The sequence below is a fragment of the Streptomyces sp. NBC_00984 genome (assembly GCF_045162475.1).
Taxonomy (GTDB): Bacteria; Actinomycetota; Actinomycetes; order Streptomycetales; family Streptomycetaceae; genus Streptomyces.
On record NZ_CP108735.1, the window covers coordinates 560,863 to 786,296 of the forward strand.

At 69.0% G+C, this 225,434-nt stretch carries 209 protein-coding genes and 28 pseudogenes (2 of these 237 only partly in view); 128 read left to right on the plus strand and 109 right to left on the minus strand.

Translation table 11 applies throughout. From position 1 onward, the window contains the following. The 4 genes from OG520_RS42585 to OG520_RS42600 form a co-directional block, all read left to right on the plus strand. On the plus strand, positions 1-396 hold the 3' portion of the coding sequence (locus tag OG520_RS42585; RefSeq protein ID WP_331748858.1) for a carbohydrate ABC transporter permease. It extends 411 nt beyond the left edge of the window; the window shows 396 of its 807 coding nt (coding positions 412-807); its start codon lies beyond the left edge, outside the window; its stop codon occupies positions 394-396. Positions 397-410: 14 nt separating this feature from the next. Further along, entirely contained in the window at positions 411-1,670 is a 1,260-nt protein-coding gene (locus OG520_RS42590; protein WP_331748861.1) for a Gfo/Idh/MocA family oxidoreductase, read from the plus strand. Positions 1,671-2,039: 369 nt separating this feature from the next. Continuing rightward, the gene (locus OG520_RS42595; protein ID WP_331748864.1) at positions 2,040-2,564 is read left to right on the plus strand and encodes a GNAT family protein; all 525 of its coding nucleotides are present in this window, start codon (positions 2,040-2,042) and stop codon (positions 2,562-2,564) included. A gap of 448 nt (positions 2,565-3,012) precedes the next feature. Then, entirely contained in the window at positions 3,013-3,555 is a 543-nt protein-coding gene (locus tag OG520_RS42600) for a DUF4232 domain-containing protein (RefSeq protein WP_331748867.1), read from the plus strand. On the opposite strand, the gene OG520_RS42605 is transcribed toward OG520_RS42600, so the two are convergent. Both OG520_RS42605 and OG520_RS42610 read right to left on the minus strand, forming a co-directional pair. Continuing rightward, complete coding sequence (locus tag OG520_RS42605; protein WP_331749567.1) at positions 3,531-4,391, minus strand: winged helix DNA-binding domain-containing protein; 861 nt, start codon at positions 4,389-4,391, stop codon at positions 3,531-3,533. The genes OG520_RS42600 and OG520_RS42605 overlap by 25 nt on opposite strands. Then, positions 4,388-5,422 (minus strand): NADP-dependent oxidoreductase, encoded by a 1,035-nt coding sequence (locus OG520_RS42610; RefSeq protein ID WP_331748870.1) that lies wholly within the window; start codon positions 5,420-5,422, stop codon positions 4,388-4,390. The genes OG520_RS42605 and OG520_RS42610 overlap by 4 nt, the downstream gene beginning before the upstream one ends. 119 nt (positions 5,423-5,541) lie before the next feature. On the opposite strand from OG520_RS42610, the gene OG520_RS42615 reads away from it, so the two are divergent. Continuing rightward, the gene (locus OG520_RS42615; protein WP_331748874.1) at positions 5,542-6,498 is read left to right on the plus strand and encodes a YafY family protein; all 957 of its coding nucleotides are present in this window, start codon (positions 5,542-5,544) and stop codon (positions 6,496-6,498) included. Here OG520_RS42615 and OG520_RS42620 read toward each other — a convergent pair. Next, positions 6,476-7,103 (minus strand): annotated as a pseudogene (locus OG520_RS42620) (recombinase family protein). The gene OG520_RS42615 and the pseudogene OG520_RS42620 sit on opposite strands and share 23 nt — an antisense overlap. Before the next feature lie 74 nt (positions 7,104-7,177). Here OG520_RS42620 and OG520_RS42625 point away from each other — a divergent pair. After that, on the plus strand, positions 7,178-7,744 hold the full coding sequence (locus OG520_RS42625; RefSeq protein WP_331748877.1) for a helix-turn-helix domain-containing protein: 567 nt from the start codon (positions 7,178-7,180) through the stop codon (positions 7,742-7,744). A 654-nt stretch (positions 7,745-8,398) separates the two neighbouring features. Here OG520_RS42625 and OG520_RS42630 read toward each other — a convergent pair. Beyond that, the gene (locus tag OG520_RS42630; RefSeq protein WP_331748879.1) at positions 8,399-9,616 is read right to left on the minus strand and encodes a beta-ketoacyl-[acyl-carrier-protein] synthase family protein; all 1,218 of its coding nucleotides are present in this window, start codon (positions 9,614-9,616) and stop codon (positions 8,399-8,401) included. A gap of 153 nt (positions 9,617-9,769) precedes the next feature. Here OG520_RS42630 and OG520_RS42635 point away from each other — a divergent pair, with 153 nt between their 5' ends. After that, complete coding sequence (locus tag OG520_RS42635; protein WP_331748881.1) at positions 9,770-10,399, plus strand: TetR family transcriptional regulator; 630 nt, start codon at positions 9,770-9,772, stop codon at positions 10,397-10,399. Positions 10,400-10,547: 148 nt separating this feature from the next. Here OG520_RS42635 and OG520_RS42640 read toward each other — a convergent pair. From OG520_RS42640 to OG520_RS42650, 3 genes and pseudogenes are all read right to left on the minus strand, one after another. Then, a pseudogene (locus OG520_RS42640) lies at positions 10,548-10,727 on the minus strand (hypothetical protein); the annotation flags it as partial. Between the two features lie 469 nt (positions 10,728-11,196). Beyond that, positions 11,197-11,613, minus strand: coding sequence for a hypothetical protein (locus OG520_RS42645; RefSeq protein ID WP_331737104.1), 417 nt, complete (start codon positions 11,611-11,613; stop codon positions 11,197-11,199). Continuing rightward, on the minus strand, positions 11,610-12,458 hold the full coding sequence (locus OG520_RS42650) for an IS5 family transposase (protein WP_331748887.1): 849 nt from the start codon (positions 12,456-12,458) through the stop codon (positions 11,610-11,612). Before OG520_RS42650 ends, OG520_RS42645 begins: the two co-directional genes overlap by 4 nt. Positions 12,459-13,099: 641 nt before the next feature. Between OG520_RS42650 and OG520_RS42655 the strand changes: the two genes are divergently transcribed. Then, on the plus strand, positions 13,100-13,327 hold the full coding sequence (locus tag OG520_RS42655) for a hypothetical protein (protein WP_331748889.1): 228 nt from the start codon (positions 13,100-13,102) through the stop codon (positions 13,325-13,327). Between the two features lie 7 nt (positions 13,328-13,334). Beyond that, positions 13,335-14,435 carry a helix-turn-helix transcriptional regulator gene (locus OG520_RS42660; protein WP_331748892.1) on the plus strand — a complete coding sequence of 367 codons (1,101 nt, stop codon included), beginning with the start codon at positions 13,335-13,337 and terminating at the stop codon, positions 14,433-14,435. 37 nt (positions 14,436-14,472) lie between these two features. On the opposite strand, the gene OG520_RS42665 is transcribed toward OG520_RS42660, so the two are convergent. Then, on the minus strand, positions 14,473-14,997 hold the full coding sequence (locus OG520_RS42665; protein WP_331748895.1) for an AAA family ATPase: 525 nt from the start codon (positions 14,995-14,997) through the stop codon (positions 14,473-14,475). Positions 14,998-15,237: 240 nt separating this feature from the next. On the opposite strand from OG520_RS42665, the gene OG520_RS42670 reads away from it, so the two are divergent. After that, positions 15,238-15,462 carry a hypothetical protein gene (locus tag OG520_RS42670; protein ID WP_331748899.1) on the plus strand — a complete coding sequence of 75 codons (225 nt, stop codon included), beginning with the start codon at positions 15,238-15,240 and terminating at the stop codon, positions 15,460-15,462. Positions 15,463-15,477: 15 nt separating this feature from the next. Next, positions 15,478-15,636, plus strand: a complete 159-nt coding sequence (locus OG520_RS42675; RefSeq protein ID WP_331748902.1) for a transposase — start codon at positions 15,478-15,480, stop codon at positions 15,634-15,636. A 212-nt stretch (positions 15,637-15,848) separates the two neighbouring features. Here OG520_RS42675 and OG520_RS42680 read toward each other — a convergent pair whose 3' ends face one another. Beyond that, positions 15,849-16,250, minus strand: coding sequence for a PPOX class F420-dependent oxidoreductase (locus tag OG520_RS42680; protein WP_331748905.1), 402 nt, complete (start codon positions 16,248-16,250; stop codon positions 15,849-15,851). Positions 16,251-16,366: 116 nt separating this feature from the next. Here OG520_RS42680 and OG520_RS42685 point away from each other — a divergent pair. Then, positions 16,367-17,025 (plus strand): annotated as a pseudogene (locus tag OG520_RS42685) (site-specific integrase); the annotation flags it as partial. Between the two features lie 160 nt (positions 17,026-17,185). Here OG520_RS42685 and OG520_RS42690 read toward each other — a convergent pair. Further along, positions 17,186-17,962, minus strand: coding sequence for a MerR family transcriptional regulator (locus tag OG520_RS42690; RefSeq protein WP_331748907.1), 777 nt, complete (start codon positions 17,960-17,962; stop codon positions 17,186-17,188). Between the two features lie 293 nt (positions 17,963-18,255). Between OG520_RS42690 and OG520_RS42695 the strand changes: the two genes are divergently transcribed. Then, a complete protein-coding gene (locus tag OG520_RS42695; RefSeq protein ID WP_331748910.1) occupies positions 18,256-19,482 on the plus strand; it encodes a serine hydrolase domain-containing protein in 1,227 nt (408 codons plus the stop codon). 15 nt (positions 19,483-19,497) lie between these two features. Here the strand turns inward: OG520_RS42695 and OG520_RS42700 are convergent, their stop codons facing one another. Both OG520_RS42700 and OG520_RS42705 read right to left on the minus strand, forming a co-directional pair. Then, complete coding sequence (locus tag OG520_RS42700; RefSeq protein WP_331749642.1) at positions 19,498-19,839, minus strand: hypothetical protein; 342 nt, start codon at positions 19,837-19,839, stop codon at positions 19,498-19,500. Next, a pseudogene (locus OG520_RS42705) lies at positions 19,832-20,425 on the minus strand (MFS transporter); the annotation flags it as partial. The pseudogene OG520_RS42705 and the gene OG520_RS42700, both read right to left, overlap by 8 nt. Here OG520_RS42705 and OG520_RS42710 point away from each other — a divergent pair. The 5 genes and pseudogenes from OG520_RS42710 to OG520_RS42730 all read left to right on the plus strand — a co-directional run. Further along, a pseudogene (locus OG520_RS42710) lies at positions 20,422-20,759 on the plus strand (recombinase family protein); the annotation flags it as partial. The pseudogenes OG520_RS42705 and OG520_RS42710 overlap by 4 nt on opposite strands. Before the next feature lie 226 nt (positions 20,760-20,985). Beyond that, positions 20,986-21,564: a carboxymuconolactone decarboxylase family protein gene (locus tag OG520_RS42715; RefSeq protein ID WP_331748913.1), complete on the plus strand. Its 579-nt coding sequence runs from the start codon at positions 20,986-20,988 to the stop codon at positions 21,562-21,564. Then, positions 21,561-22,421: an RNA polymerase sigma-70 factor gene (locus OG520_RS42720; protein WP_331748916.1), complete on the plus strand. Its 861-nt coding sequence runs from the start codon at positions 21,561-21,563 to the stop codon at positions 22,419-22,421. Before OG520_RS42715 ends, OG520_RS42720 begins: the two co-directional genes overlap by 4 nt. 841 nt (positions 22,422-23,262) lie before the next feature. Continuing rightward, positions 23,263-23,667: pseudogene (locus OG520_RS42725) on the plus strand (hypothetical protein); the annotation flags it as partial. A 230-nt stretch (positions 23,668-23,897) separates the two neighbouring features. After that, positions 23,898-25,007, plus strand: coding sequence for a trypsin-like serine peptidase (locus OG520_RS42730; protein ID WP_406016758.1), 1,110 nt, complete (start codon positions 23,898-23,900; stop codon positions 25,005-25,007). Between the two features lie 295 nt (positions 25,008-25,302). Here the strand turns inward: OG520_RS42730 and OG520_RS42735 are convergent. The 3 genes and pseudogenes from OG520_RS42735 to OG520_RS42745 all read right to left on the minus strand — a co-directional run. Further along, a pseudogene (locus OG520_RS42735) lies at positions 25,303-25,557 on the minus strand (hypothetical protein); the annotation flags it as partial. An 81-nt stretch (positions 25,558-25,638) separates the two neighbouring features. Beyond that, positions 25,639-27,123 (minus strand): alpha/beta hydrolase, encoded by a 1,485-nt coding sequence (locus OG520_RS42740; protein ID WP_331748922.1) that lies wholly within the window; start codon positions 27,121-27,123, stop codon positions 25,639-25,641. A 421-nt stretch (positions 27,124-27,544) separates the two neighbouring features. After that, on the minus strand, positions 27,545-27,994 hold the full coding sequence (locus tag OG520_RS42745) for a hypothetical protein (RefSeq protein ID WP_331748925.1): 450 nt from the start codon (positions 27,992-27,994) through the stop codon (positions 27,545-27,547). Between the two features lie 125 nt (positions 27,995-28,119). Here OG520_RS42745 and OG520_RS42750 point away from each other — a divergent pair, with 125 nt between their 5' ends. From OG520_RS42750 to OG520_RS42785, 8 genes are all read left to right on the plus strand, one after another. Beyond that, on the plus strand, positions 28,120-28,602 hold the full coding sequence (locus tag OG520_RS42750) for a MarR family transcriptional regulator (protein WP_331748927.1): 483 nt from the start codon (positions 28,120-28,122) through the stop codon (positions 28,600-28,602). Between the two features lie 127 nt (positions 28,603-28,729). Next, positions 28,730-29,968 (plus strand): cytochrome P450, encoded by a 1,239-nt coding sequence (locus tag OG520_RS42755; RefSeq protein WP_331748930.1) that lies wholly within the window; start codon positions 28,730-28,732, stop codon positions 29,966-29,968. 35 nt (positions 29,969-30,003) lie between these two features. Continuing rightward, positions 30,004-30,213, plus strand: a complete 210-nt coding sequence (locus OG520_RS42760) for a ferredoxin (protein ID WP_331748933.1) — start codon at positions 30,004-30,006, stop codon at positions 30,211-30,213. Continuing rightward, positions 30,210-31,550 (plus strand): FAD-dependent oxidoreductase, encoded by a 1,341-nt coding sequence (locus tag OG520_RS42765; protein WP_331748936.1) that lies wholly within the window; start codon positions 30,210-30,212, stop codon positions 31,548-31,550. The genes OG520_RS42760 and OG520_RS42765 overlap by 4 nt, the downstream gene beginning before the upstream one ends. Then, positions 31,544-32,443 (plus strand): TIGR03619 family F420-dependent LLM class oxidoreductase, encoded by a 900-nt coding sequence (locus OG520_RS42770; protein WP_331748939.1) that lies wholly within the window; start codon positions 31,544-31,546, stop codon positions 32,441-32,443. Before OG520_RS42765 ends, OG520_RS42770 begins: the two co-directional genes overlap by 7 nt. Before the next feature lie 402 nt (positions 32,444-32,845). Then, positions 32,846-32,986 carry a hypothetical protein gene (locus tag OG520_RS42775; RefSeq protein WP_331748946.1) on the plus strand — a complete coding sequence of 47 codons (141 nt, stop codon included), beginning with the start codon at positions 32,846-32,848 and terminating at the stop codon, positions 32,984-32,986. Further along, positions 32,976-33,350, plus strand: a complete 375-nt coding sequence (locus tag OG520_RS42780; RefSeq protein ID WP_406016759.1) for a hypothetical protein — start codon at positions 32,976-32,978, stop codon at positions 33,348-33,350. Before OG520_RS42775 ends, OG520_RS42780 begins: the two co-directional genes overlap by 11 nt. Continuing rightward, positions 33,347-33,628, plus strand: coding sequence for a hypothetical protein (locus tag OG520_RS42785; RefSeq protein ID WP_331748951.1), 282 nt, complete (start codon positions 33,347-33,349; stop codon positions 33,626-33,628). Before OG520_RS42780 ends, OG520_RS42785 begins: the two co-directional genes overlap by 4 nt. On the opposite strand, the gene OG520_RS42790 is transcribed toward OG520_RS42785, so the two are convergent. Continuing rightward, positions 33,621-34,577 (minus strand): NAD(P)-dependent alcohol dehydrogenase, encoded by a 957-nt coding sequence (locus tag OG520_RS42790; RefSeq protein ID WP_331748954.1) that lies wholly within the window; start codon positions 34,575-34,577, stop codon positions 33,621-33,623. The two genes, OG520_RS42785 and OG520_RS42790, sit on opposite strands and share 8 nt — an antisense overlap. 115 nt (positions 34,578-34,692) lie before the next feature. Here OG520_RS42790 and OG520_RS42795 point away from each other — a divergent pair, with 115 nt between their 5' ends. Further along, positions 34,693-35,382 (plus strand): TetR/AcrR family transcriptional regulator, encoded by a 690-nt coding sequence (locus OG520_RS42795; RefSeq protein ID WP_406016760.1) that lies wholly within the window; start codon positions 34,693-34,695, stop codon positions 35,380-35,382. Positions 35,383-35,591: 209 nt separating this feature from the next. On the opposite strand, the gene OG520_RS42800 is transcribed toward OG520_RS42795, so the two are convergent. Further along, entirely contained in the window at positions 35,592-36,017 is a 426-nt protein-coding gene (locus tag OG520_RS42800; protein WP_331748960.1) for a DUF4267 domain-containing protein, read from the minus strand. A 325-nt stretch (positions 36,018-36,342) separates the two neighbouring features. Next, positions 36,343-36,789, minus strand: a complete 447-nt coding sequence (locus OG520_RS42805; RefSeq protein WP_331748963.1) for a DUF1772 domain-containing protein — start codon at positions 36,787-36,789, stop codon at positions 36,343-36,345. Between the two features lie 91 nt (positions 36,790-36,880). On the opposite strand from OG520_RS42805, the gene OG520_RS42810 reads away from it, so the two are divergent. Further along, on the plus strand, positions 36,881-37,459 hold the full coding sequence (locus OG520_RS42810) for a TetR/AcrR family transcriptional regulator (RefSeq protein ID WP_331748966.1): 579 nt from the start codon (positions 36,881-36,883) through the stop codon (positions 37,457-37,459). A gap of 190 nt (positions 37,460-37,649) precedes the next feature. Here the strand turns inward: OG520_RS42810 and OG520_RS42815 are convergent. Next, positions 37,650-38,042: pseudogene (locus tag OG520_RS42815) on the minus strand (Tn3 family transposase); the annotation flags it as partial. A 789-nt stretch (positions 38,043-38,831) separates the two neighbouring features. Here OG520_RS42815 and OG520_RS42820 point away from each other — a divergent pair. The 3 genes from OG520_RS42820 (at position 38,832) to OG520_RS42830 (ending at position 41,114) form a co-directional block, all read left to right on the plus strand. Next, a complete protein-coding gene (locus tag OG520_RS42820) occupies positions 38,832-40,067 on the plus strand; it encodes an MFS transporter (RefSeq protein ID WP_406016761.1) in 1,236 nt (411 codons plus the stop codon). Between the two features lie 186 nt (positions 40,068-40,253). Further along, positions 40,254-40,625, plus strand: a complete 372-nt coding sequence (locus OG520_RS42825) for an AIR synthase related protein (protein ID WP_331748972.1) — start codon at positions 40,254-40,256, stop codon at positions 40,623-40,625. 108 nt (positions 40,626-40,733) lie between these two features. Further along, positions 40,734-41,114, plus strand: a complete 381-nt coding sequence (locus OG520_RS42830) for an AIR synthase-related protein (RefSeq protein ID WP_331748975.1) — start codon at positions 40,734-40,736, stop codon at positions 41,112-41,114. Positions 41,115-41,809: 695 nt separating this feature from the next. Here OG520_RS42830 and OG520_RS42835 read toward each other — a convergent pair. The 7 genes from OG520_RS42835 to OG520_RS42865 all read right to left on the minus strand — a co-directional run bounded on the left by OG520_RS42835 (position 41,810) and on the right by OG520_RS42865 (position 49,129). Then, entirely contained in the window at positions 41,810-43,450 is a 1,641-nt protein-coding gene (locus tag OG520_RS42835; protein ID WP_331748978.1) for an APC family permease, read from the minus strand. Positions 43,451-43,644: 194 nt separating this feature from the next. Continuing rightward, positions 43,645-44,343: a hypothetical protein gene (locus OG520_RS42840; RefSeq protein WP_331748980.1), complete on the minus strand. Its 699-nt coding sequence runs from the start codon at positions 44,341-44,343 to the stop codon at positions 43,645-43,647. Between the two features lie 2 nt (positions 44,344-44,345). Next, positions 44,346-46,112, minus strand: a complete 1,767-nt coding sequence (locus tag OG520_RS42845) for a phosphatidylglycerol lysyltransferase domain-containing protein (protein ID WP_331748983.1) — start codon at positions 46,110-46,112, stop codon at positions 44,346-44,348. Positions 46,113-46,590: 478 nt separating this feature from the next. Continuing rightward, positions 46,591-47,208: a hypothetical protein gene (locus OG520_RS42850; protein ID WP_331748986.1), complete on the minus strand. Its 618-nt coding sequence runs from the start codon at positions 47,206-47,208 to the stop codon at positions 46,591-46,593. A gap of 34 nt (positions 47,209-47,242) precedes the next feature. After that, positions 47,243-47,821 carry an ATP-binding protein gene (locus OG520_RS42855; RefSeq protein ID WP_331748990.1) on the minus strand — a complete coding sequence of 193 codons (579 nt, stop codon included), beginning with the start codon at positions 47,819-47,821 and terminating at the stop codon, positions 47,243-47,245. A gap of 161 nt (positions 47,822-47,982) precedes the next feature. Next, complete coding sequence (locus OG520_RS42860; RefSeq protein ID WP_331748993.1) at positions 47,983-48,231, minus strand: hypothetical protein; 249 nt, start codon at positions 48,229-48,231, stop codon at positions 47,983-47,985. A gap of 772 nt (positions 48,232-49,003) precedes the next feature. After that, positions 49,004-49,129, minus strand: a complete 126-nt coding sequence (locus OG520_RS42865; RefSeq protein WP_399336379.1) for a hypothetical protein — start codon at positions 49,127-49,129, stop codon at positions 49,004-49,006. Positions 49,130-50,120: 991 nt separating this feature from the next. Between OG520_RS42865 and OG520_RS42870 the strand changes: the two genes are divergently transcribed. After that, on the plus strand, positions 50,121-50,390 hold the full coding sequence (locus tag OG520_RS42870; protein ID WP_331748996.1) for a hypothetical protein: 270 nt from the start codon (positions 50,121-50,123) through the stop codon (positions 50,388-50,390). Positions 50,391-50,445: 55 nt separating this feature from the next. On the opposite strand, the gene OG520_RS42875 is transcribed toward OG520_RS42870, so the two are convergent. The 9 genes and pseudogenes from OG520_RS42875 to OG520_RS42915 all read right to left on the minus strand — a co-directional run bounded on the left by OG520_RS42875 (position 50,446) and on the right by OG520_RS42915 (position 60,713). After that, complete coding sequence (locus OG520_RS42875; protein ID WP_406016762.1) at positions 50,446-50,877, minus strand: LysR substrate-binding domain-containing protein; 432 nt, start codon at positions 50,875-50,877, stop codon at positions 50,446-50,448. Then, positions 50,874-52,340 carry a M1 family metallopeptidase gene (locus OG520_RS42880; RefSeq protein ID WP_331748999.1) on the minus strand — a complete coding sequence of 489 codons (1,467 nt, stop codon included), beginning with the start codon at positions 52,338-52,340 and terminating at the stop codon, positions 50,874-50,876. The genes OG520_RS42875 and OG520_RS42880 overlap by 4 nt, the downstream gene beginning before the upstream one ends. Before the next feature lie 215 nt (positions 52,341-52,555). Further along, complete coding sequence (locus OG520_RS42885; protein WP_331749570.1) at positions 52,556-54,463, minus strand: SMI1/KNR4 family protein; 1,908 nt, start codon at positions 54,461-54,463, stop codon at positions 52,556-52,558. Positions 54,464-55,055: 592 nt separating this feature from the next. Next, complete coding sequence (locus OG520_RS42890) at positions 55,056-56,417, minus strand: erythromycin esterase family protein (protein WP_331749002.1); 1,362 nt, start codon at positions 56,415-56,417, stop codon at positions 55,056-55,058. A gap of 734 nt (positions 56,418-57,151) precedes the next feature. After that, the gene (locus tag OG520_RS42895; RefSeq protein ID WP_331749004.1) at positions 57,152-57,358 is read right to left on the minus strand and encodes a hypothetical protein; all 207 of its coding nucleotides are present in this window, start codon (positions 57,356-57,358) and stop codon (positions 57,152-57,154) included. A gap of 105 nt (positions 57,359-57,463) precedes the next feature. Beyond that, the gene (locus tag OG520_RS42900; protein WP_331749572.1) at positions 57,464-57,736 is read right to left on the minus strand and encodes a GrpB family protein; all 273 of its coding nucleotides are present in this window, start codon (positions 57,734-57,736) and stop codon (positions 57,464-57,466) included. Further along, positions 57,667-58,000, minus strand: a pseudogene (locus tag OG520_RS42905) (transposase); the annotation flags it as partial. The pseudogene OG520_RS42905 and the gene OG520_RS42900, both read right to left, overlap by 70 nt. A 303-nt stretch (positions 58,001-58,303) precedes the next feature. After that, positions 58,304-58,972 carry a DUF4232 domain-containing protein gene (locus OG520_RS42910; RefSeq protein ID WP_331749006.1) on the minus strand — a complete coding sequence of 223 codons (669 nt, stop codon included), beginning with the start codon at positions 58,970-58,972 and terminating at the stop codon, positions 58,304-58,306. Positions 58,973-59,672: 700 nt separating this feature from the next. Continuing rightward, positions 59,673-60,713 carry a hypothetical protein gene (locus tag OG520_RS42915; protein WP_331749009.1) on the minus strand — a complete coding sequence of 347 codons (1,041 nt, stop codon included), beginning with the start codon at positions 60,711-60,713 and terminating at the stop codon, positions 59,673-59,675. A 928-nt stretch (positions 60,714-61,641) separates the two neighbouring features. On the opposite strand from OG520_RS42915, the gene OG520_RS42920 reads away from it, so the two are divergent. Together OG520_RS42920 and OG520_RS42925 are read left to right on the plus strand one after the other, a co-directional pair. Beyond that, positions 61,642-61,794, plus strand: coding sequence for a hypothetical protein (locus tag OG520_RS42920; protein ID WP_331749012.1), 153 nt, complete (start codon positions 61,642-61,644; stop codon positions 61,792-61,794). Positions 61,795-61,917: 123 nt separating this feature from the next. Further along, positions 61,918-62,871: a DUF5996 family protein gene (locus OG520_RS42925; RefSeq protein WP_331749015.1), complete on the plus strand. Its 954-nt coding sequence runs from the start codon at positions 61,918-61,920 to the stop codon at positions 62,869-62,871. Between the two features lie 142 nt (positions 62,872-63,013). On the opposite strand, the gene OG520_RS42930 is transcribed toward OG520_RS42925, so the two are convergent. The 3 genes from OG520_RS42930 to OG520_RS42940 all read right to left on the minus strand — a co-directional run bounded on the left by OG520_RS42930 (position 63,014) and on the right by OG520_RS42940 (position 66,680). Further along, a complete protein-coding gene (locus tag OG520_RS42930; RefSeq protein ID WP_406016763.1) occupies positions 63,014-64,612 on the minus strand; it encodes an ISL3 family transposase in 1,599 nt (532 codons plus the stop codon). Positions 64,613-64,805: 193 nt separating this feature from the next. Next, a complete protein-coding gene (locus OG520_RS42935; protein WP_331749020.1) occupies positions 64,806-65,471 on the minus strand; it encodes a response regulator transcription factor in 666 nt (221 codons plus the stop codon). A gap of 36 nt (positions 65,472-65,507) precedes the next feature. Beyond that, positions 65,508-66,680: a sensor histidine kinase gene (locus OG520_RS42940; protein ID WP_331749024.1), complete on the minus strand. Its 1,173-nt coding sequence runs from the start codon at positions 66,678-66,680 to the stop codon at positions 65,508-65,510. Positions 66,681-66,842: 162 nt separating this feature from the next. On the opposite strand from OG520_RS42940, the gene OG520_RS42945 reads away from it, so the two are divergent. The 5 genes from OG520_RS42945 to OG520_RS42965 all read left to right on the plus strand — a co-directional run bounded on the left by OG520_RS42945 (position 66,843) and on the right by OG520_RS42965 (position 73,723). After that, a complete protein-coding gene (locus tag OG520_RS42945; RefSeq protein ID WP_331749026.1) occupies positions 66,843-67,568 on the plus strand; it encodes an ABC transporter ATP-binding protein in 726 nt (241 codons plus the stop codon). Next, positions 67,568-68,905, plus strand: a complete 1,338-nt coding sequence (locus tag OG520_RS42950; RefSeq protein WP_406016764.1) for an FtsX-like permease family protein — start codon at positions 67,568-67,570, stop codon at positions 68,903-68,905. Before OG520_RS42945 ends, OG520_RS42950 begins: the two co-directional genes overlap by 1 nt. A 175-nt stretch (positions 68,906-69,080) precedes the next feature. Further along, complete coding sequence (locus OG520_RS42955; protein WP_406016765.1) at positions 69,081-69,842, plus strand: DUF4097 family beta strand repeat-containing protein; 762 nt, start codon at positions 69,081-69,083, stop codon at positions 69,840-69,842. 588 nt (positions 69,843-70,430) lie between these two features. Continuing rightward, entirely contained in the window at positions 70,431-71,927 is a 1,497-nt protein-coding gene (gene dacB, locus OG520_RS42960; RefSeq protein WP_331749035.1) for a D-alanyl-D-alanine carboxypeptidase/D-alanyl-D-alanine-endopeptidase, read from the plus strand. 203 nt (positions 71,928-72,130) lie between these two features. Beyond that, positions 72,131-73,723, plus strand: coding sequence for an ISL3 family transposase (locus OG520_RS42965; protein WP_331749038.1), 1,593 nt, complete (start codon positions 72,131-72,133; stop codon positions 73,721-73,723). Positions 73,724-73,779: 56 nt separating this feature from the next. On the opposite strand, the gene OG520_RS42970 is transcribed toward OG520_RS42965, so the two are convergent. The 5 genes from OG520_RS42970 to OG520_RS42990 form a co-directional block, all read right to left on the minus strand. Then, on the minus strand, positions 73,780-74,304 hold the full coding sequence (locus tag OG520_RS42970; protein WP_331749041.1) for a hypothetical protein: 525 nt from the start codon (positions 74,302-74,304) through the stop codon (positions 73,780-73,782). 318 nt (positions 74,305-74,622) lie between these two features. Beyond that, the gene (locus OG520_RS42975; protein ID WP_331749044.1) at positions 74,623-75,285 is read right to left on the minus strand and encodes a response regulator transcription factor; all 663 of its coding nucleotides are present in this window, start codon (positions 75,283-75,285) and stop codon (positions 74,623-74,625) included. Continuing rightward, on the minus strand, positions 75,282-76,415 hold the full coding sequence (locus tag OG520_RS42980) for a sensor histidine kinase (RefSeq protein ID WP_406016766.1): 1,134 nt from the start codon (positions 76,413-76,415) through the stop codon (positions 75,282-75,284). Before OG520_RS42980 ends, OG520_RS42975 begins: the two co-directional genes overlap by 4 nt. Positions 76,416-76,662: 247 nt before the next feature. After that, positions 76,663-77,487, minus strand: a complete 825-nt coding sequence (locus tag OG520_RS42985; RefSeq protein ID WP_331749050.1) for an ABC transporter permease — start codon at positions 77,485-77,487, stop codon at positions 76,663-76,665. Continuing rightward, positions 77,484-78,428, minus strand: coding sequence for an ATP-binding cassette domain-containing protein (locus OG520_RS42990; protein ID WP_331749053.1), 945 nt, complete (start codon positions 78,426-78,428; stop codon positions 77,484-77,486). Before OG520_RS42990 ends, OG520_RS42985 begins: the two co-directional genes overlap by 4 nt. A gap of 358 nt (positions 78,429-78,786) precedes the next feature. Between OG520_RS42990 and OG520_RS42995 the strand changes: the two genes are divergently transcribed. After that, entirely contained in the window at positions 78,787-79,986 is a 1,200-nt protein-coding gene (locus OG520_RS42995; RefSeq protein WP_331749056.1) for an alpha/beta hydrolase, read from the plus strand. Here the strand turns inward: OG520_RS42995 and OG520_RS43000 are convergent. Then, positions 79,973-80,533 carry a hypothetical protein gene (locus OG520_RS43000; RefSeq protein WP_406016767.1) on the minus strand — a complete coding sequence of 187 codons (561 nt, stop codon included), beginning with the start codon at positions 80,531-80,533 and terminating at the stop codon, positions 79,973-79,975. The genes OG520_RS42995 and OG520_RS43000 overlap by 14 nt on opposite strands. After that, positions 80,530-82,938 (minus strand): hypothetical protein, encoded by a 2,409-nt coding sequence (locus OG520_RS43005; protein ID WP_331749058.1) that lies wholly within the window; start codon positions 82,936-82,938, stop codon positions 80,530-80,532. The genes OG520_RS43000 and OG520_RS43005 overlap by 4 nt, the downstream gene beginning before the upstream one ends. Positions 82,939-83,106: 168 nt before the next feature. On the opposite strand from OG520_RS43005, the gene OG520_RS43010 reads away from it, so the two are divergent. From OG520_RS43010 to OG520_RS43045, 8 genes are all read left to right on the plus strand, one after another. Next, positions 83,107-84,156, plus strand: coding sequence for a LacI family DNA-binding transcriptional regulator (locus OG520_RS43010; RefSeq protein WP_331749061.1), 1,050 nt, complete (start codon positions 83,107-83,109; stop codon positions 84,154-84,156). Between the two features lie 5 nt (positions 84,157-84,161). Further along, positions 84,162-85,748 (plus strand): FAD-dependent oxidoreductase, encoded by a 1,587-nt coding sequence (locus OG520_RS43015; RefSeq protein ID WP_331749574.1) that lies wholly within the window; start codon positions 84,162-84,164, stop codon positions 85,746-85,748. 86 nt (positions 85,749-85,834) lie between these two features. Next, positions 85,835-87,097, plus strand: coding sequence for a sugar ABC transporter substrate-binding protein (locus tag OG520_RS43020; protein WP_331749064.1), 1,263 nt, complete (start codon positions 85,835-85,837; stop codon positions 87,095-87,097). Beyond that, entirely contained in the window at positions 87,094-88,086 is a 993-nt protein-coding gene (locus tag OG520_RS43025) for a carbohydrate ABC transporter permease (RefSeq protein ID WP_406016768.1), read from the plus strand. Before OG520_RS43020 ends, OG520_RS43025 begins: the two co-directional genes overlap by 4 nt. Continuing rightward, positions 88,076-88,909 carry a carbohydrate ABC transporter permease gene (locus OG520_RS43030; RefSeq protein ID WP_331749067.1) on the plus strand — a complete coding sequence of 278 codons (834 nt, stop codon included), beginning with the start codon at positions 88,076-88,078 and terminating at the stop codon, positions 88,907-88,909. Before OG520_RS43025 ends, OG520_RS43030 begins: the two co-directional genes overlap by 11 nt. A 119-nt stretch (positions 88,910-89,028) precedes the next feature. Continuing rightward, positions 89,029-89,568 (plus strand): winged helix-turn-helix domain-containing protein, encoded by a 540-nt coding sequence (locus tag OG520_RS43035; protein ID WP_331749072.1) that lies wholly within the window; start codon positions 89,029-89,031, stop codon positions 89,566-89,568. After that, a complete protein-coding gene (locus tag OG520_RS43040; protein ID WP_331749075.1) occupies positions 89,565-90,113 on the plus strand; it encodes a transposase in 549 nt (182 codons plus the stop codon). The genes OG520_RS43035 and OG520_RS43040 overlap by 4 nt, the downstream gene beginning before the upstream one ends. 191 nt (positions 90,114-90,304) lie before the next feature. Continuing rightward, a protein-coding gene (locus tag OG520_RS43045) for an IS3 family transposase (RefSeq protein WP_331747682.1) occupies positions 90,305-91,557 on the plus strand; the annotation gives its coding sequence in 2 pieces (ribosomal slippage) (positions 90,305-90,587 and positions 90,587-91,557; 1,254 coding nt in all). Between the two features lie 5 nt (positions 91,558-91,562). Here OG520_RS43045 and OG520_RS43050 read toward each other — a convergent pair. Together OG520_RS43050 and OG520_RS43055 are read right to left on the minus strand one after the other, a co-directional pair. Then, on the minus strand, positions 91,563-92,369 hold the full coding sequence (locus OG520_RS43050; protein ID WP_331749078.1) for an IS5 family transposase: 807 nt from the start codon (positions 92,367-92,369) through the stop codon (positions 91,563-91,565). 255 nt (positions 92,370-92,624) lie between these two features. Continuing rightward, positions 92,625-92,923, minus strand: a pseudogene (locus tag OG520_RS43055) (gas vesicle protein). A gap of 672 nt (positions 92,924-93,595) precedes the next feature. Here OG520_RS43055 and OG520_RS43060 point away from each other — a divergent pair. From OG520_RS43060 to OG520_RS43110, 11 genes and pseudogenes are all read left to right on the plus strand, one after another. After that, positions 93,596-94,168: a winged helix-turn-helix domain-containing protein gene (locus OG520_RS43060; RefSeq protein WP_331749581.1), complete on the plus strand. Its 573-nt coding sequence runs from the start codon at positions 93,596-93,598 to the stop codon at positions 94,166-94,168. Then, positions 94,084-94,650 (plus strand): transposase, encoded by a 567-nt coding sequence (locus tag OG520_RS43065; protein WP_123469483.1) that lies wholly within the window; start codon positions 94,084-94,086, stop codon positions 94,648-94,650. Before OG520_RS43060 ends, OG520_RS43065 begins: the two co-directional genes overlap by 85 nt. 171 nt (positions 94,651-94,821) lie before the next feature. After that, positions 94,822-95,205, plus strand: coding sequence for a gas vesicle protein (locus tag OG520_RS43070; protein ID WP_331749081.1), 384 nt, complete (start codon positions 94,822-94,824; stop codon positions 95,203-95,205). A gap of 85 nt (positions 95,206-95,290) precedes the next feature. Continuing rightward, positions 95,291-95,755 carry a gas vesicle structural protein GvpA gene (locus OG520_RS43075; RefSeq protein WP_331749084.1) on the plus strand — a complete coding sequence of 155 codons (465 nt, stop codon included), beginning with the start codon at positions 95,291-95,293 and terminating at the stop codon, positions 95,753-95,755. Positions 95,756-95,758: 3 nt separating this feature from the next. Continuing rightward, the gene (locus OG520_RS43080; RefSeq protein WP_331749087.1) at positions 95,759-96,472 is read left to right on the plus strand and encodes a GvpL/GvpF family gas vesicle protein; all 714 of its coding nucleotides are present in this window, start codon (positions 95,759-95,761) and stop codon (positions 96,470-96,472) included. A 9-nt stretch (positions 96,473-96,481) separates the two neighbouring features. Next, positions 96,482-96,733: a gas vesicle protein GvpG gene (locus OG520_RS43085; protein ID WP_331749090.1), complete on the plus strand. Its 252-nt coding sequence runs from the start codon at positions 96,482-96,484 to the stop codon at positions 96,731-96,733. Between the two features lie 81 nt (positions 96,734-96,814). After that, complete coding sequence (locus OG520_RS43090; RefSeq protein ID WP_331749093.1) at positions 96,815-97,258, plus strand: gas vesicle protein; 444 nt, start codon at positions 96,815-96,817, stop codon at positions 97,256-97,258. Continuing rightward, positions 97,255-97,953 carry a GvpL/GvpF family gas vesicle protein gene (locus tag OG520_RS43095; RefSeq protein ID WP_331749096.1) on the plus strand — a complete coding sequence of 233 codons (699 nt, stop codon included), beginning with the start codon at positions 97,255-97,257 and terminating at the stop codon, positions 97,951-97,953. Before OG520_RS43090 ends, OG520_RS43095 begins: the two co-directional genes overlap by 4 nt. Positions 97,954-98,030: 77 nt before the next feature. Continuing rightward, complete coding sequence (locus OG520_RS43100; protein ID WP_331749099.1) at positions 98,031-98,255, plus strand: gas vesicle protein; 225 nt, start codon at positions 98,031-98,033, stop codon at positions 98,253-98,255. Further along, entirely contained in the window at positions 98,245-98,655 is a 411-nt protein-coding gene (locus tag OG520_RS43105) for a gas vesicle protein K (RefSeq protein ID WP_331749103.1), read from the plus strand. Before OG520_RS43100 ends, OG520_RS43105 begins: the two co-directional genes overlap by 11 nt. Positions 98,656-98,861: 206 nt before the next feature. Next, positions 98,862-99,187, plus strand: a pseudogene (locus OG520_RS43110) (plasmid stabilization protein). A 7-nt stretch (positions 99,188-99,194) separates the two neighbouring features. On the opposite strand, the gene OG520_RS43115 reads toward OG520_RS43110, so the two are convergent. Further along, a complete protein-coding gene (locus OG520_RS43115) occupies positions 99,195-100,145 on the minus strand; it encodes a Rieske 2Fe-2S domain-containing protein (RefSeq protein ID WP_331749106.1) in 951 nt (316 codons plus the stop codon). Positions 100,146-100,702: 557 nt separating this feature from the next. Between OG520_RS43115 and OG520_RS43120 the strand changes: the two genes are divergently transcribed. After that, the gene (locus OG520_RS43120) at positions 100,703-101,119 is read left to right on the plus strand and encodes a VOC family protein (RefSeq protein WP_331749109.1); all 417 of its coding nucleotides are present in this window, start codon (positions 100,703-100,705) and stop codon (positions 101,117-101,119) included. Continuing rightward, entirely contained in the window at positions 101,116-102,093 is a 978-nt protein-coding gene (locus OG520_RS43125) for an iron-containing redox enzyme family protein (RefSeq protein ID WP_331749112.1), read from the plus strand. The genes OG520_RS43120 and OG520_RS43125 overlap by 4 nt, the downstream gene beginning before the upstream one ends. On the opposite strand, the gene OG520_RS43130 is transcribed toward OG520_RS43125, so the two are convergent. Both OG520_RS43130 and OG520_RS43135 read right to left on the minus strand, forming a co-directional pair. Then, the gene (locus OG520_RS43130; protein ID WP_331749115.1) at positions 102,073-102,276 is read right to left on the minus strand and encodes a CDGSH iron-sulfur domain-containing protein; all 204 of its coding nucleotides are present in this window, start codon (positions 102,274-102,276) and stop codon (positions 102,073-102,075) included. The genes OG520_RS43125 and OG520_RS43130 overlap by 21 nt on opposite strands. Before the next feature lie 37 nt (positions 102,277-102,313). After that, positions 102,314-102,976 carry a HemK2/MTQ2 family protein methyltransferase gene (locus OG520_RS43135; RefSeq protein ID WP_331749118.1) on the minus strand — a complete coding sequence of 221 codons (663 nt, stop codon included), beginning with the start codon at positions 102,974-102,976 and terminating at the stop codon, positions 102,314-102,316. 120 nt (positions 102,977-103,096) lie between these two features. Between OG520_RS43135 and OG520_RS43140 the strand changes: the two genes are divergently transcribed. Continuing rightward, on the plus strand, positions 103,097-103,405 hold the full coding sequence (locus OG520_RS43140; protein ID WP_329196993.1) for a transposase: 309 nt from the start codon (positions 103,097-103,099) through the stop codon (positions 103,403-103,405). Continuing rightward, positions 103,402-104,322, plus strand: a complete 921-nt coding sequence (locus tag OG520_RS43145) for an IS3 family transposase (RefSeq protein ID WP_331747561.1) — start codon at positions 103,402-103,404, stop codon at positions 104,320-104,322. The genes OG520_RS43140 and OG520_RS43145 overlap by 4 nt, the downstream gene beginning before the upstream one ends. Before the next feature lie 28 nt (positions 104,323-104,350). On the opposite strand, the pseudogene OG520_RS43150 reads toward OG520_RS43145, so the two are convergent. From OG520_RS43150 to OG520_RS43165, 4 genes and pseudogenes are all read right to left on the minus strand, one after another. Then, positions 104,351-104,633, minus strand: a pseudogene (locus OG520_RS43150) (LLM class F420-dependent oxidoreductase); the annotation flags it as partial. Between the two features lie 404 nt (positions 104,634-105,037). Continuing rightward, positions 105,038-105,688 (minus strand): annotated as a pseudogene (locus OG520_RS43155) (FAD-binding oxidoreductase); the annotation flags it as partial. A gap of 94 nt (positions 105,689-105,782) precedes the next feature. Beyond that, positions 105,783-106,820 (minus strand): NAD-dependent epimerase/dehydratase family protein, encoded by a 1,038-nt coding sequence (locus tag OG520_RS43160; protein WP_331749120.1) that lies wholly within the window; start codon positions 106,818-106,820, stop codon positions 105,783-105,785. A 91-nt stretch (positions 106,821-106,911) separates the two neighbouring features. Further along, positions 106,912-108,096, minus strand: coding sequence for an alcohol dehydrogenase catalytic domain-containing protein (locus OG520_RS43165; protein WP_331749123.1), 1,185 nt, complete (start codon positions 108,094-108,096; stop codon positions 106,912-106,914). A gap of 434 nt (positions 108,097-108,530) precedes the next feature. Here OG520_RS43165 and OG520_RS43170 point away from each other — a divergent pair, with 434 nt between their 5' ends. The 5 genes and pseudogenes from OG520_RS43170 to OG520_RS43190 form a co-directional block, all read left to right on the plus strand. Further along, a complete protein-coding gene (locus OG520_RS43170) occupies positions 108,531-109,229 on the plus strand; it encodes a UdgX family uracil-DNA binding protein (RefSeq protein WP_331749126.1) in 699 nt (232 codons plus the stop codon). 385 nt (positions 109,230-109,614) lie between these two features. Beyond that, positions 109,615-109,973: pseudogene (locus tag OG520_RS43175) on the plus strand (hemerythrin domain-containing protein); the annotation flags it as partial. Positions 109,974-110,526: 553 nt separating this feature from the next. Next, a complete protein-coding gene (locus tag OG520_RS43180) occupies positions 110,527-111,492 on the plus strand; it encodes an LLM class F420-dependent oxidoreductase (protein ID WP_331749129.1) in 966 nt (321 codons plus the stop codon). A gap of 56 nt (positions 111,493-111,548) precedes the next feature. Beyond that, on the plus strand, positions 111,549-112,223 hold the full coding sequence (locus tag OG520_RS43185; protein ID WP_331749132.1) for an HAD family hydrolase: 675 nt from the start codon (positions 111,549-111,551) through the stop codon (positions 112,221-112,223). A 204-nt stretch (positions 112,224-112,427) separates the two neighbouring features. Continuing rightward, a pseudogene (locus OG520_RS43190) lies at positions 112,428-112,819 on the plus strand (ornithine decarboxylase); the annotation flags it as partial. A gap of 10 nt (positions 112,820-112,829) precedes the next feature. Here the strand turns inward: OG520_RS43190 and OG520_RS43195 are convergent. After that, complete coding sequence (locus OG520_RS43195) at positions 112,830-113,039, minus strand: hypothetical protein (protein ID WP_072488979.1); 210 nt, start codon at positions 113,037-113,039, stop codon at positions 112,830-112,832. A 703-nt stretch (positions 113,040-113,742) separates the two neighbouring features. Next, positions 113,743-114,114 (minus strand): hypothetical protein, encoded by a 372-nt coding sequence (locus tag OG520_RS43200; protein ID WP_331749137.1) that lies wholly within the window; start codon positions 114,112-114,114, stop codon positions 113,743-113,745. Positions 114,115-114,668: 554 nt separating this feature from the next. On the opposite strand from OG520_RS43200, the gene OG520_RS43205 reads away from it, so the two are divergent. After that, a complete protein-coding gene (locus tag OG520_RS43205; RefSeq protein WP_331749140.1) occupies positions 114,669-115,085 on the plus strand; it encodes a CBS domain-containing protein in 417 nt (138 codons plus the stop codon). 350 nt (positions 115,086-115,435) lie between these two features. Here OG520_RS43205 and OG520_RS43210 read toward each other — a convergent pair whose 3' ends face one another. From OG520_RS43210 to OG520_RS43220, 3 genes are all read right to left on the minus strand, one after another. Then, a complete protein-coding gene (locus OG520_RS43210) occupies positions 115,436-115,993 on the minus strand; it encodes a hemerythrin domain-containing protein (protein ID WP_331749143.1) in 558 nt (185 codons plus the stop codon). Between the two features lie 186 nt (positions 115,994-116,179). Continuing rightward, positions 116,180-116,506, minus strand: a complete 327-nt coding sequence (locus OG520_RS43215; RefSeq protein ID WP_329449489.1) for a plasmid stabilization protein — start codon at positions 116,504-116,506, stop codon at positions 116,180-116,182. 220 nt (positions 116,507-116,726) lie between these two features. Continuing rightward, positions 116,727-116,939: a hypothetical protein gene (locus tag OG520_RS43220; protein WP_331749648.1), complete on the minus strand. Its 213-nt coding sequence runs from the start codon at positions 116,937-116,939 to the stop codon at positions 116,727-116,729. A gap of 186 nt (positions 116,940-117,125) precedes the next feature. Between OG520_RS43220 and OG520_RS43225 the strand changes: the two genes are divergently transcribed. From OG520_RS43225 to OG520_RS43245, 5 genes are all read left to right on the plus strand, one after another. After that, the gene (locus tag OG520_RS43225) at positions 117,126-117,596 is read left to right on the plus strand and encodes a universal stress protein (RefSeq protein WP_331749146.1); all 471 of its coding nucleotides are present in this window, start codon (positions 117,126-117,128) and stop codon (positions 117,594-117,596) included. A gap of 501 nt (positions 117,597-118,097) precedes the next feature. Then, positions 118,098-118,625 (plus strand): DNA polymerase ligase N-terminal domain-containing protein, encoded by a 528-nt coding sequence (locus OG520_RS43230; RefSeq protein ID WP_331749149.1) that lies wholly within the window; start codon positions 118,098-118,100, stop codon positions 118,623-118,625. Positions 118,626-119,184: 559 nt separating this feature from the next. Continuing rightward, complete coding sequence (locus OG520_RS43235; protein ID WP_331749151.1) at positions 119,185-119,664, plus strand: SRPBCC family protein; 480 nt, start codon at positions 119,185-119,187, stop codon at positions 119,662-119,664. Between the two features lie 69 nt (positions 119,665-119,733). After that, a complete protein-coding gene (locus tag OG520_RS43240) occupies positions 119,734-121,350 on the plus strand; it encodes an NAD(P)/FAD-dependent oxidoreductase (RefSeq protein WP_331749155.1) in 1,617 nt (538 codons plus the stop codon). A gap of 191 nt (positions 121,351-121,541) precedes the next feature. Further along, a complete protein-coding gene (locus OG520_RS43245) occupies positions 121,542-121,730 on the plus strand; it encodes a hypothetical protein (protein ID WP_331749157.1) in 189 nt (62 codons plus the stop codon). A gap of 137 nt (positions 121,731-121,867) precedes the next feature. Here OG520_RS43245 and OG520_RS43250 read toward each other — a convergent pair whose 3' ends face one another. After that, entirely contained in the window at positions 121,868-122,086 is a 219-nt protein-coding gene (locus OG520_RS43250) for a hypothetical protein (protein ID WP_331749159.1), read from the minus strand. Positions 122,087-122,351: 265 nt separating this feature from the next. Between OG520_RS43250 and OG520_RS43255 the strand changes: the two genes are divergently transcribed. After that, the gene (locus tag OG520_RS43255) at positions 122,352-123,389 is read left to right on the plus strand and encodes a Ku protein (RefSeq protein ID WP_331749597.1); all 1,038 of its coding nucleotides are present in this window, start codon (positions 122,352-122,354) and stop codon (positions 123,387-123,389) included. Beyond that, the gene (locus tag OG520_RS43260) at positions 123,386-123,688 is read left to right on the plus strand and encodes a hypothetical protein (RefSeq protein ID WP_406016769.1); all 303 of its coding nucleotides are present in this window, start codon (positions 123,386-123,388) and stop codon (positions 123,686-123,688) included. The genes OG520_RS43255 and OG520_RS43260 overlap by 4 nt, the downstream gene beginning before the upstream one ends. Positions 123,689-123,696: 8 nt before the next feature. Here the strand turns inward: OG520_RS43260 and OG520_RS43265 are convergent, their stop codons facing one another. After that, positions 123,697-124,941 carry a PP2C family protein-serine/threonine phosphatase gene (locus OG520_RS43265; RefSeq protein ID WP_331749166.1) on the minus strand — a complete coding sequence of 415 codons (1,245 nt, stop codon included), beginning with the start codon at positions 124,939-124,941 and terminating at the stop codon, positions 123,697-123,699. A gap of 261 nt (positions 124,942-125,202) precedes the next feature. Between OG520_RS43265 and OG520_RS43270 the strand changes: the two genes are divergently transcribed. After that, a complete protein-coding gene (locus OG520_RS43270; protein ID WP_406016770.1) occupies positions 125,203-125,601 on the plus strand; it encodes a transposase in 399 nt (132 codons plus the stop codon). 603 nt (positions 125,602-126,204) lie between these two features. Here OG520_RS43270 and OG520_RS43275 read toward each other — a convergent pair. After that, positions 126,205-126,572: pseudogene (locus OG520_RS43275) on the minus strand (universal stress protein); the annotation flags it as partial. A 255-nt stretch (positions 126,573-126,827) separates the two neighbouring features. Between OG520_RS43275 and OG520_RS43280 the strand changes: the two are divergent. From OG520_RS43280 to OG520_RS43290, 3 genes are all read left to right on the plus strand, one after another. Next, entirely contained in the window at positions 126,828-127,376 is a 549-nt protein-coding gene (locus OG520_RS43280; protein WP_331749172.1) for a hypothetical protein, read from the plus strand. A gap of 332 nt (positions 127,377-127,708) precedes the next feature. Next, entirely contained in the window at positions 127,709-127,906 is a 198-nt protein-coding gene (locus OG520_RS43285) for a hypothetical protein (protein ID WP_362453520.1), read from the plus strand. 544 nt (positions 127,907-128,450) lie between these two features. After that, on the plus strand, positions 128,451-129,542 hold the full coding sequence (locus OG520_RS43290; protein ID WP_331749600.1) for a glutamate--cysteine ligase: 1,092 nt from the start codon (positions 128,451-128,453) through the stop codon (positions 129,540-129,542). A 159-nt stretch (positions 129,543-129,701) separates the two neighbouring features. On the opposite strand, the pseudogene OG520_RS43295 reads toward OG520_RS43290, so the two are convergent. Next, positions 129,702-130,114 (minus strand): annotated as a pseudogene (locus tag OG520_RS43295) (integrase core domain-containing protein); the annotation flags it as partial. A 70-nt stretch (positions 130,115-130,184) separates the two neighbouring features. Here OG520_RS43295 and OG520_RS43300 point away from each other — a divergent pair. Beyond that, positions 130,185-130,493 (plus strand): transposase, encoded by a 309-nt coding sequence (locus OG520_RS43300; protein WP_329196993.1) that lies wholly within the window; start codon positions 130,185-130,187, stop codon positions 130,491-130,493. Beyond that, on the plus strand, positions 130,490-131,410 hold the full coding sequence (locus OG520_RS43305; protein WP_331747561.1) for an IS3 family transposase: 921 nt from the start codon (positions 130,490-130,492) through the stop codon (positions 131,408-131,410). Before OG520_RS43300 ends, OG520_RS43305 begins: the two co-directional genes overlap by 4 nt. 30 nt (positions 131,411-131,440) lie before the next feature. On the opposite strand, the pseudogene OG520_RS43310 reads toward OG520_RS43305, so the two are convergent. The 4 genes and pseudogenes from OG520_RS43310 to OG520_RS43325 form a co-directional block, all read right to left on the minus strand. Then, positions 131,441-131,858, minus strand: a pseudogene (locus tag OG520_RS43310) (helix-turn-helix domain-containing protein); the annotation flags it as partial. Further along, positions 131,855-132,619 (minus strand): MFS transporter, encoded by a 765-nt coding sequence (locus OG520_RS43315; RefSeq protein ID WP_331749179.1) that lies wholly within the window; start codon positions 132,617-132,619, stop codon positions 131,855-131,857. The pseudogene OG520_RS43310 and the gene OG520_RS43315, both read right to left, overlap by 4 nt. A gap of 252 nt (positions 132,620-132,871) precedes the next feature. Beyond that, the gene (locus tag OG520_RS43320; RefSeq protein ID WP_148833239.1) at positions 132,872-133,027 is read right to left on the minus strand and encodes a DUF6131 family protein; all 156 of its coding nucleotides are present in this window, start codon (positions 133,025-133,027) and stop codon (positions 132,872-132,874) included. A gap of 125 nt (positions 133,028-133,152) precedes the next feature. Then, a complete protein-coding gene (locus OG520_RS43325; RefSeq protein ID WP_331749185.1) occupies positions 133,153-133,323 on the minus strand; it encodes a CDGSH iron-sulfur domain-containing protein in 171 nt (56 codons plus the stop codon). Between the two features lie 280 nt (positions 133,324-133,603). Between OG520_RS43325 and OG520_RS43330 the strand changes: the two are divergent. The 3 genes and pseudogenes from OG520_RS43330 to OG520_RS43340 all read left to right on the plus strand — a co-directional run. After that, positions 133,604-134,194, plus strand: a pseudogene (locus OG520_RS43330) (transposase); the annotation flags it as partial. Beyond that, complete coding sequence (locus OG520_RS43335; RefSeq protein WP_331749188.1) at positions 134,191-134,412, plus strand: hypothetical protein; 222 nt, start codon at positions 134,191-134,193, stop codon at positions 134,410-134,412. The pseudogene OG520_RS43330 and the gene OG520_RS43335, both read left to right, overlap by 4 nt. Continuing rightward, positions 134,409-134,654, plus strand: a complete 246-nt coding sequence (locus tag OG520_RS43340; protein ID WP_331749191.1) for a hypothetical protein — start codon at positions 134,409-134,411, stop codon at positions 134,652-134,654. The genes OG520_RS43335 and OG520_RS43340 overlap by 4 nt, the downstream gene beginning before the upstream one ends. A 236-nt stretch (positions 134,655-134,890) precedes the next feature. On the opposite strand, the pseudogene OG520_RS43345 reads toward OG520_RS43340, so the two are convergent. Both OG520_RS43345 and OG520_RS43350 read right to left on the minus strand, forming a co-directional pair. Continuing rightward, a pseudogene (locus OG520_RS43345) lies at positions 134,891-135,804 on the minus strand (ATP-dependent DNA ligase). A 22-nt stretch (positions 135,805-135,826) separates the two neighbouring features. Next, on the minus strand, positions 135,827-136,777 hold the full coding sequence (locus OG520_RS43350) for a Ku protein (RefSeq protein WP_331749193.1): 951 nt from the start codon (positions 136,775-136,777) through the stop codon (positions 135,827-135,829). A gap of 288 nt (positions 136,778-137,065) precedes the next feature. Between OG520_RS43350 and OG520_RS43355 the strand changes: the two genes are divergently transcribed. The 4 genes and pseudogenes from OG520_RS43355 to OG520_RS43370 all read left to right on the plus strand — a co-directional run bounded on the left by OG520_RS43355 (position 137,066) and on the right by OG520_RS43370 (position 141,470). Next, positions 137,066-137,623 carry a hemerythrin domain-containing protein gene (locus tag OG520_RS43355; RefSeq protein WP_331749195.1) on the plus strand — a complete coding sequence of 186 codons (558 nt, stop codon included), beginning with the start codon at positions 137,066-137,068 and terminating at the stop codon, positions 137,621-137,623. Between the two features lie 35 nt (positions 137,624-137,658). Continuing rightward, entirely contained in the window at positions 137,659-138,432 is a 774-nt protein-coding gene (locus OG520_RS43360) for a VOC family protein (RefSeq protein ID WP_331749197.1), read from the plus strand. A gap of 284 nt (positions 138,433-138,716) precedes the next feature. Next, positions 138,717-138,839 (plus strand): annotated as a pseudogene (locus OG520_RS43365) (IS5/IS1182 family transposase); the annotation flags it as partial. 570 nt (positions 138,840-139,409) lie between these two features. Then, complete coding sequence (locus OG520_RS43370) at positions 139,410-141,470, plus strand: SpoIIE family protein phosphatase (protein ID WP_406016786.1); 2,061 nt, start codon at positions 139,410-139,412, stop codon at positions 141,468-141,470. Between the two features lie 132 nt (positions 141,471-141,602). Here the strand turns inward: OG520_RS43370 and OG520_RS43375 are convergent. The 3 genes and pseudogenes from OG520_RS43375 to OG520_RS43385 form a co-directional block, all read right to left on the minus strand. Then, positions 141,603-141,865 (minus strand): annotated as a pseudogene (locus OG520_RS43375) (transposase); the annotation flags it as partial. Positions 141,866-141,938: 73 nt separating this feature from the next. Beyond that, complete coding sequence (locus OG520_RS43380) at positions 141,939-142,523, minus strand: hypothetical protein (RefSeq protein WP_331749199.1); 585 nt, start codon at positions 142,521-142,523, stop codon at positions 141,939-141,941. Continuing rightward, on the minus strand, positions 142,520-143,404 hold the full coding sequence (locus OG520_RS43385; protein ID WP_331749201.1) for a transposase domain-containing protein: 885 nt from the start codon (positions 143,402-143,404) through the stop codon (positions 142,520-142,522). The genes OG520_RS43380 and OG520_RS43385 overlap by 4 nt, the downstream gene beginning before the upstream one ends. A gap of 529 nt (positions 143,405-143,933) precedes the next feature. On the opposite strand from OG520_RS43385, the gene OG520_RS43390 reads away from it, so the two are divergent. Beyond that, a complete protein-coding gene (locus OG520_RS43390) occupies positions 143,934-144,494 on the plus strand; it encodes a hemerythrin domain-containing protein (protein ID WP_331749203.1) in 561 nt (186 codons plus the stop codon). 205 nt (positions 144,495-144,699) lie between these two features. Next, positions 144,700-145,206, plus strand: a complete 507-nt coding sequence (locus tag OG520_RS43395) for a hypothetical protein (protein WP_331749205.1) — start codon at positions 144,700-144,702, stop codon at positions 145,204-145,206. An 81-nt stretch (positions 145,207-145,287) separates the two neighbouring features. Here the strand turns inward: OG520_RS43395 and OG520_RS43400 are convergent, their stop codons facing one another. The 6 genes and pseudogenes from OG520_RS43400 to OG520_RS43425 form a co-directional block, all read right to left on the minus strand. Continuing rightward, entirely contained in the window at positions 145,288-145,473 is a 186-nt protein-coding gene (locus OG520_RS43400) for a hypothetical protein (protein ID WP_331749207.1), read from the minus strand. Between the two features lie 131 nt (positions 145,474-145,604). Continuing rightward, a pseudogene (locus OG520_RS43405) lies at positions 145,605-147,373 on the minus strand (glycoside hydrolase family 15 protein). 104 nt (positions 147,374-147,477) lie between these two features. After that, entirely contained in the window at positions 147,478-148,590 is a 1,113-nt protein-coding gene (locus tag OG520_RS43410; protein WP_331749209.1) for an enolase C-terminal domain-like protein, read from the minus strand. A 112-nt stretch (positions 148,591-148,702) separates the two neighbouring features. Next, positions 148,703-151,702 carry an FAD-linked oxidase C-terminal domain-containing protein gene (locus OG520_RS43415; protein ID WP_331749606.1) on the minus strand — a complete coding sequence of 1,000 codons (3,000 nt, stop codon included), beginning with the start codon at positions 151,700-151,702 and terminating at the stop codon, positions 148,703-148,705. A gap of 105 nt (positions 151,703-151,807) precedes the next feature. Next, a pseudogene (locus tag OG520_RS43420) lies at positions 151,808-153,508 on the minus strand (thiamine pyrophosphate-requiring protein); the annotation flags it as partial. A 669-nt stretch (positions 153,509-154,177) separates the two neighbouring features. Next, positions 154,178-155,388: pseudogene (locus tag OG520_RS43425) on the minus strand (IS4 family transposase). Between the two features lie 304 nt (positions 155,389-155,692). Between OG520_RS43425 and OG520_RS43430 the strand changes: the two are divergent. Beyond that, positions 155,693-156,019, plus strand: coding sequence for a nuclear transport factor 2 family protein (locus tag OG520_RS43430; protein WP_266424574.1), 327 nt, complete (start codon positions 155,693-155,695; stop codon positions 156,017-156,019). Between the two features lie 82 nt (positions 156,020-156,101). On the opposite strand, the gene OG520_RS43435 is transcribed toward OG520_RS43430, so the two are convergent. Beyond that, positions 156,102-157,508 carry an IS4 family transposase gene (locus tag OG520_RS43435; RefSeq protein ID WP_331749213.1) on the minus strand — a complete coding sequence of 469 codons (1,407 nt, stop codon included), beginning with the start codon at positions 157,506-157,508 and terminating at the stop codon, positions 156,102-156,104. Between the two features lie 180 nt (positions 157,509-157,688). On the opposite strand from OG520_RS43435, the gene OG520_RS43440 reads away from it, so the two are divergent. Then, positions 157,689-158,465: an IS630 family transposase gene (locus OG520_RS43440; protein WP_406016771.1), complete on the plus strand. Its 777-nt coding sequence runs from the start codon at positions 157,689-157,691 to the stop codon at positions 158,463-158,465. Positions 158,466-158,570: 105 nt separating this feature from the next. After that, positions 158,571-158,840, plus strand: coding sequence for a hypothetical protein (locus OG520_RS43445; protein WP_331749217.1), 270 nt, complete (start codon positions 158,571-158,573; stop codon positions 158,838-158,840). 63 nt (positions 158,841-158,903) lie between these two features. Here OG520_RS43445 and OG520_RS43450 read toward each other — a convergent pair whose 3' ends face one another. From OG520_RS43450 to OG520_RS43465, 4 genes are all read right to left on the minus strand, one after another. Beyond that, positions 158,904-160,325, minus strand: coding sequence for a transposase (locus OG520_RS43450; protein ID WP_331749219.1), 1,422 nt, complete (start codon positions 160,323-160,325; stop codon positions 158,904-158,906). 383 nt (positions 160,326-160,708) lie between these two features. Then, on the minus strand, positions 160,709-162,349 hold the full coding sequence (locus OG520_RS43455; protein WP_331749221.1) for an MFS transporter: 1,641 nt from the start codon (positions 162,347-162,349) through the stop codon (positions 160,709-160,711). Positions 162,350-162,852: 503 nt separating this feature from the next. Next, positions 162,853-163,197 (minus strand): glyoxalase/bleomycin resistance/extradiol dioxygenase family protein, encoded by a 345-nt coding sequence (locus OG520_RS43460; protein ID WP_266753155.1) that lies wholly within the window; start codon positions 163,195-163,197, stop codon positions 162,853-162,855. A gap of 1 nt (position 163,198) precedes the next feature. Next, the gene (locus tag OG520_RS43465; RefSeq protein WP_266753153.1) at positions 163,199-163,378 is read right to left on the minus strand and encodes a ribbon-helix-helix domain-containing protein; all 180 of its coding nucleotides are present in this window, start codon (positions 163,376-163,378) and stop codon (positions 163,199-163,201) included. A 53-nt stretch (positions 163,379-163,431) separates the two neighbouring features. Here OG520_RS43465 and OG520_RS43470 point away from each other — a divergent pair, with 53 nt between their 5' ends. Both OG520_RS43470 and OG520_RS43475 read left to right on the plus strand, forming a co-directional pair. After that, positions 163,432-163,905, plus strand: a complete 474-nt coding sequence (locus OG520_RS43470; protein ID WP_266753152.1) for a cupin domain-containing protein — start codon at positions 163,432-163,434, stop codon at positions 163,903-163,905. A 296-nt stretch (positions 163,906-164,201) separates the two neighbouring features. Beyond that, positions 164,202-164,825 carry a helix-turn-helix domain-containing protein gene (locus OG520_RS43475; protein ID WP_331749226.1) on the plus strand — a complete coding sequence of 208 codons (624 nt, stop codon included), beginning with the start codon at positions 164,202-164,204 and terminating at the stop codon, positions 164,823-164,825. Here OG520_RS43475 and OG520_RS43480 read toward each other — a convergent pair whose 3' ends face one another. The 4 genes from OG520_RS43480 to OG520_RS43495 form a co-directional block, all read right to left on the minus strand. Then, the gene (locus tag OG520_RS43480; RefSeq protein ID WP_331747561.1) at positions 164,826-165,746 is read right to left on the minus strand and encodes an IS3 family transposase; all 921 of its coding nucleotides are present in this window, start codon (positions 165,744-165,746) and stop codon (positions 164,826-164,828) included. It lies immediately after the preceding gene. Then, entirely contained in the window at positions 165,743-166,051 is a 309-nt protein-coding gene (locus tag OG520_RS43485; RefSeq protein WP_329196993.1) for a transposase, read from the minus strand. Before OG520_RS43485 ends, OG520_RS43480 begins: the two co-directional genes overlap by 4 nt. 93 nt (positions 166,052-166,144) lie before the next feature. Then, on the minus strand, positions 166,145-166,696 hold the full coding sequence (locus OG520_RS43490; RefSeq protein WP_331749228.1) for a hypothetical protein: 552 nt from the start codon (positions 166,694-166,696) through the stop codon (positions 166,145-166,147). Beyond that, a complete protein-coding gene (locus OG520_RS43495) occupies positions 166,654-167,724 on the minus strand; it encodes a transposase domain-containing protein (protein ID WP_331749230.1) in 1,071 nt (356 codons plus the stop codon). The genes OG520_RS43490 and OG520_RS43495 overlap by 43 nt, the downstream gene beginning before the upstream one ends. A gap of 701 nt (positions 167,725-168,425) precedes the next feature. On the opposite strand from OG520_RS43495, the gene ltrA reads away from it, so the two are divergent. After that, positions 168,426-169,688: a group II intron reverse transcriptase/maturase gene (gene ltrA, locus OG520_RS43500; RefSeq protein WP_331749232.1), complete on the plus strand. Its 1,263-nt coding sequence runs from the start codon at positions 168,426-168,428 to the stop codon at positions 169,686-169,688. Positions 169,689-169,765: 77 nt separating this feature from the next. On the opposite strand, the gene OG520_RS43505 is transcribed toward ltrA, so the two are convergent. After that, positions 169,766-169,975, minus strand: coding sequence for a hypothetical protein (locus OG520_RS43505; RefSeq protein ID WP_331749234.1), 210 nt, complete (start codon positions 169,973-169,975; stop codon positions 169,766-169,768). Between the two features lie 237 nt (positions 169,976-170,212). On the opposite strand from OG520_RS43505, the gene OG520_RS43510 reads away from it, so the two are divergent. After that, complete coding sequence (locus tag OG520_RS43510) at positions 170,213-170,641, plus strand: hypothetical protein (RefSeq protein WP_331749236.1); 429 nt, start codon at positions 170,213-170,215, stop codon at positions 170,639-170,641. 127 nt (positions 170,642-170,768) lie between these two features. Here the strand turns inward: OG520_RS43510 and OG520_RS43515 are convergent, their stop codons facing one another. Next, positions 170,769-170,945 carry a hypothetical protein gene (locus OG520_RS43515; RefSeq protein WP_331749238.1) on the minus strand — a complete coding sequence of 59 codons (177 nt, stop codon included), beginning with the start codon at positions 170,943-170,945 and terminating at the stop codon, positions 170,769-170,771. A 355-nt stretch (positions 170,946-171,300) separates the two neighbouring features. Continuing rightward, positions 171,301-171,924 (minus strand): helicase associated domain-containing protein, encoded by a 624-nt coding sequence (locus OG520_RS43520; protein ID WP_331749239.1) that lies wholly within the window; start codon positions 171,922-171,924, stop codon positions 171,301-171,303. Positions 171,925-172,616: 692 nt separating this feature from the next. Between OG520_RS43520 and OG520_RS43525 the strand changes: the two genes are divergently transcribed. The 9 genes from OG520_RS43525 (at position 172,617) to OG520_RS43565 (ending at position 190,328) form a co-directional block, all read left to right on the plus strand. Further along, entirely contained in the window at positions 172,617-172,976 is a 360-nt protein-coding gene (locus OG520_RS43525; RefSeq protein ID WP_331749243.1) for a hypothetical protein, read from the plus strand. Between the two features lie 227 nt (positions 172,977-173,203). Then, positions 173,204-173,692 (plus strand): hypothetical protein, encoded by a 489-nt coding sequence (locus OG520_RS43530; protein ID WP_406016772.1) that lies wholly within the window; start codon positions 173,204-173,206, stop codon positions 173,690-173,692. A gap of 247 nt (positions 173,693-173,939) precedes the next feature. Next, positions 173,940-174,746, plus strand: a complete 807-nt coding sequence (locus OG520_RS43535; protein ID WP_331749247.1) for a hypothetical protein — start codon at positions 173,940-173,942, stop codon at positions 174,744-174,746. Positions 174,747-175,356: 610 nt separating this feature from the next. Next, entirely contained in the window at positions 175,357-182,283 is a 6,927-nt protein-coding gene (locus tag OG520_RS43540; RefSeq protein ID WP_331749249.1) for an SDR family oxidoreductase, read from the plus strand. A gap of 80 nt (positions 182,284-182,363) precedes the next feature. Continuing rightward, complete coding sequence (locus OG520_RS43545; protein ID WP_406016787.1) at positions 182,364-186,818, plus strand: beta-ketoacyl synthase N-terminal-like domain-containing protein; 4,455 nt, start codon at positions 182,364-182,366, stop codon at positions 186,816-186,818. Continuing rightward, positions 186,815-187,141, plus strand: a complete 327-nt coding sequence (locus OG520_RS43550) for an acyl carrier protein (RefSeq protein WP_124723786.1) — start codon at positions 186,815-186,817, stop codon at positions 187,139-187,141. Before OG520_RS43545 ends, OG520_RS43550 begins: the two co-directional genes overlap by 4 nt. A gap of 3 nt (positions 187,142-187,144) precedes the next feature. After that, positions 187,145-187,972: an alpha/beta fold hydrolase gene (locus OG520_RS43555; RefSeq protein ID WP_124723785.1), complete on the plus strand. Its 828-nt coding sequence runs from the start codon at positions 187,145-187,147 to the stop codon at positions 187,970-187,972. Continuing rightward, positions 187,969-189,264: a glycosyltransferase gene (locus OG520_RS43560; protein ID WP_331749253.1), complete on the plus strand. Its 1,296-nt coding sequence runs from the start codon at positions 187,969-187,971 to the stop codon at positions 189,262-189,264. The genes OG520_RS43555 and OG520_RS43560 overlap by 4 nt, the downstream gene beginning before the upstream one ends. Further along, a complete protein-coding gene (locus tag OG520_RS43565) occupies positions 189,261-190,328 on the plus strand; it encodes a class I SAM-dependent methyltransferase (protein WP_331749254.1) in 1,068 nt (355 codons plus the stop codon). Before OG520_RS43560 ends, OG520_RS43565 begins: the two co-directional genes overlap by 4 nt. A gap of 92 nt (positions 190,329-190,420) precedes the next feature. On the opposite strand, the gene OG520_RS43570 is transcribed toward OG520_RS43565, so the two are convergent. Next, positions 190,421-190,852, minus strand: a complete 432-nt coding sequence (locus OG520_RS43570; RefSeq protein WP_331749256.1) for an SgcJ/EcaC family oxidoreductase — start codon at positions 190,850-190,852, stop codon at positions 190,421-190,423. 330 nt (positions 190,853-191,182) lie between these two features. Between OG520_RS43570 and OG520_RS43575 the strand changes: the two genes are divergently transcribed. Both OG520_RS43575 and OG520_RS43580 read left to right on the plus strand, forming a co-directional pair. Then, a complete protein-coding gene (locus OG520_RS43575; protein ID WP_331749258.1) occupies positions 191,183-191,512 on the plus strand; it encodes a transposase in 330 nt (109 codons plus the stop codon). Then, the gene (locus tag OG520_RS43580; RefSeq protein WP_266693271.1) at positions 191,509-192,420 is read left to right on the plus strand and encodes an IS3 family transposase; all 912 of its coding nucleotides are present in this window, start codon (positions 191,509-191,511) and stop codon (positions 192,418-192,420) included. The genes OG520_RS43575 and OG520_RS43580 overlap by 4 nt, the downstream gene beginning before the upstream one ends. 28 nt (positions 192,421-192,448) lie before the next feature. On the opposite strand, the pseudogene OG520_RS43585 reads toward OG520_RS43580, so the two are convergent. The 11 genes and pseudogenes from OG520_RS43585 to OG520_RS43635 all read right to left on the minus strand — a co-directional run. Next, positions 192,449-192,922: pseudogene (locus OG520_RS43585) on the minus strand (serine hydrolase); the annotation flags it as partial. Continuing rightward, complete coding sequence (locus OG520_RS43590; protein WP_331749269.1) at positions 192,919-194,310, minus strand: serine hydrolase; 1,392 nt, start codon at positions 194,308-194,310, stop codon at positions 192,919-192,921. The pseudogene OG520_RS43585 and the gene OG520_RS43590, both read right to left, overlap by 4 nt. A gap of 243 nt (positions 194,311-194,553) precedes the next feature. After that, a complete protein-coding gene (locus tag OG520_RS43595; RefSeq protein ID WP_331749271.1) occupies positions 194,554-196,212 on the minus strand; it encodes a helix-turn-helix domain-containing protein in 1,659 nt (552 codons plus the stop codon). A gap of 76 nt (positions 196,213-196,288) precedes the next feature. Next, on the minus strand, positions 196,289-197,395 hold the full coding sequence (menC, locus tag OG520_RS43600; RefSeq protein WP_331749274.1) for an o-succinylbenzoate synthase: 1,107 nt from the start codon (positions 197,393-197,395) through the stop codon (positions 196,289-196,291). Beyond that, positions 197,392-198,260: pseudogene (locus OG520_RS43605) on the minus strand (GNAT family N-acetyltransferase). The gene menC and the pseudogene OG520_RS43605 overlap by 4 nt, the downstream one beginning before the upstream one ends. 47 nt (positions 198,261-198,307) lie before the next feature. Continuing rightward, positions 198,308-199,465 carry a M20 family metallopeptidase gene (locus OG520_RS43610; protein WP_406016773.1) on the minus strand — a complete coding sequence of 386 codons (1,158 nt, stop codon included), beginning with the start codon at positions 199,463-199,465 and terminating at the stop codon, positions 198,308-198,310. After that, positions 199,462-200,937 carry an amidohydrolase family protein gene (locus tag OG520_RS43615; RefSeq protein ID WP_331749611.1) on the minus strand — a complete coding sequence of 492 codons (1,476 nt, stop codon included), beginning with the start codon at positions 200,935-200,937 and terminating at the stop codon, positions 199,462-199,464. The genes OG520_RS43610 and OG520_RS43615 overlap by 4 nt, the downstream gene beginning before the upstream one ends. 243 nt (positions 200,938-201,180) lie before the next feature. Next, positions 201,181-201,828, minus strand: a pseudogene (locus OG520_RS43620) (IS6 family transposase); the annotation flags it as partial. A 46-nt stretch (positions 201,829-201,874) separates the two neighbouring features. Then, complete coding sequence (locus OG520_RS43625; RefSeq protein WP_331749280.1) at positions 201,875-202,510, minus strand: DDE-type integrase/transposase/recombinase; 636 nt, start codon at positions 202,508-202,510, stop codon at positions 201,875-201,877. 17 nt (positions 202,511-202,527) lie between these two features. Further along, a complete protein-coding gene (locus OG520_RS43630; RefSeq protein WP_331737243.1) occupies positions 202,528-202,920 on the minus strand; it encodes a transposase in 393 nt (130 codons plus the stop codon). A gap of 84 nt (positions 202,921-203,004) precedes the next feature. Beyond that, entirely contained in the window at positions 203,005-203,640 is a 636-nt protein-coding gene (locus OG520_RS43635; protein ID WP_331749283.1) for a molybdopterin-dependent oxidoreductase, read from the minus strand. Positions 203,641-203,944: 304 nt separating this feature from the next. Between OG520_RS43635 and OG520_RS43640 the strand changes: the two genes are divergently transcribed. From OG520_RS43640 to OG520_RS43650, 3 genes are all read left to right on the plus strand, one after another. After that, complete coding sequence (locus OG520_RS43640; protein WP_331749286.1) at positions 203,945-204,256, plus strand: DUF202 domain-containing protein; 312 nt, start codon at positions 203,945-203,947, stop codon at positions 204,254-204,256. A 122-nt stretch (positions 204,257-204,378) separates the two neighbouring features. Then, complete coding sequence (locus tag OG520_RS43645) at positions 204,379-205,278, plus strand: NAD(P)-dependent oxidoreductase (protein ID WP_406016774.1); 900 nt, start codon at positions 204,379-204,381, stop codon at positions 205,276-205,278. Between the two features lie 91 nt (positions 205,279-205,369). Beyond that, positions 205,370-206,056 carry an SDR family oxidoreductase gene (locus OG520_RS43650; RefSeq protein ID WP_331749293.1) on the plus strand — a complete coding sequence of 229 codons (687 nt, stop codon included), beginning with the start codon at positions 205,370-205,372 and terminating at the stop codon, positions 206,054-206,056. 88 nt (positions 206,057-206,144) lie between these two features. Here OG520_RS43650 and OG520_RS43655 read toward each other — a convergent pair whose 3' ends face one another. The 4 genes from OG520_RS43655 to OG520_RS43670 all read right to left on the minus strand — a co-directional run bounded on the left by OG520_RS43655 (position 206,145) and on the right by OG520_RS43670 (position 209,899). After that, positions 206,145-207,626, minus strand: coding sequence for a multicopper oxidase family protein (locus OG520_RS43655; protein ID WP_331749296.1), 1,482 nt, complete (start codon positions 207,624-207,626; stop codon positions 206,145-206,147). A gap of 571 nt (positions 207,627-208,197) precedes the next feature. Further along, a complete protein-coding gene (locus tag OG520_RS43660) occupies positions 208,198-208,590 on the minus strand; it encodes a hypothetical protein (RefSeq protein WP_331749300.1) in 393 nt (130 codons plus the stop codon). 55 nt (positions 208,591-208,645) lie between these two features. Continuing rightward, positions 208,646-209,323, minus strand: coding sequence for a hypothetical protein (locus OG520_RS43665; protein ID WP_331749303.1), 678 nt, complete (start codon positions 209,321-209,323; stop codon positions 208,646-208,648). A gap of 303 nt (positions 209,324-209,626) precedes the next feature. Next, a complete protein-coding gene (locus OG520_RS43670; protein WP_331749306.1) occupies positions 209,627-209,899 on the minus strand; it encodes a DUF6207 family protein in 273 nt (90 codons plus the stop codon). Between the two features lie 990 nt (positions 209,900-210,889). Here OG520_RS43670 and OG520_RS43675 point away from each other — a divergent pair. The 4 genes from OG520_RS43675 to OG520_RS43690 all read left to right on the plus strand — a co-directional run bounded on the left by OG520_RS43675 (position 210,890) and on the right by OG520_RS43690 (position 212,534). Beyond that, a complete protein-coding gene (locus tag OG520_RS43675; RefSeq protein WP_145763116.1) occupies positions 210,890-211,045 on the plus strand; it encodes a DUF6131 family protein in 156 nt (51 codons plus the stop codon). Between the two features lie 111 nt (positions 211,046-211,156). Further along, on the plus strand, positions 211,157-211,708 hold the full coding sequence (locus OG520_RS43680; protein WP_331749317.1) for a hypothetical protein: 552 nt from the start codon (positions 211,157-211,159) through the stop codon (positions 211,706-211,708). A gap of 421 nt (positions 211,709-212,129) precedes the next feature. Next, a complete protein-coding gene (locus OG520_RS43685) occupies positions 212,130-212,273 on the plus strand; it encodes a hypothetical protein (protein WP_406016775.1) in 144 nt (47 codons plus the stop codon). 87 nt (positions 212,274-212,360) lie between these two features. After that, positions 212,361-212,534, plus strand: a complete 174-nt coding sequence (locus tag OG520_RS43690; protein ID WP_331749322.1) for a CsbD family protein — start codon at positions 212,361-212,363, stop codon at positions 212,532-212,534. 265 nt (positions 212,535-212,799) lie between these two features. Here OG520_RS43690 and OG520_RS43695 read toward each other — a convergent pair whose 3' ends face one another. Then, the gene (locus OG520_RS43695) at positions 212,800-212,997 is read right to left on the minus strand and encodes a hypothetical protein (protein WP_331749325.1); all 198 of its coding nucleotides are present in this window, start codon (positions 212,995-212,997) and stop codon (positions 212,800-212,802) included. Between the two features lie 159 nt (positions 212,998-213,156). On the opposite strand from OG520_RS43695, the gene mobF reads away from it, so the two are divergent. Together mobF and OG520_RS43705 are read left to right on the plus strand one after the other, a co-directional pair. Continuing rightward, positions 213,157-214,974: a MobF family relaxase gene (mobF, locus tag OG520_RS43700; protein ID WP_331749328.1), complete on the plus strand. Its 1,818-nt coding sequence runs from the start codon at positions 213,157-213,159 to the stop codon at positions 214,972-214,974. Further along, a complete protein-coding gene (locus OG520_RS43705; protein ID WP_331749332.1) occupies positions 214,971-215,318 on the plus strand; it encodes a hypothetical protein in 348 nt (115 codons plus the stop codon). Before mobF ends, OG520_RS43705 begins: the two co-directional genes overlap by 4 nt. Before the next feature lie 480 nt (positions 215,319-215,798). On the opposite strand, the gene OG520_RS43710 is transcribed toward OG520_RS43705, so the two are convergent. Beyond that, on the minus strand, positions 215,799-216,251 hold the full coding sequence (locus OG520_RS43710; protein WP_331749335.1) for a hypothetical protein: 453 nt from the start codon (positions 216,249-216,251) through the stop codon (positions 215,799-215,801). A gap of 501 nt (positions 216,252-216,752) precedes the next feature. Between OG520_RS43710 and OG520_RS43715 the strand changes: the two genes are divergently transcribed. Next, a complete protein-coding gene (locus tag OG520_RS43715) occupies positions 216,753-217,964 on the plus strand; it encodes a hypothetical protein (protein ID WP_331749337.1) in 1,212 nt (403 codons plus the stop codon). A 156-nt stretch (positions 217,965-218,120) separates the two neighbouring features. Next, the gene (locus tag OG520_RS43720) at positions 218,121-218,585 is read left to right on the plus strand and encodes a hypothetical protein (protein WP_331749340.1); all 465 of its coding nucleotides are present in this window, start codon (positions 218,121-218,123) and stop codon (positions 218,583-218,585) included. A 74-nt stretch (positions 218,586-218,659) separates the two neighbouring features. Here the strand turns inward: OG520_RS43720 and OG520_RS43725 are convergent, their stop codons facing one another. Then, complete coding sequence (locus OG520_RS43725; protein WP_331749343.1) at positions 218,660-219,364, minus strand: hypothetical protein; 705 nt, start codon at positions 219,362-219,364, stop codon at positions 218,660-218,662. A 243-nt stretch (positions 219,365-219,607) separates the two neighbouring features. On the opposite strand from OG520_RS43725, the gene OG520_RS43730 reads away from it, so the two are divergent. From OG520_RS43730 to OG520_RS43765, 8 genes are all read left to right on the plus strand, one after another. Beyond that, entirely contained in the window at positions 219,608-219,874 is a 267-nt protein-coding gene (locus OG520_RS43730; RefSeq protein ID WP_331749347.1) for a hypothetical protein, read from the plus strand. Further along, on the plus strand, positions 219,843-220,376 hold the full coding sequence (locus OG520_RS43735; RefSeq protein WP_331749350.1) for a DUF6879 family protein: 534 nt from the start codon (positions 219,843-219,845) through the stop codon (positions 220,374-220,376). Before OG520_RS43730 ends, OG520_RS43735 begins: the two co-directional genes overlap by 32 nt. A 16-nt stretch (positions 220,377-220,392) precedes the next feature. After that, positions 220,393-221,241 carry a helix-turn-helix transcriptional regulator gene (locus OG520_RS43740; RefSeq protein WP_266862525.1) on the plus strand — a complete coding sequence of 283 codons (849 nt, stop codon included), beginning with the start codon at positions 220,393-220,395 and terminating at the stop codon, positions 221,239-221,241. A 96-nt stretch (positions 221,242-221,337) separates the two neighbouring features. After that, a complete protein-coding gene (locus OG520_RS43745) occupies positions 221,338-221,520 on the plus strand; it encodes a hypothetical protein (protein WP_331749356.1) in 183 nt (60 codons plus the stop codon). A gap of 44 nt (positions 221,521-221,564) precedes the next feature. Continuing rightward, complete coding sequence (locus tag OG520_RS43750; protein WP_331749359.1) at positions 221,565-221,975, plus strand: DUF6415 family natural product biosynthesis protein; 411 nt, start codon at positions 221,565-221,567, stop codon at positions 221,973-221,975. A 46-nt stretch (positions 221,976-222,021) separates the two neighbouring features. Continuing rightward, complete coding sequence (locus OG520_RS43755) at positions 222,022-222,555, plus strand: hypothetical protein (RefSeq protein ID WP_331749362.1); 534 nt, start codon at positions 222,022-222,024, stop codon at positions 222,553-222,555. 206 nt (positions 222,556-222,761) lie between these two features. Further along, positions 222,762-223,820, plus strand: coding sequence for a tyrosine-type recombinase/integrase (locus OG520_RS43760; protein WP_331749364.1), 1,059 nt, complete (start codon positions 222,762-222,764; stop codon positions 223,818-223,820). Continuing rightward, positions 223,817-225,434: the 5' portion of a site-specific integrase gene (locus tag OG520_RS43765; protein WP_331749367.1), read on the plus strand. 827 nt of this gene lie beyond the right edge of the window; 1,618 of the gene's 2,445 nt are visible here — the first part of the coding sequence; its start codon is at positions 223,817-223,819; its stop codon lies off the right edge, out of view. The genes OG520_RS43760 and OG520_RS43765 overlap by 4 nt, the downstream gene beginning before the upstream one ends.

The following is a 225,434-nucleotide window of genomic DNA, read 5'->3' on the forward strand; positions in this document are numbered from 1 at the left end:
CTCATCGGTCTGTTCATGCCCTTCGGCGTGTACTGGATGCGTACGCACTTCGAGTCCCTGCCCCACGAGATCACCGAAGCCGCGGCGGTCGACGGCGCAGGCAGCTGGCGCACCCTGACCAAGGTGCTGCTGCCCACGGCCGGACCTGCGCTCACCACACTCGGCCTGCTGTACTTCATGTGGGCCTGGAACCAGTTCCTGCTCGCGCTGGTCCTGATCCAGGATCCGGCGATGCGCACCGCGCCGTCGGGACTCGGCAAGTTCGTCCAGCAGTTCGGCAAGAACATTCCGCTGCTGTCCGCAGGAACGATCATCGTGATCACGCCGATCGTCCTGCTCTACCTCTTCTTCCAGCGCCACTTCATCAAGGGCATCCTCCAGGGTGCCGTCAAGTAAAGAGGACTTTTTCCGTGACCGTCACTCTGGCGATCGTCGGTGCCGGGGCCCGTGGGGCCTCCTACGCACGGATCGCAGCTTCCGAGGGACTCGCGACCGTCACTGCCGTCGCCGACCCCGATCCCGCCCGCAGACAGGCCCTCGCCGAGGAGTTCGGGCTCCCCGACAGCAACGTCTTCGAGGACTGGACCCAGCTCGCCGCCCGGCCGAGGCTCGCCGACGCCGCCATCGTCGCCACCCCCGACCGGCTCCATGCCGACCCGGCCGTCGCGCTGGCCGATCGCGGGTACGCCCTCCTCCTCGAAAAACCGATGGCACCGTCCGAAAAGGATGCGCGCCGGATCGTCGAGGCCTCCGTACGCAACGACATCCTGCTCGGTGTCTGCCACGTACTGCGCTATACCGCCTACTCGGTGAAGCTGAAGCAACTGATCACCGAGGGCCGGATCGGCGACATCGTCAGCATCGAGCACCTGGAACCCGTCGGCTGGTGGCACCACGCCCACTCCTACGTACGTGGCCAGTGGGCGGTCGAGGCGCAGTCGTCCTCCATGCTGCTGGCCAAGTCCAGTCATGACATCGACTGGCTCGGCCACCTCGTCGACCGCCCCGTCGAACGGGTCTCCTCCTTCGGCGGCCTCCATCACTTCCGGCCAGAGAACAAGCCCGAGGGCGCGGGCGACCGCTGCGTCAGCTGCCCCGTGGAACGGACCTGCACATACTCCGCGGTCCGAATCTACGAACGGTTCCTCGGCGACCCGGTCTACGAGCACTGGCCACTGGGTGTGCTCACCGACGATGTCACCGAGGCCGGCCTGCGCACCGCACTCGCCGAGGGGCCCTACGGCACCTGCGTCTACGGGGGACACAACGACGTCGTGGACCACCAGGTCGTGAACCTGGAGTACGAAGGCGGGGTCACCGCATCGTTCACCATGACCGCCTTCACGGCCCTCGATTTCCGCAAGACCCGAGTCTTCGGCACACACGGTTCGCTGGAAGGCGACGGTCGCACGATCACGCTGCACGACTTCCTCACCGACACCCAGCACACCTTCGACCTCGACCCGGACGGCGGAGCATCGGCCGCGGACGGACACGGCGGCGCCGACACAGAGCTCCTCCATGCCTTCATCGCGGCAGTCGCCAGCGGGGACCGGTCGCTGGTGGGCTCCGGGCCGTACGAGACCCTGGAGTCCCACCTGGTCGTCTGGGCCGCCGAACGAGCACGGCTGGAAGGGACGGTCGTGCAACTCGGACCCGGCGCCTCCTGACACCCCGCACCAGCGGTACATCGACGCCCTGTGCCCGGCCAGGGCCCGGCGAAGCCGGGGCGACGTCGATCTGTCCCTGGTCGAGCCCTCGGTACAGAGCTCCGTGACCACGACGGTGTTCCGGCGCGAGCGCCAGGTCGACCAGCGGCAGGCATCGATTGCTTGAACGTGCGCATGCGCTGCTCGGCTTGGAGTTCCTCCGGAGCAGCTCGCATCAGTACCAGCTCGACACCCGGTATCTGGACTTGTTCGGCGAGAACACGAGCTGCGCGACCGACTCGATCCTCCGGCGGACGTAGGGTGCGGCGGCGCGGGCACCCCTGCATAGGCTGGCCGTCTCATCCGACGCACCGCGACGAGGATCAGCCCATGCGCAGCACCAGGATTCGCCTGATCGAGCCCACCGACGCCGCCCCGATCGCCGCACATCGGGTGCGGGACTTCGAGGCCTTCCGGCCGTGGGAACCGGCTCAGCCCGCCGACTTCTTCACCCCGGAGGGCCAGGCGGAGCGGATCGACAGTCTGCTGGCCGGATACCGGGCCGGCGCGGTCTGGCCAGGCGTGGTGCTCGCCGACGACCAGGTGATCGGGCAGGTCACCGTCGGAGGCATCCTGCCGCAGCCGCACCTGCGCCGCGGCTCCGTCGGATACTGGATCGCCGGCGTCGCCCAGAATCAAGGGCACGCCGGGCACGCCGTCGGGCTTGTACTCCAGGTGATGACGGACGAACTCGGGTTGCACCGCGCCGAGGCGTCCACCAATCTGGAGAATCTGCCGTCGCAGCGGGTGCTGCGCCGCAACGGGTTCAGCCCGTACGGCGTCGCGCACTCCTCGATCTTTCTCGACGGGAGCTGGCGGGACGGGCTGCTGTGGGAGCGGGTCCTCGGCGACTAGGGCCTGTCCGGCGGATCATGGCCGGGGTCGCGGCGGAGCGGCAGGCCTGGGGGCAGGGCGGGCCGGGCAGGTCCGGCCCGAGAGCGGCCTGATCCCTGACAGTGCGCGGGTGGCGTCACGCGGCACAGTCGGCGAGATGATCGGACGTCTGTCGCCATCGTCATCGACTGCCCCGACCCATCCGAGCTTGCCGTCTTCTACGAGAAACTCCTGTCGCTCTCACGGCTGGAGGACACTTCTGAGTTCATCGTGCTCGGCAGCACGACGGGTGCGACGCTGCAACGGCCCGCACCGCATGAGTTCTCGTACGCGGCCACAGTCGGGAGCCCGGCTGTCGGAAAAGGTTCTCCGGCACACCGAACCTCCGCCGGGCGTTGCACATCTTCAGGTGCGTAGGCGCGCACTGACTTCGCGCGCCGATTCGTATGCGAGGGGAACCCGAAACTTCATGAAGAGCAAGCTGACCTCCGTGGCCCTTGCGGCCGTCGTCGTCGCCGGCACTGCCGCTACCGCCATCCCGGCCTCGGCCGCCCCCGCCAAGGCCGAGCCGACCCGCTGCCACACCGCCGACCTGAAGGCCGGCTTCGCCATGGGGGATGACGCGAAGCCGGAGATGGAGCAGACCAAGAAGCAGACCCAGGCGTACATCTGGTTCACCAACCAGAGCAAGCGCACCTGCACCCTGTCCGGCTTCGCCGGTGTCGACATGATCGGCGCTCAGAAGACCGACGGCACCTGGTCGCTGGCGCGCTCCTCCAAGAAGCCCGAAAAGATGATCCTGGAGCAGGGGGACACGGTGGACTTCAGCATCAACCTGCTCCCGGTGGCCAAGTCCACGCCGCAGAAGGAGAAGTTCGTTCCGGCGAAGTTCCTGGTCACCCCGCCGAACGAGACGGAGTACTTCACCCTGAAGTGGCCGTTCGGCGGCCAGATCCTCAAGCAGGACGGCGCCACCCACCCGGCCACCTACCTCAACCCGGTCGGGCTGTAACCAACTGGACAGCCCCTGAGCTTCCCTTCAGCGTCGCTGGTGGCCACCGCAGGGCTCCCGGGGGTCAGCCCCGACCATGTCTGGATGTCCATGACGCCGGCCGGGCCGGACGCCGCCAGGTAGCGGCGGATCATCGTCTCGACTCGTGGCGCTGCCATCGGTCGGCCGATCCAGTGCTCCGCGAGGGTGATGGCGATGTTGGGGCGGTTGCCCCAGGCGCCCCAGGCGCCGGTGACCGGGGCGTGCACCATCGGTATCCGCAGCTCCACAGCCCCCGCGAGCACGCGGCCGTCGCGGCCCGGGAAGCGCTCGGCGAGCGACAGGGTGAGCTTCCGCCGAGGCAGGGTTTGGCCGGCCATCAGCTCCCGACCGGCGTCGGTGAGCTCGGCGATGTCCAACCCGGCGGTCTGCGCGGCGAAGTACTGCGTCCGGGCGGCGCGGTCCAGGACGGGCTGGACGACGGGCCGCAGCCAGCGGAAGTCGTTGCTGCTGGTCAGGTGCTGGGTGCTGCGTAGGGCTGTGGAGCGCACCACGCGGCCGTCGCGGAGCAGTGCCATCAGGTCGTCATGTCGGAAGTCGGCCAGCCGGGTCCACAGCCCCACGTAAGGCCAGTTGGGCTCCTGCTCCTGCAGAGCGACCAGGTGTTCGACGACGTCAAGTACCGGGCGGGAGTTCGGGCGGCCAGGAACTGTCGCTGGAGCAGTGTCCGGTTCAGGGTGCGGGTGGACAGCACGGAGGCGTCGGTCATGTGGTGCCGGTTCTCCTTGGATGGTGGGGACGTCACCGGGAGCGCGTCGCCCGTCCGTGTGTGACGGGCGGCGTGCTTCGATCCTCAGCCGGCGACCCTGACGGAGACGTTGCCCTTGTAGCTGCCCTTCAGCAGGGAGACGAGCGCCTGGGGAGCTGCCGAGAGGCCGCCTTCCACGATCGTGTGGGGGAACACGAAGCGGTCCTCGCCCAACCACGTACTGAAGCGCTCGGTCCACGCCGCGACCTGCTCCGGGGTGTGATGAGTGGAGAACGGCAGAACCTCGATCCCCTTGGCGGCCGCCGCAGCGAGATCCGGCTCGGGGAACCGGTCCTCGTGGTCGCCGATCTGAGTGGCCAGCGCGCCGCACAGCGCGAAGCGGGCCCCCGGCGCCGCCGCCTCGACCGCCGCGTCGAACTGCTCTCCGCCGACGTTGTCGAAGAACACGGTGATGCCCTCGGGCGCCAGGTCCCGCAGATGATCGAGGACGGGGCCGTCGTGGTAGTCGAACGCCGCGTCGAAGCCGAGCTCGTCAACCAGGTAGTCGATCTTCGCCTGGCTACCCGCGCTGCCGATCACCTTCGCGGCGCCCCGGCACTTGGCGATCTGCCCGGCCAGCGACCCGACGCCGCCCGCCGCGCCGGAGACGAAGACGACATCGCCGGCACCGGCCTTGGCGATCTCGGACATCCCGTAGTAGGCGGTGGGCCCCTGGCTGAGGTAGTGCACCGGGCTCGGGAACAGGCCGGGGTCCGGCTTGAGGTACTGGTCGGCAGACCCGGCCGAGTACTCGCACCAGCCGGCCATGGTGCATACCTGGTCGCCGACGGCCAGGTCCGCACTGATGGACCGCACGACCGTGCCCACCGCGCCGCCGCCGATGCGCCGGCCGACCTCCCACGGCGGGATCGGCAGACGGGAGTCAGCCCGCAGCATCTCCAGGTACGCCACCGACAGACCCAGGTAGTCCGTGCGGACCAGTACCTCTCCCGTGGCCGGCTCGGGCGTCGGCACCTGTACGAGGTCGAAGGTGTCGGTCCCGAGGTCTCCTTTCAGGTGTTTGGCCAGTCGCACCTCCCACATCGTGTCGGGGGGCGTCGACATCGTGCTGTCGGTCATGGTTCTCCTCGTTTCGATCAGTCGGCGCACCCGGCCTGGGCCCGTGCCGTTCTCGTGAGACCCACGCTAGGAGCCGTAGCGGTCACTTTCCGACCGCAATTGCCGCCATCCTGGAGGGCATGGCGAACACGAGCTCACGGACTCTGCGGCTGCTGTCCCTGCTCCAGACCCACCGGCACTGGCCGGGCGGCGAGCTGGCCGACAGACTCGGGGTTTCTGCACGTACCCTGCGGCGCGACGTCGACCGGCTGCGCGAGTTGGGCTACCCGGTCGAAGCCAGTCGCGGCGTCGATGGCGGCTACCAGCTCACGGCAGGTGCCGCCCTGCCGCCGTTGGTGCTCGACGACGAGGAGGCGGTCGCGCTCGCCATTGGGTTGCGTGCGGCCGCCCAGGGCGCGGTTACCGGAATCGAGGAGTCCTCGATCCGCGCGTTCACCAAGGTCGTGCAGGTCATGCCTGCGCGACTGCGCCGACGGGTCGACGCCCTGCGGGTGGTGACTGTGCCCTCGGTCGAGGGCGGTGGGAAGACCGTCGAGGCCGGTGTGCTGACCGCCATCGCACAGGCGTGCCGGGACGAGGAACGACTTCGCTTCTCCTACACCGCCCGCGGTGGCGAGCGCAGCGCCCGCCATGTCGAGCCCCACGGGCTGGTCTCGCTCGGGTACCGCTGGTACCTGGTCGCCTACGACCTGACCCGGCAGGACTGGCGCAGCTTCCGCCTCGACCGTCTCGACGGTCCGCGCGGGACCGGAGAGCGGTTTCGCCCGCGCGAACTACCTGCCGACGACGCCTCGGCCTTCGTCCGTGCGGGGAGCGGCGGCGTCCCCGTTCAGCACACCGTCGAAGCGCTTGTGCACGCCCCCGCAGCGGCTGTTCGCGCGCGCATTGACCCGTGGGCGACGGTCGAGGAGGTCGACGAGCAGCGGTGCCGGGTACGGATGACCTCGCAGACCCTGGACTGGCCGACTCAGGCACTGGGCAATGTCGGTGCGGAGTTCGAGGTGCTCGGCCCTCCCGAGTTCGTCGACTTCGTCCGGGAGTGGGCTGCCCGCTTCACCCGTGCCACCGGCTCGTGATGTCCGGGGGGCGGTCGAGGGGCTGGCAGGGGTCGAGGAGTCGGCGGTGGATCGCGGGGACGGCGGTGATGCGCAGGTGTAGCCCTGGCCGCGCCGTACGGTCACGCCCTGGTCGATCGTGGCGCGCTCGGCGCCCGCCCTTGTTGCCCTTGGCCTGGGCGGCCCGTAGTCCGTCGTAGGTCAGTTCTCGCTGGAGGTCGCGCTGGAGTTCGTCGGCGGCGGCGAGGGTCTGCACCATGAACTTCACCGTGGACAGCAGCTCGTCGGTGCGCGGGTGGCGGGCGGTGAGGTCCATCGCGGAGAACGCGCCGTCGTGGATGCGCAGGGCGAGGCGGTCGCGGGTGCAGGACATCGAGCACGTCGAGAATGTGCCCGGTGCCGCGCACAAGGCGGAACATCTCGGAGATGTGCACCGTGTCACCCGGCCGCGCGTACGCGAGCAGCTCGCCGAACTTCGGCCGCTGGAGCGGGTGGAGGCGGCTGGCGGTGCCGGCCTGCTCCTCGAAGACGACCGGGTCCTCGACCTCGGCCTCGTCCAGGACGAGGTTCTGACGGTCGGTCGACTGCGGGTCGGTCGACACCCGCTTGCAGACCAGGTTGGCCATGCCGCTCCCCGTTGTGGTGGTCGCATTCGACCTTGGCTGTCAGCAAACCCTGTCATCAGGTTCCATCGGATCTGATGGGATCGGCGCCGCCGTCGGACCCCGGAAAGTCCGGGTTCATTGGATGCCCGCCGCACCTGTCGTCATTCGATGGCACCCCGTTCCTGTACCAGAGCGGCGGCGTCCGCCTCACCCCGCCGCAGCGATCAGAGCGGCATCTGACCGGCGGCGGGCGCGAAGAGATATCCCGCGGCATCGCCGCCGGAGAATCTGCCCGGCAGTTGGCCAGGCGGCTGGGCAGATCACCTTCGATCGTCTCCCGCGAGATCGCCCGCAACGGCGGCCGGCACCGCTACCGTGCCGCACCCGCCGATACGGCCGCCTACGCGCGTGGGCGCCGGCCCAAGCAGGCCAAGCTCGCCCAACGGCCCGCTCTGCGCGCGCTGGTGGAGGCCAAGCCGGCTCTGTGCTGTCTCCCGAGCAGATCGCAGGATGGCTGCGACACCAGTTCCCCGGTGACGCCTCCATGCAGATCCCGCACGAAGCGATCTGCCTCTCGCGCTACGCCCCTCGTCGGCGCCGGGCGATTTGACCGCAGCCTCACCCAGCGGCTGCGGTCAGCCAGGCCCATGCGCCGCCCGTAGTCCGCCCGTAGTCCGCCCGTCGGTCCACCGGGCGGGGCATCATCCGCGGCATGGTGTCCATCACTGCCCGCCCCGCCGAGGTCGAGGACCGCAGGGTCCCCGGCCAACGGGGAGGGCGGCCTCGTGATGGGCACCCGGCCCTCGGCGGTCGCCACGCTCGTCGAGCGCACCAGCCGCTACACGGCCGTCGTTGCGCTGCCCGACGGCATCAGGGCTGAGCAGGTCACTCCACACCTCACCGGAGTCTCCTCGGCATCCCGCCCCAAGTGCGGCGGACGCTCACCTGGGACCGGGGCCGGGAGACGGCCCCGAGCACCAGGCCATCACCGCCGAGACCGGGATGCCGGTCTACCTCTGCAAGCCGCGGAGCCCATGGCAGCGCGGCACCCAACGAGAACACCAGCCGGCTGCTTCGGCAGTACCTCCCCAAGGGCACGGACCTCCGCACGTTCAGCCAGGCCGATCTGGACGCCATCGCCCATGAGCTCGACCATCGTCCGCGCAAGACCCATGGCTACCGCACTCCGGCAGAGGTCTGCGCTGGCCTCCTGAACAGCGGTGATGCGCTGACCGCTTGCGCTCGCCATCGATTGCCGACACTCGGGCGGCGATGATTGCTGCATCAGTCGCCTTTGCAGGCAAAGGAGATTTTGATCAGCGGTCCGTGGTGAAGGCCAAGGAGACGTTATGGCCACCGAACCCGAAGGAATTGGCCATTCCCGCGGTCCAAGCTCCTTGACGGGGGCGATCGGAGACAACGTCGAGGTTAATCGCGGGATCGATCTTGTCGAGGTTTCTGGTGGCCGGTGCGATCCCGTCCCGCAGAGCGAGGAGGGTGGCGATCGCGCCCAAGGCTCCGGACGCACCCAGGAGGTGCCCGGTCATTGACTTGGTGGCGGTGACGACGGGGTGCGTTCCGACGGCCTCTTCCACGGCGTTTGCCTCCGCAAGGTCTCCCTGCGGAGTGGAGGTGGCGTGTGCGTGGACCAGACCGATGTCCTCGGGTGCCAAGCCGCCCGCTGCCAACGCCATGCGGATGGTCCGCACCTGCCCGGCGGTGTCGGAAGCCGTGATGTGCTGGGCGCTGGACGTGACTCCGGCGCCAACGAGTGTGCCGTGGGCACGCGCGCCACGGTCGCGGGCGAAATCCCTGCGCTCCAGCACCAGGACGGCAGCACCCTCACCGAGCACAAAGCCATTGCGTTCCGAGTCGAAGGGACGGGACGCACTATCGGGTTCGTTGTTCGTCGTGGCGAGGGCCATCATCTGCGCGAAGCCGGCCAAGGGCAGTCCGTGCACACATGCCTCGGTTCCTCCGGCTACGACCACGTCAGCACGGCCGAGACGGATCAGATCCAGGCCGAGGGCGATGGCCTCTGCCCCGGACGCACACGCGCTGACCGGGGTGTGTGCTCCGCCCCGAGCTCCCAGATCAATGCTTACCCAGGCAGCCGGGCCGTTGGCCATCAACATCGGCACGGTGTGCGGAGAGACCTTGCGCGGCCCGGATACCTCCAAAATATCGTCCTGCTCAAGCAAAGACAGCACACCTCCAACACCGGTGCCGATGACGACAGCCAGCCGCTCCGGATCGACGTCGGGACGTCCCGCATCGGCCCAAGCTTCACGGGCGCTCACGACCGCTGCCTGCTCGCACCGGTCCATCCGACGGGCCTCCGTTCGCCGCATGGCTGCTGCAGGGTCCACTCGCATGCGAGCCGCCAGGCGGACCGGCAATGCAGAAGCCCACGGGTCATCAAGAACGGTGACTCCGGTTTTTCCGGCCAACATCGCGGACCATGTCGTTGCAACGTCGCCGGCCAGCGGTGTGGTCGCCCCAAGGCCGGTAACCCACACACCTGCGTCTGCCATGACTTCCTCGTCTCCTAGCGCCTCAGATGGCCACCGCTGACTGTCTTCCAACCGGCCGCGCGCAGTGGTCAGCGGCTGAGGCGGACAGTCGGGTGCGGCTGTGATCCACAACCTATCCAACCAACCGTCTGGTTGGGTATGTAGAGTTGTGCCATGTCAAGTAGTGATCACCTAGTAGGAACCCGTGACCGTCTGCTAGCCGCAGGCCGTGAGGAATTCGCCGCCCACGGCATGGCAGGCGCGCGTGTCAGCCGAATCGCGGAGCGGGCGGACGTCAGCAAGGAACGTATCTACGGCTATTTCGGCAGCAAGGAGAACCTCTTCGTCGCTGTCGTCTCCGAGGCCCTCAACGAGCACGCCGTTCTGCTGGGGCCACCTTCCGGGGATCTGGCCGACTTTGTCGGCCGGATCTACGACCTCCACCAGCGCAATCCTCAACTGCTTCGCCTGATGATGTGGGAAGCCCTGCAATACGACGGAGACTGCCTTCCAGCCGAGCGGCAGCGATCGATCCGTTACCAGGAAATGGTGGAGACACTGGCCGCAGCGCTGGGTACGAAGCCGGACGATCGCGCTGCAGGCACCCTTTTGGCTCTCATCGGGATTGCTGTACTGCCCTCCGCTTTCCCCCAGATCACCCGACTGATCCTTGGCTCTACGGCCGACGAGCATACTGACCTGCGTCAGCACCTCGTTGACTTGGCCCGTCGGATGACTGCCACTCCGCCACTCCCATCGGCTCGTGCCGGGCTGAGCACCATGCCTGGCGAACTGGAACGCTGAGCCGGGCTCACTCGTCGTTGCCGCCGTCATCGTCATCGTCGTCGAGAGCGGCGGCGTCCGGATCGCGCAGTGGCCGCAAGTCGTCGAACGGCTGGGAGGGGGTGAAGCTGTAGCGGCCCGGGACGTTCAGGCTCTCGTGCTTGAGCGGGGAGAGCCGGGACGTGTGCTTCGGCAGCGGCGCCTTCGACCCCAGCGCGTACCGGGCCAGCGCGGCCGGCCGGTTCGGCGGGATCTGCGACAGCTTCAGCCATCCCAGCTGGAACGCGCCGAGCTCGTTCGCCCGCTCCAGTGCGCGGGCGAACGCGGTGCCCGTCGTCCTCGTCGGCGGACATGACGAAGCCCTTCCCCGGTTGAGGGAAGGGCTTCGTGAGTGAGCGCTGGGCAGGCCTTGCACCTGCATTTCCCCACGGGAAGTGGGGCGTCTTTCCTTGGACCACCAACGCAGCGTCAGTCACCGCAAGTTCCGGCGAACTGTCAAGATCGACTATAGCGCAAGCGGGCCGTCGGCCGGCCCCGGCCGACGCTCGACGGTTTGCCGGGATTCCAGCTCCGGCGCGACTTCTTTACTCCCGCACCCGGCTCCGCTGCGCACCACGGCTTGGTCATCACGTGATGCTCGATCAAGTTCGCCTGTCGTAGGTGGTTCCTCGGCGCGGGCGGGTTCGGCCAGGTCTGGAAGGCACATGGCCCCCAACTTCGACCGTCCTGAGCCTGCCGAATGGTTCAGGGCTTGCACGTGTACCGGGGACGAATGTCTGAGTGGGCGGTTCGTGAGTTGATGTCCGTTCCGGACTTGGTTACTGCTTCTTGCTGAAGGTTCCTGGCTCGACCTCGGTGAGGATTCCTAGTGTGACCAGGCGTTTCATTTTGGCGCGGGTGCGTTCTATGTGTTTCGGCAGGAGTTCGAAGTCGAGGGCCTGGCAGATGTCGCGGGCCCTCAGTGGGCCGGTGGTGTCGTTGAAGACGGTGAGGATGCGCGGGTAGTCCGGGTGCTCGGGCAGCTCCAGACTCCCTGATGGGTCGGCACTCTGGACCGGGATTCGGTCGGCGAGGCCGGTGATGGTCGTGCGGGTGATGGCGAGGTGTTCCAGACGCAGTTCGGCCTCGCAGAGCTGGGTCTGAAGGGTGTCGATCTGGGTGCGGAGATCGTTGGTCAGGGCCCGGACTGCGTCTTCCTGAAGGTCGAGCGCCTGGAGGAGGGGGTTGAGGTTCACGCGCCGATCACCTGCGGATCGCGCCAGGTGGGCGTGCTCGCGTCGGTGAGCCGACGGGCCATGACGTGGGTCATGGCCCAGTAGACGCGTGAGGTGGAGGAGGCTGGGCGGTGTTCGTAGTCGCGGACCAGGCGCCGGTGCAGTATCAGGGTCCCGAACGTCTGCTCCACCCGCCACCGTTTCGGCTGCGGAACGAATCCCCGCTCCTCAGGGTTGCGCCGGACGATCTCGACGTCGATGCCGAGGGCGGTCCCATGCATGACGACCTGGTTCTTGAAGCCCTGGTCGACCAGGGCCTTGCTGACCGAGCCGCCGGCCGCGACGGCGACCTGGTCGAGCAGAGCGATGCCGGCGGCGTTGTCGTGGACACTGGCGGCCACCACGGTGACGGCGATGACCAGGCCGAGGACGTCCACGGCCAGTCCCCGTTTGCGGCCAGGCACCCGTTTCGCGGCGTCTTTGCCTGTCGTGACCGCGGGGACCCCGGTGGCCGCCCGGACACTCTGGGTGTCCAGGATCACCAGGGTCGGGTCCTCTAATCGCCGGTTTCTCTCCCGCACCTGGCAGCACAGGAGTTCATGGATCTGCTGGTCGGTGCCGTCGTCCCGCCAGGCGGCGAAGTAGTAGTACGTCGCGCTCTTCGGCGGCAGGTCGTTCGGCAACAGGGCCCACTGACAGCCGGTCCGGGACTGGTAGAGGATCGAGTTCACGATCTCCCGCATCGGATAGCGGCCCTGGTGGCCGCTCACGGAACGGTGCCGGTTCTTCCAGGCCGTGAGCACCGGCTCGATCAACGCCCACTGCTCGTCGGACAAGTCACTCTGGTACGGCTTGCGTTCACTCATCCCACCGATCCCAGCAGGCCACCGGCACCGGACCGGAACGTTCCGGCTTCGCCCACACCATCGGGCGACAGCAGAACCACTCATAGAGTCACGAACCGCCCACTGAGTTCTGCGGGGTGGTGAGGGGCAGCCGATCTGGTAACACTTCGCGCCTGGCCTGAGTCAGGCCGGCCGGATGTTCTGGAGAGGGGCGCATCCGGTGGGGATGCGCCCCCTCGTGGGCGCCGCGCTGGAACGCGGTGAGCCCGGTCCCTGTTTCATGGTGCAGCCACGACGCCAGGGAACCTCGGCAGTGAGTGCCGGAGGCGGCGTTGCAGGGACCATGGCATCCGGTGCCCCGCTTCGGCAATGGCATCTGGACGAAAATGAATGAAAATAGCAGTTTCGTTCCTCTGATCTGCGGTTTTCGAATGGTCAGGGTTCCATTCGGTCACTCATTCGCCATCCCTTGGCGGTGAACGCCTGGACGCTCAGGCATCAACACCCCCACCTCGGGGGGCCACGCATTGTGATGGGCGGGTCGCTGGTGAGAGGGTCAAGCGGTTGGCGGGCAGACCTGGAAGTCGCCGCCGGCAGTTCACGGTGCAGCCAATTCATCGCGCCCACAAGGGGCGTGATACGACGTCAGGTAGGTATCAGGTATGCGTTCGTTCTCCTCTCCGCCGGCTCCCGGCGGCCCTTCGCAGGGAGCTCTGACGACGACGGAATTGGTCGTCGTGGTCGTGGTCGTGGTTGTGGCAGCGGGCCTTGCGGCTCTCAGGATGCCGGTGTTCGGCGCCCTTGAATTCATCACCGGTGCTCTTTACGTTGCCTGCCGGTCCGTCAAGGCCATGCGCGCGGTGGAAGTGCCGCCGTTCGAGGCTGTCTGACAGTCCTATGGGACGGCGTGAGAACGCCGTTGCCGCCGATATCCGGCAGTCCGAAGCGCTCGCGCTGTGGTTACGTGCCCAGCGCGAGCGCCGAGGCGTCACCTACGCGGCAATGGCCAAACTGACCGGTCACCAGTTCACTGCGTCGGCGCTGTCGCGCGGCGCCAACGGCAAGGTTCCGTCCCGCCGCCTGGTGCTGGCATACGCGATCGCGTGCGACGCGGACACCAGGGAAGCGATGCGTCTGTGGAAGGCCGCGCGCAGGGCCGAAGAAGAACGTCGACGCCGCGCGGGAATCTCTCCGGAGTTCCGGGACCTGGCCGTGTCGCTCCGATCCGTGATGACCCACCCCGACCTCATCGACAGCTTCGCCAAGCTGCACGACGTCATGGTGGAGATGCGGGCCAGAGAAGGCCAGCCGTCCCTGAGCGACCTGCAGACAGCGGCAGGGCGAACCTCCGACGACCAACGGCACCGGCTGCCCAAGAGCAGTCTCAGCGTCATCCTCAGAGGTGAGGCCGTTCCCTCACGCGCTCACCTCACGGCGTTCATGGAAGCCCTGAACGTCTCCCCGAACAACGTACGGCGCTGGCAGCAGGTATGGGACCGCCTCGCGGACAGTACTGCCCGAAAGCCGTCCGTGGCCCTCACGATCAAAGTGGTGGACGTCCCGCCGGCCGAAGAACCTCACGCGCACCACACCCCACCCGACGTCGGCACCGCGGATCTCGACTTCCTCCGGGGCCAGGTTCTCCTGGAGACCGTTTTCCTCACCGGACCTGGCGTACTGCAGGGCCCCCAGTCCGCATGCCCCCCGGCCGGCGTCACCCGCTCCGGCCTGCCCATCAGGACACCACGCCGCTACGCCCTCACACCCCGGTCGCACCTGCCGCCCGGCAGCCGTACGACCGAGCCCATCACGCTGCTGCCCCGAGAGATTCCTCCCAGCCGCCCCGCGACCATCAGGGACTCGCTTCCGGCCGTCCCGGAGCACCACCCGGTGAAGACCACCGTGCCACCGGTTTCCCGCGGACGGATAGGACGCACGGTCGAGCGCTGGCTCCGTAGGAAGCCGCGACAGGACTACACCCACTGGCCGAACTACTGACGCCGCGCACCTCAGCTCCGATAGTTCGCCGGACCAGTCAGCCGACTTGAACCCTCTTCATGACGATCTCCGCGACGCGGGAGGGAACGACATCAGTGGTGTCGATCACCTGGGCTTTCCGACGGAGCCAGGACAGGGCGCGCTGATACTCGCCCAAGTGATCAAGGCGCCACTGGCGAGCACTGATGCTCTCAGGCTTGGTGTCGGTCTCGATACGTTCAACCAGCGTGTCCTGGTCCGTGTCCAGCAGGAAGTGGTGCACGGGAACGCCAGCCTCAGTCAAACCGCCATGAATCTCCTGCCAGTACTGCTCGACCAGCACTGTCTGGGTGACCACCAGAGTGCCGCCCACGTAGTCGAGAACCTGCCGTGCGGATTCCACCACGAGCCCTCGCCACGGCGGAAAGTCCTGAAAGTCACGTTTGGGGACCCCGAGCACGTGCCAGAGCATCTCCCCGACCTTCTCGGCATCGAAGAGCCTGGAGTCCGGAATGCGAGAGGTCAGTTCCTTCGCGGTCGTGGTCTTGCCCGCACCGAAGGTGCCATTCAGCCAGATGATCACGCATCCAACCCTACGCGGATCGCCGCGCCCAGCAGTTGGCTTCCGGTCATCCCTTCGCACAGCCCAGAACCGAACCCGTGCTGCCGCCGGAGCGACATCAGAACTCGGTTCTGGCACAGTCTTGGGCTCTGTCGCTATTTTGGGGGTAGTTGGGCATCGATCTTGTGTGATGGGTGGGGTTCGCATCGCGGACGTTCTGTTGCCAGGTGTCGGGGTTCAGGTCGAGGAAGTGGCACTCACATGACCGTCCGTCGGGTCACCGACTGGATCACGAGACGCCCCGAGCGCCTCACAGACACCGAGCGCAAATGCCTCACCGAACTGTGCGAGCGGAGTCCTGCGCTGGCCACGACCACCACATACGCTCGCCGTCTTGCACTCATGGTGCGCGAACGACGCAGCGAACACCTGGCCCTCGATGTCTGGATCGCCGACGTCCGCCTCGACGGCCAACGAGAACTCTGAACCCTGGCCAACGGCATGCGACGCGACCACGCAGCTATCCAGGCTGCCCTCACCACCACCTACACTTCGGGAGCAGTCGAAGGCAACGTCACCAGGATCAAGCCGCTGAAGAGACAGACGCACGGCCGAGCCAACTTCGATCTCCTACGACGCCGCATCCTGCTCTCACCGTGATCAACCAGCTGCTACCCCCAAAATGGCGACAGAGCCCAAGTGCGACAGAGCCCAAGTTCTGTGCCAGAACCGAGAAATGACGGCACGTGTCCGGTCTCAACGAGGGCCGACCGATGTCACCGAACCTGGCGATCGGCAGGTTGTCCCGCCGAACACTGAGTTTCCTGTTCAAGGGGGTGGGGCCGGGATGGCAGACCTGGACATCACGATCATCAGCCGCGGGGGCTGCTGATCCGCTCGGGCTGGATCACATAGATCACCCGGACTTGGTCGCGGCCTCCGAACCATGGGTAGGGCCCGCCGAGATACTTCTGCGCGAGCGCCTCGATGTGGTCGACCGCCCCCTCGGTGGTCACACGCACCACACGGCCGCGGATCTGGACGTAGGAAGCCGGTTCCGAGGGGTCGGCGATTGCGACGGCCACCCGCGGGTCACGCGCGATGTTTCGGGTCTTTTGATGCGACTCAACGCTGTTGATCAGGACGTGCTCGCCATCGGTGTCGACCCATGTCTGGGTGAGCTGGGGCGAGCCGTCGGGCATCGTTGTAGCGATGTAGCAGGTGCTGGGGCGGCGCAGCAGCGCCACCACGTCCTCGCCGAGGGGTACGGGCACGGGGTTCTCCAGAGGTCGGTCCGGTGGGGTGCTGGGGCAACGGTAACCACGACAGGGAACCCGGCCCCAGCCGCCCCTGAACCTCCGATCACCGGCTGTACCGATCCAGAGCGGTCGCCTGGGCGAAGCGGCTCACCCCACCGGACTCCGAAACCCCGGCCCACTCGAAGACGGCGATCGACCGGTTGATCGCGCGGCGCGAGGTACACCTGCGGGAGAAGACGCCGTGGCGGATGCTCTACGAGACCACTGCCCGCGCGGAGGAAATCCTGGGCGTCAACGTCGAGGAGCTGGACCTCGCCGGGCGCCGGCCCCGGTGAAAGCCAAAGGCGCCCGTCCTCGTACGCGTCGCCGCGGCGCTGTCCGCAAGGACTTCGTCCTGGAGACGGTCTACTGGGACGCTGGTACTGCCCGGCTGTTGCCCCGACTGCTCAAGGGACGTACGCGCGGCCCCGTATCCGTCACCCACCGCAAGCCCGGCCCCGGCGAGGTCGTCAACCCGCGCGACATCTGCCCGGACACCGGGCTCGCGCGTCTCTCGTACGGGCAGGCCTGGATGCTGCTGGACGAGCACACTGCCCTGGGCGGTGAGCTGGGCACAGGCTGGTACCTGCATGAGTGGCGGCACTCCGGTCTGACCCATCTTGGTGAGGGCGGGGCGAGTCTGCTCATGCTGATGGCGAAGTCCCGGCACAAGAAGGCGGAGAACGTACGGAAGTACTTCCACCCTTCCCCGGAGGCGATCACCGAAGTCACCAGCCTGCTCGCGCCGGGCCGAGGCGGAGGACCGGTACGGGGAATGCCGTACGACGTCATCTGTGACGGCCGTGCAGGTCAATGGTTGTACGCGTGGCCGTCTTCCGGGCAGATCCCGGTTCGGACGCGGCGGGCTGAGGCGGGCGTCTCGCCGCAGTGCCGGGTCTGCTGGGCGGCCGTCACTGGCTCGGAACGGCGATGCCGGCTGCGCGCAGGTTCGCCTCGACCAGCGTGTTCAACCGGGCGATGGACGGTGACTGGTCCTCCCGGTGGTGGTTGACGATTCCGTACCGGGAGGCGGCGTCGGGCTGGTTCCGAAACCCGGTCGGCATCGCCAGCAGCGCGCGGTTGGTCAGCAGCTTGTCGGCCAGCGTGGACGCCAGCTCCTCGATCCGCGGGTCGTCCGGATCCCAGGCCCTCGCATCCCAACCGCGCTTGGTCAGCTCGACGGACTCGGGATCGTCAAGCGAATGTTCAAGCCGGGTCAGGAAGCTGTCGAAGATCTCCGGGACCAGCGCCCGGGCCAGCACCAGAGCCTCCCGTTGACCAGCCACGTAGTCGGGACTGAAGCCGAGTTCGGCGAGTCGGTCCAAGACCGCGCAGGCCCGGTCGGGCAGCAGGGCCCGGTCGCCATGGTCGAGACGGTGCAGCCTGTCGCGGCGCGCGATCAGGTCTTCGATCCGTTCGGTGAGCTGGTGATGGACGTCGTCCAGGGTGGCGGCGAACGTCTTGGGATCGGCGTCGAGCAGGTCACCGATCTCGGCCAGCGGCACGCCGGCCGCGGCCAGGGTCCGGACCTGGACCAGCCGGAACAGCTCGCCCGATCGGTAACGGCGGTAGCCGGAACCGTCGCGATCCGGCTCGGCGACCAGGCCGAGCCGGTGGTAGTGCCGCACGGTCTTGATCGTGACACCAACGAACGCCGCCGCCTGACCGATCGTGAGCCCGTCTGCCATCGGCTCAGCGCACCTCCGGATCGTGGACGGCTGCGGTCTCGCGAACCGTGTCGGCGACGGCCGGGAAGTCCGGACGATCACAGGGGCGAGGATAGCGCGCACCCGTTCCAGCCCATCCCCCTGCCGCCAAAAAGGACCGGGACGCCTGCGATCGGTGCGGTCACCCCTTGATCGCGACGGGGGGTTGACCTTGACCTTGGGTCAAGGGCGCAGGCTCTTCACATAGCCGCTCGAAGGGCCAGGGAGCCACCAGGGCCGCCGTGAGAACTAACACTGTGAACAGGAGATTCATCATGGGAACAAGCAACAGCGGTTTCTCCGAGGCAGGGCTGCGCCGACTGCGCGAGGTGCTGGCACGGCACGTCGAGTCCAAGAAGATTCCCGGCCTTGTCGCCCTGGTCAGCCGCGGCGGCCAGACGCACGTCGAAGCGATCGGGACGATGCGTCATGACGGTGGCGCCCCGATGCGCCGGGACACGATCTTCCGGATGGCGTCCACGTCCAAACCGGTCACGATGGCGGCGGCGATGATCCTGCTCGACGAGTGTCGGCTGAGGCTGGACGACCCGGTGGATCAGTGGCTGCCCGAACTCGCCGACCGGCAGGTGTTGAAGCGGCCCGACGGACCGCTGGACGACACCGTGCCGGCGCAGCGGCCGATCACCGTACGGGACCTGCTGACCTCCACGTTCGGGCTCGGAGTGGACTTCGAGTCGATGGCTTCCCCGATCAGGGCCGCGACCTTCGAGCGTCTCGACTACAGCGTGGCATCCGGGCCGGCGCCCGAGCCGGACGAGTGGATGCGCCGCCTCGGCGAGCTGCCGCTGCAGTTCCAGCCCGGAGTGCGGTGGCAGTACGACCTCAGCAACGAGGTAGTCGGTGTGCTTGTCTCCAGGGTCACGGGACAGTCGTTGGAGGCGTTCCTGCGCGAACGCATCCTCGATCCGCTGAGGATGAAGGACACCGCCTTCCACGTGCCTGCCGACAGGATCGACCGACTGCCGCCCCTGTACGGGCCCGACCCGCAGACCGGCGAGTTCGTCGTGTGGGACGAGGCGGCAGGGGGAAGGTCCAGCGTGCCTCCCGCGTTCCAGGGCGCCGGCGGCGGGCTGGTCTCCACCGCCGACGACTACCACGCCTACTTCCAGATGCTGCTGAACCACGGGATGCACGGGAGTGAACGGATCTTGTCCCGGGCCGCCGTCGAGCTGATGACCACCAACCGTCTCTCGCCCGAGCAACTAGCCGCCCGGGACGCCATGTTCAGCAACGTCGCCCACCTGTCGTCCGGCCAGGGGTCGAACGGCGGCTGGGGCTTCGGGATGGCGGTGCGCACCTATCGCGGCGACTACGCGCCCATCGGCCAGTTCGGCTGGTTCGGCGGTACCGGCACCACCGCCTACGCAGACAGGACCAACCAGCTCACCGGAGTCCTGCTCACCCAGGTCGGACTGTCCACCCCGGATTCGCCGCGTGCCATGAACGACTTCTGGACCACGCTCTACCAGGCCATCGACTGACAACGAGCTCGACCGTTACTTTGCGGCTGGGGTCAGAGACAAGCGCCCGGGGCCAGCGCCGGGCGCCCTGAGCATCACCAGGACTTGGCGCCGGTTTTCGTTCCGATGGTCCTCAACCCCCGCGTCGAGCTGCGTCTGGTGCTCGATGCCGGTCCGCCACGCCTCGCGCAGGACGTGCCGGGCCTTGTCGCGGGCGGTGCGGCCGGTCGTCGCGGTGGCGCGGGCGTCGGGCAGGGCGGCGAGCCGGCGGCCGGCCGTCTCCGGGCGGTTCATGAGCGCGGTGGCCTTCTCGGCGTCCGGGCGCGGTGGAACGAGGTGGAGCTCGGGGACGGCGACGCCGCGGCGCAGCTGTTCCATCCGTTTGGGGGTGTGAAACTGGCGGAGCTGGGGCAGCGCGTCCGCGGTGTACCTGCGGTGGCCGCCTCGGCTGCGTCCGCAACACCCCGACCGCCGCGACTGCCGCGAGTACGAAGAGGCCGGCGGTGACGGCAAGGCCCAGGGCATAGCCGTCGTTGAGGGCGGCGGGGCCGGTGCGGAGTGCGGCGATGGTGGCCAGGGCGGCCAGGCCGACGCAGCCGTCGAGTTGGCGGGAGCTGCTGAAAAGGCCGGAGGCCATGGCGGCCTCGCGGGAGGCGACGCCGGTGGTCGCGGCGGCGGCGACCGGGGCCAGGACCAGCCCGATGCCGATGCCGGGTGATGGTGCAGGGGCCGAGCACGTCGGTGAGGAAGCAGCCGCTCGGGCTGATGAATGCAGACCGGGCCAGGCCTGCGGCGGCCGGCAGAACGGACACGAAGTAGAACGCCGTGAACTGCCCGGCCGCGGCCAAGAACACCAGAATGTTGGCACCGGCCACCCAGCGACTGCGCAGCAGGCCGAGGCGCAGCAGCGGCGCGGGGCCCTGGATTCGGCGAGGACGAAGGCGGACAGGAGCGCGGTCGCAGCGGGCCACCCTGGAGGGACTCGACACCGCGGCCCGCAAGGGCAAGCACGGTGGCCGGCCACCGGTCATCACCGACGACATGCTGCACACCGTCTGCGGCGCCGCGCGGGCGGCGAGCCCGTCGAGCAGATCCAACCCGACCTGATCATCCCGACCGGCAAGCGCAAGGGGCAGAGCCCCAGCGTGGCCAGCATCTACCGGGCCCTCGCCGAGCACGAGAAGGCGCGGGCGTATTCCGAGGCGATCGAGGCGGCTCACGCCGACTTCGTTGTCCTCCAGGACACTGCCGACGTCCCGCACCCCCGCCCGGCCCGAACCCTGGCTTCGTTCACTTGAAGCAGCAGCGTTTGTTCGCCCGTTTGGGCAGCAGTTGACGATCTTTAGGCCCATGGATGTTCACGAGGAACAGCAGCAGTGCATGGGGCTCTGTGCCGGAGAAGGACGCGTGCACGTGGACGGGCCACGGGGCACGCCGGGGCGGCGGTGGTTGTCACATGCGTGGGCCGGGCGGTGTCTTCATGCCGAACAGCCCCACAAGGGGCGCATAGCAAGGAGAGACAGCATGACGCTGCGCCTGCCGAAGGCCGAGCTCCCCGCCGAGCTCAAGGAGAACATGATCAAGCAGCTGGGCGTCGTGCCCGAGAACGTCGAGGTGCTGTGGCACAGCCCCCGAGTGACCCAGGACAACCTGGAGTTCGGAGCCAAGGTGGGGGCGTGGGACGCGGTCGACCCGGGCCTGAAGTCGTTCGCGCACATGGCCGTCGCGTCGCAGGTCGGCTGCAGTTGGTGCCTGGACGTCGGCTATTTCCAGGCACAGAACGAGAACCTGGACCTGGCCAAGGCGAGCCAGGTGCCGCGGTGGCGGGAGGCGGACGTGTTCACTGCGCTGGAGCGCGACGTCATGGGGTACGCCGAGGCGATGACCAACACCCCGCCGACCGTCACCGACGAGCAGTACGCCGCCCTTCTTGAGCGGCTCGGGCTGCCGGCCATGGTGGAGCTCACCGCGTTCATCGCCTACGTCAACCTGGCGACCAGGGCCAACGTGGCGAACGGGGTCACCTCGCAGGGCTTCTCCGACGCCTGCGAGATCCCGCTGGCCAACCGCCCGGCGACGTCCCGCGTCGGGTCCACGGCATGATCATGGACCCGTGCGTCGCCCACCGCAGCCTGCTGTTCACCGTCGCCTACGAGATACTAGGCTCCGCGGCAGATGCGGAGGACGTACTGCAGGAGACCTGGTTGAGGTGGGCCGACGTCGACCGGTCACAGGTCCACGACCCGCGGGCGTACCTCGTCCGGGCCGTCACCCGGCAGGCACTCAACCGTATACGCACACTCTCCCGCCGCCGCGAGGACTATGTGGGCGAGTGGCTGCCGGAACCCCTGCTGACCCACCCCGACGTCGCCGACGACGTCGAACTCGCGGAAAGCGTCTCCATCGCGATGCTGACCGTCCTGGAAACGCTCGGCCCCACTGAGCGGGCCGTGTTCGTGCTCCGCGAGGTCTTCGACGTCCCGTACGAGGAGGTCGCCGAGGCCGTGGGCAAGACCCCCGCTGCGGTTCGGCAGATCGCCCGGCGGGCCCGGAGCCACATCGCCGCTCGGCAGTCACGCGTCAGCGTGAGCCGGGCGGAGCACAAGGCTGTGGTGGCCCGGTTCGTCACCGCGCTGCACACCGGGCGCATCCAGGACCTGATGGAGATCATGGCGCCGGACGTGGTCTTCATCGCTGACGGCGGCGGGCTTACCGGCGCCGCACTGGCCCCCATCCACGGGGCCGACCTCGTGGCGACGATGCTCGCCGGCACCGACCGGGCCGCCTTCGAGACCACGGCGGTGTGGCTCAACGGCGCCCCGGCGATCCGGATCGAATCCGGCAGCGGGCGGGCCGCGGTCAGCCTCGTGGTCGAGAACGGGCGCATCACCCGGATCTACGCGACATCCAACCCGGAGAAGCTGACGCGACTCGACAAGCCGGCCGACCTCACCAGGTAGACCGCGGCGCGGGTGTTCCGGGCATGACGTACCCGGAACACCCGCGCCGCGGCGGCATCAGTCGAGGATCATCACTGGCCGCAATGAGAAGGCACGGGCGTATCCCGGGGCGATCGAGGCGGCTCGCGCCGACTTCGTTGTCCTCCAGGACGCTGCCGATGTCCCGCACCCCCGTCCGGTCCGCACCCCCGTCCGGTCCGCACCCCCGTCCGGTCCGCACCCCCGTCCGGTCCGCACCCCCGTCCGGTCCGTACCCCCGTCCGGTCCGTACCCCCGTCCGTTCCGCACCCTCACGCCGGACGCCGAGTCGTAACGAGCTGCCCAGGCTCCAAGATCATCCCGCGGCGGGTTTCTGGCGCATCTGGGTCACACCCCTGCGACGCCCGGGAGAAGACCGTTCAGCAGATCGCCGACATGTTCAACGTGCCCCGTTCCACGGTGTACGGACATCTCGACAAGACCAAGACCGTGCCCCGCCAGCCGAAGTAGACCGCTGCGGCGAAGCCCTGAAAGCTACCGGCGGGTTACTTGTAACTTGGTTCGCCGTTCGTCAACGGCTCGCCAACAGGTCTAAAGCGGCGTGGAGCGCGCGGCGCGGTCCAGAGCCCGCAGCAGTTCGGGCTCCCATCCGGCGCGCGGGGTGTCGTGGGCGAGCAGGCCGGAGGCCTCCAGGGCGTCGAGCTGACCCGGCGCCCCGGCTCATCATCACCGAGCTGGAGAACGACCGGTACGTCGAGCAGACGACCGCCCTGTCCGGCGAGGTCACCCGGCTCGACACCCCGTTCCCCTTCGCGATCGACCCGGCCGGGCTTGTCCGTAATACCGCCCGTCGGTAATGGCTGAGGCGGCCGCTACCGCGAACTGGGACTGCGCCGGTGCGCCTGCGGCCTTGTTCTGCTGCATCGACCGCGACATGGGACCGGCCCAATGGGCTGACCTCGGCATGTACCTGCAGACCGTCATGCTGCTGCTCCGTGCCGAGGGGCTGCACAGCTGCCCTCGGATGGCGTGGTCGGTGTACTGCCGGACCGTCGCGGAGGCTGTGTTGCCCCCACCGGGACTGATCCTGTTCTGCGGCGTGTCCATCGGGTTCGAAGCCCCGGCCGTGTGTCACGACCGCATCGACCGGGCCCCGCTCGCCGAGACGGTCACGTTCGTCGACGGCTGGGTGTATTGCCCCCTGCACGGCGCGGCCCGCTCTGCAGGGTTGGGGATCGGCCTCGGGCAACATCGGTACAGCGGTTGACGCCAAGCCGATGAAGACGTGTGACGGCTGACGGGCCGGGCCGGAAACGAGCCGGCAAGGGCGCCCTCCAGCCGGGGGCCGGCTGCGCCGCAGGCGTCCCCCTTCCTGACGGCCCGGTGCCTCCCCGCGAAATCCGTCCGTGTCCGGCACGAACCGCCGACCGGCCGTGCGGACACCGCCTTCACACTCCTCTGACCGCTTCCTGACATCGCGTGACTACTGTCCCGCGCATGCGCATACCTCCTCACCGCCCATGCGGTCACCAGGACAGCACCCGCAGGACCCTCCGGCACGCGATCGGCGCCACCGTCGCGGTGTCGGCGGCCGTCGTCGCACTGGTCACGCCGACCGCGGCCGCCAACGCCGCACCGCACAACCCGTCGTCCACCAGCGGCAGCGCGACGGGACCGGACACCACCACCACCCACGCCGGTGCCACAACCGCACAAGAGCGCAACCGGATCAACTCCTACTGGACCTCCGAGCGGATGAAGCTGGCAGGCGCTCTGGTCCCCGAGATCACCCCCGTGCCCGAGGACGACAACACGCCGGAAGACCCGCGGCCGCTTCCCGTGAACACGCCGGACTCCGGGGCCGTGTGGACACACGGCGGGGCGGTGGAGAAGAACGTAGGCCGCCTGTTCTTCACCTTCTCCGACGGCTACGACGGCAGTTGCACCGCGACGGTCGTCACCAGCGCCAACCGCAGTACCGTCATCACGGCAGCACACTGCCTGAGAGGCGTCGGGTCGCCTTCCGCCGACGACACCTGGAACCACAACTTCTACTTCGTGCCCGGCTATCGCAACGGAACGAAACCGCTCGGCGGCTTCAGTGTCAGGACCATGGCCACCTCTTCCCGCTGGGACGCCGATCCGGACACCACGGAATCGTCGGACGTCGCTGCCGCCGGCTACGACACGGGACTCTTCGTGACGAACCCCGCTGCCGGGGGGCACCCGATCGCGGACGTCACCGGAAGCCAGCAAATCGGGTTCGGCCAGCCCGTCGAGGACGAGTTCGTCCACGCCTTCGGGTACCCGAACTACGGACTCAACGACCCCGGGGACAAGTACGTCGGCTCCCGCATGATCCACTGCGCGGGCACGAGCCATCCCGGTCCCAAGGTCCCCTTGCTGTGGGGTGAGCCCTGCAACATGTCGGCCGGGTCGAGCGGTGGCCCCCACCTGGCCCACTTCGATACCCGCACCGGCACCGGCACCGTCGTGGGCGTCACCACCACCGACGAGGAACTCGCGGGCGGGCAGACCCCCACGCTCTACGCAACGCGCCTCGGTGGCAGCGCCCACCGCCTCTACGACTGGGCGCAGTCGCGTTAGGACCCTCCTCTGAAACACGGTTCGGCTCCTGCCGCCGGAACCCGCGTATGGGCGGGTCCCGGCGCGTGCCGGTCGGGAATGCTGTTCGCCCCCGCCGCCGGATCGACCGCCTGTCCAGTACTCCAGCCGGACTTCGGTGTATGTCCTGGTCAACGGCTTGAGCGTGGGGATTGTAGCGGGGTGGTGCCTGGTGCGGGGCGGGTTCGCCCGGCCTGCCCCGCGAACGAGTGACCGCGCCGGGTGTAGTGACAGCGGCGGACCCGGGCCTGGTGTCGGCGGCGCCATCTCGACCAGTTCACCGCGTGGTTGCCCTGTCGAGTGGGACGCCGGTGGGTAGTTGCCAGTAGACGGCGGATCTCGGCCGGGGTGAGGTCCACGAGGTCGGGTGTGTCGTGGTCGGCTCCCCCTTTTGCCGTTCCTGGGCGGCGGTGACGGCCAGGAACGCGTGGGCGAGCATGGCGAGGGTGATGTGCCGGTGCCGGCCGACGTGGCGGCGGACTTCGTACTGGTCCAGGCCGCATTCGTTCTTCGCGCTCCGGAAGCATAAGTCCCGCACCGAGCTTGCTGACATGTCCACCATGTTGGGGCCCGTCGCATCGGCGGCGGCGTTCCGAGGGGATTCCCGCCCGTATCAGGACGGCACGGCGGGGCAGCTGGTGCCCCGTGCCGGGATCGCCAGGTTGGTGAGGTAGCTGTCCACGGTGTCCTCCATGCATGGTCCGTTGGTGACGCTGCCGTGGCCCTGGCCCTCGTAGGTGAGGAGCACGCCGCTGCGGCCGAGTTGCTGGGCCACCGAGACGGCCCACGGGTAGCCGGTGGCGGGATCGTGCAGCGCGTTGGACACCAGGATCGGCGGGGCGCCGTGTGCGTCCAGGCGGTGCTGGGGGTTGGCGGTCGGTGTACCCAGGCAGGCCGCTGTCATCTGGATCGGCAGCAGGTAAGGCAGGTCCGGCGCGGTCCTGTTCATCATGGCGACGAGCGAGGCGTACTCCTGGTAGCCGCGCACTGGCAGGTGCCAGTCTGAGCAGAACACGGGGGTGGCTTCTGGCAGCGGCGTTATCGAGGTGGGCGATGCGGGCAGCGGCTTGCTCGCCTCCATCCCCGCGATCGCCGTGGCCAGGCCCGCGTAGTCGACGTTGTAGAACTTCGTGAACGCGATCCTGTTGACCAGGTCCGACGACGACAGCGAGGTGCCCGGCTTGTCTGGGTTCTCCAGCTCGCCGCGCTCGGCCCGGGCCAACAGGCCCTGCCAAACGGCGCGGACGTCGCGGCCGTGCAGCGCGCATTCCGTGGCGCCGTCGCACCACTTCACGAACTCCTCGAAGGAGTCTTCTGCCGTGGCCGCCTCGGACTGCAGGAAGTCATGGGTGGTCGGGACGCTGTGGTCCATGACGCTCTCCAGCACTATCGCGCGCACGCGGCGCGGGTAGGTTTCGGCGTACTGAGCCCCGAGCAGCGTGCCGTACGAGCTGCCGTGGAAGGTCAGTTTCCGCTCGCCGAGGGCGGCCCGGAGGGCGTCCAGGTCCCGGACCGTCTGGGCGGTGTCAAGGTGGTCGAACACCGGGCCGGTACGGGCCCGGCAGTCGGCGCGGAGCCGCTTGTTGTACGCCACGGTGGCGTCGAAGTCCGCCTTGCTCTTCAGCTCCGGTGACGGCCGCTCGGCAGGCAGGTCGTCGGCGCAGGTCACCGGGTTGCTGCCGCCCACGCCGCGCGGGTCGAAGCTGACGATGTCGAACCTGCGGCGGACCTCGGGGCTGAACCGGCTGACATTGCGCCCCACCATCTTCACACCCGAGTCGCCGGGCCCGCCAGGACCGAACACCATCGAGCCGACGCGTGCGGCGGGGTCGGTGGCCTTGCGGCGAGCCACGGCCAGGTCGAATCTCGGCCCGTCCGAGTGGGCCCAGTCGACCGGCACAGAAAGGGTGGCGCACTCGGTGCCCGAATAATTCGGGTCGTCACACGGTGCCCACCGCAAGGCCCCGGTGGCCGATGGCGACGCGTGTACCGCGGGAGCGGCGGCGAGGCCGGTGATGACGGCCATGGCGGCCCCCGCGGCCATGGCCGCGCCCCGCGCGGCGGCCCGCCGCAGTGCGGATCTACCCCTGAACGGCATGGATTCTCCTTGTGAAGAAAGTGGTTGCATCAGGCGTGCGGACCCGGCCGGGGTGCCGTAATCACGTTAGGTGCGCTGTCGCCCATGTGGTGCCCCTGTCAGGGACCGTTCCGGGTCGGGTCAGGGGCCACTCAGGTGGCCGATCGGGCGCAGGGCGGGGAACGGTCAGGGTCAGGTCAGGGGCGGACCAGGGCTCCGTCGCAGTCGCGGTCGGCCTGTGTCGACCGTGATGCCGGATTTGCCGGTGACCTGGTCTCCTGGGGCAGGATGCCGAGTGTGTGGAGGGGGCGTTCGGCCGGCGGGCGTGGTGGCGCAGGCCGGTGGTGATGCTGCGGCGCCGTCTTGGTGGAGACGCTGATGGGGAGGTTCCGCAGCCCGGCCATCGCCCGGAGGCTGTTGCCGGTGCCGATCCGGGAAGCGTCTACGGAGCGATCATTCGCAATTCCTGATCGACAGCAGAGTCGTGACTGCCATGCGCCGCTGTCGTAGGGCGGCCGGAAAGCGTCGTCTGGGAGGGGGTGCTGCCGTCTGGCCGGGGGAGACGCGCAGTATTCACGTCGGCCCAGTGGATGGCGTGTCCGGGCTCCTGGCGGTCGCCGTACGCGGCGGTGAGCTGATCGATGATCTCCAGCCCGCGGCCGTGCTCGTCGGGACTGCCGCTGGCTGCCCAGTCGCCGTCCGTGGCGGCAGGGCCTCCGTCAGCGACTTCGATGTGCACCCGCCGGGTGCCCGGGTCGCCCTCTTTGGTGATCTTGCGAGCCTCTCCGGCGGCCTCCGGGTGGTGCGACAGGGGCCAGGCGCTGCCTGATGCCCGCAGTGGCCGGGTGGCAGCCTGCGACGGGGAGTCGGCCGAGGTGGAGGCGTAGGTCACAGTGATCACCTTCTTCCGGCACCACGGTGGCTCTTTGACTCTGACCAGTACCCTAAATGGCCCTAAATCCATCCATAGCACGCTTTATATAGATTATCTATATAGATTGTGCTATGGATGGAGATATGGATGAGATGTCCGAAGAGGGCCCCAAGAGGGTGGCGGCGGCGCTGCACGAGCTGGTCACCGGGATGGTCAGGCTCCTCTTGTTGGACCGGCAGGGCATGAGCCTGACCACCACCGCGGTGCTGGACAGGCTGGAGCGGGAGGGTCCGATCCGGTTGACCGGGCTGGCTGTGGCGGAGGGTGTGACCCAGCCGTCGATGACCATGCTGGTGCAGCGGCTGGAAGCCCAGGGTCTGGCATCGCGAGTGGCCGATCCGGAAGACGGGCGGGTCCGCCTCGTCACTGTCACGGATGCTGGTCGCGAGCGGCTGGCCCAGCGCCGCCGGGCGGGGGATGCCCGGATGGCCGACCTGCTGGCCGCGTTGCCTGAGCAGGACGTGCGGGCGCTGGCGCAGGCCATGCACACGGTCATGCCCATCGTCCGGCGCATGCTCGGGACAGCTCCGCGGCTCGAGGCCAAGGGGGGCGGATCGGCTTCCTGACCTTCCGGGCCGCGCTCTTCGGCGCCTCCTCCTGCAGGCGGGACCTGCTCCGTCGCGCCCACGCGCGAGCCGGGCCCGGTCCTGGCGCCTGCCCGAATATCAGATTTCCGGAGAGAGGCGGAGAACCATGACCACCATCTCGGCACCCGGCACTGACGCGCCGTCGGCGGAGGTACCGGACTACCCCATGCCCCGGGCGGCCGACTGCCCGTTCGACCCGCCGCCGACCTTGCACACCCTGCAGGTCCAGGCTCCGATCAACCGGGTGCGGCTGTGGGACGGCAGTACCCCATGGCTGGTCACTCGCTATGACGACATGCGGGCGCTGCTGGCCGACCCGCGGATCAGCTCGGACAGCACCCACCCGCACTACCCCCATCAGTCCCCGGCCTCATTGGAGCGCCGGAGGCAGTCGCGGAGCTTCATCGTGATGGACGATCCGGAGCACGCCCGGCTGCGCCGGATGGTCACCGCGGCCTTTTCCATCAAGCACGTGGAGGCGCTGCGGCCGGCGGTCCAGAAGATCGTCGACGGCCTGATCGAAGCCATGCTCGCCGGACCGAAGCCGGTGGACCTGGTCCAGGCGTTCGCGTTGCCGGTGCCGTCATTGGTGATTTGCCGGCTGCTGGGCGTCCCGTATGCCGACCACGACTTCTTCCAGTCCAACAGCAAGATGCTGATCAAGCGCACCACCACGCCGGAGCAAGCGCGGGCGGCCACCCAGCGGCTGGTCGGCTACCTGGACCGGATGATCAGCGGCAAGCTCGCCCACCCGGCAGACGACCTGCTCTCCACGCTCGCGGCGCGGGTCAGGGCCGACGAACTCTCCCGGCGTGAAGCGGCCAACATGGGGATACTCCTGCTGATCGCCGGGCACGAGACGACGGCGAACATGATCGCTCTGGGCACGCTGACCCTGTTGCAGCACCCGGACCAGTTGGCTCAGGTGCGCGAGAGCGACGATCCGAAGGTGATCGCCTCGGCGGTCGAGGAACTCCTGCGCTACCTGAACATCGTGCACAGCGGACGGCGCCGGGTGGCCCTGGAGGACATCGAGATCAGCGGGGTGACCATCCGCGCCGGCGAAGGCGTCATCCTCGCCAACGACATCGGCAACCGCGATCCCGCCGCCTTCCCCGACCCCGACCGGCTGGACATCGGACGCGGCGCCCGCCACCACGTGGCCTTCGGCTTCGGCGTCCACCAGTGCCTGGGCCAGCCACTGGCCCGGGTCGAACTGCAGGTCGTCTACAGCACCCTGTACCGCCGCATCCCGACCCTGCAGTCGGCGGTAGATCTCGACGAGATCCCGTTCAAGCACGACGGACTCGTCTACGGCGTCTACGAACTGCCCGTCACCTGGTGAACGCGGCCAAGTGCCGTGCAGGAAAGGAGGATCCGATGAAGGTGATCGTCGACCAGAACAAGTGTGTCGCCTCCGGCCAGTGCGTGCTGACCACACCGGAGGTGTTCGACCAGCGCGAGGAGGACGGCATCGTCGTCCTGCTCACCGAGAACCCGCCCGAGCACCTGGCGGACGACGTCAGGCAGGCCGCCGCCCTCTGCCCGGCCCAGGCGATCTGGGTGGAAGAACAGGGGAAGAAGGAGTGAAGCGGATCGTCATCGTCGGAGCCTCGGCCGCGGGCCTGACCGCGGCCGAGACCCTCCGCCGCCGAGGCTGGGGCGGTCATCTCACCCTGATCGGCGAGGAGTCCCGTCCGCCGTACGACCGGCCGCCACTGTCCAAGCAGATCCTCACCGGCGCCTGGGAGCCCGAACGGGCCACCCTGCGCTCCCTGCAGGATCTTGCGCGGCTGGAGGCCGACCTGCGGTTCGGACAACGCGCCGCCGCCCTCGACGTCCCAGGCCGCCGGGTGCGCCTGGGCAACGGCGAGAGCATCGGCTTCGACGGTTTGATCACCGCTACCGGTGTGGCCCCACGGCGCCTGCCCGACAGCGATCTGGCCGGGGTCCACGTCCTGCGCACACTCGACGACGCCCGCGACCTACACGCTGCGCTGCTCACCGGGCCCCGAGTGGTCGTGGTCGGTGCCGGATTCCTCGGCACCGAAGTCGCCGCGGCAGCCCGGACCATGAACCTGAAGGTGACCCTCGTCGAGCCGGAACCCGTCCCGGTACGGCGCCCGTTCGGGGACCGCATCGGCACGCTCGTCGCCGAACTGCACCGCGATCACGGAACGAGCCTGCGCTGCGGCGTGCCGGTCACCCGGCTGCGCAGCGCAGGCGGCCGGGTGACCGGGGTGGAACTCGGCGACGGCACCACGCTGTCGGCCGACGTCGTCGTTCTGGCCCTCGGCTCCACTCCCTCGACCGGCTGGCTGGCAGGTTCGGGCCTGCGTCTGGGGGACGGGGTGCTGTGCGACGCGCTGTGCCAGGCCGCACCCGGCATCTACGCCGCCGGCGACGTCGCCTCCTGGCACAACCCGCACTTCGGCACCCGCATGCGACTGGAGCACCGGATGAACGCCACCGAACAGGCCATGGCCGCGGCCGGCAACCTGCTCGGCGACGCCATCCCGTTCGCTCCCGTGCCCTACTTCTGGACCGACCAGTACGACACCAGGATCCAGGCGTACGGCATTTTCCCACCTGCCGCGGACGTGCGGATCGTCCACGGCGACCCGGTCGACGGTTACTTCGCTGCCATCTACGGCCACCACGGGAGGGTAGTCGGCGTACTCGGCTGGAACACCCCCCGCCAGCTACGCACGCTGCGCCGCTTCGTCGTCGAACGAGCGTCGTGGACAGCCTTCACGGCCACACCCACGCCCCACCACGGGCGCCGGCAGCTTCCCCCGAACGGCCACGGCCTCAGTCGACCGCGGTCTGCGAAGGCTCGGTCAGGTCGACCGTCTCACATCGCCGATTGCGTTTCCGCGGCGGCGTGCACGTCTCCACGACGAAGTACTCAGGAGGGCCCATGTTGACAGGCGTCAGGTTCCCCTCACAGGAGATTGGTTCGGATCGCGCAGTAGTGCGCGATTGGGCCTTGCAAGCGGCCGATGCCGGCTTCTCCTACATCGTGGTGAACGACCACGTAGTGGGAGTGGACCCGGATTCGCGGCCCGACTACGGCGCCGGATTCCCGGACGGCGCACAACGGACGGCGGCGGCCTACTCGGTGAACACCGAGTTCCACGAGCCGCTGACGACCATCGCCCACCTCTCGGCCCTCTGCCCGGACCTCGGCTTTTCGACCGGCGTGCTGGTCTGTCCACAGCGGCAGACGGCGCTCGTCGCGAAGCAGGCCGCACAGGTCGACATCCTCACCGGTGGACGGTTGCGACTCGGGATCGGCGTGGGCTGGAACCCGGTCGAGTACGAAGCGATGGGGGCCGACTTCCGGACGCGCGGACGACGGATCGAGGAACAGGTGTCGATCCTCCGCGCCTTGTGGACACGCCAGGTCATCGATGTCGACGGTGAGTTCGACCGCGTGGTCGGCGTGGGCCTTGAGCCACGGCCGCCGCAGCAGCCGATCCCTGTGTGGATGGGCGGATGGAGCGACATCGTGTTGGACCGCATCGGCCGGATGGCCGACGGCTGGTACCACGGCCGCGAATGGGAACCGGACGTCCCCAAGAAGTTCGAGGCGATCGCCGCCGCCGCCGAGCGAGCCGGCCGCCTGGCCTCCGACATCGGCCTGGAGGGTGCAGTCGAGCTTCGGTACGGTCTGGACGGGATCGAGAACAGGGCACAAAGGTGGGCGGAGGCAAGCGCCACACATCTGGTCGTCGATCCCATGCACGCCGGGTGCCATGGCAGCGAGCACCTCGATCAACTTGCTCGCATCGCCGCGAGGCTGTCGCTACGAGGCTGAGCTCGCGGACGCGACGCCAGTCCTTCTCCGACTACGCGAAGTTGTGGCGGTGGAGCACCACCGAGGGGCCCGCCTTGTGGTCGGCGGTGTGGGAGTTCTACGGCCTCGACGCCGTCAGCAGCTACGACGAGGTGCTGGCCGGCGCGTAGATGCCCGGAGCCTCCTGGTTCGGTGAAGCGCGGGCCCTTGTACGAGGGTGGTTCGCCACGAACGATCCTGCGGGGGAGGGGCACATGAGCGACATCGTCCTACAGCAACCTGGTGGCGGGGTTCCGAAGGCGCTTCCGGAGGAGAACCGACGGTGGGCGAAGCGGCGAGCGCTCCTCGGCCGCGTGGCCAAGAAGGGCCGCCCGATCATGTCAGTCGCTCCCGCTCCCGCTCCGGCCGCGGCTCGGTGACGCCATGACCACGGCGAGCGAGCTCGACCCCACCGAAGTCGTGGACGCCGGGCTCGTCGGGGACGGCGAGCTGCTGCCGGCCGTCGCCGGCCCGCCCCGCCGCGAAGCCGCTGGTGGACCAGCACACCGTCCTGATGCCCGGTGAAACCCTCCCCACGGCCGCCGACCAACCGACGTACACCGAACGGGACCTGTACCTCTCGCCGGAGACCGCCGAGCGGCTCAAGGCGTACGCCGACGGGCACAACACCAACAAGAACTACCGGTCCCAGCGCGGCATCTTCGAGCGCTGGTGCGACGACATGGGCCGTGTCGCCCGCCCCTGCACCACCGCCACGTACATCGAGTACGTCGCCTCGGTGATCGCCCGGGAGGCCTCCCGGAACACGATCGCCGCGCAGATGTCCGCGATCCGCACCTGGATGCCCGACGACAAGAAGCCCGTACCACGGTCGCCCGCCGCCTGCTCAACGACTACCGCAAGGACTGGCGCAAGCGGAACCGGGTGAAGAAGGCGCCGCCCATCACGGCCGGGATGGGCCGGGCGATGGTCGACACCTGCGACCGGCGGCACCCCATCGGGCTGCGTGACCGGTTCGTTCTTCTCGTCGGCCGCAAGGCCCTCAACCGGCGCATCGAGCTCGCCGACCTCCTTCATGACGAGGACGCCATGGAGGGCTGTGCCGAAGTCAGGCCGTGCGGCTGCGGGGTGGGGCCCGTCGGCCGCGGCCCCGCCGCCGACGTGGAGAAGTTGGGGGGCCGCGGCGGTGTTCGCCCCCTCACGTGATCTGGATGATGTGCTTGCCGCGGACGCCACCGGCTTCCAGGGCCCGGTGGGCGTCGGCGATCCGGTCGAGAGGGTGGACGGTGTCCACGACGGGGACGATGTCGCCGTGCTCCGCGTAGCGGGTGATCTCGGTCAGCAGCTCGGTGTCGGGGTTGCCGCTGAAGACGCGTATGCGCCTGCTCCCGTGGACGGTCGAGGCGAGGATGGTGGCGAGGCTGGGGAGAAGCCTGTTGAAGTCGAGGGTGACGGCGACCATGCGCCCGCCGGGTGCCAGCAGGCGGCGGAAGCGGGACTGCTGCGTTCCGGCGGTGTCGACGATGACATCGAAACGGCCCAGCTCGGAGAGGCGAGTCGTACGGTAGTCGAGTGCTTCGTCGGTGCCCAGGCCGCGGACGAAGTCGAGGTTTTTCGCGCCCGCGAGAGCGACGACGTGGGCACCGAAGAGCTTGCCGATCTGCACCGCGACGCTGCCCACGCCTCCGTTGCCCCCGCGCACCAGGAGTCGCTCACCGGGTTTGATGACGGCTTTCTCACGCAGGGCGGTCACCGCCGTGGCCCCGCCGGCGAGCAGTGAGATGGCCTGTACCGGGGTGAGGTTCTCCGGAGCGGGGGCGATGTGGCGGGGGCGTACGGCGACGTACTCGGCCATGCTGCCCGTCTTGCGCCCCAGCAGCCCCCACACCCGGTCCCCTTCACGTACTCCGGTGACCGACGAACCGACTTCGGCGACCTCCCCGGCGAAGTCGATTCCGCTCGCCCTGGGGAAAGTGCGGCCGGTTACCAGGCGCATTTTCCCGGCTCGATCGAGCAGATCGCCACCGTTGACGCTGGCGACGTGCACCCGCACCAGCACCTCGTCGGGCGTGGGGGCCGGCGTCGGCCGCTTGCCCACGTAGAGAACCTCCGGGGGGCCGTATCGGTCGAAGAGGGCTGCGCGCATGTCGCTCATCATCTCGTCCTGTGTCGCGTTTCGGAGCTGCGGAAGCGCTGTGTGCGCCCGCTGGTACGCTCACGCTAGACCTGTAAGTGGACGACATCGTCCGTTTAGCTTGAAGTGAGAAACGTTGCCTGCTCAGCCATCTCACAAGCCGTCCGGGCACGTCGGCGATGTGCCCGGCGATGCAGACCCGGCGGACCTGCGCGCCGATGCCCGGCGCAACCGGGAACGCATCCTTGAAGCTGCGCGCGAGGTGTTCGCGGCCCAGGGCATTGACGCCCCTATAAGCGCCGTGGCCCGCCGCGCCGGCGTCGGCGTGGCCACCCTCTACCGCCGATTCCCCACCCGCACTGCGCTTGCCACTGCTGCCTTTACCGAGCAACTCGCCCTGTGTGCAGCAGCCTTCGACGAGGCCCTTACCGACCCTGATCCCGGGCGCGGCCTGTACGCACTTCTGGAGAAAGTGTGCACCACACAGGTGACCGACCGCGGCTTCGCCTCCGTATTCCTGGATCAGTTCCCCGATGCCCTTGATCACGATCACGAACGCGACTGCGCCGAAGAGGGTCTGGCGCGGCTGGTCCAGCGTGCCCGCGAGACCGGACAGCTGCGCGACGACTTCGACCCCGCCGATATCACCCTCCTGCTCCTTGCCAACAGTGGCCTCGCCGGACAACCGCGAGAAACCGCCCTCGCTGCCTCCCGGCGCCTGCTCGCCTATCTCTTCCAGGCTTTCCAGGCACAGCGCCCTGGCTCTCTCCCACCTCCCGCAGCGATGGAACTGCGCGAAATCCGCCAGCCACCGGGCCGCCTGTGAGCCCGATCATGCAACGTGCCGAAGGTGAGCATTCCTCACACTTGTACAGGCGCCTCTCGCAAATGAACCGTTTATGAGAATCAGGCAGGGGCCGCGCTGCGCCATCCCGGAGAAACGGGACCAGGCCGCCGCCCACTGGAAGAAGATCGTGCGCCTTGCCTTTCCCGGCGGGCACTGGCAGGCGAATACCGACACGCGCCAAGGTGGCGTCAGGCGGGCTGCGTGGCGGGCGTTGCCGGAGCGGCCGCGGCCTTGCGGGTCTCTCGCATTATCAGCAGGCCGTTGACCACCATCAGCGTCGCGGTCAGGCCGTGGACGCCGAGCGCGGCGGCCGCGGAGCCGTGGTGAGCGAGCACGGTGGTCATGTCGCCGTACGCGGCGAGGGCCTCCACCAGCAGCACCCAGCCCAGCGCCCGGCGGTGGCCCGTCACCAGCAGGATGCCCAGGACCAGGGCCAGGACGACGTCGCGGATTCCCTTGATGATCAGGAAGCCGCCGCCGTCGCCGGATGGCCAGCTCGGCAGGCCGAAGCTCGGCGCCGTCGTCTCCGGGCTCAGGATGAACTCCGTCCCGAACCAGAGGATGAAGAGGATGAAGGCGGCGGCCAGGACGGTGTTGATCTTCTTCAGCGACATTGTTCTTCTCCTTGCGAGTCTTCGTCGGCTTGGTGAGCTTCGTGGAGCTTGCTGAGTCGTGTGGGGCCTGATCAGGCCCCACGGACACGGCTGATCGAGGGGCGTAATTTGTCGGGATCGCAGTCGTGGGTTCTGAGCGGCAGCTGCATTCCCGGATGTCGGGATTTCGGCGGCCAGCTGCCGCCCGGGGAGTGGGGATTGTGCGCCACCGGCGCGGCGTCGGCCCGCGGGGCCGGTAGTCCGAAGCTCTGTCGGGCTCACCCCGACGGGGCGAAAGCAGTGGACATACAGGGTCGAACCAGCGCATGTCGGGGCGGCTTTGGTGTCAGGCGAGGGCGGCGACCAGCAGGGCGAAGGCGGCGATGAGGACGGCGACGCGGACGTAGTGGTAGCGGACCCAGCGGTTCAGCTGTTGCTTCCAGTCGGCGGGCCGGTTCTTGGCGGTCCATGTCTTGTTCCGGTTGTTGATCGGGACGAGCAGCAGGAGCGACATGATCACGCTGATGATCAGCAGCGCGCCGGCGGTGACGACGAGGCCCGCGCCGTCGTGGTGCCATCCAGCGACGGCCCAGATCGCGACGAGGACGAGCGATCCGATGTACCAGACCGGCATCACGGCGCCGAGCATCCGGCCCCCGTGGGCGTGGCCGAGTTGGCCACTGTCCTCCGGGAGCGCGTTGAGGATCGGGTTCATGACGAAGGCGACGGAGAACTCCACCCCCACCATCACGCCGACGGCCACGGTGGTGAACACCTCGAGTGCGTTGAGCATGACGACCCCTCTTGGTATCTAGTGCTGCTAGGTGATGAGGCAACGCTAGTACTGCTGCCGCTTGATTGTCTAGCGGTGCTAGGATCGAATCATGTCGGTACAGGAACGCAAGCAGCGCGAACGGGCGGAGCGCGAGCGCCTCATCGTGGCGACGGCCCGTGAACTCGCCGAGCAGCAGGGCTGGGACGCGGTCACCACCCGCCGGCTCGCCGAGCGCATCGAATACAGCCAGCCCGTCCTCTACAGCCACTTCCGCGGCAAGCGCGAGATCATCGGCGCCGTCGCCCTCCAGGGCGCCACAGAGATGGCCGCGGCGGTGCGGGCCGCGACCGCCGCCGCGGACGGCCCGCGCGAGCGGGTCGCCGCCCTCGCGCGCGCCTACCTCGACTTCGCCGCACGCAACCCGGCGGTCTACGACGCCATCTTCCAGCTCGACGGCGGTCTCGCGTACGCGCAGGAGGACACTCCGGAGCCTCTGCAGGACGCCTTCGCCGCCCTGCTGGAGAGCCTCGGCGAGGTCGCCGGGGACGGCGTCGACCTGGGGCTGTTCACCGAGACGTTCTGGGCCGCCCTGCACGGCCTGGCGACCCTGACCCGGGCCGGACGACTGCCGCCGGAGGACACCGAGCAGAGGGTGGAACTGCTGGTGGACCGGCTCTCCATGGTCTGACACACCATCCCGGCGGGCACGCAGCCGGGGCCCTCGGGCTCCGCCGCTGCCTGCCTGCGGCATCGCTTCGGGTCGCTCGCGCCCACACGGCACAGCCGCAGATCGCCGGCCCCGTACCCCCCAGACGGGCACCAGCCCCGGAAGCTGCGATGCTCATTGATCACGATCCGGTACGCGCCCTGACGCCGCGTCATTCGCCGGTGCCCTCATCGTCCTCGTCGAGGTGGACGATCGCCGGGTCACACAGTGGGCGCAGGCCCTCGCGTGGCCGACGGGCGGCGAAGCTGTAGCGGCCCAGGCAGTTGAGGTTGGCGTGCGTCAGCGGGGAGACCCGGGCCACGTCCTCGTCCAGGACGTCGTGCTCCCGCTCCTCGGGCGGCAGGGCCCGCAGGTGGTCGACGGCGGCGTCGAGGTAGCGGGTCCTCCACAGGACGGCGCCATTGAGGACCAGGCCGAGCGCGCCGAGCTGGTCCTCCTGCCCCGTCCGGTACGCCTGCATGATCTGTCCCCGCTTGCTGTGGCAGATGTCCCGAGCGAGCTTGTGCCGCGACTCCTGGACGGTCAACTGCCGGTTGCCACCGCGTCCTCGCATCCCGCTTCGCATCCGAGTTCGGTGGAACCCGGAACCAGCGTGCCTCCGGCGACCACACACGGTCATGAGCAGGGGGGTTTCCATGGTGAATTGGCGACAGTTGAATACGCGAGCCCACCAGTTCCGGGGCCGGAGTGGTTGAGGCACGGGAAGTGCCGCTGAAATTGATCTCGGTCGGCTGGCACACCGTCCGGTGGTGCTGCCGGGGTTTGGCGATACCTGCTGGCAGGCGCGGCTTCCTGTACGGGCGGGCGTGGACGCACGCCGAAGGCTGAGCGCCTGCAGGTGTCCTTCGGACGGAAGCTCTCGATACCGGCCACGACCGGGTCGGGGGCGGGGGTGATGTACTCGGCGACCGCCCGGCGGCACCAGGCCGTCACGCTGGGGTCGCGCTGCTTCTCGAGCCGTTCGAGCTGTTCGCCTGCGATCCGCTCGGCGTCGGCGGGCAGTAGGTGGCAGTCGGTGAGGTCGTCCAGAGCGTGCCGGATCGCGGTGCGCTGGGGACTCGCGGGCAGGGTAGGGGTGCCGCTGACGAGCAGCGAACCAGGTGACAGGTGACTCGCCGGTAGCTCTGTGAGCCGGGCTGTTGGCATGAACGAGCTTCGGCCCGTGCGCGCCGCGCGATGCTGTGCTCCGCCGCGTTGTCCTCAGCGAGACGCGATGGGAGGCGGGACTGTGAACCTTCGACCTGTCACACGTTTCCGCGCCATCAGGAGGACGAGCGCCGCCTGAGCGGAAACGACACTCCGTTTCCGAGGGTAGGTCCATATTTTGTCTCGCTTGGTCAATCCGACTGACAAGTCGGCATCCACACTTGATCGTTCATTCTGGAAACTGTTCTCCGCATCGGCCACCGTCAACTGCGCCGACGGAATCAGCAAGACTTCTCTGCCCTTGCTCGCTGCGTCGCTGACCGGCAATCCAGTACTCATCTCCGGCCTCACCGCGTTCGCGTTCCTGCCATGGCTGCTGTTCGGCCTGCCCGGCGGGGCGTTGGTGGACCGACTGGACCGCCGGCGAGCGATGTCGACCGCCACCATCATGCGTGCCGCCCTGCTCGGCGTGCTCGTCCTGCTCACCGTCGCCGGCGGCGGAAGCATCCCGCTGCTCTATGTCATCGCGTTCGCACTCGGCCTCTGCCAAGTGGTGTACGACTCGGCGGTGCGGGCCATCCTGCCCCAGTTCATCGACCGCCAAAACCTTGACAGAGCCAACAGTTGGCTGACCGTCGAGGAGACCGTCGGGAGCAGCTTCGTCGGCCCGCCGGTGGGTGCGGCGCTGTTCAGTGGGTCCCGTGTCGTGCCGTTCGTCGGCGGTGCGATCGGCTTCGCGCTCGCGGCGCTCCTCGTGCTCGCCGTCCCCGGTCGGTTCCGGGCTGAGCGCACCGCGCCCACGACCTTGCGCGCGGACATTCGTGAGGGGCTGAGCTGGCTGTGGCGGCACCCAGTGCTGCGGGAATTGACGATCTTCAGTGGGCTGCTCGCCGGGTTCATGGCCATGGCGACGTCGCTCATCGTGCTGTACGCCCTGAACACGCTGCACCTCAGCGCGTGGCTGTACGGCCTCCTGTTCATTCCCATGGGGATCGGCGGCATCGCCGGGTCCGCGGCGGTCGGGCCGCTGGTCTCCCGTCTCGGCCGGCCGCGGGCAATCACCGTCGCCGTGGCGATCGCTCCCGTGATGTGCGTCCTGCTCGGCACGGTGCCGAACCTCTGGGCGGTCGGCATGTCGTTCTTCGGCATCGCGGTCGGCATCACGATGTGGAACGTGCTGTCGATGTCGCTGCGGCAGGCGATGATTCCCCCCGAGCTGCTCGGCCGGGTGCTGGGCGCCCACCGGGTGGCGCTGTGGGGCGGCATCCCGCTGGGCGCCCTGATCGGTGGCACCGTGGCTGACCTGACCAGCGTGCCGACCGCGTTTCTCGTGTCCGGCCTCGCCCAGCTCGTTGTCGTGGTCATGATGTGCCGGTTGGTCAACCGGAGCCGACAGCTGATCGTGGACTCCTGCAAGTCCTGATCGGACACGCGCTGCCGGGTCGTCGGGTGCGTCCACCGACTTTCCGGCAGTCGGCCGGCCCCTGTCAGGACTTCGCCCGACTGCCCACAACCGCATGCCGGATGGGACGTTCGTCGGGACGAGCGGCGGTCTGTCCTGGCCATTGCCCGCACCGATGGACCTGGCTTGAGGGACGGGATGCCGAACGTGACCATCGTCGACCCGGAAATTGCCCTTGATCATGGCACCGGTGCGCGGTTGAGCCGGGAGCCGGTCGAGTTCAGCGCCGAGGTGCTCGGCGACGTGTACGTCGGTGAGATGGAGGGCAGCGCGATCGTGCGGCCGGCTGACGGGCCGCTGGCGGTCGCGACGGACTCGTTCGTCGTCGACCCGCCGTTCTTCGGCAGCGGAGACATCGACAAGGTGGCCGTCTGCGGCACCGCCAACGACCTGGCGGTGCTCGGCGCCGAGCCGCGGTACCCGACCCTTGGCGTCATCCTGGAGACCGTCTGCCGATCGCCAGGTACGCCACCGGCCTGCGGTCGGTCGGCGATGCCGCGCGGGAGACCGGCGTGGTGATCGTCGCTGGCGACACCAAGGTGGTGCGGGCCGGAGAAGCCGACCAGATCTACCTCAACACGACGGGCATCGGCGTGTTCCAGCGCCCGCCGCTGCGCATGGGCCCTTGTGGCGGCCGGCGACAGCCTCCTGCTCACCGGTCCCATCGGCCACCACACCGCGCATCTGCTGTCCGTGCGGGAAGGGCTCGGGTTCGAGCGGGATGAGCTGAGCGACTGCGCTCTGCTGAACGGGCTGATCGATGCCGTGCTGCGGTCGCCGTTCGGCCAGGCGGTGCACTCCATCCGTGACGTCACCAGGGGCGGGTTCACCGCGGTGCTGCACGAGTACGCACGGGCGACCGGGCTGACGCCGCACCCGAACGAGGAGGCGCTGCCGATCGAGCGCCCGGAGGAGCAGATCACGGACTTCATCAAGGCCGCGGCCCGCTGGTCGTGGTGCCGCCTCGGAGCCCGGGGCATCGCCGTTCCCCGCCGGTGCTGTGCCTGATCAGGATCGCATGCGCTATAGTTGATCTTGAAGGTTCGCCGCAACTCGCGGCGACTGACACTGCGTTGGTGGTCCAAGGAAAGACGCCCCGCTTCCCGCGGGGAAATGCAGGTGCAAGGCCTGCCCAGCGCTCACTCACGAAGCCCTTCCCTCCACCGGGGAAGGGCTTCGTCATGTTCCCCTGATACAACTTTCAGAGAGCGTCACCTGAGCCCTGCCGCCTACTTCGCCGCCGAAGCCGCCGCCCGCACCGAGCGAGACGAGCTCGTCCGCAAGGCCGGTGGCGCCGAGCAGGAGCAGCTCGGCAGGAGGGAATCGCCGCTCTGGGGCGATGAGGTTCCCAATTTCAGCTCCGTTCCAAAATCAGGGAGCTTCCCGCACTTGTTGACGGGCGCCCGATCATGCCAGGGCGGACTCCGCACGGTGGCCCTTCCGGCCACGTAGGGATGTACTTTCCGTGTCCGGGAACTGGCCACCGTGGTCGGAGACGCGACTGAGCCGCGGTTCGAAGCAGGCCCCGTGCCTTCGCGGCCACGTTTGAGCCATGGAGGCTGTGGAGCGTCGGTGTCGGTTCTGCTTCCGATGGAGGCAGGTGCTCTGCGGGGCGCAAGGCGAGGACGGGGGAATCGGAGTACATCTCGGTGACGACCGCGCCGACCTCACCAGACCGCCAACGGAGGTCAGTGCCCCGGTCGTCAGCGGCCGGGCAGTACGTCGATCGGGCCGATGTACGCCTGGGCCGCCTCGTCCGGGAGCCGGACGGCCTGCGCCCAGGAGTAGATCAGCAGGCTGAACGCGGCGATGATCGCCATGTCCCACCACAGGGGAATGACGCCGGTCGCACCGCAGGACACCTTCGACGCCGGTCCTCCGCTGCAGTAGCCGCCCTGCCAGGAGATCAGGCCCAGCCCCACCAGATACACCGGCAGCCACTGGGCGGACCGCCAGTCCAGGTGTGGGGCCCTCGGGTTCAGCCTGAGCAGTGCCGAGCCGCCCAGCAGCAGATATCCGAGGACGATCGCCAGGCCGAGTCGCCACAGGGTGTCCCAGCCGGCCCAGTAGATGATCAGGTTGGAGACGATGAAGGCGACGGGGGCCCAGAACAGACCGCCGGGCATACGGTACGGGCGGTGCCGGTCCGGGTCCTGCTTGCGCAGACACCCGAGGGCGAGCGGCGCGCCCGCGTACATCAGCACGCTCGCGGAGGTGACGAAACCGACCAGCTTCTGCCAGGTGGGGAAGGGCAGGAAGACGATGAGCCCGACGAGGAAGGCGAAGAGCAGACTGAACCAGGGAACCCCGCGCGCTGTCGTCCGTTCGAAGACCGCGGGCACATAGCCGTTGCGGGAGAGGCCGTACGACACCCGGGAAGCGGCGGTGGTGTAGATCAGGCCGGTGCCGGTCGGTGAGACGACCGCGTCGATGTAGATCAGCGCGGCGAGCCAGCCGAGCCCGGCGGACAGGGCGAGCCCGGCGAACGGCCCCGCCTTGTCGGCGAAGGTCAGATCGGCCCAGCCGTGGGCGAAGGCGCTCTGTGGCAGGGCCCCGATGAAGACCACCTGGAGCGCCGAGTAGACGAGCGCGCCGATGAGGATCGAGCCGATCACCGCCCGCGGGATGTCCCGTGCCGGGTTGCGGCTCTCCCCCGCCAACTGGTCCGCCTGTTCGAATCCGAGGAGCGCGAAGATGATTCCGCTGGTGCTGACGGCGGAGAGCACGCCCTCGACGCCGAACGGGGCGAAGCCCTGGTGGCCGAAATTGCTTCCGTGGAAGGTGGTCCCCGCCAGGGCGGCGATGGTGAGCAGGGGGATGGCGAGCTTCCACCATGTGGCCACGCTGTTGGTATGGGCGAGCCAGCGGATGCCGAAGAAGTTGACGAGGACGAAGAAGGCCATGAAGGCGACGGCCAGCCCGTATCCGGCGGCGGTCAGCTGGTTCTTCTCCGTCTGTACCCAGGTGGCGTGGACGCTGAGGTAGTTCAGCGACGCCATGACCTCGATCGGTGCCGTGGCGACGGCCTGGAGCCAGGAGAACCAGCCGAAGGAGGCCCCGGCGACGCTGCCGAAGGCGTAGTGCGGGAAGCGCGCGGTGCCACCCGAGACCGGGTACATGGCCCCCAGCTCCGCGTGGACGAACGCCAGAACGGTGATCGCGAGGGCTCCGATCCCCCAGGAGACGAGGGCGGCCGTCCCGGCCACCTGCGCCGCGAACAGCGCGCCGAACAGCCAGCCGGAGCCGATGATGGACCCCACGGAGGTCCAGATGAGTCCGATCAGGCCGATGTCTCGCCTCAGACCCGGTTTCCGGGACAGTTCAGGTGCGGCCGGCTTCGGCATCTGACAGGCAACCTCGCTCCGGTTTCGACGGGACGCGCAGCCGTTCCGGCGCGTCCGTCGGCATCCTCTCCCTATCCCGGTGCCAGCCCGGCCCGGCCACTCCGGCACGGCGAGAGTTGCTCCGAACGGAGGGGCCGGAAGGCAGAGAGCCACTGCGGCACGGCCGGGCCGCCGGCACCTGCGAACAGCGGGCTTCAGCCCCCGGCCGGCGGCACCGCGGGCCCGCCCGCACCACCGTCGCCGTCGGACGGTCGCCGGTGCCGCAGGGCCGCTGGTGCGCACAGCACCAGCGCGGCCCCGATCGCCACGAGATGCTCCGTGCCGGCCAGATTGGGCTTGACGATCACCTCGACGACCATCGCCACGACCACCAGCGCCACAGTCAACCACGCCCCCGTACACACACAGACGCAGACCGCGAGCCCCGTGACCGCCACCGACGGCCCGGTGTCGACGATCCGTGCGTCCGAGGCCGGCAGCCCGAGGAGGCCCTCGGGTCCGATGGCGATGCCGAACCGCGCGTAGAGCGTCCCGGCGAGGGTGCAGACATAGGCGATGACGAGGGTACGCGGCCGGCCCAGAGTGATCTCCGCAACGCCGAACACGACCAGCACCTGCGCCATCGCGCCCCAGACGGGCAGGCTGAGCGCGGGCACGAAGAGCGAGAGCGGGGTACGGAGGAGGGCGAGCCAGAGAGGGTCCTCGGCCCGGACGAAGCCGATGTCCTGGATCAGGCCGTATCCCCAGCTCTGGTCCTGGACGATCTGACAGAGCACGATGAGACAGACCGAGGCGAGCGTCAGCGGGATGGCCCGCCACCCACGGGTGGCCAGGGCCGTCCGCACGGTCACGTAGAGGGGTCCCCACTCGCGCCGGGCGAACGAGGCAGCCATGTTCAACGGCGCGTCTCCAGACGTCTGCGGTGCAGCCACTTCGGCAGTCCGGGCGCCTCCAGGAAGCCCTCGGCACGGGCACTGGCGAGAGCGATCCGCGGCAGATCGGTGCTCTGGGCGTACAGCAGGAAGCGGGGCTCCCAGATGGGCCGGTACTTGGCGTTGGCGCGGTAGAGCGACTCGATTTGCCACCAACGGGAGAAGAAGGTCAGCAGCGAGCGCCACAGCCGCAGCACCGGGCCCGCGCCGATCCGGGAGCCGCGTTCGAAGACCGCGCGGAACATCGCGAAGTTCAGCGAGACCTGGGTGATACCGAGGCCGCCTGCACGCTGGATCAGCTCCAGCACCATGAACTCGAACAGGCCGTTGTCCGAGTTCCGGTCACGTCGCATCAGGTCCAGGGAGAGCCCGTCGGCGCCCCAGGGGACAAAACTCAGCAGGGCACGCGGCCGCCCGGCCGTATCACGACAGACCAGCATGATGCAGCGACCATCCTGCGGATCGCCGAGACGGCCCAGCGCCATGGAGAATCCCCGCTCCGTCGCCCCGTCACGCCAGTCGTCGGCCCATTCGATCATCTCGGCCATCTCGTCCGCCGACATGTCCTCGTGACGGCTGACACGGACGGTGTACCCGGCGCGCTCGACACGGTGGTGTGCCTGGCGGACACTCCGTATGGCACGGCCTTCCGTAGTGAACTCGCCGACGTCGACAATCGCCTCGTCGCCCAGTTCCAGAGCGTTCAATCCGTGCCGGGTGTAAATGATGCCGCCCTCTTCGCTCGCCCCGATTACAGAGGGGGTCCAGCCGTGCTCACTGGCCTGGACCAGCCAGCGGTCGATCGCTCCCGGCCACTCCTCCGGGTCGCCGATCGGATCACCGGACGCGAGCGAGACCCCGCCGACCACTCGGTAGGCGACGGCCGACTTGCCCGACGGCGACCAGATGACGCTCTTGTCGCGGCGAAGGGCGAAGTAGCCGAGGGAGTCGCGGTCGCCGTACCGCTCCAGCAGTACGCGCATCTCTCGCTGGTCCTCGTCGGTCTGCGGGTCGACGGCGCGGCGGGATCTGAAGGCCGCGTACAGGACCAACAGGATCAGCGCCGTACTCATCAGGTTGATGAGCACATTGGCCCAGCCGGGGGTGGCGATTCCCTCGAAGCGGATGTCGTCGTAGGCGAGCGAGAACATGCGGAGCACACCGTAGTGCCAGCGCTCCAGGAAGTCGGAGCGCCCGGCGTCCGGGTTGGTGTTACTCACGGTGACCATCGTGGTGGCGAGCAACGACCCCACCACCAGCCCGGCCACGCCGACCACCGCCGCCAGTTTCGGGTTGGCGCGGTCGCCCTTCGCGTGGAACTCCCGCCGCCCGGCGAGCATGGCGGCGACGAAGAACGCGGTCAGCAGGACCGCGATCCAGTTCTGGACATGCTGCCGGTACACCGGCAACTCCAGGGCCAGGGCCGTCAGCACCAGCGTCAGCCCGGCCAGGGCGAGATTGAGGATCCAGGCGGCGCGCTTGCGCCGCCGCATGGTGATCGCCAGAAACACGGAGAGCACACCGGAGAAGAACCCGGCAGTCAGCAGGTAAGGCGTGAAGAACTCGTCGTCGTTGTGCCGCCGGATGTCGTTTCCGAAAGACACCCACACAGCGCCGAGGAAGTTGAGGAAGGCGACGGCCCGCAGATACCAGACCGCTGAGAGGTATCCGCGCCGTGACCACTCGCTGCGATCCGCGCCGGGCTGCGGACTCCGTCGGACGCGCCCCATGCGAGCGACCCTAGGGGCTGCGGGGCCCTCGGAGGCGCTCTGCGGAGTGCGGTGAACGGGTGAACTCGCCAAGGCGGGCCTGGACGCGTTCAACGCCGCGTGCCGGGCGGCCGAGGCGGCGGACGCCGTACACATCGGCGTCGAGCGCCGCGGACGGGGGTGGACGGCGACGCAACCGACGGCGCGACGGCCCCCCGATCCCTTACGGCGTATTGACGCCCGCAGCCTGCGAGGACCGGCGCACCCACTGCGCATGAGCATCCTCGAGATGCTCACTCTCGACGGTCCCGCCACTGCCACAGGATTGTCGTGCCTGGTCACGAACTACCTGAGCGAGAGCTGGGAGAGCGATCGGCAGCGTGCCGGCACCATCTCCGACTGGCGGAATCTGCGGCTGACGCCGACGCAGCTCAAAGCGATCAACGACGAACTGTCAGTACCAGAACCCGACGGCACCGGCTGTCCACAGGTCAACTCATTACCGTCCTCGGCCGGTCCGGCGTACCGATCCGCCGCTGCACAGCAACTGGAGTGGGGCAGCTGCTGTTCGGTGCGCGCTGGCAGCCGGAGGAGCGGCCCGGCGAGCCTCGGCCCCGTACCGCGATCCTCGCCGATGGTCGCCGTGGCCCCGGCCATCATGGCTCTCGGAGACGGGCTCGACCACGGGCAGCAGAAGTTCGGGGTTGCCGACCGCCCACGGATCGGCGGCGTGGTCGGGAAGGTCGTGGCCCGGAATGGAGAGCGCCAGGAAGTCTTCGGCGAGACGGTCGGGGGAGAGGGACTCCAGGACTGTGCCGGAGGCGCCGGATGGGTAGCAGTACGCGTGGTCGGTGAGCAGGCGGTCCGTATCGGGGCCGAGTCCGGCCGTCTTGAGCGCCCCTTTCGCCTCCCGGCAGGCGAGCGGTCCGGTGAGCGCCGCGACGAAGGCGGCGCGGGAGATCTCCACCCTGGTGCTACCGAGTGCCCCGGTCTCGTGCAGGGTGTACCAGTGACGGCGTTCCCGGTCCAGCAGACAGGCGGTCAGGCCGGTCATGTCCGGCGTCGTGGCCGTGGTGGCGGCATGGGCGCGGCGGTCCACGGCCGTCAGTGCGGCCATGTGGACCGCGAAGTCAGTCCGAAGTCCGGTCCGCTCAGTTCTTCGGGCGGCTCGATGATGCGCGCGGGCACGTCGTAGAGGGCGGCGAAGGCATCGCGCGCGGCAGGGAACATGCCGTGGCGCTCGCTCTCGCCGACCCGGCCGGCATCGGCCAGGGGCGGCAGGGCCCGTGTCGAGGCGTCGGCCTGGAGGCCGGCGATGGAGGCGCGTACGGCAGGCCAGGGGTCCCGGTGCGGGCGAGCTGCAGCACGCGCGCCTGGTCGGTGGGCCGGTGCAGGAGCGCGTTGCTGAGCAGCCACGTCAGGTGGGTCACTGGCCACCGGTCGGCGTAGTCGACGACCAGGAGCACCCCGGCGCGGGTGTCGGTGCGCAGGTCCTGGGTCCCCGGTGACGGCTGGGCGACGCCGGGGCCGCGCGCGGCCGTTGCCACGGTCCAGCCGGCGGCCTCCGACTCCTTCACGAACTGCGCGGCCAGCCGGCTCTTGCCCTGGCCGCCCGGTGCGTGCAGCCACTGGACCGAGAGCCGCGGACCGTGATCGCGCCAGCGGCGCAGGTCGGCGAGTTCCTTTTCGCGCCCAGTGAAGCCGACGACCTCGAACCGTGAATTCAGCATGCGGCTGGGCAGGTCCAGCAGCCAGGTCGGGTCCGGCCGGGCTCGGGACGCCCTGCTGAAGGACGTACAGCGGCACGCCGTCGCCGAAGGCGTGGATGTCCGCGCCGATGCAGCCGTAGGCGAAGCCGTTGACCGCATGCACGGTCTGCTGCTGGGCGGGTTCAAAGGCCATTCCCGGTGGGCGGCGTGTCGCGGTCGTGGCGGACGATGACCCTGCTGCCCGGCCCCTGCGCCCCGACGGCGAACCCGCCGTCGCGCGCCTCGATCCGCTGGACCCACTGCTGTTGGACCGGCGGAAGCTGCTGCCGGATCGTCTCCACCAGCGTCCGCAGCTCGGCCTCCGCATCGGGATGATCGTTCATCAGGTCCTCGAGGTTCTCCCGCCAGCGGACGATCTGTGCCTGCCGCACCTCCGTCCGGGTCAGCGGCGTTCGCGATCCGTGTCGCGCTGCGCTCCAGCCGCACCTTGATACCGGCACCGGACTCCGGCCCCGACTCGGCTTCATCGGCCCGCCGGAAGATCCTCGCAACCCCGGCCCTCGTGGCCTGCCAGGCGCTGGTCGCCATCGCCGCGACAATCGTCGTCGCTGCTGTCATCGCCAGCGCCACATCCGGATCTGGCATCAAGTACCCTATGAGCACGATGAGTTGGCATGCTTCACCTCGATGACGAGGGTTTCGCCCACCCTGTGCCCGCGGCCCGACAGCACGCAAAAGAGGCCTGCGAAGCACTGAGGGTCGGGGCCGCCATGGAAGAGGGCGCCACACACAGGCGGGGCGCCTTTTCGCGTCTGGGCCGCCCGACAGCTCAAGGACATGACACAACCCTGCCCCCGAAGTGCGGTGTTCCAGCGCGGGCACCACACTTCCGCGTCGCCGGTCCGCGCGACAGCCTGCTTCCAGCCGAGGAGCCTTCGCGACAGCTCCTGGGCCCTGATCACGGGTATGACAGCTTCTGCCACCCACTCGCCGCCGTCGTACGGATCCGAGCCTCACCTGTGCCGCATCACCTATTTCAACTGCTTACGAATGATTGGCCCGCCCATGGGGCTCACCGTGGATTGTCAGTGGGGGGCGGTAAAGTACCTCCGCCCGGAACGGCGGGGGCCGTTGGCGCGTGATTGACGCGTGTGAAGTTGCGACAAAGGCGACTTATTGCAGATCGCCCAGACGTTCCGACCTTCACTCACTGGGGTGATCCCTGTCACTCATAAAATGGCGAATCAAGGTGGTGAGCTGCCCCTTGCGGACTCCTGCAGCAAAACTGCGCAGATCAACATGCGGGCGCTGGTCGCGTTCTTCAGCCATGACGTGCAAGATGGGCACCGTCGCGCAACAAGGGGTGTGGCGCAGATCACATAGCGACGTTCGGCTTATTACGCGACAGTAACAAGCAACGGCAAGGCGAAGGCCCCACCCACCGCTCGCGAGGCTCGGGGCGAGGCCTTCTCTGCACCGTCTGCAGCGTGGCCCCGGCCTTTAGGCCGGGGCCTTCGCGTTGTCAGCCCAGCAAGTCCCATCCGTGTTTGATGAGCGAGCCGATCGGACCGAGCCAGCGGATCCACCTGTAGTGGCGATCCGCCTTCGTGCTGCAGCAGCAGTACCCGTCAGGCTTGTGAGCCATGGGGCTACCCCTCTCCGGATCCGCGACCTTCGCGAACTCCATGGAGGCCAGCGACGGCAACACGGACCCCAGGGGTAGGCGACAGAGTACCCGCGCGCGGAGCGGGCGACGCTCCCCCCAATCACCGCCGAAGCACCTCACACGCGACACGCAGTGCCACTCTGAGTAGATGGGCAAGATCAAATGAGTGACCATCAAAGGCCAGTAAGGCCCCGGCCTGCAAAGTCACCTGACGGTGCGTTGGGAACGCAGTGCCGGTTCCGCCCGGAAGAGTCGTGTATCTCACACCGAAACGGCTGAACCGGGCTTCCCGGAGGGTGCTGAACAGCCGACGCCCTGAAGAACGGGCGCCGGGAAACGTCACACAAGGCCCGGCAGGAAGTAGGTCTGCTGGTACTGCGAGGGGCCGGCCGGACCATCGCCCCGCAGCACCACGGCAGGCCGCCGCCGACCGGCGCGACAGCGGCACATGGCAGGGGTCCCGAACCCGCGCGCGGTTGTGACCGAGCGTCGCAGTCGGCCGGCCTGGGCGTCACAGGCGGCCGACGGCGCCACCTCATCTTCGAAGCGACGGGCGTCACACGGACGTTCTCACGATTCTTTGCCGGTTCGGCTCTCTCCGGGCACCTGGAGTAGGACGCTCAGTCCGCTGTCACCAAAGGAGAGCATCAGTAGATGTCCGTCGTCATCTACACCCATGTCATCGACACAGACAGAGGCCGTTCGCTGGACAACCTGGAGATCACCATCGTCGAAGCGCTGGAGCACGCCAGGGCCACCCACTTCCGCAGCATCGAGAAGTGGGCCGAGCGGAAGTCGCGCGGGTGGAAGGACCGGTGTCTTGGGCGATGCGCTCGTCAATCGGAGCCCAGCGGACGGGAGTTGATCCCGCTCTCCCGCCGCGCATCGAGGACGGGTACGAGGACGGCGCCCGGCCATGCGTAGTATCGCGCGAATGAGCGCAGGCCAGAGCCCGCGGACCGCTCGGTGACGACGCCGGTCAGCGCCTCCTGCGGGGTGACGGCGAACCCGGAGCTGCGGCGCTGGGCGCGGTCGTCGAAGTACAGATACTCGGTGAACGAGTGCGGGCTGTGCCCCGGGACACTGAATAGCGGGAGCTCGGTGAGGTCCGCGACGCCGACCCCGGACGTCCGGGCATCCGGGCGTCGGCCAGTGGCCACCGCTCGTGCACGACGACGATCCGCTGCTCGGTGGTGAGGACATCCGCGACGAGCCGCTCGTCGTTCGGGCTCGGCCGCACGAAAGCCACGTCCACCCGGTCCTCCACCAGCGCGGTCACATGCTCCGTGCCGTTCGGTCCGAGCAGCGCGAAGACCGAGCCGGCGGGTACTTTCGAGCGCAGGACGATCGCGGGGTAGTCGCACACGTAGTCGCGGTCCTTTTCCGTCTCTCGTCGGATCGTCCTCCTCACATCCGGGAGGGCTTCTTCTTGTCGAAGAGCCAGGTGTTGAAGAGCGCGGTCAAGTCCTTCCCGGCCTTGCTCTCGCACAGGGCGATGAACTGCCGGGTGTCAGCATTGCCGTGCCGGTGCTGCCGGGTCCAGGTACGAAGGATGCCGAAGAAGGTCTCGTCGCCGACGGCCCTGCGCACCTTGTGCACGACCATGGCACCGCGTCCGTAGACGGGCGGGTCGGAGACGCGCCCTCCGCTGGGCGGATCCGCCGGCGGGAACGCCCAGATGCCCTCGCTCTCGGCGTCCGTGCCGTTGTAGAAGTTCTCGAAGATCTCCGTTGTGCTCCTGTTGCCCCGCTCCTCCTCCCACAGCCACTCCGCGTAGGTGGCCAGACCCTCGCTGAGCCACATGTCCTGCCACTTGCGCGGGGTGACGGAGTTGCCGAACCACTGGTGTGCCAGTTCGTGCACGAGCAGTGCCTCTTCGGGCGCCTCGCCGAAGTAGGGCCTGGTCTGGGTCTCCAGGGCGTAGTCGAGTCCGGGCAGGTGGTCGACGATGGCACCGGTCGAGGAGAAGGGGTAGGGACCGAAGCGCTTGCCGGCCCAGTCGACGATCTCGGGCACCAGGTCTGCGACATCGGCGGAGTCTTCGGCCTCGTCGGGGTCGATGGCGACGTAGACGGGCACGTCATCGTCCGTCCGGCCCTTGTGGATCTCGAAGTAACCGACGGAGACGTGTGCGAGGTAGCTGGCCATGGGCTCCTCGGTGCGCCAGTGCCGGGTCACCGTTTTGCCCTTGTCCTCCTCCGTGATCAGCTCGCCGTTGCTGATCACGTCGTAGGGGTCGCCGTCCTCGTCCTTGGGCACGGTGACCGTGGTGTCGTACGTGGCCTTGTCCGACGGGTGATGGTTGCCCGGGAACCAGGTCATGGAGCCGGACGGCTGACCCAGGGCCGTCGAGCCGTCGTCGGTCTCCATCCAGCCTTCCAGGCCTCCGTCGTCGTCCTTGAGCGTGCGCGGTGTGCCGTCGTAGGTGACGACTGTCCTGAAGACTTCGCGGTTCCTCACCGTCTTCGCCGGTGTCACGAGCAGCTCGTCCCCCGAGCGCGCGACTTGGGCCTTGGCTCCTTGCACCGTGGTGGTGCGTACCCGCAGCCCTGACAGGTCGAGGTTGAAGCGGCTCAGGTCCTGGGTGGCCCGCGCTGTGATGACCGCCGTGCCCTTCAGGTGGTTGGTCTCGGGCACGTAATCCAGCGTCAGCCCGTAGTGCACCACGTCATAGCCGCCATTGCCGAGCGCCGGGAACAGCCGATCCCCCACTCCGGCCGAGCCGGGCTTTCCGACGACGGCACCGTGTCCCGGTGCGGAGCCGGTGCAGGACGTCGTCACGGCCAGGAGGAGTGCTGTGGCCGGAGCCCAGCCGGACAGACAGCCCGGGACCGTCGACCGAGGCCGGCTGCCCTTCGCCATATGCGGTTTCATCTCGTGTCTCCCATCGATCGCAGGACGCGAGACGTCAGAAAGTCGGCATCGTCCATTGGTTGCTTCAAGATGGGCAAAAGTTCTATACGCGCCTTGCGGCTGACATGGCGACGTTCATGATCCGTGATCAAGGTGAGCATGGGCCGCGCTGACCACCGGCCTTCGGCTCTGTACGGGGGAGAGAGAGGTTGTCGGCGTGCAGCCGTCCGTGTCCGTCAGCGCGCGGCACCCCAGTTCATGCTGACCACGGCGTACGCCTCCCCGTTTCCCGGCGGCCGCGTCCATGAGCGGGTGGTGAAGGTGTGCAGCCGTCCGTCCGTGATCGCGTGGCGCGGCAGTTGGACACCGAACTCGCCGGTCACGGCCTCCAGTAGCGGCCGTTCCGCCTCGGTGCCCTCCTCCCGGGAGCCGAAGAACCGCTCCGGGTCCAGTGCCCGTGGTATCTCCCCGGTTCGGCGAATCTCTCCGTCCGCGTACGTGAAGGCGTACTGCTCGGCACCGTCCTGCGCTACGGAAAGGTGGAAGAACGGTTCCCCGCGCCAGGTCCTCAGGCCGCTCCACACGACCACCGCGCGGGTGCCCGCGCCGGCGGCCGCAGCCGGGGAGACGAACCGCTGCGGGTCGAAATGCGCAGGGTCGCTGTCGAAGGCGAAGCTCCAACGGGTGCCGGCCCGGCCGACCGTCATGAGGGCCTTGTCGTCGTAGGACGAGAACTCCCTCTGCCCGCGGAGCAATCGGCGGCGCGCTTCGTCGGAAGTCATGGGATCGCCCAACGCTGCCTCGTTCCCGTCCGCGAGGCGTCCGGGCAAGTCCTCCGGCTTCACACCTTCGACCAGGACGAACCGGTAGGACGTGAGGTTGTCGTGGGGGTCCGGGTCCGCGAGCCACGCCAGGTTGTCCGGGTCGAGGCCGGCCGTCGGGCTCGGTGCCTCACCCGCCTGCCCGCCCCTGGGGGTGGACAGCAGCTCGCGGCCCCGTTCCGGGGTCAGCAGGGGTCCGAGCAGGGGGTCGGCCACCCACCCCAGCGGCGCCAGGTGGTCGGGTCCCAGCGGCTGCCATACCGGCAGAGCGTCCATCAGTGTCCGCCATGCCCCGTCGGTGTTGCCCCACCGCGCCAGCTCCCGCGCCCGCTCGACCGCTTCCCCGAACGGTCCGGCCGCCGTGTACCGGTACGAGCCGTTGCGTACCTGCTCCAGCGTCGCGTAGGCCAGCGACACCACGTCGTCACCAGCTCCCCGCAGGTGGAACATCAGCGTGGAGTCGTCCCCGTACGAGTGCGCCGCGTGTCCGGCGACCAGCGACGGCAGCAGCTCGGGCGCGTACTGCGGATCGGTCACCACGTCGTCGAAGTACACCATGCAGGTCCGTCCGAGCAGGCGGCGTATCTGGTCACCCAGCCCGGCGGCCCGCGGTCTGCCGTACTCCTTTGCCTCGTCCAGCGCGTGCCCGGCCCGTTCCCAGTCGCCGCGCAGCGCCTCCAGCCGGGCCTGCTCCACCAGGGCGTCCAGCTCTCGCGTCGTGTCGCTGGCGAACTCCGGCTGCCCGTCGGCCGGGCGTGCCCGCAGGCTGTGGAACTCCCGGTACATGCCCCGCATGAACTCGACGAAGTTCGCGTACCGCTCGGGTGGCGCGGCCCGCCAGCTCGCCCACGTGTACACGGCCCACTCGCCATCCTCGTCCACGTCCTCGGGATCCAAGAGGACGTGGGTGACGTCGGACTCGACGTCGAGCTGGAGCCCGCGCCGCCAGATGTCCGCTTCCTGCCGCTCGTCGGGTCCGGCGTCGTCGTCCAGATACTCCTCGAACATGTCCGCGAGCCCGGACTCGTTGTTGTGCCAGCGCGCGTCCGTGGTCCCCGCCAGCAGCCAGATGAAACCGCCGGCGTGCTGCCACCCGTCGCTGATGCTGAGGAATTCCCGGAACGACGGGGGTATCCGTCGGCCGAGGCGCTCCTCCATGGCTGCGATCCGCTCCTCGGACGCCGGCGGGAACCCCAACCACCGAACCCGCCGGGCGGCTTCGTCCTTCTCACTCTGCGTCTCGTCATCGGGCAGGGAATCCGACCACTCCTCGCTCCATCTGAGCAGAAACGGCCGCCAGTCGAACGGTGTCGCATTCGTCATGCGCCCGATGCTGTCATCCACCGCTGACAGTGCTCTGTGATGCCAGGCGGCCCGGTGGGCGGCGCGGGCCTGCTCGCCGGCCAACCAGGCGTAGAAAGAGGACCGGGCCACCTTCAGCAGCCGGCACAAATGAGCGACCCCGCGGGTGGTCTTCTCCGCCTCGATGAACGCGTACACCTCGCTCATCGATCGCTCATCTTCGCGAAGAAGACCGCCGCTTTTCGCAGCACCTCGATCGTCTCGGCCTGCTCACGGTTCTGTCGCCGCAGCCGACGCAGCTCTTCCCGTTCCACGCTCGTCAGCTCGCCCGGCGCCCCCTGCCCGCGGTCGATCGTGTCCTGCCTGACCCAGTTCCGCAGTCCCTCGCGCTGACCCCGATCTCCCGGGCCACCTCGGTGACGGTCTTGCCGGAGGACCGGACCAGCGCGACCGCGTCGCGCTGGTCCGGTCCTCCGTATACCGCCTACTGCGGTTGCTCTTGCTTCCCACCTGGCACTACTTCCTCTGGAACCTCACGTCCCAGTCTCCAGGTGTCCAACATCAAGGGGAAGCTTCACCGTCAAGATCACCCAAATCTTGAATCAGCCCTGGGTCAGAGGCTGGTGGCTGCGTGGACCTGGTTGAGGTGGATGAGGATGTCGTAGGCCCGGGTGATGGCGAGGGTGGGGAGCGGGTCCTTCTTGAAGGACGAGCCGGCCTCGTAGGTGGGGCGGGGCGTGTCCAGCCAGGTGCGGCCCGCGGCGGGCAGGGTGCGCAGGTCGAGGTAGTAGTCGCGGTGGTGCACCCGGTCGAGGGTGTACTCCTGCATGTCGGGGGTGGCCGCGGGGACGGTGACCTTGTTCCAGGGGCTGCCGAGGGTGGTCGCGGTGAGGAACGAGCCGCGGCCGAAGGTGAAGCCGATGGCGGCGTAGTCCCGTCCGAGGGCCTCGCGCAGGAAGGCGCCCTGGGTCGTGGGGTACATCACCGGGTCGGTGGCCAGGTAGCCCACGTGGCCGTTGTGCGCCGAGAGCAGCATCTTGTCGCCGGTGCGGCGGTGCCACCAGGCGGTGTTGTCGGCCATGACCCGGTCGCGGAGGTGCTCCGCGGCGGACACCGATGCCGGGTCGGACAGGTCGAGCGAGGTGAACGCGAAGGTCTGGGCGATGCTGCGGGCGTGCTGCTCGGCCCATTCGTAGGCGTCGCCGCCGGCCCCCTTGTGCGCGGTGACCAGGTCGAACGCCTGCTGGGCGGTGGTGGCGTCGAGGCGACGTTCCGCGACGGGCTTGCGCAGGTAGGCGAAGACGTCGTCGAGGGGGCGCAGGCCCGCGTACAGCTCCTCGAGGCGTGCGACGTCCTGGGGGCGGCTCGTACGGACGTACGAGAGCACCCGGTCGAAGACAGCGTCGCCGAGCTTGGGCGCCCCGATGTCGTTGCCCATGAAGTGGACCTTCCGGCCGGGGTGGCGGTCGTTGTAGCGCCGCATCCAGGCGATCAGGCTGACGAACTCCTCGCGCTCCCAGGGTGATCCGGTCAGTGTCTCCTTGGCGATCCGCCGGGCGTCGCCGGGGCCGCCCTGCAGGTACTCGTCGATCCGGAGGCCCGCCGTCCAGCTCATCTCCAGGGCGAAGGTGGTGAAGCCCATCTCCTCGACGAGGTGGCTGAAGACGCGTTGCTTCATGGCGAAGAACTCGTGCGAGCCGTGGGTGGCCTCGCCCAGTCCGACCACCTTGGCGTCGCCGATCATGGCGTCCAGCGCCCGTAGGTCGGTGGTGTTGCCGCCGGGTTCCGTCGAGCGCAGGGGCTGGGCGGCGCGCTCCAGCGCGCGGAGCGCGTCGGCCTGTCGGCCTTTCGTCCCCGTGGGGGCGGGTGTGGTGGTCGCGGCGGAGGCCGTGGGGGCCAGCAGGGCCGTGGCCGCGAGCCCGGCCGTTGCGGCGAGCAGCCTCCGTCGGCCGATCGCCTGGTGGTACGCGGTCATGCTGAACTCCTCGGCTCGTTCTTGCTCTCTGGGCAGTGAAACGATCATGGCCTGGGGTGGGAGCGGGCCGCGCTGGGGGCTCCCTCCGGGTTTGACCGGGGGATATCCCCCCTTGCCATCAGTGCGGGCTATCTGCCTGGAGCGGTTCGGGGGCCGCGGGCGCTCAGGCGGGCAGGGACGGGGCGAGGCCCCCGCCGAACAGTTGGAACGCTCGGTCGGCGGCGGCGGCGACGGCCTCCGGGTAGACCTCGTCGGCAGGGCGGCCGGCCTGGACCTGCTCGCCGTTCCACTCGGCGACCCCGACTTTGAATCAGCCCTGCCGGTGAGGTGCCGGTCAACCGCCGCAGTGCGACTCGTGCACTATCCGGGTGCATGTGTGAGCGGCCACCGGGCCTGCCACCGCGAGACCCAGGGGTGCAGATGAAGGATGCCAGGGAGTCGTACGAGCTGACCCGGGACATGGCGTGCTCGGGGACATGGGTGTGGACCGCGGTCCTCCACAGGACTTCGAACCCGTCGATGTAGACGCCGGCCGTGAGCATGCCGGCGGCGACGAGCCATGTCGGAGCGCCCGCGGCGAGGAGCAGGTAGGGAGGGACGAAGCCGAAGGTGATGAGGATGCCCGTGCGCCGGGGGTAGCGGGGCCAGATGCGGATCGCGATCAGGCTGCCGAGGACGAAACCCGTCGAGTGGGCGGCGAGAATGATCGACCGGGCGACTGCGCCGCCCAGCTCCTACTCGGCGACCGCCGGTCCCAGAACCATGATGGCTCCTCCGAAGTCGGCGTTGACGACAGCGAACTGGCCGACGATCGGCCACATCCAGCGCAGGGAGGAGAACTCTGTCCAGCCGGCACGCAGTTCGGTCAGGAAGCCGGTCGGCGCCGCCGACGCCGCGAGCGCCGCTGTTGTCGTGCGCGGGCGGGCGAATATCAGGAGCACGGCGGAAAGGAAGTAGGTGGCGGCGTCGGCGGCTGGGGCCCAGCCCGGTGCGACGGCCGCGATGAGTACTAGCTGTTTGGGCCGCCGGTGGCGGGGACAGGGGGTTCAGTTTTCATGGTGTGCTCGTGTGCCCTGGCCCGCGCGTTTGAGGATGCCGACGATGACTTCGCTCTGCGCGTCGGCGTAGTGCCGCATGTACGTCCACGTCCGCTGCGCGAGGTCCCGCTTGGTCCGGGCGTAGAGGTTGCGGTCGCCGGTGTTGGCGCGCGGCCAGTCGCGGAACAGGAGCATGCGGTCGATCTCGGGGCAGCCGGTGGAGAGTACGTGCAGATTGGCCGACTCGGCGCTGGGCCGGTCGGCGCGTCCGGCCGCAGCCAGTGGGTGACATCCACGGCCAGGGCCAGGCGCCCGTCAGCGGCCTCGGGCTGCGGCAGCCCGGCCAGCACCTGCCGCAGCCGCGGCACATCGACGTTCCCGCCGTTCAAGGCTCCGTACATCGCGCCGTGCCCACGCCGGTGCTCGGCGGTCAGCGTGAGGTCGACCATTGTCTTCACCACACAGCAGGGCGTCCGTCAGCTCGAACAGCGTGTCCCCGCGCACGGTCAGGGAGCCGAAGAAGTCGTCCCGGAAGTGTGACGCCACCGCGAACGCCTCCCGCCGGACATCGTGTGCAGCAGACTCATTCCCCCACGGCCTTCGTACTCGTCAAGTGCCGCTTTCCTCGGAGCACAGGATCAGACGAAGACCGTGTTCACGTCCCCGGAATCCTCGTACGGGCGAGCACGTTCGGCGCATCGTTCGGGGTCAGACCATAAAGCAAGCTTAGAACCTGCTGCGAAAGGGGCATGCCAAGCGTCGCTGACACGGGCTGGCTACACGCTGGATGGCCAAGTTCCTGGCCGGATCCGGCGATTAGCCGCCAGGAGCAGCCCGCGGGCACCGCCCCTAGTTGGTCGTGTGTGTGGGGTAGACCTGAACGTCGGTGTAGGCGCCCTTGATGTCCCCCGCGCCCGCGGGCCACTTCAGGCTCACGGTGTGGGTCTCGTTCGGGGGCGTCACCAGGATGTTGGTCGGGGAGGCGAGGCTGTCGCCGGTGTTGTCGATGTCGTAGGCAAGGTTGAAGACAGCGGCGTCACCGGGCTTCAGGGTGGTGATACGCGGCTGGGCGTGGCCGCGCTCGATGGGGTTCGAGGTGTTGTCGGCGTCCTTGATGTCGACGCCCGCGAAGCCCGTTGCCGAGCAGGTGGTCGAACCCCGGTTGATCATGGTGATGTCGATCCTGCCGGATTCCTCGTCGGGCGCGGCGTCTGTGGCGTCGATGGCCAGGTCCTGCGTCTTGCAGAACGTGACCTTGCCGCCGGTTGTCGTCGTGCCGTTCGCGGCTGCCTTTGCCTCGGTGTCCTCACCGGAGCCCGACTTCGCGTTGCCGGCCTCCGAGCCGCCGGAGCCCGAGCCGCCCTGCGACTTCGAGCCACCGTCCGAGGACGAAGAAGACGAGGACGAGGAGCCCTTGGAGGACGAGTCCTTCCCGGAGCCGTCGCTGCCACAGGCGGTGAGCGAGAGGGTGGCGGCGACGCCGATGGCGGCGAGAGCAGTGATGCGGGTGTACTTCACGGTGTTCCCCCAGGAGTAGCGCGGTGCATGCGGTCGGAAGTATTTGTATCCCGCACCGAGTCACAGGCGGTCCTCCGCGACGTCTTCGTTCTGTCACAGGCGTATTGACCTCACGGTCCGCCAATGCGTCGCCGTACGGTCACCAGTGGGAGCTCTCACTCCCCTGACCAGGCAATCCTCACCCAGTGACCAGCTAATCCTCACGACCTGTCCAACACCAGCGCCCGGCCAACAACGCTCAACACCCCATGAAACAAACCGAATCAGCCCGGTCCACAGCACCCAAGACCGGACACCGAACCGAGAGCCACCCCAGACAAGGAAGCGAAGACTCCCAGGCGAGCGCAAGAGATGCCGCAGTAGGAGGCGCAGGGGATGCCCCAGCGGATGCCGCAGGAGATCCTCGGCCGAGCGTGACGTAGAGCCGTCATACGCACCAGTAGAGGCCGATTCCGTGACGGCTGGACGTCACGCTACCCGCGCTGCTGCCCGCGTTCTACGGGCCGCCCGGAGGCACCAGGCCCTTGATCGACACCGCCCGGAGCAATACAAAGGGTCCCGGCGCCGGTACCCGCCGGCGAACGTGATCCGGCCGCAGACCGGGCAGGTCGGCAACTGGATCACGCCGGTGTCCCCGTTCCATTCCGCGACCGCCGACGGTTGCGGCTGGACCCAGCGCGGGCCACGGAGGCGGTCTGCGTCACTGGTCCTCCTTCGCGACCCGGTCGGTCAGGCAGACGGCGCAGACGGTCTCGAAGTCGTACGGTTGGAAGCGCCGGTTGCACCGTAGGCAGTTCTTTCGCGCGGGAAAAGTCTTCCCGCAGCTGAAACACAGGTCCACCGGCACGTCCGGGGCGGCCGCGGTGAGGACGCCAGAGACCAGCGTGTGGTCGTCGCAGCCCGGACACCGGCGGAACGTGGCGTTGCTCCCGGTGTCCCGGCGGAGGACGTAGTCGATCGTGTCGGTCCGCACCGTGCAGAACCGGCACTTGCTGTCGCCGTCCGCCACGACCAGGGCCCACTGGTCGCAGTGGGGGCACACCACGGTGCGGTTCCGGTGCGGCTCCAGCTCGGCCCGCAGCCGCTGCATGCGTCGGGTGACGAAGCCCTGGATCCGGCTGAGACCGCCGCGGATGGTCCGCATGTCCTGCGTGCTCCGCTGCCGGTCCTCGTCGGAGAGAGCGGGCAGCAACTGCTCGTCCAGGAAGCGGACGAGGAAGTCCAGGACCTCGGCGGTGCGGGCCTCGACGGCGCGGGCACGGTCGGTGAGCCCGTAGTGCTGCAGCGCGTTGCGGGTCTTGGCCAGCTTGGTGAGCGCGGCGGCGTCCTTGTCTCCGATGGGCAGCCCGACGATACGCCGCAGTCGGTCCACCGTCTGGGCGGGAGTGCAGCTGGCCAGGGACCCATCAGCCAGCTCCTCTTTCCTGGCCTTGCCCGGATCGGCGAAGACCAGGGTCCAATGCTCCTGCTGCAGACGGTACTTGAGCAGCACCTCGGCGGCGGCCTGCAAGTGCAGCACGGCGTACTTCAGGTCACGTGCGCTGACCCGCTCCTCGTCGTCGATCAAGGACCCGATGACACTGAGGAGGTAGTCCAGGCCATTGGCGATGGGCGGGAAGTTCACCTCGCTGCCGGGCTGCTCCACCGGGCGGAACTGGGCGATGTACGCCTCGCGGTCGATGAACACCTCCGGATCGTCGAACACCGTCGGATCGTTCGCCGCCCAATCCTGGGCCGTCATGTGACCTCCCCCGGGCCCGCCGATCCGGCAGGCCGTAGCCTTCACTCTCTCCCCTGGCACGCGGATGCCTGCCGTCATCACATCACGTCTACAGAATCAGCGACGGTCGCAGCTAATGAACTTGATTGCGTGATGTCGGGGCATTTGCCTGACAGTGCGTGGGCCTGGTCGGTAATTGTGGCTTGGGAGAAACGCGCAGGGCGGCGGCTTGAACGAGGTGAAGAGGGCTGCGAGGGAGTGGGTTCGGCCGGAGGCAGTCGGTCTCTTCGAGGGCGGCGCGAAGAACAGGGAGATCGCGGTCGCTTCGGGTGAGCGAGCGGTCGGTGGAGCGCTGGCGTCGGCAGTGGCGGGAGCGGGGCCGGGAGGGGGTCCGGTCGAAGTGCTCGCCTGGGCGTCCGAGGCTGTCGAGTTGCCAGATGGCCGGGCTGGAGCGGGAGGTGGCATGCGACGGCAGCCACGCGTGGGACCGGCCTGACCAGGACGGTGCGGGCGAACCAGTGGGCGCGGGCGCGGTGCACGGGCGGTGCGGCGGGTGCCATGGCGCTCTGTTCACCCCGTCGCGGTGAACACCGGGGCACCGGCGCGCGCGGCCCCGCCGACGCGCGAGAGGAACTGGCCGGCCGCCGATCCCCGAGGCACTCCCGCCCGCCCCCTCCCTCTCCATTTCGGCAGGCGGGCGACAGGGGGTGCGCAGAGGGGATGCCAGCACCCCGACCACACCACTACAGGCCTGGTGACCTGCGCAAACACCCGACGCCCGGGAGAGAGCGCAACAGATACCGCAGGAAATGCCGCAGGGCATGACTCAAGAGAAGCCGCAGGAGATCCCGGGTCGAGGCGGTGGGCGGTACCCCAGTGAGAAGTTGAGACAGAACCCGAGTTTTGACAGCGCTGGGGTACTTGCCAGGGCAGCACCGGGGTGCTCCTGGTGAAAAGTTCCGGTACGCCGCAGATGTCCAAGGCCGAGCTGTACGCGGCGATCCGGCGTGATCACCGTGCCGGCATGAAGATGCGCGGCTGCTGGCCCAGCACGTCGGACGCCCGGCGCCGCCGAGCGGGCAGGACCCTGACCTGCGTGTGAGAATTGGGCTGGATCGCCGTTCGGTGTCCGAGGCCCACCCGTCGCTGCATGGGGGAGCGGGTGTGGTACTTGACGTCCCCTGACGCCCCCTCCGGCTGATATCGACACGCTGGGAGGCTCTCTGTGAGCGAACGTCTCAATGCGTGGCCGACGCTGGTCCATGAGGACCTGGCGCCCATGGTTGACTACGTGAACCGGGTGGTACAGGTCGCAGGCAAGTACACCCTTGACGAGCCCTTCGAAGTCGGCTGGGGAAACATCGTCCTCGATGTCACCCCCCGGGGGCTCAGTACGCCAACCCTTCGGCAGCGAGGCGTGACCTTCACGGTGCACTACAGCTTGCTCGACGGTGGCGTGGTCATCGAGGCCGACACCGGCTCGCGGACCGTGCCATTGTCCAGGGGATCAGTCGCCATGTTCTATGCGTCCTTCTGCGATGCGGCAGACGAGCTCGGGATACACCGACCGCGCAGCTCGTTGATCTGCGAGATTCCGGATGCCCCGCCGCGCTTCGAGGACGATCACGTCGAACGCACCTGGGACGGCCACGCGGCCCGGCTGATCTGGACAGCGCTGAACCTCGCCGCTGACGGGCTCGAGGCGTGGCAGGCCCCCTTCCTGGGACACCGCCCCCGGGTCGGTGTGATGTGGGGCGGCTTCGACCTGTCCGCCACGCGTTACCGGGCGCAGCCCACCGTGCCGCCGCCCCACCGGCCGCCGTTCATGCAGAACGCCCAGCTCGACGCGTACGTGTCGGTGGGGTTCTCCTTCGGGGATGCCAAGGCGCCGAACGTCGGCATGTACGCGTACATCTGGCCCCAGCCGGACGGTCTCGGGGGCCGGTCCTGGGGTGTTGAGGGCGCCACCTGGCATCCCGACGCTGGTCTGGTTCGTCTGCCGTGGGCCAAGCTCAGGAAGACAGCGGACCCGCACCAGGCCATTGTGGCGTTCGGTGACGCCGTCTACGATGCCGCCGTCGAGACGGCAGGCTGGCCGTCCGACCTTGTCGGACCCCGCGTCGAGGGTTGGTACATGAGCAGGACACCGCCCGCGCTCGTCCAGCACCAGCACGGCTGACTCAGGCCGGGATTGGTCCTCAAGGCCGACTCCTGCGGGTTCCGTCTCGACGGCCCGCCGCTCTCACGGGCGGCGGGCCGTCCCATGCACTGACGTCATTTCTCGGGCTCTGGCTCAACTTCTGTGACGCGGCCACTCTCCGTCACGCTAATAGGGCGCGCTTGCGGAGAAGTTGGTGTCCCGCCCGCCCGAACATCTGGCGCTTGAGCATCTTGATCCGGTTGACATGGCCTTCGACCGCGCCCGAGCTCCAGGGCAGGGTGAGACCGGCGATGACGGCATCGCGGTCGCGATCGATGCCAGCGGCAAGCGTGTGGAGACTGGGCAGATCGTCCCGCCGGACGGCGGCGAGCCAGTCCGGAAGACGCTCGTCCTGGCGCTCGGTCAGCATGACCGCGAAGGCACGGACGTGCCGGGTGAGGGCGTCGATCTCGGGGCAGTGGGTGCGGACGGTTTTGAGCTGCAGGTGCTCGGCCTCAGGGAGGGTTTCCGGTCGCCGGAAAATCCATCCGGCGACTGTTCGGGGCGAGGGCGGCCGGGCGACCACCGGTCGCGGGGAGGTGCGCTTCTTGTGCAGGTAGGCGCGGACGCGCTGGCAACTGCCCTTATAGCCAAGCGGCACGATCTCTTCCCACAGCTTCCAGGCGTTGGTGCAGCCCTCGTTCCAACGGTCGTCCAGGTAGGGCTTGTAGTCATCGAGGACCGACGGCCGGTTCTGCCACTGCCCAGTGAAAAGCTCCTCCGGCCTCGCTGCATCGGCGAACTGCTTGACGGGCCGCCAGGTCATACCGAGCTGCCGCTGGACCGATCGACGGCTGTGCCCGGCCTTCAGCAGTGCGTGGACGTCGGCGTGCCGGGCCCTGGTGCGGTCGGCGAAACGATGGCCGGTCGGCCATGGCGAGCCAGACGAATCTTCCTCCAGCGCAGGCTCCGGATCGGGTTCGGGGGCGGCCGTGACAAGGGCGCGGAGGCAGTTGCGGTGCTGAGCGACAGCTCGTTCGGCAGCCTCGCTCACGTTGTGCCAGAGATGCCACCGGTCCGCGACCTGGACCGCCTGAGGAGCACCGGTGGTGGCACCTTCGGCGAAGAACGGCGCCCGGTCACGGCAGATGACCTCAACGCCCGGCCGTTCGGCGAGCCAGGCCGCCAGGCTGGACGCCTCCCGGTCGGGCAACAGGTCAACTGGGCGGCGGGTTTCGACATCGATGAGGACGGTGCCGTAGTGGCGGCCCTTCCGGGTGGCGTACTCGTCGACACCGACCACCCGCGGCGCGGCCACCTCGGGCTCGGGAAGCGCATCAACCAGCCGAAGCACCGTGCTACGGCTGACGGAAGCGCCGAGAACGCTGGCGATGCGAGCCCCGGCCCGGCCCGCGAGGGCCAGACCGACCGAGGCCAGGGTCGAGCGCAACCGTTCGGTCCGCTGACTGTGCCGGCGCGTCAGGCCAGGTATCTGCTCGACGAAGGTGCGGCGTGCGCAGCCCGAGTTTCCGCAGGAGAATCGCCGGACCCTCAATTGAAGGACGACCCGTCGGCCTCCGCTGGGAACATCAGCGGGAAACCGCAGGTAGGAACCGTGAACCCGGTTCGACCAGGCGCCACAGACCGGGCACGCGGCGCCGTCGGCGGTGCATTGCGCGTTAACGCGAACTATCGCGATGTTCACGTCTACCGACAGCACCGCGACGTCCGCGATCGACGGGAACAACAACTCCTTGAGCCGGAGCAGGACCTCTTTCACAGCCCTGAACATTCAGCCAACTGCGTTGCCCACGGACCAATTTCGGGCGACTTCACCTAGAGCTCGAAAAGGCCCAGCAGTCACTGAGAGTGGCCACGTCAAAGAAGTTGAGCCAGAGCCCTCCTAGAACTGCGGCACCGACGCGGGGCTCACGGAGCTGTGGGAGCTGCTGGACGGTGCCCGGGGCCAATCCTCAGTTGTATTCGAACCAGGCCAGAATGGCCTTGACGCGCCGATTGTCCTCGTCGGGAGGCATGCCGAGCTTCACGAAAACGTTCGCCACATGCTTACTCACGGCAGCGCCGGAAAGAAACAGCTCCGTCGCTATTTCTGCGTTGGAGCGCCCTTCGGCCATGTGGGCGAGCACTTCCCTTTCACGAGCGGTGAGCCGGGCAAGCGGCCCCTGTGGCGAGTCCGCGCGGGTGACGTGGCGAACAACCTCGGGGTCGATCACGACGCCACCTGCGGAGACCGTCTCGACAGCTCGCAGGAAGTCGGCGACTCTGCCCACTTTCTCCTTGAGCAGGTACCCGACGGCTCCGTCGGCACCCGGGCCGTTCAGAAGCTCCCTCACATAGGGGCCCGTGACGTAGGCGGAGAGAACCAACACCGGCAGGTCCCGGTGCCGGGAGCGCAGATCGATCGCGGCACGCAGTCCGTCGTCGGTGTTTTTGGGGGGCATGCGGACATCCGTGATCACCATGTTCGGGGCGGCTCCGGCATGCACCAGCTCGTCGACTGCGGCAACCAGTTCGTCGGCGTCCTCGCATTCGCGGATGACATCATGAGCGTGGGAGGTCAAGATTTCCCGGATGCCGGCCCTTATCAGCACGCTGTCATCTGCCAGAACAATTCTCATGACCCCCCTCCCCGGGGAACGTCCTGCTTCAATTTATCACCATGGGGGTTGGCTGGGAGCGGACGCCATAACCAGCGTCCCGCCACCCGGTGGGCTGAGAATTTCGAGATTCCCGCCGACACTTCGCATTCGCTCGCGCAGTCCGGCGAGCCCGGAGCCCGTGTCGATTCTCGCACCGCCGACACCATCGTCGTGCACACGCACGTGTACGTCTGTCGTGGCGCATCGTAGGTCGATCCGAGCGTTTCCCACACCTGCGTGTTTCGAGATGTTCGTCAGGGCTTCGGACACCGTGAAGTATACGGCGGTCGCAGTCGGTGACGAAAGCTGGGCGTCATCGCCGGTGCTGGTCAATTCGACCCGCAAAGGTGATCGCGCGGCCAGCTCTCGGACGGCGGCGATGAGACCGAGGTCGCTCAGTTCACGGGGATGGATGTCGCGCACCGTGTCCCTCAGCCGTTCGAGTGCGCGCTCCGCGTGAGCCTGGGCCTGCCGTGCCAGCCGCACGATTCGTTCCTGGTCGGCGGCTGCGGCCGTGGCCGTGGCTTCCAGCATCCCGAGACGCATGACGACGGCGACGAGTTCCTGTTGGGCGCCGTCGTGCAGATCGCGTTCGATGCGCTGTCGCTCGAATTCGAAGGCCGCGGTCAGCGAAGCCCGACTGGTCCGGAGCTCCTCCAGTTTCGCGAGCAGATCCGGGTCCCGGCTTCTGGAGAAGGTGCGCAGGAGAAGGTCGCGAAGAAATGATGTGCCGGTCAGTACGGTAGTGGTGACCGCGCCGAGAACGATGCCTGCGGGCATCGCCAGGAGGGTTTCCCCAACGGATTCAGGGGTGAATGGACCGACCTGCGCGGCGATGCCGAAGAGCCAGAAGACGGGGGAGAACACCAACGCGGCAGCGCCGATGAATCCGAAGAAGGCCACCAGCAGTGACAGTGCGGACAGGAGCACGACGGTCACGAAAACCGGCAGGTCGGTGCGCCACATCGACCGTGAACGCAGCCGGGGTGCCACCCACTGGGCCCAGCTGTGGTCAGAGGGTTTCAGGGGCATCGTCTCGACGCCGCACCACCGGGCTCTCGAACGGTCCGTCTCCGCCACCACCGGGGCCGAGACCGGCGCAACGAGAATGGAAAGCAGCAGAATCGGAAAAGCCATTGCCGCGATGCATTCCGTCAGCACCCTCCGGGCAATACGAATCTGCGCCATGCCCGCCATTGTCACATACTGTGGATCGCGCAAAAGGTAGACCTAGGTCTACCTTTAAGCAGTGCAGGCACCCGTGTGGCTCCCGCCGTGCCCTGCTTAGCTCGATGCATGCCTATCTCAGCTGCTGCTTCCGCGCCGTGCATCCGTTTGCGCGGCCTTCATATGGACTTCCCCGTTCCGGGCCGACGACGCGAGACGGCGCGCGTCCTGCACGATATCGACCTGGACATTCCCGAAGGCCGGCTGACCGCCATCGTCGGCCCCTCCGGGTCGGGCAAGTCGACGCTTCTGCTCTGCATTGCTGGTCTGGAGCAAGCGACCGCGGGTTCCATCGAGGTCCTGGGAACGGATGTCCTGTCGCTCCCCCCTCGCAAGCAGGCCGCATTCCGCAGTGAGAACGTCGGATTCATCTTCCAGGAGTACAACCTCGTCAGCTCGCTGACGGTCGAGGACAACATCGCCCTGCCGGCGCGACTCGCCGGCCATCGGGTGCCCAGGTCGAGGGTCGGCGACGCCATGTCGAGGCTCGGTATCGCCCAGCACGCGCGGCGGCGCCCCGACCGGCTCTCCGGAGGTGAACGCCAGCGCGTCGCGGTGGCCCGGGTCGTCGCGAATCAGCCGCGGATCGTCTTCGCCGACGAGCCGACCGGCGCGCTCGACCTCAAGTCGGGTCACGTCGTGCTCGATTGGCTGCAGGCACTTCCCGCGCAGGGAACCACGGTCCTCATGGTCACACACGACCCTCATGCGGCCGCACGTGCTGACCAGGTCGTGGTGCTGGGGTCCGGGCAAGTGCGCGCCGTCATTCCTGGTGGCGACTCCCACGCGGTGAGCGATGCCGTCCTCGCGGCGCAGTCGGAGGACGAAGCGGGTGAGCAGGCGTCGTGATGCGACTTGTCCTGTCGGACATTCGGATGCAGGCGTCCATGTGGTTGTGGACGTTCCTGTGCGCAGTGGTCGGTGCGGCATGCGCAGCGGGCTCGGTCATCGCCATGTTCACCGCCGTCTCGACAGCGCGGGCGGCGGGTGATGCGCGGATGGTCTCTGCGTCGATCGCGCTCGGCGGCAACATCGTCTTCTTCACCGTGCTTGCCGCCGTGGGCATCGTCGCATCCACCGTCGGTCTGACCTTGACGACCCAGCGACGCGATCATGCCCTGTGGGCGATCCTCGGGATCCCTCGCAATCGCATCAGATTCATTCTGCGCACGGAACTGGTCGTGCTCGGCGCTGCAGCCGGCGCGCTGGCAGTACCGCTGGCCCCTCTCGTCGCGAGCACCGCCCTCGCACAGTGGACGACCACGGGACTCGACCTGCACGGAGCCACGGCCGGATTCCACCTCTGGCATGTCGGGGCGAGCGTGCTGTCCGGGGTGGTTCCGTGTCTGCTCGGCGGCTGGGGAGTCACGCGCCGTGCCGCCAAGACACCGGAGATGCGCGCGTTCCGAGACCTCTCCGATCCACCGGCGCGGCCCGGCGTCACGCGCAGCGTTCTCGCCCTCTGCCTCCTCGCCGGTGTGGTCGGGATGTGGATTCCCGGGCTGGGACTCGAACTCGAGGGCGGGATCGAACAGCGGACGGCCTTCGCTTTCGCCGGCGACCTCTTTCTCATCTGCCTGTTGCTGCTGATGGGGCCGTGGGTGCTCACACCTCTGATGAGGTTCTGGACCGCACTCGTGCCCTCGCGCGGTGTCGCCTGGCACCTTGCCGTGCAATCGTGCCGCACCCGCGCGGCGAGAAGCGTCGCCACGGTGCTGCCCTTCGCCCTCTCCCTGTCGTTCGTCGGACTCTTCATGGTCATGGGGAACGTCATGCCCGGAAGCACCGCCGGGCTGGGCGATGTCCTGGTCGTGCTGGGCTGGGTCTTCGTCGTGTCCTGGGTCGGCGGCCTTGCTGTGATCGCTCTGGTCGGGCGGGAGCGCACACGTGATTCCGCCATCGTGACGGTCGCCGGTGCGCGACCAGGTGTGGTCACCCGATCAACGATCTATGAGGGAGTGATCTACGCGGGGACGGCGATCGTCTTCGGTGCGATCGCCATCGCGGTGACGAGTGCCACTATCGCCGTGGGCGCCGAGATCAGCGTCGTCCGGGTTCTGGACGGCCTCCCCCGGGCGACTCTCGGTGTGCTCGCCGGCGTGACGCTCGTGACCACCTGCCTCGCTCTGGCCCTCCAAGCCGCCCGTGTGTCGCGCACGGTCGCAGCCCGGGCTCTGCGCTCGTGAAGCAGGGCGACGTCCGTACCGCTGCGACAGCAGAATCCCCCGGCCGATATTCAGGTTGCCTGCTGGCGCCACGGAACGAACTCGCCACCGACGCGATCGCGTCCTTCGAACCAACCACCACCACCATGAACGGCATGCGTCACCTGCATGTCCAGAATTATGAAGGAATGAATCAATGAGAATGAGGCCTCACACTGTGCTCGCCCTCGGGGGCGTCGCGATCCTCGCTGTCGCAGCAACGGGATGCAGCCCGGACGGTACCCCGGCGAACACAGTCGTGGAATCGAAAATGTTTGATTTCAGTGGGGACAGCCTGACCGTGAAGTCCGACTCCGCTGACCTGGAACTCGTAGCCGCCGATGTCAAGGGCGTTCGGGTGACGCGGCAGGTCAGCGGTACGAAAGTAGGCGGCGAAATAGAATCCGGATGGAAGCTCGAAGGGGGCGTTCTCACGCTCTCGCTGGACTGCACGGGTCTCTCCGTCAACTGCGGTGCGAAGTACACCGTGAAGGTACCGCGCGACGTCGCGATCACTGCCGAGAATGACAAGGGTCTTGTTGAAGCCACGGGCTTCACCGCAGATTTCTTGGCCAAAGCCGGCGACATGCGGTTGTCGGACCTCAGCGGGCCCCATCTGGATCTGGAAGGCCGCGACGGAACCATCGAGGGCGACAGGATCTCCGCAAGGTCGGTCACTGTCGCCTCACGGAACGGCGACAACGAGCTGAACTTCGTCTCCGCACCTGACCTCGTCGATGTGCGAAGCCAGGACGGCGACGTTCGGCTCGGCCTGCCGGAGGCGACGTACGCAGTCGACACGGCCGCCAAGAAGGGCGACATCACAGTGGATGTCATGAAAGACGACACAAGTGACCATGCCGTAAGGATTCACACCCGTAACGGAGACATCGTCATCGGCAAGGGGGAGGCGCCTTAGTTGGATATGAGGAACGGGGGTTTTCCCTACCATGCTCTCTCCCGCTGCCCGCATTGTTCGGGCGATTCCCTTCGGCCAGACTGGACGAGTCCGATGGTTGCCCGGTTCAGCTGGGCGAGCACCGCCACTGGCAGTGCAGTGAGTCGCGCACCCGTGGTTTCCGCTGATTCCCGAACATTCCTTGGCTATCCCATCAAGACAGAAAAGGAATTTATCGGTGGCGCGGATTGGCATTACGTTCTTGAAATCGTGCTCCATGCGCTGGCGCCGGCGTATCTCGATCACCTAAAGCACGACCGCCGGCATTCATGGCGCCCCCTCGTTTAACGCTAGAAATTAAAAGGTATCCTCGCAATGTTTATAAAAGTCCCTGATCTCATGCGAAATCGCATCCGAAGGGAGCCCAGGCCCGCAGTCCGTCGGAGGGCGGGAACCACACGGCGGGAGGCTACTGGATACGGCTCACGCCGGCTGCGTACCCGCGCAGCCGCAGTAGCTGTGGCATCGGCCCTTGCGGCCGTCACGATGTCGGCGTGCTCCAATGACTCAAAGGATCACTCGAATTCCGCGTCCCCGAACGCTCCAGGTGTGAGCGCCGAGCTGCAAAAGCTCATGGACGCCTCACCGTGGGCAACAGGCGACTGGGGCGTGCAGGTCGCCGACCTGAAGACAGGAAAAGTCCTCCAGTCGAAGAACGCCGAATCCAAGTTCATGACTGGATCGACAGCCAAGACCTTCGCGGTAGGTGCAGCCCTCGACGACCTCGGCAGCGACCACCGTTTCCGTACGCCAATCGTGCACAGCGGTTCGATATCGGAGGCCGGACGACTCACGGGCAACCTGATCATGGTGGGAAGCGGCGATCTGGCTCTCGGCGGACGGACGACTGCAGCAGGACAACTGGACGTCCCCGACTTCGACCACTACGACGCAAACGCCGTGCCGGGAATGGCAACCATCACCCGGGAAGACCCGCTGGCAGGCATCAATGACCTGGCTCGTCAGGTCGCGGCAAGCGGCATCCGTCAAGTGGACGGCAACGTGATCATCGACAATCGGCTCTGGGACCCGGTGTCGATCGGTGGGATGCCTGTCACGCCAACGGTGGTCAACGACAACCTCATTGACCTGCTCATCACGCCCGGCACGCCCGGCAACCCGGCGAAGGTCGACTGGCGGCCCAAGACGGCAGCCTTCACCGTCGACGCGAACGTCACAACCACGCCCGCCGGCACGAAGCCGACGGTGAAGACCGAAAGCAACGCCCCCGGGCACATCCGGGTTCGAGGCTCGGTGCCCGCCGACGCCACCGCACCATTCGTGGCGACATTCCAAGTACCCGACCCCGCAGCATTTGCCCGCACCGTGCTCATCGAGGCTCTTGAGCAGAATGGCGTCACCGTCAGCGCCCCGACGCTCGGATCCAACCCCGGCTCCGACCTTCCGTCATCGGAGGAGGTGAAGGCCTTGCCTGTCTCGGCGACGTACACGTCACCGCCCTTCAGGGAATACGCCAAGTTGATCAATAAGGTCAGCCACAATCTCGGCGCCAACCTCTTGCCACCGCTGATGGCAGTCCATCACGGCAAGCACACCTATGCCGACGGAATGCAGATCGAGCGGAACTTTCTCGCCGGCGCAGGTATTGACCCGAATTCGTTTACTCTCGTCGATGCCCAAGGCTTGACCGGGGACAAGGCCACACCAGCCGCACAGACGGAGTTGCTGCGGCATCTTTCCCACAGTCGCGACTTCAGCACCTTCTACGACTCTATGCCGAGCCTGGGTGTCGATGGATCACTCGCGGATGTCATCGCGCACACCGACCCTGCCGCAGGACACATTCGCGCGAAGACCGGCACCCTGGTCGGCGCTTTCAAGGGCAAGCTGGCTCTCACCACCAAGGCGCTTGCAGGATACGTTGACGCGAAAAATGGTCACCGTCTCGTCTTCGCTATCTATGTGAACAACGTCCCGGTCCCCAGCAACAGCGTCAGCGACGCGATCGACCTGGCGCTAAAGGCCAACAAGCAATTGGGATCAATGGCCGCCAGCATCTACCAGAACCCCGAAGGGAGAAACTAACCTCCCTGGCTTTAATCACGAGTCCTGGGTTCTGGCACAGATCTTGGGGAGCGATCGCAGAGCGTCACCTTGGCGTTCGATTGCGAGGGGGTTGGGTCACGTGCGACCGCGTACGCCTTGTCGTCCGACGATCAGAATTGACGCTCCATCAAGTATCTGCCCATCGCTGCTGCGGTCGGTTGCGGACGGTGATGGTACTGCTCATGCAGACCGATGCATCGTTCTGGGACTCACTGGTGTTCGACGGGATCGACGAGGTGGACGTCGAGGCGGTTACGGCCGCGTTCGGCACGGTCGAGGTGGTGGCGAGAGGCCGCGCGGCCGGGGCGGCATGTCCGGACTGCGGCCGCTCTTCGGACCGAGTCCACGACCGGTACCAGCGCAGGCTGAAGGACCTTCCGCTCGCTGAGCAGGGCTTTGTGATCCGGCTGACGGTCCGGCGCTTCATCTGCGGGTCGGCGGGCTGCCCGCGCCGGACGTTCGCCGAGCCGTTCTCGCGGCTGGCCGCCCCGCATGCAAGGTTCACCACGCGGCTTAACCGCGCCCTGGAGCGAGTGGGGCTGGCGCTGGCCGGGCGGGCCGGCGCCCGGCTGGCGGCCCAGCTGGGCTTCGGCGCGGGACGAATGACCTTGTTACGCAGGGTCTTGGCATTGCCCGATCCGCAGTGCAGCACGCCGCGTGTGCTGGGCGTGGACGACTTCGCGATCCGTCGCGGCCAGACCTACTCCACCGTCTTGACCAGCGTCGAAGACCATCGCGTGGTCGACGTGCTCCCGACACGTGAGGCCGGGCCACTGGCCGCCTGGCTGGCCCGCCACCCCGGCGTGGAGATCATCTGCCGGGACCGGGCCGGCGCCTACGCCGAGGGTGCCCGGCGCGGCGCCCCCGGCGCTCTGCAGGTCGCCGACCGGTTCCATCTGTGGCAGGGCCTCGGTCGGGCGGTGGAGACCTGTGTCGCCGCCCATCGCGACCGCCTGCGTGATCCTTCCCCCGGCGGCATGTTGCCGGAGGCCACCCGACTGGCTTCCGGTCGGCCGCAGGACGACTCGGAGCCCGTCGGCTGGCGGGCCGAGCGGAAGAAGGCAGCACATGCCCTGGTCCACGAGCTGCTTGCCCAAGGCCATTCGCGCCGGGCGATTGCCCGGCACCTGGGCTGGGGTCTCAACACCGTGCTCCGGTACGCGAACGCCGCACGCTGGCAGGACACCATCCGCGAGAACCGGCCCCGGCCCAGCAGGCTGGACCCCTACAAGCTCTACCTGGAGCGTCGATTTGCCGAGGGATGCACCAGCGTCACCCGACTGCACGGCGAGCTGGTTGCCGAGCACGCTCCCGTCACCTACGGCATGGTTCGCGCGCACATCGCCACCTTGCGCGGGGCTCCGCCTGCTGCGCCGCCGCGGGCGCCGTCGGTGCGGCAGGTGACCAGCTGGCTCACCCGTCACCCAGCGACCCTGACCGAGGAAGACCTCGCCGGCCTGAAGGAGGTCCTGGCCCGCTGCCTCGAACTGGACAAGGCGGCCGGACATGTCCGCGATTTTGGCGAGATGCTCAGCAGCCGCCTCGGCTCCACACTCCCCACCTGGATCGACGCAGTCGACGCCAGCCGGCTGCCCGGTCTCACGGGCTTCGCACTCCACTTGCTCCGAGACCTCGATGCCGTGATCGCCGGGCTCACTCTCCACTGGAGCTCCGGCAGCATCGAGGGCGCCGTCAATCGCATCAAGAAGATCAAGCGGCAGCTCTACGGGCGCGCCGGGTTCGAACTGCTCCGCAAGATGATCCTGCTCCAGTGACCCTCCGCGATCGCGACCCCAGATATTGCGCCAGAAACGCCTTCGGCCCCCCCTCGTCAGAAGCGCGGCCCGACAGTGGGATGCGAGACCAAGGCATAGGCCGCGATCTGCAGTTGCGCTTCCCATACCGCCTCGTCGATCCCCAGCGTGTACTCGATGCAGCACGCGCATGGCGGGAGTAGCGCCACGAATGCTTGCTCCTCAGCAGTCTCGACCTCCATCTCCGACCACTCGTCCGATGCCAACTCGGCGAGGTCCACCTCCCCGGCGGTGAATCGCGTCGCCAGGCTGCGCAGCGCGTATCGTCGGGCCAGGTGGAGATCGGGCAGAATGATCCCCAATTCTTCAAGAGCCTGCTCGAATGTGTCGCGGATGTCCCGAGGGTCCGCATGACGCGGCAGACCGGCGAGCTCGCACAGGGCCGACGTGTCCAAACCCATTGCGAGTGCCTGGGCAGCGGTCATCGGCAGGTCTTCCGGACACACCTGATCCGCCTGATACAGCCACGCCGCCTCCACCAGGGGCGGATAAGCGCTGCGGACAGGGCTGTCAGGTTCGGATGTATCGTCTATCGCTGCCATGGTTCATACGATGCCAGCACGGCTCGCGAGAGCGCCCGGAAATTTGGACCGTCCCGGCAAACCGCCCTGCGGGCTGACCCAACTCAAGCTGCTGCCCCGGTAACACTCCGCGACCGCTCCCCAAGATCTGTGCCAGAACCATTTCTCGTGAACATTCCCGAGCCCGTCAACCTCCAGCTGCTGCCCAAACTGCCGGACAAACGCTGCTGCTGAAAGTGAACGAAGCCAAGCAGGGTATGGCGGTTGCAGGCGCTGGTCGACTGCCGGACGGCGGCGTCGGAGAGCGGGCCGCCGGTGGTGCGACGACCCTGACCGTCCTCATGCCGGGCGGATGAGCCGGGTCTCGTAACCGAAGACGACGGCCTGCACCCGGTCGCGTAGTTCCAGCTTCGTCAGGATCCGGTTCAGGTGTGTTTTCACGGTGGCCTCCGCGAGGTGCAGAGCGGCGGCGATTTCGGTGTTCGACAGGCCGCGGGCCACCTCGACGAGTACTTCGCGTTCGCGTGCTGTGAGCCGTCCCAGACGCTCGTCCTCCACCTGCTCGCGGTCTACGGGGAGCAGGTGGGCGAAGTTCTCCAGCAGGCGACGGGTGATGCGTGGCGAGATAGCTGCGTCGCCCGCGGCGACATTTCGGATGGCCGCGAGGAGTTCCTCGGGCAGGGCGTTCTTCAGGAGGAAGCCCGACGCCCCGGCTCTGAGTCCGGCGAAGGCGTGCTCGTCGAGGTCGAAGGTGGTCAGAATGAGGACCCGGGTCTGTGGGCAGTCCCGGATGATCCGGCCGGTCGCCTCGATGCCGTCGGTACCGGGCATCCGGACGTCCATCAGGACGACATCGGGGCGGAGCAGCCGGGCGAGTCGTACAGCTTCGGTGCCGTCCCCGGCCTCGCCGACCGGCTCCATGTCCGGCTGGGCCTCCAGGACCATGGTGAACGCCATACGCAGCAGTGGTTCGTCGTCGGCGAGCAGGATGCGGATCGTCACGTGGCACCGGTCCCTGCTGTTCCGGCTGTGCTCAGGTCGAGGTGGGCCGAGACCCGCCAGCCGCCGCCCGGGAGCGGGCCGGCCCGCAGAGTTCCGCCGTACGCGGCCGTGCGCTCGCGCATGCCGGGGATTCCGTGCCCGTGCGGCGGGTCGGGATCCTGCGCGGTGCGGCCGTCGTCGGTGACGTCGATGGTGATGGTCTCGGGCGAGCAGTGCACCCGGACCTCGACGCGGGTGCCGGGAGGGGTGTGCTTGAGGGTGTTGGTCAAGGCTTCCTGTACCAGGCGGTAGACGGTGAGCTGTGCGGCGGTGGGGACGTGGGAGGGATCGCCTGCCAGACGGAGGCGGGCCGGCAGCCCGGCGGTGCGCACCTGGTCCAGGAGGGGCTGTAGTTGGGCGATGCAGGGTATCGGGTGACGCAGTGCGTCTGGCTCGTCGGCGCGCAGGATCCCGAGGACTCGTCGCATCTCGGTGAGGGATTGGCGCCCGCTGTCGGCGACCTGCCGCATGGCGGTGGTCGTCTTGTCGGGGGTGCGGTACTGGGCGAAGACGGCGGCGTCCGCGAGTGCGATCATCACGGACAGGTTGTGGCTGACGATGTCGTGCATGTCGCGGGCGATACGGGCCCGTTCTTCGGCCACGGCGAGCTGGGCCCGCTGGTCGCGCTCACGTTCCAGACGTACTGCACGGTCCTCCACGGACGCGAGGTAGGCACGCCTCGTCCGCATGTTGGTACCGATGACTGCGGCGGCGGTGGCTATGGCGGTCAGGCTCACTGCCGCGCCGAGAAATCTCCCCTCGGTCGACCAGCGCACGGATGCCATCAGGATTCCCGCTTCGGAAACAGCACCAGCCAGCAGTACCTGCGGGCGGCCGGCGTGTGCGGCCACCGTGTAGAGGGCGACCAGCAGCGCGATGTCGGCCGGTAGCTGGACGTCGACGAGCCACTGGGCGAAGGCCGCCGCGGCCACCGCGGCGAACACCGCCAGAGGTGCCCGGCGCCGCCACAGCAGGGGCAGGAGCAGGGCTGCCTGGAATACCAGGAGCCAGGGGCGGTCGTACAGGTCGATGCGGACGGCGAAGGCGGTGAGGATGAAGAGCGCGGTCACCAGAATCACGTCCACTGCCACTGGCGGCAGGTGGGCACACACTCGCAGCAGCCGGGCCCACCCGGTCAAGGTGCGCCACGACTGTCTGGCCGACGTGGTGGCGGGCGCAGTCGCCATCATCGACTGCCCGGCCCAGACCGGCCTGCGAGCAGCATCCCGGCAACAGGCCCCCAGGTTGACTCGCTCCGGTGTCCGGGCAGTCGGGAGACGGCGCCCTCGCCCGGCCGCCCCGGCCGGCTGCCGAATCCGACCGCACCCACGCCGACCACTACGCGTCCCGCCGTTTCAGTGCCACCGCGGCTCCGCCGAGCGCTACAGCCGCGTACAGACAGAACACTGTGAATCCGGTCCATGGCGCCAAGGTATTCGGATCCGACTGGAGGACGGCGAGCGCGTGTCCGGCGTTGCTCGGCAGGTACGGGCCGATCTGGTCCGCCCAGGAGGAGGGGAGGGCCTTGACGAGCTCCGGCAGGACCAGCAGCAGACCGAAGACGGCAGTGATGCCGCCCGCGGTGTTACGGGTCAGTGTGCCGATAGCGACGCTGAGCAGTCCCACAACGGTCAGGTACAGACCGGTACCGAGGACGGCGCGAGTGACACCCGGGTCATTCAGCGAGGCTCCGGCTCCCGTGGAGGACATCAGGGCCTGACCGGCCAGGAACGCCGTCAGGGACATGGCAGTCATCAGCACCCAGGTCATCGCCGCGTACACGGTGGCCTTCGCCCACAGGACCGGGAGCCGTCGCGGCACCGCCGAGAAGGTCGCACGGATCATGCCGGTCGAGTACTCGCCGCTGACCACGAGCACACCCATGACGCCGACCGCCAGCTGCGCCAGGAAGAACCCGATCAGGCTCAGTGCCGTCGGGTTGACGGACGCCTGCTCGGCCGCGCTCATATCCGACCAGTGGGAGGCGGTGACGGCCGAGAACAGCGGGCCCATCCCGGTCATCGCCACAGCGGCGGCGAGCAGGGTGAAGAGCGTCGAGCGCAGGGTGCGGAGTTTGACCCACTCCGAGTGCAGCACCCGCGTCTGGGTGAGGTGGCCGCGCCCGGCGGCGGCGGAGAACTGGGGCATCGTATCGGTGGTCACGCCGCACGTCCTTCGGTGCCGGAACCGGCCGGAAGCCGGTCCGGGGTCTGGTATTCGACAGCGTCCCGGGTCAGCTCCATGAACGCCTCCTCCAACGACGCCTGGCGAGGTGTCAGCTCGGCGAGCGCGATCTCGTGGTCGGCGGCGATCCGGCCGATCCGTTCGCTGCTCAGGCCGGTGACTTCCAACACGCCCCGGTCGGCCGAGGCCACGGCGATATCCGGCCCGGTCAGTGCCGCACGCAGCCGCTCCGCCTCGTCGCTGCGTACGAGCACCGAATTACGGGCGGCACGCCGCGTGAACTCCCCGACCGAGGTGTCGGCGATCAGCCGACCGCGCCCGATTACGATGAGGTGCTCGGCGGTCACCGCCATCTCGCTCATCAGATGCGAGGAGACCAGCACCGTGCGCCCTTCGGCGGCCAGGTCCTTGAGCAGACTGCGGATCCACAGCACGCCTTCGGGATCGAGCCCGTTCACCGGCTCGTCCAGGACGACGGTGGCCGGGTCACCGAGCAGAGCGCTGGCGATACCGAGCCGCTGGCCCATGCCCAGCGAGAAGCCGCCGGCCCGCTTTCCGGCCACCTTCTGCAGCCCGACGATGTCGATCACCTCGTCCACCCGGCTGCGAGGGATGCCCGTGGTGACAGCCAAGGACAGCAGATGGTTGAAGGCGGAACGGCCGGTATGGATCGAACGGGCCTCCAGCATCGCCCCGACCTCATGCAGCGGTGCGCGGTGCGCGGTGTAGTGCTTGCCGTTGACCATGACCCGGCCGGCGGTCGGAGCGTCCAGTCCCAGGATCATCCGCATCGTGGTGGACTTCCCGGCACCGTTCGGCCCGAGGAATCCGGTGACAACACCGGGCCGGACGATAAAGCTGAGATCCGCGACAGCGGTCTTGTCTCCATAGCGTTTGGTGAGCCCGTGGGCTTCAATCATCGGATGTCCTCGTCGGGTTCGTAGTGGCGTCAACTGACCGCCACGCTAGATTTCCGGCCCGGTGCGGCACATGAACCCACGGGTTGAACCCACCGCCGAAGATGCGCATCCCGGGGTGGACACCTCTCCACCCGCAGGGGTAGACGTCGGCGCACCGGGTGGCTCCGTCGCACCCGTCACCGGTGGGCACCGGTCGCCGCCGAGGGACGGCGGGAGGGCGGGCGCAGCGGTTCGACCTGGGGAAATGGCCCTGGGAACGCGGTTCACCAGGGGCAGGACGGGGGGCGAACGGGCCGGGCGCCAGGACGCGACTGTCGGCTGATGCGCTGGACCGGCCGCGGCATCTAGCGTCCGGGACATGCCCAGATTCTCCGCAACCCCGACCGTTGCCCTGCTCACATTGGCCCTCGCGCTGCCGACCGCCGTGGCGCGGCCCGCCGCCGCGGCCCCGACCCCGACGCACGCGTCCGTCGCCCCTTCCGTCCGCAGTGACACGGACACCCGCACATCCCTGCCCCGCCCCACCGGCCCGTACGCGGTCGGCCGCGACACCCTTCACTTCGTCGACCATGCTCGCCGGGACCCGTGGGTGCCGGATACAGCTCGTGAGCTGATGGTCAGCATGTTCTACCCCGCGCTCCCCGGCACCGGTACGCCGACGCCGTACGCCACGGTGCGGGAGGCCCGGCTGTTCCTGAAGAGCTACGGGCTGGAAGACGTCTTCCCCGCCCAGACCTTGAGCGCCACGACCACCAGCGGCCGCGTCGGCGCTCGGCCCGCCCGCGGCCGGTATCCCCTGGTGGTGCTCTCCCCGGGGTTCGGTGTCTCGCGCTTCACCCTCACCGGCCTCGCCGAGGAACTCGCCAGCCGCGGATACGGGGTCGCCGCAGTGGACCATGCCTACGAGTCCGTCGGCACCGCCTTCCCCGGAGGCCGGATGCTGACCTGCGTCGCGTGCGCGAAGGCCCGGAGCGAGCAGGACATGGAGGCTCTCACCACCGGCCGGGGCAAGGACGTCTCCTTCCTCCTGGACCGGCTCACCGGGCCGCGCCCGGCCTGGCGGTACGCAGGACTGATCGACCGGAACCGGATCGGCATGGCGGGTCACTCGGTCGGCGGCGCGAGCGCGGCGGCAGCCATGGCGCGCGACCGCCGCATCCGGGCGGGCGTCAACATCGACGGCGCTTTCCACGCCGCCGTGCCCGCCGACGGGCTCGGCGGCAGGCCGTTCATGATGCTCGGCACGGACGACGGAACGCACCGTCCCGGCGGTACGGACACGAGCTGGGACCAGGCGTGGGGCCGGTTGGATGGCTGGAAGCGCTGGCTGACCGTCGCCGGTGCGACGCACTCCAGTTTCTCCGACATCCCCCTCTTCCTGGACGAACTCGGCCTGTCCGGCCCGCAGTCGCCACAGGCCCTCTCCGGCAGCCGCTCGCTGGACATCACCCGCGCGTACGTCGGGGCCTTCTTCGAACTGCAGCTGAAACACATCCCCCAGCCGCTGCTGACCGGCCCGACGCCGACCGAACCGGAGGTCATCTTCAACAACCCCTAACCGGATGGGGGCTGCCGGGATATCCACCGGCGGTGCCGTCGGCACCGTAGCCGCCCAGTCCGGGCGATTCGGACTGCAGCCGCACATAGCGGTATTCCTTCTCCGCGAGGGCTGCGGCGCGCTCGACCGACTCCTCGATCCCGCCGCCCCGCGCCCCGGTGCAGACCGCGGCCGCAGGCAGTACGGACCCGCCGCCCAGCTGCTCGTACACCGGCACCCCGAACCGCTTGCCCGCGATGTCCCACAGCGCCTGGTCGATGCCGGACAGCGCATTGTTTTGTGCCCCGGCCCACCGCGCCAGTACGACGAGAAGCGCAGCATCCGGCCGATGTCCTCGATGCCGGCCGGGTGCCGGCCAATGACCGTCGGCGCAAGGTGGTGCTCGATCGCGGCGGCCACGGCGTGGAAGCGCTGAGATGCCGGCCGGCGCTGTCTGCATGCCGGGCTGGTTCGTCATCGCCAGAGCGATGAGAGACCCGTTCCAGGCCGCGGTGAAGGTGGTGATCGCGGTGGTGAAGATGCCCGGTGCGGCGAGTGGGATGATCACCTTGCGGAACGCCTCTCGGATGGTCTGGGCGGCTGCAGCGGCCGGTCGCCGGGTTGTTCGCCGAGCCTCCGTTGGCGGCAGCCCGCCAGCATATTGGCGCCGGGCTTGGCCAGTGGTGTCAGGCCGTAGAAGATGCGTGGTGAGCCGTCGAGCATGAGTGTCACCTGGCCTCCGGCCGACGGCAGTTGACTGCTGCGGCCGATGGCGTCCAGTTGGCGTACGGCGTTGCCGGCAGTGACCGTGAGGAGGGTCTTGGTCGGCCAGGGGTCGACCCAGACCTCGGGGGCGGGGAAGTGCCAGTCGGTGCGCCGGCCGGAGGTGTTCAGCAAGTAGCCGTCGGCCCGGTTCCACAGGACGACCGCCGGGCCGTCGGGTGTGTCGAACCACAGGCCGAAGGTCTGCGGGTTGGGGAAGGTCAGCCGGCCCTGGAAGGTGGCCTGATCGAGTACGCGGGCTGCGGTCGCGTACGCCAGGAGCGACGGCTTCGGGCTGAGGTCGCGGTTCATCAGCCCGTAGTGGTATTCGACGTTGTCGGGATCGGCGAGCTGCGGCATGCCCAGCACGCTGTCGTGGAACTGGTACCAGCACACGCAGGTGATGCCTTCGGCTTTCGCCAGTGCCAGGCTGAGCAGGACGTTCTCGGCGGCGTGCCGGTAGGTGTCGTGCCACCAGCTGTTCGGCTTGGTCGGCGCGTAGGCCTCGGTCAGCCAGACCTCCTTCTCGCCGTGCTGAGCCATCAGCGTCTTCAGTTGCTTCAGCCCGCCGTAGAAGTTCCAGTACGTGCCTTCGGGGCCGGTGCTCCAGTCGTCGCCCGGAGGTATGTAGTCGGGGGTGAAGTTGCCGCGGCCGGGGTGGTAGGCGAATGCGTCGATCAGGTCCCAGCCGCCGGCGGCGATGAAGGTCTCCACCCAGGGTTTATCCATCCCGGCGAGTCCGTTGTTCATCAGCTTGACGGCGGCGCCGATCGCAGCCCGTCGGTCGAAGACCGGGCGCAGCGCCTTGTCCAGGTAGGTCTGGGCGGCTGCTCCGGTGTTGAACGGCCGGTTCAGTTCGTTGCCGACCTCGAAGTAGCCGGCTCCGGCCCCTTGCGCCAGGGTCAGTTTGTCGGCCGCCCAGGCTGCGGCCTCGGTGTCGGTCGCGTCGAGTGACGGTTGCAGTTCGATGTTGTGGCGGATGCCACGTGCGTCGAACGCCGAGGGCGGCAATCCCGGGCCGCCGTCGTAGGCGATGCGGACCAGTGCGATGCCGACCCGCTGCCAGAGGTCGAGTACGGCGTCGGCGCTCGGCCGCTGCAGCCACGGGTAGTTGGCGATCCCGAACATGCTGTCCGCGCGGGCCTGGTAGGTGAACGGTGGCAGGGTCGCGAGGTTGGTCCGGGCGAAGGCCTCGTCGTCTGCGGACCGTACGACGACCTCGGCGAGCGCGATGCCGGCGGCCGGCGCGGGCACGGTGAAGGTGTGCTGCCAGGTGCCCGCCGCGGCGATGCTGCCGGTCACGGTGGTGGCGGCCAGCGGTGCGCCGTCGAAGTCGCGTACCGACAGCCGCAGTTCGGCCGGGCGTGCGGTGCCGCCGTTGGCGACCAGGGCGGTGAGCTGCATCGGCTCGCCGGGGACCTGATAGAGGTTGAAGTCGCGGTCGGTGGTCAGCTCGAGGCCGAGTTCGCGGCCGCGGCCGATGGTGGCTGTGGCCGACGGCCTGCTGTCGGAGAAGAAGAAGTCGGCCCGGCTGGTCCACCCGCCGGCCGGGTCGGCCGCTCCGGGTACGTGGACCCAGGTCGCGTTCGTCCAGGCCTGGCGTGAGCGGTCCAGCAGGAACAGTCCGTGCCGGCTGCCCCAGGTCGAGGTGTGTGCGACGCCGACGGTTTCCTCGTAGGGGATGCCGCCGCCGGCGTCGCGGACCCATTCGGTGATCGCGATGTAGTCGTCGGGCGCGGTCGGCGCCTGGATCGCCCGGCTGAACAGGAAGCCGTCCGGCACCAGGGTGTCCGCGCCGGTGATCCGCCACTCCAGCCGGGCGTGCTCGGTGGTGACGCTGAACCAGCCGGTGACGGTGGCCTGCCCGGCGGCCGCGTCGAAGGCGTAGTCCATCCGGATCGCCGGCGTTCCGTCCTGCAGGGTGGCCAGTGCGGGGGTGCCGCCGGTCGACAGGTGGATGCCGGTGAGCTGGTCCTTGATCTGGAACTTCGACCCGGCGCTGCGGGTGACACCGGCCGCGTCGCGTATGGCGAGCCGGCCGCCGATGCCGGCCAGCAGGCTGATCCCGCCGGCGGTCAGGGTGACATCGCCGTCCGCGGCGAGGGCCGTCACGGGGGTGGGCTCGGCGATCAGTACGACGCCGGCCGCGAGCACCGCGCCGAGAAGACCGCGACGGCTGAGGTGGGCGCCTTCGGCAGGTGGGGTTGTCATCGTCTGCTCCTGTCTGGCCGCGAACTGTCGCGATAATGCCTATCTTCAACGTCGTGACACGGACGGTCTCAACCGAACAACCCGATAGTCAAGGGGCATTGCGCTCTTGTTTCCAGCGGTTTAATGTCGCTGACGTCTTTGAAGTTACGCATTATCACCGGAGGATCGATGCCAACGAAGCCGCGCCGGGTCACCCAGCGCGAAATCGCCGAGATCGCGGGGGTCAGCCAGACCACCGTCTCGGTGGTGCTGAACGACCGTGACGGCACGAACGTGCGTATCCCGGAAGAGACCCGGGCGCGGGTCAAGCGGGCGCTTGAGCAGGCCACCTACGTCGCCGATCCGGCGGCCCGCCGGCTGGCCGGTCTGGACAACCAGATCATCGGCGTCTTCACCTACGAGGAAGCCCTGTCGCCGGAGAGCCTGGACTTCTACGGCCCGCTGCTGAACGGGATCGAACGTGCGGCCGAGGCGATCGGCTGGGACCTGCTGTTCTTCACGTCCTCGCCGGTCGAGAACGGCACCCGCAGTCTGTTCCATCGCAAGACCCGGCTGCGGCTCACCGACGGCTGCATCCTGCTCGGGCAGCAGATGGTCGGGTCCGAGCTGGAACGGCTGGTCGCCGAGCAGTTCCCGTTCGTCGCGGTCGGCCGCAGGGACGAGACGGCCGCGGCCGTGCCGTACGTCGGCGTCGACTATGTCACTCCGGCGGACGCCGTGATCGACCTGGCTGCGAACAGCGGACACCGCCAGGCCTTGTATGTGCACCGCGGCCGCGACACCGCCACTGCGCGGGACCGGCGCGGCGCGGTCGAGGCCGCCTCGGCGGCGGGCCGCATGGCGTTCATGCTGGTGGGTGAGGAGCGCGTCGCCGAGCTGCCCCGACTGGCCCGGGCCACGGAGGCCACGCTGATTATTGCCGAGGACGCCTTCCTCACCGAGGATGTCATCCTCTCGCTCGTCGGTGCCGGGGTGGACGTGCCTGGCGAGATCTCGGTCGCCGCGTTCGGTGAGGTTCGTGGTCATCGCACCGACGGACGGGTGCTGACGGGCTTTCGCGTGCCACGCAAGAAGGTCGCCGCCGAAGCGCTCGAGCTGCTGCAGCAGTTGGTCACCACCGACCCGCAGGAGTGGGCCGATCTGGACACCCAGCGGCTTCTGGCAGCCGAGGTCGAAGCGGGCGACACCGTTGTCGCCCGGTCGGCAGGCCTGTCGTGAACAAGATCGCCACAGAGGTGGCGGTCATAGGCGGCGGTCTCGGATCGGTAGCAGCCGCTCTCGCCCTGCTGCAGCGCGGACACCGGGTGGTAATGACCGAGGAGTTCCCGTGGCTGGGTGGCCAGCTGACGTCGCAGGCGGTGCCACCGGATGAGCACATCTGGGTGGAGCAGTTCGGCGTAACCGCCCGCTACCGGAGGCTGCGGGAGAACATCCGTCGCTATTACCGGGACCACTATCCGCTGTCGGCGGCGGCTCGCGGGGACCGTGAACTCAACCCGGGGCGCGGCCGGGTGAGCCGGCTGTGCCACGAGCCGAGAGTGGCGCTCGCGGTGATCGACGCTCTCCTCGCGCCGTATCGGTCGAGCGGCCGGCTGACCATTCTGCAGCCCGCGGTTCCGGTCGGGGCCGAGGTCGTGGACGGGGTGGTCCGCACGGTTACGGTCGCGGATCCGCAGACCGGGGCGCAGAGCGTGATCACGGCGGAGTTCGTGCTGGACGGCACCGAGACCGGTGACCTGCTGCCGCTGACCGGCACCGATTACGTCGTCGGTACCGAGGCGCGGTCCGACACCGGTGAGCCGAGCGCTCCCGACGTCGCCGACCCGGCCAACGTGCAGTCGATCGCGTGGTGTTTCGTCTTCGACCATGCCGCCGGGGATCACACGATCGCCCGGCCCGTCGATTACGACGACTGGCGCTCGTTCGAGCTGCCCTACTGGGGCGCGCCGATGCTGTCGTTCACCGCGCCCAATCCGCGCACCCTGGTGCCGGAGCAGCGCACCATGATCGTAAATCCGGAGCAGGACGTCTCCGGTGATCCGCGGTTCGACGCCGGCGATCAGGACCTGTGGCAGTTCCGGCGGATCGCCGCCCGGCAGACCTTCACCGACAGCCTGTACGACAGCGACATCGTGCTGGCCAACTGGCCCCAGCTGGACTATGTCGGCGGCTCGATCATCGACACCGCCGAACGGCTGCAGCACTTGGCCGCGGCGAAGGCGCAGTCCCGGGCCTATGTCTACTGGCTGCAGACCGAGGCGCCCCGGCCCGACGGTGGCCGCGGGTGGCCGGGACTGCGGCTGCGCGGGGATCTGGTGGGAACCAGCGACGGCTTCGCGCAGGCTCCGTACATCCGGGAATCCCGCCGGATCAAGGCGCTGACCACCGTCCGCGAACAGGACATCTCGATCAAATCCCGCGGGTCCGGCGGGCCGGCCCGGTTCGAGGCATCCGTCGGGGTGGGGATGTACCGGATCGACCTGCACCCCTCGACCGGCGGCGACAACTACATCGACGTCGAGTCGGCGCCGTTCGAGATCCCGCTGGGCGCCCTGGTCCCGGTCCGGACCCAGAACCTGATCCCCGCCGCCAAGAACATAGGCACCACCCACATCACCAACGGCGCCTACCGACTCCACCCGGTCGAATGGAACGTCGGTGAGTCCGCGGGCGAGCTCACCGCGTTCTGCCTCGACCGCGGACTGAGCCCGCAGCAGGTCGCCGTCGAACCCGCACTCGTCGATCAGCTTCAACGACGCCTGGTCGAGGCCGGCGTCGAACTCCACTGGCCCGAGGTCGTCGGCTACTGAGCCGGACAGATCGCGTCGAACTGCACTGCCCGAAGTCGCTGGCTACTGAGCCGGACCGGCCAACCAGCACGTCGAAGGGAACCACCATGATCAGAACCAGAAAGGCGTTGAGCGCTGTCGCCTTGACGACGGTCCTTGCGCTCAGCGCGGCCTGCGCCGGGCCGGCGGCCGACACCCCGGACAAGGCAGCAGAGCTGCGGATGACGGTCTGGACCTCGGACGAAGCTCAGCTGAAGCTACTCGACAGCATCGGCGACGCCTACCGGGCCGACCATCCCGACGTTGCGAAGATCACCTTCGAGAGCCTGCCATTCGCCGACTACAACACGACGCTCACCACGCAGATCGCCGGAGGCAACGCCCCGGATCTCGCCTGGATGGGCGACCTGTCGCGGGATCTCATAGCCTCCGACGCACTCGTCGGTCTGACCGACGAGCTCAAGGCCACCCCGGGCTGGAAGTACGACGACCTGCTCGACAGCGTGACAGCGGAGTTCAGTCGCGACGGCACGCTGTACGCCTACCCGTTCTCCAACTCGCCGTACGCCCTCTACGTGAACACCGACCTGCTCGCCAAAGCCGGACAGAAGATCAATCCGGCCACACTGACCTGGGATCAAGTCGCAGCCGCCGGAGCAGCCGTCCACGCCAGGACCGGCAAGGCCGGCTTCGTCGTCCGCGACTTTGACTACAGGGCGTGGAACATGCTGGCCACAGTGTGGACCGGCTGGGGCGCGTCAGCGTGGAGTCCGGACGGCAAGACCTGCGCCTTCGCCGGCCCCGAGATGCAGCAGGCCTTCACCTTCCTGCACAACGCGGTGTTCAAGACCCAGGCGATGCCCGGCCCGGGAACCACCGCCGACTTCTTCGCCGGCGATGCCGCCTTCACCGTCGCGCAGGTCTCCCGCGCCTCGCTGCTGACCAGCACGTTCGACTTCGGGCTCTACCCGCTGCCCGCGGGCCCCCGCGGGAAGTACTCCGTCCTCGGCCAGGCCGGGGTGGGCGTGCTGGCCTCCAGCAAGCATCCGGACCAGGCGGCGGACTTCCTCGCGTACCTGACCAATCCGGAGAACGCCGCCAAGCTGGCCCAGTACTTCCCGCCGCCGCGGAAGTCGTTGCTGACCGGGGACAAGCTCGCCGCGAACAACAAGGTCCTTGACGCCGCCCAGCTGCAGGACGCGGTGGTCGACCGGCTGCCGGACGCCGTCACGCTGCCCAACCACACCAGCCCGAGGGAGGTAGCCCAGAAGGGCAAGACGGCGCTTGATGCGATGTGGCGCCCGGATGCCGACATTCCGGCCGTCCTGCGCTCGGTCTGCGCCGCGATCGATCCGATTCTGGCCAAGTGACCAGGACACGGCCCGCTGAGCGGGCCACCCCGCAGGCCGCCGGGCAGGCGGCTGCGGCGGCCGCCGCGCCGGCCGCCGCCAAGGCCGCACGCGCATCCGGGCCGACCTTCTGGACGTCCCGCCGGCGGGACGTGCTGACCGGCTACCTGTTCATCCTGCCGCAGCTCGTCGGGGTGGCGGTGTTCGTCCTGCTGCCGGTCGGCATGGCGATCTGGTACAGCCTGAACGACTGGAACGTCTTCACCGGCCGGCAGACCTTCGTCGGCGGCGAGAACTACGCGGCCCTGGCCGACGATCCGCAACTGCCCAAGGTGCTGCTGGCAACGGTGCTCTTCTCCGGCGGGGTGGTGGTCGTCAACATCACGCTCGGGCTCCTGATCGCCGTCCTGCTGAACCGTAAATTCCGCGGTGTCACGGTGTTCCGGATGCTGTTCTTCTCCCCGGTGGTGGTCTCCGTGGTCGCCTGGACCCTGGTCTGGGGCTTCCTGCTGCAGGACAACGGCGGCATCAACGGCCTGCTGGGCACGGTCGGGATCGACGGGCCGAACTGGCTGCAGGAGGGCGACACCGCGATGATGTCGGTGATCCTCACACAGGTGGTGCGCAGCGTCGGGGTCAACATGGTGCTGTTCCTGGCCGCCTTGCAGGGCGTGCCGCAGGAGTTGTACGAGGCCGCCCGGATCGACGGTGCGAACAGCCGCACGGTCTTCGCCCGGATCACGTTGCCGATGATCTCACCGACGGTGCTGCTGACCGTCATTGTCACGGTGGTCGGGGCGTTGCAGTCCTTCGCCCAGATCGCCGTCCTGACCGGTGGCGGGCCAGAGCTGTCCACCACGGTCCTCGTGTACTACGTGTTCCAGCAGGCCTTCGAGTTCAACAACATCGGCTACGGCTCGACGCTGGCCCTGATGCTGCTGTCCTTCGTCATGCTGCTCACCTTGCTGCAATGGCAGCTGCGTCGTAAGTGGGTGTTCTATGAGGACTGACAGGGTCCGGTCGGCACTGCTGGTGATCGCTCTGGGCGTGCTGGCGATCCCGTTCGTGGTGCCGACGATCTGGATGGTCGCCGCGTCGGTCAAACCACTGGCTGAAATCTTCGATGCCCCACCATCGCTGTGGACCGACTCGCCGACACTGTCCGCATACGCCGAGGCATTCAGCTTTCAGCCCTTTGCCCGGCAGTATCTGAACAGTGTCTACATCGCCGCACTGGTCACACTGATCACCCTGTCGGTGTCCAGTCTGGCCGGGTACGCCTTCGCCCGGATCCGGTTTCCCGGGGCGAGTGCGCTGTTCCTGATAGTGCTGACCGGGATGCTGGTGCCGAGCGAAGTGACGATCGTGCCGCTGTTCCAGCTGTTCAAATCGGTCGGCCTGATCAACACGCACTGGCCGCTGATCCTGGTGACCGCACTGGCCGCACCGTGTGTGCTGGCCACGTTCATCATGCGGCAGTTCTTCATCGCTCTCCCGGTCGAGCTGGAAGAGGCTGCCCGCCTCGACGGCCTCGGCCGGCCCGCGATCTGGTGGCGGATCTGCCTGCCGCTGGCCAAACCGGCCCTGTCGGCGGTGGCGATCCTGACGTTCCTCGCCTCCTGGAACCTCTACCTGGAACCCACGGTGTACCTCACGTCACCAGAGCTGTTCACGCTGCCGCAGGCCCTGACCCGCTTCACCGACGCCTACGGCGGCCAGATGTGGAACACTCAACTCGCCGCTGCCACCATGACCGTCGTGCCGATGCTGATCGTCTTCGTCCTGGCTCAGCGCCACTTCGTCGAAGGCCTGTCCCACTCCGGCCTCAAATGAACGCCAGGTTGGCGACTGAGGTTGATCCAAGGCCGGGTAGTTACTGATTTCGGCGTTTCGGGGTTTGGATTTGTGTCGGGAGGGGTGACGCGGTCCGTCCGGGCTGGTGCGCCGGAGGCATGCGGTATCCGGGCGGGGGCGGGCTGACCGCCGAGCAGCGCAGGCGTCGGGAAGGGGTACGGATGCGGGCCGTTGACCTTTTCGATGAGGGCGTGGAAGTCCCGTGCATCGCCCGGGAGTTACGGGTGAGTGAGAAGTCGGTCTACCAGTGGCGCCGCACTTGGAGGACGGGCGGACGCGAGGCGCTGTGTTCCGGAGGTCCCTGCGGCTGCGGCTGTCGGCTCGGCCCGCACCTGCAGGCCAGGCTCGCGATGTGGCTTGATGAGGGGCCGGCCGCGCACGGCTGGGCGGACGACCGGGTGTGGACCGCCGCGCGGGCACGCACGCTGATCGGGCGGAAGTTTCACCTCTCCTGCAGCGTCTTGGGGGTCACTCGGCTGGTGCACCGCATGGGCTGCAGCGTGCAGATGCCCGCCCGGCCCGCCGCCGAACGCGGCGAGGACGCGATCACCGTATGGCGGGAGGCGACCTGGCAGGAGGTGAAACCCTCCGGGCGGCGACCGGCGCGTTCATCTGCTTCGGGGACGAAGCGGGCGTGACCGGTCGGCCGCCCGAGGGCCGCACCTGGGGCCGGCGCGGCATCGCCCTGAGGGTCAAGGTGTCCGGCCGTAGCCGGGGACGTCTCTCGGTGGCTGTGGCCGGTCTGCTGTGCTTCCGGCCGGGCCTGCCCGCCCGTCTGTGCTGCCGGCTGCGTCGTCATACCGGCCGCAAGGGCGAGCGTCGCTCGCTGGGCGAGGCGGACTGCATACGCCTGTTGGATGGCGCCCACCAACTGCTCAAGGCCCCGCTGATCGTGGTGTGGGACCGGCTGAACACTCACATCTCCAAGACGATGAAGGCACTCGTTGCCGAGCGGGACCGGCTGACGGTGGTCCTGCTGCCCGGGTATGCGCCCGACCTCAACCCGGTCGAGGGCCTGTGGGCGCACATCAAGCGGAGCCTGGCCAACCTGGCCGCCCGCACCCCCAGCGAGCTGGAGACTCTGCTCCGCGGGCGGCTCAAGGCGCTGCAGTACCGGCACGGCATCCTCGGCGGATTCCTCGCCGGGACGGGCCTCGCTCTCGACAGACCGGACAGACCCTAATACGCCGAAGTCAGTAAGTCCGTTTCTAGTAGTGGCCCGGTCCGGGTTGGGTGAGGAAGTCTTGGCGTCCGAGGCGGCTGCGGGTGACGTTCATGTCTGGGCCGTCGGTGAGCAGGCCGAAGTCGTGCCGTTCGCGGACCCTGAACCGTTCCGGGTTCGATAGAGACTCGATTCCGTGAAAGGATTGAGTCATGGCACGTCCCTCCTCCTATCCCGTTGAGCTGCGCAAACGAGCGGTCCGTATGGTCGCCGAGGTCCGTGGTGACTACCCGAACGAGTCGGCCGCTCTGCGGGCGGTCGCCCAGAAGCTGGGCATCGGTTCGGCCGAGACCCTGCGGAACTGGGTGAAGCGCGACGAGGTCGACTCCGGGAAGCGTCCGGGGACGACCACGGAGGAGTCCGCGCAGATCAAGGCGATGAAGAAGGAGATCGCCGAGCTGAAGCGGGCGAACGACATCTTGAAGGCGGCGGCGTCTTTCTTCGCGGCCGAGCTCGACCGGCCACACACACGCTCGTAGCGTTCATCGACGAGCACCGGGCCCGCTTCGGCGGTGTCGAGCCGATCTGCCGCGTGCTCACCGAGCACGATTGCAAGATCGCCCCTTCCACCTATTACGCCCACCGCAAGCGCCTCCAGGCCCCGTCCGCCCGCACTGTCCGCGACGCCGAGCTGAAGCCGCTCATCCAGCAGATCTTCGAGGGCAACTACCGTGTCTACGGGGCCAGGAAGGTCTGGCGTGAGCTGCACCGCCAGGGCCACGTCGTGGCCCGGTGCACCGTCGAGCGCCTCATGCGCGAGCTCGGCGTCACCGGTGCCGTCCGCGGAAAGAAGATCATCACCACGATCCCGGACAGTTCCGTCGAGCGGGCACCGGACCTGCTGGACCGCAACTTCGTCGCGCCGGCCCCGAACCGCTGCTGGGTTGCCGACTTCACCCACATCAGCACCTGGTCAGGAGTGGTATACGTCGCCTTCGTCGTGGACACCTTCTCCCGCCGGATCGTCGGCTGGTCCGCCGCCACGTCGAAGCAGACCACGCTCGTCCTGGACGCCCTGGACATGGCTCTGTGGCAACGCGACCGCGACGAACACCCGCACCGAGCAGGCGAGTTGATACATCACTCCGATGCCGGGTCGCAATATACGAGTTTCCGGCTCGCCGAGCACCTGGACGCCGCCGGCATCGCGGCCTCGATCGGCTCGGTCGGTGACGCCTACGACAACGCCCTCATGGAGTCCACGATCGGCCTGTTCAAGACCGAACTGATCAAGCCCGGACGGCCCTGGCGAACGCTTTCCCAGGTTGAACTCGCCACCGCCGAGTGGATCGACTGGTACTGCCACCGTCGGCTCCACGGTGAAATAGGGCACATCCCCCCCGCCGAATACGAGACCAACTACTACCGCGCAACCACCAAACCCCAGGTCACAACCACAATCTGAAGTCTCTATCGAACCCGGAACGGTTCAATGACGTGGGTCATGGCCCAGTAGACGCGTGAGGTGGAGGAGGCTGGGCGGTGTTCGTAGTCGCGGACCAGGCGCCGGTGCAGTATCAGGGTCCCGAACGTCTGCTCCACCCGCCACCGTTTCGGCTGCGGAACGAATCCCCGCTCCTCAGGGTTGCGCCGGACGATCTCGACGTCGATGCCGAGGGCGGTCCCATGCATGACGACCTGGTTCTTGAAGCCCTGGTCGACCAGGGCCTTGCTGACCGAGCCGCCGGCCGCGACGGCGACCTGGTCGAGCAGAGCGATGCCGGCGGCGTTGTCGTGGACACTGGCGGCCACCACGGTGACGGCGATGACCAGGCCGAGGACGTCCACGGCCAGTCCCCGTTTGCGGCCAGGCACCCGTTTCGCGGCGTCTTTGCCTGTCGTGACCGCGGGGACCCCGGTGGCCGCCCGGACACTCTGGGTGTCCAGGATCACCAGGGTCGGGTCCTCTAATCGCCGGTTTCTCTCCCGCACCTGGCAGCACAGGAGTTCATGGATCTGCTGGTCGGTGCCGTCGTCCCGCCAGGCGGCGAAGTAGTAGTACGTCGCGCTCTTCGGCGGCAGGTCGTTCGGCAACAGGGCCCACTGACAGCCGGTCCGGGACTGGTAGAGGATCGAGTTCACGATCTCCCGCATCGGATAGCGGCCCTGGTGGCCGCTCACGGAACGGTGCCGGTTCTTCCAGGCCGTGAGCACCGGCTCGATCAACGCCCACTGCTCGTCGGACAAGTCACTCTGGTACGGCTTGCGTTCACTCATCCCACCGATCCCAGCAGGCCACCGGCACCGGACCGGAACGTTCCGGCTTCGCCCACACCATCGGGCGACAGCAGAACCACTCATAGAGTCACGAACCGCCCACTGACGACTGTGGCAACCTGCCCGTGCCGGACCGTCCGCGGAGGGGAGGACGGGGTGCCCACGCCGCCGGCATTCCTCGGCAGCGGTCGCAGGCATGGGTCGTCCTTCCGGTTGTTGGGCAAACCTGGATCACTCATCGGCGGACCCCCGCCGCTAGCGGCGGACTCTGCGGTACCCCATGGGTTCGCCACCCCGATCGAGCTGTACCTCGCAGGGGGCAAGAAGGCTCGCTGTGTCTGGAATCCGGGGCAGCTCAAGGACGTCCACGACGACGTACCATCCGTCCACGACACACGTCTCACCGCTGAAACGCCCTCCGTGGGATGGTCGATCAACCCATTCAGGCTCCGACAGGCAGCACGGGCAACATGTTCCGCTCCACGCACGAGTGGCGTGCGGCGAGCGGCTGTCGTCAAGGATTTCCAGGCGCGCGGCCGACGTTCTTCTGCCATGAATTCAAGTCTGATCGGTATCGGGCGCCTCGCACCTTGAAGCGGAGCCAGCGCGCGCTCCTGCCGGGGCAAGTCGCCTTGCAGTGATCGATGTTTAGGGATGTTTCGGACACCGGTGCACGCGCCCACCGTTCTCAAAGCTGCGAGGTCCAGGCACAGGTCGTGCGGTCACAGTGCCCGCCGGGTGTACATGGGACCCCCGCGCCGACCCAGCGGGGGTAGGGATGCGACAGCCCAAGCCGGAATCGGCCCGCAGATTCCCTGATTTCGCCAGGCCAACGTCAAACGGTGAGTCGACGACGTCCTGCCGCTTTTCAACGACGACGCGGTGCCGACGGCCGCTGCCCATGCCCCCATTCGGAAGGCCTGCAAGCATAAGGTTTCCAGGTGAAGGAAGATGGCACGGTCGAGACCGAGCTTACGTCCTGATGCCGCATCGCCGTCCTTGCGCCAGGGGGCCTGACACACCATCGGGACGTTGCGACCGCTCAGGCCTGCTGATTCGCCGCGGGTCGGGGCGACGCAGAGGAAGGGTTTGCGCCCCGCAGCCATGACGTTACTCACGGGCAGTTACTGACTTCGGCTCGTCAGGGTGAACTTTTCCGAAGTCCCTGACGGGCTTGGTGTGGTGGCTGTATTCGATGGTGTGTGAGGTATTCGGATGGGGGCGGGCTGACCGTTGCGGGACGGGTGCGTCGGGAGTCGGTGCGGATGCAGGCGGCCGAGCTGTTCGAGCAGGAGGTCAAGCCGCCGGAAGTGGCACGGCGTCTGCGGGTGAGTCTGAAGTCGGCTTATCAGTGGCACCAGTTGTGGCGCGAGGGCGGGGTCGGGGCGCTGGCGTCACGCGGTCCGAGTGGGTCGCGGTGCCGGCTGTCTCCGCGCTGCTTGGAGAAGCTGGCCGCGTATCTGGAGCAGGGTCCGGCCGCGCACGGCTGGGTGGAGGACCAGGTGTGGACCGCGGCGAGGGTGGCCATGCTGATCGGGCGGAAGTTCCACGTCTCCTGCAGCGTCTCGGGCGCCACGAGGCTGATGCACCGGCTCGGCTTCAGCCCGCAGGTCCCCGCGCGCAGGGTGGCCGAGCGGGACGAGCAGGCCGTCACCGCGTGGAAGGAGGCGACCTGGGCGGAGGTAAAAGGGCCCGGGCGGCCTGCGGGGGCTACATCTGCTTCGAGGACGAAGCAGGCTTCACCCGCCGACCGCCCCGAGGCCGGACCTGGGGACGACGCGGACACACCCCGGTCGTGACGGTGAGCGGACGCCGCTCGGGGCGGCTGTCGGTGGCCGGGCTGATTGCGATGCGGCCCGGCTCACGGACCCGGCTGTGCCACCGCCTGCGCACCCACCCCTCGGGCAAGGGCAAGCGCCGCAGCATGAGCGAGCGCGACTTCATCGCTCTCGTCGACGGCGTGCACCAGCTCGTCAAGGCGCCCATCGTGCTGGTCTGGGACCGCCTGAACACCCACGTCTCCCACGCCATGCGCGAGCTGATCGCCGAGCGAGCCTGGCTGACGGTGTTCCTGCTGCCCGCCTACTCGCCCGACCTCAACCCCGTCGAGTGGGTATGGGCACACGTCAAACGCAGCCTGGCCAACCTCGCCGTCATGGCCCTCGACCGACTCGAGGCCCTCGTCCGCAACCGGCTCAAGCGCCTGCAGTACCGCCCCGACACCCTCGACGGCTTCATAGCCGGCACCGGCCTGACCCTCGACACCCTGACCTCACCCTGACGAGCCGAAGTCAGTAGGGTGGGGCTGCGGCACCTGGCTGGGGCGTGCCCAGCGTTGACAGAGCCGTGGCGAGGCAGCCCGAGATGCGGTCGGCCCAGGCCGTATATCATGAAGTGGCACGTCGTGAATGTGGCGCGGGCAGCGTGTTGTCTCCGATTCCGGAGAAGGAACATGGCCGCAGGCGAAGAGCACGAGGCGCAGCGCGTCCGGCGTCCGTCCAGCAAGCAGAGCGCCAGGAAAGCCGACGCTGGACGGGCCGGCAGCCGAACGAGCGCAACGAAGCGTGCGGCTCGCCGGGTTTCGGCCCCGCGGGCCACGCGTTATGCGGCTGAGCAGCTCCAGGAGCTTTTGGGGCGAGCACCCGAGTCCGTCTCGGCGGTGAAGCCGACGGAGGACGGCTGGCAGGCGGACGTGGAAGTTTTGGAGCTGGAGCGTATCCCCGGCACTACCAGCGTGATGGCGAGTTACCGGGTGACGCTGGACGAGGAAGGCGAACTGCTGGCGTACGAGCGCACCCGCCGCTACACCCGAGGGCAGACCGACCGGCGGAGCTAGGGTCTGAGCTGCTGTCGCAGCACCGTTCGCAAGACGAACGGAGGGCACGCCCGGAACCAGGCGTGAGCCGTAGAGAGGAGGCACCATGACTGTGGTGCCGCAAGGTGGAGGAACCGTTTCCAGGGGCGGCGGAGGAGGGTCCGGGAACCTCTACGACATTCTTGATCTGATTCTGGACCGTGGCCTGGTCATCGACGTGTTTGTGCGTGTGTCGCTGGTGGGCATCGAGATCCTCAAGATCGATGCTCGCATCGTCGTGGCGAGCGTGGATACCTACCTGCGCTTCGCAGAGGCCTGTAACCGCCTCGACCTGGAGGAGGGCCGCAAGGCGCCCTCCGAGCTGACCGACCTGGTCGGCGAGGTGACCGAGGGCGGATCGCACGGCAAGGCCAAAGGTGCGCTGAGCGGGGCCGCTGACGTGTTGACCGACGCCCTGAAGGGAGGGCATGACGAGGAGGAGGCCGAGCAGTCGGAGAAGAGGCGCAAGGAGCCCGAGGAGAGGCGGGAGCGGCCGCGGCGTCGGCCTGCCGCCCGACGCCGCGAGGAGTGAACCATGGCCGTATACGTGTATTCCATTGTCCTGGCCAACCATCCGCAGCGCTTGGACGGCCTCCACGGGGTGGGGGACCCGCCAGCGGCCCTCCGCACGGTGCGCACCGAGATGCTGTCCGCGGTCGTCAGCGACGCGCCCGAGGGGCTACGGCCCAAACGCCGCGACCTCGGCGCGCACCAGGCAGTCCAGGAGCGGCTGATGGACGACGGCACGGTTCTACCGCTGCAGTTCGGCTTCACCACCACGGACGACGACGCCGTACGAGCGGTGCTGGAGGACCGTACGGACGAGTTCGCCGAACGGTTGCGGGTGCTGGAGGGCTGCGTGGAATACCACTTGAAGGCCGCCCAGGACGAGGATGCGCTGTTGCGCCAGATCCTTCGGGAGTCCGACGAGGCGCGTGAGCTCAACGAGGAGATCAGAAGCGGCCGCAGCAGCCAGGAACTGCCGCTCGCCCTCGGGGAGCTGGTCTCCCAGGAAGTGCAAGCGCGGCAGGAACGGCTCGCCGCCGGAGTCCTTGATGCGCTGCGCGGACTCGCTCGGGAAGAACGCTCGTCGCAGCCGACCGGGAACGACTTCCTGAATGTGTCCTTCCTTGTGGAGCGGGACAACGAGAAGACCTTCCTCGGCGCGGAACAGGACATCGCCAAGGAACTGGGCGAGGACTTCGACCTGCGACTGCTCGGCCCGCTGCCCGCCTACAGCTTCGTCTGAGAAGTCCTCATGGGACTGCTGACTCAACTCGCAACTCTTCCGCTGGCGCCGGTGCGCGGCGTGGCCTGGGTCATGGAACGCGTCGTCGAGGCCGCGGAGAACGAGTACTACGACCCAGCCCCCGTAGAACGAGAACTTGCCGCACTTGAGCGAGCGCTCGTGGCGGGAGAAATCGACGAGGAAACCTTCGACCGGCGCGAGGACGAGTTGCTGGACCGGCTGGACGAGATCAGGGCCCATGTCCAGGGCGTCGACACCTGATCGCGGCAGCCGGTGGAGCGGGCCCATGCCACGCGCTCCCGTCGAAGCTCCCGGACACCAGGGAATTGAGGTGCAGCGGCCGTGACCGAACCCGTCGCCAGGAGGCTGGGCAACCTCCCGTCCAGGTCCGCCCCATACGGCCAGGGCTCCTCGGCCAATCTCGCCGACATCCTGGAACGCGTACTGGACAAAGGCGTCGTCATCGCAGGCGATATCCAGATCAACCTCCTGGACATCGAACTACTTACCATCAAGCTGCGCCTACTGATCGCTTCCGTGGACAAAGCGAAGGAAATGGGCATCGACTGGTGGGAGCACGATCCTGCGCTGTCCTCACGCGCCGACGACGGCCACCGCTCACTCGCCCAGGAGAACAAGCGGCTGCGCGCCGAGATCGAGGCCATGCGCGAGGGCGGTGAGCTGCCCCCGGTCGACGACGAGGAGAGCCGCCCTGCCGCCCGCCGCCGCACCGCACGTACATCACGCACCGAACGGACCGAGGCACAGAAGCGGGATGAGTCATGACCGAGGTCATCACCTACGCCTACGCCGTGGCGCGGGACGCTGACGGAGTTCTGGAAGAGGAACTGTCCGGGCTCCCCGGAGTGGCGGACGCGCCGGTGCATCTCGTGCACACAGGACACCGCCGTGACGTGGTGGTCGCGGTCAGTCCGGTGCCCGCACAGGACTTCCAGGAGGCCGCGCTGCGTGCGCCCCTCGAGGACCTGGACTGGCTGGAGTCGGTCGCCCGCGCCCATCTTCGGGTGATCGATGCGCTGGCCGCGCTCACCACTGTCCTGCCGCTCCGGCTGGCCACCGTGTACCTCGACGACGAGCGGCTGTCCGACCTGGCCGCACAGGTGGAATGGGGCGTCAAGATCTACGTCGAAGCGCCCGCGGCCACCGAAGGCCCGGCAGAGCCGTCCGCAGATCCGGACCTGAGCCCCGGGCGTGCCTATCTCAGTCACCGCAGAGCGCAGCGCCACGCCCGCGAAGACGCATACCGCGACGCCGATCAGGTGGCCTGGCGTGTCGAGGACGCGGCCCCAGACGTGGCCGTTGACCGTGTCCGGCACCGGCCCCAGCAAGGCGAACTCGCCCGCGGGCCGGGAGAGAACGTCGTCAACGACGCCTACCTCGTGCCGCTGGCGCACGCCGAACAATTCCGGGCCGCCGAGGGACTTCCAGGTGGGGTACGCATCGAGGTCACAGGACCCTAGGCTCCCTACTCCTTCGCCACGCCCGCCGATGCCGAACCGTTGAAGAGAGTCGCGCCGTGAGGGCGGACGGCGGACCGTTGGCTGCGGCAGAAGAGCCGCTGCCGGACCGGCAGATCGCGCTGATCGACCTGCTGGACCGGCTGCTGAGCGGAGGTGTGGTCCTCACTGGTGACGTCGTACTCTCCATCGCAGATATCGATCTTGTACGCATCTCTCTGCGTGCGCTGATCGTCTCCATCAGCGAACACAACCCCTCCCCGTGGCCCGCCCCGGCACCCCTGCGAGGCGGCCATGACAGATGAAACCCACCGCCGGCCCGGCAACCGCTTCGACGAAGTCGCCGACGCGGCGGCCCGCGCCTTCCGTCTGCTGCCCGCCGCCCCGCAGGACGTCCTGCCGCCGAGCGGCTCGCAGGCGCAGGGAACCGCACGTCGGGTGACCACCGACCCCGACACGGTGGAACGGGACCTGATCAAGCTCGTTCTCACCATCGTCGAGCTGCTGCGCCAGCTCATGGAACGCCAGGCACTGCAGCGGGTCGACGCCGGAGACCTCACCGAGGAACAGGAGGAGCGGCTGGGCGCCACACTCATGATTCTGCACGAGCGTATGGTGGAACTCTGTGCCAGGTATGACCTTTCCATGCGGGACCTCAATCTGGATCTCGGACCTCTCGGAACATTGCTGCCACCGTCCGAATAGCAGTCGGCCGGCGCCGCGATCTCGGCTCTCCGCCGCTGCGGGCCCGGTTCCCTCCCAAGTGCGGGTGTGGCCCTGCACCGCCGCGCTCCATGTAGCGCAGAGTTGCTATTCGGGCTGAAGTGGTATGTGTCATGTGTGACAGGACGGCCGCACCGCTTCGCGGATCGTGTCGAAGAAATCTGCTCAGGTCATGGAGAAGACCATGCCTGCCTGCTGGCTCGAGCAAGAAGCGTGAGCGTCAGTACGGGCACATCAAGGAGAGCGCCAAGGACAGAGGTGAGTCCACAAAGCGTCCGAAGGAAATTGCCGCGCGCACCGTGAACAAGGAGCGGGCGCGGTCCGGCGAGTCGAAGACCTCCAGCAAGGTGTCCACTCAAGACAAAAAGTCCGCCTCGCAACGTGGTGGCGAACGGACCCACTGCGGCCACAAGGGCCGACGAAGGACCAGCTGTACGAGGAGGCGAAGAATCGCAACATCGACGGTCGCTCCTCGATGAACAAGCAAAAACTCCGGAATGCCCTGGGCCGCTGACACGTCACTACGTGGTGCACCCGGCGCCGGGCAGCTGTACGTGGACGTTGCCGTCGCTGTCCACGCTCACCTGGAAGGACGGCTGCGGTGCGGTAGCCGGCCCACGTACGTTCGCCCCGTCCGACAGCCGGAAGACACTGCCGTGCCAGGGGCATTCCACGCAGCCGTCGGCGATCTTCCCGTCCGACAGGGGCCCTGACAGGTGGCTGCACCGCTCGGCGAGGACATGAATGCGGCCACCCGGCTGACGGAACACCAGCAATGGCACCTCACCCAACTCCCGCCGCACGGCCTCGCCGACCGGGAAGTCCTCCACTCTGCCGACCGGATGCCAGCCCTCTTCCAACAGACGCCGGACCTCTGCCGCCTTGTTGGCGCCTACGGCTTGGCGATAGGCGAGGTGGCCACCGAGCATCCCGCCGGTGCCGGCCATACACAGCCCCGCAAAGCCGAGCGCCTTACCCAATGCCGTACGGCCACGGCCACGATGCACCCATGATCCCGTGTAGAGCCCGATGGCCGCGGCGATCGACGTCGCGTGCACCAGGCCGGTACGCATCTGGTCCTCGTGCTGCTCAGCCCAGTCCACCCAGCCGGACAACGCAGCCGGCACGGCCCCCAGGACACCCGCACCCACCAAAATGCGTGCACTGCGCCGGGTGCCGGGCACGACGTCCAGCACCGCTGCGGAAATCCACGCACCCATCGGAACCTGCACCAGTGCGGGGTGCAGGGGATGGCCGATCGGCAGACCGTGCAGCACATCGCGACAGCGCCCTAGAGGAACGCCGCGCACCATCCCCCGCAGGGGGCTGATCACCACATCAAGCTTCTCCAGGCGGCCCAGCGCGTCGAGGGACCTCAGAAAGAGGCCCTCGGTACGGGCAGCCGCCACTTTCACCTTGCCGCTGCTCGACGCGAGAACCGCGAATTTCGTATATCCCGCTGAAAGCCGCATGATGAGCGGTTTGCCATGTGCGGCCGATTCCCAAACAAGCGTCAGCTCCGCCCCACTCCGGTGGCTGCAGGCGTCTCGGGCAGGACGTTGTCATGCCTGTGGGGCCTGTCAGTGCCTCCACTCACTCCTCTGCTTCGCCTCTGTGTTCTTCGTCGTCCTCGCGACGAGGAGCAAGGAGGCGAGGGGAGGATGGGTGAGTGCGAGGGCGACGAGGAGGACGAGGAGGAGGGCGACTGGTGCGTATCGACTCGTTGTTCACGTACACCGATGGCACTGCCGCCTCCCTGATCAACGGGAACAACTTCTCTTCCATCCCGGGCACCCTCTTTTCCACGGCGCCGAATTGCCGGCCACACCGGGGTCGTCGTCATTTTCGGGTAACTTCCCAGCCGCTCGGCGGAGTATCAGTCATCACTCAGCGTGCGCGCGTCACGGAGGTTTGAACCAGAACCACTACTGCTCGATAGAGCCAGTTGGTTCTCGACGACGGAAGCCCATCCCCGTGAGCGCTGGCCGTCGCCCGTGTGTTCTGAGCGTCGGCGGGTACCCGAAGCAGCATGACCGTCACAAAGACAAGTGTTCTCGTTCTGGACTGCGCGGAGCCCGAAGCCCTGGCGGAGTTCTACGCGTCACTGCTCGATGCGGAAATCCAGGTGGTGAGCGATCCTGATTTTGTGGAACTCGTCGGACACAACGGCGTGCACCTGGCGATCCGCCGGGACCACGGCTACGCCCCTCCCAGCTGGCCGCGGCCAGACGACGCCCAGCAGGCGCATCTTCGGATACTCGTCGCGCACGGTGATTTGGACGAGGCGGAACGAGAAGCGGTGAGCCTCGGGGCAATGCCGATGGATGCGAAGGCCAACGGTGGTCTGCGCGGCGTACGCTTTTACGCCGACCCCGCCGGGCATTCCTTCTCCCTCGCGGTGCCCCCACGGAACGAGCTGGCGGGCCGAGGAGAGGAAGCCCCATGAAGTTGCCGGGAAGCAGAGGTGAGGTGTCTGCCGCCTTGATCGAGGCGCTCGGCCGGGAACCGGGTCGGCGCAGGCTGCCGGACACGTCCCTGACGGCGGGCGCCGACCCGTACGACGACGACCTCCAACTCGCCCTGTACCTCTGTTACGAGTTGCACTACCGCGGCTTCGACGGTGTGGACGGTGCCTGGGAGTGGGATCCGGAACTGCTCAAGGTGCGTGCCGCGCTGGAGCGGGAGTTCATGGCAGCTCTGCGCGCTGACGTGCCGGTGGCCGAGGACGTCGGCAGCGCGCTGGACGAACTCGTTCTGGAGCCGTCGGACGCCGACGACGTGTCGTGCTTCCTGCGGGACGAGGGCGAGCTGTGGCATCTGCGTGAGTACGCCGCCCACCGCTCGCTCTACCACCTCAAGGAGGCCGATCCGCACGTGTGGGTGATCCCGCGACTGACGGGCCGGGCCAAGGCGGGAATGGCCGCTGTGGAGTACGACGAATTCGGAGCGGGACGGGCAGAACAGGTCCACTCCAGGCTGTTCGCCGATCTGATGGCGGACCTCGACCTGGACACCTCGTACGGGCACTACCTCGACGCCGGCTCTCGGCAGATGCTCGCGACCGTCAACCTCATGTCACTCTTTGGACTCCACCGCTCACACCGTGGTGCGCTGGTCGGTCACTTCGCCTCAGTGGAGACCACGTCGCCACCTGGGTCGCGGCGCCTCGCTCAGGCATTGAAACGGGCCGGTGCCGGGCCTGCGGCCATCCACTTCTACGCGGAGCATGTGGAGGCCGACGCCGTGCATGAGCAGCTCGTACGGCATGAGGTCGTCGCCGGTCTGCTCCAGGAGGAGCCGGATCTGGCACCGGACGTCGCCTTCGGCATCGCGGCCACGGGATGGCTGGAAGACCGGTTCGGGGAGCAGTTGCTCGGCGCGTGGCGGGGCGGCGAGTCCTCAGTCTGTGTGCCGCTCTGAGGCCGGCGGTGGGGCTTTCGGCCTCTTCCGACCGCGGTGGCTCGTGTCGCACCAAGGGAAGATGAGGCTCCGCCGGCAGGTGCACAGTGCGACAACAGGACGGTCCGAGCGAGCAAGGGTGCCGTCCTCCTGGACCACTTCAACGGGCCCTTCCACGAGCATGGGTCCGCCCGGCTCCTGCATGACGCGCCGTGCAGCTGCCCGAGGTGTGACCTCCGGTTCAGTACGGTTGTTCTGCACGGATCACCACCAGTTCCTCTTTCTCCTGGCCGCGCTCGATCAGGCCCCGCATCTCCAGCCAGGTGGCCCGTTCACGCATGACTGGCCCGAAAGGAATGAACCGTCGGTCGGTCACGGTGACGGCCAGACCGGCTTCAGCCAGCCGCGCTACGGTGATCACTGGGCAGCTCAGCGCGGAGTGGACCGCGAGCAGCACGCCCCCAGGGCGCAGCAGAGCGGGAACCTTCGCACAGAGTCGGTCGATCACCGCCCGGCCGTCGATCCCCGCCTCCCAGGCGCGAGCAGTACCGCGACGAGGCAATCGGATGTCTGCGGACGGTACGTACGGTGGGTTCGCCAGCACCAGGTCGAACCTCAGGCCGGTCACAGGCTCCGTCAGGTCACCGCGGCAGGCCCGTATAGCCCGCGCGTACCCGGACAGCAGTGCGTTCAGTCGTGTCGTGAGCACCGCCCCGGCCGACGTGTCGATGGCGATCACGTGGGCAGCACCGTGGCGGGCGGCGGCGATCGCCACCGCGCCGGTACCGGTCCCCACGTCGAGCACCTCCGCTCCGGGTGACAGACGTTCGCGCCGCAGTGCGGATATCAGCATGGCTGTGTCTTCCTGTGGCGCGTAGACACCCGGAGGCTGGAGGAGCTTCACTGTCGCGACCGGCTCTCAGAGATCACGCAGGGTGGGCAGCAGGGACTTCTTTGAGGTTCCCCCGAGATGCGGGGATGGGTGACAGAGGGTCAGATGGGTCTCATGAGAGGAGCCCAGACGATGCCTGCCCCGAGAAAATACCCGCTGGAGTTGCGTGAGCGTGCGGTGCAGATGTACCGGACTGCCGAGCCGAAGCCTGTGATCCGTCGTATGGCCGAGGAGCTCGGCGTGCACCACGAGGCCCTGCGTAACTGGATCCGCCAGGCCGAGGCCGACGCCGGCGAGCGGGGCGACCTGCTCACCACCGCCGAGCGTGAGGAACTTGCCGCCCTGCGCAAGGAGAACGCCCAGCTCAAGCGGGCGAACGAGGTCCTGCGGACGGCCTCGGCTTTTTTCGCGGCCCAGCTCGACCCGACCCGGCCCAGGTGACCGCGCTCCTCGACGCGCACCCGCATCTGGGGGTCGAGCCCGTACTCCGGGAACTTTCCATCCCCTCCTCCACCTACTACCGGTGGCGCCAGGCCGAGACCGAGCCGTGCGAACGAAGCCGCCGGGACGCCGAGCTGACCAGCAGGATCCGCCAGGTCCACGCCGAGTCCGGCGGGATCTACGGCTCACCCCGCGTGCACGCCGTCCTCAGGCGTGAGGGCGTCCACGTCGGCAGAAAGCGCGTCGAGCGGCTCATGCGCCAGGCCGGCCTGGCCGGGATTAGCCCCCGCCGGGGCAAGGGCTTCACCCGGCGCGACCCGGACGCCGATCTCGCCCCTGACCTGGTCGGGCGCGACTTCACCGCGAACGGGCCGAACCGGCTGTGGGTCACCGACCTGACCATGATCCCCACCGGGGAGGGGCCGCTGTGGCTGTCCGCGATCCGCGACGCGTTCTCCCGCCGGGTGGTCGCCTGGGAGACCTCCGCCCGCGCGGACGCCGACCTGGTCCTCACCTCGCTGGAATACGCCCTGGCCAACCGCGAAGTCGCCCCCGGCGAGCTCATCCACCACGCCGACCACGGCTGTCAATACACGTCCGTGAAGCTCACGACACGCCTGGTCAGGGCCGGTATCCAGGCGTCCATGGGCTCGGTCGGCGACTCGTTCGACAATGCCCTGGCGGAGAACCTGTGGATGGTCATCAAGACCGAGTGCATCCGCGGCCGCGTCTTCGCCACCAGGGCCGAAGCGAACCTCGCGCTCTTCGAGTACATCGACGGCTTCTACAACCCCCGCCGCATCCAGAAACGGCTGGGCTACCTCAGCCCGATCGAGTACGAGGAGAAGCACTACGCCAACCAGGCAGCAGCCGAACAAGTGAACCTGAAACCACGTCAACCCGCCCTGACCAGCTAGTCAGCCACTCCCGCACAGCGGGGGAACCTCACTTCGCCCAGTCGAGGAAGGGCTGCTGATGGTCACCGCCGGCTGGTGAAGCCCGCCTCGGCGTAGGGACGCACTGCCTCGACGAAGGTGCCGATGTCGTCACCGCACGGGATGGAATCCGCGATGTCGTCCGGGCGGTCGAACTGGGAGGCCCTGGCGAATCCGGCCGGCCCGGGCAGCTCTGCGTTGACTTTCCAGTTGCCGACCGACCAGCGGAACTGGTCGTGCGCCCGTGCGACCGCCGCATCCCGGTCGGTGTCGTAGCAGAGGGGCAGCGGACCATTTGGACCCCGACTGCGGTGTACAGGCCGACCGGCACACTGACCAGCCCGAAGGTGATCACACCCGTCCAGATCGCACGTGCCATGACCGCCTACTCCCATCCTGCCTGTCAGCCAGCGCACCAGGCGCAGCTGATCCTGCTGCGGCACGACCTCGTCCTCGATCGAGCAGACCTTGCGGAGGCTTTCCCCGCGGTCGAGACCGGGGGCAGGGCGCGGCCGGGCCACCGCCCGTAGTTCGATCCTGGTGCGGGACGGTGGTGATCGCATCACAAAGACGTGGGCCGGGGAGGCGAGCACGGCGTGGTTCCCGCGCGCGTGGCGCGCGTTTTGGGTCCCGGGGTGTGTTGTCTGTCAGCCGCCCGGCGGCTGCACGGTCGACTACGCCTTGGACCACATCATCGCTCGCCGCGACGGCCGCCGGCGGTGACTGCGGCCTCGTACTCCTTGTGGGAGGTGGGTCCGACCCAGCAACGCATCCCGTCGTAGGTCAGGATTTCCAGACGTCGCACGTTGTCCACCGTCTTGCCGTGCGCCTGCGCCGACGCGCCGCAGGAGTTGTTGCCGATCATCCCGCCCAGCGAGCAGTGGCTGTGGGTGGCGGGCTTCGGGCCGAACTTCAGCCGCTCCCGGGACAGTTGCCGGTTCAGTTCGTCCAGCACGATTCCGGGCTCGACCACGCAGGTCCTGCGGTCGGCATCCACGGACACCAGCCGGTGGCATTACTTCGTCCAGTCGACGACCACGGCGGCATTCGTGCACTGGCCGGCCAGGCTCGTTCCTCCGCCCCTGGACAGCACCGGTGCGCCGAACCGGGCACAGATCCGCACCGCGTCCGCCCCCGCCTCGACATCGCGGGGCACTACTACGGCGATCGGCACCTGCCGGTAGTTCGATCCGTCCGTGGAGTAGGCGCCCCGGCTGCCCGCGTCGAACCGCACCTCCCCCCGCACCCCTTCGCGCAGCGCCCGTTCCAGGCCGACGATGTCGACGGTTGTTGCGGCGGGGGAGCCGCGTTCTGGACCGGGGGAGTACGAGAAGGGCTGGGGCTTCATGGCTGTTCCTCTTTCCGGTGGCCCGAAGAGGGGGCGGAGTACGGTCGTTCTGCCGTCCTTCCTGTTCCGCTCGGGGTTCACTGCCTCGTAGTGGTCACCCCCACTGCCTGCCGGCCAGTGGCGGGGTGTCCAGGCCCGCGCCACCTCGTACGCCACGCAGAAACGCCGACAACGCCTCCTGCGACGACCGGGACGGCTGCCACCCCAGCAGGTCGTGTGCCCGGGCGCAGTCGAGGACCGGCAGACGCAGCACCGCGTCGAAGAGATGCGGGGAGGCCGGCACCGCGTGCGCGCGCCATGCCGCCGACAGCGCCGTCCGGACCACGGCCGCCGGGACGCGTACCACCCGTGCGTCGAGCAGATCCGCGAGCTCCCGCGGGCCGAGGACCGGCTCCGCCGCCAGATTGAACGCACCCCGTACGTCTGTGAGCACGGCCGCCCGATAGGCCCGCGCCGCGTCATCCGTATGGAGGACCTGGAGCCGCAGCCCCGGCAGGTCCGGCACGAACGGGAGAAGGTCCGGGCGCAGCAGCGCGCCGGGGACGTAGCGGCCTGCGAAGATGCGGCGCTGCTCACTGGCGGCCTGTTCCTTGAACAGGAAACCGGGCCGCATCCTCACCACCCGGACTCCCGGGTGACGCAGCTCGAAGGAGTCCAGTACCCGCTCCAGGTAGGACTTCTCCCGGCAGTAGGCGGCATCCGGCCACCCATGGGTCGGCCACTCCTCGTCCACCCCCGGCACGTCCTTCGGGCCGGGGGAGTAGGCGCCCACCGAAGAGGCGTGCACCAGGGTCGGTACACCTGCGCGTGCCACGGCCTCGAAGACCCGCACGGACCCCAGGACGTTGCTTCGCCAGGTGACCACTGGATCGTGCGTGGGCTGGAATCGCCAGGCCAGGTGGATGACGGCGTCGACGTCGGCGAGATGCCGGTCCAGCGCGCCCGGGCTGTCCTCGCGGGAGAGGTCCACGGCCTCCCAACGCACCCCCGGTACGGATGCCTCCGGCCGCCGTCGCGCGAGGCCGAGAACGTCCGCCACGTCCGGGTCCTCCGAGAGGGCGTTGACGACACTGGTCCCCACATTGCCGGTGGCCCCCGTCACCACCACGCGCAAGCCCGCATGTGTGCTCATGGTCATTCCGCCTTTTCCGAAGGATCGTGCGGGAACAACGTTTGTGTCCTGCCGGCCCCCGGCCGGCCGGCCGGTCCGACCGCCGGCCGGGCTACGGATGCAGGAGGGTCTTGACCATTCCGTCCTGCTTGTCCTGGAACATCGCGTACGCCTTAGGGGCGTCCGACAGCGGAAGATGATGGGTGGCGAATCCGTCCACTCCGAGCACGTCCTCGTCGTCGAGCAGCGGAAGGATCTCTGGCACCCAGTGCCGGACGTTGGCCTGGCCCATACGCACCTGGATCTGCTTGTCGAACAGGGTCAGCAGGGGCAGTGGATCCGCCGCCCCTCCGTAGACGCCGGAGATCGAGATGGTTCCGCCGCGGCGCACCACGTCGATCGCGGTGTACAGGGCGGACAGACGGTCCACACCCGCGTGCTCCATGAGCCTGCGGGCGACCATGTCGGGCAGCAGACCGGTGGCCCACTGCGCGGTCTTCGCGAACGGCGCGCCGTGGGCCTCCATCCCGACCGCGTCGATGACGGCGTCGGTTCCCCGGCCGTGGGTGATCTCCCGGATCGCGTCCGGCAGCTCCTTGCCGCACCGGTTCACGTCGAAGATCTGAACGCCCCGCGCGGCCGCCCTGGCGAGGCGTTCGGGCACCAGGTCGACGCCGATCACGAGTTCGGCGCCGAGGTGCCGGGCGACCCTGGTCGCCATGTCCCCGATGGGCCCGAGCCCCAGCACCGTGACACTGCCCCCCGGAGGAATGGACGCGTACCGAACCGCCTGCCAAGCAGTGGGCAGCACGTCGGACAGGTAGACATAGCGGTCGTCGGGCGGCCCATGCGGAACCGGGATCGGCAGCGTGTTCCCGAACGGCACGCGCAGCAGTTCCGCCTGCCCGCCGGGCACCTGCCCGTACAACTTCGTATACCCGAACAACGCGGCTCCGGTCCCCTGCTCGCGGACCTGCGTGGTCTCGCACTGGGAGTGCAGCCCCCTTTCACACATGAAGCAGGTGCCGCAGGAGACGTTGAACGGGACCACGACACGGTCACCCACCCGCACCGCCGTGACGTCGCGGCCCGCCTCCTCCACCACCCCCATCGGTTCATGGCCGAGGACATCGCCCTGCTCCAGGTACGGTCCGAGCACCTCGTACAAGTGCAGGTCGGAACCACATATTCCGGTGGACGTGATGCGTACGACGATGTCGGTGGGGCCCTCGATGTGTGGATCCGGGACGTCCTCCACTCGCACGTCCCGACGTCCCTGCCAGGTGAGTGCACGCATGGTGTCTCTCCTCACTGCGGTACCTCTGGATCGCGGGACGGCTGCTCCCGGCAGGTCGCCCTCCGCCCCGCCGTCGCTAGGAGCCCGGTCACCGGTGCCTCTGCATCACACCCGCTGCCTCCCGCACGGTCACGCTCCCAGGCCCAACCACGTGCTTCGCCGGTACGGGCCGACCTATCCAGCCAATCAGTGACTGGCCCATCTCGCCTCTCATGGCGAGGACGCACACGCCGGGCGGCGTAGCCGGGTCGAGGCCTCGCGCCAACCCAGCCAGTGGTGATGGCCTCCGCCGACCACTTCGTGGAGGCAGCCGCCTCGCCCTGCCACCGCGCACCGTGGGACAGGCCGAGCCTGGCTTGAGACGGTGGAATCCATTGAATGTGAGGCGCCGGGTCCCCAAAGAGACGGCGTCCCGAGGCGAGCAGGGAGCCATCATGGCTGACAGCGCAAAGGGACTCCACGAGAGCGCCCTCGACTACCTGCCCAGCGGGGGTGGCCTGCCCGCTCTGCGCCGTGCGGCGGCCGATTGCCGAGGGTGTGCGTTGTACGCGCACGCCACGCAGACGGTCTTCGGTCTCGGTCCGGCCGACGCGCGCACGGTTCTGGTCGGGGAGCAGCCGGGCGACCAGGAGGACCGCCAGGGCAAACCGTTCGTCGGCCCGGCGGGCGGGCTGCTGCGCAAGGCACTGGCCGAAGCCGGGATCGATGAGAACCAGGTCTACTTCACCAACGCCGTCAAGCACTTCAAGTTCGCGCCCCTTACGGATACCCGGAAGAAGCGGATCCACAAGACACCGAATCTTCGGGAGATTACAGCCTGCCGCCCTTGGCTGGCCGCCGAACTGCGCCGGATCGATCCAGAACTCGTTGTGGCACTGGGCGCGACCGCGGGCAAGGCCCTGTTCGGCAGCTCCTTCAGGGTCTCCGAGGCGCGCGGCGCGCTGCTGCCGCTGCCGGACCTGTCCAAGTGGGACATCCCCCCGGAGCAGGATGCCGTCCAGGAGGCCGAGGAGAACGGCCACCGGTTCCTCGCCACGGTGCATCCCTCGGCCGTGCTGCGGGCGAAGAACCGGGCCGACGCGTACCAAGGTCTTCTTTCGGATCTGCGGATGGCCGCACGTTTCCTCGCCTGAGGCCTCGATTTGCGACGCGGGCCCGGTCTGCTGAGCGTAAGACGCCGGCTACCGAGAGGTGCGGCCCTTGCGCGGGGCACTCCCCTCGTTGTTGCACGAGGCGCCGCCGCCATGCGTCAGAGGAGGGGGATACCGCCGGTCGCGTTCACGACCTCGCCCATGATGTAGGAGGCGTTCGGCGATGCCAGAAAGACGCCGCGTCCCCGCCGGGGCCGCCGCACCCCTGTCCGTCCCGAGCAGGGCACCGCCATCTGGGCCCGGAACCGTGCTCGGCTCGTGCGGGCCTTTTACGCGCGGCTGGGCCGCCTCACGGAACCTCTCCGGCCGCCCCTGTGCCCACGTAGTCGACGGCTCGTCACCTGGACGCGGTGCGCGTGGGAAGGGTGACGGGGACGCGATCGCGGACAAGAACTCTCCGATCACGCCCAGGTGGAACAACACCTCAAGGACCTGGAGGGCATGACTGCGGACAGCCCGCAGTTCGACCCTCTGGTGGCGCAGCTGAAGCTCGAAGTGAGCGACGTGCGCGACGAGAAGGCCGGTTGTTCCCTCTTGCTCGTGGCGGCCTGCACCCCCGAGGCGTTGGACGAACTGGGCGACAAAGTACGCACAGCGAAGAAGGCGGCCCCGACCCGCCCGCACCCCTCCGCCCCGGACACCCCGCCCGGCAACAAGCTGCTGGGGCCCGGTGTCGGGCTGGTCGACCGGGCCCGCGACCTGCTGACCGGCCGCGGCAAGAGCTGAACCCCCCAGCTATCGGCGCCGCTGTTCTGGTCCGGCAGCCAGCCGGCCGAGCCCCGACCCGAGGGAAAGCCCACTGATCCTTTCGTGGCCGGTGGCGGGTGCGCTGATGAGTAGCACGAGCCCTCCCCGGTCCAGCGGAGGCCCGTCCTCCCGCCCCGCGTTGTCGCCGGCAGGTCGGGGCTCAAACCGCCACGCGCTGCGGCGAGGGGCCGCCGCGGCGGCGGCACGTTCAGGCTGACTGGGTCTGCCCCGGCGTCGCGTGGCGTCCCGCAGACGGCGAAGAACCCTTTGAATGGCGGCCCAGGTCCGCCTCGGGGATGGTGGAGCGAGGACAACACCCCAACCGTCCGGCCGGAAGGTCCGTATTTCACCGAAGCGGGGGCCGGACACATGGAAGCACCTGCGGCCGAGCACCGAAGAAGAAGCGGTCGCCACGCTGAATCCGTATCAAGAATGCGCCGAAACAGGCGGCAACGGTCGGTGGGGCCCTTTCGCTGGGCCATTGATCTGAACCTGCGTTTCGGTGGAGCATCGGCCCGGAAAATCGTCTTGTATGGCGCAATTCGGATACACGATGATGACCGAACAGGCGGGGCCGCGCGCACTCGTCGACGACGTGGTCGCGGCGGAGCGGGCGGGATTCGACTTCTCCGTGACCTCGGACCACTACTTTCCCTGGCTGGATTCCCAGGGGCACGCCCCGTACGCCTGGAGCGTCCTGGGGGCGGCGGCACAGGCCACGTCGACCATTCCGCTGATGACCTACGTGACCTGCCCGACGACCCGATACCACCCCGTCGTCGTGGCACAGAAGGCGGCGACGCTGCAACTGCTCTCAGAAGGACGCTTCCGGCTCGGACTCGGATCCGGGGAGAACCTCAACGAGCACGTGACTGGTGCGGGCTGGCCGGCCGCGGACGTGCGGCTGGAGATGCTCGAAGAAGCGGTGGAGATCATCGGAGCGCTCTTCGACGGCGGTTATGTCAATCATCACGGCCCCCACTTCGACGTGGACAATGCCAAACTGTGGGACCTTCCCGACACGCGCGTGCCCATCGGCATCGCGGTCTCGGGACGGCGGTCCTGCGAGCTGGCGGGCCGTCTGGCCGATCTCGTCATCGCCACGGAAGCCAAGAAGGAGCTACTGGCTGGTTTCGACCGTCACGGGGGTGTCGGGAAGCCCCGAATCGGCCAGCTGCCGGTCTGTTACGACCAGGACCGGGACGCGGCAGTCGGACGTGCCCACGATCAGTTCCGCTGGTCGCTCGGCGGCTGGAAGGTGAATTCCGAACTGCCGGGTACGACCGCGTTCAGTCAGGCCACCCGGTTCGTCCGGCCCGAGGACATCGCGAAGTCCGTTCCGTGCGGCGACGACGTCGCGGAGTTCGTCGACGCCGTGCGCGCCTACACCGAGGCGGGCTTCACGGAGATCGCGCTCGTCCAGATCGGAGGTGCGCAGCAGCAGCCGTTCCTCCGCTGGGCGCAGAAGACGCTCCTGCCGGCCCTGCGCGAACTCTGAGCGGCCCCGACCTCCTTGCCCTACGTGACCGGCCTCAGGACTGTGAAGGACACATCATGGCTCGAACTGCTGTATTCGATGTGGACGGGACGCTCGTGGACACCAACTACCTGCATGTCGTGGCATGGTGGGAGGCGTTCCGCCAGACCGGCCACACAGTGCCGATGGCAGCAGTGCACAAGGCCATCGGCCTCGGCTCGGACGATCTGATCGAGCACCTTCTCGGGGCGGACCGGGACCGTGAACAGGATGAACGGATCAGCGGGGCGCACACGACGCTGTACGCCACCTGCTTCGAACGACTGTCCGCGCTGACCGGCGCGGCCGAGCTTCTGCGCACTCTGGCGGGAAGGGGCTGGACGGTTGTCCTTGCGACATCCGCGTCCGACCACGAACTCGGAGCGCTGCGCCGGGCACTCGACGCCGACGATGTCATCGCGGACATTGCGGGGGCGGACGACGTGGAGGAGGGAAAGCCGGCTCCTGAGCCGATCCGGCAAGCGATGGAGATCGCCGGAGGGACCCCGGATGAGACCGTCTATGTAGGCGATTCCGTCTGGGACATGCAGGCGGCGACCAGGGCCACCGTGGCTGCTGTGGCTCTCCTCTCCGGCGGAATTCCCCGGGCGGACCTCGAAGAGGCTGGAGCGGGCGAGACCTATTCCGGCCCGGCCGATCTTCTCGCCCACCTCGACGACAGCGTGTTCGCGCGGATCGGGGCCGCGGGCTGAACAGCGAGGGATTACGGGCTGACTGTGCCAGGTGCACGGGCCGACCGTCGGACCCAGTACGGCGGACATTCCGGCCTCCAGCTCGGAGACACACGCTCCGGGCCACTTCAACCACGCGCGGGCTTTCTCCCGGAGCCTCTGTCTGCCTCCCCGGGCAGCTCACTCGAAGTGTTTTCGCCCTCCTGCACCAGAAAGCCGCACACCATGGACCATTCACAGCCCCAGTCCTCGACACACTGACGGCATACCAGTCGCAGGAGCAACGACCTTTCACTCCCCCCGGCCCCAAGCAGGGCCGGAGGGCCGACCCGAGGGAAGCCGTTCTGGGGGGACACACTCTTCAGTGCGGATGTACTGGCGGTGTCCAGTCTGGACGACCGGACCATGTCCCGGGAAATCCTGGAGCGGGCAGAAAAGCTGATGGCCGACGCTGTGGGCGCCGAGTTCTTCTCCACCTGTGGCAGTTCGCTGTCGGTGAAGGCTGACATGCTCTCCGTCGCCGGGCCGCACTGATGGTCAGGCGCGATGCTCACCATTCAGTCGTCTCTTGCTTTGCGGGCATCCGCCCCGTGTGGATCGATCCCCAGTGGGCCCCCACGGAAAACGTCACGCTGCTTCGTACCAGTGCGCCCGCCCGCCGCGCCATTCGATCCAGTGCGGGTCGTCCACGAGTTCCCAGGCATCATCGAGCCCGGCACGCCTCAGAAATTCGACGAGGTCGCTGTCATTACGGGCGAGCCCGACGACCTTCCCCTTGATAGCGACCCTCCGCCCGCCAGAGCGGGACAGGCCGTGGACAACTATCGGGACGCTCATCCTTCCAGGGTGCGCCGGGCTGCAGCTCACAGCACCCCGAGCTCAGTGTCCGGCCGGCAGTGCGCGTACGCCCGGACCCCTCGGCGAGAGCGGTGAGCGCCTACTCGCGACTGACCGGTTGGCGACGTTCCCGATGGCGTAGCAGTCCCCGGCGTGCACCTCTATTGGGCGGTGACCTTGCCCGATCCTGAGCTCCACCACTCAGCCCGGGGTGGGCGGCCGTCGCTCCTCGCCCTGCTGCCGCTCAGCCTCGCGGCGCTCCTCGTCGGCGATCCAGCGGTCGCTGGGCGAGCTGCTGCTCCTGCACTCTCTCAATTCTGTGGAATCAGATTCGTCAAGCGGGTAGTCAGTGAGCGTGATCAACGAGGCTGTCGAACAGCGGTGGCGACAGGAACTCCGTCCATGGCCACGGAGCCGTGTCGGGGCTGGGCGCCAGGTCAGATGCACCTGCGCGCCGACCTCGACTTTCAGGTGCGCCTCCAGTGCGCTCCTGGGCCCCGAGTCGGTGATCCGTGGCCAGGGCTCGGGCGAGGGCAGCTTGCGCGCCTTGAGGTCGCCGGCCCTGGTGGTCCTCGCTGGATCTGCCAGTTCCTCGCGGCGCGGTGCGGATCGGCCGGGACCACTACACGGATGAGCTGTTGGTGGCGTGGCTTCGTTTTGTGGAAAGAACCGGCGCGCATGTTTGTGCGGCGGCCCCTGGCGATCAGTCGATGCCATGCCGGGAGCCGTCTGCGTCGTCACTGCGTTCGGCGTGGCTGCCGGGGATGGCGTCTGGGCGGGTGGTTGCGGGCCCGGTGCCCTTGATCTCGGTCCAGTTCGCGGAGTGAGGCCCGGACGCCAGTTGGGTGTGGGTGACCTCGGCGGGCCAGCGGGTCCGGGAGTTGAGGATCAGGGTGACGGCGCCTTTCAGCAGGAGTGCTTCGCCGCCGGGTGCGGTCAACCGGGCCGTCCACGGCCGGTCCGCGTCTGCCGGGCTGGGCTCCTGGACGACGGCGGCGACGGTGACCTCGGCCCACACGCGGACCAGAGTCCCGTCCGTACGTTCCACTGTGGCCAGCCCCTCGTAGGGGTTCATACACCCCAGTCTGCGCCGGCGCCGGTCGCGCAGCGGTCGGAGTGACCGCTTACGACCTGGGGGAGCAATTGGGCTCGACGTCGCGGCTGCCGTGTTGGACGACGTTCCTTCTGCTGAGCCCTATTGCTTCTTGGGTTGCGACCCCGTCCGCACGACGACCTGCTGATCACCCGACAGCCAAACCCCCAGGCCAGCTCGTACCGATCTCAATTGTCCCCGTGATCGTTAGCCTGCCCTGACGACCGTCAGCAGGCCCGCAGCCGCATCACCCACCGCCTCTCGGTGAGCGCCCTGCGTGTTCGCCGTGATGCCCCAGTGGCGGGCGGGGCATTGGAGGCGTATGGGTGGAGTGGATGCGGCGGCCCGGTCAGGGATACGCGCGGGGTGCGGGAATCGCCACCCGGGCTACCCGCGGGGCGCTGGTCGAGTGGGATTTGGACGGCGATTTCGGGGGTGGCGCTCAGCGCCTGCTGCCGTGCCCGCGTTGTGATCTACGGGCCGCGGAGAGACCACGCCAATGTCCGAACCGAAGTCCATCGGAAAGGAAGTGTGTGATGACTACGGCGCGAGACATCATGACGCCGGACGCCGAGTGCATAGGGGCGAACGAATCCGCGCTCCTGGCCGCCCACAAGATGGCCGAACTGGGCGTGGGCGCTCTGCCTATCTGCGGAGCGGACGAACGCCTCAAGGGCGTACTCACCGACCGCGACATCGTAGTGAAGGTGCTTGCGGCGGACAAGGACCCCGCCGAGGTCAAGGCGGGCGAGCTGGCGCAGGGTGAGGCCGTCACGATTGGCGCGGACGACGATGCGTCGGAGATTCTCCGGACGATGAGCGAACACAAGGTGCGCCGACTGCCGGTCATAGACGGACACGTGCTGGTCGGAATGGTCGCCCAGGCCGATGTCGCCCGGGCACTGCCCGATCCAGCTGTCGGCGACCTCCTCGAAGCACTGTCCGCCGCCTGACCAATTCTGGGCTGTGCGCCAATCGAGGAGGCATTGTGACAACACCACCGCCGGGACCACCCGGCCCGCACCCCGAGCCCGTCCCTCCGTCGCCTGGCCCTGTGCCGAGCCCGCCGGACCCGGTACCAGGACCAATGCCCTCTCCACCGGACCCTGTTCCCCCGCCGCCACACCCGCCCACCGGACCCAAGCCCGTTGACGGGAGGAGGAACGGCACCTGACCCGCGAAGGCGATCACGAAATCCGAAGTCGCCAGCAAGTTTCCCCGCGGCCGCCTACTAGGGATACCTCGTCGCCCTTCAACACGCGGAGACTGCGGCCGGGACCGGTCTGGTTTGCGCGTGGCGCCTTCATTCGCCGCGGCCGGTGATGAAGTCGCGGACACGATCGACCAGGCCCAGCCCAGGCGAAAGGATCTTGCTGGCCAGTGGGGAACTCGGAGCGCCGGGGTGAGGGCGAGAGGGAGCAGTTTCCTTCGCCATACGGACCTCCTGCCCCAGGAGGTCCAGAACTTCTGGTCCGCAAGCTGCGCGGAGCTGAACGAACAGATTGCTCTCCTCGTCCTGGACGTGGGCGCGGACCTCGGTGCGGAGTTTGACGAACAGGTGGATGAGCTCGGGGTCGTCTGCAGCCATCCCTTCAAGGTCTTTGAGAAGCTGCTCGACTCGGCTGTGGTCGTCGATTTCCTTGTCGGCCAGCGCATCTCCGCCTGGGACGTGCGCTCGCACCGCTGGATACAGGTGCTGTTCCTCTGCGACTGCGTGCCGTACCAGTTCAATGGTCAGTTGGTCGAGGAGCCGTCTGCGTTCTGAGCCTCGTGCCGGAACGGCTTCGATCCGGTCGAAAAGCTCGTCCACTTCACGGTGGTCGGCCGTCAGCTCTTCGATGACATCGCCGCCATGTCCCATGATGCATACCGCCTTTCAGTCCAGATACGCGGCCGAATCCCGATGCGCGAAATACGCATTCCCGGGCCCGCGAAACAGATATCCGCCCATGTGCCGGCCCTTTTGGGGTCGTACGGGGGCGTCATCCTCGCCCTCGCCATCGGCTGGCCCACCCAAGAGAAGACCTGCTCGGTGGTCCGTGCGAGGTCAATGACCGAGCGCTTTGCGCAGCTCCTCTTTGTTCATCGTCGAGCGGCCCTCGACGTGCTTCTTCTTCGCCTCTTCGTACAGCTGGTCCTTGGTGGGCCCCTGCGCTCCACGATGGGACCGCTCACCACCACGCTGCGAGGCAGACTTCGGATCACGTGTGGACGTTTTGCTCGCGGACTTCGCCTCGCCTGAGCGCGCCCGCTCCTTGTTCACCGTGCGTGCTGCGATCTCCTTCGCACGCCCCTCGGAAGCACCCCGCTTTTCTGCGCTCTCCTTGATGTGCTCGTACTGCCGCTCCCGCTTACGACTCGATCCCGCTGGCATCACACACACTCCATTCCTCGTATTTCCCCTACTGCGGCAGAGCCCGCGAGGCGGCTCTTGCGGCATCCGTTACGGGGCCACCGCATCCACTCCACGCATACGCCCCCCACGCCCCCCACGCCACCCGGAACAGCACATGGACCGGCGGTGGGGGCAAAACGACGCCCGGCAAGCGGCACGGGATTACGGGACTGCTGCAAGGAACCCCGCTGGCTCCGGGTCATGTCCCCTGGTGTGCCGCGCGCGTGCCGCCCTTGCGCGGCCGCAGTTCGTGCGTGCCCTGCTGCCAGTCGTTGAAGTCGTCCACGACGCTGACCGGTCCGGGCGGGGTATCCGCCGGCAGGACGAAAGTGATCTCCGTGTGCTTGCCGTCTTTGCGGCGCTTGCGTGTTCGAGCATGGGAAGGCTCCTGCCGGTCGGGAAAGTCGGCCACATCCTCGTGCCGAAGCCGGAGGCCCCACGACGACACGGAAGACACGGCGGAGAGTCACCCGGACGGCGGAACGAAAGCAGGATGCTCGAGATAGGCGCATGGCATCCCGTGAAACCGGGTCTCCAGCGCGAGGAGAGAGGGGAAGACTGAAGTGGAGGGGAAAGTCGAACGAGGAGGGATGAGGTCATGGACAGCAGTGGTCGGACTCCCCGTGTAGTGGTGGGCGTCGACGGATCCCCGGCGTCGTACGAGGCGCTCCGGTGGGCGGTGCGGTACGCACGTCTCATCGCGGCGACGGTGGACGCCGTGGCGGCCTACGAGCTGCCCGGCGCGGTCGGCTGGTCGGCTCCGGCGGTGGACGCCGAGTTTGACGAAGCGCAGAGCAGACAGGCCATGACCGAGGAGATCCAGAAGGTGCTGCTCCAGGTCGGCGAGGTACCGATGGAAGAGCATCTGGTGCGGGGCGGAGCCGCGCAAGCGTTGATCGCGGCGTCGGTCGGCGCCCAGCTGCTGGTCGTGGGCAGCAGGGGCCTGGGAGGGTTCGCCAGCCTGCTGCTGGGCTCGGTCAGCCAGCAATGCGCTGCGCACGCGTCTTGCCCGGTTGTGATCGTTCGCCCGGACGTGACGGGTGACGATGAAACCACCGACCGTGGCTAACCGGCACCGCCACCTGTCTCCTGATCTGCAACTGGACGCAACCATGACGAATCCGAAGACTGGTCTGCCTACCACCCATTTCCCCCGGGATCCCGCGGATCCGCATCCGGCGCCTCCCACGCGCCCGTGGCCCGGCGATCCCCAGGCGCCCCGACCGGCACCCACGCCCGCCCCGGCCCCGGAGCCCGATCCCCCGCCGTCCCCGCCTCTGCGGGACAGCCGTGAGCGGACTGCGGCCATGGGCACGCCGCCGAACGATCCCGTTCCGCCCAGCCCGACGCCGGCGCCGGGCCCGGGCCCCGGTCCGCACCCTGGGCCTCTGCCGGGCCCGGTGCCAGCGCCGGGCGGGCCGGATCCGGTGCCCCCGGCACCGCCGCAGCCCGAGCCCGATCCCCAGCCGCCGCCCGCACCGCGGCCCGAGCCGCACCCTGAGCCCGGGCCCCTTCCCGGGCCTGTACCGGCGCCAGAACCCGTCGCCTGAGGGCGATGTCGGAGGTGACCATGACCGCCAGGAAGGGTCTCGGCGAGTATCGGCGGCGGCGTGACTTCTCGAAGACCACGGAGCCCAAGGGCAGCGGCGCCGGTACCGCCCGTGAGTCGGACGTGCGGCCCTCGTTCGTGGTGCAGATCCACGACGCGACCGCTCTGCACTTCGACTTCCGGCTGGAGGTGGACGGCGTATTGAAGTCTTGGGCAGTGCCGAAGGGCCCGTCCAGCGATCCGCACGACAAGCGGTTGGCCATGCCCACCGAGGATCATCCGCTCGAATACCGGGAGTTTGAGGGCGTCATCGCCGACGGCGAGTACGGCGCGGGCAGCGTGATCATCTGGGACGAGGGCACCTACATCACGGGGCTACTCGTCTGCGAGACGGGCGAGGTGCGCGTCGCTGGGCGTCTCCCACGGCACCCCGGTCTCGGGAAACCGTTCGCGGCGATGTCCAGCACCACGGCTCAGCACGCCAGCCCGACAGTTCCTTGTTCAGCCATTCCTCGACGGTCCGCCGCCAAGGGTCGGCAGAGTCACTGATCAGCCAAGGGGGCGCCGCGCCTGCGCTCTCCACCGCGGGGAATACTGGTCGTCTGCCGTGGTGAGCGACATGATCAGGGGCGCCAAGGCGTGTCCGAGGAGAGTAGCGGCGGCGATGCCGCCGAGGGTGATCCCCCAGGAGGTATGGAACCGGCACCGAAGGGTGCAGCGTGCGCATGGGCAGGTGCAGACCGGCGGCGTCGCGCAAAACGGGTTTCCTCCGCCTGAACACGGGCCGCGCTGCTCGTCATCTCACCAGCACCGGGGTGCCAAACACCCTGACTACACGGACAAATCCCGATGGGGCCGAGGGGGGTGCAGCCAAAGAATTGGCTGACGCTCGCGCTGGCCGCCATCGGCGGTGCGGAAGCGGGTGAGGGAGTAGCCGCCGTGCAGCTTGCGGCCGTAGCCAGAAGCTTGGGTGGGCCACGGCCGGCGACGCTCCGGCAGCCAACCGGCGGCGCCGGGATGGCCGCTGTCCCCGCGCGGGAGTGTGAACCCGGGCCTAGCGTGGGAACGCGCAGCAAGGGACGCGACGCTTCGAACGGCGGAGGAACGCATGGTCGTACGGCACCGGTTGATCAGGAAGCCCCCCGAGGACGTCTGGGGGGTCCTGTCCGACGCCGAACAGTACGGGGACTGGGTAGTCGGCACGTCACAGGTCGAGCTGGACGAAGGAAGGTGGCCCGAGCTGGGGGCGGCCCTCCGATACGAGATCAACATCGGGCCGCTGACCCTGCACAACCGGACCGTCGTGCGCCGCAGCGAGCCGACCGCCGTCCTCGAACTGGAGGCGGACAGCGGGCCGCTGGGGACCGTGAGGATCGCGATGGAACTGCGGCCCTGGGGCGAGCACACACTGCTTGTCTTCGACGAGCACCCTTTGCGCGGTGCGGGGGGCGCCCTGCACAACGGGCTCCTGGACGCGGTGCAGCAAATGCGGCACCGCGCGATGCTCGGCCGTCTCGCCCGGCTGTGCGAGGGGGCCGAAAGCTCGGCCCGTCCCACTCCCGAGCAGCCGCGACCGCGCAAGGCCTGAACCGGCACCGAGACCTGGACACAGCCGCGCCATCGGGCGCGGCAGCACCCACCGAGCCGGGAGCAAGTCATGCCGGACGCTGTAGTGATCGGGGCGGGCCCCAATGGGCTGGTCGCGGCGAACCTCCTGGCCGACGCTGGCTGGAGTGTGGAGGTCCTGGAGGCCCAGGACGAGCCCGGAGGAGCGGTCCGGCATGATCGGGGGGTCGACCCCGAGTTCGCCAGCGACCTTTTCAGTGCTTTCTATCCCATGGCCACGGCCTCCCCGGTCCTGGCCGGCCTGAATCTGGAGCGTGAGGGGCTGACCTGGAGCCACGCCCCGAAGGTACTCGCCCACCCCTTGCGAGACGGTCGCTGTGCAGTTCTCAGCCGTGACCCGGAGGAGACGGCCGCAAGTCTGGAGGCGTTCGCCCCTGGAGACGGGGCTGCGTGGAAGGAACTGCGAGAGGTCTGGGAGACGCTGCGGCCCGACATTCTCGACGCCCTGTTCACGCCGTTCCCTCCTGTCCGCGCCGGGGCCCGGCTTGCGCTGCGGCTGCGTGCGGCGGGCGGCCTGCGCCTGGCCCGAACGATGGTGCTGCCGGTGCGGCGTCTGGGCGAGGAGGAGTTCCGCGGCGAGGGCGGCAGGCTCCTGCTCGCGGGCAACGCCCTGCACGCGGACCTCGCACCGGAGGCGGCGGGCAGCGGCGGCTTCGGCTGGCTCATGTCCATGCTCGGCCAGACCTACGGCTTCCCCGTTCCCACCGGCGGCGCCGGGGCGCTCACCGCCGCTCTCGTCCGCCGCCTGGCGCGCCGCGGCGGGAAAATCCGCTGCGGGGAACAGGTCACCGAGGTCGTCGTCCGCGGAGGACGGGCCGTCGGCGTCCGCACCACAGGCGGCGAGGCGGTAGCAGCTCGCAGGGCGGTCCTGGCCGATGTGTCCGCGCCCGCTCTCTACGGTTCCTTGGTGGCCGAACGGCACCTCTCCCGGCGGCTGCTCGCCGACCTGAAGCGCTTCCAGTGGGACTTCGCCACGTTCAAAGTCGACTGGGCACTGAACGGACAGGTGCCCTGGACCTGCCCCGAGGCCGCGCAGGCGGGAACCGTCCACCTCGCAGAGGGCGTGGACGGCCTCACTCGCTTTGCCGCGCAGATCGCCATGGGCCGCGTCCCCGACGAGCCCTTCGCTCTCTTCGGACAGATGACCACCGCCGACCCCAGCCGCTCGCCCCAGGGCACCGAGTCCGCCTGGGCCTACACGCACGTACCGCACCGGGTGCGGGGCGATGCCGGCGACGACGGGCTGACCGGCTCCTGGGACGCCCGGGAGCAGGAGACGATGGCGGACCGCGTCGAGGCGCAGGTCGAGCGCTATGCCCCCGGTTTCCGCGGCCTCATCAGAGCCCGACGCATCCTTGCCCCGCCCACGCTGGAGAGCATGGACGCCAACCTCCACGGAGGCGCCATCAACGGTGGCACCACGGCCATGTACCAGCAGCTGGTCTTCCGCCCCACACCCGGCACCGGCCGTGCGGAGACACCCGTCCGGGGGCTCTACCTCGCCTCGGCCTCCGCGCACCCGGGCGGGGGAGTTCATGGCGCCCCTGGAGCCAACGCCGCACGGGCCGCCCTGCGCCGGCAGCGCACCGGCGCCCTGTCTCACCTCCAGAGCCGGCTGACCCCCCGCGACCGCAAAGGGCCGCTCTGATGGCACATTCCGCGTCAACCGGGCCCTCGTCCCGTCTACGGCCAGGTCCCATGGGTGGGGGACACTACAGCGCTCCCAGGCCCAAGAGCCGCACCTGAACACCCGCCGCGCCGCCAGGAGCATGAGGCCGCCCACGCCCTGGAGCAGCAGCACCGGCGCGAGGAACTGGCCCGGCTGGACATGGTCTGGGCGTGGCCTCCTGCCAGGCCGACGTCGAGCCTCGCACGGTGGTCGACGGCTACCGGCCCACGGAGTGCAGTCTGTGCCCGGACTGTGAACGCACCCGCCGCAAAGAGGTGCAGAAGATCGTCGCTGCTGAAGACATGGCCAGCACAAATGGCATCCTTGCCCGCCTGAAGGCCCGTGCCGACGAGAGATAACGGTACGCAGAGGGTCACGCAAGGAAATGCGCCGCCCATCCAGCCTCAGGCAACGAGCGCCAGCCTCTGCCGCGAGCTGCGGTTGACCGGGGGCCCGCGCGGTGGTGACGTCCGGCGGCACACCGCATGTTCGCTGCTTATGGCCCGTCGGTATATCGGTGCTTCTGGAGTGCCAGGAGATGTTCGGCGAGTCCGGCGAGCTCTGCTGCCGCGGCGTAGATCTGGGCGACGAGCGGTGTGACCACGACCGCTGCCTGGTCGGCCGTGTAGAGGCCGGTTCCCGACCCTATTCCGTGCTCATTGAGCGGCTCGACAGCGTCGTGTGCGGGCTGGGGGAGGGGGCGCCGCTGTTCCACTCGCCGTCTCTTCTCGTGTTCACGGTTGCAGGATGAGGATCAACGATCAGGCGGCCGGACTCGGCATCGGCCATCCGGTCGACAGCTGACGCAGCGCAGAAGCCGGCACGAGCGCCGACTGCGCCGCGGTCTTCGCGGACACGGGCGAAGGACGAACTCGCTGAGCAGCGCCGTGAGGCAGGAACAGCTCGCCCAGGCCCGCAAGACCTGTCACGACGGCCGATCAGCGGCTTCGCAGGCAGCGCGCCGAACAAGCGGACGCGGGCTGGTCAGCGTGCCGGTCGGCCTGTACACCGCGGTCGGGGACCACACGGTCCACTTCCATCAGCTGCAGCGTGGCAGTGCCGACCGGGTCCGCAACCGGCGGGACAACGAACGTACCGGCAAGGAAGTGCCGGCCGAGGACATCGTCAAGGGCTTCGAGGTGGCCGAAGGCGAGTACGTCGTTGCCGAGCCGGACGAACTGGACGAGATCGCGCCTGGGCGCTCCCAGGCCATCGACATCAGCGACTTCGTCGACCTGGGCGACGTCGATCCGGTCTACTTCGACCGCACATACTACATCGCCCCTCGCGGCAAGGAGTACACCAAGGTCTATGAGCTGCTGCGGGCGGCGCTGGCGGAGGCGGGCAAGGCCGGCATCGCCACATTCGTGATGCGCGGCAAGCAGTACCTGACCGTGCTGCGTGCCGAGGACACGCTCCTGGTGCTGCAGACGCTCCACTGGGCGGACGAGGTCCGCGATCCCGGCCAGGAGCTACCCGAACTGCCCTCCGGCCGTGCCAGCAAGGGCAAGGAGCGGGACATAGCGATGCAGCTGATCGACGCTCTGGGCGCGCCGTGGGATCCGGCCCGGTATCACGACACCTATCAGGAGAAGGTGCGGGAGCTGGTGTGGGCAAAGGCCGAGGGCGAGGAGATCGCAGCGGCGGAGGAGGCACCGCAGGCCACCAACGTCGACGACCTGATGGAACTCCTGCAGGGCAGCCTCGACCAGGCCCAGGGCTCCCGGGAGGAGGAGCCGCTCGAGCCGCGGCAGAAGAAGATCGCCGCCCGCAAAGCGGGCCAGCCGCGAGCGAAGAGGAAGACCGCCACCAAGAAGGCCCCGTCGAAGGCAGCCCGTGCGTCGGCGACACCCCGCGGTCAGGGCGGAGGCAGGAGCGAGCTACGGCGGTTGAGCAAGACGGACTTGTACCAGCGGGCCACCGAGCAGGACATCGCGGGCCGCTCCAAGATGAGCCGGGACGAGCTCATCGACGCGCTCGCCCGGGACGGACACCGCCGTGTAAAGAGCGCTGCGTGACTACCAATCCGTCCGGTTTCGCGCAGGCGCCCCCGGTTCGGGCGTGGCAGACACCCTGGCAGAGCGGGTCGGCATGCGGCGCGCAACGGACGAGGCGCACGTGCGTGTCATGGAACTGCGCCAGCGATTGGGGCCACCGGCCACTGAGCCGCGGAGCGAGGCGCAAAACGACGACCTACGAGACGGCATGGCGCGCGTGGCGTGACCTCGAGCACGATCTGCAGGAAGCGATCACGCAGTACGCGAAGAATGAGGGCCTTGACCGCAACGACATCGAGCAGGCCGTGCGCAATGCCTAAGAAAATCTTCACTTCTGCAGGGTGGTGAGGTGGTCGGCGGCTTCCCCGCGCCATTCGATCAGGAAGAGGGTTGCGTCATCACTGGTGGACCCGCCGCGTTCCTGTTTGAGAGTTTGGGAGAGCTGGAGCGCCTCGGCCCGCATTCCTCCTTCCCGGTGTTCGAGTTGGTTGACGCAGCGGATGAGCCGTTGTTCGCCGAATGGTTGTCCGTGTGCGTCCCGTTCCTCGATCACCCCGTCGGTGTAGCACAGCACCCGGTCGCCCCGTTGGAGCTGGAGGTGGCTGACGGGGGGGCATGTACCGCCGAGGCCGACGGGCAGGGTGGTCGGGCCTTCCAGCTGGCGGATCACCTGCTTTTCCCGGATCAGTAGGGGTACGGGGTGGCCCGCGTTGACCCATTGGAACAGGCCGGTGGTGATGTCCAGGCGCATCATCTGTGCAGTGACGAAGTGGTCGGCTCCGAACTGTTCGGCGATGGCCTGGTCCATGTACCGGTACTTCTCCGCCAGGCCGACGCCGGCGCGTCTGGCATGCCGGTAGGCTCCGACGGCGACGGTCGCCATCGTCGCGGCGTCCAGGCCGTGGCCCATCGCGTCGATGACCGCCGCGTGCAGGATGTTGTCATTGAGGGCGAAGTCGAAGCTGTCGCCGGCGATGTCGTATGCGGGCTCGACCGCTCCGCCTACAGCGACCTGTGGCACGGACATGGTCAGCGGTGGCAGCAGGGACCACTGCATCTCCGCGGCCACACTCATCGGTTCGCGGCGGCGGGCCTGGAAGAACCGGTCGGTATAGGCATGCTTGGTGACCAGAATGTCCGCGACCAGACTCGCCAGACGGCGCAGCAGCCGCCGGTCGTCGTCATCGACGGCGTCCAGGGTCAGGCCCAGCACGCCCACCGCGTCGCTGCCGTCCAGCAACGGCTGATACATCCGCACGCCGTCCGCCTGCCAGACCTCGACTGGGGCGGCCCGCAAGAACGCCGTACCGGCCGGAGAGTCAGCGATCTCCTGGGGCTCGCCGACAAGGAGTCTCTGGCCCGGCAGTGGCACCAGCAGTTCGCGCCCGTAGTCCTGCAGGAGGATCGAGACGTCGCGGCCACCGATGCCGGCCACCTCCTCCGCGATCATCGGAGCGATCAACTGCGGCGGCATCGCATGCGCACGGTCCAGCAGCAGACCGAGGAGCCGCTCACCGAACCCCTCCGACCGGTCCACCACCTTTCTGCCAGGCCGCCGCTCACGTTCCTCCACAGCCGCAGCCGCCCCTTCTGGCCTGACCGGCCGCAATCGTTCACCTACATGAGGCATCGACCATCGCCCCAGAAATTCGCTCCCCTGATCATCGCCGCCGACAGCTGACTCACCGGCTGTGAGGGCTTCCACGGCCGGTGAATCACTCCATCAGTGCAAACGGGACCGGTATCGGGCTGAGGCTGTGTCAGTGAGGTTGCTGCAAGGGCGGCGCCCCGGCGCAGGCAAGGCGATGGGGCCTCGGGGCCCTCCCCCTGAGTGGTGGACACGCTGATACTGGATCTTCTTGATCCGGAGGAAGCGAGAAGACCGCCGATGGCGATGAAGGACTACTCGGACGAGTTCAAGGTCGATGCCGTGGCCCTGTACGAGTCCACACCCGGGGCGTTTTACAAGAGCATCGCTGCTGACCTGGGCGTCAACCGGGCGACCCTGCGTGAGTGGGTGCTGAGAGACCGCGAACGCCGTGGCATCACCGCCGAGACTGCGAAGCCGGGAGCCCAGCCTCGGGAGGCGGTGCCGTCCGCTGATCCGGACGAGCGGGTGCGGCAGTTGGAGGCCCGGGTGGCCGAGCTCGAGGCAAGTGAGCGCAAGCTCGCCACCGAGCGGGACATCCTTCGCAAGGCGGCCAAGTATTTCGCCGGAGAGACGAACTGGTGAGGAGCCGCTTCCAGTTCGTTGACGACCATCGGAACACCTACGAGGTGAAGCGGCTCTGCCAAGTCCTGGACGTGAACCGGTCCAGTACAAGTGGCGACGTCGCCGGCGGGACGGACGGGGACGCACGAAACCGCCCCCGTCTCAGCCATAGCCGTGGCTGGAGACAGGGGGCGGAGTGCTCAGGGCGAGTTCGGACCCAGCTTGACTCCGCCCCCTCCCGAGTGCGGGGGCGGAGTCGCCGTCCGGCCTCGGCCGGGGTGAGGGTTCGGTTCCGTGGACCGGACGACTCATCCACTCAACCAGCCCACATTCCCTTGACCAAACCCTACGTAGACCATCCGGCGGTACGGCGAGGTCCGCCGTTGTCTGCGGTCCAGGCCGCCGGGCATGAACGAACGATGGTGGTCTCGAAAGTGCTGCGGGCGCGGCTGAGGTTGGACAGCTTCTCGACCGGGCGAATAACCGGGCCTCCTGCTCTGGTGCCACATGGCTCTGGCTCGACGCGTGGAAGACGAACAAACCGCCCTGGTCGGAATTGGCCTGAGCGGCGCCTGACGGTGGGAAACTCGCGCGGCGGCAGCCCTCACCGCGCCGTGGGGCTGGTCATGCCGTGCCGCGGACAGCCGTACCGCGGACAACCGTGACGGGGCAGTGCGGCGCGTGGTGCAGCAGTGACTGGCTCACCTAACCCAAGAGCAGGCCGGCGAAACCGCCACGTCCCTGGCTCCCACGACCACGAGCTGGGCGGTCCGGCTCGCCTCGATCAATGTCTCGCGGGTTTCGCCGCTCAGCACTTCGTGTCTGACCGCGACATCCGGATTACCGTTCCCTGCGGCCAGCGAGTGCCTGGGCCAGCAGACGCTCCGCGCTCTCGGCCCCGTACCGGCCAGCAAGTAGTCCGGCAGCCACGCGTGCACTCCCACGATCTCAGCGCCGCGCAGCGCCGCCCCGGCGAAGGCGAATTCGACCGCCTAAAATGCGATCACGACGGACTGCCAGCAGTTGCTGCACTGGCTTGTGGCAGACACAGTTGAAGAGGAGCCCACGCGAGATGGGAGTGTGTCGCTGTCGTTTCGCTCCGGGCCTGGGGACGAGGGTGAACACAGTCTCCCGGCGATCGATGGCGCTACCGGTAGAACGAACGGCGGTTTCCGCCGGAGATGGTGACGGGGGCATGGCATCTCCGGCAGTTCTTCGTTTCTCGGTGATCGGCGAGCGGAGGAGCCATGCCGACCGGAACCCTCATAGCGATCATTGTCGCGGTAGTGGTCATCTTGCTGGTGTGCGCACTCGTGGCATGGCAGGTCGCGCGCAGACGCCATCTGAAGGAACAGTTCGGCCCAGAGTACGAGCGGCTCGTGGAGGAGAAACAGAGCCGGCCGGCCGCGGAACACGAACTGCGGGAGCGGGAACAGCGCCATGACGCTCTGGAGATCAAGCCGCTCTCGGCGGCGGACCGGGAGAAGTACGCCCAGGGCTGGAGTCAGGCGCAGGAGCGGTTCGTCGACCACCCCGACGACGCGGTCCACGAAGCCGACCGGCTCGTGACCGCGCTGATGAGCGAGCGCGGCTATCCGACCAAGGGGTTCGAGCAGCAGGCCAGCGATCTGTCGGTCGAGCACGGCCGCACTCTGCAGAGCTACCGCACCGCCCATGAGGTCAGCGACCGCAGCAGCCGTCATCAGGCGACCACGGAAGAGCTACGGGGCGCGATGGTCCACTACCGGGCTCTGTTCGACGAGCTGCTTCACAACGGTGGGCGGCCGCGGGAGTAACGGATGGAGGAAGAGCTATGGCGACGGAACATCGGGATCCTCGCGGGTCCGATGCAGGCAAACTGTCCACTGACGATCTACGCGGTGAGGGCGCCCCGGCTCCGGAAGCCCGCGAGGCCCCGACCGAAGTTCCACCGACCTTTCCGGGCGAAGCCACGACGGCTGACCCCAGCCGCCTTCCGGGCGGCGAGGACGGGACCCGGCACGCACCGGCGTCCGCCGCGGGGCCCGATGCGGCCGCCACAGGCGCAGACGGGGACGGGAATGAGCCTCTTCTCGGCGAGGAACAGGAGGCGTTCCGTAGCCGGTGGCAGCGCATCCAGGGCGACTTCGTGGATGACCCCCGCGAAGCGGTCAGCGCTGCCGACACCCTGGTCGCGGAAGTGATGCAGGCACTCGCCCGGACCTTCTCCGACCACAAGCAGGGGCTCGAAGGGCAGTGGCAGCGGGGCGAGGAAGTACCGACCGAGGAACTGCGTGTCGCTCTGCAACGCTACCGGTCGTTCTTCAACCGGCTGCTGAACACCTGAGCGGACTGCTGCCGGCGTACGGTCTCACCCCCCCCCAGTCGCGCAAGGATGAACGTACCCAGCTCTGGCCCACCGCGGCACTCACGGACGCAGCAGCCGACGACGTAAAACAGTCCGGTTCAGCGGAAGGCCGCGCGGAACAGGACTCGCCCCATGGTGAGCACCTCACCGCGCGGCCGACCCAACGTCCTGGCTACCGCAGACTCAACCACCGCTACGAACGCCACCCCCCAACTACTTGGCCTTCTCGGGCTCGCCACGCGACGGTCACGGGGCAGTTCGGTCGGTGAGGGTGTCCGTGAAGAAATGTGGGCCGGAACTGCCCGTTCTCGGCGGCGGGGAGGACGCGTCATCCCTCGACTCCGGTGGTTCCGTGAGGTGTTCCGACGGGTTTGGACTACGGGGACCAACGCTGGCGCAGGTATACGGAGAAGGTGGCCACTGTCATGGGCCGGTTCATCGTTCCTGCTCACTCGGTTGCGGCAAGGCGATGCCACACGACGACCCATGACAAGCGCCTGAGGGCCGCTGCTGGGAGAATGCGATTGTGCGAACTGTTGGTGTTGAAGAGGAACTGCTGCTCGTCGATACACCCAGCGGTGAGCCCCGGGCACTTTCGACGGCCGTGCTGGCCGTCGCCGAACGCCGCTCGGAGGGAGACTCGGTCTTCGAGCCGGAGCTTCATCACCAGCAACTGGAATTCGCCACCGAACCGTGCAGTGAGATGCGCGAGCTCGCGGACGAAATCCGCCGCTGGCGCACTGAGGCCGCAGAGAATGCGGCCCGGACCGGGGCAGCTGTGGTGGCCCTTGCAACGGCCCCTTTGCCGGTCAGTCCTTCGATCGGTCAGGGAGAGCGGTACAGTTGGCTGGCTGACAAGTTCGGTCAGACCGCACAGGAACAGCTGACGTGCGGATGCCACATACACGTTTCCGTGGCCTCTGACGAGGAGGGTGTCGGTGTGCTGGACCGGGTGCGCACATGGTTGCCAGTCCTGCTGGCACTGAGTGCCAATTCGCCTTTCTGGCAAGGCCGCGACACTAAGTACAGCAGTTACCGGAGCAGGGTCTGGGGGCGCTGGCCCTCCGCCGGACCGGTCGAGATCTTCGGTTCCGCAGAGCGCTACCACGAACAGGTCCAGGCACTCATCGACACCGGAGTCCTGCGTGACGAAGGAATGATCTATTTCGACGCGCGGCTTTCGCACCGGTACCCAACGATCGAGATCAGAGTGGCGGACGTGTGCCTGGACCCGGCCGACACCGTGCTGCTTGCTACGCTCGTCCGCGGCCTCGTCGAGACCGCGGCACGCGAGTGGCGTGCCGGCGATCCGCCGGACCCGGCGGGAGCGGGCATCCTGCGTATGGCAGCCTGGCAAGCCAGCCGGTCGGGACTGGAGGGGCAACTGCTCCACCCCCGCACCATGCGTCCCGAGCCCGCGGCCGATGTCGTCGGGGCCCTGCTCGCGCACGTTCGAAGTGCGCTGGAGGACAGTCACGACTTCGCTTCGGCTGAGAAGGGGCTCATGGACGTACTGGAGCGGGGGACCGGGGCACGGACCCAACGGGAACTGCTCGCTCGCACCGGAAGTCTTCGTGACGCAGTAGCCGAGTGCGTGTCCAGGACACGTGGCTGACCCTGGGGAGACCCGCCCCGCTCCCGCATCAGGTGGCCTGCACGTTTGCCGAGAATCGGTACAAGGGAAAGTACACCCACCGGCCACACGGTGGCCGGTGGGATGCCCGAACAGCGGCGCAAGCTACTTCAGGTTCAGCCGGGTGAAGGATGAAGGCGGCTAGATGTATGAGGGCTGAACGTTGGTGACGCCGTCCCAGAGTCGTGAGGCTGGTGGTTGTCCTTCTGCTCCGGAGTGTGGGCGGTGGTAGTTGTAGTGGATGTTCCAGACGTGATCGCGGCGGTCCTGGCCTCCTCGCTGGTGAACTGGCGAGCGTAGAGGAGTTCCTCGGCCGGAATGCGCTGATAGCGCTCCACCTTTCCGTTGTGGCGCGGGGTGTAGGGCTTGGTTTTCTGGTGCCGACTTTGCGTGCCGACGACCCGGGCGAAGTCGCTGGACCGGTAGCAGGATCCGTTGTCGGTGACAATGCGGTGGTTTTGGTGGATCCCGTGGACGGCGAACCAGACCTTGGCACGGGCGAGGAACGCAGCAGCGGTAGCGCCCTTCTCATCCGGAAGCGGCTCGGTGTAGGAGTGAGGTTCCCCCGAGATGCGGGGATGGGTGACAGAGGGTCAGATGGGTCTCATGAGAGGAGCCCAGACGATGCCTGCCCCGAGAAAATACCCGCTGGAGTTGCGTGAGCGTGCGGTGCAGATGTACCGGACTGCCGAGCCGAAGCCTGTGATCCGTCGTATGGCCGAGGAGCTCGGCGTGCACCACGAGGCCCTGCGTAACTGGATCCGCCAGGCCGAGGCCGACGCCGGCGAGCGGGGCGACCTGCTCACCACCGCCGAGCGTGAGGAACTTGCCGCCCTGCGCAAGGAGAACGCCCAGCTCAAGCGGGCGAACGAGGTCCTGCGGACGGCCTCGGCTTTTTTCGCGGCCCAGCTCGACCCGACCCGGCCCAGGTGACCGCGCTCCTCGACGCGCACCCGCATCTGGGGGTCGAGCCCGTACTCCGGGAACTTTCCATCCCCTCCTCCACCTACTACCGGTGGCGCCAGGCCGAGACCGAGCCGTGCGAACGAAGCCGCCGGGACGCCGAGCTGACCAGCAGGATCCGCCAGGTCCACGCCGAGTCCGGCGGGATCTACGGCTCACCCCGCGTGCACGCCGTCCTCAGGCGTGAGGGCGTCCACGTCGGCAGAAAGCGCGTCGAGCGGCTCATGCGCCAGGCCGGCCTGGCCGGGATTAGCCCCCGCCGGGGCAAGGGCTTCACCCGGCGCGACCCGGACGCCGATCTCGCCCCTGACCTGGTCGGGCGCGACTTCACCGCGAACGGGCCGAACCGGCTGTGGGTCACCGACCTGACCATGATCCCCACCGGGGAGGGGCCGCTGTGGCTGTCCGCGATCCGCGACGCGTTCTCCCGCCGGGTGGTCGCCTGGGAGACCTCCGCCCGCGCGGACGCCGACCTGGTCCTCACCTCGCTGGAATACGCCCTGGCCAACCGCGAAGTCGCCCCCGGCGAGCTCATCCACCACGCCGACCACGGCTGTCAATACACGTCCGTGAAGCTCACGACACGCCTGGTCAGGGCCGGTATCCAGGCGTCCATGGGCTCGGTCGGCGACTCGTTCGACAATGCCCTGGCGGAGAACCTGTGGATGGTCATCAAGACCGAGTGCATCCGCGGCCGCGTCTTCGCCACCAGGGCCGAAGCGAACCTCGCGCTCTTCGAGTACATCGACGGCTTCTACAACCCCCGCCGCATCCAGAAACGGCTGGGCTACCTCAGCCCGATCGAGTACGAGGAGAAGCACTACGCCAACCAGGCAGCAGCCGAACAAGTGAACCTGAAACCACGTCAACCCGCCCTGACCAGCTAGTCAGCCACTCCCGCACAGCGGGGGAACCTCAGAGAGCCGTGAGAAGCCGTCGATGGCTGAGTGTAGATAGGTGTACCCGCGTTTCGCACCAGCTGACTTGGCACGGGCAGCAACCTTGGCCTGATTGCTGTCGCGTCCGTGGATGCGCCAACCGCCTCCGTCGGGGATCCGCCCGACCTTCTTCACGTCCAGGTGCACCATCGCGTCGCCATGTCTCGATGTATTCGATGACCTCCGCTGACGTGGCGCTCGGTCTGACATGGGGTGTCGAAGAGCGATCTTGCAGGCCGAGGTCGCCATGCTGGCGCCAGCGGTTGACCCACTGGGATGCGCAGGCTCGTGAGAATCCCATCTCAGCCGCGACGTGGGCGATGGGGCGGCTCTTGTAACGTTCGATCAGTCCTCGTCGTCCTTCAACAGACAAAGGAGCGTTGGCGTGCGTCGTCATGACTTCACCTCTGCGCTCTGCTCGCCTCCGGCCGGAAGGGACGCCACGATCGGGCTTGTGCTTGCCGTCCGCCTGGTCTGGGTCGCGAGCGCCAGGGCGGCCAGGACGGCAAAGGCCGCGCCGGTCCACATCGCTACGGCGGGGTCGTCTCCGAACAGGCTGATGGTGATGGCGCTGATAGCGGTCCCCAGGGTGACGCCCATGGTGATGACCGCGGTGTGCACGGTGCTGACCAGGTTGCCGACACCACCGATCTCGGCCACCCGGGTGACCAGTGCCGGGTTCATCGTCACCCCGGAGAGGCCGACGACGAGCACCATCCCGAGTGCCACGGCCGGCACATGGCCGCGCAGCGCCAGCAGCCCCAGTGAGACGAACAGCAGCGTGTGCCCGAACCGCAGCACCTTCACTGCGTGCTGGTCGGCGAACTCGCCGACGATCAGATTGCCGACGTAGGAGCAGAGGCCGTAGCCCAGCAGGATCAGGGTCGTGGTGTCGGTGGCGAAGTCGGCGCTCTGTTCAAGGAGCGGGGTGAAGTAGGAGAAGGAGGCGTAGGCGGCCCCGACCGTGAGCAGGCTGACCAGGTACCGCGACCACAACCGGGGTGAGCGCAGGTTGCGTATGTCCTGGGCGGCATCGTCCTGAGTGGCAGCTGCCAGAGGCGGAAGCGCGACTGTACTGATCACGAACAGCAGGAACGCGGCGGCCCCGAGTACGTAGAAGCTGGACTTCGTGAAGTCCTCCGGACCTTTCGGTTCCACGCGGACCACCCACGGCCTCCGCGGTGGACAACTGCCGGGGGCTCCACGCTGAAGACCGCACCGTGCCTGTCTCCGTCGTCTCAACCTCGACGATGAACAACCGCAGTGCGGAGCAGGATCCGGTCCAGCGGAATACGGAGTCCCGTTTAGACCCACTTCGTAGTCCGTGCGAGCAGAGTCGACGAAGCAGGCGGCCAGAGCCAGCCTGCGGGACGAGGCCTTCGGGAACCGACGCGATTGCCCGGCTGCTCTTTACCAATAGTGCCTTCGCCCGGCGACCGCGTGTCCCATCCCGCCCAGGATCCACAGGATCAGCCCCACCACGGCGAGAATGATCCCGATCGTCCACAGGATGGAAATGCCGGTCACGAAACCTATGACAAGCAAAATGACTCCGAGAATGATCACAACACGCTCCGATCTCGTGTGTGCTCTTCTTCCACTCTGGCTTCCGTGAGCCGCCACGGCAACTGCCCGGCAGGCAAAGAGCCTGCCGGGCAGGAGATGCGGTTGGCCCCGTCGCTGCCCCCGGATCATTCGTCCCCATCCGCCGCAGCAGCAGTTCGCTGCCAGGCACGGCGCCGGTGACTGGTGCCGCACCACGGAGGGGTCCGACTGCGTCGGCACGTGCAGACAGCAACGACGACGCGGTCGGAGACAGCAGTGGTTCCGTCCGCACAGGTCACTTGCACTGGCCCCTCCACCAGCGGGCGGCGAGACGCCGTCCGGGCTCAGGTTTGTCTGTCGGTGCAGGGCATGCTCGGCTCGGTCGACGGCGGAGTGCGCTACGGACTACTCACCGAAATCCTCCTCACAGAGGGCTACCTGCTTGGCTGTTCGGTGCTCAACATGCGCGCGGGAAACCTGCAGATCTGCGGCTACACCGCCGGCGGCGTACTCGTCAACGTCCTGGCGCCGCGCAGGGCCCTGCTCACCGGCACCGCCCTCTTCGTCGTCTCCGCAGCCGTCGCCCGCATCGGTCTCGCGAGAATGCTGCGCGACTGCCGCCGACGCGGCATGCGCGGCCCCGAGCTGGTCATCGGCGACGGCGCCATGGGCCTTTGGTGGGCCCTGCCGAGGTGTTCCCGGCGGCCAGGCCCCTGGGTTCACAAAGCGCGCAACATCGCCAACTGCCTGCCCAAGTCCGCGCAGCCCGGCGCGACGAAGGCGATGCAGGAGATCTACAACGCCGAGGACCGCACCCACGCCGAGAAGGCGATCGAGGCGTTCGCGAAGACCTACGGGGCAAAGTTCCCGAAGGCCGTCGCGGAGATCACCGAGGACCCGGACGAACTGCTCGCGTTCTACGACTTCCCTGCCGAGCACTGGATTCACCTGCGGTCCACCAACCCCATCGAGTCGACCTTCTCCACGGTCAAGTTCCGCACCAAGGTCATGCGGGGCGCGGGCAGCCCGGCGGCCGCGCTCGCGATGGTGTCCAACATCAAGGGGAAGCTTCAGTCCGCTCAGGCACGATGGCGTGCGATCACCGGAGCCCACCTGGTGTCCCTGGTCCGCGCGGGCGCACAATTCGAGAACGGCGTCCTGGTCGAGCGCGAGGAGCCGGCCGCATGAACGTCCACGAGATCCTGCAGAACCCGGACGAGCACGTCCGCTTCGCGGCCTACCTCGACAAGCTGGACGTTGCCGACCCGGACGAGGCCGACCTGGTCGGCAGCGTGCTCACTGATCCGGACCAGACAATGGCCCAGTCCGCCGTGCTGCGGCACCTGGACCGTCGAGCCGCCGCTCTCTTTCCCGGTCCCGCTACGAGGGGTGGGCGCAGGCATTGACCCAGGCCACGATCGACCACCCCTTCCTGGCTCAGCGCCTGCGGGAGTGGTCACTCTTCCGCGCCGTCACGCTCAAGTTGCCCTGGCAGCCGGACGACCTGCTCGCGGCATCCAACTGGCTCCAGCTCAAGACCGCCGCCGGGACGAGCACCGAGGCCATCGAGATCCTCGCCGAAGCCGGCCGCACCAAACGGATCCGCAACACTGCCAGGACCGGCCTCAGCGACCGCAGCGAGAGCTGAAATCAACTCACCCACAACTCTTGACTATTGCTCGCCGCTTTGACACACAGAGGCGCTATCAGGTCACAGTCACCCGGCCGGCCACGCGCCGCGCGGCATCGACCGGCAGGACGACGATTCCCGAGAAGGACAACCGAAGCGTCGGTCAGGTGAAGAGTCAGACCTCCGGGCGATGCCATGGTCAATCCTCACTGTCAAGTGACGTCGTCCGGGGCGAGGTCGGGGCGCAGCCGGTGCTACGAAGGATGCCCCAGCAGTCCCGCCCGAGTCCTCGTCGTGTAGCGGACCTCGCCGACCGGGCGCGACAGTACCCACCGCGCTCCGGCCACGCCTGGTGTCCTGCTGAGGGGGCACTCGTCGATCGCGGCGACTTCGAGCAGGTCGGCGAGCGTTGTGCGTTCGGCGTCGCTCCACCCGGTGCCGAGGCTGCCGACGTACCGCAGGACGCCGTCGTCGTCCGGTTCCCCCCACGAGTAGAGCGCCGGGCAGACCAGTGCCGGCCACGGCCGAGCACCCACCCGCCCACGATCACATCGAACGTACGGACATGGCGGATCTTGACCCACGAGCGGGACCGGACACCAGGTTCGTACACCGACGCAAACCGCTTGGCGAGCACACCCTCCAGCCCTGCGGCCCGGGTCATCTCCAGCGCCTGCGCCCGTGCCCAACGACCGCCGCCGACGTCGACCAGTGCGTTCCGTCCAGCCCCGCGCCCTCCAGGAGGGCACGGCACTCGGTGTACGGCAGACCGGTCAGACTGCGGCCGTCCAGGTTACACGGCATCGAACAGGACGAGATGCGCGGGCACGACCTCGGCCATGCGGGTGGCCTTCGCCGCGGAGGCCAGGCCCATGCGGGATTGCAGCCGCTCGAAGTCGCTGCGCCCTTCGCTGTCGAGGGCGACGATCTCGCCGTCCAAGACGGCGGACCGGCCGAGCACGGACCCGAGTACCGCGAGTTCCGGGTAGACGGTGGTGATGTCCGCCCCGGACCGGGACCGCAGGAGCACCGTCCCGTCGCCCGGAAAGCTCACCATGGCCCGCTGCCCGTCCTGTTTCACCTCGAACGCCCACTGGTCCTCGGTGGCTGCGGGCGGCAGGGCGCCCGGCGTGGCGAGCATCGGAGCGATCTGCGGCAGACTCGGCATGACCATCCCGCTCCGCGCCTGCTCAGGATGCGCTGCGCTTCCTCGCGGCCGCGGTCTTCTTCGCCGTGCGCTTCTTCCCAGACGCGGTCTTCTTCTCGGCGTTCTTCCTGGCCGGGGCGGTCTTCTTCTTCGGCGTGGTCTTCTTGCGTGGCTGCATCGTGTGCACGGTCGCGTCCTGGCCGCCGTGCTTGCCGCGCGATTCCCTGGCCGCCTTGACGGAGGCGTTCAGCGCGGCCATCAGGTCGACGACCTTCCCTGCCTCCCGTTCCTCGCCCTCGGCCGGTTCCGGGAGTTCGGTGCCTTCCGCCTTCGCTTCGATCAGTTCCTCCAGGGCGTCGCGGTACTCGTCCCGGAAGCCGGAGATGTCGTCGAGGGCCATGGTGTCGGTGAGCTGGACGGCCCGCTCGATCTCCTCGTCGTCCAGGTCGACGTCCTTGGGCTTGAGGGACTCGGGGCTGCGGATCTCGTCGGGCCACCGCATCGCGTGCAGCACGATCGCGTCATCCCGCACTCGGAGCAGTCCGAGCCTTTCGCGGTTGTGCCACGCAAATTTGGCGACGGCGACCTTGTCGGAGCGTTCCAGTGCCTTGCGGAGCAGCGTGTATGGCTTGGCTGCGACCTGCCCGTCGATCGCGAGGAAGTACGAGTCGCTGATCCGGATCGGGTCGATGCTGTCGGCGTCGACAAACGCGACGATCTCGATCGCCTTCGCGGTGGGCAGCGGCATCTCGTCGAGCTCTTCATCAGTGACCGGGACCAGGTCGTCCTTGGTGATCTCGTAGCCCTTGCCGATCTCCTCCTGCGGCACGACCTCGTCGTCGATCGAGCAGATCTTGCGTGTGCGGACCCGGCCCATGTCCTCCAGGTGGACCTGGTGGAAGCGGATGGAATGGTCCTCGGTCGCGCTGACGATCTTGATCGGGATGCTGACCAGGCCAAAGGAAATGGCACCGGTCCACAAGGGCCGCGGCATACGTACCTCCAGGCCCCCCTTACGGGCATGGGCCGGGAAGTGGACCGGCGTGCCTGGGGGAGGTGCCCCCGATCTGGACCGGGGGCAGGACGCGGCCGGGCCACCGCCCGTAGTCCGATCCTGGTGCGGGACGGTGGTGATCGCATCACAAAGACGTGGGCCGGGGAGGTGAGTACGGTGCCGTTCCCGCGCGCGTGGCGCCGGTTCTGCGTCCCGGGGTGTGTTGTCTGTGTGCTTGCACCCTCATCCCGAGGGGACGCCGATCCCCAGAGGAGGTGCTGTGTCGCGATGGAACCCGGTGGCGATGTGATCACGGAGCTCATGGCCGATCACCGTGACCTGGAGGATCTGTTCTCGCAGATCGAGTTGCAGCCGGTCGACCACCCCCGGCGGCGGGAGCTCGCGGACCGGCTGACCGCGGAACTGGTCCGGCACACCGTCGCCGAGGAACGGCACCTCTACCCCGTCGTGCGTGAGTATGTACCGCACGGTGCGGCCATGGCGGACAAGGAACTCGCCGATCACGCCAGAGCCGAGCGCATGCTCAAGGACCTCGAAGACCTGAGCGTCGACGACCCGCGGTTCAACGACACGATCGCGAAGCTGAAGCTCGAGGTCGCCTCCCACATGCGCGAGGAAGAACACGAACTGTTCCCGAAACTCGCAGCCACCCTCCCGCCCGAGACGCTCGACGAACTCGGCCGGCTGGTGCGCCGGGCCAGGCAAACCGCCCCCACCCGCCCCCACCCCTCGCTCCCGAACACCCCGCCCGCCCACAGACTCCTCGTACCCGGCGCCGGTCTGGTCGACCGGGTACGCGACCTGCTGCGCACCACCACCCGCTGAACCCCACCCCCATCACGCACCCGCAGGAGCACCGAATGCCGGCCCACGAAGGAACCGCGCCGGTGGCCGGTGCGCCGTGCTGGGTCAGCCTGATGGCACGGGACCTGCGCGCGGCGCAGTCTTTCTACTCCGACGTCATGGGCTGGACGTTCAGGCCCAGCACGCTCGGCAGCAGCTTCTCGGTGGCTCTGGCACAGGGTGAACCGGTCGCCGGGATCGGATGCTGCCCCGGCGGTGGCCATCCTGCCGTCTGGACCCCGTACTTCGCCGTCAGGAACGCGGACGAGACGGCGGCCCGGATCAGTGAGCGGGGCGCCACGCTCGCCGTCGGTCCTCTGCTCCTGGGAGAGGGCCGGGCCGGGATCGCCGCGGACCGGGACGGCGCCGTGTTCGGATTCTGGGAAGGCCCCGCCCTGACCTGGCCGGTGGGGCGGGGCAGGGCCCCGGTGCGGCTGGACCTCCAGACCCGTGACGCGTTCGGCGCCGCGATCTTCTACGCGGAGGTCTTCGACTGGGCCCGGCCGCCGGGAGGCTGCACGGTCGACTACGCCCAGGACCACATCATGGTCCAGGCCGGCGGACGCACCGTCGCCACCCTGTACGGCGGAAGCGACGAAACCGGCCCGGACCCACGGATTCGGCCCCGGTGGAATGTCCATTTCCGGGTGAGGGACGGCGAGCAGGCCGCAGCGGCCGCCGCGGCAGCCGGAGGCGAATCCTCACCGACTCCCTCACCTGCCGGTACCCCGGACGGCGCATTCCTCATCCGCGACCCCGATGGAGCCCTCTTCACCCTGACCGGCGCCTGACGACGGCCACCCCAGCCAGGCACTCACGCCGACCGAGTCGGCTCCCAACGCGCCCGCAGCCAGTTCGTCGCGCAGCCCACCCCGACGTGGCTTGCCGCCGCGGCTGCCATCGCCCGCCCGGCTCACCCGCGTCCATCGGCCTGCGTTCAGCCGGGCGGCTCCGATGGGCGCGGCCGCCCCGGCTCCGGTTCGGGACCGGGAACACCCGGGCCATCCGGGCGGGGTGGCTCAGGCGGTGGTGTGGGCGACCCGGGCCGCGCCGGGGGATCCGGCGGCTCCACCGGGCGAGCCAGCGGTGGCACGTCGAGCGCACCCACGCCTGGCAGAACGCCTTCTACCGGCTCGCCCGATGCTACGAACGCCGCGTCGCGGTCATCGACGTGTTCTTCGATCTCGCGGATACGATCAAAAGTGCCGGCCGCCATCGCCCCGGTGGACGTGTACAGCACGTCGTTATGGGCGACGATCGGTATATGGGCGACGATCGGTGTGGCTGGTGCGGAGCTCCACTGCCGGAGTCGGCAGGCCCAGGTCGGCGGTATTGCCATCAGGCGCATCGGCAGGCAGCCTGGCGGGCCCGGCGTCGCTGGCAGGCGGCGGCGGAGGCGCGGCAGGCGCTGGTGTTCACGGAAACGGATCTCCTGACGCAGGTGCAGGCCGCTGCCCAGCGGGCGAGCGACTCGGGCCCGGGGCGTGGAGCGGAGGGCCGTCATGTTGCCGCCGTGGCGAAGGTGCCGGGGCTGGCCGGGCAACTGGTGCGCTGTGCGGTGTTGGCGGACCGGCGAGCCGGGGCCAGCTGGGCGCAGGTCGGTGCTGGCCTGGGCATCAGCGCGGAGGCGGCCAGAAGTCGCTTCGGGCGCCTGGAAGGATCCCTGCCCGGTGCTGCTGGGGAGGGTGAGAGCACGAGGGACCTTGCCGGCTTCGGCACTGGCACAGGCTCGGGCACGCGCCCACTCTGCACTGTTTTGGACCAGTTCATGCGGGATACGGACGCTTCTGGTGGCCTGGTTTACCTGCTGCCGCCGGGCGAGCGGGTGTTGCGGCTGGCGGTGCTGAGGGGGGTTCCCCGGCAGATCGCCGCGCACTGGACGCAGGTGCCGCTGGCGGCCCGCACCCCGGCGACCGACGCCGTGCGCGAGCGGCGTCTGGTGTGGGTAGGCGGCCAGGAAGAGATGGCGCGGCACTACCCGCAGATGGCGCTCGCACTGCCTTACCCCTTCTCGGCGGCCGCGGCCCCGATCACCACCGGCACCACCGCTTGGGGCGCTCTGGTGGCGCGGTGGCCCAGCTCGCATCCATCGCCGCTGACCCGGCACGAACGCAACGCGGTCCGTACCTCCTGCCGGCGCCTGGGCCTTCTCCTACGGCAGGCCGCCGACAGCGGCCACCCGCTGCTGCCCGGGGCCGAGCCGCAGGTCCTGGCCCCCCTGCGTGCCCGCGCCCGCGGGCCGACCCAGGAGGCGGCAGCGGCGGACTTCGCCGAGCGCCTGCCCGGAGGATGCTGCACCTTGGACCTCGACGGCCGGATCACCTTCATCACCACCACCGCTGCCGACCTCCTCGGCGCGAACGTCGCCGACCTGCTGGGTGCCCTGCCACGCCAGGTCCTGCCGTGGCTGGACGACCCAGTCGTCGAGGACCGCTACCGGGCTGCGGTGCTCAGCCAGGAGGCCACCTCCTTCACCGCCCTGCGCCCACCGGACCGGTGGCTGTCTTTCCACCTGTACCCGGACGTATCCGGCCTCAGCGTCCGCATCGTCCCGGCCTCCCCGGCCCCTGCCTCGGAGCCGTCAGAGGTTCTGCACCCCGCACCGCCGGCCGCACCGGGCCGGTCGACCGCCCACCACCACCTGATGCACCTCGCCGCCACGCTGACCGAGGCCGTCGGGGTCACGGATGTGATCGCCCGGATCGACGACCTGGTCCCGACCGCCTTCGATACCCAAGCCCTCGCCCTGATGATCGCCGAGGAGGGCCGGCTGCGGATCATCGGCTACCGCGGCTACCCCGCCGAACTCATGGACCGCTTCGACGGCACACCCCTGGCCTCCAACACCCCTGCCGTGCGTGTCCTGACCAGCGGCGTCCCCAGCTTCTACGCCACCTTCGCGGACCTCAAGCGCGCTCATCCCCCCGCCGTCCTGCAGGACGGCAAGGCCGCCTGGGCCTTCCTGCCCCTGATCACCTCCGGCCGCCCCGTCGGCTCACTGGTCCTCGCGTACGACCGGCCGCATCCCTTCACGCCCGAGGAACGAGCCGTCCTCACCTCGACCGCCGGGCTGATCGCCCAGGCCCTGGACCGCGCCCGCCTCTACGACGCCAACAAGGCTCTCGCCCACAGCCTGCAAGCCAGCCTGCTGCCCCAAGCACTGCCCCGCGTCCCCGGCCTGGACGTGGCTACCCGCTACCTCCCCACCGCTCACGGCATCGACGTCGGCGGCGACTTCTACGACCTCATTCATCTCGACACCGACCTCGCCGCCGCAGCAATCGGCGACGTCCAAGGCCACAACGTGAATGCCGCCGCCCTCATGGGGCAGGTCCGCACCGCCGTCCACGCCACCGCCGGCGCACCGCCTGGCCAAGTCCTCGCCCGCACCAACCGCTTGCTCACCGACCTCGACCCCGGCCTGTTCACCAGTTGCCTCTACGTCCAGCTCGACCTGGCACGCCACCGCGCCTGCCTGGCCACTGCCGGTCACCCGCCCCCACTCCTGCGCCACCCCGACCTGCACACTGAGATCCTCCCGCTGACGCCTGGGCTCTTGCTCGGCATCGACCCGGCCGCCGACTACTCGGAGACCGACATCCCCCTACCGCCCGGGGCCGTGCTCGCCCTGTACACCGACGGACTCGTCGAAACCCCCGGCATCGACATCGACGACGCCACCGCCGACCTCGCCGCCCAGCTCGCACAGGCCCGGGGCCAGACCCTGGCCGCCCTCGCCGACACACTCATTCACCACGCCCAACGGTCCGCCCCCCGCAACGACGACATCGCCCTGCTCCTCATCCGGCCTCAACAACACGGCCGCTGACAGCAAGGGCCGCCCGGCTCGGCGGGGCTCTCGTCTCCGCCACGTCGACGCCTCCGGGCTCGGTGAAGCATGCCTCCCTTTGCGAGCCCACCGCCGATCGGAGCCGGTGGACGGCGTGCTGCCGGCGTGCGCGATCTGTTTGAGCCGGGCGAAGATGCCGAGCCGGATCCACTCGTTGCGGCGGGTGCGGATCGTGGTCGCCGAGCAGGTCGTGTCGGAGACCGCCTGGTAGGAGCAGCCGAACCGCAAGAGCTGGAGCAGCTTGTCGAACGCGATCCGGTCGGCTGTGGTGGCAACCCAGCGGGTGGGCCGGATCGACCGCAGGGCGCTCGGGCAGCAGTGCCGCGAAATTGATCCCAGAGCGGGTCGGTCAGCCATGACGGAAGCACGGGCACAGATCTCCCCAGTGATCACAGAGCGTCGCAACTCCATGATCACCGGAACCTGCCTACCTCAACACCGTTGCGTTTACGTCCGTGAGCGGTTCGCAAGTCCGTGCTCGAAGAACGTGACGGCGGTTCGGATGGTGTAGTTCTGGCTGGTCGTGGGGTGTTGTCCGGCGTTCGGTCCGTACTTGCTGGTGGGATTCTTGCGGGTGCGGGCCTTGACCCGGTGCCGGTGGCGGGCGGGGTGCAGGGCGTCGAGGACGGCCCGGCCGATGGTGCCGAGGAGCTCGGCGGGTCCCGCCGGGGGCAGGATTCCGGTCGCGGTGGTGACGGTGTCGGCGGCGGTGGTCTGCAGGACAGTGAAGCTGATGCGGTCCATGTCCAGGCCGGGCCGGGTGCAGGCAGTGTCGGCAGCGGCGCGGATCAGGGCCTGGTAGGTGGTGAGCAGGGCGTAGACCTCCTGGTCGAGGCCGGTCAGGCTGCGGGAGCGCAGGACACGGCCATCCAGCATGGTCGCTTTGATCGAGAAGTACGTCGTCTCCGATTGCCACCGCTCATGGTAAAGATCAACAAGCTCGGTGGCTGGGTGGGCGGCCGGGTCGAGGAGGCTGGTGAGCAGGCGCCACTGCTCGGTGCGTATGGTGCCATCGGCCAGTGTGACGGTCACGGATGCCTCGATACAGTAACGCGGACGACCAGCAGGACGGGCAGGACGCCGTAGCCGATCCGGGCCAGGTAGGAGCCGTCGCCCAAGTGGCGGAAGGGGGTGGGTATCCGGCGGGCGGAGGAGCGCACCAGGAACTGCGCGCCGGCGGCCTGGACATCCCGGGCGAACTCGGCTCCATCGAAGCCGGCATCGGCCAGCAGGAGCATCTTGCGGTCCAGCACATTCAACAGGCGGCCTGCGTAGGTGAGTTCGCCGTCGCTCTCGGGGCCGAACGCGGCGGCCAACACGGCACGGGTGCCACACTCGACCAGGACCACGAGTCGCAGCAGCGGGTAGCCGAACTCCACGCTCTCGCCCACTCGCTTGAGATAGCGCCAGGTGAGCGCCTCCTCATCGGGCACGTGCAGCAAAGTGCCGTCCACGGCCACGGTCCGCAAGCCCCGGTAGAACGAACAGGCCTGCCCGAGGTGGGCGACGGGCCCGGCGAGGATCTCGAACAGCCGCCGCAGCGGTGCTGCCCCGACCCGCCGCCGAGCTCTGGACAGTGAGGAGGCCGCAGGCCGCACCAACGGCAGCCCCTCCAGCCCCGCCGTCAACTTGCCCCACACACCCCGATAGGAGCAGTCCTCGAACAGTGCCAGCGCGAGGAGGAAACGATCTGGGGCAACTCGCCCAAGTGGCCGGGCGCGTGCACACCCCGGCCGCCTCGACCGTGCGCGTGATGACAGACTTCTCCTGCAACGGGACTCCCGATGATCTTCTTGCTCGACACAAGCTGATCTATCAGGACGTCCCGTTGCGTCATTCACCAGGGCTTGACCTGCGACCCAAGACTCAAACGCAACACTGTTGCTGCCTACCTTGCTTTCGGGGCTGCCCACGCGCCGCCTATCTGCGCGCGCTCTTATTCATCTTCGAACGACCATGGATGTTGCGCTTGGTGCGCGCGTGGTCGAAGCGGGTGAGCCTCCGCGCAGCTGGAAGTCCTCCAGCAGGGTGAGCCGCGGTCGCCGACGGTGAGGGAGTTGTCGGTGTCGTTGACGCGCACGCCCTGGCCTCTGCGGTCAACGGTCCGTCCGGATCGGGGGCCCGGAAGGCGTCCAGGGCCGTCTCCGTGGCGTCGCGTTCGTCAGTGGGCGGTCCGGGATTGGTGGTCATCTGAGCGCTCTCCGTCCAGAGGCCGGCGTCAGCCAGGCGAAACAGCCGCCCGGGGCGGCTGCCCGCCAGGTGGGCAGACAAACGGGGCCGCGCGGCCCCGCCGGGCCCGCACAAGTCCGGGTGCCGGGCCGTGCACGGTGGGGCCGAGCGGGTGAGGCCGCAGCGGGCTGGGCGGGCGCGGTGTTCCGGGCGGGGATACCTATGGGCTGGGCGGGAGAGACCCGCCCCCGGAATGAGAAAGGCGGATGTGCGATGGGGCAAGGCGGGAACGTGATCGACGAGCTGATGGCCGATCACCGCGAGGTCGAGGAGATGTTCGGCCGTATCCAGGCGATGACCGCGGGCGGCCAGCAGCTGCGGGACCAGGTGGACGAGGTCACCATCGAGCTCGTGCGGCACTCGGTCGCCGAGGAGCAGTACCTGTACCCGGCGGTCCGCGAGCACATCGACGGCGGCGACCGGCTCGCGGACAAGGAGATCGCCGACCACGGCCGGGTCGAGAAGATCCTCAAGCAGCTGGAGAGGGTAGACACCGACGACCCGCAGATGAGCACGATGCTGCAGCAGCTCGTGGATGAGGTCGCCGCCCACGTCCAGGACGAGGAGAACAACATCTTCCCGATGCTGCGCCGCGCCTGCACCCCACAGCAGCTGGACGACCTCGGGGACAAGATCCGCCAGGCCAAAGCCATGGCGCCCACCCGGCCGCACCCCTCCGCGCCAAGCACTCCTATGGCCAGCAAGCTCCTCGCCCCGGGTGTCGGCCTGGTCGACCGGGCCCGCGACTTCGTCACCGGCCGCGGCAAATCCTGACCCAGGCTCCCCGGGGCCGGGCCGCGCAGGCGCGCGGCCCGGCCCCGCTGCGCGCACGGGCAGGGCGTGACCCAGGTCATGGGCCTTCCTGGCAGGCGCCGCCTATGCTGGGCGGCCACGGACGGGGCAGCGCCGCCCCGCGCACCAGCTCGCGCACCCGACCGGACGGAAGGGCGCCAGCACGCTCCCCAGGAAACCGATCGCCGTGCCCACCGATCTGACACCCGTCATAGCCGCCTGCACCCGATGGCTCCTCGACGCCTACCCGCCGCCCACAGGCGCCCTCAACTACGCCCTGGCCGAGGCCCAGGCCCTCCAAGCCACCACCCTCGCCGCCCATCTGCGCTACCCCACCGGCCTCGATGTACAGCTGCTCCACCTGTGCGGCCCGGGCGGAGCCGACCGATTGGACTGGCTCACCGGATGCGACCCGGACCGCGACGGCACCGCCTGGCGGACCTGGGTGGACGAGACCGTCGTCAGCTGGGCTGCCTGCCTGCTGGCCGACCGCGCCCTCGCCGTGCGAGCACACCGGGCCCGCGCGGCCACCGATCACCACAGCGCCGGCCTGCAGCGCCTCGTCGACCCAGGCACCCACGACACCGAAGCCAGCGCACTGCTGCGCCATCCCGACCTGCTGGAACCCATCGCGACGCTGCACCGCCCCCAACTGATCGAGCTGCTCCACGCCGAGGCCGCTGGGACACCGTGACAAGCCTGCAAGCGGCCGGACGCATCGTTACGCCCCCGAACGGGCGGAAGACAGTCGCGCTGGCGATGACCGGGCCGCCGGTCACGGGGCCTGAGCGCCGGCCGCCGGCGGCTCCGGCCGCTCGCTGTTCTCCTCGGCCTCGTCGTCCTCGGCCTTGGCCCGCACGTCCTGCGGGGTCGGGGCCACGATGTTGCGTTCCTCCGCGGACCGCTCCCGCCTCTCTTCGTCGGGCTGGGCGTCGTCCCCGGTGTTTCCGGCGGTGCTCATGGCATGTCCTCTCGTAGGTTGCACGGTCAGCGGGCTCGGCCCGGAACATGCCATGGGAGTTCAGCGGGCCCGCATCGAGTGTGACCTTGCACGACGGGGTCTGCATCACGACGGCGCCGACTGTGCCGTGCTCACCGGCGGGGTGCGAGCGTGGCGGCGGCCTCGAGCATGAGGGCGTGGACGAAGGCCTGGGGCAGGTTGCCGCGCAGCTGGCGCTGGGCGACGTCGAACTCCTCCGCGTACAGGCCGGGCGGGCCGCAGGCGGCGCGGTTGCGCTCGAACCAGCGCATCGCCTCGACGTCGTGATGCTGCTGGTGTTCGGCCAGGGCCAGGGCGAATCCGCACAGCAGGAAGGCGCCCTCGGCATCCTCGAGGGGCCGTTGGTCGAGGCGGAACCGGTAGACGTAGTGGTCCTGGACGAGGTCGGTGCGCACGGCTCTCAGGGTGGCGGTGGTGTGGGGGTCGTCGGCGGGCAGCGCGCCGCGCACGGCGGGCATAAGGAGCGCCGCGTCCACGCCCGTGTGGGTCGGGGAGCGCTGCCAGCGTCCCGAGGGGTGCAGGCAGTCGGCGGAGGTCTCGGCGACGAGGCGGTCCGCGAGCGCCTCCCATCGGGCCGCCCGCCCGCTGCCGGGGGAGGGGGCCTGGGCGGCGATGGCGCGCAGCCCGGCGGCGCAGATCAGTCGGCTGTGCGCCCAGCGGTCGTCGTGGAGTTCCCAGATCCCGGCGTCCGCTTCCCGGTGGCGGGCGGCGATCGTGTCGGCGGCGGTGAGCGCGGCGTGCCAGCCGTCGGCGTCGAGCCGGTCGTGGCGGGCGGCGGCGGCGAGCAGCAGCAGGCTTTCGCCGAAGACGTCGAGCTGGAACTGGCGGTTGACGCGGTTGCCGACGACGTCGAAGCCGCCCGGGTAGCCGGGCAGGTCGAGCCGGCGCTGGTCGGGCACCGCGGCCCCGGTGGCGGTGTAGGCGGGGGTGAGCGCTGGTCCGTGCTCGAGGATGCGTGCGGTGGTGAACCGCACGGAGTCGTCCAGCAGCGGGTGGGTTCCGGCGGCGGCGACGGCTTGGCCGATGTAGGCCTGGTCGCGGATCCACACGTACCGGTAGTCGTAGTTGCGACCCTGCTCCACGCGCTCCGGCAGGCTGGTGGTGGCCGCGGCGACCGTGCCGCCGCTGGGGCTGGTGAGGCCGGACAGGACCGTGTAGGCGTGCCGGGCATCGCGCTGCCCGAGGGTGTTCGCAAGATCAGGCACGCACGCCGCCCAGCCCGCTTCGGTGGCCCGCCACAGCACATCGGGCGGCTCGGGCGCAGGCAGGGACCGGTCGGAGACTTCCAGGACGAGGTCGCGGTGCTCGCCGGGCTTCAGGTGCACCGAGGTGCGCAGCGCCGCATCGCCCGCGCTGACGTCGCCCGCGCCGCTGAAGCGCACCTGCAGCTCGCCGGCCCGGCCGTGAACCGGCCTTCCTCGTCGCGGCGCAGCTCGTGCAGCGGGTGGGCGCCGAAGCCAGCCGCCGGGCGCAGGTGGACATCGAGGCGGGCGTCACCGTCGACGGCCAGGATCCGGCGCAGCACGACGGCGCGGTGCTCATCGCCCGGGTGGGCGAGCGCTTCACGGCATTCGATGATGCCGCTCGTGGTGATCCAGCGGCTGCGCCAGATGAGGCTGCCCGCCTCGTAGTATCCGCCCCAGACGAACGGGTCGGTGGGGGTGACGGTGTACCAGCCGTCACCGCCGATCAGGGCAGCGAAGACGGCGTCGCTGTCCCAGGCGGGTGCGCACATCCATACGATGTCGCCGCGCGGTCCGACCAGGGCGCCGCGCCGGCCGTCAGCGAGCAGGGCGTAGTCGCGCAGGGCATGCGGGGCGGGCGGGCCATCAGTCGGTGCGGTCAACCTGCCATCTCCCATCGGGGCAAGCACGGCGGCTTGCCGTGCTGCGGCGGGTGCCGTCCTGACCGAGGACGCCGTGCGGGCATATGCACTGGTCGGCCGTGGATGGAGGCCGGCGCCGGTCAGGTGCAGGCCCGGAACCGCTCCGCGACCTCGGGCCGGACGGTCAGACCCAGTCCCGGCGCTCCGTCCTGCCCCGGGTGCACAGATCCGCCGGCCGGGCTGAGAGCGCCGTCGAACAGAAGGTTCTCGATCCTGACGTGGTCGTGGAACCACTCCAGGTGCCGCACGTTCGGGATCGACGCGGCGGCGTGCGCGTGGGCGTGCGGGGCGCAGTGCCCGGACAGCTGGAGGCCGTGGGCCTGGGCGAGAGCGGCGGTGCGCAGCCACACGGTCAGGCCGCCGCAGCGGGTGGCGTCCGCCTGCAGGCAGTCCACCACCGGGGCCATGCGGGCGAAGTAGGGCAGGTCGTAGCCGTACTCGCCTGCCGTGACGTCGGCGGTGACCGAGTCGCGGACGAGGGCGAGGCCGGTGAGGTCGTCGGAGGAGACCGGTTCCTCGAACCAACTGACCCCCAGCCCGGCGAGCGTCCTGCCGACGCGGACGGCCTGCTTGCGGGTGTAGGCGCCGTTCGCGTCGACGTAGAGTTCGGCGTCGTCGCCGACCATGCGCCGGGCCTGTTCGGTGCGTTCCAGGTCGCGCCGTTCCCGAGAGCCCCACCGCTCACCGATCTTGATCTTGAAGCGGGTGAAGCCCTGATCGGCCCAGCCGCCGAGCTGCTCGGCCAGCCGGCTGTGGTCGTAGGTGGTGAAGCCGCCACTGCCGTAGACGGGGACCTCGCGGCGGGTAGCGCCGAGCAGGTCGACGAGCGGCAGGTCGAGTAGGCGTGCCTTGAGATCCCACAGAGCGATGTCGACGGCGGAGATGGCGCCGGCGACCAGGCCGGGCCGGCCGGCGTTGCGCACCGCGCGGCTCATCGCCTCGTTGGCGGCCGGGACGTCGAACGCCGACTGGCCGACGGCGATGTCCTTGAGCTGCCCAGTGACCACCTGGGCGGTGGCGGCATCACCGTAGGTCCAGCCCAGGCCGGTGGTCTCCCCGCAGCTCGCCTGGACCAGGATCATGGTGGTCGCATCCCAGGCGAGGGTACCGTCGGCCTCCGGGGCGTCGGTGGGGAAGGTGAGGACCTGCACCTGCAGGGCCTCGATCACCGGCGTGTCGCGGGGAGCGGTCATGACGTCTCGCCGGCCGCTCGCTGGGCTGCCGTGGCGCCGGTGTAGGCGGCCAGCGGACAGTCGTCCCCGGCGTAGGCGCGGGCCTTGCGGTGCAGTCGTTCGTGCAGGGATTTCATCGTGTCCCCCTCCGGGCGCGGTACCGGTGCCTGGCGGCGATCACCGCTCCCGCCGCCAGGCCGGCCGCCGCGCCGGTGATGCCCGTGGTCAGCAGGCGGGCCGCCGCAGGGCGGGATTGCGGGCGCGGAACCGCCCTCTCAGGAAGGCTGCTTGGCAGTGGCCCGTTCAGGGCGAGGGCGAGTGCTTCGGCCAGGTGGACGGCCTGCCGTCCGGTATCGGCCTGGTCGATCTGGGTGCGGCAGCTGAAGCCATCGGCCAGCACAAGCGCGTCGGGGGCGGTGTCACGTACTGCGGGCAGGACGCCCTGCTCGGCGATGGCCTGGGACAGCTCGTAGTGCCCTTGTTCGAAACCGAAGTTGCCGGCCAGGCCGCAGCAGCCCTCGTCGAGCACGTTCGCGTCGATGCCGGCCCTGTGCATCAGCTCGCGATCCGCGTCGGCGCCGAGGACGGCATGCTGATGGCAGTGCGTCTGCACGGTCGCCGCCCGGCCCAGTCGCGGCGGCTGCCAGCCCTCGGGGGCTTGGTGGGTGAGCTGCTCGGCGAAGGTCCTGGTCTGCGCGGCGAGACGGACGATGTCCTGATCACCGGCCAGCAGGTCGGGAGCGTCGTCACGGAACACGGAGGCGCAGGAGGGTTCGAGTCCCACGATCGAGGTGCCGGCCTCCAGCCACGGCCGCAGCACCCGCGCGGTGCGTTTCAGAACGCGGCGGGCGGTGGCGAGCTGCCCCGTGGAGATCCACGTCAGGCCACAGCACACCGGCCCGTCCGGAACAGCGACACGAAAGCCCGCGTCCTCCAGGACCCGGACCGCGGCGTCGGCGATGTGCGGGTGGAAGTGGTTGGTGAACGTGTCCGGCCACAGCAGCACGGTGCGCGGATCCGACGGATCGGGCTCCGGCCTGCCCGCCCTTCGCCAGGCCTGCTGGAACGTCTCGGGCGCGAACACCGGTGCCTCGCGTCGCGGGTCGATCCCGGCCAGCAGCTTGCCCGCCCGCCCCAGACCCGGCGCGCGGAGCACCGCGTTGGCCAACTGCGCCAAGCCCGGCGCGGTACGGGCCAGCCGCGCCCACAGCGGGAGCCAGCCCATCGCGTAGTGGGCCGGTGGGCGCAGTCGGTGCTGGTAGTGGTGGGCGAGGAACTCGGCCTTGTAGGTGGCCATGTCGACGCCGACCGGACAGTCGGACTTGCAGCCCTTGCAGGACAGGCACAGGTCGAGGGCGTCGCGCACCTCGGTGGAGCGCCACCCTTCGGTCACCGGGGTGTCCTGATGGCCGCCGAGCATCTCGAACAGCAGCCGGGCGCGGCCGCGGGTGGAGTGCTCCTCCTCGCCGGTGGCCCGGTAGGAGGGGCACATCACGCCGCCCTGATGGGTGCGGCAGTTGCCGATGCCCGCGCAGCGCAGCACGGCCTGGTTGAAGTCGTGGTCGTCGTCAGCGAAGGCGAAGTAAGTCTGGCGGGGTTCGGGGCGCCAGGTAGCACCGATACGCAGGTTGTCGTCGACGCGGTGGGGGTGGACGACCTTGCCGGGGTTCATCCGGTTGCCCGGGTCGAACAGGGCCTTGAGTTCGCCCATCGCCTCGATGAGCTGCGTGGTGAACATGCGGGGCAGCAGTTCGCCGCGGGCCTGCCCGTCGCCGTGCTCGCCGGACAGTGAGCCGCCGTAGGAGGCGACCAGGTCGGCCGCGTCGAACAGGAACGCCCGAAACGCCTCGACGCCCTTGCCCTCGCGCAGCTCGAACGGAATGCGGGTGTGCACACAGCCCTGCCCGAAATGCCCGTACAGGGAGGCCTGCTGGTAGCCGTACCGGTCGAAGAGCCGCTCCAGGTCGCGCAGGTAGTCGCCCAGCTTCTCGGGGGCGACGGCGGAGTCCTCCCAGCCCTCCCAGGTCTCACTTCCGTCGGGCGGCCGGGCTGTCACCCCCAGGCCCGCCTCGCGGGCCCTGAGCATCTCCTGCTCCCGTGCGGGATCGTCCGACAGCACCACCGATGCGTCGTCCTCGTCGCGGCCCAGCGCCCGCAGCAGCTCGTACGCCTGGGCGTCCGCCTGCTCTTTCGTGTCGCCGGTGAACTGCACCAGCAGCCAGCTGTCGCCCTCGGGCAGGCGCTCCAACGAGTCCAGGTAGGCGTGCTCCTCGCGCATCAGTTGCGCCATGCGCCCGTCAATGGCCTCCAGTTGGGTGGGTCGGCTGTGTTCAAGGAGGGTGGGGACGGCGTCGGCGGCGGCGTAGATGTCGTCGAACCCGAGGACCAGAAGCGCCTCCACGGCCGGTACCTCTACCAGTTCCAGTTCCGCGTGCAGGACGGTCACCAGGGTGCCTTCGCTGCCGACCAGGGCGCGTGCCACGTGGAAGCCGTTCTCCGGCAGCAGAGCGTCGAGGTTGTAGCCGGAGACCCGGCGCGGGATCGTCGGGTAGCCGCGCCGGATCTCCGCCAGATGGCGGTCGGCAAGGTTCCGAAGCCCCTGGTACAGGCGCGCCTGCGGCCCCCTGGCGGCCAGGACCCGCGCGTACTCGTCGTCTCCGGCGGCGCCGGCCCAGAACCGGGCGCCCTCGTAGGTGAGAACCTCCAGGCGGCGGACGTTGTCGGCGGTCTTTCCGTAGGCCTGGGCCGAGGCCCCGCAGCTGTTGTTGCCGATCATCCCGCCCAGCGCGCAGTGAGTGTGCGTGGACGGCTTCGGGCCGAACATCAGCCCGTGCGGGGCGAGCTGCCGGTTGAGTTCGTCCAGCACGATGCCCGGCTCCACCACACAGGTGCGGGCCTGCGGATCGACGGAGATCAGGTGGTTGCAGTACTTGGTCCAGTCGATCACCACTGCGGTGTTGGTGCACTGCCCGCCCAGACTGGTGCCGCCGCCGCGCGACAGCACCGGCGCGGCGAACCGGGAGCAGACGGCGACCGCTCGGGCCCCGGCCTCGACGGTATGCGGGACAACCACGCCGAGCGGGACCTGCCGGTAGTTGGAGCCGTCGGTCGCGTAGGCACCGCGGCTGCCCATGTCGAACCGCACCTCGCCGTCCACCTCGGCGCGCAGGGCCCGCTCCAGTGCAACGAGATCCACCTGCTGGCCGGCGAGGTCCACCTTCTGGCTGCTGGACACCACTCAGTTCCCCCCGCTGCCGGGCAGGACCTCCTGGACCTTGGCCTTGATGCCCTGGCGCACCACCGCGCCGCTGTCGCTGTCGCCCTTGAGCACGGACAGGGCGGCGGCCTTGATCTGGTCCCAGGTGGCGTACGGCGGGATCGGCGGCACGGCCGGGTCGGTGCGGAAGTCGATGACGAACGGCCGGTCCGCCGCGAGCGCCTGCCGCCACGCCGCCTCCACCTGGTCGGGCGTCTCGACCCGCACTCCGTCGAGGCCGAACGAGCGGGCGATGTCGGCGTACCGCAGATCGGGCAGGCTCTGCGAGGGCTCGAACTGCGGGGCGCCCTGCATCGCGCGCATCTCCCAGGTGACCTGGTTCAGGTCGTGGTTGTTCAGCACCGCCACAACCATGCGCGGATCGGACCACTCCCGGTAGTACTTGGCGGCCGTGATCAGCTCCGCGAGGCCGTTCATCTGCATGGCGCCGTCGCCGACGATCGCGATCGCCGGCCGGTCGGGGTGCGCGAACTTCGCGCCGATCACGTACGGCACACCCGGGCCCATCGTGGCCAGCGTCCCGGACAGCGAGCCTCGCATGCCGTCGCGGAACCGCAGATGCCGGGCGTACCAGTTCGCCGCCGACCCGGAGTCCGCAGTCACGATCGCATTCTCGGGCAGCAGCCCGTCGAGCGTGTGGACGACGTACTCGGGGTTGACCGGGTCGGCGGAAACCTCGGCGCGGCGCTGCATGACCTCCCACCAGCGCGCCGCGTTGTCCTCCACGGTCTTGCGCCAGGTCCCGTCCGCCTTCGGCTCCAGCAGCGGGACCAGCCGGCGCAGTGCCTCGGCGGCGTCGCCGACGAGGTTGACCTCGAACGGGTACCGCAGCCCGATCATGGACGGGTCGAGGTCGATCTGCACCGCCCGTGCCTGGTCGAACTCCGGCAGGAACTGCGTGTAGGGGAAGCTGGAGCCGACCACGAGGAGGGTGTCGCAGTCGCGCATCATCTCGTAGGAGGCCCGGGTGCCGAGCAGGCCGATCGAACCGGTCACGTACGGCAGAGTGTCGGGCAGCGCGTCCTTTCCGAGCAGCGCCTTCGCCACACCGGCACCGAGCAGGTCCGCGACCTGCTCGACCTCGGGGCGGGCGTGCCGGGCGCCCTGGCCGATCAGCATCGCAACCTTCTCGCCCGCATTCAGGATCTCCGCCGCCTTCGCCAGGTCCTTGTCGGCGGGGACGGGGGCGTAGTGGGGCAGGCCGAGGCTGGAGGGGACCTGCTTGAAGGCGTGGGCGGGGGGCTCGTAGTCGAGTTCCTGCACGTCGGCGGGCATGATCAGCGCGGTGACCGTGCGCCGCGTGGTGGCGATGCGCATCGCACGGTCCAGCACGTTGGGCAGCTGGGCGGGGACGGTGACCATCTCGCAGAACTCCGAGGCCACGTCCTTGTACAGACTCAGGAGGTCCACCTCCTGCTGGTAGGAGCCACCCATCGCGCTGCGGTCGGTCTGCCCGACGATCGCGACCACCGGGACGTGGTCGAGCTTGGCGTCGTACAGCCCGTTCAGCAGGTGGATCGCACCCGGACCTGAGGTCGCCGCACACACCCCGGTGCGGCCGGAGAACTTCGCATACCCGACAGCCTCGAAGGCGGCCATCTCCTCATGCCGCGCCTGGATGAACCGCGGCCGGTCCTCGGCGCGCCCCCAGGCGGCGAGCAGATCCTGCCGGGCCCGAGGGCACGACTAACCGCTCACGCCGGCGTGAAACCCGCCCGGCCGCGAGCTGGGTGGTGCCACGTCAGGGCTTCCCGGATCCTCGGCAGTATCGCCGCAGTAGGCATTCGGCCCAGACAGACTTGCCGAACAGCTGCACGCCGGGGCCCATCTGGTGGAAAGACGCTCAACGACAAGCAGGCCGTGTCCGCGCACGGTGGCGGCGCCGTCGGTGACCCCGACCCGCACACGGTCTGCGCCCAGGGCCAGACCGATCTCGCGAGGGCCTGCCGTGTGCAGGTGGCGTTGGCAACCAGCTCGCTGACCACCAGCACGACGTCCTCCCACACAGCCGCGCCGCGACTTCACCTGGTGGCGGGCGGTGCGACGCTGGTTTCGCTCGAGCAGCCCGGGCCTTTGCTCGCGGAAGGTGTGACGGCAGCCACGCGTGGGGCACACCAGACGGCCCTTAGCCTCAATACCGTTCAGTTAGTGGTTTGGATGGTGATGTGGGGGCTGTGTTTGGGCTGGGGCCAGTGTGCGTGGTGGGAGCGTTTCGCGGCCCATTTCAGGACCTTGCGTTTGACGACTCGGGGGTGTGAGCGCTTTCGGCGTGTTGGGTTGAGGTGTTGGGTGAGCCATCGGATGGCGTGATGCCAGATCGTGTCGGCCGTGTCAGTGCCCGGAGGGGGAAAATGCGCTCTGCGCGACTGAACGGCGAGCGATGCGGAGGGCTTTGACGAAGGAGACTCTGTCGGGGTCGTGGCCGGCGTGTGCGGCAGTGTCAGCCATCAGGGTGCGGATGGCGTAGTGGCAGCACAGGTGTCCCCAGATTTCTTGCTGGACAAGCTCGGGGGCTTTCGAGCGCAGTACCGCGCGGGGCCCGCGCTGGTGGGTTTTCAGCTCGTCGAAGGTGGTCTCGATCTCCCACCGCTGGGCGTAGGCGGCTGCGAGGTCCTCGGCGCCGGCCTCGGCAGGGTCGAGGATCGTGGTCAACAGCCGGTACTCCTCGGCGTTGCCCTGGCCGTCATCGACCGTGTAGTCGATCACTCTGACCGTGAGCGGCTCCGTCGTGGCCCGGTTCATGCCAGACGTCGGGACGATCCGGGCCAGCCAGGACCCGTCGGCCAGGGTTTCCAGATACCGGGGCCGCAGGTTCGTTTTGACTCGCCAGAGCAGATCCGCGCCCGTGGCGGCGGCCTGCTGCCAGAGGCGGAACCCGTAGAAGCCCCGGTCGGCCAGGACCAACCGGCCCGGCTCCAGCCGCCCGACGAGCTGCCGGGACAACTCGATCTCCGACATGCTGCACGGACCGGTGACAGCGTCGAAGACCGCATGGGTGCCGCATTCCGCCAATGCCACCAGGCGGGCCTGCGGAAACGCGGCCCGCTCCCCCCGGCTGGAAGCGGGCCGCCCGAAGAAGTCCGCGTTGGCTGCCGTGTCCGCCACATCCAGGCACGTCCCGTCGATCGCCACCAGACGACGCCCGGCCAGCCACGACCCCGGCGTGCCAGGCCCCGCCAGCGGACGCGCAACCCGGGCGAAGAGATCCCGCACCGGCTCGAACCCCAGACGAGACCTGGCCTGGAAGATCGCCGACTTCGAGGGCGGCGTGAACGTCTCCGACCACCCGACGCCCACGACAGCCCGTCCGTGAGCTGCGCGAACACATCCTCGTAGGAGCCATCCGAATACAGCGCCATCCCGATCGAGAAGTACGCCATCACCCGCGCGGGCAACGACCGGTGACGCCGCTCAGTGCGCCCCGCCTCCTCGATCACCGCGTCAACCACGTCTGCAGGAAACACCCGCGTCAGCAACCCCACAGACACCAAATCCGACAACCGGACATCAGACGACGGCTTCACCCAACCAGAACGCGGCATCCCCCCACGATAACCCAGAAGCGCTTAACTGAACGGTATTGAGGCTAAGTGCGGCTTTGGAAGTCCTTCGGGGGTTGACATGCGGTCAGGTCGAGTGGGCGGTGGGGACGAGGTGCAGACCGCACATGCAGTCCAGTGCGTGCTCGGGGGAACCGTTGAAGCTGACGGTGGGCGGTCGGCTGGCCTGGGGTGGGGGTGACTGCAGGCAGCCGAACGGGAGGTCGTGCGAGGTGTGAATGTGCCGATCGGCAGGTAGTCCCGGTCTTCCCTGGACGAGCGAGGGAACACTCTGCATGATCAACTGGTGACCACCCCAGAGACCATCGTCGAACGCCAGCTCGCCGCCTACAACAGCCATGACCTCGAAGCCTTCGCCGCGACGTACGCCCCCGACGTCTGCATCAACCGCCGCAGCGGCGACCGCCTGCTCGGGCGCGACGCCGTGCGGGAGGCGTACGCCGACATGTTCGCCAAGGGCCGCTGCCGGGCCGAGATCGTCGGCCGACTCACCGAGGGCGACTGGGTGGTGGACCACGAGATCGCCCACGGCATCACGGACGACCCCCTCCGCGTGCTGGTCGCCTACCGGGTCCGCGACGGCCTGATCGACCACGTCGACTTCCTCGGCTGACTGCCGGACCTCCTGATCAGGTGCCCTTGAGCGCCTCGCGGACGGCATGCGGCGCAGGGTGCTTGACCGCAACACCGTTGCGTTAGGGCCGTGAGCGGCTGCTGAGGCCGTGGGCGAAGAATGCAACGGTGGTGTGGACGGTGTAGTTCTGGGCCTTCTGGGGGTGCTGTCCGGCGTTCGGGCCGTACTTGCTGGTGGGGTTCTTGCGTGTGCGGGCCTTCACTCGTTGCCGTCGGTGGGCGGGCAGGAGGTCGCCCAGGGCGGCGTGGCCGATCGTGCCGACCAGGTCGATGAGGGTGCCGGGGAAGATTCCAAGGCCGGCGGTGACGGTGTCGGTTGCGGCGGCCAGTAGGACGGTGAAACTGATCCGTTCCATGGGTACTTCCGGCCGTCCGGTCAGGGCGTCGTCGCCGGCACGGATCAGAGCCTGGTAGGCGGTGAGCAGGGCGTAGACCTCCTGGTCGAGGCCATCAATGCTGCGGGAGCGCAGGACGCGGCCGTCGAGCATCGTGGCCTTGATCGAAAAATACGTAGTTTCCGCCTGCCACCTGCGGTGATAGAGATCAACGAGCTCGGCGGCCGGAAAACGGACGGGGTCCAGCAGATTTGTGATCAGCCGCCACTGCTCGGTGCGGATGGTGCCATCGGCCAAGGTGACGGTGAGGGTCGCCTCGATCACGCGCACCGGCAGCAGTACCCGCAGGACGCCGTAGCCGATGCGGGCGATGTAGGAGCCGTCGCCCAGGTGCTCGGCGGGGGTGGGGACGCGGCGGGCCCCGGAGCGCACCAGGAACCGGGCCCCACTCTGATGGACGGCATCAAGGAACTCGTTGCCGTCGAAGGCCGCGTCGGCCAGCAGGAGCATCGTCTTGTCCAGGGCGGTCAGAAGCCGCTTGGCATAGGGGAGTTCACCCTCGGACTCCGGTCCGAAGGCGGCGGCTATGAGCGCGCGGGTGCCGCACTCGACCAGGGCCAGCAGCCGCAGGAGCGGATAGCCGAACTCCAGACTCTCCGCGGCCCGCTTGGGGTAGCGCCAGGTGAGCGTCTCGTCGTCGGGGGTGTGCAGCAGGGTCCCGTCGACAGCCACCGTGCGCAGGCCCCGGTAGAAGGACCCGGCCTGCCCGGGGCGGGCGACGGGCCCGGCAAGCGTCTCGAACAGACGCCGCAGGGGTGCAGCCCCCACCCTGCGCCTGGCCCGCGTCAGCGAGGAGACCGCAGGATGCACCAGGGCCAGCGGGGTCAGGGCGGTGGTCAGCTTGGACCACACCGTGCGGTACGAGCGGTGTTCGAACAGTGCGAGAGCGAGCACGAAGTACACCACCACCCGCGAAGGCAGCAGCCGCAGGCGCTTCTCGCGCCGACCGGTCTCCTCCAGCACCGCGTCCACCAGCGCGAAGTCCACGATCTGGGTCAACTCCCCCAGATGACCCGGCGCGAAAACACCCCGGGCTGTCTCGATCGTGGACGTGATGACAGACTTCTCCTGCAACGGGACCCCTGACCTTGACCGACTTTCTTCGCCGATCGTTGATCTATCAGGTGGTCCCGTTGCGCTGTTCAGCAGGGCTTGACGTACAGCTCAGGGGCCAAACGCAACGGTGTTGTGCTTGACCGTCCTGAATGATCTTTCCGAGATTGGCCGTTGTCCTCCATGCCTGTGGCCCGAGCCGTGGCTCTTACCTTGACCGTCTCCGAGCGCCGCCGGTTGAAAACGATGGCCTACGGTCGCAAGACCGAATATCAGGCCAGGCAGCGGGCATCGATCGTACTACTGGCGGCACGGGGGCGCTCCAACGCGCGTATCGCCCACGAGACGGGCCTGCACCTGGACACGGTTCGTGTCTGGCGCGGCCGGTTCGCCCACGGCGGGCTGCCGGCCCTGGCCGACCGCAAGCGCTCCGGGCGCCCCGCCCACTTCACCCCCGTACAGGTCGCCGAGGCCAAGGCGCTGGCCTGCCAGTTACCCGCCGAGACCGGCGTGCCGCTGTCGCAGTGGTCCTGCCCGGAGCTGGCCGCCGAGCTGACCACAAGCGGGATCACCGACACCGTCTCCGCGTCAACGGTGCGCCGCTGGCTGCGCGAAGACGCGCTCAAGCCCTGGCAGTACCGGTCCTGGATCTTCATCCGCGACCCGGACTTCCGCGCCAAGGCCCAGCGCGTCCTGGACCTGTACGCCCGCACGTTCGAGGGCTTCCCGCTGGGCGAGGACCAGTACGTCGTCTCCAGCGACGAGAAAACCTCCATCCAGGCCCGCTGCCGCTGCCATCCGACCCTGGCCCCCGGCCAGGCCCGGGCGATGCGCGTCAACCACGAGTACGGCCGCGGCGGAGCGCTGGCCTACCTCGCCGCCTACGACGTCCACCGCGCCCAGGTGTTCGGCCGCTGCGAGCCGAAGACCGGCATCGTGCCCTTCATGAACCTGGTCACCCAGGTCATGACCACGTAGCCCTACGCCAGCGCCAGACGCGTCTTCTGGATCGTCGACAACGGCTCCTCCCACCGGGGGCAGAAGGCCATTGACCGTCTGACCACAGCGTTTCCGAACGCGGTCATGATCCACACCCCCGTACACGCCTCCTGGACGAACCAGATCGAGATCTTCTTCTCCATCGTCCAACGCAACGTCGTCTCACCCAACGACTTCACGGACCTGACCCAGGTCCGGAACCGGCTCCGAGCGTTCGAAGGCCGCTACAACGCCACGGCACAGCCATTCCAGTGGAAGTTCACCACCTCCGACCTGGACAATCTGCTGGCCCGGCTCGACCGACACACACCCGCCGACCGACAAGAAGAATCCTCCGTCGCGCTGGCAGCCTGATCAACCCCCGACGGACTTCCGGAGCTGAGCTGACCACTAAGCTTGCGATTTTAGCTTCTGTCGTCACTCTGTGTGTTTACTGGTGGTCCGTTCGCTCTTGCGGTAGGGCGGTCGCTTGGATTTCGGGCGGTTCTTCGAGCCTTTCGGGCGGCCTGGGCCGGGGCGGGTGGGTTTCGGCGAGTCGGCGGGTGTGCCGATGCGTGCGCGGAGTCGGCGGAAGCCGAGGCGGACCTTGTAGGGGCTGAGGGACTTACCCGGGTCCGGTCTTGGGTGCCAGGGGCGGCGCAGGTCGTCCACGAGGTGGCGGGCGAGGCGTAGTTGGGCGTAGGCGCCCATGGCCAGGGACACCCACCGGTCGGTGGCTGCCGCCGAGCTCAGGTGCGCGCTGGCCAGCCCGAGATAGGACTTGGCGAAGCGGTGGAAGTGCTCCTGGTCGAAGCGCCGCAGGTGGGCCTTCCAGAGCAGGTCCGGGTCGGCCGGAACGGGGCCGGCGTGCCACAGCCACAGGTCCTTGGGTGGCTTGCGGCCGTCGGGCAGGTGGTCGACGACCACTTGCAGGACCGTGCCGCGCACGATCGGCAACTGCTTGTCCCGCGGCCAGTTGGCCCAGCGGCCGGTGCTGCCGAGTTTTTGGTGCAGTCCGCTCCAGGCGCGGACGGTCACGGTGCCGTACAGCTCGGACTCCACGGTGCGTTCGAAGTCGGGGGCGTGTCGTTTGGCGGGGTCGGAACAGGAGAACTCCGCGCCGTGGCGCGGCGGCGCGCCCATCTGGCCCGGTCGCCGGGGCGGGGGGTCGAGGTAGAAGACCCGGGTGGCGCGCAGCCGGACCAGCAGTTGCACGTCATGGCCGGCCAGGGCGTGGGTGAGGTCGGTTGCGTAGTTCCCAGCGTCGAGCAGGACCAGCGGCGGCGGGTCGCCGGGCTGCCACTTCCCGGTCGCGGTCAGGTCTTTGAGCAGCCCGGTGATCTGGTCGATCGTGACGTCGGTGTGCTCCTCGCCGGGCCGCAGTCGGCGTGCCTCGATGGGGTCGACCCAGGAGGAGGACCCCCACTGGATGCCGACGAGCAGGCTGTAGGGCCAGCCGGGCAGCCAGCGATCCCCTCCCTTGCCGCGGACCTGCACCATCGTCCGCTCGTCGGCGTACTCGGCGTCGGGGCGCGCGTGCGGAGTGGTGTCGATCGCGAACATCAGCGGCTCGCCTGCCCTGGCCGGGGCCGACAGGCCGATCAGCAGGTGCCGCAAGCGGCTACTGCTTATCTGGCCATGGGCCAGGGCGTCGTAGACAGAGCCGTGTCGTCGGCGGAACTCCGGCTCCAAGGACAGCTCTACCGGTGATCGCACCGGGCCCTGCGCGCACAGCATCGCGTCCGCCAACTCGAACAGGGCATCCCCGCGGCGGGTGAAGCAGGCATGGAGACCCGCACGGAACCTGGATATCTCGGACAACGCCTCGACGCGGGCAGGGCTGTCTTGCAGACTGTCCATCACGGCCTTCTGGTGCAGCTGGATCTCTGGCGAGAACCCAGCGTCACCCGAAGGCCGTTCCCATGTCCGGCGAACAGCAGAACCCCAACCTAAACGATCTTCGCGTCCTAAAATCGCAAGCTCAGTGGTCGGCTCCGGAAGTCCCTCGGGGGTTGACTGCGGAGCCAACCATGCGTCGCAGCGCTGGTCGGAGCGCTGGTCGGAGCCGGCGCCAGCAGGTCCCGGCCGGACGGGTCGAGATGGGGTGGCACCCCAGCACAGCCGACAGGCGGGTACCGCCGCCGAGCTGCACAAGCCGGAGGGTGGCCGGCCGCCGCCGGACGCTGGCGCCACAAAGGCGGCAAGGGCGACTGACCACCGCACGGCCACGGTCGACGACGGCCTCAGCCCAGGAACTCTTGGCGCGTTGAGGCCGAGGTGCTGAGGTCGACTGGTTCCGGAGCAGGGCGCGGGCTGCCAGCCTGTCGGCGTCGTACCAAGAAGCACGAGACGGCGCCGACCGCGATCACGATGATGGGCAGTGCCAGGGTCGGCCGCATCGCGTGGACGACCCCGTGTTCGAACGTGGACGCCGCCACCTGATCGATGTGATGGGCCAGGCTTGTCGGTGTTCCCTGCGGCGGGTGGACAACCGCGCCGTTCCGCCCGATGCCGACCTCTTGACCACTCTTGGCGGCGTTGCGGAAGTCGGCCAGGAATTGGCCGCGGACGTCGGCCGGGAGGCCAGCCGCCCGCTTTGCCGCTTCGTCTTGCAGCGAGGCGGCCAGGCGGTTCTGCAGTACTGCGCCGACTGCGGCGCTGCCGATCACTGTGCCGATCTGGCGGATTGTGTTCATCACGCCGGAGGCCGCCCCGGCCATCGTGGGCTCCACGTTGTACATGGCGACCGTGACCATCGGGCCGAACACGCAGCCGATGCCTCCCCCAGCCGTGATCAGGGCGGGCTGGAACTCCCACCACGCGCGGCCGACATCGGTGACCCAGGTGAGCCAGGCCATGCCGGCCGCGAACAGGGTCAGACCGGTCATCAGGACGTACTTGCCGCCGATCCGGTCCGCCATCCGGCCCGCGACCGGCGACAGCACCGCTGACACCACCATCGCCGGCGCCATCACGAGCCCGGCTGTGAGGGCGCTGAAGTTCAGCACCGACTGCAGATAGATCATCACCGGCAGGAACAGGCCGAGCATCCCGACCTGGACGGTCGCGGACACGAAGCTCATGACCGCGTAGTTGCGGTCGCGGAAGAGCACGAAGGGCAGCAGCGGTTCGCCGTGCTGCCGGGTGCCCTGGTGAATCAGGAACAGCACCAGCAGCAGGGCAGCCGCGCCCAGCAGCGCCCAGATCTTGGCGTTCCAGTCATATCGCTGGCCCTCAGTGAGCGCGAAGGTCAGGCATACCAGTGTCGCCGCGGCGAGTACGACACCCGCAATGTCCAGCTTTCGGTGCGCGCCGTGCCGGATGTCGGGCACGAGCGTAACGGCCATCGCCAGGACGATCGCGCCGATCGGGACGTTGACGAAGAAGATCCACCGCCAGCCGGCCGTGCTGACCAGGAACCCGCCGAGGGTGGGCCCGGCGATCGTGGCCACGCCCGCGACTCCGCCCCAGACGCCGAGTGCGGCGCCCCGGCGCTCGGCCGGGAACGTGCCGATGATGATCGTCATCGTCTGCGGCATCAGCGCCGCCGCACCCAGGCCCTGCACGGCCCGGGTGGCGATGAGCTGGGCCGGATCCTGGGCCAGGGCGCACAGCACCGATGCCACGGTGAACAGCGCGACACCCCCGATGAACATGGTGCGCGGCCCGCGCACGTCGCCCAGTCGGCCGAACGTGATCAGCAGTGCGGCGAGGACGAGGATGTAGACATTGATCACCCATAACACCTCGTCCAGCGACGCGTGCAGGTCGCCGATCATGCTGGGGATAGCGACGTTGACGGCCGTCAGGTCCAGCAGTGTCATGAAGAATCCCAGGCTGAGCGTCAGCAGCACCGCCCAGGGATTGCCGCGCCATCTGCTCATTCGTATCCCATCCTTCGCTCCTCGCATCCCCACGGTCAGTGGCGGAAGCGCCGCCACCGGTGGGCCCAACAGGTCTTGTTGCTCCAGATGTCCTCGCCCGGTACCCGCGTACGGGGCCCCTCCGTGCGCCGTTGCCCGCAGGTGTGTGACCTCGGCTGTGGGCAGGCTGGACAGCGCCTGGCAGGGAAGGCGAGCACCCCGGCGACTCACGGCGCTTGCACGGGCTGCTCCAGGAGCCCGCGAAGTTGCTCGCCGGCTCGATGGTCGGTCGCGTTCGGTCTCCGGCATGGCATAGCCGGTGCCGTTCCTCGGAGTTCGCCTCGGCGGTTGGATCAGGCCGTGCTCACGAACAGGGGGTTCAGCAGCACGCTGCTGAACCCCCTGCGGGCGCAATGGCCACTGCCCGGCAGGGCGAAAGTCGTCACTGCCGCAGGGTTCACCGGGGCGGACCGCAGGCACCGTCGGCCGAGGGGAATCAGCCCACCCGGACGAGAGGGAAAATGTCAGCTCTTGGCAGGGGCCTGCAGACTCCACAGCCGTCCGTCGGGGTCGCGGACGGTCATCTCCCGGGTTCCGTAGTGCGTGTCCTGGAACGGGGTGACCACCTCCACGGCCGGATCGGGACGGAACAGGTCCGCATCGGGCACCTTCAGTGCGATCTGCACGCCGGGCTCCCGGTTCTCGGGGATCTCGACAACGACGAGGTAGGGACCCTCGCCGTTGCGGAACACGCCGGAGCCGTCGCCGGTGGAGGTCTCCAACTTGTAACCCAGTTCCTGGAAGAACTTTGCGCTCTTCCCCCAGTTGTGGGTCTCCACGAACACCGCCTCGAACCCTTCGGTTGCCATGTCATGACTCCTTTCCTGAAGAGGGCTGCCGCTGCCCATGGGCGTCGTCGAGGTAGGCGCGCAAGGCCTCTGTGACCAGCGCGGACAATGACATGCCCGTCTCGATCGCGTGATGCTTGACCTGCCTGATCAGCCCCAGCGGCAGATACACGTTGAACTGTTTGACTTCCGTATCACCCATAGAGCGATACTAGCTCGCTAGGTTGCTAGCATACTAGCCCCAGGGGGTCTCTCATGTCTGTTTTTGCAGCTGATCCACACGACCCGGTTGTCGTCCGCGCAGGCGACGCCGAGCAACTGCCCGAGATCGGCCACTGCCTACTGGCTGACGCCAGTGCCAGCAACGGGGCGCTCAGCGCCCACCGCATCCGCCTCGCCCGCGGCGCCGACGGCGCGGTCCCGCACCGGCACGACCACTCCTCCGAACTGTTCTTCGTCGTCGACGGAACGCTCCAGGTGCTTGTGGGATCGAAGGTCATCACCGCCGGATCCGGTGACTTCCTGGTCATCCCGCCGCGCTGTGACCACGCCTTCCGCGCCGCCCCGGAGAACACCGCCGATGCCCTGATCGTGATCACCCCTGGCATCGAACGATTCGACTACCTTCGGCAGGTCGCCAGGATCCGCCGGGGCGAAGCCAGCCGCGACAGCCTGCTCACCGAGCAACACCGCTACGACACCCACTTCGTCACCAGCCCTGCCTGGTAAGGCAAGACCACCACCTCAACGATCACACCGGCGGCAGCACCCCAGACCCCGCGGGCTGAAAAGAGACCGGCGAAGCCTAAGCCGGCTGGCCGAGGGCGAGCCACTCTCGCGGCGTGGCGGCAACGCGAACTGCCCGCTGCCAAGGTTCGCGGCGTGTCGTGCCGACTGGGGTGTTGTCGAGGCGTCAGGCTGCGGCCCGTCCGTGATCCGTTCTCTCGATGGGCCCGCCTGCCATGCCTGTTGCCGCTGCCCGCCCGATAGACCCGAGCGCCGCCGAGCGGAGGAGGCTGAAGGCGATGGCCTATGGCCTCAAGACCGAGTACCGGCTGCGGATGCGTGCCCAGGTGGTGCTGCACGCCGCCCGCGGCCGCTCCAACTCCCGTATCGCGGCTGAAACCGGTCTGCACCTGGATACCGTGCGGCTGTGGCGGGGCCGCTTCGCCGACGGCGGCATCGCTGGGCTGGCCGACCGTCGGCGCTCCGGCAGGCCACCGGCCTTCACACCGCTGCAGGCCGCCGAGGTCACCGCGCTGGCGTGTCGACTGCCTGCCGAGACAGGGGTTCCGCTGTCCCGCTGGACGGCCCCGGAACTGGCCCGTGAGGTCGTCGAGCGGGGCATCACGCCCTTCGTGTCGGCCGCCACCGTGCGCCGCTGGCTGGCCCAGAATGCGCTCAAGCCCTGGCAGCACCGCTCGTGGATCTTCATCACCGACCCCGGCTTCCGTACCAAGGCCGGACGCGTCCTGGATCTGTACGCCCGCACCTGGCAAGGCCATCCACTCGGACCGAATGAGTACGTCATCAGCGCAGACGAGAAAACCTCCATCCAGGCCCGCTGCCGCTGCCACCCCACCCTGGCCCCCGAGCAAGCCAGAGCCATGCGCGTGAATGAGGTTCCCCCGCTGTGCGGGAGTGGCTGACTAGCTGGTCAGGGCGGGTTGACGTGGTTTCAGGTTCACTTGTTCGGCTGCTGCCTGGTTGGCGTAGTGCTTCTCCTCGTACTCGATCGGGCTGAGGTAGCCCAGCCGTTTCTGGATGCGGCGGGGGTTGTAGAAGCCGTCGATGTACTCGAAGAGCGCGAGGTTCGCTTCGGCCCTGGTGGCGAAGACGCGGCCGCGGATGCACTCGGTCTTGATGACCATCCACAGGTTCTCCGCCAGGGCATTGTCGAACGAGTCGCCGACCGAGCCCATGGACGCCTGGATACCGGCCCTGACCAGGCGTGTCGTGAGCTTCACGGACGTGTATTGACAGCCGTGGTCGGCGTGGTGGATGAGCTCGCCGGGGGCGACTTCGCGGTTGGCCAGGGCGTATTCCAGCGAGGTGAGGACCAGGTCGGCGTCCGCGCGGGCGGAGGTCTCCCAGGCGACCACCCGGCGGGAGAACGCGTCGCGGATCGCGGACAGCCACAGCGGCCCCTCCCCGGTGGGGATCATGGTCAGGTCGGTGACCCACAGCCGGTTCGGCCCGTTCGCGGTGAAGTCGCGCCCGACCAGGTCAGGGGCGAGATCGGCGTCCGGGTCGCGCCGGGTGAAGCCCTTGCCCCGGCGGGGGCTAATCCCGGCCAGGCCGGCCTGGCGCATGAGCCGCTCGACGCGCTTTCTGCCGACGTGGACGCCCTCACGCCTGAGGACGGCGTGCACGCGGGGTGAGCCGTAGATCCCGCCGGACTCGGCGTGGACCTGGCGGATCCTGCTGGTCAGCTCGGCGTCCCGGCGGCTTCGTTCGCACGGCTCGGTCTCGGCCTGGCGCCACCGGTAGTAGGTGGAGGAGGGGATGGAAAGTTCCCGGAGTACGGGCTCGACCCCCAGATGCGGGTGCGCGTCGAGGAGCGCGGTCACCTGGGCCGGGTCGGGTCGAGCTGGGCCGCGAAAAAAGCCGAGGCCGTCCGCAGGACCTCGTTCGCCCGCTTGAGCTGGGCGTTCTCCTTGCGCAGGGCGGCAAGTTCCTCACGCTCGGCGGTGGTGAGCAGGTCGCCCCGCTCGCCGGCGTCGGCCTCGGCCTGGCGGATCCAGTTACGCAGGGCCTCGTGGTGCACGCCGAGCTCCTCGGCCATACGACGGATCACAGGCTTCGGCTCGGCAGTCCGGTACATCTGCACCGCACGCTCACGCAACTCCAGCGGGTATTTTCTCGGGGCAGGCATCGTCTGGGCTCCTCTCATGAGACCCATCTGACCCTCTGTCACCCATCCCCGCATCTCGGGGGAACCTCAACTCGATTCCGTGAAAGGATTGAGTCATGGCACGTCCCTCCTCCTATCCCGTTGAGCTGCGATGGTTTCCATGGTGATGTCGCCGAAGTGGGAGGCGATGTCGCGGGGGCGCCAAAGGCGGGTGGGGTCTTCTTCGAGCAGAGCCAGGATCCGGTGGCGGCGGCGATCGGCGGGGGCGGTGTGCCGGTCGTCGCGGGAGACGGCGGGGAGCTGGGGGTGCGCTTCGCAGGGCTCGAGGACACTGATGTCGAGACCGGTGATGGTGCGGCTGGTATCGGGCCTGCCGTCGTCGTGGCGGGTGCTGTAGCGGGACATCGGTGACTTGACCTTGCGGGTGCTGACCCGCTGCCGCCGGGGTGGGAGGAGACGGGTCAGGATCCGGTCCCCGATCAGTCCGGCGCAATGGACGGCCGCGGGGTCGGTGGGGAGGACGCCGGCGGCCTGGACGACCTGATCACGGGCGGTCTGGACGGCGACGGTGAAGCAACAGCGGTCCGGGTCGGTGCCGGGCTGGGACTCGGCGGCCTCGACCATCACAATCCGCAGGGCCTGGTAGAGCGTGAGCAGAGCCCACATTTCCTGCTCGGCACGGCCGGGTCGCCCGAGCGCAGGACGCGCCCGTCCATGATGGTGTGGCGGAGCGCGTAGTACGCCGATTCGTGTTCCCACCGCTGGTGGTAGAGGCCCGCCAGCGTGGCCGCCGGGTAACGCCGGGCGTCGGTCAGGGTGGTGACCAGGCGGTAGGAACCGGTGAAGACGGTGCCGTCCGCGCAGGTCACCGTGATGTTCGCGTCGATGACACGTACTTTCTCGGTGCCGATCACCGACAGGTACGAACCGTCGGCCAGACGTGTCAGGACCGGGGCACGACGGTTGGCGCGGAGCCGGCCCAGTACCTGGGCGCCGGTCGCCCTCACGGCGGCGAGGAAGCCATTGCCGTCGAAACCCTTGTCCCATAGGACCAGCATGTCCGGCCGCAGCAGATGCAACAGCCGGGAGGCGTAACCGGTCTCGCCGCCGGCGGGCGGTCCGAACACCGCGCCGATAAGCGCCCTGGTCCCCGTCTCGACCAGCGTCATCAACTCCATTGTCGGATAGCCGTGATGAGACGTCCGCCCCAGCCAGACCCTGTTCCGCTCGGAGTCGGCGACCTTCTGCGAACTGCAGCCGTCGAACGACACCGTCCGAAACGGACCGAACCGCACCCCCGGCGTCATCGGCTGGGCCAGTGGCCCGGCGAGTACCTCGAACAGCGCCCTGACCGGCGCGTATCCCAGCCGGCGGCGCAGATCACGCAGAGCCTTCGGCGTCGGACAGACCACCGGCATCCCGGCCAGGCCAGCGGTCAGCTTGTCCCAGACCAGCCGGTAGCCGACCTCGGGGAACAGGCACATCGCGAGCAGGAAGTAGACCCCCACCCGCGACGGGAGATCCCGCAGCCGCCGCTGCACCGACCGCGTCTCCAACAAGACCGCGTCGACCAGCTCGAACGGCACAACGGCCGTCAGCTCCCCCAGATGACCGGGCGCGAACCGGCCCGCGGCCACCGTGACCGTACGGGTGATGGCCACCACCGGGGCCGACAGGACATGATGAAACGGCAACGGAGCTCCTCGGATACAAGCTGTCTTGGACGACTGCCTGTACCAACGAGCTTCGTTGCTCCACGTAATATTCTTCAACGGGCTTGTGTGACCTGCGAAAACGTTAACTACCCGGCCTTGTTGTGTCCTGAACGTGAAAGGAAGAAGCATGTAGGAACTCTTCTTGTAGCGATGCTGTACGGAGGATGAAGGTATGGCCCTTCAAATTCGCCCTGCGGGGGGAGAATTTAAACCACCTCATGCTGCGCTAGCTGAAGACTGCCGTGGTGAACGATGAGGAAAAGGCGTCCATTGAGACGTCAGGTGGGGATCGGGAAGGCGAGCGCAAGCGAATCGCTGCTGACGTGTCGAAAAGTAGAGTTGACATCAGAACCGGGGTGTCAAGGCAGTCCCGGGATGAGTCTGGCGGGTGCCCGTTTATTGGCCAGGCGGTGTCCGGCATGCAGGCGACGCGAGCCCGGTCTGCGGCCTTCGTACGGAACAGGAGAAGGCGGGCTTGGATACGTCTCCGCTGGTGAGCGGGGAGAGAGGGAGCGTCCCGGGCGGTCCGAAGCCGTGAGGGACTGAGTACCGACGCCAAGTACGCCGGCGGACCGGCTCGTAGTAGTGATGAAACCCCTGTAACGGGGGCGGAGCGAAGGGGCCGGGTCGTTCGTGACTGTGTTTATTCGATCAACCGGGCGTTACCCGGGAGGAGTCGCGTGAACGAGTTGAAAGCGTCAGGCAAGCCGTTCAATATTTCCAAGCAGTCCGTCTGGGAGGCGTACGAGAAAGTCAGGTCGAATAAGGGCGCAGCGGGCGTGGATGCGGTGTCGATGGAAGAATTTGAGAAGGATCTTAAGAACAATCTATACAAGATCTGGAATCGTCTCTCCTCCGGCACCTATTTTCCGCCTCCGGTGCGTGCGGTGGAGATCCCCAAGAAAGGGGGCGTCCGGATATTGGGCGTGCCCACGATCGGGGATCGTATAGCCCAGACGGTGGTTGCCGGGGTGCTGGAGGCCAAGGCCGAGCCGGTCTTTCATCCCGACTCCTACGGTTACCGTCCTGGGCGGTCGGCGATTGATGCTGTGGGCCGGTGCCGAGAGCGCTGCTGGAAGGCGGACTGGGTCATCGACCTGGATATCCGCGCATTCTTCGACAGCGTTCCGTGGGACCTGGTCCTCAAGGCGGTCGCCGCCCACACTGATCCGTCCCAGTCCTGGGTCCTGCTGTATGTGCGACGCTGGCTCGCCGCACCGCTGCAACTGCCCGACGGGACACGGCGCGAGCGGGACCGGGGGACGCCCCAGGGCTCATCGGTTTCGCCGGTCCTCGCCAACCTCTTCCTCCACTACGCCTTCGACGCCTGGATGGCGCGGAACTTCCCCGCCATCGGGTTCGAACGGTACGTGGACGACGCGGTGGTCCACTGCGTCAGCGAACGCCAGGCATGCTTCGTGCTCGCGGCGATCGAGAAGCGGATGGCCGAGGTGGGGCTTGAGCTGCACCCGGAGAAGACACGGATCGTGTACTGCCAGGATGCCAACCGGCGTGCCTCGTACGAGCACACCGAGTTCACCTTCCTGGGGTTCACCTTCCGCACCCGCTCCGCGGTGCGCAAGGACGGCCAGATGTTCCGGTCGTTCCTCCCCGCCATCAGCGGGGAAGCCCTGCGCAGGATCAGTTCCGAGGTGCGGTCCTGGCGGCTGCACCACCGCACCAGCCTGACCGAAGCGGATCTCGCACGGTTCATCAACCCGATCATTCGCGGGTGGATGGCGTACTACGGGGCCTTCTGCCAGTCGGCCCTCTATCCCCTCCTGGAACGCGTCAACGCCTACGTGATGCGGTGGATGCGCAAGAAGTTCAAACGGCTGCGGGGCAGGAAGAAAGCCCAAACGGCGTGGAACCAGGCCGTCGCACGGCGACCCCGGTTCTTCGCCCACTGGGTCTGGACCACCCATGCCCCCCGCGTCTGGTGACCAGAACGACAAGAGCCGTATGACGAGAGATCGTCACGTACGGATCTGTGAGGGCCGAGGGGTGAGAATCCCCTCGGCTACTCGGCGGTCAAGGCCCGTTCTTCCAGCGGTGTTCCGGTGAGCAGATGGCCGAGTGCCCATCGGTTGGCCAAGTGGGCGATCACCAGGATTCTGCTGCCGTCCCATCCGGTGGCGAGGTCGTGGAGGAAGGCGCGGGTGGCCGTGGCGCGGCGGTTCGTCGACCGCGGCCTCCTGGTCGACCTGAGCGTGAACCCGGACTCGGTCACTGCACCACCCCGACCAGGCTGTCAACGAACCGCCCGCAACCCAGCCGGCCCGCACCACACGGACACGCCGAAGACTCCGCCGGCCCCACTCTTGAAGCCGCGGCGGGACCGGGAGCCGCAGATCTCGCCGGTGCCTGCCCTTGGCGGTGCGGACCGCCGTTCGTAAGCTGATCCACGGGCGATCGCGGCGGTCCTGGACCTCGGACGACGCCGCGCGCCACGGAACTGGGGGCAGACATGCGGAAGAGGCGCCCCCTCTGGGCGATCGGCTACTTCCTGATGGGCGGCGCATGCCTGCTGCTCGCCGTCGTAATGGCGGCGGGCGTGAGCCATGTGGTCCACCTGATCCCGGTCGTCATCCTGGGCGTGCCGGGTGTGGTGCTGACGTTCCGCGCACCGGTGTTCGGCGTCCGCTACGGGCCGGACGGGCTGCGATACTCCGGGCTGCTCAACGCACGCTCCCACGCGTGGGCGGACATCCGGGAGGTTCGGGTGGCCGTCCTGCCGAGCACGGTCTACTCGTCCGACGTCCCGGAGCTGGTGCTGGTCTCCGGCGGGACGGACCAACTGCACATGCTGTCGGGCCACAGTTTTGGCCGAGCCCGGAACAAGCGGGTTGTGCGGCTGGTGGCCGAACTGGAGGCGGCGCGCGCGGCCGCGCCCTGACGGCGACGGAGTCTCCGTCGCACCGGGAGCTTCCGGTGCGACGTGCCGCCTTCTTCGGCGTGGGCTTCTTGCGTGGCGGCATCGTGTGCACGGTGGTGTCCTGGTCACCATGCGCGCCGCGCGATTTTCAGGCTGCCTTGACGGAGGCGTTCAGGGCGGCCATCAGGTCGACGACCTTCCCGGACTCCTTCTTCTCGCCTTCGGCCGGCTCCGGGAGATCGGTGCCTTCCGCTTTTGCTTTGATCAGTTCTTCCAGGGCGTCGCGGTACTCGTCCCGGAAGCCGGAGATGTCGTCGGAGCCCATGGTGTCGGTGAGCTGGACGGCCCGCTCGATCTCCTCGTCGTCCAGGTCGACACACCATCGATCTCGATCGCAATGTATGGACGCATATCCGGAGAATACGAAATAAAAAGGCGCACCACGGTCAAATACTCTTATTCCCTCGCGGGTTGGGCGATAACGTATGACCGGCGACCCGAGGACACCGCAGCAATCTCCCGACCCCCGGCGCCGCGGTCGGCCACTCCCTCTCGCGCGACGGCGGAGCCGCGCACCGGTGCCCCGGTGCCCGGTGTTCACCGCGACGCGGTGAACAGACGCCAAAGGGGCCCGGATCCCCATCGGATCCGGCCCCTCTGGGCGTCTGTGCTCCGGCCGTCTACCAGCGCATGTCGAGCTGATCGAGGTCGGTTCGGCGTTGTTCGGGGAGCTTGGCGGCGCGTTTGCGGACGTTGTCGAGCCAGGTGCCGAGCTTGACCACCACACTCTCGTCAGCGCCGCCCTGACGGCCTGTCGGGCCGTCCAACTGCTCGATGTGCTTCCGAGGCACCCGTAGGTGTCCTTCACGGGCGTGGAACTGCCGCGCCGCCGAGAGGCTGGCCGCCCACTTCGCATCCTGCGTCTGCTTCACCGGCCGCTCATCCTCCTCGGCCGGTGTGACCTTGAGCGTGTTCTCCAGGATCCACTGCTGCACAAGGCAGGAGCTGCTCCCACCTGAACCGCTGCGCCGTGACCCAGCGTCCGAGGTCTTCGCCCTGGACGACGACGTCGCCGCAGTCTCCGGGAGGGTTCCGCCGGCCTGGACGTGGATCTGGACGAGCCGGTAGCAGCGCTGCCACCCGGTGTCCCATACCGGGCACCACCCCGGATCGACCGCGTCCAGCTCGTCCCGCCGCACCTCGGTCATCGCGCCGGCCGCCGGGGAGACGGGGAGGCCAGCCGCCCGCAGCTCCTCGTTCTCCCGCGCCCTGCGGGCTGCCGCGCGGGCGTTCTTCGCCCACACCTCAATGGGGTGCCCCTCCCACGTCGCGGTAGCCGGGGGAGGAAGTGGCCGTGGGCAGCGGCGTACGGCATGGCGACGGAGAGCCCGTCCGCCCAGGCCGCGTCCTGTTCGGACCACACCATCCCGGGCTTCTCCGGCTCGGCGCCCCGTCCGGCCTCCAGTGTTCCGGCCGTGTAGGCGCGGCGTTGATCGGCGATCCACTGCCCGAGCGGGTACCCGCCGACCCCGCCCCTGGCTTTGTACACGGGAACGGGAGTTTGCCGACGGTTTCGGGAGTCACTCACGGCCGCGCGGGTGGTTCCGGGGCCACTCCTCGGCGAAGGCCCTGAGTTGTCTCCGCTGTCGTTCTTCCTCCGTGATCCGGTCGGCGAGGACGGGTCGGTCGATGTACGGGGCGACGGCGGCGAGGACCAGGCGCTGAAGCTCGGTCGGGTCGATGCTGGTAAGTCCGGCTGTCAGAACCTGCGGAATGACCTGCGGTTGAGGTCGATGCTGGACTCCTGTTCCAGTCCCGTGCCTGGAGCTGATGAGGTGCTCGTCGGGCGTGGCGCTGGCAGGGATGAGTCGGGTGCATCCGGCGAACTGGTCAGTAAGTGCGGTTGGTGGGGCGGTGGTTTACGCGTGTCGTTACTCTCCAGGGCATGACATCCCAAGGGCGTAGTGCCGGAGCCGTCTTGTGCATCGTCGTGGCCATGATCAGCATGATCACGGCGGTGATCTTGTCGGCGGTCGCGTTGGACGCGGCCTCCAAGGTGGCAGATGAGCCACCGGGCGAACACGGCGGCACGTCGATTCTTTTCGAGGACCCCCGCTGCGAAGCAGATCGCGACGCCGCCCCCACTCAGCCGTACATGAAGTGCCTCTTCGAGTACCAGTCGGCCAATCAACAGGGTGCGGCGCTCTGGGAAAGGGAGACCGCAGCACGGCAGGCCGACATCCAGGCGAAGGGCAACTTGGCGGTCATCTTCGGTCTGCTCGGTGTGACCTTCGCGGTCTGCGCCGTGGTGTCCAACAGGGGTCGCCGGCCTGAGCCGCAAACCACCGGGATATGAGGCGGCTCTGCGACTGCCCCGGCGTAGTGGGGCAGTCGCAGAGCCGGGCGTACGTGGGTCTGGGGGAGACCCGACCGGCCGCAGGTGAGCGGTGGAGTGCGTACGTGCCTGTCATAGCTCACCAGCGCATCGTCGCAGGCAGCGGTAGGCCGTCCCTTTCGGATCTTGTCGCTGCTTTCCCCGCCTCTCTGTTCCCACCAGCCGGACGGCAGGATGGGCGGATGGCGATGAGTGAGACGGAACTGCTGGCCCTCCTGCGTGAACTCGACGACCCCGAGCGGCTGGAGGGGCCGCTGAACTACGACCGCGCTGCGGCCAGCCTCGCGTTCGGCGGGCTGGTGCGCCGGCTCGACGCGGACTTCGGGGTCCAGTGCGAGTTCGAGCAGGACACACAGGACTCCAGCGAGTACGGGCGGGTCCGCGTGCCGGCCGAAGCGACGATCTGCGGGACACGGATCGTGGTCTGCGTGAGCAAATTCGGCTCCCTCGCTGAGGTCTGCGCCGACAACCCGGGGGCCTTCCTCGGTACGGAAGAGGCCCGCGAGGAGGGGGTACTGGACCTCACCGACCTCGCCACCGTGGAGCGGGCGCTGGCCGAACTCGGCTACGTGAGCGTCCCCGAGGAACTACTGGAGAGCGACTACGAGGGCCCCAGCGCGCTGGAGTACTTCGCAGCGCAGCCCACTTGGTGGACGCGGTTCTTCGGCACTATGTGATCCGCCCGCCCGACGGGGCCTCACAGCAAGATCCGCAAGAGACGTAGGCGGCCCGTGGTGACAAGTCGGTCGGCCGCCCGGCGGACGGCCACCCCGAAAGCCTGGACGTCTTCGGGCTCGACGCCGTCACCGTGCGCGGCACCTACCGCTGTCCGGGCGGCCGGTGCGGGCGCCGCGCCGGTGCGGACGAGGACGGCCGCGAGCCGCGCTGCGTCATCGATGAAGCGCCAATGGTCTTCAGGTCGCTGTGAACAGCCTGCTCACGGAGGTCGGCCGGAAGCTCGCCGACCGCTGGCTCAGCGCGCTGGTGCTGCCCGGCGCGTTGTTCGTGGCCGCCGCGATGTGCGGCTGGTGGCTCGGCCATCCGCACGCGCTGGACACTGGGCGTCTGGAGGACGCGGTACGCAGGCTCGGGCAGCAGCTGGCGGGTCGGCCTGCGGCTGTGCTGCTTGCGGTGGCCGGGGCGCTGCTCGGTGCGACGGGTGCCGGACTGGCCGTACAGGGGGCTGCCGCGGGCGTACGACGGGCGTGGGTCTCCCGCCGTCCCGCCCGGTGGGTGGCCCGGCGGCGGCGCAGGGCCCAGGGCGCGCAGGCCCGACGCGGGCACACCCTGCCGGCGCGATACCTGCCCGCGCGTGCCACTGCCATCGGCGACCGCTTCCGCCTCGTCGACCAGCGCGTCGACGCGCAATACGGCCTGGCCGTGGCCCTCGCCTGGCCACGGCTGTGGCTGCTGCTCCCCGACACCGCGACCGCCGCGATCCGTGACGCCACCACCCGCTACCGGGCGGCCACGGAAGTCACCGCGTGGGGGATGCTCTACCTGCTGCTGGGTGCCTTCTGGTGGCCGTCCGTGCTGGTCGGCCTGGTCGCGGTGGCCATCGGGCAGGTGCGGGGCCGCTCGTCGGGGGCCGTGCTCGCCGACCTCGTGGAGGCGGCGGTCGACATCCATCAGCGGCCACTGGCGGAGACCCTCGGCATCGAACTGCCGCACGGACGGATCACCCCCGACGAGGGGGCACGGATCAACGACATCCTCAACAAGCGCGGGTGAGGAATGGAGGCTGCCCTTGTGTCAGGTCAGGCGCCTCTTTCCGTACCCCTGGAAGAGCGCGCTTCCGGTCCGAGTGCGACACCAGGGGGTTCTTCGTCCCGGGCAGACGATTTCCGCAGGCATAGCCGCGCGAGTCCGCCATTCTGACTGCCGGCCGGTCGGTGGGGGCACCCATCGCTCGGTCCGAGGACCGGTCGGTGGGGGCACCCATCGCTCGGTCCGAGGCGCCTCATCGGCAGCCCTCAAAATGACCGCCAGGCTCGTTCCCGGTCTGTTGTGCACCCCAATCAGCCAATCCCCAACTGGCATCCGAGTAAAGGGAGTTGCAACAGCCCAGGTGAACGATGCCTCGTCGGAAAAGGATTCAGCCGTTTCCCTCCGGCCATGCCTTCCACTCGCGACCGACGGGGTCGAAAAAGTCGGTTGCCGATCACTCTCTCGCACCTTGACCGGTGAGTAACCACGCCACTACCTTTCAATCCGCTTCGAACACACGCTTCATATCGGCGTTCCGCGGTGGGCTTTTCCCTGCAGGAAGCCGGTGAGCCGCCGTGTCTGTTTCTGTACAGAACCCCCCCACCGTGCAGTCTCACCCTTGATTCGGAGAATGATGAACTCCGCTGTGCGTTCCGAAGAAATGATCATCGGCATTACTCCGTACGGTGAGCCCGATGCCGGGCTCACCGTGGCCGTCGGCCGGGCCGGTGGTCTCGGTGTGCTCGACCTCGGGGCCGGCGACCGGAGATCCCGCGAGGCCCTCGCTCAACTGCAGCGCACGGCTTCGGGCAGGTTCGGCGTCCGGGTCGACGTGCACTGCCGGCTCACCCCGGCCGACCTGGCTCCGGACGGTCCGCACACCGTGGTTCTCGCGGTCGCAGCGGCGGCCGGGGAATCGGGCGCGGCCTGGACGATCGCCGCGCTCGCGGCGCGCTTCCGCGTCCTCGTCGAGGTCACCGACCTGGAGGGCGCACGGGATGCGCTACGCGCCGGGGCGCACGGCCTGATCGCTCGCGGCACCGAGTGCGGCGGCCGGATCGGCGAGTTGAGCACCTTCGTCCTGCTCCAGCGACTGCTCGCCGCGCCCGAGGTGACCCGGCCCGTGTGGGCGAGTGGCGGCATCGGCCCTCGAACGGCCGCCGCCGCGGTGGCCGGCGGAGCGGCCGGCGTCGTCCTCGACGGCCAACTCGCGCTGCTCGCCGAGTCGGCGTTGCCCGAACCGGTCGCCGCGGTGCTGCGCACCAGCGACGGCTCGGAAACCGTCGTCCGGGCCGGTCACCGTTTCCTGCTGCGGCGAGGCCCGGACGTCCCGCGCCTCGCGGAGGGTGCCGGACCGCAGGAGGTGGCGGCGCTTCTGGGCGGGCGGGATCTGCGTACCCAACTGCTCCCGGTGGGCCAGGACGGCTTCCTCGCCACCCTGTTCGCGGAGCGGTGGGGCGATGTGCGCCGAACGGTGCGCGCGCTGCGGGAAGCGGTGCTCGGTGCCGTCCGGGACGACACGGCAGCACGGGCTCTGCGGCCCGGATCGCCGATGAGCCTGGCGCTCGGCACCCGGCTCCCCGTCGCGCAGGGGCCGATGACAAGAGTGAGCGACGGACCCGCTTTCGCCGCGGCGGTGGCAGCCGACGGAGCACTGCCCTTCCTCGCCCTGGCGCTGGCGGACGGCACGCGGACGCGGACGATGCTGACCGAGACCCGGGACGCGGTGGCCGGCCGGCCCTGGGGCGTGGGAGTCCTCGGCTTCGCGCCGGAGGACGTGCGTACGGCCCAGCTGGAGGCCGTACGGGAGATGCGGCCGACCCACGCGATCATCGCCGGTGGGCGGCCGTCCCAGGCGCAGGCCCTGGAGCAGGACGGCATCCGGACGTTTCTGCACGTGCCCTCACCGGGGTTGTTGCGGCAGTTCCTCCAGGCCGGGGCGCGCCGGTTCGTGTTCGAGGGCTCGGAGTGCGGCGGGCATGTGGGGCCGCGCGGCAGTTTCGCGCTCTGGGAGGCCCAACTGGCCGTCCTGGAGGATTTCCTGGAGAGTCACGAGGCCGCGGACCTCGAGGTGTTCTTCGCGGGCGGCGTGCACGACGAGCGGTCGGCGGCGATGGTCGCCGCTCTGGCCGCGCCGCTGACCGCGCGCGGCGCGGCCGTCGGTGTGCTGATGGGTACCGCGTATCTGTTCACCGAGGAGGCTGTTTCCCGCGGGGCGGTCCGGCCGCTCTTCCAGCAGCAGGTCCTGGAGGCCGAGCGCACCACGCTGCTGGAGTCGGCGCCGGGCCACGCGACGCGGTGCGTACCGAGCCCGTTCACCGCCGGCTACCGCGACCAGGAGGCCCGGCTGCGCGCCGAGGGCGTGCCGGACCGGCGGATCTGGGAGGAGCTGGAGAGGCTCAACGTCGGCCGGCTGCGCATCGCCAGCAAGGGCGTCGACCGATCCGCCGACGGCTGCCTCTCTCCGGTCGACGAGCGGCGCCAGCTCGCCGAGGGAATGTTCATGGCCGGCGAGGTGGCCGTGCTGCGCTCGGCGACCACGACCGTCGCGGCACTGCACGAGTCGGTGACCACGGGAGCCGCCGAGCATCTCGCCCTGCGGACGGCGCAGTCGGCCCCGGCGAACGAGGTGCGGGAGCCGGTCGCGCCCGCTCCGCTCGACGTCGCCGTGGTCGGCATGGCGTGCATGTTCCCGCAGGCGCCCGACCTGACCGCCTTCTGGGCGAATGTGGTCGCCGGAGTGGACGCGGTGAGCGAGGTCCCGCCCGAGCGCTGGGACCCGGCCGTCCACCATGGCGAGTCGACCCCCTCCAAGTGGGGCGGCTTCCTGCCCCGCATCCCCTTCGACCCGCTGCGCTACGGCATCCCGCCGACGTCTCTCGGCAGCACGGAACCGGTGCAGCTGCTGTCCCTGGAGGCCGCCCGGCGCGCTCTGGAGGACGCCGGATACGGCGACGGGGGGCGGAAGTTCGACCGCTCACGCACTTCCGTGGTGTTCGGCGCCGAGGCGGGCAGCGATCTGTCGAACGCGGCCACGCTCCGGGCGGTGCTGCCCTCGTACTACGGCCGCGTCCCCGCGGGTCTGGATGAGCAACTCCCGGGACTCACCGAGGACTCCTTCCCCGGCATGCTCGCCAACGTCATCTCGGGCAGGATCGCCAACCGGCTCGATCTCGGCGGCGCCAACTACACCGTCGACGCCGCCTGCGCCTCGTCGCTGGCCGCGGTGGACGTCGCCTGCAAGGAGCTGGCCGGCGGCACCTCCGACGTGGTGTTGTGCGGTGGCGCCGACCTGCACAACGGAATCAACGACTATGTCCTGTTCTCCTCCGTGCACGCCCTGTCTCCCACCGGCCGCTCACGCGCCTTCGACGGCTCGGCTGACGGCATCGCGCTCGGCGAGGGCATCGCCTGCGTCGTCCTCAAGCGGCTCGCGGACGCCGAGCGGGACGGCGACCGGATCTACGGCGTCATCAAGGGCCTGGGCTCCTCCAGCGACGGCCGCTCACTCGGTCTGACCGCGCCCAGGCCCGAGGGCCAGCGCTCGGCTCTGGAGCGCGCCTATCGAAACGCCGGCGTCTCACCGGCAAAAGTCGGTCTCGTCGAGGCGCACGGCACCGGGACGGTCGTCGGCGACCGCACCGAACTGCGCATTCTCAGCGAGGTGTTCACCGAGGCCGGGGCGGAACCGGGCGGCTGCGCCCTCGGTTCGGTGAAGTCGCAGATCGGCCACACCAAGTGCGCCGCCGGTCTCGCCGGAATGATCAAAACGCTGCTGGCGCTGTACACCGGAGTCCGGCCGCCCACCTTGCACGTCGAGAATCCCAACCCGGCGTGGGAGGCGGACAGCAGCCCCTTCGCCTTCCACGCCGAGGCTCGGCCATGGGCGGCACCCGCGGAGGAACGGATCGCCGGAGTGAGCGCGTTCGGCTTCGGCGGGACCAACTTCCACGTGGTGCTGGCCGCCCACGCCGGTGGCGTACAGCCCGTGCGGGGACTGGACGCCTGGCCGACCGAACTGTTCGTGTTCCGCGGCCGGGACGAGGCCGCGGCCCGCCGGGCGATGGAGGAACTCCTGGCAGCCGCTCAGTCCGAGGGCCGGTCGTGGCGGCTTCAGGACCTCGCGCTGAGCGCGGCCCGGCGGTCGGACGCGAGCGGGGACCCGGCCCAGGTCGCCATCGTGGCGACGGACGTGGACGACCTGGCCGAGAAGGTGCGGCGGGCCCTGGCCGACCCCGTCGACCCCGCCGCGCACGCTCCGGCACGCGGCATCCACCGGGCCGGTGCCGGCGAATCGGACGGCGCCAAGGTGGCATTCCTCTTCCCCGGCCAGGGCAGCCAGCGCACCGGCATGCTCGCCGACCTGTTCGTCGCCTTCCCAGAGCTGCGCCCCTATCTGGAACTCGCCCGCGCCCACGCCGACACCCTGTATCCGCCCACCGCCTTCGACGACGCCGAACGCGAGAGGCAACGGGCCGCGCTCACCGACACCCGGGTGGCACAGCCCGCCCTCGGTGTCACGGGACTCGCCGCGCACGCCGTGCTCACCGCGGCCGGCGTGCAGCCGGACATGGCCGCCGGGCACAGCTACGGCGAGCTGGTGGCACTGTGCGCGGCCGGCGCATTGACCCCCGAGACGCTGCTGGAACTGAGCGCGGAGCGAGCGGCGGCGATCCTTCGGGCCGCGCAGTCCGCCCAAGGCGACGCGGGCGACCCCGGGACCATGGCCGCGGTCTCGGCCGGCGCCGAGGACGTGGCGCAGGCACTCAAGGCGGCGTCCGTGCCGGACAGTGTGGTCGTCGCCAATCGCAACTCGCCCGGCCAGACGGTGATCTCGGGACCGACGGACGCCGTCGACGAGGCCGTCCGGCTGCTGCGCGAGGCCGGCCACGGTGCCAAGCGCATCCCCGTCGCCTGCGCGTTCCACAGCCCGCTGGTCGCCGCCGCCACCGACCGGTTCGCCGAGGCGCTCGCGGCCCGGCCGGTGCACGCGCCCGAATTCCCCGTGTGGTCCAATCGCACGGCCATCCCGTACGCCGCCGACGGTGACGCGGTACGGGCCGAGCTCGCCGCCCAGATCGGTGCCCCGGTCGCCTTCGTCGAGCAGATCGAGGCGATGTACGAGGCCGGAGCCCGCATCTTCGTCGAAGCCGGCCCCGGCTCGGTCCTGACCCGGCTGGTCGGGCAGATCCTCGGCGACCGCCCGCACCGCACGGTGGCCTGCGAACCCCGGCCGGGCAGCGGCCTGCGCGGCTGGCTCGACGCCCTGGCCGAGCTCGCCGTCGCGGGGCTGCCGGTGCGCGCCGGGTGGCTGCTGCGAGGCCGGAACGCGGTGGACGCGGCACGTACCCCGGCGCCGAAGCTTCCCGGATGGACGGTCGACGGACAACTGGTCCGCACCGCCGACGGCGCCCTCCTCACCGGTGCGCTCGCACCGGCCCGACGAGTCACGGAGACCCTGGAGACGACTGTGACGACGAATTCCCCGCACAGCGCACCGTCCGACCAGGACACGCTCATCTCCGAATTCCTGCGCACCAGCCGGGAGATGATCGCCGCCCAACGGGACGTTCTGCTCACCTACCTCGGATCCGCCCCGGGCGCGCGGCCCGTCCCGTCCCCGGCGGCCCCGCAGGTGATCCAGGCCGTGCCGCAACTTCCCCCGACGCAGCCGTCGATGAAGGACCCGGAACGGGGCACGCCGGCCACCGCCGTGGAGCCGGCAGCCGCGCAGCCCGCCGGTCCGGCCGATGTCCAGCGGGTCGTTCTGGAAATCATCAGCGAGCGCACCGGCTACCCCGTCGACATGATCGAGCCCGACCTCGACCTGGAGGCGGACCTCAGCATCGACTCCATCAAGCGGGCGGAGATCGCGGGCGAACTGGCCCGGCGCCTGGGTGCCGGTGCCGGCACCGACCTCGCCGCGCTGAACGACGCCGCGCTGGAGGAGCTGGCGAAGGCGCGGACGGCCGCCGCGGTGACCGACTGGCTGACCGCGCGAATGGGCGGACCGGCCGAGCGGCCCGCCGCCCCGGCGGAGGCGGAGCCCGCTCCGGTGGTGGTGGAGCCCGGACCGGACGCCGTCACCGCCGAACCCCCCGGACGGCACCTCCTGCGCCCGGTCCTCCTCGACGAGCGGGCCGACGCCGGCACCGACCCGTCGTCCGTTCTCACGGGCACCCGCTGGATCCTGCTCGGCGACGCCCCCGAGGTCGCCGCCCGCCTGGCGTCCCACGGAGCCGAGGTCTCCGCACGGGCCCGGGACCACGTCCTGACGGAGACCGACGGACCGGTGGACGGCGTGCTGTGGTCAGGGGCCCTCGCGGGCACCGATGAAATGCCCTTGCTGCCCGCCTCGTTCCCTGTACTGAAGGCCGCCCTGGCACGCGCCCCGCGATGGCTGCTGGCCGTCCGGCCCGCCGACGGTGAGGTGCCCGACCCCCGGACCGCGGGGCTGCGAGGTCTGTTCCGGACCGTGGCGCGCGAGTATCCGCAGATGGTGGCCCGGATCATCGAGGTTTCCGATTCCTCGCCGTCCGCGCTCGCGGAGGCCGTGGTCGCCGAGGCCGTCGCGTCGGACCGGACACCGGTCGTGCTGCGGACGGCGGCAGGCCGGCACGGGTTCGAACTGGTGGCGGCGCCGCTCGGCGTGCTCGGCAGCACGGGCGCCGGACCGGCCGGGGCGGGCACCTCGGAAGCCACCGCGCTCGGCCTGGACCAGGACTCCGTGGTGCTGCTGGCAGGAGGGGCACGAGGCATCACCGCACAGTTCGCCGCCGTGCTCGCCGGCGCCGCACGCTGCCGTCTGGAACTCCTCGGCCGCACCCCCGCCCCGGACGGTCCGGAGGCCGCGGACACCGCGTCCGCGCGTACCCCGGCCGAGCTGCGCGCCGCGCTCGCGGCCCGCGGCGGACTGAAGCCGGCCGAGATCAATCGCGCCGCCGAGCTGCTGCTCGCCCAGCGGGAGATCACGGCCACCCTGACCGAGATCACCGCCTCGGGCGGCCGGGCCCGCTACCGGTCGGTCGACTTCCGCGAGCCGGACGCGGTACTGCAGGCGGTGAAGGAGATCCATGCCGAGCACGGCCGGCTCGACGGCGTGGTGCACGCGGCCGGTGTGATCGAGGACCGGCTCATCGCAGAGAAGAGCACGGAGTCCTTCCGGCGTGTCTACGCCACGAAGGCGACGGGCGCCGACGCCCTGCTCACCGCATTGGAGGAACTGCCCGCACCGCCCGCGTTCACCGTGCTGTTCGGCTCGATATCGGCCGTCTTGGGCAATCGCGGCCAGGTGGACTACGCGGCCGCCAACGACGCGCTGGAGACCCTCGGCGCGGCGTTCGCCGCCCGCACCGGCCGGCGGGCGGTGACCGTGCACTGGGGCCCCTGGGCACCCTCGGCCGGTCACAGCGGCATGATCGGGGCCGAGCTGGCCCGGGAGTACGCCCGGCGCGGCATCCGGCTGATCGACCCGGAGGAGGGGACCGCGGCGCTGCTGCGGGAGCTCGCCTGGGGCGAGGAGTCCGCCACCGCCGTCGTCTACACTGCCTCGGGCTGGTGACGGTCGTGGTGGCGCCGCCCCGGCACGGTCCGGGCACGCAGGCCGTGGCCGCACGACAGGTGCCGGTGGCCATCGTCGGGATGGCGGTGCTGCTGCCCGGCGCCGCGGACCTGGACGCCTACTGGCGCAACCTGCGCGACGGCGTGGACGCGATCGGCGCGGTACCGGACGGGCGTTGGGACGCCGAGTACTACCACCCGGGCACCGCCTCCGCCCCGGCCGTCGCGAACCAGGTCTACGCCCGCCGCGGCGGGTTCGTGGACGGACTCGCGCAGGTGGAGGTCACCCGGTTCGGGATCATGCCGAACTCGGTGGCCGGTACCGAGCCCGACCAGCTCATCGCCCTGCACGTGGCTTCGGCCGCCCTCGACGACGCGGGCGGCACGGACCGCCTCCCCGACCGAGGGCGGGTCGGCGTCGTTCTGGGCAGGGGTGGCTATCTCACGCCCGGCCTGGTCCGGCTCGACCAGCGGGTCCGTACGGCCGGCCAACTGGTCCGCACACTGGCGGAGCTGCTCCCGGACCTGACGGGTGACCAACTCGCGGGAGTGCGCCAGGCATTCACCGAGCGTCTCGGTCCGGACAGCCCCGAGTCCGCGATCGGCCTGGTGCCCAACCTCGCCGCCTCCCGGGTCGCCAACCGGCTCGATCTGCGCGGGCCCGCGTACACGGTGGACGCCGCCTGCGCCTCCTCACTGGTCGCCGTGGACCAGGCCGTGGGCGAACTCGCCTCCGGGCGGTGCGACGTGATGCTCGCCGGCGGCGTCCACCACTGCCACGACATCACGCTGTGGAGCGTCTTCTCCCAGCTGCGCGCACTCTCTCCCAGCCAGCGCATCCGGCCCTTCCACCGGGACGCCGACGGCATCCTGATCGGTGAGGGGACGGGCGTTGTCGTCCTCAAGCGGCTGGCCGACGCCGAGCGCGCCGGAGACCGGATCTACGCGGTGGTCCGGGGCACCGGAGTGGCCAGCGACGGACGGGCGGCCGGACTCATGAACCCCGAGCCCGGTGGACAGGCGCACGCAGTGCGGCAGGCATGGCGGGCGGCCGGACTCGACCCCGCCGAGCCGGGCTCGGTCGGCCTGCTGGAGGCGCACGGCACCGCGACACCGGCAGGTGACAGTGCCGAACTCGCCACGCTCGCCGATGTGTTCGGACCCGGAGACGGTGACGCGGTGCTGGGATCGGTCAAGTCGATGATCGGGCATGCCATGCCGGCCGCCGGGGTCGCCGGTCTGGTCAAGGCCGCACTCGCCGTCCACCACCGGACACTCCTTCCGACACTCCATTGCGACGACCCGCACCCCGCCCTGGCCCGCACCCGGTTCCGCACCCTGGAGAAGGCCGCCGACTGGGAGACCACCGCGCGCAGCCCCGTGCGCCGGGCCGCCGTCAACGCGTTCGGCTTCGGCGGGATCAACGCGCATGTGGTGCTGGAGGAGGCCCCGGACGGGCACGGGTCCCGCGCGAGCGCACCGGCCCGCCCGGTCGTCGAGGTCGACGAGCCCGAGCATGTCCTGCTCCTCGCCGCCGAATCCCCGGCGCACCTCGCCGCCCTGCTGGACGCCGACGACGACACCGTACGGGCGGCCGGTCTCGCCCCCGGCCACCCGCACCCCGAGGCGGGCCCCGCCCGCCTCGGCATCGTCGGACCGACCGCCAAACGGCTCGCCCTGGCACGCCGCGCGGTCGCCCGGCAGCGGGGCTGGCACGGACGCGGTGACGTCTGGTTCCGGCCGGGCCCCCTCCTGGGTGCCGGCCACGGCCGACTGGCATTCCTGTTCCCGGGCCTGGAGGGCGAGTTCACCCCGCAGGTCGACGACGTGGCCGCCCATTTCGGTCTGCGTGCCCCCGCAGTCGACGGAGACCGGACCGACGACGTGGGCCGGCACGGTTTCGGCGTGGTCGCCGTCGGCCGCCTCCTCGACGCGGCGCTGCGCCGCAGCGGGATCGTGCCGGACGCGGTCGCCGGACACAGCGTCGGCGAGTGGACGGCCATGGCCGCGGCCGGGCTGTATTCCGGGGACGAGGTCGACGCGTTCATGGCCGCCTTCGACCCCGACTCGGTGACTGTCCCCGGTCTCGCCTTCGGCGCGATCGGCACCAGCGCCGAGCACGTTCTGGCCGCCCTGCGCGACGAGGGCGGGAGCCGGGCGGGCCTGGTCCTCTCCCACGACAACGCGCCCGGTCAGTCGATGGTGTGCGGTCCGCAGGCGGCGGTGGAGGACTTCGTACGGGCGCGTCGCGCCCAGGGCGTTCTCAGCCAGGTCCTGCCGTTCCAATCGGGCTTCCACACGCCGATGCTGCGCCCCCATGTCGGACCGATGGAGGAGGCCGCCCGCCGCTTCCGGCTGCATCCGCCGCACACCCCGCTCTGGTCGGGCACGACCGCCGCACCGTTCCCCGAGGACGAGACGGGGATCCGGGCTCTCTTCGTCCGGCATCTGCTGGAACCCGTACGGTTCCGCCAGCTGACAGAGGCCCTGAACGCGGCCGGTCACCGGGTGTTCGTCCAGGTCGGCCCCGGTCAGCTCGGCTCCCTGGTGAGCGACACCCTGGGCGGTCGCGACCACCTGGTGGTCGCCGCCAACTCGCCCCACCGCACCGGCCTCGCCCAGTTGCGCCGGGTGGCCACCGCGCTGTGGACGGCGGGTTCGGCGGTGGCGCCCTCCCTGCAACCCGCCGAGACGGCGACCACATCTCAACGGCCGCCGGTACGACTGGACTTGAGCGGCGCTCTGGTGTTCCTCTCGCCCCAACGGCTCCCCGGGCTGCGGGCCGGGCTGCGGGCGCCCGCGCGGGCGCCCGCGCGGGCGCCGGTCCCGGCCGGCCCGTCGCCGCTGGACTCCCTCGCCGAGAGCTCCCCGGTGGCCGCCGAACTGAGCGCCCTGCTGAGCGAGACCGCGGACACGGCCGCCGCCCTCATGTCCGCGAGGACGGGGACGCCTGCGCCGGCTCCGTCCGCCGGGCCGCGGCACACCACCGTCCACGTCTCGCCCGACACCATGCCCTACCTTCTGGACCACTGCTTCTTCCCCCAACGGCCCGGCTGGCCCGAAGTCGCCGACCGGTGGCCGGTCGTCCCGGCCACGACGATCGTGCAGCACATCGTGGACGCCGCGCAGGAGACGTTCCCCGGCGGGCTGCCGGTCGCCGTGCACGGCGCGCGGTTCGACGAGTGGCTCACCGCCACCCCGGCAGTCGACGTGCCCGTGACCGTGACGCCGAAGGATCCGGGGCTTCTCGCCGTCTCCTTCGGCCCGCGGGCCCGCGCCACCGTGGAGCTCGCCGGCGCGTACCCCACTCCGCCCCCCGCCCCATGGGTCACCGATCCCGGAGCCGAGCACGCCCCCGACCACACGGCTGCCCAGCTCTACGCCGAGCGCTGGATGTTCCACGGCCCGGCGTTCCAGGGCGTCAGCGAACTCACGGCGATCGGCGACCGCCATGTGCGCGGACGTCTCACCACCCCTTCCGCGCCCGGCGCGCTGCTGGACAACGTCGGCCAGCTACTCGGCTACTGGATCATGGCGACCCGTTCCGAGCGCACCGTCGTGTTCCCGGTCGGGATGCGGGAGATGCGGTTCTACGGGCCGCATCCGGCGCCGGGCACAGAGGTGGAATGCCTGGTGCGCGTCACCTCGCTCACCGATGCCCTTCTGGAGGCCGACGTACAGCTGAGGGCCGGGGGCACCGTGTGGGCGGAGCTGTACGGCTGGCAGGACCGCCGCTTCGACAACGACCCGCAGACCCGGCCCGTCGAGCGCTTCCCGGATCGCAACACCCTGTCCGAGCCGCGCCCCGGCGGCTGGCGGCTGCTGCACGAGAGGTGGCCGGACCTGGCGTCCCGGGAGCTGATCATGCGCAACTCCCTGGGCGGTGCGGAGCGCGCGGAGTACGCCCGCCACGCGCCACGAGGGCGCCGACAGTGGCTGCTGGGGCGCATCGCAGTGAAGGACGCGGTGCGGCAGTGGCTGTGGGACCACGGCGAGGGCCCCGTCTTCCCGGCGGAACTGCGGGTGCACAACGACGAGACGGGCCGTCCGTACGTCACCGGCGTGCACGGACGGCCCCTGCCCCCGCTGGACGTCTCGCTGGCCCACTGCGCGGAGGCAGCTGTCGCGATCGTCCGACCGCACCGGACCGGCCCCGGCCCCGGCATCGACATCGAGGAGGTCACCGACCGCACCCCGCAGGCCCTCGCCGCCGCCCTCGGCGGGGACGAGCTGCGGCTGCTGCACCGCCTGTCGGCCGACACCGGCGAGAGCGAGGCCGTGTGGTTCACCCGTTTCTGGGCCGCCAAGGAGTCCGTCGCCAAGGCGGAGGGCACCGGATTCGGCGGCCGGCCGCGGGACTTCACCGTGTTCGACGCGACCCCGGCGGGCGACCGGCTGGCCGTCGCGGGCCGCCTGCAACGCACCTACACCGTGCACTGCGTACCGGCCACCAACCCGCCCCGGCTGCCGGAGCGCGCGTACGCAGTCGCATGGACGACGGGAAACCCGACCGCTAAGGAGTACGACGCCCGATGAATGCGCCCACCCCCCACACCCCTGTCACCGCCGACGAGGAGTCCGTACTTGCCGACCTCACCGGCATGCTGGCGCGGCTCCTGGAGGACGAGTACGGCCTCGACGACATCGAGATCGGCATGAGGACCACCTTCAACCGTGATCTGGAGCTGGAGAGCATCGACCTCGTCACTCTGGCCGGGCTGCTCCAGGAGCGGTACGGAGACCGGGTCAACTTCGCGGAGTTCCTGGCCGGTATGGAGTTCGACGAGATCATCGAACTGACCGTCGGACGGCTGGTCGAGTACGTCGTCACCAGTCTCAAGGCGGGGGAGGCGAGCTGAGCCATGGCAATGGTCGACACCGGCTCCGTCCGGTTGCACGTACAGCGGATCGGTCCTCGCGGTGGCCAGCCGGCCACCGCCACCGTAGTGCTGGTGCACGGTCTGCTCACGGACAGCCTGGCCAGCTACTACTTCACCGTCGCACCCGCGTTCGCGGCCGCCGGTCTCGACGTCGTCATGTACGACCTGCGCGGCCACGGGCGCAGTGGACGCCCTGCCGAGGGCTACACGGTCGAGCACAACATCGACGACCTGGAGGCGCTGCTCGACCGGCTGGCGGTGACCGGTCCGGTGCATCTGGTCGGCAACTCCTTCGGCGGCACGATCGCGTTCGGCTTCGCGGCCCGGCGCCCAGAGCGGGTGGCGAGCGTCAGTCTCATCGAGTCCGAACCGGCCACCGCCGCCTGGGCAGAGAAGCTGGGGGGCATCCTGGACCGCGTCGTGACCCAGCTCGCCCACAACGAGCCCGACGCGATCGCCTGGATCAGCACCCACCGCGGGCACAACACGGCGCGGCTGGCCAAGGGCGCGGCCAGACTGGCCCGTGACACCACCCTCGGCCGGGACATCCCGGCCAGCGGCGTCCTGACGGCCGGCCGGATCGCGGCAGTGCGCTGCCCGGTGCTCGGCCTGTACGGCGGCGACTCCGATCTCGCCGAACTCGCGCCCTGGCTGGCATCGACGCTTCCGGACTGCCGGACCGTGGTGATCCCGGGGCACGAGCACTCGGTCCTGGTGGAGGCCTCCGGCACGGTCGGCCGGCACATCCTGGCACTCGTCGAGGAGGCCGGCCGCACCACCGGGCGGGTGGCGGCGGAGGTGGCCGGGTGAGCCGCTTCCTCTTCGTCGTCCCGCCCCTGGTCGGGCACATCAACCCGACCGTCGGTGTCGCCGCCGAACTCGTCGCGTCAGGACATGCGGTGGCGTGGGTGTGTCCCGATCCGGCGCTGGTCGGCCGGCTCGCGGGCCCCGGGGCCGGGCCCGTCATGGCGTGCGCCGGGGCGCCCCGGGGCGAGCGGCCGACCGAGCTGCGCGGCCCGGAGGCGCTGAAGTTCCTGTGGGAGCGGTACCTGCTGCCGCTGGCCGAGTCGATGGCTCCGGGGGTCCGGGCCGCCGTCGAGGCGTTCCGGCCGGATGTCGTCGTCGCCGACCAGCAGGCCTTCGCGGGCGCTCTGATCGCGGAGCGGCTGGGCCTGCCGTGGGCGACCTCGGCGACCACGTCGGCCGAGTTCACCGACCCCCTCGCCGGGCTTCCCAAGGTCGGCCAGTGGCTGCAGCAGCGGCTGGGCGCGCTCAGGGAGGCCGTCGGGGACCCGGCGGGCACGGCCGACCCCCGCTTCTCACCACATCTCGTCCTCGCCTTCAACACACCGGAGTTGGCAGGTTCCGCGCACGACGGAGTGTGCTGGGTCGGTCCGTCGATCACGGCGCGTCCGTCCGCCGCCGGCTTCCCGTGGGAATGGCTCGATGCCGGCCGCACCACCGTCCTGGTCACCTTGGGCACGGCGAACGCCGATGTCGGCGGCCGCTTCCTCGACGTGTGCCGGAGCGCGCTGCGGGAGCGGGCCGACCGGGTGCAGGCGGTGATCGCCGACCCCGGTGGCGTGCTCTCGGCGCGGGACGGCGACAAGGATGTGCTGATCGTGCCGTCCGTGCCGCAACTCTCCCTCCTGGAAAGGGGCGTTGGCGCAGTCGTCTGCCACGCCGGCCACAACAGCGTGTGCGAGGCCCTGTGGCACGGGGTGCCCCTCGTGGTAGCTCCCATCCGCGATGACCAGCCGGTGGTGGCCGGACAGGTCGTGGACGCCGGGGCGGGGGTGCGGGTGCGGTTCGGGCGGGTCACCGTCCAGAAGCTGGCCTCGGCGGTCGACTCCGTCCTGGACGATCCCGAATACCGCGACGGGGCCCACCGGATCCGTACGGCGTTCCGTTCCGCGGGTGGGGCCCGTGCCGCCGCGCTCCACCTCGGTGATCTCGCTGTGCGACAGGTGGTCAGTGCCGCCGCCCGGGACGGCTCCGCCATGTCCACCCGGGCGGCCCCGACTTCGAGAGACACACTCGCGCACCGCGAATCAGCCGATGCAGCCCCACGACGTACGGGAACAGCCAGGGAGTTCAGATGAGCGAGGACACCGAGTCAACTGACCGGATCGCCCGGCTGCGGCCCGCGTATCAGGCGGACATCGCCGCCGGCTGGGAGCGCTTCTTCGGGCCGCGCCGCACCGACTGCCCATGGTGCGGTTCGCAGGAGCTGACCACCCGGCTGCGCACCACCGACCTGCTCCAGCACAAGCCGGGCCGTTTCGTTCTCGACCGCTGCGAAGGCTGCGGTCACACCTTCCAGAACCCCCGGCTCAACGAACAGGGACTGGATTTCTACTACCGCGACTTCTACGACGGGCTCGGCGAGAAACAACTCGGTGACACCTTCGGGGGCCGTACCAAGATGTACCGGGGACGGGCGGAGTCGATGCTGCCGTACGACTCCGCGCCGAAGAGATGGCTGGACGTCGGGACCGGGCACGGCCACTTCTGCGCGGCTGCGCGGGCGGTGCTGCCCCACACCGTGTTCGACGGACTCGACTTCACCGACGGCGTCGAACTGGCCGAGCGCGAGGGCCGGGTGGACCGTGGCCACCGGGGCAGTTTCCCCGACCTCGCACCCGAACTGGCCAGCCACTACGACGTGGTGAGCATGTTCCACTACCTGGAGCACAGCACCGATCCCGATCGCGAACTGCGCGCCGCATGGGAGACGGTACGGCCCGGCGGGCATCTCCTCATCGAGGTGCCGGACCCCGAGAGCCGCTACGGGAGGCTGCTGGGCCGTTGGTGGCTGCCCTGGCTCCAGCCGCAGCACCTGCACTTCGTCCCGGTGGCCAATCTGCGGGCGCGGCTCACGGAAATGGGCTTCACAGTGGTCGCCGAGCAGCACGCGGAGCCGCACGACCCGGTCGACCTGCTGGCCGCCGTATGGCTGGCGCTGAACCATGCGGCACCGCGCGACGATGCGCCGTGGCTGCCCGAGCCACCGAGCCGGCTGCGCCGCACGCTGCGCGGGGCGCTGCTGGTCGCCGGCATTCCGGCGCTGGTGGTGGGCACCCTGCTCGACCGGTTCGCGGTGCGGCCGCTGTCGTACCGGCTTCGGGTGTCGAACGCGTACCGGATCGTGGCCCGGCGCGACTGACGGGCGGGGCGAGGCGCCGTCTCGGCGCCGGCTGCCCGGCGCGGATCCCCGCGACATCGGCTCGGGCAGCCGGCCCGCATCACGGCCTGGTATCACACGGCCTGCAGGTCGACGGCCATGTTCTGGCCCGCCACGATGCGCCAGCCGTCCACCTGCTCGGCGATCACGTAGAGCGTCGCCCCCCACGGACCGTCGACAGGATTGCCCGCGCTGTCGGTGGGCGTCTGCGCCACGTTCACCGCGATCACGTCGGGGGCTATCTCCAACATCTTGACCACGTCGTACCGGGCAAAGGAGTCGTGCAGGAAGCTCTTCAGCGCCGGAGCGCTGAACTCGGTAATCGCTTCCCTGCCGTCAAGACGCGTGCCCCTCGCGTTGGTCCAGGAGGCGTGCTCGGTGTACTGCTCGCCCAGCGCAACCGGGTCTTTCACATTGAAGGCCTTCTCCAGGCGCTTCACCACACCGGTCACCGCGGTCCGGGTCTCCGGCGAAATCGTCCCCACTACAAGAATGTCGCTCGTCATGACAGTTCCCTTCTCGGCGCCGAATTGCTCAGGTTGTGGCTGCGAATGCCGCCATCGCCCACCCCACAACATCAACCATGATCGAGGTCAAGCCACGAGACGAGCAGGTTCATCGTCTGCTGGTGTTACAGGTGCCACATTGCTGCTGACCAGCCGGCACAGGGGCGACTGAGGTGGGTGGCAGGCCGCCGACCGGAGGCCACCACGGGGGTCTGCCGGGCCGGATTCTCGTACAGGGAGGGCCGAGCGTCTATACGGCAGCAGGCAGCGCGCCGAGCTGTCCCTCCCCTCGTAGCGTGGAGTCCGTGATTGCAGGGGAAGTTGAGGTTCATGGGAACCGACAAGCGGACGTACGACGCCGAGTTCCGTGAGGGTGCTGTACGCATCGTGATCGAGACGGGGAAGCCGGTCCCGCAGGTCGCTGAGGAGCTCGGTGTCCATCCGGGCACGCTGCACAGCTGGGTCTCGCGGTGGCGCCGCAACGGGTCGGCATCGTCCGACCGGCCCGCGGCCGCGGAGAGTGGCGGGCGGGTGCGGGAGAGCGAGCGCGCGGAACTGGAGCGGCTGCGGCGGGAGATGGGCGAGAAGAACAAGCGCATCCGGGAGCTGGAGATGGAGCGTGATGTCTTCAAGCGATGCATGGCCCTCTGGGTGAAATGACCGAGTCCGATCCCGCGGCACTGGCCGCGTTCATCGGTAACCAGAGGGCCGAGCACCACGTCCCGCACCGCCTGGCCTGCCGGGTTCTTGGGGTGTCGGAGTCCTGGTTCTACAAGTGGCGCGGCAAGCCCATGACAACCCGCGAGGTCCGGCGCGGGAAGCTGGCCGAGGCCATCAAGCAGATCTTCGAGGGCTCGGGCGGCACCTATGGCTCACCGAAGGTCTGGATCAGGCTCCTGCGGGAAGGATGGCGCGTCTCGGTGAACACCGTCGCCAAGATCATGGCCGAGCTCGGCCTGGCCGGACGCAAGATCCGTCGGCGCCGCGGGCTGACCAGGCCCGGCAAACGGGCCGCGGCTCCGGACTTCGTGCGCCGGGACTTCACCGCGGACGCACCCGACCAGGTGTGGGCCGGCGACATGACGGAGATCGTCACCGGTGAGGGCAAGCTGTATCTGGCCACCGTGATCGATCTGTTCTCGCGGCGCCTGCTCGGCTATGCGATGGGCGAACGACACGACGCCGAGCTCGTCGTCGCGTCCATGAACATGGCTGCCGCCACCCGCGGTGGCGACGTGAAGGGCGTGCTCTTCCACTCGGATCGCGGCAGCGAATATGTGTCCCGGCGGTTCAAGCGCGCCTGCCGGCGCCTGGGCGTGACGCAGTCCATGGGCCGGGTCGGGTCATGTTTCGACAACGCCGTCAGCGAGGCGTTCAACAGCGTGCTCAAGGTTGAGTACGTCTACCGGCACACCTTCGCTACCCGGGCCGAGGCCCGGCTGAGGATCGCCACCTGGATCACCGGCTTCTACAACACCCACCGACTACACAGCGTGTGCGGATACCACAGCCCGATCGACTACGAACACGACCACCGAGCCAACTCCGCCTTGGGGCTGGCCGCATAGAAGATCTCCACAGAACGAGGGGATTGACAGAGTCCGAGTTCCCGCCGAGGTCCGCCACGACGGATGCGAACAGGTCCTCGCAGCAACCGATCAGCCGGGTGCGGACCAGCCCGAGGTCGGCCAGCACCCGGTCCACCGCTTCCTGGCCCACGCGGTGGAACACCAGGTCGGTCGCGGCGTTGTCGCTCATCGTGAGCATGAAGTGCGCGAGGTCGCGCCAACTCATCTCGACGTCGTCGGCGCAGCCCGCAGTGCCGATACCGCCGATCCGGTACCGCGCGGTCACCAACGCCTGCTCGGTCTCGTCGAGCCGTCCCGCCGCGACTTCGCGGGCGTAGGCGACGGCCACCGGAATCTTGAACACCGACGCCAGCACCACCGGGTCGTCGCCGCCCGCCGACACGTCGGGTCCGTCCGGCACGCCGACTTCGCGAGCGTGCAGGAACCCTTCCGCGCTGGCTTCGGCGAAGACGGCTTCGATCTGTTCGCGGATCTCGCTCACTGGGACCTCCGCCGGTCGGCGCGTCCGGTGTGGAGGAACTGGGCGCGGCCCGTGCCGTCATCGCCGACGAACGCGTGTGCCATATAGACACCCGGGACCTGCGGGACGTTGGCGACGAACGTGTCGCCGAGGTAGGGCAGCAGTTCCTCCTTTGCCGGGGGCGCGCCGCCGAGCTCGGCGAAGATCCCCTTCGGGGTGCGCTCTATCCACAGCTTGCCGTCTTCCGCGGTAACGACGGTATCGGCGACCATCGACGAGTATTCGCCCACGTACCGGGACAGGTCGGCCGGGGCGGCCGCGGGGTTCGGCTCCGGCAGTGCCGGGAGCTTGACGCCGGCGAGTTCGTCAAGCAGCTTGCCGAGGACCTGTTGGTAGACGTGCAGCGGCTGCCCGCCGTTGGTCAGCAACGCGACCGCGACGTTGCGCTCCGGCACCACGCGTAGGAAGGCCGACTGGCCGATGGTGCCGCCGTCGTGGCCGATCACCTCGTCGCCCTCCCAGCCGAAGAGCATCCAACCGAGACCCCAGTGGGCGGCCATGATGCCGAGCGCGGGCACCTCCACCTGCGGCTCGCGCATCGCGGCCAGCGACTCCGGCGACAGCAGCTGGGTGCCGTCGTCGGCCTTGCCGTCGTTCAGGTGCATTCGGACGAAGGTCAGCAGGTCCCGCGGGCGCATCGTGAGCGTCGAACCGGCCGGGGCGTTCGAGCGGGTGAGCGCCCAGATCGGCGCGGGCACCGGTTCCTCGCCCGGCTTCGGGGCGACGTGGCCGATCGCGACGCGGTAGCGGATCGCGTCGTAGGGACCAGATGCGGCGTGGGTCAGGCCGAGCGGCACGAAGAGGTGGTCGCGCACGCAGTCGTCCCAGCACTTGCCGCGCAGCACCTCGATGATGCGGCCGAGTACGCAGTAGCCGGCGTTGTTGTAGGAGAACCGCTCGCCCGGCGGGAAGAGCTGCGGCGCGTCGGACAGTGTCGCGATGAGCTTCTCCACCGCGTCGTCGCCAGGCCCGGTGTCGGTGAAGATGTCGCCCTCGAAGCCGGCGGTGTGGCAGGTCAGCTGCCGGACGGTGATCGCGGCCGCGACCTTGTCGTCGCCGAGCGCGAACTCCGGCAGGTAGTCGCGCACCGGCCGGTCGAGGTCGAGGCGGCCCTCGTCGACCAGCTGCATGATCAGGGTGGTCGTCCACACCTTGGTGATCGACCCGATCTGGAACAGCGAGTCCACAGTGGACTGCACCCCGGTGGCCTTGTTCAGGATGCCCACCGCGTGGTCGATCACCTCGCCGTCGGCGAGCACCGCGATCGCGGCGCCGGGAACCTGATGCTCGGCCAGCAGGGCGGCGAAGTTCTCCTGGAGCCAAGTCTCGATTTCAGAAATTTTCGACATGTGCACCTTCTGCCCGGGTGAGGATGGCGTTTCCGGAATGCTAGGTCCGTGGCCTGCGTCACTTGTTCGTCCGGACCGAGGAGAGCTCGGGGAAAGTTCCTCCGCCCGGACGAATCAGGCCGTGCGCAGCGGCTCCACTGCCGTCGCCGCGGCGAAACCGATGAATGCGTCGCGCTCGAGGACCCGGGAACGCGTCCGGGGAGCAACCGGGACGGCGGTCAACCTCTTCAACCCGAACGGCGGTCAGGCCTCTTCAGCCGGAACGGCTTTCCCTTCCCGCGGCAGCAAATGCAGCTGCACCATCGCCGCGAACCGGTCTCCCGGGTCGTCGAGATCGATTCCGCCGACCTCGGCGAGCCGGCGCAACCGGTACCGGAATGTGCTCGGATGCACGTACGCGGCGGCCGACGCGGCACCGATGTCGCCGAAAGAATCGAGCCAGCACCGCAGCGTGTGCACGAGCTGCGATTGGTGTTTCGTGTCGTAGGCCAGCAGCCGCGCGATCGGCCCGGTCGCGCCATCGCCGCGTGCCGCGCAAAGGTCCGCCAATTCGAGCATCAACGCTTCGATGTGCGCGTCCTCGGCGGTGATCACTCGCTTTGTGCCGCCGTTGGTGAGCAACACGCGCAACGCGCGGTCGGCACCGTCGCGGGACGCACGCAGGCCCGAGCCGTCGAGCGCGAGCGGTCCGACGCCGATTACGGCGGCGCCCCGGCGGCCGGTGCGTTCCAGGAAGGTCGATGCGACGCGCACCGAGCGTTCGCGGCAATCGCCGTGGTTCCCGGGCATCGGGACGATGCCGTACGCGACATCGCCGACAAGCGCTACCGCCGACCGGGGCTGGACGGCGCTGAGGTGCATGGCGAACGCGTCGGCGACTCGCTGGCGTTCCGCGACGAGCCGGAGGTCGTCGTCGGGGACCTCAAGGAGTCCCATGGCGAGCACGATGGTGGGCTGCCCCAGCAACCCAAGACGCGCGATGGCTTCCGGCGCGCCGGAGCCGCCTTCGAGCGCGGTGCTCACCAGATCGGCCCGCAACCGGCGCTCGACATCGGCACCCGCGCGCAGCCGAAGCATATGCAGTGCAACGATCTTCGAGGCGTCGACCATCGCCGCGGTACGTTCTTCGCTGAGCTCGTTGTCGACTGCGGCCCAGATCGAGCCGAGGACCTCGTCGCCGGCTCGGACCGCGACCGCGACCCGAGGCATGGCGATGTTCTCGTCGTAGCCGTCCGGGTAGACGTAAACCGGCCCGTGGTCCCGGTAAAGGCGTTCGAAAACGCCTTCCTTCTCCAGTTCGCGGGTGAACCGTTCGGGCACCTGACGGCCGAGAATCGTTTCGACGCGGGAAGGATCGGCCTCGTCCTGGCGGCCGGAGAACGCGAGCACGCGCGAGTTGCGGTCCTCGATGGTGACCGGCGCGTCCAGCAGCGCGGCGATCGCGTTGGCGAGCGCGAACAGATCGCCGGACGGCATCCCGCCGAGCGTCTGCGGGGAAACATCGCCGACGTCGCCCTCGGCGAGCAATGTGCGGAGCATCGCGGCGAGCTGCGTCCACGACGCACCGCTGGCCAGCCCGAGCAGCGCGACCCCGGTGGAGTTGGCCGCCCGCACCAGTTCCGTCGACGCGGAGACCGGCGACCGCACGACCAGCGCGGCGGCCCCTCGTTCGCCGACGGTGCGCAGCAGCTTCGCGATCTCGTCGGGTTCGCGCACGCCGACCCCGAGGACGACCGCCTTGGCGGGGAACTCGGCGTCGTCGTGCGGATCGTGGATCACCACGCCGCCGAGTTGCCGCCGGGTGTCCGGCCCGACGGCGACCGGCTCGAGGAGCACGTCCCCGAGGGCTTCGAGGACGCGACCCAGACTCGTGTTCGGCTTGCTCGGCACGGGTGTCAGCACTCCCCGAAGGTAGATCCGGCCTGGTCGAACCGGGTGGTTCGATTCGGCCGAATCTATCCCCGGAATTCGTGCCAGGCTACGAACCGATCCACACCTTCGCGGTGGTCACCTCGTCGAGCAGCTCCGGAATCGGCGCCACGCCGAGGCCCGGACCGGTCGGCACCGGCAGGTGCCCGTCGGACAGCACGAACGGCTCGGTGATGTCGGTCCGGTAGAACCGGTCGGACGCGGAGGTGTCCCCGGGAAGCGTGAAGCCCGGCAGCGAGGCCAGCGCGACGTTCGCCGCCCGGCCGAGGCCGGTCTCGATCATCCCGCCGCACCACACCGGAACCGCGTGCGCCGCGCACACGTTGTGCACCCGCCGCGCTTCGAGGTAACCGCCGACCCGACCCGGCTTGATGTTCACGATCTGGACTGCGCCCAGCTTGATCGCGTCCGCCGCCGCGCGCGCCGACACGATCGATTCGTCCAGGCAGATCGGCGTCTTGATCCGGCGCGCCAGTTCGGCGTGGCCGAGGACGTCCTCCTCTTCCAGTGGCTGCTCGATCAGCAACAGGCCGAACGGATCGAGGCGGGCCAGCTGCGGCGCATCGCCCAGGGTGTAGGCGGTGTTGGCGTCCACCTGCAGCAACACGTCCTCGCCGAAGCGTTCGCGGACCGCGCGCACCGGCTCGACGTCCCAGCCCGGTTCGATCTTCAGCTTGATCCGCACGTAGCCGTCGTCCAGGTACCCGCCCACGACGTCGAGCAACTGCGGGATCGTGTCCATGATCCCGACCGAAACACCGCACGGCACGGTGTCCCGGACCGACCCCAGCTCGGCCGCGAAGGATCGCTCGCTCGCGCGGAGTTCGGCGTCGAGCACCGCCATCTCCAGCGCGCCCTTCGCCATCCGGTGGCCCTTGAACTGGGCCAGCAACGGCGTCACCTTCGCCGCGGTCACGTCCTCCGCGGCCAGCAGCGCCGGGACGAGGTAGTGGCGCAGCACGTGCTCGGCGCCGTCGTTGTACTCCGACGAGTACAGCGGGCCGGCCATCGTCACGCACTCGCCCCAGCCCTCGCCCGCCGGCGTCACCGCCCGCAGCAGCAGGAGTTCGCGCACGGACTGGGTGCCGAACGAAGTCCGGAACGGGGCGACGAGCGGCATCTGCACCCGGCGCAGTTCCACACCGCTGAGTTTCACTGCTCCTCCTTGGAAATCACGTAAAAGCCGGCCCGGTCGAAGCCGGTCACCCGGCCCCCTGCGGACATCAGTCCGCCGAGCGTTTCGCGCAGCGCGGCCCGCCAATCGGCTGCTTTGCCGGGGTCGGTGCCGCGCAGGCCTTCGATGTCGGCCGGGACGGCGACGACCACCACCGGGGCATCTGCTGAGCCCGTCGCCGGGCCGCCGTTGGCGTCCACCGAGAGCGCCACGGCAGCGCCCCGCTCGAGCAGGGCTTTCGCGTCGGTCCGGATGGGCTCGCCGAACGCGGCGGCCCGCACTGCCGTGCCGGCCAGGTCCCAGGACACCATCAGCCGGTCGGTGTCGCCCGAACCGTTGATGCCGTCCGCCATCGGGCCGTAGAAGTCGCGCAGGTACAGCACCGGGAGCGCACCGAGTTTGCCGAGGTTGAAATAGGCGTTGCGGCGCACCAGTGGATCGAACGTCCACTTGATCGCCGAGACGTCCTGCGACAATGCCCAGCCGCGCTGGTGCAATTTCAGCGCATACCCGATTCCACGGCCCGCACCGGCCTTGGCGACTCCGGCGATGTGACTGTGCAGACTGCCCTTTCCGGGATTGCCGAAAAATCCGACGCACGCGCCAAGCAACTCGCCGTCGGCTAACGCGCCAGCCACTAATTCCCGGCCGCCGACAGCGCGCGCAGCAGCTCCGTGGTCACCGGCCGGGCCGACCGCCAGATCGTCTCGAAGAGCACTCCGGCCGCGGTCAGTTCGGCGATCTCGGTGATCTCCCGTACCTCGACCCCCGACGCGGCGGCCGCCGCCCGCGCGGCCGCGACCGCCTCGTCGCAGGTCTCCGATGGGACCGGCCGTTCCGTGTTCATCGCAAGATTCGTCACGGGATGATCCTTTCCCGGCTCGCCCCGGAGAGTCACCGTCGGGCTCGACCAGAATTGTCCGCCGGATTCACCGGAATCGACGGACTCCCCTTCGCCAACACGTTTTCCACCAGCGCGAACAGTAATGTGGTCCGCCACGGCAATTCTTCGATCAGGACATGTTCGTGATCCGCGTGCGCCCCGTCGCCGACCGCGCCGAGACCGTCGAGAGTCGGCACTCCCAGACCCGCGGTGTAGTTGCCGTCCGAAGCACCGCCGACGGCCGCCTCGGTCGGTTTCCGCAGACCCATTTCCGCGGACAATTCCCGCGCCAGCCCGAACAACGCGGCCGAAGAGGCGGCGTCCAGCGGCGGACGGTTGATCCCGCCGCTGATCCGCACCTGTGCGTCCGCCAGCACGGGCTGCAACGCCCGCACCGTCCGGTCGACGCGGAGCTGTTCCTCCTCGTCCCACACCCGCACGTCGACGTCGACCGCGGCCGCCGCCGGCACGGTATTGACCGTCGTGCCAGCCGAAAGCACGGTCGGCACCACGCTGGTCCCCCACTCCGGATCGGCGAGCGCGGCGACCGCGAGCACCTGGTGCGCGATCTCGATCCCGGCATTGATCCCCTTCTCCGGTTCGAGCCCGGCGTGCGCGGCGCGGCCAGTCACCTCGATCCGGTAGTGGGAAACGCCTTTGCGCCGGGTCTTGATCGCGCCGCCGTCCGCCGAAGCCTCCAGCACGAACGTCGCCTCGCAGCCGCGCGCCTCTTCCTCGATCAGCGCTCGCGACGACGGGGAGCCCAGCTCCTCGTCGCCAGTGACCAAGATGGACAATCCGGCCCGGTGCGGCAATGCCGCGGCCGCATGCAGCGCCATCACGACGCCCGCCTTCATGTCGAAGCAGCCCGGCCCCCGCAAGACCCCGTCTGCCACGGAAAACGGGTGCGTTTCCAGGGAACCCATCGGCCAGACGGTGTCGTGGTGGCCGAGCAGCAGCACGCGCGCCGGGCCGTCGCCGAACCGCCAGCGCAGATGCGTCCGGCCGTCGAGGACGATCCGCTCCGGCTCCACGCCGAGCAACGCCTTGCCGAGGTCCGCCAGCACCTCAGCGCTGTGCGCCACCGCGTCGAGGTCGGACGACGGGGATTCGCAGCACACCAACGTTTCGATGTCGGTGAGCAAAGCTTCCAAGCTGAATTCCGTCATCGTGGCTCCCCCCGCAGCGGCCGGCCAGGGTACGCGTCGGTGAGCAGCTGCCCGTCGCGGACCACCGGGGTTCCCGCGACGAACAGGTGCCGGACGCCGACCGAGGGCCGGGTCGAATCGAAGTACGTGGCCGTGTCGGTGATGGTGGCGGGGTCGAGGACGACGATGTCCGCGTCCGCGCCGACGTTCAGCCTGCCCTTGGTCCGCGCGCCGGGCGCGACCTCGTCGAGCACCCGCGCGGGCAAGTAGGAGCAGCGCCGGAACGCCTCCAGCCAGGTCCAGACCCCGGCCTCGCGCACCATCAGCCGCAGCGACTTGGAGAACGTGCCCGCCGTGCGCGGGTGCGTCGTACCCCCAGGGGGCAGCGGCCATTGGGTGGATTCGTTGCCGGCGTTTCGCCAGTACACCGGCATGGCGTCGCTCGCGACGATCGAATCCGGGAAGGCGAGCGTCTGGTGCAGCAGGGCCCGGTCCTTCGGGTTCTCCTCGTCGAGGAACTCGAGGATGCACGGCGCACCCGGGTCCTCGGCGCGGACCTGCAGCAGCCGGGCCTCGTCGGCGATCCGCTCGCCGGTCTCCAGCATCAGCACGCGCGTCGGGTCGAGGCCCTTCATCTTGAGCCGTTCGGGCGAAAGGAAGGCCGCGCCGATGCCGGTGCTGCCCGCACCGTAGGGATAGGCCTCGACCGTCACCCGCGACCCGGCGGAACGGCTCGATTCCAGCGTGGCGAGCACCCGGTCGACGTGCCGTCCGGACGTGCTGTTGACGTGACAGTGGTGCATCGCGGCACCGGTCTCGGCCGCGACGATCGCGATCTCCTGCGACCCGTCGACCGGCGTGGCCGGGTCCATCTCGACCAGCTCGCGGACGTGAGTGTACGTGGGCGCTTCGGCCTGCTTGGCCAGCTTCGCCAACGCCAGGAACTCGGCCGGATCGCTGGCCGGGGCGTACCCGAGCAGCACGCCGACGCCCAGCGCGCCCGCCGCCAGCTCACCCTCCACAAGGGACAGCCAGGCGGCCAGTTCGGCCTTCGACGAGGTCCGCTGCCAGGCCGGATTGCCGAGCACGGCAAGTCCGGTGTTGATGTTCGCGTCCGGTTCGATGCCGGCGAGCACCTTGGCCCGCGCGGAACCCCAGGAGGCCGAGAAGCCGTAGTGCAGCGGGCGTCCCGCCGCGGCCGCCTCGGCGTAGGCCCGTTCGACGGGCATCATCCCGGCTTCCAGGTCGAGCGCCGTCGTGACGCCGTCCATCGCCTGCAGCCGCTGGCCCGCGATGGAGTGCACGTGGCTGTGCAGATCGATGAACCCGGGTCCGACGATGTACCCGGCGACATCAATGTCGACCTGGTCGTCGGCAGTCGGCAGCCCTGGTCCGACGGCGATGACCTCGCCGTCGGAGACCAGCACGTCAGCCGTGCCGTCAAAGCCCGTAGCCGGGTCGATGACGCGACCGCCCCGCAATAGTGTCCGCATGCTTCGCCTCCTAGCCTCGCTGCTGGCGACCCTAGGAGCTTTGCCGGACGGTCCGTTCGTCTCGCGCGACGAATCCGGGGAGGCAGATCCATCCGGGGCGCTGTCACGTTGTTGGGTGTGTGAGTGCCTGATGGTGTGTCGGGTGTGGTGGGGTCGGGTTCCGGCTCCGTGCTCAGGCCGCGGCGGGCAGGTCGGCGACGCCGGTGACCTGGTCCCAGATGGCGAGCGGGTGGTCATCTCGGTGCGGTATTCGGGGGCGGTCATCAGGTGGCGGCGTGGTCGGAAGTGGGGTGAGATGCCGCTGAACGCGGACAGGAACTGCTGGGCTCCGCCGACGCTACGGAAGCCTTTCATGGCGCGTTCGCGCTGGCGGGTGGGCTGGTGGCTGTTCTCGGCCCGGTTGTTGAGGCCCTTGTGGGCGCGGTGTTCTACGGAGGGCATGACCTCGCGGTGGGCCGCGCCGTAGGAGCGGAGCTTGTCGGTGACGATCACCCTCGGCACCGAGCAGGTTCTCTTGAGCAGTTTGCGGAAGAAGCGCCGGGCCGCGGCCTTGTCCCGGCGGGACTGGACCAGGATGTCGAGCACGTTGCCGTCGGCGTCAACGGCCCGCCACAGGTACTTCTGCTCTCCGTTGATCTTCACGAAGACCTCGTCCAGGTGCCACTTGTCGCCGGGCCGGGGCCGCCTCCGGCGCAGGCCGTTGGCGTAGGCCTGCCCGAACTTCGCACACCAGCGGCGGACCGTCTCGTGGGAGACGACCACGCCGCGCTCGAGCATCAGCTCCTCGACCTCGCGGAACGACAGCGGGAAGCGGTGGTACAGCCACACACAGTGGGCAATGACCTCGACCGGGTACCGGTGCCCCTTGTACGACGGCGATGCGCTGTCCACGGACGACCCCTCCCAGCATGACCAACCAGAAGATCATCCCACCCGGTCAGTCAACGTGACAGTGCCGTTGGGAGACCTTCTTGCTGGTCATCGAGGTGCCGCGGTCCGCGTGCACCGTCTCGGGGACAACGCCGTTGCGCTCGATCGTCTCGCGGATCAACTCCTCGGCCCGCTCGGCCGTTTCGGCCCGTTCGACGGTGTGGCCGACGATATAGCGGCTGAAGATGTCGATGATGACGTAGGCGTGGTACCAGATGCCTTTGTCCGGGCCCGGCAGCTTGGTGATGTCCCAGGTGAAAACCTGCGACGGGCCGGTCGCCACCAGCTCGGGGATGGTCCTGGCGGGATGGGTGGCCTGGCGGCGGCGTTCGCCGTTCTGCCCGGCGGCGGACAGGATCCGGTACATCGTCCGCTCCGAGCACCAGTAGTTTCCGGCGTCGAGTTCGCGCGCCCAGACCTGCGCGGGCGGCAGGTCGGCGTACTCCGGCCGGTTCAACAGCCCCAGGATTTCGGCCCGCTCGGCCCGCGAGAGGGCCGAGGCGGGCGCGGGTCTCGGGGACGGCGCGGGCTTCGGCTTGGGGTTGATGCGGCGGTAGTGGGTGGCGCGCGAGCGTCCGGTCAGCCGACAGGCCGCCGTGGTCCCCAACTGCCCCTGGACGCCGGCGAACGCCTCATCCACCACCGGTGCGACGGCATGCTTCAGTCCGCGCTCTCGGAGAGCAGTTCCAAGAGCGCGTTGGCTTTTCCCATGACCTCCAGCGCGGCGTCCCGGCGGGCCACGTCCTTCTCCAGCCGTGCGACCTTCTTGCGCAGCCTTTCCAGTTCGGCCTGCTCAGCGGCCTTCTTTGGTCGCACCGCCGAGGTCCGCCGGTCAGCCAGGGCGTCCAGCGCGCCGGCTTCCCGAGCCTGGCGCCACTCGACTACGTGCGAGTGGTACAGCCGCTCACGCCGCAAGATGGCGCCCTTCTCGCCGGAAGGGGCGGCGTCGTACTCGGCAACGATCCGCAGTTTGTACTCCGCGGAAAACGTCCGCCGCTTCGGCTTCGGCGCCGGATCGTCACCGGAGGCGGGTATCGGGGTAGTGCTGGCCATGCTGAGGGGTCTCCTGTCTCGCCCATCCAGACTAACCCGATATACCGGGCGTCTCAGTCGAGACTGTCAGAGAGGGCACGCGTGTCACCGTGCGGTCGTCGCCGGCGAAGGCCACGCCGGTGACCTCGGTAGGTCCGGGCGGTAGCTGGGCGTCTTTGCTGGGCCGCAGGATGGCGATGTGAATGACGACCGACCCGAGGGTGATGCCGTCGCCTGGTCCGGCCTTGTGGGGGTCGGCCTCGGGAGGGAGAAGGCTGCATTCCCACTGGAAGTAGTTGTCGGACGGGTCTGTGCGGTGATGTGCTGGAGCCATTTGACGCTGCGGGCGCCGATGAAGCCCGGGACGATGGCGCGCAGCGGGGCGCCGTGGGCGACAGGGAGAGCCTGATCGTTCATCGCCCAGGCCAGGAGCACCTCGCTGGAGGCGGCCTTCGCCGCCGGTATGGAGGCGCCGAAGGGCTGTGACGGGTCGGCATCCTGTGACACGTCGGTGCCGGTGAAGGCGATGTGGGCCGCTTCGGCCTGCAGCGCTGCTTCGGCCAGCACATCCGCCAGGCTCACCCCGGTCCACCATGCCGTGGAGATAGCTCCGGGACCCCAGGGGACCTGGCCGGGTATGTCGCGGAACTCCATGAGGTCGGCGCGGCGGTTGCCCGCGCACTGCAAAGTGGCGAGCACCTTCCGTTCGGGGAAGCGGTACCGCAGTTCGTCCAGCGACAATTCCAGGGGCGGTCGACCATGCCGTCCACCCGGAGCCGCCAGCTCGCTCGGTCCATGCGGGGAATCGGGGCATGGTTGCGGGCATAGAAGGTGTCCAGAGGGGTGATCGGGTCCACGAGCGCGCCAGGAGGTGGCTCAGCGTTGTAAGGCTCGGTCTGGTGCACGATCATGTCGTCCCGTTTGCCCCATATGCTCATACCGTCACTATGCTCGAAGTCCTTCCAAGCGGCTCTTTCGATCCCGCTCGGGTTCGACGACAGCGAGAGAATGCGCATCGCCGCGGCCTCCAGTAGGAGAGTGAGTCATGGGAAAGGAACGCCCCGGGGATGGCACAGATCCATCCCACGCCCGAGATCATCTGGCGAATGAGCGCACCTGCCTCGCATGGCTGCGCAAATCCGCCGGTACCTACAAGGTCGTCGAAACCGTGCCGGCCGGCGTGGCGCCCGAAGGCGTCGCGGTCACCGAGGACGGCAAACACATATACATCGCCAACAGCGGCTCGGCCCGGGGCTCGGTCCTCGACACCGGGAACAACAAGATCGTCCCGACATCCCAAAAGGTCGTCGCGACTGTCACCCTCGGCGCCAGCCCCTACGGCGTGGCGGTGAGCTGAGCCCGCGGCGCACCAATTACGGTCCCGAGCGCGCCGCTCGGCGAGCAGCCGCTTGGAGCATCTGCGGGACAGCCCTTGGCCAACGGTCCGTTGCCAGGAAGGACTCGGGTTGCCGACAGAACATGGCCATGGGGGAAACAGACAAGGGGTCTTTTTTCATGTCTCACGCTTCCACCGTCGCTGTTCTCGGAGCAGGCGCACTCGGCGCCGCGATGGGGATGCGGCTCGGAGATACTGGCCACGAGGTACGGCTGTGGAACCGGACGGAGGAGAGGGCCCGTTCGGTGGCGGAGCACGCTGCCGGGGTCACGGCAGTGAGGGCAGTGGGCGATGCGGTCTCCGGCGCGTCCGTCGTCATCACTGTGCTCCGTGACGGCGATGCGGTCACTCAGGTCATGTCAGATGCCATCGGTCGGCTCGACAACGATGCCGTCTGGGTGCAGGCGAGCACGGTGGGGCCACGGTACGCCGGCGCGCTGGCCAGTCTGGCTCGTGATCACGGTGTTGCGTACCTCGACGCCCCGGTTTCGGGAAGCACCGCTCCCGCTCGGCAGGGCAGGCTTGTCTGGCTGGTTGCCGGCGCCGAGGACGTCCTATCGCGGGCGCGTCCACTGCTCGACGATCTCGGCTCGTCCGTGCTCCACGTCGGTACGGGGGTCGAGGGCAGCGCCGTCAAGCTTGTGGTCAACGCCTGGATGGCTGCCTCGACGGTCGCCATGAGCGACGTCCTTGCGCTCTGCGACGCTCTCGGCGTCGACCATGCGACGTTCGTCCGGGTGCTCGAGGCGGGCCCGCTCGCCATGCCGTACGAATTGCAGAAAGTAGGCGTCATGGACGACGCCTCGTACGCGCCGGGATTTGCGGTGCAACTCGCCCTGAAGGACATCGAACTAGCCGCGGCGGCCGCCACCACCAGCCCTCTGCTCCAGGCCGTCCGAGACCGCCTGGAAGCGACCGTCGCGGCCGGCCATGACAACGACGACCTCGCCGCCGTCGACTACCTGAGGAGGCCGCCGTCGTAACCCGTATGGGGCCGTCGTTCCGGTCCCGGGCCTCCTTGCTTGTACGGAATTCCTTGTCAGCCACCCCTCGAACTGAACGGACCACTGAATCGTGACCACCTCGATCATCGTCGGAGGAAGCAGCGGACTGGGCCGCGCCGTAGCCCAGCGATTCGCCGATCGCGGCGACACCGTCCTCATCACCAGCCGCACCACGGCGCACGCCGACACCGTGGCCGGCGAAATCGGCGGCCTGACCAGAGGCCTGTCCGTTGACCTGTCGCAGCCGGAGACGATCGCCGCCGCGCTCGACGATGTGCGCGAGGTCGACAACCTGGTGATCACCGCCATCAAACAGGGCGTCAACTCCCTCGCTGACTTCGATATCGCCGCAGCCATCGAGTCCGTGACCACCAAACTGGTGGGCTACACCGAGACCGTGCGAGCCCTGCGTGACCGGTTCAACCCCGGTGCTTCGGTCGTGCTCTTCGGTGGCCTGGCCAAGGAACGCCCCTACCCCGGTTCCACCATGGTGACCGCCTTCAACGGCGGCATCACCGGTCTGGTGAAAACCCTGGCCGTGGAAATCGCACCCCACCGCATCAATGCGATCCATCCGGGCGTGGTGGGAGACAGCGCCAAGTGGCGCGACGCGCCCGAGCACCCCCACCTGGCGCGTACCCCTATCGGACGCCTTGTGACGACAGCGGAGGTCGTCGATGCCACCGACTTCGTCCTCCGCAACACTGGTGTCAATGCCCTCGACCTGTTCGTCGACGGCGGACTGCGCGTCACCTGACGCGACTGCCCTGTCCGACGGCCTGCCTGCGATCACTGGAGGTGGGCTCCAGCGGGTCGGGGGCCGCACCCCGCCCTGTGGGCGGCTGTCACTCTTTCGACTCCTGGCCTCTACCGACGATGTCGAGGACGGCCATCATGCCCATGTCCTCGTGGTTGAGGAGGTGGCAGTGCACGACGGTCTTGCCGGTGAAGTCGATGAAGTGGATGCGGATGACGATTTCTCCACGCGCGGGCACGTTCACTGTGTCGTACCAACCGTGGGAGGGGTCGTGGGCTTTCCCATTGGTGCTCATCAACTGGAAGTCGTTGGTGTGGATGTGGAAGCTGTGGTCCTCGTCCGTGTCGTTGCGGATGCTCCACTCCTCAACGGTGCCGAGAGCGGAGGTGAAGTCGATCCGGTGAGGGTCGTACATCCGGCCGTTGACGAAGAACTTCGTGCCCGCCTTGTTTTCTGTGTAGACCACGGTCTTGCGGGCCGCGATCGTTGCGTGGCTCAGGTCCGCGTGTGAGGCGAAGCTGGTCGGGATGGTGGCCTGTGCCATGGGCGGGCCGTCGGTGACGACGGTCGAGAGGACCGCCTGGGGGAACTGGTTCCCCGCGGAGCCCGTGTTGTAGGGGAGGGTTTCCAGCCGGGTAGTGCCGGGGCTGCCGCCCTGCACTAGGACGTCGAAGCGGGCGCCTGCGGCGATGACCAGCGTGTCCTGGGCATATACCTTACTGACGGGAATCCCGTCCTGAGCGATCACATGGAAGCGGGTGCCCGGGAGGTGAAGCTTGTAGAAGATGTTGGCGCCGATGTTGGCCAGCCGCCACAGCTGCGTCTCTCCCGGCCGGATGTGGATGACGGGGTTCTTCTGGCCGTTGACCGTGCGGTTGGTGGGTGCGCCGATGCTCAGGGGATGGGTCTTGATCGAGTCGCCCTCGACCTGGAAGTCCTTGAGCGCGAGCGTGTGTTCGGTGACGCCGCGCAACGACGGGGGCAGGTACTGCTGGAGTCCGTCGACGATGATGACGCCGGACTCGCCGCCTGCGACCTGGGCGGCGGACATCATGTCGGCGTGTGAGTGGTACCAGTAGGTGCCGGTCGGCTGGTTGAGCGGCAGTCGGTACGAGTAGTGGTACGACTGGTTGTACTTGATGGCGATGAAGATGTCGTCAGCAGGGGCGCGCGGCGAGACGTGGAGGCCGTGCGTGTGCAGGTTGGTGTTCTCGTTGATGCGGTTGGTCAGCGTGAGGTCGATGTGGTCGCCGGGCCGTACGCGCAAGGTGGGCGGCATGTACGCCCCGTTGTACGTGGTCGCGTACAACTGATGGTCGCCGACCTGGACCTTGCGTCGTTCCACGACGAGGTTGGCCTTGAGGACGCCGTTGCGGCTGGCCAGTTCCGGGGGGTCCTGCAGTCGGGGGTCTGGGCCCGCAGGTGTGGCGCCGCCCTCCGCCGAGGGCTGGTGCGTGGCGTGGGAATGCCCCGTCGGTGCACAGCCCGAGGAACCGGCCAGCCAGGCGGCGGCGAAGACCACGCCGACAACCAGCGAGGGAAGCGAGAAGTGGGTACTGAGCCGGGTCACATCTCTCCCAGGGAAGCGTGTGGCCGGGCAAGACCCGCGCCCGGCCACGAAGTCACGACGACGGCCAACCAGCCCGTCAGCTGGAGCGTAGAGATGCGGATGTCAGGAGCAGCACGCCCACGCGGAGAGGGCGGCGGCATCCGCTCAATCGGCCGTGCACGGAGCATTCATGTGGCGGCGCCGAGAGCCGGTACAGCCGAGCTATTGATTCGGGCGTCGATGGATCGGTGAGGCGGGCGGGACGGTCTGGGCCATGCCGGGCAGTCGCTCTCCCCGGGCTGCTATTTCGCGTCAGGCCGCACCCCGCTCTGACAGTCTCGGCCGAGACACCGGGTTGGTCGGGTTACGCCGGATGGGCAAAACAGGTGTGCCCGCGTCTGCAGCACAGCCCGGGCCGCGAGGGCTGTGGGCTCTCAAGGGGCGGGCGGAACCGCGCGTCCTCGGCGCAGGGTGTGGGGCCGGTGGATATCCGGGCCTGAAGGCGTTCCCCGACTCGTCACCGAGGGCAAACCGGGGGAACGGCGTCAACCGGATCGGTTTTCCGCGCTGACCATCCAGGCGTGCCAGTTCTTCAGTTGGACGGGTCGCTGCTGCGCTGGAGTGCGGCTTGGCGCAGCGTGTTGAGCAGCGGCAGGACGTCGTCTTCGGTGGCTTCGCTGATGGAGAGGAGGTAGCTGATGAGGGCGCGGGCGATGATCTCGGTCTGGTTCGGTGTCGTGGTCGGGGCGAGGGCCTTGAGTGTCTCCGGGAGGACTCTGGAGACCTGCACGGTCGGGTCGGTGCGCATCTTCTCTGCCGCGGCCGCGAGTTCGTGGTCGGGCATGCCGTCGTGGATCCCGGCCTGGGCGGGCAGTAGCTGCTGCATGATGCTTTCGCCGAGCTCGGTCAGCAGGACCGCTGTCGGGATTTCGCCGGGTTCGTGCAGGAGGAGCGCGGCCGTGTCGGCCTCGTCGTCGCGCCACACCGCTTCCAGGTAGCCGCATGCGCGGAGGATGTCATCCGGCGCCAGGGGTCGGTCATTACTTGTACTCCCACATGTTGTCGGTCCGCGCCCGGTCGAGGTCGATGCGCACGACCAGCCCATGATGGTCCGAGGCACCTGCCGGGGTGTCCAGTAGGGCGTAGTCGACGATCGTGTCGCGCAGCGGCGCGGACACCCACAGCTGGTCGATCCGGTCGTCCGTCGCGGTCCGGCGCAGCAGCTCCTTGTCGCCGCGCTCCTCGAAGAGCTTGGCCGCTGCGTCGACGAATCCGGTGTACGCGAGGATCTCCGTCACACGCCGGTCGGGTACCAGCTGCCCGCCGACCTCTGACGGCAGGCGGGTGCGGGCCGACTGGTTGTACGGCAGCATCGCGGCGTAGTCGGGGGAAGGGCTGGCCGGGTCGGCGGGCGGGTAGTTGATGTCGCCGGCCACGATGCCGTAGGGACCGTACCGCAGCGCCCGGGTGGCGATCAGTTTCGCCTCGTCGCGCGCTTTGTCGGCGACGAACGGATTCAGGTGCGCGCTGACAATCGCGAGCGGGGCGGGCAGGCCGACGTCGAAGACCGCGACGCCGAAGCCGTGCAGGGTCTCCTGGGCGAAGTCGGTGTTCCAGTGCGTCCAGCGGCCGAGTGTCTCGCGCCGGTAGAGGAGCGTCGGCGGGATACCGGAGCGGGACGGCGGGATCGGCATCGCGTCCAGGTCCAGGTCCCGCATGGCCAGCCCGAGTTGCCGGTGGCCGTACTTGTCCCAGTCTCCCAGTCGGCGGCTTCCTGGACCAGGACGGCGTCGACGTGCCGGGCGCCGACCTGCTCGGCCGCGTTGTTGATGCGCTCGGCCAGCTGCGGCCAGCGATGGTCCGGGTCCCCCGATCCGGTGCGGAGGCCGCCGAGCCCGAGGTTCTGCACCGCGATTGTCAGCTCCATGCGCTCTCCCTTTGTAATGATGCGTGTCCCGTCCGGAGGATCGCTCAGACGCCCCTGGGCACCGTAGCCACAATCCGCCCTGCTCATGGGTCGATCACCTCAAGTCGAGCGGGTTCTCGATCAAGCGTGGCGAGCGAGGGGAGAGGGGTAGGGGTGCGTCATGGTGCGGGGCGTCGGATGTCGGCGTACACGCGCGCCCGTACCCCTGGCACCCCGGGTTCGCTGCGCACGGGGTGATGCCGGAGGTGGCCCACCACTGCTCCAGCTCGGCCATCACGGCGTGGGCGGTTTCCTCGTTGGCGGCAGTGATGTCGAGAACCACAAGGCCAGGCTCGTCGATGTGCTGGTGCTGGGCGTCGATCTTCATGCCGAATCTGACGCGGCCATCGCCCGGTCGGGTTCGCCGGCGCCGTGCACGCCATCCGTACGAGCGAGGCGAGGCCTCGCCTGCCGGGGCGGTGGTTGACGGCGCCGCCTGCCCCATGCCCGGTGACGGGGCGCGGGGCAGGGGGCGCGGACAGAAGACATGAGGTGGGTTGTCGGGGGAGTGGTGCGCTGGTGTGCGCTCAATGACGGTGGAGTCGGTGTCCGGTCCAGCCGAACATTGCACCAGCCAGGCCCGGCGACCAGTGCCGTGCAAGGTCACTCTGAGCATCGGAAAGCACGATTGGTCAGATCAACCCTGCATCTCCTGAGAACGGGCCGGCGCCGGGGCGGCGTGGCGGGCTGGGGCGCCGAGACGGAGACAGGGGAACTGCGGCCCGACCGCGGCTGCACAGGTGTGTACGCGTCCAGCCTGCGGCTGGCAGGCCAGGGCGGCGTCCTCGGTGATCAGGCTCAGCGCCTGCTCGCGAGAGGTAGCTCGTTCAGCTGACATCAAGGCGAGTCGACACTGCGCGTTCGCCCTCAGCTGTCACGGTTGGCTCAAGGCCGCATCATCGCCGTCACGATGTGCCGCCCCGCACCGCTCTGGGCGCCTGGGCTGCCGCCGATCTTCACCGGGCGCCAGGGCGGGACGCGTAGTCGTCGGGCGCGGCAGCTTCCATCCCCTGCACAAACAGTCCAGCCGGGGTCACCCTCGCGGGCGGTAGAGGGCATCGCCGTACCGGCAGTCTTCCGGGTCCCCGTCCGTGCCGCTCCCCCGGGAAGGGCGCGTTCGTCGTGCGACCTGGTGGCGTCGAGGCGGAGATAGGGGAACTGCGGCTGCACAGGTGAGCACGCGTCCGGCCTGCGGTACGGCGGGCCCTTGCCTTACCTTGCTGGTCAATTTGTCAATTTGGCAGTGTGGCAGGCAGGGGGGACGATTAAGAAGGGGTCGGGGCTCGGGGCTCGGGTTCGTGCGTGATCGGAGGAAACCGTGATCGTCATCGGAGTCGTTCTGCTGATTGTGGCGTTCTTGGCCAAGATCACCATTCTGTGGACGGTCGGGATCATTCTGATCGTGATCGGAGCGATCCTGTTCCTGCTGGGCCGCCTGGGCCACGCGGTCGGCGGACGACGGCACTACTGGTAGGCGCAGCCGCACCACCGCTGTACGACAACCGCCACGATTGAACCGCCCCCTTTGAGGCGTGGCAGGGGGGCCGCATTGCACGGGGCACTCGGCTAACGAGCGGAGGACCCAATGTCGCCTATTGTCATCATCATTGCCGTCGTGCTGGTGCTTCTCCTGGGCACGGTGGCAGCGTGGATGATTACCACGCGCCGCCGGAAGCTGCGGGAGCAATTCGGCCCGGAGTACGAGCGGGCCGTGGAAGCCAAGCACGGCCGCCGGGCGGGCGAGCGTGAGCTGCGCGAGCGCGAGGAACGCCACGACGCGCTGGACATCAAGCCACTGCCCGCACCTGTCCGCGACCGCTACACCCAGGACTGGACCCGGGTGCAGGAGACGTTCGTCGACCGGCCCGGCGACGCGGTCCACGAGGCGGACCGACTCGTGACCACGCTCATGAGCGAACGCGGGTATCCGACCAAGGGGTACGAGCAGCAGCTGAAGGACCTGTCGGTCGAGCACGGGCGCACGCTGGAGCACTATCGCGCCGCCCATGAGGTCAACGACCGCAGCAGCCGTCAACAGGTGACCACGGAGGAGCTGCGGGGCGCGATGGTGCACTACCGCGCGCTGTTCGGGGAACTGCTCCATAACGGCGACCGGCCGCGCGAGGGCCAGGCGTGAGCCCGCAGCTGGCGACTTGAGGATGACGACGCTGGCCCAGTCGACGTCCGGGCGCAACACGTGAGGGACGGGAGTGAAAAGATGCGCAACCAAGACACACCCCAGCGGGACGAGGGCGTTCCGTCCACGGAGGACCTGACCGGTGCCCAGCAGGGCGCCGGAGACGAGGCGCTGGGTTTGGCCAACGCCCCACCGGAGTACCCCGGGGAGGCCACGACCACCGATCGGGAGGGCCGGGAGGAAGGTGGCGGGCGGGCATCCGTCGGTGAGCGCCGGGAAGCGGAACCGGACGAGGAGCATGAACCCCTGCTCGGGAATGAGCAGGAGGAATTCCGCGCCAGGTGGCAGAAGATCCAGGGCGAATTCGTCGACGACCCCCAGAACGCCGTCAACGCGGCCGACCAGCTGGTCGGCCGAGACGATGCAGGCACTGGCCACGACCTTCTCCGAGCACAAGCGAGGTCTCGAAGGCCAGTGGCAGCGCGGTGAGGAGGTGGCGACCGAGGATCTGCGCGTTGCGCTCCAGCGGTACCGCTCCTTCTTCAACCGCTTGCTCACCACCTGACCCACCCGGCCGCCGCCACGCCCCGCAGACAGCTGACTAGCCGACCTCCCGAAGCCCCAGCAGAAGACACACGAAGAATGGCCGACCATGAGTATCTCCAAGAAGATCGCGCACAAAGCCGAATCGGTCAAAGGCGGCGCCAAGAAGTCCGTCGGCCGCGCCACAGGTAGCCCGCGTCTACGGACGGAAGGACGCGGCGACCAGATCAAGGGCAACATCAAACAGGCTGGGGCGAAGATCAAGGACGCCTTCAAACACTGACCACTGCCTTCCTCGACCGCAGACCCCGAAGTCTGCGGTGGTTACAGCGACGCCTCGCACTCCCCTTGCCGGAACGCGAGGCGTCTGCGGTTCTACCGCGCGTCGTCGAACCGCTCATGCAAGGGCAAGCTGACCAATGCAGCCTCAGGCGCAAAGTCGACAGGGCCTATGCAAGGTGCACCGGTACAGGACAGTCGGTTGCGGTGCGATTCCGGGGCGGGTGGGACTCGTGTGGTTGCGGCGCAGCATTCGCACGGCCGCACGGTCAGCTTTCGTAGAGGGCGCGCATCACGTCCGCGAACTGCTGGGGCTGAGCGGCCTCGCAGCCGTTGCAGCGGTACCGGTAGAACCAGACGCGGGCCGGGCCGTCCTGCTGGCCGGAGGGTTGGGTGCGGCGGTACTCGGGTCGGAGCGGTCGGCGGCACAGCGGACAGGGGTCTCCGTGAACGGGTTCGTGAGTCATGGACGGGAGGGTGCACAGGGCAGTGGCTTACCGTCGCGTGCTGGCGGGAAGGCCCGCCTGGCGGGCGCTCCGGTGAAGATCTGGTGATGGCCTCCCGCCCGGCGGGAAGGACCCCAGATCGCGCTTCTTCGCACGTCAGCACCGGGGTTCCATGGCCCGATGATCAGCCAAACGAAGATCCGTCCGGGAGACGGGCGCTATCTCTTCCGCGGCGTGATGGTCGGAGACGGCCACCGTGCTGCGGGCACGTCGCTGCGCGTCGCCCAGGACGAAGCCGGTGTCCCGCCCGGGATCTGGAAGGGCCGGGGCCTGGCCGCGGTCGGCCTGGTGGCTGGGGACGTGGTGACCGAGCGGCAGGCCGAACTCCTCCTGGGGGAGGGCCGGCACCCGGATGCCGACCGGATCGAGCGCGTGCTCATGGCGGAGGGCAAGAGCCCGGCCCGCGCCCGGCGGGCGACCGTGCTGGGCGGGCCCATCGAGCACAACCGCTCACCCAAGACCGACAAGGCCAAGGAGCGCATCCCCTGGCTCGGCATGCACCTGGTGTTCCGGCCCCCGCCGACGGCACACATCGCGTGGGCGCTGGGTGACTACGAGACCCGCCTGGTGCTGGAGCTGTGCCAGGACATCGCCCGGGACAAGACGTTGGCGTGGCTGGAGGATGCGGTCGCACAGATCCGCTGGAAAGGCGGCGGCAAGCAGCGCACCCGCGTCAAGGACGGGCTGATCGTCGCGGTCTTCCGGCACTACGAGTCCAGAGCTGCGGAGTCGAAGCCCCTTCTTCACGATCATGCGCTGGTCTCGATCCGTGCCCGGCGGCCGGACGAGAAGGGGACGTGGGGCAACCTGTCGGCGGATTCAATGCTGGCCCACATAGTCGCGGCCGACACCTTCTACGTACTGACCTTCATGGAGGAGGTGTCCGCCCGGCTCGGGTGGGCGTGGGAGCCGCGCGAGGTGACGCCCGGCCGCAGGCCCGTCATGGAGATCTCGGGCATCGACCAGCGGCCGATTGGCTGGCAGTCGACCCGCCGCCAGCAGATCGAGGACGCGCTGCCCGTCCTCACAGCCAAGTACGAGGAGAAGCACGGGCACGCGCCGGGGGAGCGGGCCGGCTACGCGCTGGGCTGCCAGGCAGCCGACCGCACCCGCCCGCCCAAGCGCACGGAGCTGCTGTCGCTGACCGAGCTGCGCAAGCAGTGGCGGGACTCAGCGATCGGGGCCTACGGCGCCGACGTCGTCGACCGGCTCGCGGAGCGGGCGCGGGCGGCGGCCGCGGCGGTATGGGCGCGGGTGCGGCCGGTGGTCGACATAGCGCTGGCGGCCGTCGACGTCGTCGCCGTGGTCTATGTGATGCGCGGCGCGTTCAAGCGCCACCATCTGCTTGCCGAAGCGCGCCGCTACCTCTCCTATGTCCTGCGCGGCCGGCCCCACCAGGCGGGCCTGGACGAACAGATCGTGCAGGCGGCCGTCGACGACTACACCCGCCCGGCCAGCCGCCGGATGATGACCGCCGACCTGCGCGCCCTGTACCCGCGCGACACCGAGGACCAGGCCGTGCTGCGCCCGTTGACCCGTAAACGGGCCGCCTCGCCGTACGAGCGGGCCCGCCTCGCCGCCGACGCCCTGGCCGCCCGGGTCCACGCGGTGCGCCGTGCGGAGCGACTGGGCTCCCGCGCCCGGCCGCGCACCGTCTCCGTGCCCGCCGCCTCGAGGTCGCACCCGCGACCGTTCCGCACCGGCCCGAAGGGCGGCCGCCTCCTGGAGCCGGAGACCGGCGTCGACACGGCGGAGCAGACCCGCCGGACCTTCGAAGCCGCCGCCCGGCTGGCCGCCAAGCTCCAGGACGGCGAGCGGGAGCGCTCAGTCACCCACGGCCCCCGGCCACAGCCCGCCCCGGCGATAGCCCCGCCGCCGCACACCCAGCAGCCCGGCACCCAGCACACACCGGGCCGGACCACAGGAGGAGTCGCATGAGCACCCCGGAAGAACGCCCCAACCCCGACGACGCACTCGCACGCGCCCACGCGGCCCGCGCGAAGATGGCCGCCGCGCTCGAAGAGGACCAGGAGCCCGAGCCTGATGAGCCCGTGGGGTGGCAGCCGGTCTGGAAGCGGCCCCGGGCGCCGAAGTCGAAGGCGGCGAAGAAGGCGGAGCTGCGCAAGCAGCGGCGACGGCTCCAGGACGCCGGGAAGCGCCGGCTTGCCGCCGGGCAGTCGCGCCGGCCCCGCCCCCGGCAGAACCGGATCGGCAACGCGGCCGCGCGCCGCGATGCCCGCGCCCTGTCCCGGGTACGGCACTCCAACGCCTGGCTGTGGTGACGATGCCGGGCATCGTCCACCGAGTGGAGCCCCCGATGTTCAGCATCCGGTGGCGATGCACGACATCGAGTGGACTCCACCCGATGGGCTGCACCGAGTGGACTCCACCGTGGTGCGCACCGGATGACGATGGACACCACTCGGGTGCGCACCGCGATGTCCGCCATCGCACGCGGTGCGCACCATCCGACGATGTCCGCCATCGCACGCGCGCACCCGGTGCGCCGCACCCGATGTCCCGCACCGCACCGGTGCGCGCACCGTCGGCCCACCCCTTGTCCAGGTTTCGGCGGGCGCGCGTCGTTCCTAGACCAGGTTCGCTATCCGGCACGTTTCCCCTTGTCAGACCCGGTCCCGACTTCCGATCAGGTCGCGGACAAGGGGGTGTGTGATATGGGTCCTGCCGCCGCGTGGCGAGCCCGGTGCGGTGCGGTGGTGCGGTCCCGATGTGCGCCGCACCACCGCCGTCCCGGATGCGCTTTACGCGGTGGTCCCGTGCACCGGGTGCGCTTCCATCGCCTGCTCCATCCCGGCGGCCTCCAGCTGGCGGAGTACGTCGGCGACGTCGCCGGGCTCCTCGGTGAGGACGTCCTCGGCGAAGCGGGCGATGTACTGGGCGATGCCCGGGGGCGACACCGGGCAGACGCGGTCGACGGACAGGACTTCCAGCAGCAGTCGCCCGAGCGCCGCCGCCAGGAAGAAGTGCGCGCACGGTGCCCCGTCGCAGTCCTCGTCCACGGCGGTCACCGGGATGATGACGCGTGCGGCCACCTCCAGGAGCATTCGGTGCAGGCTCGCACCATTGACGTCCTCGGCGACCGCGCAGGCGGTGTCGATGTCGCCGGCCTGCAGCGCCCGGATGTAGGTGAACGCGTCGGCGACGTCTTCCGGTGCCATCGGAGCGAGCGGCGCGGTGACGGTGTTCTCGGGCATGACAGCTCCTCATGTACGGGCCGCCGCGCTGATCGCGGTGACCTCGAAGCCACCCTCGAACTGCGGGCAGAGTCCGGCCGCTGACGGGGGAGAACTCTCCCCCCTCCCGGTTGATCACGATGCGGTCACGACGGAGAGGTTTTCCAAGGTCGGCGTCACACATGAGCCGAAAGCCGCACCAGTAGAAGGTGAATGGCGGGATAGGCCCGCCCCACCTTCCGGGAGCACCCCGTGGCGAGCACCGCCAACGAGCCTGAGCGGACCCTTGACCAGGCCGGAGAGGCCCCCTCCGTGGGCCCCTCCATCACCCCCTCCGCGCCCCCACGCCAGCAGCCGGGCGTTTCCGCAGGTCAGGCCCGCCGGACAGGGGGTTGTCGCAGGTCCGACAACCCTCATGTAGATGTAGCAAGGCAGCCTCAGCACCGGAGGACTTCGACCGGACCTCGACGCCGGGAGCTCCTGCAAGCACTGGGGATCTTCCAGAGGGCTACGCCCGATCAGTTGTGGAAGCTGACCCGCCCGGACAACCAGCACGACAAGCTCGTGCGGGACAACCCCCTGGATCTGGAGGACCACCAGCTGGTGAGGATCGAGTTGGTACGGGAGGACCAGCGGCAGGTGTGGGTGCTGACCAAGCGCGGACACGGCGAGGCGAAGAAGCTGCTGGAGCCGAAGGGCATACGGGTCTCGGCACTGCGCGAGAAGAAGTACGACCCGGTTACCGGGAAACTGCTCGGGGCCAGCTACGACGACCACGCCGCGGCGGTCACCTCGACGGCTGCCGAACTCCACCGCGCCGGGATCGGTCACCGGCTCGGTTTCCAGACGGAGATCGGTCACCGGCTCGGCAACGGCTACGTGCAGCGGGCGGACCTGGTGGTGCGGGCGCCGGAGGCCGGGGTGCCGGTGCTGCTGCTGGAGATCGACCGCCGCAGCGAGGACACGCACGAGCTGGTCGCCAAGCTGCGCCGGTACTGGGAGTGGGGCCGGCTGCTGCCGAAGGACGCGACGAAGCGCACCGTGGACTTGGTTCGCTCGCGGCCGGACGCGATCGAGCACGTCGACCACGAGAAGCGGCTGTGGCGCAGGGTCTACCCGCCGACCGGCCGGGAGGGCCTGGTCCCGGTGGCGTTCGTGTTCGCGGGCACCACCGAGGCGAAGGTCGACAACACGGTCGCTGTACTGGAGGAGGCCGGCCGCCGCTACTGGGCACCGCGCCGGTACGACACCCTCTACCCGAAGGCGGTCACTGCGCGGGATTACCGCCAGGCGGTGCCCGTCGTCGTCACCACCCTGGAGCAGCTCCAGGAGCACGGCGCCGACGCGGCGGTGTGGCGGCGACTGGGACGCACGCGTGACCAGACGCTGACGGACGCGCTCGACAACCCCGACGGCCACGCCCTCTACCGCGACCAGGAGGCCCGCGCCGACGCGGCGGACCAGCAGCGCCGCGCAGCACAGCGGGAGGCGGAGCGCCCGGTGTGCAAGCGCTGCGGGCGGAAGTTCACGGACGAACGCTGGGAGGAGATCACCGTGCACCGGACCGCCGTACGGGCCGGGGAGAAGTCCGTGTGCGGCCCGTGCCGCGCCGACGACGTCGCCCGCGAGGAAGCCGCCGCCGAAGCCGCCCGCATCGAGGCCGCCGCGCCGCCGGAGCCGGAGGACGACCCCGGGCCGGACCGGGGCCGCGGCTGGTTCCGCCGGCGAGCCTGACCCGGGCAAGCCCAGGGGGAGCCTGGGTAAGCCGTCCCGCCTGGCCGGGCGCGACCGCCCGCCTGGCGGGACGGCTCGTGAAGTCGGGGCGTCGCCGTACGGGAGAGAAGAGGCCGAACCCGGCTGTACGCCAGTCCCATGCCCTAGACAGGTCTCATGAGACGCAGCAAAGAAGAGACCGCGCCGGACTTGCCGGGCGACCTGTGGCACGCCCTGGCCGAACTTCAGCACACCCATCCTGACCCGGTGGGCCGCGTCGGGCCGCTCGCCCGTCCTGCCGGATTGCTGTCCTTCACCGCGGCCGCCGACACCATCCTCGCGGCCCGGGTGCAGCTGACCGGCGCGGAGACGATGCACCAAGTGAACGAGACGCTCCGCGCAATGACCGGCAACCTTCCCCACGCCCACTTCACCGGCCCTGGCGTCGCCTTGGAGCTCACGCTCGGCAGACGGCAGGAGCTCCCGATCCACGCGGCGCACACCGCCGGCCTCACCCGGCTCTTCCAGAACGCCGCCGGAACCATCGGCGCCCGCAGCACACCAGGGGGCGGCCGGTGCTTCCACTGCGACGGGACCGGGCGTGCCCGCCCGCTGTGGGAGCCGGCGGCCGGGCAAGCCTGAGCGGCTGGGAAAGCCCAAGGTGAGCCTGGGCAAGCCCGTCCGCGCGAGGGGGCTTGCCCAGACCGGCGATCCGGCTACGCCATGGCGGCGGCCACCGTCTCCAGTACGGCGCGCTGGCGGGTGTCGATGGGCACGTCGGCCTGGCGCAGCGAGCGAAGCGTGGATCCCTCGGCACACAGCCTGCACAGCCCCATCAGCGGGAGCGGACCGGCGCCGATGAGGGTGTGCGAGGAAGAGCTCTCGTAGACGGGCCGGTAGCAGCCGGGGCACAGGCGGCAGTCCTCGAGTTCGTCCGCCGGCGGTGCGTCCGGACCGAGCACCGGCACGATCCGCAGGAGGCTCTCCCCGGCTTCGGCCCACAGCCCCATCGGTCGTTCCGCGCTCCGCTCGAAGACGACGTCGCCGTCCGGGCCGTCGCTCGTGCGGACCCGGGCCAGCGTGCCGACACCTTCCTCCGGGTGGTCGGGCATGAACGCCAGGACGGTCCTGTGGCCGGGGCCCTCGGTCACACCGAAGACGTGGCCCCGTCCGGCCGCGAGGGCCGCGCCCACCTCGTTCAGCCCGCCGTCGACGTCGTTGCGCAGGCGCAGCGGCCAGGAGGCCGGAACGCCGTCGATCTCGGCAGGGGAGGAGGTGATCAGGATGCCGTTGCCGGACTGGCGGACATCCAGGTGCTGCATCCCCTCGGTGGAGTGGAACGCGGTGCCGAACCACTCCGTGGCCGGGCGGTCGCTCTCGCCCCGTGAGCGGCGTGGCTTGTGCTGCTTGTGACGTCCCATGCTGTGCCTCGCAGACGTGACCCCGTGCGCGGGCCGATCGGTCCGCTGAACCCCACAACCGGCAGCCCGCCGGCCCCGGCACGCCACGGACCCGTCGGCCACCCGTCCGGCCCACCCGGCTGTCGCTTTCGGCGCGCTGCTGACCGTACGAGGGACAGATCCGGCCCCGGTCTTGACCGAGGGCGCCGATACGCGAGACGGTCGGCGCAACTAAGCGCAACCGACTCGATACGGGAGAGCGCCATGACGTTACGGTTCGTCGGGATCGACCCGAACACGGGAGGCGGTGGATCGCCGACGGTGTGGGTGGAGGAAGAGAGTGCCGACCTGGTTCTCCAGGGCGAGGAAGCCGAAGGGTTGTTGAAGGCGATGGTCGGCGGGACCGAGTGGGTGCCCGGCCACGCGGCGGGCATCCCGCCGCACGAAACGGTGATCCGTATCCCGGTCCGGATGGCGTCGATTCTGAGGGAGGCGTGTGATGTCGCAGAGCAGCGTGCCGGACTTCGCTGAACTGCTGAGGGGCGCTCAGCACAGCGCGGTGCACCTGGAGATGCGCGACCGCTACGGCGTCGGCGATGAGGCCGAAGAGATCGAGCTGTTCGCCCGGACCGGCGAGATCGACCTGGACCCCACCGCCCGCTGGTGGCCCGAGTGGCTCGGACTGGTGAAGGAGACCCTGGCCAGGGGAGTCGTCATGCGGCGCGCCCGGATCGTCTCCGAGCCGGTCACCGACTACATCCGCTGGGAACACGCGGTCACCGCGCTGAACGTGGACGCCGGCGAACAGGTCCGCTGGCTGCCCCGCCGCAACGCCTCCGACATCGCCCTGCCGGGCAACGACTTCTGGCTGATCGACGGGCGCCTGGCCATGTTCCACTTCTTCAGCGGCGACGGCGACTGGGTCGCCCCCGGCTGCGAGATCACCGAGGACCCGGCCGCGGTCAGCCTGTGCGCGTCGGCGTTCGAGACGGTCTGGGAGCGCGGCATCCCGCACGAGAAGTACACCGTCTAGGCCCCTGAGCAGCCACATGACCGCCTCTCCATCCTCCAGCGCACAAGCAGCCCGCGAGGCGCTCGCCGTGCGGCTGCAGCACCTGCGCAGGGACGCCGGCCTCACCGGGAAGGAACTCTCCGCCCGGTGCGGCTGGCACCCCGCGAAGACCACCCGGATCCAGAAGGGCGAGGCCCCGCCCTCCGACGCGGACATCCGCACCTGGTGCGCGGCGTGCGGCGCCGACGACCAGACCGAGGACCTGATCGCCACCGCCCGCGCCGTCGACTCCATGTACCTGGAGTGGCGCCGCCTGCACCGCAACGGGATGCGCACCGTCCAAGAGGGCTGGTACGCCCTGCACGAGCAGACCCGCGTCTGCCGGGTCTACGTCTCCAACGTCCCGCCGGGCTTCTTCCAGACCCCGGCCTTCGCCACCGCCCTCATGGGGCAGATCACGACCTTCCAGGGCACGCCGAACGACGTCGCCGAAGCCGTCGCCGCCCGGGTCGCACGCTCCCGGTTCCTCTACGAGGGCGGCCACCGCTACGTCGTCCTCATGGAGGAATCCGTCCTGCGCTACCGCACCGCCGACCCCGACGCCATGCGCGGGCAGCTGCGCCACCTCCTGGCCGTGATGCCGCTCGCCTCGGTCTCGCTCGGGATCATCCCGTTCACCGCGCAGCGCACCGTGTGGCCGCTGGAGGCGTTCTACCTCCACGACGACACCCAGGTCGTGGTGGAGACCCTGACGGCGGAGATCAAGGTGAAGCAGCCGCGCGAGCTCGCCGACTACGCCAAGGCGTTCACCGGCCTCGCGGAGATGGCCGTGTACGGCGACGGGGCCCGCACGCTCATCCGGGCCGCGATCGACGCCCTGGAGTGAACCTCCGCAATTCTCCGCAACTTCGTTGAGGCCGTGGCCCGTAGCTGCGTAGCGTCGACGGCACCGACGGACCACCAGCCGGAGAGGCGGGTCCCCATGCGTGCACACACCGACTTCACCGCCCCGGCCCCGGAGGGCCGCGGCCTCCAGCCGCCCGCCTACGGCGTTCCCTCCCCGGCCCTGCTGACCCGCGCGGACCGCGGCTTCGCCCGGTTCCTCGCCCAGCAGACCGAGGACCAGGACGACGGGGCCGACGGCGGCGAGGACACCCAGCGGTGACCGCCGGCCACCCGCGCGACGACGCCCCAGCAGCGAGGCCCGCCATGCACACCAGCAGCCACACGGTCCTGTACGACCCCGACGGGCTGATCGAGGCGGAGCTCCCGCTCGACCGCGAGCCGTACGAGTGCCTCGTCAAGGCCGTGCTCGCGTGGACCGGCGAGGACACGCTGGCCGAACGCGACTACGAGCAGATCGGCCTCCAGCTGACCGGTCATGCCCGCGCGGTCGCCTCCGACGTCCGGCGCCGCGCGAACCAGCTGCCCAAGGACAGCGGGCCCCGGGCGCTCGCCGATGTCGTCCTGCGTGAGGCGGAAGGCCGGCTGTCCGCGACGCTGGAGGGCACCGTGCGCTGCGTCCAGAACCGCGCCCGCCTGGTCCGCGCGCTCTACGAACGGCTGGACCGGTTGGAGGCCGCGCTCACCCCGGAGAGGGTTGCACCGACCGTCGGGTGACCCGTGTCTCGGGGCCGACGGCGCGCGGAAGGGTACAAGTACCGGTATGGCGCGGGAACGGATCCGGTGGCCGGCGGTCGTCGACCGGGCCCGGGAGATCGTGGAGAGCTACGAGGGCGGTGTCACGCTGCGCCAGGTCATGTACCGCCTGGTTTCCGAGGGTGCGCTGCCGCACACGGCGCCGATGTACCGGCGGCTGTCCGCGCAGCTGGCCAAGGCCCGCCGGGAGGGCCGGTTCCCCGACCTGATCGACACCGTCCGGGAGATCCACGTCCCGCCCGCATGGGAGGGCGCGGACGCGTTCCTCGCGGAGATGCCCGACTGGTTCCGCCTCGACCGCACCAAGGGCCAGGAGTACGCGCTGTACGTCGCGGCGGAGAAGGACACCCTGCGCCAGCAGCTGACCGGCTGGCTCGCTCCTGCGGGCATCCCGGTGCTGGTGGTCCGCGGCTTCGGCTCGCAGTCGTACGCCGACGTCGTCCACGACCGCGTCACCGCCGACCCGCGTGACGCCGTGCTCCTAGTGGTCGTTCTCCCTGGCGCTTCGACGTGTCGCAGGACGCTGCGTCTGATCGTGTGAGCTGGGGTTCTCCCTCGTATCTCTGGAGCTGTCGTGATCGTTGCGACACGTTGCAGATGGAGTGGAGGAAGAGCCTTGCGGGCGTTTCGTGTGCAATTGCCTTCGGGTGCCGGGTACTGGACGGTGCTGGACGAAGACTTGGCGGTGGTGCCGGCGGCGGATGCGTTCTTGCGGTACGTGCGGTTCGGTCGAGATCACAGGCGGAGTTGACGACCCGTACGTACGCCGGGCACGTCGCGCTGTACCTGCGCTGGTGTGCCCGGACCGGCCGCGACTGGCGGACCGCCGCGGTGGATCTCGGGCTGTTCACCGTGTGGCTGAAGTACGGGACGCCGGAGGCCACCGGCATCGAGCGGCCGGTCGCGGGCCGCGGGGTGGTGATGGCCGGGCCGGGGACGGAGCCCCACCGGCAGCCCGGGCGGATCGGGAACGTGCTGACCGGGGTGCGGCAGTTCCTGTTGCACGGCATCACCGCGAAGACCATCCCGTCGGAGGTGCTGGTCCAGCTCTACGAGGTGGCCGAGGACTGGGACCTGCCCGAGGAGGCCCGCGGCGAGGGGATGAGCTACCGGCTCAAGGCCCGCCACCGGGTGCAGGTGCCGCGCAAGCGCCGGGACCGGGCCACGGACGCCGAGGCGGTGGCCCTGTTCGTGGCCTGCCGCAACGCTCGGGACCGCTTCATCGTGCTGCTGCTCGCCCGGGCCGGACTGCGCCGCGGCACCGGGGCGGGCCTGCGGCGCGAGGACATGCACTTCATGCCGGACTCCTCCGCGCTCGGCTGCCGGGTGGCGGGCTCGCACCTGCACGTGCTGCGGCGGGAGAACGCTAACGGGGCGTGGGCCAAGCGCCAGCAGTCCGCCGGTCCGGGGAAGGCCAAGCCGGTCGACATCCTGGTGGTCCAGGCCCACGACCAGTACGTGATCGAGCGGATGGCGCTGCCCCACGGAGCGGCGAGCGACTTCGTGCTGGTGAACCTGTTCGCCGAGCCGCTGGGCGCCCCGATGAGCCCGGACGCCTTCACCGAGCTGCTTCAGCGGCTGTCGAAGCGGGCAGGGCTGTCGAGGATCGTGACCCCGCACATGCTCCGGCACGCGATGGCCAGCAACGTCGTGGACGCCGGTGGCAGCCTGGACGAAGTGGCCGCCCTGCTCGATCACGAGAGGCTGTCCAGCGCCGAGCCGTATCTGCACCCGGACCCGGACCGGCTGCGCCGGGCTGTGGAGCGGGTGCCTTCGCCGCGCGAGCTGGCGGGAGGAAGCCGATGACCGCGGCGGTGAGGCTGCCGGCGGCGCCTCCGGCCACGGGCGCCTGCGAGGAGGAGCGGGCCGCGTTCTTGTGGTCGCTGATCAAGCCGGGGTTCTTCGCAGAGGTCGGCTGGGACGCTGGGCGGCGCGTCCTGAGCGCGCCGGTCGACCATCCCATGCTGGGCATGCGGGCCTGCCCGGTGCCGGAGTGTGACCTGCCGTCGAAGGGCCGTGGTCTGTGCCGAACCTGCCAGGACCAGCACCGAAAGTCCGGACTGCCGCTGGAGGAGTTCGTCAAGCTCCCGCGCACGGCCCCGCGGGTGGGTCCGGGCGAGTGCCGGGTCGGCGGTTGCGAGCGGACCTGGATCAACTCCTGCAGCCAGCCGCTGTGTCGCTCGCACTGGCACCAGTACCAGCAGTTCGGCAGCACGCTGATGGAGTTCCTCGCCGACCCCTCGGCCCTGGCCCTGCCGCACCAGGGCGACTGCGGCGTGCTCGCCTGCACCCGGCAGGCCGTGACCGCCGTGGGCCACCGGCTCTGCCATCCGCACGGCAAGCAGCTCAACCACCTCCGCAAGACAGAGGCGGACCTCGATGAGCAACTGTGGCTGCGGACCGTGCCGTCAGGATGCAGCGGCTCCGAGATCAGCTTCCGGGGCCTGGCGGACCTGGTCGTTGCGCAGCTGCTGTTCGGGTTGCAGCACCGCTGCCAGCGCGGCGCGAAGACCGACATCGGCGGGCTGCGCTCGCTCATCGACCGCACTATCCGCCCCTCCCTGGCAGGCTGCCTGGAGGACGTCCCCGGTCCGGAGGCGAACAGCACCGCGAAGGTACTACTCAACCGCCTGACCGCCTACGCGCTACGGGCGTTCAAGTCCCCGGAAGGCGAGTACGGCAAGGACATCTGGGACCTGGCGGTCTTCGGGCACCGCGGATCGGTGGAGTTCACCGACGTCCACCAGCCCTGGCTGAAGGAGACCGCCAAGCGCTGGGCCCGCGACTACCTGACCCGCGCTCGCTCGCGCAGCACGTGCTCCCACGCCCGCCAGCACCTGACCGGACTGGCCTTCCTGTCCCGGAGCCTCGACGCCCGCCAGGACCACGGCATGGAGACGGCGGCGCTCGGGCGGGCTGACATCGAGAACTATCTGAACCGCATGACGTTCCTGGAGGCCAACGGCCGCATCGCCGCCGGCACCCGCACCACCTACGTAAGAGCCGCCCGCAACGTCCTGCGGCAGGCCCGCGTGATGGGCCTGACCAGGGCATACGGTCCCATGGCCGGGCTGCCGGACGACTTCGTGATCACTCGGCACGACGTCCCGAAACCACCAGAGCCCTCGGAGGAGAGCCAGGACCTGCCGCCGGAGGTGATGCGGCAGCTCTGCGCTCACCTGGATCTCTTCGAGCAGATGACCTGCCGGGAGCTGCGCGTCGCGGTGGAGCTGATGATGGACACCGGCCGGCGCCCGGAGGAGATCTGCAAGCTGGAGTTCCACTGCCTGAACCGGGACCGGCAGGGCAAGCCCATCCTGGTCTACAACAACTGGAAGGAACAGCGGATCCGGCGTGAGCTGCCGATCCACGAACCCACCGCACAGTTGATCCGCGAGCAGCAGGAACGTGTCCGCCTCC

What these genes read in the sequence shown, in the direction of transcription:
- OG520_RS42595 (WP_331748864.1), top strand. Translation starts at nt 2,040, where the DNA reads ATGCGCAGCACCAGGATTCGCCTGATCGAGCCCACCGACGCCGCCCCG.
- OG520_RS42600 (WP_331748867.1), top strand. Translation starts at nt 3,013, where the DNA reads ATGAAGAGCAAGCTGACCTCCGTGGCCCTTGCGGCCGTCGTCGTCGCC.
- OG520_RS42610 (WP_331748870.1), bottom strand. Translation starts at nt 5,422, where the DNA reads ATGACCGACAGCACGATGTCGACGCCCCCCGACACGATGTGGGAGGTG.
- OG520_RS42615 (WP_331748874.1), top strand. Translation starts at nt 5,542, where the DNA reads ATGGCGAACACGAGCTCACGGACTCTGCGGCTGCTGTCCCTGCTCCAG.
- OG520_RS42625 (WP_331748877.1), top strand. Translation starts at nt 7,178, where the DNA reads ATGGGATCGGCGCCGCCGTCGGACCCCGGAAAGTCCGGGTTCATTGGA.
- OG520_RS42630 (WP_331748879.1), bottom strand. Translation starts at nt 9,616, where the DNA reads ATGGCAGACGCAGGTGTGTGGGTTACCGGCCTTGGGGCGACCACACCG.
- OG520_RS42635 (WP_331748881.1), top strand. Translation starts at nt 9,770, where the DNA reads ATGTCAAGTAGTGATCACCTAGTAGGAACCCGTGACCGTCTGCTAGCC.
- OG520_RS42650 (WP_331748887.1), bottom strand. Translation starts at nt 12,458, where the DNA reads ATGAGTGAACGCAAGCCGTACCAGAGTGACTTGTCCGACGAGCAGTGG.
- OG520_RS42655 (WP_331748889.1), top strand. Translation starts at nt 13,100, where the DNA reads ATGCGTTCGTTCTCCTCTCCGCCGGCTCCCGGCGGCCCTTCGCAGGGA.
- OG520_RS42660 (WP_331748892.1), top strand. Translation starts at nt 13,335, where the DNA reads ATGGGACGGCGTGAGAACGCCGTTGCCGCCGATATCCGGCAGTCCGAA.
- OG520_RS42670 (WP_331748899.1), top strand. Translation starts at nt 15,238, where the DNA reads ATGACCGTCCGTCGGGTCACCGACTGGATCACGAGACGCCCCGAGCGC.
- OG520_RS42675 (WP_331748902.1), top strand. Translation starts at nt 15,478, where the DNA reads ATGCGACGCGACCACGCAGCTATCCAGGCTGCCCTCACCACCACCTAC.
- OG520_RS42690 (WP_331748907.1), bottom strand. Translation starts at nt 17,962, where the DNA reads ATGGCAGACGGGCTCACGATCGGTCAGGCGGCGGCGTTCGTTGGTGTC.
- OG520_RS42695 (WP_331748910.1), top strand. Translation starts at nt 18,256, where the DNA reads ATGGGAACAAGCAACAGCGGTTTCTCCGAGGCAGGGCTGCGCCGACTG.
- OG520_RS42700 (WP_331749642.1), bottom strand. Translation starts at nt 19,839, where the DNA reads ATGGAACAGCTGCGCCGCGGCGTCGCCGTCCCCGAGCTCCACCTCGTT.
- OG520_RS42715 (WP_331748913.1), top strand. Translation starts at nt 20,986, where the DNA reads ATGACGCTGCGCCTGCCGAAGGCCGAGCTCCCCGCCGAGCTCAAGGAG.
- OG520_RS42720 (WP_331748916.1), top strand. Translation starts at nt 21,561, where the DNA reads ATGATCATGGACCCGTGCGTCGCCCACCGCAGCCTGCTGTTCACCGTC.
- OG520_RS42730 (WP_406016758.1), top strand. Translation starts at nt 23,898, where the DNA reads ATGCGCATACCTCCTCACCGCCCATGCGGTCACCAGGACAGCACCCGC.
- OG520_RS42740 (WP_331748922.1), bottom strand. Translation starts at nt 27,123, where the DNA reads ATGCCGTTCAGGGGTAGATCCGCACTGCGGCGGGCCGCCGCGCGGGGC.
- OG520_RS42750 (WP_331748927.1), top strand. Translation starts at nt 28,120, where the DNA reads ATGGATGAGATGTCCGAAGAGGGCCCCAAGAGGGTGGCGGCGGCGCTG.
- OG520_RS42755 (WP_331748930.1), top strand. Translation starts at nt 28,730, where the DNA reads ATGACCACCATCTCGGCACCCGGCACTGACGCGCCGTCGGCGGAGGTA.
- OG520_RS42760 (WP_331748933.1), top strand. Translation starts at nt 30,004, where the DNA reads ATGAAGGTGATCGTCGACCAGAACAAGTGTGTCGCCTCCGGCCAGTGC.
- OG520_RS42770 (WP_331748939.1), top strand. Translation starts at nt 31,544, where the DNA reads ATGTTGACAGGCGTCAGGTTCCCCTCACAGGAGATTGGTTCGGATCGC.
- OG520_RS42775 (WP_331748946.1), top strand. Translation starts at nt 32,846, where the DNA reads ATGACCACGGCGAGCGAGCTCGACCCCACCGAAGTCGTGGACGCCGGG.
- OG520_RS42780 (WP_406016759.1), top strand. Translation starts at nt 32,976, where the DNA reads ATGCCCGGTGAAACCCTCCCCACGGCCGCCGACCAACCGACGTACACC.
- OG520_RS42790 (WP_331748954.1), bottom strand. Translation starts at nt 34,577, where the DNA reads ATGAGCGACATGCGCGCAGCCCTCTTCGACCGATACGGCCCCCCGGAG.
- OG520_RS42800 (WP_331748960.1), bottom strand. Translation starts at nt 36,017, where the DNA reads ATGTCGCTGAAGAAGATCAACACCGTCCTGGCCGCCGCCTTCATCCTC.
- OG520_RS42805 (WP_331748963.1), bottom strand. Translation starts at nt 36,789, where the DNA reads ATGCTCAACGCACTCGAGGTGTTCACCACCGTGGCCGTCGGCGTGATG.
- OG520_RS42810 (WP_331748966.1), top strand. Translation starts at nt 36,881, where the DNA reads ATGTCGGTACAGGAACGCAAGCAGCGCGAACGGGCGGAGCGCGAGCGC.
- OG520_RS42835 (WP_331748978.1), bottom strand. Translation starts at nt 43,450, where the DNA reads ATGCCGAAGCCGGCCGCACCTGAACTGTCCCGGAAACCGGGTCTGAGG.
- OG520_RS42840 (WP_331748980.1), bottom strand. Translation starts at nt 44,343, where the DNA reads ATGGCTGCCTCGTTCGCCCGGCGCGAGTGGGGACCCCTCTACGTGACC.
- OG520_RS42845 (WP_331748983.1), bottom strand. Translation starts at nt 46,112, where the DNA reads ATGGGGCGCGTCCGACGGAGTCCGCAGCCCGGCGCGGATCGCAGCGAG.
- OG520_RS42850 (WP_331748986.1), bottom strand. Translation starts at nt 47,208, where the DNA reads ATGGCCGCACTGACGGCCGTGGACCGCCGCGCCCATGCCGCCACCACG.
- OG520_RS42855 (WP_331748990.1), bottom strand. Translation starts at nt 47,821, where the DNA reads ATGCTGAATTCACGGTTCGAGGTCGTCGGCTTCACTGGGCGCGAAAAG.
- OG520_RS42865 (WP_399336379.1), bottom strand. Translation starts at nt 49,129, where the DNA reads ATGGCTGAAGAACGCGACCAGCGCCCGCATGTTGATCTGCGCAGTTTT.
- OG520_RS42870 (WP_331748996.1), top strand. Translation starts at nt 50,121, where the DNA reads ATGTCCGTCGTCATCTACACCCATGTCATCGACACAGACAGAGGCCGT.
- OG520_RS42880 (WP_331748999.1), bottom strand. Translation starts at nt 52,340, where the DNA reads ATGAAACCGCATATGGCGAAGGGCAGCCGGCCTCGGTCGACGGTCCCG.
- OG520_RS42885 (WP_331749570.1), bottom strand. Translation starts at nt 54,463, where the DNA reads ATGACGAATGCGACACCGTTCGACTGGCGGCCGTTTCTGCTCAGATGG.
- OG520_RS42890 (WP_331749002.1), bottom strand. Translation starts at nt 56,417, where the DNA reads ATGACCGCGTACCACCAGGCGATCGGCCGACGGAGGCTGCTCGCCGCA.
- OG520_RS42915 (WP_331749009.1), bottom strand. Translation starts at nt 60,713, where the DNA reads ATGACGGCCCAGGATTGGGCGGCGAACGATCCGACGGTGTTCGACGAT.
- OG520_RS42935 (WP_331749020.1), bottom strand. Translation starts at nt 65,471, where the DNA reads ATGAGAATTGTTCTGGCAGATGACAGCGTGCTGATAAGGGCCGGCATC.
- OG520_RS42940 (WP_331749024.1), bottom strand. Translation starts at nt 66,680, where the DNA reads ATGGCGCAGATTCGTATTGCCCGGAGGGTGCTGACGGAATGCATCGCG.
- OG520_RS42945 (WP_331749026.1), top strand. Translation starts at nt 66,843, where the DNA reads ATGGACTTCCCCGTTCCGGGCCGACGACGCGAGACGGCGCGCGTCCTG.
- OG520_RS42950 (WP_406016764.1), top strand. Translation starts at nt 67,568, where the DNA reads ATGCGACTTGTCCTGTCGGACATTCGGATGCAGGCGTCCATGTGGTTG.
- OG520_RS42955 (WP_406016765.1), top strand. Translation starts at nt 69,081, where the DNA reads ATGAGAATGAGGCCTCACACTGTGCTCGCCCTCGGGGGCGTCGCGATC.
- OG520_RS42965 (WP_331749038.1), top strand. Translation starts at nt 72,131, where the DNA reads ATGCAGACCGATGCATCGTTCTGGGACTCACTGGTGTTCGACGGGATC.
- OG520_RS42970 (WP_331749041.1), bottom strand. Translation starts at nt 74,304, where the DNA reads ATGGCAGCGATAGACGATACATCCGAACCTGACAGCCCTGTCCGCAGC.
- OG520_RS42990 (WP_331749053.1), bottom strand. Translation starts at nt 78,428, where the DNA reads ATGATTGAAGCCCACGGGCTCACCAAACGCTATGGAGACAAGACCGCT.
- OG520_RS42995 (WP_331749056.1), top strand. Translation starts at nt 78,787, where the DNA reads ATGCCCAGATTCTCCGCAACCCCGACCGTTGCCCTGCTCACATTGGCC.
- OG520_RS43005 (WP_331749058.1), bottom strand. Translation starts at nt 82,938, where the DNA reads ATGACAACCCCACCTGCCGAAGGCGCCCACCTCAGCCGTCGCGGTCTT.
- OG520_RS43010 (WP_331749061.1), top strand. Translation starts at nt 83,107, where the DNA reads ATGCCAACGAAGCCGCGCCGGGTCACCCAGCGCGAAATCGCCGAGATC.
- OG520_RS43020 (WP_331749064.1), top strand. Translation starts at nt 85,835, where the DNA reads ATGATCAGAACCAGAAAGGCGTTGAGCGCTGTCGCCTTGACGACGGTC.
- OG520_RS43030 (WP_331749067.1), top strand. Translation starts at nt 88,076, where the DNA reads ATGAGGACTGACAGGGTCCGGTCGGCACTGCTGGTGATCGCTCTGGGC.
- OG520_RS43035 (WP_331749072.1), top strand. Translation starts at nt 89,029, where the DNA reads ATGCGGTATCCGGGCGGGGGCGGGCTGACCGCCGAGCAGCGCAGGCGT.
- OG520_RS43050 (WP_331749078.1), bottom strand. Translation starts at nt 92,369, where the DNA reads ATGAGTGAACGCAAGCCGTACCAGAGTGACTTGTCCGACGAGCAGTGG.
- OG520_RS43070 (WP_331749081.1), top strand. Translation starts at nt 94,822, where the DNA reads ATGGCCGCAGGCGAAGAGCACGAGGCGCAGCGCGTCCGGCGTCCGTCC.
- OG520_RS43075 (WP_331749084.1), top strand. Translation starts at nt 95,291, where the DNA reads ATGACTGTGGTGCCGCAAGGTGGAGGAACCGTTTCCAGGGGCGGCGGA.
- OG520_RS43080 (WP_331749087.1), top strand. Translation starts at nt 95,759, where the DNA reads ATGGCCGTATACGTGTATTCCATTGTCCTGGCCAACCATCCGCAGCGC.
- OG520_RS43085 (WP_331749090.1), top strand. Translation starts at nt 96,482, where the DNA reads ATGGGACTGCTGACTCAACTCGCAACTCTTCCGCTGGCGCCGGTGCGC.
- OG520_RS43095 (WP_331749096.1), top strand. Translation starts at nt 97,255, where the DNA reads ATGACCGAGGTCATCACCTACGCCTACGCCGTGGCGCGGGACGCTGAC.
- OG520_RS43105 (WP_331749103.1), top strand. Translation starts at nt 98,245, where the DNA reads ATGACAGATGAAACCCACCGCCGGCCCGGCAACCGCTTCGACGAAGTC.
- OG520_RS43115 (WP_331749106.1), bottom strand. Translation starts at nt 100,145, where the DNA reads ATGCGGCTTTCAGCGGGATATACGAAATTCGCGGTTCTCGCGTCGAGC.
- OG520_RS43120 (WP_331749109.1), top strand. Translation starts at nt 100,703, where the DNA reads ATGACCGTCACAAAGACAAGTGTTCTCGTTCTGGACTGCGCGGAGCCC.
- OG520_RS43125 (WP_331749112.1), top strand. Translation starts at nt 101,116, where the DNA reads ATGAAGTTGCCGGGAAGCAGAGGTGAGGTGTCTGCCGCCTTGATCGAG.
- OG520_RS43130 (WP_331749115.1), bottom strand. Translation starts at nt 102,276, where the DNA reads ATGCAGGAGCCGGGCGGACCCATGCTCGTGGAAGGGCCCGTTGAAGTG.
- OG520_RS43140 (WP_329196993.1), top strand. Translation starts at nt 103,097, where the DNA reads ATGCCTGCCCCGAGAAAATACCCGCTGGAGTTGCGTGAGCGTGCGGTG.
- OG520_RS43160 (WP_331749120.1), bottom strand. Translation starts at nt 106,820, where the DNA reads ATGAGCACACATGCGGGCTTGCGCGTGGTGGTGACGGGGGCCACCGGC.
- OG520_RS43165 (WP_331749123.1), bottom strand. Translation starts at nt 108,096, where the DNA reads ATGCGTGCACTCACCTGGCAGGGACGTCGGGACGTGCGAGTGGAGGAC.
- OG520_RS43170 (WP_331749126.1), top strand. Translation starts at nt 108,531, where the DNA reads ATGGCTGACAGCGCAAAGGGACTCCACGAGAGCGCCCTCGACTACCTG.
- OG520_RS43180 (WP_331749129.1), top strand. Translation starts at nt 110,527, where the DNA reads ATGGCGCAATTCGGATACACGATGATGACCGAACAGGCGGGGCCGCGC.
- OG520_RS43185 (WP_331749132.1), top strand. Translation starts at nt 111,549, where the DNA reads ATGGCTCGAACTGCTGTATTCGATGTGGACGGGACGCTCGTGGACACC.
- OG520_RS43195 (WP_072488979.1), bottom strand. Translation starts at nt 113,039, where the DNA reads ATGAGCGTCCCGATAGTTGTCCACGGCCTGTCCCGCTCTGGCGGGCGG.
- OG520_RS43200 (WP_331749137.1), bottom strand. Translation starts at nt 114,114, where the DNA reads ATGAACCCCTACGAGGGGCTGGCCACAGTGGAACGTACGGACGGGACT.
- OG520_RS43205 (WP_331749140.1), top strand. Translation starts at nt 114,669, where the DNA reads ATGACTACGGCGCGAGACATCATGACGCCGGACGCCGAGTGCATAGGG.
- OG520_RS43210 (WP_331749143.1), bottom strand. Translation starts at nt 115,993, where the DNA reads ATGGGACATGGCGGCGATGTCATCGAAGAGCTGACGGCCGACCACCGT.
- OG520_RS43215 (WP_329449489.1), bottom strand. Translation starts at nt 116,506, where the DNA reads ATGCCAGCGGGATCGAGTCGTAAGCGGGAGCGGCAGTACGAGCACATC.
- OG520_RS43225 (WP_331749146.1), top strand. Translation starts at nt 117,126, where the DNA reads ATGGACAGCAGTGGTCGGACTCCCCGTGTAGTGGTGGGCGTCGACGGA.
- OG520_RS43230 (WP_331749149.1), top strand. Translation starts at nt 118,098, where the DNA reads ATGACCGCCAGGAAGGGTCTCGGCGAGTATCGGCGGCGGCGTGACTTC.
- OG520_RS43235 (WP_331749151.1), top strand. Translation starts at nt 119,185, where the DNA reads ATGGTCGTACGGCACCGGTTGATCAGGAAGCCCCCCGAGGACGTCTGG.
- OG520_RS43240 (WP_331749155.1), top strand. Translation starts at nt 119,734, where the DNA reads ATGCCGGACGCTGTAGTGATCGGGGCGGGCCCCAATGGGCTGGTCGCG.
- OG520_RS43280 (WP_331749172.1), top strand. Translation starts at nt 126,828, where the DNA reads ATGCCGACCGGAACCCTCATAGCGATCATTGTCGCGGTAGTGGTCATC.
- OG520_RS43300 (WP_329196993.1), top strand. Translation starts at nt 130,185, where the DNA reads ATGCCTGCCCCGAGAAAATACCCGCTGGAGTTGCGTGAGCGTGCGGTG.
- OG520_RS43335 (WP_331749188.1), top strand. Translation starts at nt 134,191, where the DNA reads ATGAACGTCCACGAGATCCTGCAGAACCCGGACGAGCACGTCCGCTTC.
- OG520_RS43350 (WP_331749193.1), bottom strand. Translation starts at nt 136,777, where the DNA reads ATGCCGCGGCCCTTGTGGACCGGTGCCATTTCCTTTGGCCTGGTCAGC.
- OG520_RS43355 (WP_331749195.1), top strand. Translation starts at nt 137,066, where the DNA reads ATGGAACCCGGTGGCGATGTGATCACGGAGCTCATGGCCGATCACCGT.
- OG520_RS43360 (WP_331749197.1), top strand. Translation starts at nt 137,659, where the DNA reads ATGCCGGCCCACGAAGGAACCGCGCCGGTGGCCGGTGCGCCGTGCTGG.
- OG520_RS43370 (WP_406016786.1), top strand. Translation starts at nt 139,410, where the DNA reads ATGCGGGATACGGACGCTTCTGGTGGCCTGGTTTACCTGCTGCCGCCG.
- OG520_RS43390 (WP_331749203.1), top strand. Translation starts at nt 143,934, where the DNA reads ATGGGGCAAGGCGGGAACGTGATCGACGAGCTGATGGCCGATCACCGC.
- OG520_RS43400 (WP_331749207.1), bottom strand. Translation starts at nt 145,473, where the DNA reads ATGAGCACCGCCGGAAACACCGGGGACGACGCCCAGCCCGACGAAGAG.
- OG520_RS43410 (WP_331749209.1), bottom strand. Translation starts at nt 148,590, where the DNA reads ATGACCGCTCCCCGCGACACGCCGGTGATCGAGGCCCTGCAGGTGCAG.
- OG520_RS43415 (WP_331749606.1), bottom strand. Translation starts at nt 151,702, where the DNA reads ATGGGCAGCCGCGGTGCCTACGCGACCGACGGCTCCAACTACCGGCAG.
- OG520_RS43445 (WP_331749217.1), top strand. Translation starts at nt 158,571, where the DNA reads ATGATCCACACCCCCGTACACGCCTCCTGGACGAACCAGATCGAGATC.
- OG520_RS43450 (WP_331749219.1), bottom strand. Translation starts at nt 160,325, where the DNA reads ATGGACAGTCTGCAAGACAGCCCTGCCCGCGTCGAGGCGTTGTCCGAG.
- OG520_RS43455 (WP_331749221.1), bottom strand. Translation starts at nt 162,349, where the DNA reads ATGAGCAGATGGCGCGGCAATCCCTGGGCGGTGCTGCTGACGCTCAGC.
- OG520_RS43460 (WP_266753155.1), bottom strand. Translation starts at nt 163,197, where the DNA reads ATGGCAACCGAAGGGTTCGAGGCGGTGTTCGTGGAGACCCACAACTGG.
- OG520_RS43465 (WP_266753153.1), bottom strand. Translation starts at nt 163,378, where the DNA reads ATGGGTGATACGGAAGTCAAACAGTTCAACGTGTATCTGCCGCTGGGG.
- OG520_RS43470 (WP_266753152.1), top strand. Translation starts at nt 163,432, where the DNA reads ATGTCTGTTTTTGCAGCTGATCCACACGACCCGGTTGTCGTCCGCGCA.
- OG520_RS43475 (WP_331749226.1), top strand. Translation starts at nt 164,202, where the DNA reads ATGGCCTATGGCCTCAAGACCGAGTACCGGCTGCGGATGCGTGCCCAG.
- OG520_RS43485 (WP_329196993.1), bottom strand. Translation starts at nt 166,051, where the DNA reads ATGCCTGCCCCGAGAAAATACCCGCTGGAGTTGCGTGAGCGTGCGGTG.
- OG520_RS43490 (WP_331749228.1), bottom strand. Translation starts at nt 166,696, where the DNA reads ATGTGGGCTCTGCTCACGCTCTACCAGGCCCTGCGGATTGTGATGGTC.
- OG520_RS43510 (WP_331749236.1), top strand. Translation starts at nt 170,213, where the DNA reads ATGCGGAAGAGGCGCCCCCTCTGGGCGATCGGCTACTTCCTGATGGGC.
- OG520_RS43515 (WP_331749238.1), bottom strand. Translation starts at nt 170,945, where the DNA reads ATGGGCTCCGACGACATCTCCGGCTTCCGGGACGAGTACCGCGACGCC.
- OG520_RS43525 (WP_331749243.1), top strand. Translation starts at nt 172,617, where the DNA reads ATGATCAGCATGATCACGGCGGTGATCTTGTCGGCGGTCGCGTTGGAC.
- OG520_RS43530 (WP_406016772.1), top strand. Translation starts at nt 173,204, where the DNA reads ATGAGTGAGACGGAACTGCTGGCCCTCCTGCGTGAACTCGACGACCCC.
- OG520_RS43540 (WP_331749249.1), top strand. Translation starts at nt 175,357, where the DNA reads ATGAACTCCGCTGTGCGTTCCGAAGAAATGATCATCGGCATTACTCCG.
- OG520_RS43545 (WP_406016787.1), top strand. Translation starts at nt 182,364, where the DNA reads ATGGCGGTGCTGCTGCCCGGCGCCGCGGACCTGGACGCCTACTGGCGC.
- OG520_RS43550 (WP_124723786.1), top strand. Translation starts at nt 186,815, where the DNA reads ATGAATGCGCCCACCCCCCACACCCCTGTCACCGCCGACGAGGAGTCC.
- OG520_RS43555 (WP_124723785.1), top strand. Translation starts at nt 187,145, where the DNA reads ATGGCAATGGTCGACACCGGCTCCGTCCGGTTGCACGTACAGCGGATC.
- OG520_RS43565 (WP_331749254.1), top strand. Translation starts at nt 189,261, where the DNA reads ATGAGCGAGGACACCGAGTCAACTGACCGGATCGCCCGGCTGCGGCCC.
- OG520_RS43570 (WP_331749256.1), bottom strand. Translation starts at nt 190,852, where the DNA reads ATGACGAGCGACATTCTTGTAGTGGGGACGATTTCGCCGGAGACCCGG.
- OG520_RS43575 (WP_331749258.1), top strand. Translation starts at nt 191,183, where the DNA reads ATGGGAACCGACAAGCGGACGTACGACGCCGAGTTCCGTGAGGGTGCT.
- OG520_RS43580 (WP_266693271.1), top strand. Translation starts at nt 191,509, where the DNA reads ATGACCGAGTCCGATCCCGCGGCACTGGCCGCGTTCATCGGTAACCAG.
- OG520_RS43590 (WP_331749269.1), bottom strand. Translation starts at nt 194,310, where the DNA reads ATGTCGAAAATTTCTGAAATCGAGACTTGGCTCCAGGAGAACTTCGCC.
- OG520_RS43610 (WP_406016773.1), bottom strand. Translation starts at nt 199,465, where the DNA reads ATGACGGAATTCAGCTTGGAAGCTTTGCTCACCGACATCGAAACGTTG.
- OG520_RS43615 (WP_331749611.1), bottom strand. Translation starts at nt 200,937, where the DNA reads ATGCGGACACTATTGCGGGGCGGTCGCGTCATCGACCCGGCTACGGGC.
- OG520_RS43630 (WP_331737243.1), bottom strand. Translation starts at nt 202,920, where the DNA reads ATGGCCAGCACTACCCCGATACCCGCCTCCGGTGACGATCCGGCGCCG.
- OG520_RS43640 (WP_331749286.1), top strand. Translation starts at nt 203,945, where the DNA reads ATGGGAAAGGAACGCCCCGGGGATGGCACAGATCCATCCCACGCCCGA.
- OG520_RS43645 (WP_406016774.1), top strand. Translation starts at nt 204,379, where the DNA reads ATGGCCATGGGGGAAACAGACAAGGGGTCTTTTTTCATGTCTCACGCT.
- OG520_RS43665 (WP_331749303.1), bottom strand. Translation starts at nt 209,323, where the DNA reads ATGCGGGACCTGGACCTGGACGCGATGCCGATCCCGCCGTCCCGCTCC.
- OG520_RS43670 (WP_331749306.1), bottom strand. Translation starts at nt 209,899, where the DNA reads ATGAAGATCGACGCCCAGCACCAGCACATCGACGAGCCTGGCCTTGTG.
- OG520_RS43680 (WP_331749317.1), top strand. Translation starts at nt 211,157, where the DNA reads ATGTCGCCTATTGTCATCATCATTGCCGTCGTGCTGGTGCTTCTCCTG.
- OG520_RS43685 (WP_406016775.1), top strand. Translation starts at nt 212,130, where the DNA reads ATGCAGGCACTGGCCACGACCTTCTCCGAGCACAAGCGAGGTCTCGAA.
- OG520_RS43690 (WP_331749322.1), top strand. Translation starts at nt 212,361, where the DNA reads ATGAGTATCTCCAAGAAGATCGCGCACAAAGCCGAATCGGTCAAAGGC.
- OG520_RS43695 (WP_331749325.1), bottom strand. Translation starts at nt 212,997, where the DNA reads ATGACTCACGAACCCGTTCACGGAGACCCCTGTCCGCTGTGCCGCCGA.
- mobF (WP_331749328.1), top strand. Translation starts at nt 213,157, where the DNA reads ATGATCAGCCAAACGAAGATCCGTCCGGGAGACGGGCGCTATCTCTTC.
- OG520_RS43705 (WP_331749332.1), top strand. Translation starts at nt 214,971, where the DNA reads ATGAGCACCCCGGAAGAACGCCCCAACCCCGACGACGCACTCGCACGC.
- OG520_RS43710 (WP_331749335.1), bottom strand. Translation starts at nt 216,251, where the DNA reads ATGCCCGAGAACACCGTCACCGCGCCGCTCGCTCCGATGGCACCGGAA.
- OG520_RS43720 (WP_331749340.1), top strand. Translation starts at nt 218,121, where the DNA reads ATGAGACGCAGCAAAGAAGAGACCGCGCCGGACTTGCCGGGCGACCTG.
- OG520_RS43725 (WP_331749343.1), bottom strand. Translation starts at nt 219,364, where the DNA reads ATGGGACGTCACAAGCAGCACAAGCCACGCCGCTCACGGGGCGAGAGC.
- OG520_RS43730 (WP_331749347.1), top strand. Translation starts at nt 219,608, where the DNA reads ATGACGTTACGGTTCGTCGGGATCGACCCGAACACGGGAGGCGGTGGA.
- OG520_RS43735 (WP_331749350.1), top strand. Translation starts at nt 219,843, where the DNA reads ATGTCGCAGAGCAGCGTGCCGGACTTCGCTGAACTGCTGAGGGGCGCT.
- OG520_RS43740 (WP_266862525.1), top strand. Translation starts at nt 220,393, where the DNA reads ATGACCGCCTCTCCATCCTCCAGCGCACAAGCAGCCCGCGAGGCGCTC.
- OG520_RS43745 (WP_331749356.1), top strand. Translation starts at nt 221,338, where the DNA reads ATGCGTGCACACACCGACTTCACCGCCCCGGCCCCGGAGGGCCGCGGC.
- OG520_RS43750 (WP_331749359.1), top strand. Translation starts at nt 221,565, where the DNA reads ATGCACACCAGCAGCCACACGGTCCTGTACGACCCCGACGGGCTGATC.
- OG520_RS43755 (WP_331749362.1), top strand. Translation starts at nt 222,022, where the DNA reads ATGGCGCGGGAACGGATCCGGTGGCCGGCGGTCGTCGACCGGGCCCGG.